This window comes from Nonomuraea sp. NPDC048916, from assembly GCF_040649575.1.
GTDB lineage: Bacteria > Actinomycetota > Actinomycetes > Streptosporangiales > Streptosporangiaceae > Nonomuraea.
In genome coordinates, this window is sequence record NZ_JBEZFS010000007.1 from 1 (window position 1) to 223,374 (window position 223,374).

Consider the following 223,374-nt stretch of genomic DNA (forward strand, 5'->3'; position numbering starts at 1 on the left):
ATTGTCGGCCGACTCTCCCTGTTCCAGCATGTGCACAGCGTGCAGTCGCTCCTCGAACGTGGCCCGCCGCCCCTTTAACGCCATGCATTCATGATCTCACAGAATGTAATTCCATGGGTCCAGAAACCCATAATCTCCTTAGATCATCTATAAGAAATGAATTCGATCATGCTCGCCGCCATGGCCGGCCGTGTGCCGCAGGAGGAAGCGGACGCCCTGGTCCGGCTGCGTGACCGGCTCGTGAGTCTGGGCGTCAACGCCGAGCTGCGGGACAACAACAGCGCGCTGATGGTGCACCGGCCTGAGCCGGGCATGCCGGTGTGGGTGTTCGTCGGTTACGGCGGCGCGTACTACTCCTGGCAGAACGCGGAGAAGCGCCATCCGGTCGATGATGTGGAGGGCGCGGCGAACGTCTTGGCGGAGGCAGAGCAGGCCAAGCGTGAGAAGCGAGATGACGACGGCAGCTCAAGAGCGGCCCCCGCAGGCTAATGGCCCGTTAATGGCCCGAACGCCCCGCACCGTGATCGGTAGCGGGGCGTTTTTCGAGGTGGAGCCTAGCGGATTCGAACCGCTGACATCCTGCTTGCAAAGCAGGCGCTCTGCCAGCTGAGCTAAGGCCCCTTCGACGAAGATAGCTTACCGGGCTGGGGCCGGTATGTGGTGCGGGCCCAGGTCGTCGCTGAGGATCAGGCCGGGGAAGTCGGCGATCGAGTCGAGTATGTGGGTGGCGCCGCCCTTCTGGAGGCGTTCGCGGCTGTGGACGCCGGTCATGACGCCGACCACGACGGAGGCGCCGGCTCGTCGGCCGCTGAGCATGTCGCTTTCGGAGTCGCCCACGACGGCTACCTGGCGTACGTCGTCGATGCCGAGTTGGAGGACGGCGTGCAGGATCATGTCGGGCCAGGGGCGGCCGCGGCCGCCTGCGTCTTCGGGACAGATGGCCAGGTCGATCCTGTCGTCCCAGCTGAGGACGCTCAGGACGCGGCTCAGGGTGGCGCGGCTGAAGCCGGTGATGACGGCGAGTTTGACGCCGGAGCCGCGGAGTTTTTCGAGGACTTCGAGCACGCCGGGCATGGGGATGAGCCCTGCCCGTTCGAGGGCGCCCTCGTAGGATCGCTCGAACGTGAGGTTGGCCGCCTGGGCCTGGGCCTCGTTGTCGGGGAAGATCCCCCGGAAGACATCTATCTTGGGGCAACCCCGGGACCGGTGCACGTGAACCATGGCTCGCGCGTACGCTCCGGTCCCGGGGACTATGCCCTGGGTGGCTATCGCCTCGGCGAAGGCACGCTCGACCATGGCGATGTCACCGACTGTTGTGCCGGCCAGGTCCAGGCACGCCAGTTTGATGGGGACGACGTCACTCATCGCCTCGCCAGGTCGGTTAGTTCTCGCTGCCGGTGGCCTCGGTCCAGAGATCGAGCTCGGCGCGGTCGGCCTGCACTTTGCGCCAGATCAGCAGCCCCCCAAGGGCGATCAGCGCCAGAACAAGCAGCTTCTTCACGGTGTGACCCCACTTCTTCGACGGTCTCACCTGCCGGGGTGAGACCCAACGGTTGACAGCAGCCTAGCAAGGGATGGCTGCGGTCCTGTGTTGCGCACGAACCAGATGTATCGGATGTGCGATGTTGAACCAGGCTGTCCCTGGTGGGAACGGCTATGACCCGTCCTATCTTGGACAACATTTGGATCATGCCAAACAAGGCGGCCCGGGTCGAACCCGGCTCTGGTGCCGTCGGTCGGGGGCCTGCGCCTCTGCGCCCGTCTCGCTGCTCGGGCAGTCGCTAGAGGTGTCGTCGGCTCCAGAACCGCCTGGCCCGCTCTCCCGACAGCTCGGGCTCGTCGGGGGGCGAGGGCTGCTGCACGATGACCACCGTGGTCTTCGCGTGGCGCGCGCAGTACATGCTGGTCGAAGGCAGGAACATCCGGCTGAGCAGGCCCCGCCGGCTGCGGCCGAGCACCAGCAGGTCGCCCTCGCGGGCCAGGTCGACGAGGTGGTAGCCGGGGTCGCCGACCCTGCCGACCACGAACGTCGTGAGGTCTTCGGGCATCCCGCCGGCCACGTCGTCGAACACGGTCGCGACCAGCTCGGCGCACCTGGCCTCCTCGCCGGCCCTGATCGTGTTCTGCACGGGCAGCGCTTCGGGGAACGGATGCACCGGCGCCCGGCTCACGTGCACGGCGACGAGGGCCATCCGGTGCAGCCTGGCGGCGCCGATGGCCCAGGCCAGGGCCCAGCGTGAGGCGGGAGTCTCGTCCACCCCGACGATCAGCCTCGCTCCGCCGGGCAGCTCATGATCCACGGCGCCTCCTTGGAGAGGTACTCGACCATAGTGCGCCCGGCCGCCGGTTACCTGGAGGTGGCACTTTGCGAACTCCCGGGCTCTTCACAAAAGGGGCATCGCGGTGCGGTGCCCGCCGTGTTACGCCTCGTTTCACGCCAGCGCCAGCAGGCCCTCGAACAGCACCTTGAGCTCCTGGTCGTCGAGTGCGTGGTACGGCTGCGCGGCCCGGCGGTTGGTGTCGTCCTCTATCCGGTCGCGCAGCGGGCCGGCGCTGAGATCGACGATCCCGGCGACCGTGAGTCCGGCCGCGTGCCAGGCGGCGGCGTGGGCGTCGGCCCGGTGGTAGCGGAGCGCGGCGAGGCGGTTGAACAGCAGCACGCCCGCGGGGGTGCCCTCCGGCTCGTACGGCGGGGTCATGACCGCGAAGGCGCCGCCCGGGTCGGGTTCGGCGGCGTCGAGGATCCTGCCCGCGAGAGCGGCGAGCGTCTCCAGGTCGTGGGTCGTCCAGATGCGCCGGGTGGCGGCGGCGTGGGCGGCGTAGAGGCCGTCGATGGCGGCGAGCGCGGCGGGCGTGGGGCGCAGGGCGCCTTCGCCGTCCTCGATCAGGGTGCCCTGGCGCAGGTGGTCGCTGATCTCGGCGTCCAGCTCGGCGGCGTTGCCGTACCGGTAGACGGCGGCGAGCGAGCCGCGGGTCAGGGGGCCGAGCGGGAGCCTGTAGCGCAGGTCCATGAGCAGGCCGTCGGCCCCGGTGCTCGCCGAGGCGTGGACGTTGATGTGCACCGCGTTGATGACCGGGGCGATGGTCGCGGCATACGTCGACAGGTCACGAAATTTCGGCATTGGGGGTCATTATGCCGTGACTCGCACTGCCCGTCTTGGTCGTCCGGGAAAGGGATGGAAGTAGCCGGCCGATCTCGTCAGGGCCGGTCTTCGCAGGTGGGCCGATCGGGGGGCGGGCCTTCTACGTGCCATGATGGCCGCGAGATGTCCGCCTCGCTGCCCTTCCGCCTCGCGCGCACCTCGGCCTTCGCCGTGGTGTGCCTCGGGCTGGGCGTGGCGGCGCACACCTTCGGCGGGGGCGACGTCGCGCCTCCCGCGATGGCCGGCGCGCTCGGGCTGGGGTTCGCGGTGGCCTATCCGCTGTCCGGGCGCGAGCGCACGTTGCGGTCGATCCTGCCGGTGCTCGGCGCGCTGCAGGCCGTCATGCACGTCGTCTTCTCGGTCACCGGCGACGGGTCGCCGGTCGCGGTCCACGCACATTCGGGGCTGGTGCCGGGGCTCGGCATGCTGGTCGCGCACGGGTGGGCGATCGGGCTGACCGCCCTGTGGCTGGCGCGCGGCGAGGCCCTGTTCTGGGCGCTGCTGCGCCGGCTGGCCATACGCCTGCTGGCCGTGTTCCTGCCCGTCCCGTGGACTCCCTTCCTCTCTCCCTGTACGGCCGAGCCGCCGGTGCTCCGCTCGGCCGTGCTGCGGCATGTGGTGAGCCGGCGAGGTCCGCCGGTGGTCGTCGATTCCCTCTGACAATTCGTCATTTCGACCACCACGCCCGGCGCGGCCTGCCGTACCGGGTGGAGAAAGGCCTTTCCCGTGTTCTCTCGTCATGTCCTGGCGTTCGCCTGCCTGTTTGCCCTGACCGCGTGCGGGGCCCAGCAGGGCGGCGCCGTTTCCTCACCGGCCGCCGACGCGCCGGTTCAGGCCACCGCTCCGGCTCAGGCCGCCGCCCCGGCGGGCGCCGGGCTGTCCATCACCGACCCCTGGGTGAAGACCACCAAGGAGGGGATGACGGCCGCGTTCGGGGTCCTGGTCAACGACTCCGACGCCGAGGTGACGGTCGTCTCGGCCGGTTCGCCGTTGTCGCCCACGGTCGAGCTGCATGAGGTCGTGGAGTCCGGCGGCAAGATGGTCATGCGGGCCAAGAAGGGTGGCTTCGTCATCCCCGCCCACGGCACCCACCAGCTCGAACCCGGTGGTGACCACATCATGCTGATGGGCGTCACCGAAGAGGTGAAGCCGGGCGCGCGCATTCCGTTCACGCTCACGGTCAAGGACGGGAAGCCGCTGGAGTTCACCGCCGTCGGCAAGGACTTCGCCGGGGGCAAGGAGGACTACCACCAGGGCATGGATCACTGATGGCGGCCGGAATCAGCCGGCGGAGGCTGCTGGCCGGCGGCGCGGCCGTCACCGGCGGCGCCGCCGTGACCGCTCTGGCCGCGGCGGCTCGGGACGCCGGACCGGCCGGCGGCGTCCCGGCCACCGGGCGGTCCGCCCCGGACGCCCCAGGCGCGTCGGGCGGGTCGGCCGGTTCGGGCGTCAACGCCGCGACCGTCAGCGCGTCGGCCGTCGAGCCGTTTGACGGTGTTCACCAGGCCGGGATCGCCACGACCCCGCAGGCGCACGCCGTGTTCGTCGGGTTCGACCTGCGGCCGGGCACCGGCAGGGAGGCGGTCGTACGGCTGATGCAACTGCTGACCGACGACGCCCGCCGCCTCACCCAGGGGCGGCCGGCCCTCGCCGACACCGAACCCGAGCTGGCCACGGCCCCTGCCCGGCTGACCGTCACGTTCGGGTTCGGCCCGGGGCTGTTCGCCGCCGCGAAGGTGCCGTCACCTCTGGCGCCGCTGCCGTCGTTCACCACCGACGAGCTGGACGAGCGGTGGAGCGGCGGCGACCTGCTGGTGCAGATCTGCGCCGACGACCCGATCACGGTCGCCCACGCGCTGCGGATGATCGTCAAGGACGCGCGGTCCTTCACCCGGGTCCGCTGGACGCAGCGCGGCTTCCGGCGCAGCGCCCACGCGCAGGCGCCCGGCACCACGCAGCGCAACCTGATGGGCCAGTTGGACGGCACGGTCAACCCCGCGGACCTCGACCGGGCCGTGTGGATCAGCGACGGTCCCGCGTGGTTGCGCGGCGGGACGACGCTGGTGCTGCGCCGTATCCGGATGAACCTGGAGTCATGGGACGCCGCCGACCGGGTGGCGAGGGAGTTCACGATCGGCCGCCGCCTGGACACGGGCGCCCCGCTGACGGGCCGGGCCGAGCATGACGAGCCCGACTTCGCCCGGCTCAACCGGCTCGGCTTCCCGGTCATCTCGGAGTACGCCCACATCCGGCGGGCTCGTACGGAGGATCCCGGGCTGCGCATCCTGCGCCGGCCGTACAACTACGACGAGGGATTGACCGCGGACGGCACGTCCGACTCCGGGCTGATCTTCGCCTCCTACCAGGCGGACATCGGTCGCCAGTTCGTCCCCGTGCAGCGCAGGCTGGCGGAGGGTGATCTGCTCAACGAGTGGGTCACCACGGTCGGCTCGGCGGTGTTCGCCGTCCCGCCGGGGTGCGCGGCGGACGGGTGGATCGGAGACCGGATGCTCTAGGCGAAAGGACCGGAGACCGGATGCTCTAGGCGAAGCCGCCGGGCAGGCAGGCGGGCGGGCGGTCCGAGGAGGGCCAGACGTAGTCGAGGTCGTCCGGCTCGGGGCCGAAGATGGGGCCGTAGAAGTCGGGGGCCTTGCGCAGGAGGGCGGAGCGGTGGCTGCGGTGCAGGCCGTCGTCGCCGAGCCAGGGTGGCAGCTCGCCGGCCTCTTCGAGCTGCGGCTGGGTGCGGACGCTCGCCCTGCCGCAGTGCTGGGCCAGCTCCCGCGCCAGCGTATCGGCGCAGGTGTCGGTGCGGCCGGTGGAGCACCAGTGGTGGCACACCTCGAAGCCGTAGCGCACCAGGGCCTCCTCGTAGCCCGCCCACATCCGCACCGCCGGGTGGTGTCGCCAGCCGTAGCCGGGAACGGTGAGCGCCCGCAGGATCTGCAGGGCCTCCACTCGCTGCTTGCCGAGCCGCAGCGGGTCGAGGACCTGAGCGGTCAGCGCGAAGTCCGGATAGGGGAGAAAGGTCTGCATAAGCCTCCTCGCTCACATGCCCGCGATCAAGCTCCCATGTCGCTCCTTCCGCAGGTCAGGGCGGTCGAAACGTTCTGACGGCCGCCTAGGTGGCCGGGTCCGTCCGGCTCGTTCGCGGTGGCGGCGCCGATGTGCCCGCCGGCCTGCCACAGGCCGGCGGTCACTCCCGTGGGATCGGCGGCGATGCGCGGATGTTCTTCCGGATCCTGGGCAGAAGCGACAAAAGGAACAAAACGGATAGCCAGGAGGTGCCGATGGGCAAGCTAGCACGCCAGGAACCGCGGAGCCTGCTTCCCGAGATCCTCGACTGGATGGAGGCCCCGTTCGCGGGCCTTCGCCAGACGGCCGGACACCCGCTCCGGATCGAGGACTGCATCCAGGGCGACAGGTACGTGCTCCGCGCGGAGCTGCCCGGGATCGACCCCGACAAGGACATCGAGGTCACCGTCAAGGACGGGATCCTCACCATCCACGGCGAACGTCAGGAGAAGGAGACCGAGGAGCACCGCACCGAGTTCCGCTACGGCTCGTTCACCCGATCGGTGTCGCTGCCCGCGGGCGCCGACGAGAACGACGTCAAGGCCGTCTACGACAAGGGAGTCCTCGAGATCAGCATGAAGCTCTCCGAGAAGAGTAAGAAGGGCAAGCGCATCTCGATCGAGAAGTCGAAATCCTGACGGGACACCTTTGGGGAGGCCACTGCGGCGAGTGGCCTCCCCCACGCCGGGCGAGGAGGCCGTCCCGTCCCGCCGATGCCGCTGAGGCGTCAGCGGGCCAGGTCGAACGCATCTATCCGTGGCGGAGCTCCGGAAGGGCTCACTGCTGCGGGCGGAGCGCCATCCAGATCGCCACGCAGTCTTCCTCGCCCGGATTGCGCCAGGAGTGCGGCTGCTGGGTGCGGAAGTGCAGGGTGTCCCCGGCGCTGAGCGGATAGATCGTGTCGGCGACCGTGAACACCATGCTGCCCGACATCACGTAGAGCAGCTCCTCGCCGGGGTGGCCCATCGGCTTGCTACCGCTGCTCGCGCCCGGCAGCACCGTCGCGACGGCCGCCGCGATCAGGAAGTCGCCGTACGGGCCGGTGATCCCGGCCAGATCGAGCCCCGCGTGCGAGGTGTAGATCGGGCGCCTGTTGGTGGACGAGGTGTGAACCGTCGGCAGATGGTCGTCGTCGTCCTCGACGAAGTACGACACGGGGAGCTCGAAAGCCGCGGCTATCTTGAGCAGAGTCGTGATGGTGGGGACCATGTCGGACTGCTCGATCTTGTGGATCGTGGCAGCGGACACATCAGCACGCTCCGCGAGCGATTGAAGCGAGTAGCCGTTCTGCTTGCGGAGCGCTTTGATCTTGGGCCCGATGCCGGACACGACTTCGGCCACTCGCGCGATCACTCAGCTCCTCCGATGAATTTACGCGTCCCTCGCGTTTCGCACCTGCCCTTGTACACACCTTGACGGTACCTCACGAGTACGTCAAGTATGGTGAATAGAAATTTGAGCATGCTCAACGCGCGTTAGATGCCCCGAGGGAGATCGAGCCGAGATGTCCAGGCGAATCGTAGTTATAGGCGGTGGAGCCGCAGGCATGGGTGCCGCAGGTGCCGCGAAGGGCACCGATCCACGCGCTGAGGTCATCGTCTTCACCGGATACGAGGACGCCGCCTACAGCCCGTGCGGGATCCCTTACGTCCACGGTCGCGAGATCGCCAGCTTCGAGTCGCTGTTCATGGCGACCAAGCAGCAGTACGTCGACCAGGGCATCGACATCCGCTACGAGACGACCGTCGCCAGCATCGACGTGAAGGCCAAGACGGTGACCACGACGGACGGGACCGTCGAGCGCTACGACTCCCTGGTGATCGCGACCGGATTCGACTACGCCGACCCGAACGTGCCGAACGGCGACCTCGGCGGCATCTACTACGTCAAGAACATCCGCCGGGCGATGGAGTGGGACAAGGTCCTCGACACGGTGAAGGCCGCGGTCGTCGACGAGGCGACGCCGCTGGGCGCCGAGATGGTCACCGCGCTCGCCCACCGCGGCATCGAGACCCACCTGGTCGACCCCGCCCCCTGGGCCATGTCGTCCGCGACCGACCCCGACATCATGAAGCCGGTCGAGGACTCCTGGGTCGAGATGGGGGCCAAGCTCCACTTCAACACCAAGGTCACCGGCTTCATCGGCGAGGGCGGCCAGCTGCGTGAGGTGGCCACGTCGGAGGGGAACATCAAGGCGGACCTCGCGGTGGTCGCCACGAAGAAGGTCCCCAACACCGCGCTCGCCACCTCCGTGGGCATCAAGACGGGCATGAGCGGCGGCCTCATCGTCGACGGGCGGATGCGCACGTCGGTGAGCGACGTGTTCGCGGCGGGCGACTGCACCGAGATCCCGCACGGCGTCTCGAACGTGCCGATCCAGGGGCTTTCCGGCAGCCACGCCTACGCCCAGGGCAAGGTCGCCGGAGTGAACGCCGCGGGTGGCACCCGCGAATACCAGGCCGTGTACGTGCCCTGGGGCATGGTGGCCGGCAAGTGGATGATCGGCGGGGTGTCCTTCAGCGAGACGCTGGCGACCGCCCTCGGCATCCCCTTCGTCGTGGGCAACGCGCAGGGCATCTCCCGGGCGCGCTACTACCCCGATGTGAAGCCGGTGAAGGTCAAGCTCCTGGCCGAGCCCGAGCATCTCCGACTGATCGGAGCCCAGCTCGTCGGCGGTGAGGGCATCAAGGAACGTGCCGACTTCCTCGCCATGGCCGTACGCACCGGGATCACGCTCAACGACCTGGCGACGATGGAGAACGTCTACAGCCCGCCGATCGGGGCGCTCAACGAGCCCATCTCGCTCGCGGCACAGAACGCTCTCGCGAACCTGGCGGGTTGAGATGGGACTGACTCGCTGGGTGCGCCAGACGTCTGAGCACTACCTGATGATCGACGCGCAGGACAAGGTGGCCAAGCGCCTGGGCACCCCCCGGCCCCTGCCGCCCCGTGGCGCCGAGATCTTCTGGCGCCGCGTCTACGTGCCGGTCTTCCACCGGCTGCCCCTGAAGCTGCGCACCGCGGTCATCGCGCGCATGCCGGGCAGCCATCAGAAGCCCTGGAAGCCACAACCACCATCACAAGGGCCCGCGATCTGACAGATACGGGCCGCCAGCTATAGAGCGAGCGAGTAGTACTCACAAAGGAGTGACATGTCCACCAAGACGGTAACCGTCGCGACTCCCGAGACCGGCGACGTTCTCTGGGACACCAGCGAGAAGGTTTTCGACGATATTCGGGCCAACGAGGGCGAGAAGGCGACCGTCTTCATCCACTCGGTACCGTTCGAAGGGTCCGTCTCCCTCGTCAACCTGATGACCTCCACGCGCCTGCAGCGCAAGGGATTCAAGCTGACCATCGTTCTCTACGGACCCGCCGTACTTCTCGCCGCCGCCGGTCGCGGTTACCCCGCGGTCGGCACCGAGGGCTTCCCGGGGAACCTGTCGGTCAACAAGCAGCTCAAGGTCCTCATGGACGAGGGCGCCACCATCTACGCCTGCCGGTTCGCCATGGGCGCGCTGTACGGCATGCGAGAGGACGACCTCATCCCGGGCGTCAAGGCGTTCAACCCGCTCGACGTCCTCGACTCCGCGCTGACTGCGTGGAGGGAGGGCCACTTCCAGCTCAACACTTGGACCATGTAATGAGCAAAGCACCGTCACGGCACGCCGACGCCCACCGGCATATCGGGGTTCTGCCCGCCTTCCCGTTCTACGGTGGGCCGCCCGTCAACCCGGATGTGAAGGCTCGTGCCACCATCGACGAACTGATCGCCGACCTGGACGCGGAGGGCACCGAGCGAGCTCTCGTGATCCCCAACTACGGGGTTCCCGACCCGAGCCACTCGTTCGCGCTCAACGAGCTCGTCGTCGAGGCGGCCGCCAGGGACGACCGGCTCCGCGCCGCCGTGTGGGCGTCTCCGCGACCACAGGACGCGGAGCTCACCGAGAAGGCGCTGACACTCGTCGGCGAGACCGGGGTGAAGGCTCTCAAGATCAGCTTCCTGCTCGGCGGGTCCGCGGAGGATCCCGCCTGTCAGGTCCAGCTGGACAAGATCTTCGCCGCCGCCAAGGCCAACGACCTCATCGTCCATGTGCACACCTCACCGGGTGCGGCCTCGGACATCGACAAGGTCGGCCAGCTGGTGGATCGGTACGCCGACGAGACGCCGATCCATCTGGTCCACTTCGGTGGAGGTGTGAGCGGTCACATCAAGCTCATCGGAACGCGGTTCTTCGACTGGATCGAGGCCGGCAAGAAGGTCTACACGGACCTGACCTGGTCCGTCGGCTTCGCGCCGTACTGGCTCGCCACCGAGATCGAGCGGCGCGGGATCGGCGGCGACCGCGTGCTGTTCGCCTCCGACCTGCCGTGGGGCGACTTCGCGGGTGAGTATCACCGCATGATCGAGGCCGTCGGCGACGGTGAGTTGGCGGATCTCGTCTTCTACGACAACTTCAACCGTCTATACAGCTGACTAGGAGAGGCCACGGGTCCTGGGGTTACGCCCCGGGGCCCGTGGCCTGTCCTCGGGAGAGCTGGTCGGCCGGTGCGCGGAAGGGAGCAAGATTGGCCAGGTCGGGAGCCTCGAACGAAGTCGTCGCGCAGTGGGAGGGCGGCTGGCGGGCGACCGTCACGGCCGGACCGTTCTCGTTCGCGGTGGACGAGCCCGAGGACATCGGCGGGACCTTCACCGGACCGATGCCGACCGAGTACTTCCTCGGATCGCTCGCGTCCTGCTACGCGCTGGCGCTGGCATGGTCCGCGCGCAAACGCGGGGTCGAACTGCCCGACCTGTCGGTCTCGGCCGTCGGAGAGTACGACGGCCCGCGCTTCAAGGAGATCAGGCTGACCGTGAGCACCAGCCTCCCGATCGAGGAGCTGGAACCGCTGCTCGCCCCGGCCTCGCGGGTCTGCTACGTCTCCAACACGCTGGCACACGTGCCCAGGATCGACGTACGGCAGGCCGACGTCTGCGCCTGACGGCCGGGGCAGGCGACCGGACCCGGGCACGGGACTCGGGCACGGGCCGCAAGGACAGGTGGCGAGGCGTGCTCCGCCCGGAGAACGCCTCGCCACCTGGTCAGGCCTCGCCGCCCAGTCTCGCGTCCAGCGCCATCAACGCCTCCACGAACGGCTGCACCGGCGCCGTGGCCACTCCGGCACCGACCTGACCGCTGCCGTCGGCGTTGTGCAGGATCCCCGTCGTCACCTGCGGGGTGATCCCCAGCTCGACGACCTTGCGCACGTCGACGCCCACCGGTGAGCCCTTCATCCCCCACACGGGAATCATGAATCGGCTCGAGTTGCCCACGCACACCTGGTCGAGCTGTCCGGTCAGCTCGGCGGCGGCCGCCATCGTCCCGCCGACGATCTGAGCCACCGCCGGCGAGCCGGCCGCCGCCGCGCCGCCGAGGCCGACGAGCTCCAGCACCGAGCTGTCCCCGATGTCCGGGGCGGCATCCGCCTCGCTCCGGCCGGGCTGGTAGAGCGCCCGCTCCACCATCGGCGCGGGCGCGACGTGCCAATCGGCGGACGGCCCGGCCAGCCAGGCGGCGAAGCCGGTCCCATTACGCGCCATGCCGGTCACGATCGAGCTGTCCTCGACCTCGGCGGCCCAGCCGGTCAGAGCCCGCGCGGAGGCCATGGCCAAGGTGAGGAACAGCAGGTGGTTGCCCGAGAGGAAGGTCGCCACCTCGGTCCGGCGGGGATGGTCCCCCGCCACCAGCGCGGGCAGCAGGTTGCGCAGCAGCAGGTTGGTCGCGGCCTGTGTCCGGACGTGGACGTCGTCGCCCATGGCGACCGCCTGCGCCGCCAGCGACATCACATCGACCGGCCCGGCCTCGGCCACCGCGGCGGCCAGCACCGGGCCGACCGCCTCCCGCAGCAGCACCAGGCGGGCGATCGCCCCGGGTGTGTCGCGGCCGAACCATGCGACGTCGCCCGGTCCCTGGCCGATCGGGGCGTAGGTGGTGATGCCGGCGTCGGCGAGCTCGACGGCCCAGACGGGCGTCCGCGGCCCCATCGCCGTCGCCATCGGCACCACCACGCCATGCGCGTTGGCCGGCTCCAGCCGTACGGAGCCGTCGCGAAGCAGCTCGTCGGCCTCCTCCGGGCTGCGCGCCCACCCCTCGGCGCAGACGGCGGCACGCATCGAACGGCGAAGCGGGTCCACCGTGTCCTCGATCGCGATGCGCGGCCCGCAGTGGAGCAGGACCCGGCCCTCGGCCAGGATCGGGATCACGTCGGCGGCGGTCCGCACCGCGACCAGCTGGGGCGCGCCCCGGTCCAGCCGCCGGAAGACCTCCTTGTTGGCGGCGTCGATCTTCGCGGTGTGCGGGCCGTACAGGCGGCGGAGGGCGGCGACCACCGTGGTGTCCCCGCCACCGGGAATCCGCCAGTCCACCTGGATCACCGGGCGCTTCTGCTCCGCGATCGCCTCGGCGAACAGAGGGAGGCCGATGTTGACGACGTTCACCTCCCGTGGAAGGCGCACCGGGATGGTGGTGTCAGTTGTGGTCATCGTTGTCTCCCTTGGTGTCGTTCCCCTCTACGGGGTCCCCCTTGATGAAGTTCTCCGCCATCGCGACCAGCGCGGCCTCGGCCTGTTCGAAGGCGCCGCGCTCGGCTCGCGCACGGCTCAGCAGCGAGGCCGCCTCGTTGACGCAGTCGGCGGCCATCGCCTCGACGACGGATGGCGCCGCCCCGCCGGCCAGCGTTCGCGTCTCCACGATGTGCCGCGGGTCGAGGATCTCGGTGAGGTCCCGGCCCTCCAACCCGAGCGAGATCCCGGCGTACTGCTGGGCCGCGGACTCCAGCCGGTTCGCGTCGAGATCGATGCCGCGCAACCCTTCCCGGCTCGCCTCGCGCACGGCGATGCCCACCACCTGGTAGGCGGTCCGGTAGTCCACGTGGCAGGTCTGCATGACGAACTCCGCGAGGTCCGTGGCCTGGCTGAAGCCGGACTCCAGGGCCTCCCACATCCGGTCGGCGTTCACCGTCATGCTGCGGATGACCCCGCTGGTCAACCGGGTCGTGCGCAGGGCCAGGTCCAGCGCGCGAGGGATCTCGCCGTACGCGTAGATCAGGTTGTCGCTGCGCGCCGACGGGCTCTTGCTGACGGCGAGGAATCCGGTGAGCCGACCGATCAGCGTGCCGGAGGCGCCGCGGATGATGGACAGCGCGTACGGGTTGCGCTTCTGCGGCATGAGAACGCTGGAGCGGCTGAACCCGTCGGCGATGGTGATGTAGTCGAACTCGTTGCTCGCCCAGATCTCCAGGTCCTCGGCCAGCTTGCTCTGCGTGGTCAGCAGGCTGGAGGCGTGCGACAGTGCCGCGATGAGCCCGTCGATCTGCCACATGGCGTCGCGGGTGTGCTGGATGAAGCCCTTGAAGCCGAGCAGGTCCGCGACCCGGCTCCGGTCGGCCAGCAGCCGGCTCCCGTTGACGCAACCCGCCCCGCCCGGGCTGGTGTTGACCCAGGCGAAGGCGTCCATGAGCCGCTCGGCGTCGCGCAGGATCGGGTAGGCGAAACTGACCAGGTAGTGGCCGAACGTCGAGGGCTGCGCGTGCTGCAGGTAGGTCTGGTCGGGCAGCCACGTCCTGGTGTTGTCGGCCGCGACCGCCGCGATGGCCTGCGCGAGCTCCGCCGACGCCTCGACCAGGTCCTCCAGGATGCTGCGCACGTACAGGCGCAGGGCGATGCGGACGGCCTCGCGCCGCGGCCGGCCCGCGTGCAGCCAGCCGGCGTCGTCGCCGATCTGGGCGGTGAAGTAGCGCTCCCGGGAGTTGTACGGCTCGCCGAACGCCGGGTCGTAGGGGAAGTCCTCGGCCGACGTCCGCACCGCCCTGAGCAGCACCCGCATGAGCTGCTCGGCGGCGGTGTAGGGGATCACCCCCCGCTCGTGCAGATCGACGAGGTGCGCGATGTCGGCGAGGTTGAGGCCGGCGTGCAACAGCGGCGAGTCGGCGTTCTCCAGCGCGAACCCGCTGTCGATCAGCTCCTGGGCCGGGCCGCCCACCGGTGGCCCCAGCCGGTCGAGCCCGCCCCGGTGGTGCGCCGAAGGCGCGGACGGCAGTCCGTCGTCGATCATCGTGTCTCCCATCCGGCGACGGCGTCGAGCAGGCCGCCGGTGTGCCAGAAAACTGTGGTCAGGTCGGGGTCATGGCGCCGTTCCCCGAGGATTCGCGGGAGGGCGCCCAGCGCTTTGGCGGTGTACACCGGGTCGAGCACCGTTCCCGAGGCGCGCAGCGCGAGCCGCGCGGCGCGCTCGCCCTCCTCGGAGGCCCGCGCGTGCCCGGGGCCGCGGGCGTCGTCGACGACGACATCCGCCGCGTGCGGGATGTCGGTGCCCATCAGCCGGGCGCAGCCTCCGGCGAGCTCGAGAACCCGCCGGGCGGCCTCGTCCGGCGGGCGGCTGACCGAGGCTCCTCGTATCAGCAGGTCGCGTCCCAGGGCCACGGCCCCGGACACCAGGCCGGCCTGCGTCCCGCCGGACCCGGTCGCCACGACGACCACGGCCGGGCCGTCGAGCTGGGCGGCGAGCTCCAGGGCGGCCAGGTGGAACCCGGTCGCGCCGAGCGGGGTCGCGCCGCCACGCGGCACGGTGTAGGGCACGTGGCCGTCCAGGGTCAGCTCGGCGGCCGCCCTCTCGATCGCGACGTCGACGAAGGCGCGGTCCGGGTCGTGGGTCCACCGGATCTCCGCGCCCCAGTGGGTGGCCGCCACCAGGTTGGGGTGCGAGATCCGGGAGGGCGATCCGGCGTAGACCAGGACGCAGCGCAGGCCCGCCCAGGCGGCGGCCGCCGCCGCGGCCTGGCAGAAGTTCGAACCGGGCGTCCCGCCGGTCACCAGAACGCTCGCACGGGACTCGCGGGCGGCCGCGATCAGCATCTCCAGTTGGCGCGCCTTGTTGCCGGCGACCGCGAAGCCGGTCAGGTCGTCGCGCTTCAGCAACATCCGACCGCGTACGCCCAGCGTCTCCGCCAGCCGGGGAGCCTCCCGAAGGGGCGTGGGCAGCACGGCCAGCTCGGCGCGAGGAGGCGGCGTTCCCCGGGTCCCCGATGTACCCCGGGTTCCCGGAGAGTCCTGAGTTCCCGGAGAGTCCTGAGTTCCCGGAGAGTCCTGAGTTCCCGGAGAGTCCTGAGTTCCCGGAGAGTCCTGAGTGCCCTGAGTGCCCTGAGTGCCCGAAGAGTCCTGAGTGCCCTGAGTGCCCTGGCGGTCTGGTGTCACGGCCATGAAGGCGACTCCTCTGCCTTGGCCTTTCGGGCGCGTGCCACGACCATGTCCACCATGTCGGTGGCGGCGCCGGTGTCGGAGGGATTCTGGGTGCCGCCCAGGTGGGCGCGCATGTTCGCCGCCATCCGGTCGGAGTGCACCTCGAGCCCCTCGACGAGCCGGACGGCGAGGGCGAGCGCCGTGCCCGCCAGCAGGCAGACCTCCGGCAGCGCGACCCATTCGGCCTTCCAGGCCCGCCCGTCGCGTTCGTGCTGGCTGACGACCGACTCCAGCAGCACCCCGGCGTTGGCCCGGACCAGGCGGGCGAGCGTGTCCAGGTGCTCGCTGCCCTCGGGATTGCGCTTGTGATGCATCGTGATGCTGCCGACCACCCCGTCAGGTCGCGGCTCTCCCAGCTCCCCGATCTCCGGGCGTTGCAGCTCGTAGACCTCTTCGCCGATCCGCGCCAGCGTGCCGGTGACCAGGGCGAGCACGCCGCCGAACTCCGCGATCCGGTCGCGGGCGCTCAACCAGGAGATGACCGGATCGGCCAGCCCGAGCTCGGCACAGAAGCGAGCCCGGATGGCGAGCCCGCGGTCGCCGTAAGCGACCAGGGTGCCGATGCCGCCGCCGAGCTGGGCGACGAGCCAGCGCGGGGCGCCTTCGCGCAGCCGGTCGAGATGCCGCCGGATCTCGTCCGCCCAGGACGCCGCCTTCCACCCGAAGGTGGCCGGCGCTCCCGGCTGGCCGTGGGTCCGGCCCGCGATCGGTGTCTCGCGGTGCGCCACGGCCAGGTCGAGGAGCCTGTCCTCGATCCGGCGCAGGTCCCGCCAGACGATGCCGCCGACCGCGCGCATCGCCAGCGACGTCCAGGTGTCGGTGACGTCCTGGACGGTCGCCCCGACGTAGACGTGCTCGCGGGCCGGCTCGGGAAGCACCCGGCGCAGTTCGTGGATCAGGCCCAGGGTCGAGTGCCCGGTCTCGCGGGTTCCGCGCGCGATCCGGTCCAGGTCGAGCCGGTCGACGAGCAGCTCGGCGGTGATGGTCTCGGCGGCCTCGGCGGGGATGAGGCCTTCCGCGGCCTGCGCCCGGGCCAGAGCGGCCAGCACGTCGAGCCATCCTTGCAGGCGGCCCTTCTCGTCGAAGATCTGCCGTAGCTCGTCGGTTCCCCACAGGTGCGAGTAGGCCGTCGAGTCCGAGATGCGCGCGCTCACGTCCGGTTCCCTCTCCACTCCTCGTCCGTACGGTGCTCCTCGTCCGTACGGCCTTCCTCGGCCTTGCGGTGCTCCTCGGCCGTGCGAAGCTCCTCGGCCAGCTCGGAGGCAGCCGCCAGCCCCGCCGAGACCAGGGTGAACGACGCCCCCCAGGGCACCACGACCGTGTCGCCGCGGGTCTCGATGTGCTCCTCCAGCAGGCAGCACTTGGTGAGCCGGGCCTCGCCGGGCGGAAGCGGCATGGTGGCCGCCAGGGCGGCCGGGCAGATGTCGATCTGCTCCACGCTCGACGCCCGGTCCGGATAGAAGTGGTCGTGGATCGCACGCGAGCGAGCGCAGCCGAGCAGCAACCAGTCGGCCTCGGGCGGCACCTCGTCGAGATAGGAGACCTCGGCTCCGGGGACCGTGATGCCGCCCCCGCGGCACGGGAGCAGGTAGTGGCCGGCGGGCTCGTGGGCGGCCATCTCCTCCAGGTCGACGACCTGTGGCACGCACTCGGTCGCGGGCAGCTCCTCGGCGGTGTCGAGTACGCGCCGCACCTGGTCCACCAGCTTCGCCGGCCAGGGCGGCGCGACGTCGAGCACGTGCACCCGGCGTGGAGCGGCGTCCAGGATGAAGTTGACGTGCCCGTAACGGCCGCGGACGACCACGCAGCGCGGGGCGTCGGCGAGGTCGGACGCCGCGCGGAGCAGCTGGCTGGGTATGGCGGTGTCGATGTCGGGCCGGTCGACGAGGACCGTCTCGTCCGGCGACGCCAGCACGCGCACCGCGGTGACGTCGACGAACAGCTCGTCCTCTCCTGCCTTGGTGAGCTCGACCAGCGCGAGCCTGTCCTCGTTGCGGGCCACGACGAACCGGGTCCGGCGGTATACCTGCCGGCTGAGGAAGAACCGCCGCAGGGAGCTCTCGTCGAGATCCACCCCGACGTCGGTGAACGCCACGGTGCGGTACTGATGCGGGATCAACGTGATTCCTCCAGTCCTGCGGGGGTCCCCCCGCTCGGAGGGAACGTTCCGATGGTGTCGGAGCGCAGCCCCAGGCGGAGTGTCTCCACCGCCAGGGCGTCGGCGGGCGGGATGTTGCCCAGGTTCACGTTCGCGCCGTAGCGCCGGATGAGCCACGCCTGCTGCGCGCGACGCGGGGCTTCGAACAGCACGGCCTCCAAGCCCACCGCCGAGACGACCACGTCCACGATCTCCGTACGCACCTCACCGGCCGGGTCGTACAGCCCGACGGTGCCGCTCTCGCGTCCCTCGGTCACCACCCAGTGTGCGCCCGCTTCCAGGTCGGCGCGCGCGTCGGCCCCCCACTGCGTGGCGGACGGAGCCGCGTCGGGATTCTTGACCCCGATCTCCGACAGGACGACGAACCGGGACGCCGCCGTGTTGATCATCTTGTCCTTTTCGTCGCGCGGTATCGCCACCGAGCCGCACGACACCTCTATGCACGGGAACCCCACCGACTCGGCCCAGTCCATGAACCTGTCCGCGACGCCCTGCTGCCACGACACCTCCAACAGGGTGCCGCCCGTGCAGGCCAGCACCTGGTGCTCGGCCAGCAGTTCGAGCTTGGCGTCGAGCGCCGGATCGATGTAGGCGGTCCCCCAGCCGAACTTCCACACATCGATGCTCGGGGCGGCGGATGCCAGCCGCAGCTCGGCCTCGGCCGCCGACATGCCGTTGTCGAGGACGTGGGAGACGCCACGTCGGCGGGGCTTGGCCGTGCGCTCCGGAAGCACAAGGAAGTCGGCGGTCCGCGAGGTCAGGCCGTGGACGGCTGTACGGTGGCGAACGGGGTGTCCTGTCACGGGAAAAGCTTCCTCACTAGAATGACGCTTTCAGCGCCTGGTACATCCACCGGCACCCACCACGTGGAAGAGAACTCGCCTTGCCGATCAACGACCTCGACCTCCAAGAACTGGCACACCGGGTGCGGAGCCTTCCGGCTGTCGCGGCCAAGAACGCCATCGAGGTGGTCGCCGACGTGTTCGGGGGCGGCGACTGGTGGTCCGGTCCTGGAGACGACGGAGCCGTCGTGCACGATCGGGGGCGCAATCTGATCGTCGGCGGCGAGGCGATGCTGCCCTCCTTCGTCGCGCAGGATCCCTACGGCGCGGGTGTGGCGGCCATTCTGGCGAACGTCAACGACCTGGCCGCCATGGGTGCCCGGCCGCTCGCGATCGTCGACACGATCGTCGGCCCGCGTGATGTCACCAGGCGGATCCTGGAGGGCCTGAAGTGGGCCGGCGAGCTGTATCAGGTGCCCGTGGTGGGTGGGCACCTCACCGAGACCGACGGCCCGCCGAGCCTGTCGGCGTTCGGCCTCGGCGCCGCGGAGAAGGTGCTGTCGGCGACGCACGCCGCCCCCGGCCAGGAGTTGATACTCGCCTGCTGCCTCGACGGACGCATGCGGGAGGACTTCCTGTTCTTCCCGTCGTTCGCGGAGCGGGGCGAGCTTCTGGCCGGCGACGTCCGCCTCCTGGCCGAGGTGGCGGAGTCGGGCGCGGCGGTGGCCGCCAAGGACGTCAGCATGGCCGGCATGATCGGCTCGCTGGCCATGCTGCTGGAGGCGAACAAGCTCGGCGTCGAGGTGGACGTGGACGACCTGCCCGTGCCCGCCGGAGTGCCGATCGCCGACTGGCTGGCCTGCTTCCCCTGTTTCGCCTTCCTGCTCACGACACCGGCTGAGAAGAGCGAGGAGTGCACCGCGGCCTTCACCGCGCGAGGGCTGACCGCGCGACGGCTCGGCACCCTGGACGACACCGGTGAGGTGCGCCTCCGCGACGCCTCCGGCTCGGCGGTCGTCTTCGATCTCAAGCGGGAGTCGGTCACCCGGCTGGGCCGCTGAGGCGTGCCTGGCCTGCCCGACATACGAAGTGATCACGTCAGGTCGATGCTCATCCGCTGATGGGGCACGCCGACATAGGCGACCGGTCCGCCGACCTTCGACCAGCCGAGCCGCCGGAAGAAGGTCACGTTGGTGAGCTGCACGAAGGCGGTCATCCGCGTGCCGCCCGCCGCCGCCGCGGTCGCCACCGCGTACCTGACCAGCGGCCCGCCCAGCCACAGGTGCCGATACTCCGGGAGGACCGCCAGCCGGTCCCCCTTCCACAGCCGCTCCTCGGCGACAGGCGAGGGGAGGCGGTACAACCGGACCGTGCCGACCGGCACGGAGCCGACGTACGCGAGCACGTGGTGGACGGTGGGATCGCGATCGAAGTCGTCCTGATCGGTGTGTTCGAACAGTCCCTGTTCTTCCACGAAGACCGTTCGCCTGATCCGGACGTGCTGCTCCAGTTCTTCCGCCGTCTCCACCGAACGGCAGATGTGGTGCGGCGTTGCCAGGTCAGAAGTTGCCAGGTCAGAAGTGGAGCGGGAGAGAAACGCGCCCATCGGGCACCACACCCTTCGTCGAACCCGAACCGGCACGCTCGAGAGCGGCCATCCCCGAACACGCCTGACACCGCGCGCATCCGGCCATGACGCCGGTGGCGGTGAGCCCGCGGCGCAGCATGTGCGGGACGACCTGCCGATAGATCTTCTCGACGTAGTCCGCGGACGGGGGTCGTTCGTACTCCATGAGGCTGCCGGGGACCGGACGCAGCGGGACGATGAACGGGTAGACCCCCATGTCGACCGCCCGCCGGCACATGTCGACCGTGATCTTGGGGTCCTCGCCCATCCCCAGGATGACGTACGTCGACACCTGTCCCTCGCCGAAGACCTGGACCGCGCGTTCCCAGGCGGAGAAGTACGCTTCGATGCCCCAGCGCGCCTTGCCAGGCGCCACCCTCGCGAGGACCTCGGGATCGAAGGTCTCCACATGGATACCGACCGAGTCCGCGCCCATGTCGCGGACGCGGTTGATGACGTCGAGGTCAGACGGGGGCTCGAACTGGATCTGCACCGGCAGCCCGGACGCCTCCTTCACGGCCTGGGCGCACCTGCCCACGTAGAGGGCGCCGCGGTCCGGGGTGGCGGTGCTCCCGGTGGTCAGCGTGGCGTCGACGGCTCCGTCCAGATCGCGGGCCGCCACCGAGACCTCCGCCAGCATCTCGGGCGTCTTCTTGGCGATCGTGCGACCGGCGTCGAGGGAGACTCCGATGCCGCAGAACGTGCACTGGTCGGAGTTGCCCCAGTAGGCGCAGGTCTGCAGCACCGTGCTGGCCATGGAGTCAAGGTGCATCAGGGCGATCTTCCAGTAGGGAACGCCGTCAGCCGTCTCCATGTCGTAGTACTTCGGCCGGGGCGCCAGCGACGCGTCCGCCAACCGGACCGAGCCCTGGTAGATGCCGAAGCCGCTGTCCTCCTGCCGCAGGGCGTACGGCGAGTTCCGCACGTAGTCGGCCGTGGTCGGAACCGTGGCCGGGCTCCCGTCGATCCACAGCATCCCCGCGTCGGCGGGACCGGCGCCGCCCTTTCGCGCCTCGAGCGAGACCTCGGTTCGCAGCCCCTGGCTCTGTAGCCGGACGATCAGCTCGGCAAGCTCGGCTGCGTCGAGTGGCCGGTGGCTGTCGGTTCCCTCGGTCATGATGTGGCTCCTTGTCGGTGCTGCTTCCGCTAGACCGCCATGAAAGGTCGTGCATTTACTATAGGAAACTACTCTTTGACTACTATAGAAAGGATATGGGGCGAGGTGGCAACTGAGCCCGGCACCTCGGGCCGGCCGCCGTCAGCCGGTGGGGCCGCTCTCGGCGGAGATCTCGTCATGAGCCGCGTCATCGGAGCCCTTGACCCGGGCGACCAGCGCCTCGCGCTCCTCACTGGAGGCGACCTCGTGGAGGTCGTCTCCCGGCGCACCGGGATCGCCGGAGGCGAGCCGACCGGTCTCCAGGTCGATATGTCCCCGTTCGACGGTGTGGACACATGCGGTGAACGTCTCGTTCGGCCGCGTCGTCACGAGTAGCGCGCGCCCGGTGGCGGGTTCGACCTCCAGCCGCCGGTATGGGACGAACGGATCACCGGGGCGATAACCGGACTCTTCCAGCACCAACCATCCCGCGTCCGGCGCGGCCTCCGCAAGGGCCGCCAGTCGATCGTCGAGGGTGATCTCTTCGAGCACCTCCCGGTAACGCATCGTGAACGCGGCGCCGGCGACCTCATCGACGTCCAGGCCGTCCAGGGTCAGCAGGTCGCTGGAGTCGGCCACCCGGCGGACCAGCTCGCGATGCTCGCGCCACGCCTCGACGAGCGGCTCGGCGCCCCGCCCGCGCTCACGGAGCTCCCGCACCACCGCGGCCACCAGTCGCGTGGTCCGGAGATAGACGTCCGGCTGGTGGACGGCCACGGAGAACGCCCGGTCCGCGGCCGCGTTCCAGGTGCGGACCAGCTCGGCCGCGACCTGGCGGGTGTCGGGTGCGGGTTTCGGATCGCGCACACCTCCCGGTTCGGGCATTTGATATTTCCTCCCAAACAGTTCACTATACTAAACGTTACATCTAGTATCGGATATTGAGGTAGGGGCGACCAAGCGGTGAGCAACGTAGCGGTGGTGGCTGTCGGCGGTAACGCCCTCACCCTGGCGGATCAGGCTGGAACCGCCGAGCAGATCGAGAGCAACGCCGCTCAGATGGCGGCGGGGATCTCGAATCTATGCGAGGCGGGATGGGCGGTGGTCGTCGTCCACGGCAACGGCCCGCAGGTCGGCCATCTGGCCATCCAGCAGGAGGGGGCCGTGGATCTGGTGCCGCCGCAACCGCTTTACTCACTGAACGCGATGTCACAAGGCCAGCTTGGCAGCGTCCTGGTCCGCGCGATCGACACGATCCAGGGACCCGGCACGGCCGTCGCCCTCATCTCGCACATGATCGTCGACCCGGACGATCCGGCTTTCCAGGCGCCGACCAAGCCCATCGGTCCCTTCTTCGGCGAAGCACAGGCCGCCGCCATGGCCGAGCAGCGTGGCTGGGAGATGAGAGAGGACTCCGGACGCGGTTTCCGGCGGATGGTCCCCTCCCCCCGGCCCGCCGAGATGCTGGAGCTGTCGGCGGTCAAGACCCTCCTCGCGGCCGGCAAGGTCGTGCTGGCCGCCGGCGGCGGCGGGGTGGCCGTATCCCGTGACGACCGCGGCCACTACTACGGCGTGGACGCCGTGATCGACAAGGACTCGGCGGCCGCGTGCCTCGCCGGGTCCCTCAAGGCCGAGATGATGGTCCTGGTCACGGGGGTGGACGCGGTCATGGTCGACTACGGGACCCCACAAGCCCGCGCCGTCCACGAGATGCCTCTCGGGCTGGCCGAGCGGTATCTCGCGGAAGGCCAGTTCCCTGCCGGAAGCATGGGGCCCAAGATCCGGGCGGCGATCGACTTCGTCCGGGCGAGCGGCGGCACCACCGTCATCACATCGGCGGAGCGCATGCTCGAGGCCCTGGACCCACAGAGCCGCGTCGGCACCCACATCGTCCCCGAACAAGCAATGAGCGAAGAAGCAATGAGCGTCGCATGAATACCAAGAACCAGGTCGCCCAGGTTCGTGTCGTACGTGACACGTACTGCGACTCACTACGCCTGCTCGTCGCCACCTCGGTCATGGCCGAACACGACGACGTCGCCTGGGCCGGCGCCGTCATGGCCACCCCTTCGGGGCGGGAGAGTCTTGCCGCCGAGGGGTTCGGTGCGGAGTCCATCGGCACGGTCGGGGCCAACGACCTCGTGCTCGCCGTGCGCGCGCACGGCAAGGCCGCGGCGGAGACCGCTCTCGACGCCGGCGCCAAGGCCGCGTTCGAGGAGGCCCGCGCCGAGCCCGGCGACGGCGCCGTCGCCGCCGCGCCCCGTACCGTGAGCGCCGCTCTCCAGCGGATGCCCGACGCCTCCGTGGCGATCGTCTCCGTGCCGGGCGACTACGCGGCGCTGGAGGCCCACCACGCCCTCTCCGAGGGGCTGCACGTCCTGCTGTTCAGCGACAACGTCTCGCTGGAGGAGGAGGCGGAGCTCAAGGAGCGGGCGGCCGGACTCGGCCTGCTGGTGATGGGACCCGGGGCGGGCACCGCGGTGCTCTCCGGTACCGGCCTGGGTTTCGCCAACGCGGTGCGCCAGGGGCCGGTCGGCGTCGTCGCCGCCGCGGGCACCGGCGCGCAGGAGGTGTCGGCCCTGCTCGACCGTTGGGGCGTCGGCGTCTCGCACGTGATCGGCGTCGGCGGTCGTGACCTGTCCGAGGACATCGGCGGGCGGATGGCGATGGCGGCCGTACGCGCCCTCGACGAGGACCCCGACACCAAGGTGATCCTTCTCGTTTCCAAGCCCCCGAACGAGGCGGTCGCCCGCCGGGTACTCGACCAGTGCGCGTCCACCCCGGCGGTGGCCACGTTCCTCGGCCTCTCCGAGATGGACCGGCCGTCCGGGGTGCGGATGGCGCGGACACTGGAGGACGGCGCGCTCACCGCCGCGCGGCTGGCGGGCACGACACCCCCTGCGACCTCCGAGGGCCTGCGCGCGCAGGTGGTGGAGCAGCTCGGCGCCCTGGGCGCGGAGCGGCACACCGTCCGCGGCTACTACTCCGGCGGCACGTTGTGCTACGAGGCCCAGCTGATCATCAATGAGCTGCTGGGCGACGTCTACTCCAACGAGCCGCTCCTGCCCGGCCACACGGTGCCCGCTCCTCCCGGCGCGAACGTGCTGCTCGACCTCGGTGCGGAGGAATACACCGTCGGCCGGCCACACCCGATGATCGATCCCAGCGCGCGGATCCAGATCATGCGCCAGGAGGCGCGCGACCCCGAGGTCGCGGTGGTGCTGCTCGATGTCGTGCTCGGCTACGGGTCACACGAGGATCCGGCGGGGCAGCTCGTACCGGTCCTCCGGGAGATCATGGCGGACGGCGGTCCGAGGGTCGTCGCCTACGTCCTCGGCTCTGACACCGATCCCCAGGGCTACGCCAGGCAACGCGCGACGCTGGAGCAGATCGGGTGCCTGGTGACCGAGACCGCGGCACGCGCCGCGTACACGGCGGCGGCGATCGCGAGCCGTCGCCCCGAACTGACGGAGCTCCACCAGTGACCGAAAAATCCCATCTACCCCCGGTCGCCCTGGTCACCTACAGCACCCGGCCAAGGGGCGGCGTCGCCCACACGCTGGCGCTGGGCGAGGCCATGCACGCCCTCGGCCAGGACGTCCTGATCATCGGCCTCGGTAACCCGGACAAGGGATTCTTCCGGCCGGTCGCCGCCCCGACGCACATCGTCCTCGCGCCCACCACCACCGGCGGGCTGGAGGAGAAGGTGGCGGCGAACATCGACGCGCTGGAGATCGCCCTGGCCGACCTCGCGCCCGCGTACCCCATCCTGCACACCCAGGACTGCATCGCGGCGCGTGCGGCGGCGCGGGTGCGGAACTCCGGGATTCCCAGCAGAGTCATCCGCACCGTCCACCACGTCGACGACTTCGACAGCGAGATCCTGATGGACTGCCAGCGCGAGGCCATCCTCGAACCGGACCAGGTCCTCGTGGTGACCAGGATCTGGGAACGCATCCTGCTGGAAGAGTACGGAGTCCGGGCCGCCGTGGTGCCCAACGGCGTGGATCCGCTCCGCTACAACCGGGCCGCCCCGGAGATCGTGGCACGGCTGCGGGCCAGCGTCGGCGCGTCCGACCGCCCCCTGCTGCTGTCCGTCGGCGGCATCGAGCCGCGCAAGGGCAGCGACACGCTCGTGGCCGCACTGTCCAGGCTCGTCCGGAAACGTACGCCGCCGCCCGTGCTGGCCGTGCTCGGTGGCCACTCCTTCCAGGACCACCGTGCCTATCGGGAGAGGGTCCTGGCCGGCCTGGACACCCTCGGCCTCACCCTCGGCAGGGACATCGTCGAACTCGGCACCGTTCCCGAGGACGAGATGGCCGCGTGGTACGCCGCCGCGGACGTGCTGGCGTTCCCATCCGTGAAGGAGGGGTTCGGCCTGGCCGCCCTGGAGGCGATGGCAGCCGGCCTTCCCGTGGTCACCAGTGACATACCGGTGTTCCGTGAGTGGCTGGTTCCCGACCGCGACGCCCTGCTGACCCCCGTCGGTGACTCCGACGCGCTGGCCCGCGCCCTCTCGGCCGTCCTCGACGACGACGCCCTGCGCGCCCGGCTGCGCGCCGCCGGCCTGCGCCTGGCCGACCGCCACACCTGGACCGCCAGCGCCCGGCGGCACCTGGAACTGTACGCCGGCAGTCCGGAGGCGGTCGCCGCGCGCTGACGGGGTCACCGCGGCCCGGCTCGAAGGTCGGCCGGCCGACACGGCAGGCACGGCCGTGGAGCGGGCGGGCAGACGGGTGGGCGTGCGAGTAGGCGTGCGAGTAGGCGTGCGAAACCGCCGCGCCTCGCCGGCGGCGACTCGCCGCCCTCCCTCACGAGGCGCGGGTCAGGCGCCACGCCGATGCGGTTTTACCAGGCCGGAAGGGTCGAATCCCTGTCCTCCTTGGTCATCAGGTGGGCGTCGGGCCCCGGGAACACCAGGGTCTCGTGGCCGGTGTCCATCCAGTGCACCATGTACGGCGGAGAGCCGTCGGGGTGACGCAGCTCCGTGATCACGCCGATCCGGCGGTGCTCGTTGTGGTAGGTGCCCTCGACGACCAACCGGTCTCCTATCGCTGCCTTCATCTCGGTCTCCCTTCGTGGACCGCGATTCGCTGGCCGGTGACGACGGTGGAGCAGGTCCTCAATACGGCGACCCATCCCCTTCTTCTATTGTCGTCCTGTTTATGCCCATTCGTCATACCCCTTCGGGCGGCACCTCACCACCCTCTGGAGGGATTCACGGGGTCAGGGGCGGCCACGTTGCCGACGTGCGGCCGGCGACGTCGCGCAAGGCCACCACGAGCCGGTCCACCTGCTCCGCCGAGGTGAACAGGGCGGGAGTGACCCGGACACAGTCTCCCCTGGTCACGCCGCCACGGCGGACGGTGAAGATGCGGTAGTGGTTCATGAGGTAGTCGGTGATTGCGACGTTGTCGGCCTCGCTGGCGCGCCCGCTCACCCGGAACGCGGTGATGGTGCCGTACATGGACGGGTCCTCGGGGGTGAGGATCTCCAGGCCGGGGAGGTCGCGCACCTGGTGCACCCAGCGGTCCCGCAGGTAGCGCAGGCGGGCCTGCTTGACCCGGGCGCCCAGGGCGTCGTGGAAGTCGAGGGCGGCGGGGACGGTGAGGATCGGGGCGACGTTCATGGTGCCGGAGTGGACCCGGGAGCGGATGTCGGTGACCGGGTACGTCTCGTCGGCGAAGACGGGGTCGATGTCGGCCAGGCGGTCCTTGCGGATGTAGAGGAATCCGGCTCCCAACGGGGCGCCCATCCACTTGTGCAGGGAGAACCCGGCGAACTCGGCGTCCAGATCGGCGATGGTGAAGTCCAGGTGCCCCCAGGAGTGGGCGGCGTCGACGATGACGTCCACCCCGTGGCCGCGGGCCATCGCGACGATCTCCTTGACCGGCGTGACCAGGCCGGTGCGGTTGTTCATGTGCGACAGCAGGAGCAGCCTGACCTTCGGATGGTCGCGCAGGGCTCGCTCGTAGGTGTCCAGCACGGCCTGCCGGGTGGCCGGCTCGGGGATGACGAACTTCTCGACCGTCACCCCGCGCCGCTCGGGCAGCCAGTTCATCGCGTACTGCATGCTGTGGTAGTCGAGGTCGGCGTACATCACCGCGTCGCCGGGGCGCAGCCCGCGATAGCCGGCGATCAGGTTCTGCAGGGCCTCGGTCCCCCCGCGGGTCAGGGCGATCTCCTCCGTCGTGACGCCGAGCAGGGTGGCGATGCGCTGCCTGACCTGGTCGGCCCGCGCCTTGTACGTGGTGCGCAGCAGGTGGGAGTTGTCCTCGTTCAGCTCGTCGACGTTGCGGTGGTAGGCGCGGCGCACCGGCTCGGGCATGATCCCGTAGTAGCCGTTCTCCAGGTTGACGAACTCCGCGCTCACCCGGAACTGCCGTGCGACGCCCCGCCACACGGCCTCGTCACAGGCCAGCAGGCCGGGATCGGCGGCGGCGGGGAGGCGGACCGGCTCGGCGACGGCTCGCCCGCCCGAGGCGCCCAGCGCGAGCATCGCGCCGGTGCCGGCCACCATCGCGCGCCTGGACAAGGTCATCTCAGCTCCCAACGGATCGGCGGCGACACAGGGCCGGACGGGCATCGCGCGGGGGGCTTTCAGTGTGGGCACAGCGGGGTTGCCGATCCGGGCATTCGGTCGGCACCGGGCGTGGCGTCCGAGCCGGCCCCATCCAACAAATAACGAAAAGTGCTATTTCGTACGGAAATATGTTGATTTAGAGGTGTGTGTGTCTTTTCTTGGCGAGATTCTTTAATTTCGCGACGCGCTTCCCGCCCTCCTGCCGGGCATCATCAGAGACGTGTTCACCACCCGATCAGCGCGTTTCCGACGTCCGGCCGGATCCTTCTCCGTCCGGGCGCTGGGGAATGCGCTGATCGCCCTGTGCCTGATGACGGGCGCGCTGTTGATGCACGGCGGAGCATGCGCGGCTCTGATCATCTCCGAGTCCGGGCACGTCCAGCACACGGTGGCGGAGTCGTCCAGGACGGACGCGCAGGGCGAGCCGTGCTCACATGGCCAGTTGCCCTCGGGGCACCGTCATGGGGCGGAGCCCGACCTCACCACCTCGACGACCTCCGATCCGGATCTGCCGGGCACGCTGGACACCCCGTCGGCCCATTCCGTTGTTTCCGTACAGCTGAATGCTCGCGCACAGCAGCATCCCCCACACAAGCTACCTATAATTCCGCCAATTTCCCGCGTGATGCGCATATAGGCCGAAATGCACGCCTTCGCCAAAGCGGCGAGCGGCACATCGTCCACCATATTCACGACGCGGCCGGATCCCGGTCCGCGTAACCACACGGGGATTCCACCAATGACACCGCGCGACTCGGCGGCACAGGCGGCATGCGCCGCATATCCGTCACTCGGCCTCACTGTCGGCAACACACCACTGACCTACATCCGCGAACCCGGCGCCCTCGAAGGCCGGGGGTTCTGGGCCAAGCTGGAGGGATTCAACCCGGGCGGGATCAAGGACCGCCCGGCCCTGCACATGATCCGCCAGGCCCGCGCCCGGGGAGAGCTCAAGCCCGGCGGCACGATCGTCGAATCCACCAGCGGCACCCTCGGGCTCGGCCTGGCCCTGGCCGGCATCGTCTTCGGCCACCGGGTGGTCCTGGTGACCGACCCCGGCATGGAGCCGCTCATGTGCCGGCTGCTGGCCTCCTACGGCGCTCACCTCGAAACGGTGGCCCGGCCGCACCCGGTGGGCGGCTGGCAGGAGGCCCGCCGCAGACGCGTGGCGGAGCTGATGAGCCGGCTCCCCGACGCCTACTGTCCCGACCAGTATCACAACCCCGACAACGTCGGCGCCTACGCCGGCCTGGCGCACGAACTCCTCGGCCAACTCGCCCGGATCGACGTCCTGGTCTGCTCGGTCGGCACCGGCGGGCACAGCGCGGGCATCTCCAGGGTGCTCTACCAGCACTTCCCGCACCTCAAGCTGGTGGGCGTCGACACGGTCGGCTCGACCATCTTCGGCCAGCCGGCCCGGCCACGGCTGATGCGCGGCCTCGGCAGCAGCATCTACCCGCGCAACGTCGCCTACGACGCCTTCGACGAGGTGCACTGGGTCAACGCGGGTGAGGCGGTGCACAGCTGCCGCGCCCTGGCGGCCCGGCACTACGTCTCCGGCGGATGGAGCACCGGCGCGGTCGCGCTCGTGGCCGGCTGGCTGGCCCGCACCGGCCCCGCCGACCGGCAGATCGTGGCCGTCTTCCCCGACGGACCGTGGAGATACTGGAACACGATCTACGACGACGACTACTGCCAGGCCAACGCCCTGCTCGGCACCGTGCCCAAGGACGAGCCCGACCTGCTGGAGACGCCCTCCGAGCGCGAGGCACACCGCTGGACCCGCTGCGTCAACGTGGTCGACCCGCTGGAGGGCGGTCGGTGCTGAGCACGCTGCGTGACTTCCGCTCCTTCGACCGGCCGATCCAGGTGCTGCAGATCAACCAGGTCGGCATCAACCTCGGCTTCTACATGCTCATGCCGTATCTCGCCCAGCATCTGGCCTCCGGCGCCGGCCTGGCGGCTTGGGCGATCGGGCTGGTCCTGGGGCTGCGGAACCTCAGCCAGCAGGGCATGTTCCTGATCGGCGGCACCCTGTCGGACCGGCTCGGGTACAAACCGATGATCATGGCGGGGTGCGCGCTGCGCACGGTCGGCTTCGCGCTGTTCGGGTTGACGACCTCGTTGCCCATGCTCATCCTCGCCGCGGTCCTGACCGGCCTGGCCGGGGCGCTGTTCAACCCGGCGGCCCGCGCCTGCCTCGCCCGTGAGGCCGGGGAGCGCAAGGTGGCGGCGTTCGCCGTGTTCAGCGCGTTCTACCAGAGCGGCATCCTGCTCGGCCCGGTCATCGGCGTGGTCCTCCTGGGCACCGGCTTCACCGTCGTGTGCCTGTCCGCCGCGTCGATCTTCGCGGCGCTGACCGTACTCCAGTGGAGGTATCTGCCCGGCGGGCGCGGCGCCGCGGCCGGGCAGTCCGTGTCGCGGGACTGGCGGCAGGCGTTCGGCGACCGGGCCTTCGTCTCCTTCGCGGCGGCGATGATCGCCTCCTACGGGCTGTCGTACCAGATGTATCTCGGCCTTCCGCTGGAGGTGCAGAGGGTCGGCGGCGGCGACTGGGGGGTCACGGCGCTCTACGCGATCTCGGCGCTGCTCGGCATCGCCGGGCAGGTACGCCTGACCGCCTGGTGCGCCGCCCGCTGGACCGGCGGCCAGGCGATCACGCGCGGCCTGGGGCTCATGGGGCTGGCGTTCCTGCCGATGGCACTGGCGGCGCATCTGCCTCTGCCGGCGCCGTGGGCCATGGCGCCCCTCGTCGCGTGCGCGGTCCTGCTCACGCTCGGCACGCTGATGGCCTTCCCGTTCGAGATGGCGTTGATCGCCGACATGGCGGGAGACCGGCTGGTCGGCACCTACTACGGGCTGTACAACCTCATGTCCGGTCTCGGCATCCTGGCCGGCAACCTGGTGGCCGGCGCCCTGGTGGACGTGTCCCGCCACTCCGGCTGGCCGAGCCTGCCATGGGCGCTCCTGGCCGCCGGCGGCCTCGCGTCGGCGGCGGCCGTCAGGCGTCTGGAGCGGCGCGACCGGCTGGCCGGGGCCGGTCGGGTGACCGCCGCCACCTGACCCGGCGACGCCGGACGACCTTACTTTGACAAATCTCTAATCAATCGGGCATCCTGCTACTGCTTAGACAATCTTCGAAACAACGCCGCTATGTCCGGTGAGCCGACACACCCGAGGAGAAGATCGATCATGAGTGGATGCTGCGGTCCCGCGACCGTCGAGATCGAGCGGTTCGCGACCCCCGCCGGACTGCCGGTCGTGGTGGTCGGGGCCGGGCCGGTCGGCCTGGCCGCCGCCGCCCACCTGGCCGAGCGCGGACTGGACTTCGTCGTCCTGGAGGCCGGCGACCGGGCGGGCGCGTCGATCGCGCAGTGGGGACACGTCCGGGTCTTCAGCCCGTGGAAGTACGACATCGACGCCGCCGCCCGCCGCCTCCTGGAGGCCGGCGGCTGGCAGGCGCCCGATCCCGAATGGCTGCCCACGGGCGCCGAGCTCGTCGACGGCTACCTCGCCCCGCTGGCCAAGCTGATGGGCGAGCGGCTGCGCACGGGCGTCAAGGTCACCGCGATCAGCCGGCTCGGCTACGACCGGGTGCGCACCACCGGGCGCGAGGACGCGCCGTTCCTGGTCCGGCTCGACACCGGCGAGGAGCTGCGGGCCAGGGCGGTCATCGACGCCTCCGGCACCTGGACCACGCCGAACTTCCTGGGCGCCTGCGGCCTGCCCGCCCACGGCGAGGGCGACGTCGCCGAGCTCGTCGACCACGCGCTGCCCGACGTGCTGGGCGCCGCCCGCGCGAGCTACGAGGGCAGGCACACGCTCGTCGTCGGCGCCGGTCACTCGGCCGCCACCACGATCATCGCCCTGGCCCGCCTCGACCAGGCGGAGATCACCTGGGCCATCAGGGCCGGGTCGGCCACCCGCGCCTACGGCGGTGGCGACGCCGACGCGCTGCCCGCGCGCGGCGCGCTCGGCACCCGCCTGCACCAGCTCGTCACCTCCGGCCGGGTCCGGCTGCTGACCGGTTTCTTCGCCCACGCCGTCGAAAGGGTCGGCGAGCAGGTGCGCGTGGTGAGCCGCGATCCGAACGGCGTCGAGCGGTCGGTGACCGCCGACCGGATCGTCGCGGCCACCGGCTACCGCCCCGACCACTCGATCACCGCCGAGCTGCGGCTCGACCTCGACCCGATCCTCGGCTCCACCAGGCGACTGGCCCCACTGATCGACCCCAACCAGCACTCCTGCGGCACCGTCCCGCCGCACGGAGTGGACGAGCTGGCCCACCCCGAGCCCGGCTACTACGCGATCGGCGTCAAGAGCTACGGCCGCGCACCCACCTTCCTGCTGGCCACCGGCTACGAGCAGGCCCGCTCGGTCGTCGCCGCGCTCGCCGGCGACTGGGAGGCGGCCCGCGACGTGCGGCTCGACCTGCCCGAGACCGGGGTCTGCTCCTCCAACCTGGCCGAGGCCCAGGAACAGCGCGTCGGCCTGGCCACCGGCGTCGGCGGCGGGCTGCTCTCCTCGCCCCTTCCCCTGTCCACCGTCGGCGCCTCCGCTGATGGCGGCGGCTGCTGCGGCTGACGACGGAACTCACGGCGCCCCCATCGCGTATGTTTTAGACAGGTTTCGAAGTAGGGGGTGCCGTCATGGCCGCCATCACGATCCAGTGCTGCGCGCCGATCGCTCGCGAGCCGCTGTCGGAAATCGCCGCGACCGAGCTCGCGGTCATGCTCAAGGCCGTCGCCGACCCGGTGCGGCTGCGCCTGCTGTCGATGATCGGGTCACACGCGGGCGGCGAGGCCTGCGTGTGCGACCTGACCGGCGCCTTCGACCTGACGGCCCCCACGATCTCCCACCACCTCAAGGTCCTGCGTACGGCCGGGTTGATCGACAGCGAGCGGCGCGGCACCTGGGTCTACTACTGGATCGTCCCCGAGGCGGTCAACAGGCTGGGCGCGCTCTTCGCCCCGCTCACCGAGCCCGCCCCGGCGTGACGCCTCTCCACCACGGACCGTCCACGCGGCTCACGCGGGCGTGACGCCTCTCCGATACGGGCGGTCCACGCGGTTCACGGACGAGATCAGGAAGCGCGAGACGGAACGCTCGGCGAGGTGTTCTCCGCCGGGCGTCCCGTCACGTGGTGCTCAGTCGCGGGGGTCCCAGCCGTCGGTGTCGACGTCCAGGTCGAGCTGGTCGGCGATGTCACCCCAGTCCCGTGAAGGGGCGTTCACGAAGGGTTCGAACCTGACGAGTTCGCGTCAGATACCGCCTCGGTTCCTGGTTCCGGCGCCGGTTCGGTCTCTAATGTGCAAGCCATGCACCCCGACCTGCCAGGTGGAGCGACGGCCGTCGTCACCGACCTGATCTCCTATCCCGTCAAGGGATGCGCCGGCATCTCGGTGACCGAGACACTCGTGACGGCGGCGGGCCTCGCGCACGACCGCAGCTTCATGGTGGTCGGCGAGGACGGCGTGTTCCGCAGCCAGCGACGCGATCCGCGGCTCGCCACCATCCGCCCCACGATCGACGCGGACGGCGATCGGCTCGTGCTCCGGGCACCGGGCGCCGGGGCGCTGACCGTCGAGGTGGACGTGCGTGGCGCCCGGCGCGATGTGCTGATGTTCGGCAACCCGTACAAGGGGATCGACCAGGGGCGGGCCGCGGCCGAGTGGCTGTCCGGCGTGCTGGGCGTGCCGAGCAGGCTGGTGCGGGTGCCGCCCGAGCACGATCGCGTGACCGGCGGCTGGATACCGGGCACGTCCGGCTACGCCGACAGCGGCTCGGTGCACCTCGTCTCCGCGGCCACCCTCGCCCTGCTCAACCAGCGGCTCGCCACCCGCGGCGCGGCGCTGCCGATGGCCCGCTTCCGTCCCAACATCGTGATCGACGGGTGGACGCGACCGCACCGGGAGGACATGGTCCGGCGGCTGCGTGTCGGCGACACCGGGCTCGGTTACGCCAAGCTCGCCATCCGATGCGCCGTCACCATGGTCGACCAGGAAAGCGGCGGCAAGGCGGGGCCGGAGCCCATCCGCACGCTGGCCACCTATCGCCGCACCGCCGGCGGCGGGGTCGCGTTCGGCGTGAAACTCTCCGTCGTACGGCCCGGCAAGCTCGCCCTCGGCGACGAGGTCATCGTCGAGTCCTGGGGCGAGCCGGAGCTCCGGACACCGTAGATCACGCTCCTGCCCCGCCTCCCCGGACCGCGTCCTCCCGGACCGCGCCTTCCCTAGCCGTGCATTCCCGGGCCGCGCCTCCCCGGGCGGCGCCTTCCCGGGCGGCGCCTTCCCGGGCGGCGGTGAACACTCCGTCCAGACCGGGCATCACCACGGCGCGGAACGCCGCGTCCATCTCGGCGGGCGTGGCCACCAGCTCGCCATCGGCCCACCTGCGCAGCAGGGCCATGAAGGCGCCCGTGACGCAGGTCACCATCAGGTCGAGCGAAACCGGCGGAGCGCAGCCCTCGGGCAGTGCGGCCAGCAGTTCGTCCCGGACGATGTCGGCCATGATCTGCTCTCCACGCGCGCCGATGGCGGTGCCTCCGCGACGGCCGAGCAGCGCCCGCGCCAGCCGCCGCTGCTCCTGGAGGTGCTCGAACACCGGCAGGCTGAAGGCGAACAGGGTCTCCGAGCGTGACTCGGGCGCGATTCGCAGGAGCTCGGAGAGCTCGTCGAGGCTGCTGAAGAGCACCTCCTGCTTGTCCGTGAAATGCGCGTAGAACGTCGAGCGGCCGACGTCCGCGCGGTTGATGATGTCGGTCACGGTCACCGCCTCGTACCCCTTGCTCAGGATCAGCTCCACCAACGCCTGGCGGATGATCCGGCGGGTTCGCCGCACCCGCCGATCCGAGCTCTCCCCTCCCCGGGTTCCGAACACCTTCCCCCCTCCTGTCCCGTACGGCACGGCCTGGCGAATCTGCCTGTTGACCACCCCGTACTGATGAACTGACCATTCATAAGTAAACAACCTGTGCGGAAAAAGGAGAACACCATGGGTATCGGTCGATCCCTGCACGACCATGCGAAGCACGGCGACGGAGGCGGGGTCATCAACCACCCGCGCGCCTACGAGGTCCTGGCCGAGATCGGCTTCATCGGGCGGCGCCGCCGGGTCTTCGCCGGCCTGGCGGCTCTCACGGAGATCCGGCCGGGGGAGAAGATCCTGGACGTCGGCTGCGGCACCGGCTACCTGACCCACCTGCTCGCACCTGTCACGGGCCCCGCAGGGCAGGTGACGGGGGTCGATCCGTCGGCGTCGATGGTCGGCCACGCGGGCAGGCACGCACCTCGCAACTGCTCGTACCAGGTGGGCGAAGGGCAGGATCTGCCCTTTCCCGACGCCTCGTTCGATGTCCTGGTGTCGACTCTCGCCGTGCACCACATGCCCTCCTCCGCCCGCGCTCTCGCGGTCCAGGAGATGTTCCGGGTGCTGCGGCCGGGAGGCAGGCTGCTGATCGCCGAGTTCCACCCGCCGGCCAACCGCCTCGCCGCCCACCTCATGAGCGTCCTGGTCGGGCCAGCCATGCGGCCGAGCATGCCGGAGTTGCTCGCCGAGTTGGTCCCCGCCGCCGGCTTCCAGGTCAAGGACGAAGGCAGGGTGAAGCCGTTGATGTACTACATCAAAGCCGTGCGTCCAGCCGCCTGACGGGCGAGGCTTCACAGATCACCATCAATCGACTATCGTCGATTAACGATGAATGAGAACGTGAAGCCTCTGGAGCGCGCCGAGGCGGAGGAGTACGCGAGCTGGTTCAGGGCGCTGGCCGACGCGACGCGGATCCAGATCGTGTCGCTGCTGGCCCGGCGGCGTGCGCCGATGACCGTCGGCGAGATCGTGACCGCGTCGGGAGTCGGCCAGTCGACCGTCTCCCACCACCTGAAGATCCTCGCGGACGTACGGTTCGTCCTGGTCGAGAGGCAGGGCACCTCCAGCCTCTACCGGATCAACGAAAACTGTGTGAGCTGCTTCCCCACCGCCGCCGACGTGGTGATGGGCAACCCCGTGCCGGCGAGCCCGGCATGCGACTGAAGGAGACCCGCGATGGCTCATGACGAGGTCGTCCAGCGCTACTCCGGTCTGGCCCGGGCCGCGATGCTCGGCAGGGTGATCCTCGACTGCGACGCGAACGAGTTCGACCAGGGCCGCTTCGGCGCCGCCGGCTACGACGACGTCGGCGGCCTGCCCGAGGGGGCCGTGCGCGCCAGCCTCGGATGCGGCGACCCGGTGGCCGTCGCCGAGCTGCGCGACGGGGAGACCGTGCTCGACCTCGGCTCCGGCGGCGGCATCGACGTCCTGCTGTCGGCCCGCAGGGTCGGCCCGCACGGCAGGGCGTACGGGCTGGACGCCAGCACCGACATGCTCGAACTCGCCCGCGCCAACGCCGCCCGGGCCGGGGCTACCAACGTCGAGTTCCTGCACGGCGACATCGCGTCCATCCCGCTGCCCGACCACGCCGTCGACGCCGTCATCTCCAACTGCGTGATCAACCTCTCCGACGACCAGCCCGGCGTCCTGGCCGAGGCCTTCCGGGTCCTGCGCCCGGGAGGCCGCCTCGGCGTCAGCGACGTGGTCACCGACGGCCCGACCGATCCGGCGCGGCGAGCCGCGGCCGAACGGCGGGTGGGCTGCGTCGCCGGCTCTCTGGCCGTCGAGGAGTACCGGAGCCTCCTCCGGCAGGCCGGCTTCGTCGGCATCACGATCCGCCTCACCGGCGATCACGGCGACGGCGTGCACTCGGCCGTCATCCGGGCGGCCAAGCCCGCCATCGGCCCCGGCCTGGAGATCCGCCCGATGCGCGAGGCCGATGCCACTCAGGTGCTGGCCATCTACCAGGCGGGCCTGGACACGGGAGACGCGAGCTTCGAGACCCTGGCTCCGAGCTGGGAGGGCTTCACCGCGGGCAAGCTGCCCCATCTGCGTTACGTCGCCGTCGACACCGGGTCGGGTGACGTCGCCGGCTGGATCGCCGCCTCGCCGGTCTCCTCCCGTCCGGTCTACGCCGGAGTCGTCGAGCACAGCGTCTATGTCCATCCCGGCTGCCAGGCCCACGGCATCGGCCGCGCCCTGCTGTCAGCCTTCGTCGCCGCCAGTGAGGACGCCGGCGTCTGGACCATCCAGACCGGCATCTTCCCCGAGAACACCGCCAGCCTCACCCTGCACCAGGCGCTCGGCTTTCGCGTCGTCGGCACCCGCGAGCGCATCGCCCGCCACCATGACCGCTGGCGCGACGTGCTGTTCCTGGAGCGCCGACTGGACCATACCTAGACGTGCGGGTTTGGTCGCGGTCGGCGGTCCTGGCGCCGGCAGCCGTGTTGACGCGCTACCGCCCCACGCCGACATCGCGCGGCTCACACTCGACCCGCGACCGGAGCGGCAGGCGATGTCGTCAGAGGTGAAACCAGTGGATGCGGCGGCACGAGACGCAGACGAAGCAGGTGGCGTCGCGGTTGGCCCAGTCGAGATTCATGAAGGTCATCCCGGTGGTCTGCAACTTCCACCGGCGCGGCTCGAAAAGCTGGTTTCCGCATGTGTCGCAGCTGAGAACTTGACCGTTGGGAAGGGTGACGGGCTGCGGATCGGACATGCCGCTGATCCTAACCGCCGGAACGCGGAGGCGAGCGGCCACGATAAGGCGCCATATCACGACATGCCACGGGGCTCGTCCTCGAACCGGCGGGCCACCACGAGGTCGGTGGACGAGTGCAGCAGGATCGACAGCACGATGGTGACCGCGACCAGGTGGAAGACCTCCTCCGAGATGAGGACGCCCGCGGAGAGCACGATCAGGCTGTAGACCACGGAGGCGAACCCCTTGGGGCCGAACCACGCGATGGCCGCCTGTTCTGTCACGGGCAGCCCGGCGCCGAGGAAGGAGATCCAGATCGCCAGCGGCCTGGCCAGCACCAGCGCCAGGATCGCGAACAGCCATCCATGCCAGCCGACCGAGCTCAGCAGGGCCGGCGTGATGAGGGCGCCGAACACCAGCAGCGCGGCCAGGTGGGCGAGGCTGGATACGAGCACGGCCAGCAGCAGCACGGCGGCGAAAGCGGTCAACAGACTGCCCATCGGAAAGCCCCCGCCCGGTCCCTCGCCACACGACACTGCCGACCAGATTTCCCACCGCACCGCCGCTTACCGTGCGCACCGGGCGAGACGCGAAGTCAGTACGGCGCGTTGACGCTGTTTTTGCCTCCTCGGCGGCGCTCGCCCACGAACCACGCGATCAGCGGGTGACTGGCGCCCCACGTCGAAGCCGGACCGCTCAGGATGCCCGGCTACCGGAACGCGTGGACGCGGAAACCGCTGATGGAATCAGGGTCGGGGATGTCGCGCGCGAAGTAACGCCCGTTCTGGGTCGCCCTGACCCAGCCGTTGGACGGTGTGAACGCGAACGGTGTCCGCGTACGCGTCGCTCAGGCTTCAGGACGTCGCGCCGAAGGCGACATCCTTGGTCTCGACCGTCCCGGCCGTCCGCCCCGGCGCCGTCTGGTCGGCCCAGTACAGGTTCGTGTGGGCGATGACCTTGTCCGGCGGTGGCGCCCCCCATGCCGTCAGGTCCTCCGTCGTGTGGGCGTCGCTGACGAGGGTCGCGTCGTACCCCCTGACGAACGCGCCGTGGAGCGTCGAACGGATGCACCCATCGGTCTGTGCGCCGGCCACGACGAGCCGCCCGACTCCGAGGCCCGCCAGTACGGTCTCAAGCTCGGTGTCCTCGAAGGAGTCGCCGTAGTTCTTCTCGACGAGCGGCTCGGCGTCGCCCGGAGTCAGCTCGGGGACGATCTGCCAGTCGTCGCTCCCCCTCACGAAATGCTCGTCAGAGTGCTGAACCCAGACGACGGGAACCCCTTCCCGCCGCGCCGTCTCGACAAGGCTGCCGACGTTCGCGACGACCGAGTCGCGCCGGTGAGCCCCCTTGACGACACCGTTCTGCACGTCGACGACGAGGAGTGCGGTGTTCGGCCGGTTCTCGAGTGTGGTCATGGTCTCCCCTAACGGACGCCGGGCTCCTGTGCCCACCCACGGTAGTCCGGCCCACCGACAACAAGCCTGGGCCGAAGAACTCACCGACGACGGACCTGGATCCCTCGCAGGCCATCGACGCGGTCCGAAGCCTCGATGGCGATCCCGTTCTCCTGTCACCGACGTCCGTGCTCAGTGCGGCCGGCGCAGCAGGCTCCGGACTTCCGCCAGCAGGTCGACCTGAGCCCGCCAATCACCACCCGAGATCCCGATGATCGCGTGCCTCGCCCCGGCGTCACGGTAGACAGCCAGCCTCTCGGCGGCCTCCCTCGGATGGCCGGTGAGCGGGATCTCGATGACCTCCTCCAGCGGACGGCCATAGGCGCCCCCGATGCCCGATGCGATCTCCTCCCGGGACGGGACGCCCGGCCCGGTCCCCAGGGCGCCGGCGCCTCCGATCGCGATGACCGGAGCGGGCCGGCCGTGTCCGGCGGCCAACTCGGCGAGCCGCCGCCCACCCTTGTCGACCTCGCCGGGCGAGATCAGGGACGGGAACCAGCCGTCGCCCAGCCGCGCGGCCCGTCGGATCGCCGCGTCGGAGGCGTTGCCGACCCACACCGCCGGCATCGCCACGGCGGGCGCCAGCTCGACGGTCGGCTCCCCAGGCTCGTCCCGCAGCCGGGTCTCCTCGCCCGCCAGCAGCCGGGGAAGCAGTTCCAGGGCGGTGTCGGTGCGGCTGCCGCGCTCGCCGTAGGGCACTCCGGCGGCGGCCCACTGCCCGGGCCCGCCACCCGAACCGACCCCCAGCACGAGGCGGTCACCGGACACGTACTGCAGGGTCGCGACCTGTTTGGCGGCCCAGGCGACGGACCGGATCGCGGGGATGAACACGCTGGTGCCGATCCTGATCCGGCTGGTGGCCGCGGCGGCGGTGGCCAGGGCGATCAGCGCGTCCAGCGTGGGCCCGCCGACGGCCAGGTGGTCGCCATGCCACACGCCGTCCAGCCCGGCGTCTTCGGCATGCCGGGCGGCCTGCCGCAGGTCGATGCCGTCCCGACGCTGGACGGCGACCCCGGGCAGGAGGACGCCGATCTCGAAGTTCTCCATGGCCATACCATGCAACCTCAAGCCGAGTTGAGGTCAACCGGGTGCGTTCCTTGGTGCTAAGCATGCGAGGGGCGTTCGTGGCGTGGGCCGAGCGGCCGGCCGGTCGCGTGGTCGGCCGAAGGATCCCCGAGCGGCATGCTCTGTCGCCGCCCTTGCGATCGCTGGTCGAGCGCCTCGATGACGGCCACGCACCAGCGGATGTTCTGCTTGCTCGTACATGCGTCCGCCCATGAGCGTGAGATACGGCCCGACGCGCTCGGCGTCGCACAGGAGCCGTTGCTGCCGGTGGGCAATACTCTGCGTTCCGGGCAAACTGCCACCGAATCATCACACGGGAGACGCCAACGCATGAATACGCCACCATCGCCACCGGGAGCGGAGCGCACTGACGGATCATCCGTCCGGATCGGCGCTCTCGTTCCGCTGACTCGGCCTGGCTGGGTCGAGGCAGGCCAACACCTGCTCGCTGGACTCGAGCTGGCCGTTCGCGAAGTCAATGACGCCGGCGGGATCGTCGGAAGACCACTCGAGCTGGTGGTTCGAGACACCGCGGCTGATCCGCAGAGGGCCGCGGCGGCCGTAGATGAATTGGCTCGCCTGGGCGTGGCTGCCTTGGCGGGGGAGTATCACAGCGTCGTCGCTCGCACCGCTGCCGCCAGGGCCGACGCCCTCGGCCTGCCGTTCCTTTGCTCGTCAGCGGTTCTCGACGCGCTCACCGAACAGCCAACGGAATGGGTCGCGCGCCTCGCCCCGGCGCAGTCCCACGGCTGGCAGATCTACGCGGACTTCCTCCTCAGCGCGGGCCACAGTCGAATCGCCGTAGCAGCAGAGTCGAGTGTCTACTGGGCGTCTGGGGCCCGCATTCTGCGGGACTATCTCGCTCCACGCGGCGGCTCCGTCATCGAACTCGACATGCGCGCGCTCGCCCCCACGGCCGTGTGCGACGAGCTCGTCGACAATCGCGCGACAGCCCTCCTGCTTCTGGTCGGCCACCCGGAGCCGGCAGTGTCGATCGTCAAGTCTGTTCGCCGCGACCAGCGCCTCGCTGAGATCATGATTGGCGCTCCGGCGGGGCAACCGGAATTCGCCGAATGGGCGAGGTTGCTGGGCGACGACGGCGCCGCGATCCCGTTCTTGCGCTACCTGCCCGAGCGCCTCAGCCCACTCGGTGCACAAGTCGAGACGGCCCTCCGCGAGCGGCTAGGCGAAGCGCCCTCCTTCGTCGCCTTCGAGGGCTACGACACGGTCGCCGTCCTCGCCGATGTACTGCGTTCTCACGGCGCGGACCGGGCGCGCATTGCCGAATCCTGGCCGCGCGTTGCAGTCGAAGGCACCCGCGGGCGGATCCAGTTCTCCCGCACGCCAGGCATCAGCGTTTGGCAATGGGCTTGGACGCCGATCCAAGTCGTTGGTCGAGATCCGGCGGAACCCGATCGCTTTCGGATCCTCCACGCCAGCTGAAAGAGCACGGAGGTCCGACTCCCCAGCTCTGTCCGAACTTGAGGCTGTCTACCTGTCTACGCGTTAATGCTAGGGCCCGGAATCGTGCACCGTATGCCGCGTCGGCGCAGGCAGGCGCGGTTCGCCCGAGACCCGTACGCCCTGTTCGCGCGGACCTTGTCCGGTCGGGTGCGTGGTCGGCCCGGTCCGGTTCGGGGTACTCAGATGCCGTCCAGGACCGGCTGGAACTGGGGACTGTCGTGCCGCTGGCCCGCGGTGACGAGCAGGGACATCGGCTTCTGTCCCTGCTCGACCACCAGGTGCGGCTTGGTGGTTAGCCCCAATGCCGGTTAGTCGGCATTGAGAACGAAGAACAGGAAGCTTGGGCTGGTGGCGAGGATGCGGAATTCGTCGGGGAACAGCTCGCGGGCGGCCGGCACGGGCTGTGGCTCGCTGATGACGGCCAGGCGGAAGCCTGCCGCGGTGAAGGCGTCGGTCATCGCGTGCAGCGGTCGGTGCCAGAAGCTCATCGGGGCGGTCTGGCCGCCCATGGTCCATTCTTCGGTCCAATTGTTGGTGGCGAAATAGCTGGTCTTGCGCCCGGCCAGGCGGTGCATGGCGTGGATCATAAGGGGATGGTCGACGGACACGATCAGCCTGCCGCCGGTCGTTAGCACGCGCCGCAGTTCGGATAGCGTCGGCCCCCAGTCTTCGAGGTAGTGCAGCACCAGGGACGCCATGACATCGTCGAACGCACCGTCGGGGAACGGCAGCGGATCACGCAGGTCGGCTACCTGTAGGTCCGCATCGTCACCGAGCCGCCGCCGGGCCAGCTCCAGCATTCCGGTGCTGTTGTCGATGCCGGCCACGACGGCACCCCGGTCGCGCAGCGCCGCGAACAGCGGGCCCGAGCCGCAGCCGGCGTCGAGGATCCGCCGGCCGGTCACCTCCCCGGCAAGGGCCAGGATGGCGGGCCGCTCGTAATAGGCGTTCATGATGCCGGCCTCGTTTTCGGCCGCGTACGCCTCGGCGAGACTGTCATAGTCGTTGGCCCGGGACGGATGTGCGGGCTCAACGTGATCTTCGGGCACGGTAGGCATGCGGGCTATCCTGGCTTGCCAGGCTCGGGCGGCGCCAATCGGGTGGACACGTACAGCAGAACGGCCCGTTTGCCGTGTCATGACCAGGTTGCGCATCAATGCGACGGCGGCGGTGGCGTGGTAGACGCCGTCACCGGCTCGGCGGCAGTCCGGGTCCACCGACCTCACGCCGACGGAGGCCGAACACCCGGTCGAGTCCCTCAAGGGGCTGGCCGAGGAGATCAGGGCCTGGCGCTGAACACTGCGGGCAGCTTGGAACCCCGTGTCCTCTCGGCGATCCCGCTGCTCGATAACGAGCCGGCGAAATGGCGGGAAGGGAGAGCCGCCAAGGTCATCTCCCAAATTTCTCCCACAATGCGAAAAAGAGCCGCTTCCTAGTTCGAAAGCGACTCTTTATGGCTGATCATCTGGGTGGGGCTACCAGGACTTGAACCTGGGACCTCTTCCTTATCAGGGAAGCGCTCTAACCGTCTGAGCTATAGCCCCGCGCACACAGACCGTATCGCATCCCCGCCGGTGGACGCGAATCGGTTGGTGGAACGAGGAAAAGCTTACCGCCTCCGGCGTGTTGTTCGCGCCGCACCCACCATGGGAGTGCGGCGCGAACAACCGCGAACAACCGCGACCTACTCGGCCTCGCTGAAGGTCACCTCGACGCCGCCCACCAGATCGGAGGCGACGTTGTAGATGACCGCCCCCAGGGTGGCCAGCGCGGTGATCAGCACGACGTTGACGGCGCCGATGAGCGCCGTGTAGCCGAGGATGCGGACCGGCTCGAACCAGGAGGCGATATCGATGGGAATGGAATTCTGGCCCTGCTCACCCTGGCCGAGCTGGTTGACCAGGTCGACGAGCGAGTCGAACACGCCCAGAGCGGACAGCACGCCGTACAGGACGGCCACCGCCACGAAGAGCACCACGAAGCACACGATCGACACCACGAAACTGAACTTCATGGCCGACCATGGTTCGATGCGGCGCAGCACCAGGTGCGCTTTGCGGGGCAGGCGGGCTCCCGAGTTGGAAGACTTCTTCCGTGGGAGCTCGACGAGGGGAGGAGGGGCCTCCGAGGTGAGCGACGGACGGCCGCGGCCCGCCTCGTTGCCCTGCCCGTCGCTCGGGGGCGCGACCGGCGCCGGCTGAGTGGCCGGCACCTTGTGCACCGCCGTGGCGTTGTTGTCCTCGGGGCGCTGGTCGAAACTCTCGGGTTCGCTGGGTTTCTTGGGCTGGCCGTTGTCCCGAGCAACCGCCTTGATCCTGGCGCTGGGGCTCGGGCTGCCACCCTGGGCGCTCATGACTTACTCTCCTCCCCCGTCTTCCTCGTTGTCCACCGCAGCCTCCATCGACTCGGCGTTTCGGGCGAGGGCTACCACGCTGTCGCCTTCGGCGAGATTCATCAATCGCACTCCCATGGTCTGGCGGCCGGACTGCTTGATCTCGCCGGCACTCGTCCGGATCACCCCGCCAGCGGATGTGATCGCGAAGACCTCATCCTCCGGGTTGACCATGACGGCTCCGACCAGCTTGCCACGGGAGCTCACGATTTTCGCAGTCAGCACGCCCTTACCACCACGACCTTGAACCGGATACTGCTCAACCGGTGTTCGTTTCGCGTACCCGGCCTTGGTGGCGATAAGCACATCTTGTCCGTCTGCGATCCTATTCATGGCGAGAAGTTCGTCACCCTCGAGGAATCGCATGCCGATGACGCCGCTCGTCGCCCGGCCCATCGGCCGCAGCGCCTCGTCGGAGGCGGTGAAGCGGATCGACTGCGCGCCCTTGGAGACGAGCAGCAGGTCGTCCTCCTCGGAGACCAGGCGGGCGCCGATGACCTCGTCGTCGTCGCGCAGGTTGATCGCGATCAGGCCGCCGGACCTGGGGGAGTCGTACTCGGACAGGCGGGTCTTCTTGACCAGGCCGCTGCGGGTCGCCAGCACGAGGTAGGGGGCGACGTCGTAGTCACGCAGGTCGAGGACCTCCATGACGGTCTCGTCGGGCTGCATGGCCAGCAGGTTGGCCAGGTGCATGCCCCGCGCGTCGCGGCCCGAGTCGGGCAGTTCGTACGCCTTGACCCGGTAGACCCGGCCCTTGTTCGTGAAGAACAGCAGCCAGTGGTGGGTCGAGGTGACGAAGAAGTGGTCGACGATGTCGTCCTGGCGCAGCTGCGCTCCGCGCACGCCCTTGCCGCCGCGCTTCTGCGCCCGGTAGAGGTCGGTGCGGGTGCGCTTGGCATAGCCGCCGCGGGTGATGGTGACGACGATGTCTTCCTCGGCGATGAGGTCCTCGATCGACATGTCGCCGTCGTAGGCGATGATCTCGGTGCGCCGGTCCTCGCCGTAGCGGGCCACGATCTCGGCGAGCTCGTCGCCGACGATCTGCCGCTGCCGGGGCTCGGAGCCCAGGATGTCGAGGTAGTCGGCGATCTGCGTCATCAGGTGGTCGTACTCGTCCTGGATCGCCTGCCGCTCCAGGGCGGCGAGCTTGCGCAGCTGCATGTCGAGGATGGCCTGCGCCTGGATCTCGTCGATCTCCAGCAGGCTCATCAGGCCCTGCTGGGCGGCCGCGGCCGACTCCGACGAACGGATCAGGGCGATGACCTCGTCGAGCCGGTCGAGCGCCTTGAGCAGCGCGCGCAGGATGTGGGCGCGCTCCTCGGCCTTGCGCAGGAGGTAGCGCGTCCGGCGGACGATGACCTCGATCTGGTGGGCCACGTAGTGCGTGATGAACTGGTCGAGCCGCAGCGTGCGCGGCACCCCGTCGACCAGGGCCAGCATGTTGGCGCCGAAGGTGTCCTGGAGCTGGGTGTGCTTGTAGAGGTTGTTGAGCACGACCTTGGCGACGGCGTCGCGCTTGAGCACGATCACCAGGCGCTGCCCGACGCGGGAGGACGACTCCTCACGCACGTCGGCGATGCCGGACACCTTGCCCTGCTTGACCAGCTCGGCGATCTTGAGGGCGAGGTTGTCCGGGTTGACCTGGTAGGGGAGCTCGGTGACGACGAGGGCGTGGCGGCCCTTGTTGTCCTCCTCGACCTCGACGACGGCCCGCATGGTGATCGAGCCGCGGCCGGTGCGGTAGGCGTCCTCGATGCCTCGGCGGCCGACGATCAGCCCGTGGGTCGGGAAGTCGGGGCCCTTCACCCGGGCGATGGCCGCCTCGAGCAGCTCCTCGTCGGAGGCCTCCGGGTGCTCCAGCGCCCACTTGACGGCCTCGGCCACCTCGCGCAGGTTGTGCGGCGGGATGTTGGTGGCCATGCCGACCGCGATGCCGCCCGCGCCGTTGACCAGCAGGTTGGGGAAGCGGGCCGGCAGGACGACCGGCTCCTGGGAGCGCCCGTCGTAGTTGGGCTGGAAGTCGACGGTGTCCTTGTCGATGTCGCGCAGCATCTCCATGGCGATGGGCGCGAGCTTGCACTCGGTGTAGCGCATCGCCGCGGGCGCGTCGTTGCCCGGAGAGCCGAAGTTGCCCTGCCCGTCGACCAGCGGGTGGCGCAGCGACCAGGTCTGCGCGAGTCGTACCAGAGTGTCGTAGATCGAGGTGTCGCCATGGGGGTGGTAGGAACCCATGACGTCACCGACGACGCGCGAGCACTTGAAGTAGCCGCGGTCGGGGCGGTAGCCGCCGTCGTACATCGCGTAGAGCACGCGGCGGTGCACCGGCTTGAGACCGTCACGCACATCGGGCAGCGCACGCGACACGATGACCGACATCGCGTAGTCCATGTAGCTGCGCTGCATCTCGGTCTGGATGTCGACCGGTTCGACGCGGTCAGCCGGAGGTGGAGGCGGAGTGTTCACTTCCGTCACGTGTAAAGATCCTTTTCTGGTGTACGGCTGTCGCTACACGTCCAGGAAACGGACATCTCGCGCATTGCGGATGATGAAGGCCCTGCGTGCCTCGACGTCCTCACCCATGAGCACGCTGAACATCTCGTCTGCCTGGGCGGCGTCGTCGAGTGTCGCCTGCAGCAGGATGCGGCTCGCGGGGTTCATGGTGGTTTCCCACAGTTGGTTGGCGTTCATCTCGCCGAGACCCTTGAAGCGCTGGACACCGTCGTGCCCACGAGGATCGCGCTTGCCCCTGGCGATGCCTTCCTGGATGATCGCGTCGCGCTCACGGTCGGAGTAGGCGTAGGAGGCGTCGTCGCCCTTACGGTCCCACTTGATCTTGTAGAGCGGCGGCTGCGACAGGTAGACGTGCCCGCCCTCGATCAGCGGCCGCATGAACCTGAACAGCAGCGTCAGCAGCAGCGTGGTGATGTGCTGGCCGTCGACGTCGGCGTCGGCCATCAGGATCAGCTTGCTGTAACGCAGCTTGCTGATGTCGAACTCGTCGTGCACGCCGGTGCCCATCGCCGTGATCAGCGACTGGACCTCGGCATTCTGCAGGACCTTGTCGACCCTGGCCTTCTCCACGTTGAGGATCTTGCCGCGGATCGGCAGGATCGCCTGGAAACGCGAGTCGCGGCCGCCCTTGGCCGAGCCGCCGGCCGAGTTGCCCTCGACGATGAACAGCTCACACTTGTCGGGGTCGTTCCACTGGCAGTCGGCCAGCTTGCCCGGCAGACCGCTGCCCGACTCGAGCAGCGACTTGCGCCGCGTCAGGTCACGAGCCTGACGAGCCGCGAGGCGGGCCCTGGCGGCCTGCAGCGACTTGTTGATGATGTCCTTGGCCTCACCGGGGTTGCGCTCGAACCACGCGCGCAGGTGGTCGTTGCACGCCTTCTGGACGAACGACTTGGCCTCGGTGTTGCCCAGCTTGGTCTTGGTCTGGCCCTCGAACTGAGGGTCGGCCAGCTTGATCGAGACGATCGCGGTCAGGCCCTCGCGGACGTCCTCACCGGAGAGGTTTTCGTCCTTGCCCTCCTTGAGGAACTTCTGCTCGCGCGCGTAGCGGTTGACGATCGACGTCAGCGCCGCGCGGAAGCCCTCCTCGTGGGTGCCGCCCTCGGCCGTGTTGATCGTGTTGGCGAAGGTGTAGACCGACTCGGAGTAGGAGTTGTTCCACTGCATGGCGATCTCGACCGAGGCGCCGTCGCCGTGCTCCTCGAAGTCGATGACCGAGGCGTGCGCCTGCTCCTTCTTGGAGTTGAGGTGCTTGACGAAGTCGGACAGACCGCCCTCGTAGTGGTATTCGACCCTGACCGGCTCGCCGTTGATGTGGTCGGGCCGCTCGTCCGTCAGCGTGATCGTGAGGCCCTTGTTGAGGAAGGCCATCTCCTGGAACCGGCGCGAGAGCGTCTCGAAGTTCCACGTGGTGGTCTCGAAGATGTCGGGATCGGGCCAGAACGTGATCATGGTGCCGGTCTCGCCGGTCTCCTCGCCCTGGGCCAGCGGCGCGGTCGGCTTGCTGCGCTCGAAGCGCTGCCGCCAGTAGTGGCCGTTCTGCTTGACCTCCACGTCCATGGCGGAAGACAGCGCGTTGACCACGGCGGAGCCGACGCCGTGCAGGCCGCCGGAGACCGCGTAGGACTTGCTGTCGAACTTGCCGCCCGCGTGGAGCGTGGTCAGCACGACCTCGACCGCCGACCGCTTCTCGACCGGGTGGATCCCGGTCGGTATGCCACGGCCGTTGTCCGTGACGCGCACGCCGTTGTCGGCCATGAGCGTGACGTCGATGCGGTCGGCGTGACCGGCCAGGGCCTCGTCCACAGCGTTGTCCACGATCTCGTAGACAAGGTGGTGCAGACCGCGCTCGCCGGTTGAACCGATATACATACCCGGGCGCTTGCGAACCGCCTCAAGCCCTTCGAGTACGGTGATTGAGCTAGCGTCGTAGGACAAGTGCCAAATCCTCCTGCCGCGGACACGCGGCGGGGGAGGCGTCACATGCCAAGCTGAGCTGCCCCTGCCGTGCCCGTCACCGTCGTGAGTGCCCCGTTGCGCTCGCCACCCGGGGGAGTCGGCGCGTCGCATGCGCGCCGGGGGTGACACGCAAGCGGACGTGTCCGGAATCCGCTTTCATTCTACCGGCTCCGGACGCCCAAGGTGGCATTGAACGCGCCTGTGACGGCCTCTAGCTCGTTTTCCGCCCGTTTGGAGCCCCCCCACACGGGACCGGGGGTCATCGCGTCTGCGGCTCTCTGATCGGTTTCCGGAGTGAACGGCTCAGCCGTACGTGTCGCCGGGGCCCTTGCTGCCGGTGACTCTGAGCCCTCCGGCCGGGCGGGGCGCGTTGAGGGGGCCTCTGACCTTGACCTTCGTCACGGTGCCGTCACCCAGCTCCTCGTTGAGCCGGCGTACCAGGGTGCGCGCGAGCAGGCGCACCTGTGTCGCCCATGCCGTGGAGTCGGCGACGATCAGCACCTCGCCGTCGTCGAACGACTCGGGCTTGGTGTGCGCGGCCAGGTCGGGCCCCACGATGTCGGTCCAGCGGCCGAACACCCCGCCGACCGCCGCCGACCGCTCCCAGCCGCGGTCGGCCAGCAAGTCCATGATCGCGCGTCCGAAAAGCTGTGGATCGCCGGCGTCTCTCCGGGCGCCGGCCGCCTTGCGCCGAGGCTCACGGCGGGGGAGCTGGCCGCGCTTGGCGGCATCGGCCTTGGCCTGGGCGAGCTTCTCCCTGGCCATGGCGGCGCCCCTGGCCGTGGGATTGTCGTCAGCGGACACGCGTCACGCTCCCCTCCGCGACGTCGAATCGGGCCCCGATCAGCTCACGCGGCACGTCGTCCGCCACGGCGGCGGTGATCAGCACCTGCTCGGCGGGCGCGACGATCTCGGCGAGGCGGCGCCTGCGCTGGCTGTCGAGCTCGGCGAAGACGTCGTCGAGGATCAGCACCGGATCGCCCCCGTCGGCGCGCAGCAGGTCGTAGGCGGCCAGGCGCAGCGCGAGCGCGAACGACCACGACTCGCCGTGGCTGGCGTAGCCGCGGGCGGGCAGCTCGCCGATGCCGAGGATCAGGTCGTCGCGATGCGGGCCGACGAGGGTGACCCCCCGCTCCAGCTCCGCCGGGCGTACCTCCAGCAGGCGCTCGCGCAGCCGTTCCTCAAGGGTTTTCCCCAAGTCTGTGGATAACGTCTGTGCATCGGGAGATCCCCGCTCACCGGCGTCTTCGTCCTCCGCGCCGTCCCCACCTGTGGACAACGTGCTGCGATAGGCCAGGGTCGCGGGGGCGCTCGTGGGGGCCAGCCCGGCGTAGGCTCCGGCCACCAGCGGGCGCAGCTCCTCGACGAGGTCGAGCCGGGCCTGGAGAAGCTCGGCCCCGTGCCTGGCGAGGTGGGCGTCCCACACCTCCAGCGTGCTCAGCACGTCGCCGGCGCCCGCCGCCGCGAACCCGGAGTCACCCTCGGCCCGCCGGGCGCTCCTGGCGCCTCTGCGGGCCTGCGCGGCCGTACGCAGCAACGCGCTCCGCTGCTTCAGCACGCGGTCGTAGTCGGCCCGCACCCCGGCGAACCGGGGCGCCCTGGCCACCAGCAAGTCGTCGAGGAACCGCCGCCGCTCCGCCGGATCGCCCTTGACCAGCGCCAGATCCTCCGGGGCGAACAGGACGGTGCGCAGCAGGCCGATGACGTCACGCGGCCGGGACACGGGGGAGCGGTTGAGCCGTGCGCGGTTGGCCCGGCCGGGATTGATCTCCAGCTCGATCAGCGCCCGCCGATCGTCCCTGTGGACGGCGCAGCGCACGATCGCCCGGCTCGCGCCCTGCCGCACGAGCGGCGCGTCGGTGGCGACCCGGTGGCTGGAGTGCGTCGCCACGTAGCCCAGGGCCTCGACCAGGTTGGTCTTTCCCTGCCCGTTGGGCCCCACGAACGCCGTGACGCCCGGCTCCAGGCCGAGCTCCACGGACGCGTAGGACCGGAAGTCGGTCAGCGAGAGGTGGGCGACATGCACCCCACGAAGGTTAGTGGGCCACGCGCGTCACTGGGGCCACCGGCTTGCCGCCTGTGGAAAACGTCACGGCGTCAGTCAGGAGGCTTCGCGCGGAGGTAGCACGTCGGCGCCGGGCGCGTCGGCTCCCTTGCCCGTGGAGCCCTCGGCCGAGGCGATCGGGTGGCCGCCGAACTGGTTGCGCAGCGCCGCGACCACCTTCATCGCGGGCGGGTCCTCCTGGCGTGAGGCGAACCTGGCGAAGAGCGCGGCGGTGATCACCGGGAGCGGCACGGCGTGATCCACGGCCGCCTGGACGGTCCACCGGCCCTCGCCCGAGTCTTCGGCGTAACCGCGCAGCTCGTCGAGGTGCTCGTCGTCATCGAGCGCCCGGACCAGCAGGTCGAGCAGCCAGGAGCGGATCACGGTGCCGGTGCGCCAGCTGCTGAAGGAGCCCTTGACGTTCTTGACGATGTCGGAGGCCTCGAGCAGCTCCCAGCCCTCGGCGAAGGCCTGCATCATGCCGTACTCGATGCCGTTGTGGACCATCTTGGCGAAGTGACCGGCGCCGACGTCGCCCGCGTGGACGAAACCGTCCTCGCCCTCGGGCTTGAGCGTCTCGAAGATCGGCATCATGCGGTCGATGTCGGCCTGCTCACCACCGCACATGAGCGCGTAGCCGTTCTCCAGGCCCCAGACGCCGCCGCTGACGCCGCAGTCGACGAACCGGACGCCCTTCTCCGCCAGCTCGGCGGCGTGTTTCTGGTCGTCCACGTAGTGGGAGTTGCCGCCGTCGACGACCAGGTCGCCCTCGCCGAGCAGCCGGCCCAGCTCGTCGATCACCTGCTGGGTCGGTTTGCCCGCGGGGATCATGACCCAGACGGTGCGCGGCGCCTCGAGCCGCTCGACCAGCTCCTTCAGACTGGCGACGTCGCTGACCTCGGCATTGTGGTCGTAGCCGACCACGTCATGACCGCCGCGGCGCAGCCGTTCGGCCATGTTGGCGCCCATTTTGCCGAGCCCGACCATGCCGATCTGCATGTGACCTACCCCCTAGTCAGACTTCCATCATCCCCGATGTCAGCTTCAGCCTGACAGGCGGATCGGCATGATCAGGTAACGGTAGTCGGGCGCGCCGTCGCCGTCCACAGGCTTGCCCCCGGTGAGGATGGCGGGCTTCGTGGACGTGGTCATCTGCAGGCGCGCGACGTCGGAGTCGATCGCCCCCAGCCCTTCGAGTAGGAACTGGTGGTTGAAGGCGATGTTCATCTCCTCGCCCTCGTAGTCGACCGGCAGCACCTCGACGGCCTGGGCCTCGTCGCCGCTGCCCGCTTCGAGGACGACCTCACCGCCCCTGAACGCCAGGCGTACGGGAGTGTTGCGCTCGGCGACCAGGGCCACGCGCTTGACCGCCTCGACGAACGGGCCTGTGGACAAGTCGGCGCGCGCTGAGAACTCCGTGGGCAGCAGCGAGCGGTACTTGGGGAACTCGGGGTCCAGCAGCCGCGTGGTGGTGCGCCGCCCGGCGCTGGAGAAGCCGATCATCCCCTCGCCGGTGCCGCCCGCGGAGCTGAGCGCGATCTCCACCTCCGCGCCGGTGGCGCCGAGCGCCTTGGCCGTGTCGGCGAGCGTCTTGCCCGGGATCATCGCGATCGCGGCGAGGTCGGCCTGGTCGGGCTGCCACTTCAGCTCGCGTACGGCCAGGCGGTAGCGGTCGGTCGCGGCGAGGGTCACGGTCTCGCCTTCGATCTCCATCCGCACGCCGGTGAGCATGGGCAGCGTGTCGTCGCGGCCGGCGGCGACGGCCACCTGGCCGACGGCGGAGGCGAAGACGTCGCTGCCCACCCGTCCGGCGGCCGGGGGCATGGCCGGCAGTGACGGGTAGTCCTCCACAGGCATGGTCAGCAGTGTGAACCGGGCGCTGCCACAGGTGACGACCGCCTTGGAGCCTTCAAGGAGGAAGTCCACAGGCTGTGCGGGAAGCGCGCGGGTGATCTCGGCCAGCAGCTTGCCGGAGACGAGGACGACGCCGGGCTCCCCGGTGTGGAGTTCGAGCGTGACCTCGGCCGAGACCTCGTAGTCGAATCCCGACAGCTTCAGCCGCTGCTCGTCGGTGACTTCCAGGCGCATGCCGGCGAGGACGGGCACGGACGGGCGTGCGGGGAGGCTGCGTGCCGTCCATGCCACCGCCTCAGCGAGGACGTCTCGCTCGATTCGGAACATCACGGTCATCAGCCTCCTGGGTTCGTCGTTGATTCAAGTGTTGCCTCTCCCGCACCTGAGTTCCGGGAGAACCCCTCTATGGGTCTTGAGTTTCTTAGTAAGAGAGATAAGTGGTCATCACACTAGGGGCGGTGGATACTGTGGACAACCCGCGTTTCCGCTGGTCAGTGGCCCTGTTTTCATCCACCGGGGGTGTGGGTGACGCCTGGGGGTAACTTCGCGGCCTGGGGATGACGACTCGTTGCCCACAGGCTGTCCCCAGATCATGGGGTCTTCGTCCACTGGTTATCCACCGGGTTTCCACCGGTTATCCACGGGGTAAACGGCCTCTCCGCGGCCGCCCAGAAGACTATGCACAGGCTGTCCCCAGGTCGTCCACCGGTCGTCCCCAGGTTCTCCTCAGGATGTCCCCAGATTTATCCCCAGGCCTGGCGCGGGATTTTTCGGGCCAATGTGGGGCGCTCTGCGGCCGTCTACGGACGTTTCCCCTGATCCACAGTGTTATCCACAGGGTGTGCATAAAGTTCAGGCCCCACGCGATGTCTGTTTGATACGCATTGTCAGCTCGTTGACCTGGTTGTACATCGACCTGCGCTCCGCGATGAGCGAGCGGATCTTGCGCTCGGCGTGCATGACGGTGGTGTGGTCGCGGCCGCCGAACTGCTGGCCGATCTTCGGCAGCGACAGCTCGGTCAGCTCCCGCGCGAGGTACATCGCGATCTGCCTGGCGTTGACCAGTGCCCTGCTGCGCGAGCTGCCGCAGAGGTCGTCGATGCTGATGCCGAAGTATTCGGAGGTCTTGGCCATGATCGTGGCGATCGTGATCTCGGCGCCCGACTCCGAGGTGATCAGGTCCTTCAGCACGACCTCGGCCAGCTGGAGATCCACACCCTGCCGGTTGAGGCTGGCGAACGCGGTGACCCTGATCAGGGCGCCCTCGAGCTCGCGGATGTTGGTGGAGATGCGGCTGGCGATGTACTCGAGCACCTCGGGCGGCGCGGCCAGGCCCTCCTGGATGGCCTTCTTCCGGAGGATCGCGATGCGGGTCTCCAGCTCGGGCGGCTGGACGTCGGTGATCAGACCCCACTCGAACCGGTTGCGCAGCCGGTCCTCCAGGGTGATCAGCTGCTTGGGCGCACGGTCGCTGGAGATCACGATCTGCTTGTTGGCGTTGTGGAGCGTGTTGAAGGTGTGGAAGAACTCCTCCTGCGTCTGCTCCTTGCCCTCCAGGAACTGGATGTCGTCCACGAGCAGGATGTCGATCGCGCGGTAACGACCGCGGAACCCGTCGGCCTTGTGGTCGCGGATGCTGTTGATGAAGTCGTTGGTGAACTCCTCGGAGCTCACGTATCTCACCCGCGCACCGTCGTAGAGGCTCTGCGCGTAGTGGCCGATCGCGTGGAGCAGGTGTGTCTTGCCCAGGCCCGAGTCGCCGTAGATGAACAGCGGGTTGTACGCCTTCGCGGGGGATTCGGCCACCGCCACGGCCGCCGCGTGCGCGAACCGGTTGCTGGCGCCGATGACGAATGTCTCGAAGGTGTACTTCTGATTGAGGCGGGCGGGTTCGCTCGGTTTGTTGCTCTTCGCCTCCCACCGGTTCGGCGCCGGCTCCGGCGCTTTCTCCACAGGCGGTGTGTACGTCTGGGGCTGTTCAAAAGTGAACGAGGGCTGTGGATATTCGGTGGACGACTGCTGTGGCTCCGGCTGTGGAGAATAGAACTGCGGAGGCTCGGAAGCCTGGTAGTGCTGGGCTGATGGGGGCTGTGCAAAACGTGGCTGCGGCTCCGGGCTCTGGGGATAACCCTGACCCACAGGCTGTTGATGAAGGTCGGGCGCGGGCTGCTCCGGGGCGGTCGTGTCGATCATCACGGCCAGCCGCATGGCCTTGCCGAGCTCCTGGGACAGCGCGTGGGCGACGAGCGGGCGCAGTTTGCCCTCGATGAGGTCCTTGAGGAAGTCGTTGGGGACGCCCAGCACGATCGTGTCGTCGGCCAGGGCGATCGGACGGACCATGGAGAGCCAGGTGCGCTGTTGTACCGGGACGTTCTCGTTGAGGAAGTTGCCCAGGGCCCTCGCCCATACCGTGCCAAGGTCGACACCGTTCATGGTGCGGCTCCCCTCCTTCCTCTCGCGGCCCCCCGCGATCTGTTATCCACAGCGGGCTGTCGCCACCCGTCGATCGTCCCCGTCCGTCCACAGCGTGGCAGCCCGGCTGTATGCCCAGGACCTCCACAGGAGATCCACAGGATGTCCACAGCCTTCAAACGGGCCCCAGAAGGGCCGACAGTATCTATGTGCACAGCTGTGTTCAAGACGTTGTCCACAGCCTAGTGGCAGCCGGACGCACACACTGTGGACGCCACCGGGGCGGTGGAAAACTCGCCTGTGGATTAGTGGATAACCGCTCGGCGACCGCCGCTGGTTTGACCTCGGAGGCGTTTCACCCGTAACGTACGACGGTCGGCATGCTCACGCGACGGCTATTTCGCGTGCCCTCGCTTTCCTGGCAGGCCGGCCATGTGTGTTAAGCGCCCCTGGGCGCATCATCAAGCCTGGAGCCCACCCGTGAGCAAGCGTACTTTCCAGCCGAACAACCGTCGCCGCGCGAAGACCCACGGCTTCCGGCTGCGGATGCGCACCCGGGCCGGTCGCGCCATCCTGGCCGCTCGTCGCCGTAAGGGCCGCGAGAAGCTGTCGGCCTGATCGCCCTGCGCCCGATAGGTCGCCCGCCGGTGAAGTCCGCCGGCGGGCATTAGGCGTATACGGTGCTACCCCGGCAATCCCGCATGCGGCGCGGGAAAGAGTTCGAAGCGGCGATCAAGCGCGGTAAACGCGTTGGTCGCCCCGCTGTGGTGATACACCTCACCGTTTCTGGGGATGAAACACCTCTCATCGGTTTCGTGGTCAGCCGGGCAGTCGGCGGTGCCGTGGTCCGTAACAAGGTCAAGCGGCGGCTTCGACACCTGATGCGAGACCGTCTTGACCGGCTGCCGCGAGGTAGCCTGCTGGTGGTACGCGCCAACCCACCGGCCGCGTCCGCGCGATACGAGCAGCTTGCCGCCGAGCTCGATCTCGCGTTGGATCGTTTGCTCAGGCGGCGCGAGTCCTCGATGGATGGACAAAGATGACGGAGCAGCCGCAAGGGATGCCGCCGAGCCTCGCCGCTCGGGCACTGATCATTCCGATCCGGTTCTACCGGGCCTTCATCAGCCCGATGCTCGGTCCACGCTGCCGTTTCCATCCGTCGTGCAGCGCCTATGGGCTGGAGGCGATCGCCGTACACGGAGCATTGCGCGGCACATGGCTGACTGTCCGGCGCATCGGGCGGTGCCACCCATTCCATCCCGGAGGTATAGACCCGGTGCCCCCACGCCCGGTTCGGTCCCACGAATTGCAAGGGAGATAGCTCGGTGGAGCTGTCCTGGCTGAGCTGGCTCTATGAAGCCGTAGCCCAAGTCATCATCTGGATCCATGCTGGATACAGCACATTCCTCAACCCGGACAGCGGGCTGACATGGGCGCTGACCATCATCACGCTGACCGTGTTCATGCGGATCCTCATCTTCCCCCTGTTCCTCAAGCAGATGCGCTCGTCGCGGAAGATGCAGGAGCTCGCCCCCAAGGTCGCTGAGCTGCGCAAGCGTTACAAGAACGACAAGCAGCGCATGAACCAAGAGGTCATGGCGCTGTACCAAGGTGCGGGCGCCAACCCTCTCGGTGGCTGCCTGCCCATCGTGGCCCAGTTCCCGATCTTCATCTCGATGTTCACCGTGCTACGGGCGATGGCCGACGGCCGCCCGGTCTACGGCATGAGCCAGGAACTGGTCAACAGCGCGCGGTCCGCGCACATCTTCGGCGCACCCCTCCCGGCCAACTTCTTCATGTCGGCGGCCGACATCGAGGGCTTCGACGCGACGGTCGTGCAGACGAAGATCGTGCTCGCCATCTTCGTGGCGATCAGCTCGCTGACCACGTTCCTCACCGTCCGGCAGAGCGTCACGCGCTCCATGGCCCAGATGCCGGACAACCCCATGGCGCAGCAGCAGAAGATCCTGATGTACATCTCGCCGCTGTTCGCCTTCTTCAGCCTGAACTTCCCCCTCGGCCTGATCCTCTACTGGGTCACCACCAACGTCTGGACGCTGGCGCAGCAGCACTGGTTCTACAGCCGCAACCCGATGCCCGAGTTCGACGCCAAGGGCAACGCGATCCCGGTGCAGCCCAAGCCCGGCATGCTGGCCAAGCTCCGCAAGACGCCCCCGGAGGAAGCAGCACCTCCCGCGCCGCCGGAGCCTAAGATCATCAGGCAGCAGCCCAGCCGCCAGTCCCGCAGCAAGCGCACCGGCAGCAAGAAGTCGTGAACACGAAGGAGAGGCCGGCCATGACCGAGGCCGAGCAGGAGAAGGCTCCTGATCTCAACGCGCTCGAGCAGGAGGGTGAGATCGCGGCCGACTACGTCGAGGGCCTTCTCGATATCGCCGACATCGACGGCGACATCGACATGGACGTCGAGGGCGATCGGGCGCTCGTCTCCGTGGTCGGCGTCAGGGGCAACGAGCTGGTCGGGCCGTCGGGCGAGGTTCTCGAGGCCCTGCAGGAGCTCACCCGCCTGGCCGTCCACAGGCAGACGGGGGAGCGGTCACGGCTGATGCTCGACGTCGCCGGCTACCGGGAGCGGCGGCGCGCCGAGCTCACCAAGCTCGGCACCGAGGTCGCCAACCAGGTCCGGGAGAAGGGCGAGCCCAGGTCGCTGCAGCCCATGACCCCGTTCGAGCGGAAGATCGTCCACGACGCTGTGGCGGCCGCCGGGCTCCGCAGTGAGTCCGAGGGCGAGGAGCCCCAGCGATACGTGGTGGTTCTTCCCGCCTGACCTGTTCTGCGCTTCTTTGTGCGGCCGTCAGCCCCTTTGTGTGGACTGGCGGCCGTTCGCATGTCGCCTTCGATCGTGTACGGCTGACCGCCGGCGCCCCGGGGCGCGTGTCACGGTCGCCTTCTGAGCGGCCCGTTAGTCTTCCACGGTGATCCCACGCCTAGCCTGGGGGTGGACACCATCCGTGTCCGAGCCGTCGACCAGCCAAGGAAAGGGCCACCAACCAGTGAGCGATGAGCTGCCTGCTCCGCCCGACATCGCCCGGGACGTCTTCACCGGCAGCGCCTGGGAGCGGGCGAACTCCTTCGCCGAGCTCCTCGCGGGGCCCGGAGTCGTGCGGGGACTGCTGGGGCCGCGCGAGGTGCCGCGGATCTGGGACCGCCACCTGCTCAACTGCGCGGTCGTCGCGGAGGCCGTGCCCGAGGGGGTGCGGCTGGTCGACATCGGCTCGGGTGCCGGACTCCCGGGCCTGGTGCTGGCGATCGTACGGCCGGACATCACGGTGACGCTCCTTGAGCCGCTGCTTCGCCGTACCGTCTTCCTGGAGGAGTGCGTCGAGGCGCTCAGGCTGGAGAACGTCGAGGTGTTGCGCGGCCGGGCGGAAGAGCTGGCGGGCAGGCGCGAGTTCGACGTCGCCAGCGCCCGCGCCGTCGCGCCACTTGATCGGCTGCTGAAGTGGGCCATGCCGCTCCTTCGCGAAGGCGGCGAGCTGATCGCCATGAAGGGGGAGCGCGCCGCCGAGGAGCTCGCCGAAGCCGGGCCCCAGTTGCGCGCCAGAGGAGTGAAGACGGCTGAGCTTGTGACCGTCGGGCGCGGTAAGGTCGAGCCGCCTGCAACATTGGTTCGGGTGGTAGCAGGTCGCGCGCCGGAGGTCGGTAGGCGGCGGCGAAGGAGGTGACGGTCATGCCAGTCGCATCATGCGGCCTGGGCTGGCCGGACAGTCCTCCGTCCGAGAGTCCCACAGGGGTTGGCTGGCCCGAAAAGGGCGTGTCGCGACAGCGAATTCCCGGCACCGGCATACCACTGGTTGAAAGGATGGCCATCGTGACCCAGACCCCACTGAACCCCGGCGATTCACCGTTGGTACGAGAGGCGCTCAGCTCTGTGGTTTCACGTGAAACATCCGCAACCCAGTCGGGGGAGACCTCTGGTGGTCGTGAGGGCGCCTGGCCGCGGCCGGTCAAATGCAGGGTGATCGCCGTGGCCAACCAGAAGGGGGGCGTCGGCAAGACCACGACCTCCGTCAACATTGCCGCCGCGCTCTCCATGAACGGCCAACGCGTGCTCGTCGTGGACCTTGACCCCCAGGGCAACGCCTCCACGGCGCTGGCCACCGAGCACCGTGGCGACGTGCCGGACGTGTACCAGGTGCTCGTCGACGACCTGCCCATGGCCGACATCATCAAGCAGGTGCCCGACATGCCGGGTCTCTACTGCGCTCCCGCCACCATCGACCTCGCCGGCGCCGAGATCGAGCTCGTCTCCCTCGTGGCTCGCGAAGCTCGGCTCCGCCGCGCGCTCAACGCCTACTCCGGCCTCGACTTCGACTACATCATCATCGACTGCCCGCCGTCGCTCGGCCTGCTGACGGTCAACGCCCTGGTGGCCGCCGAAGAGGTCATGATCCCCATCCAGTGTGAGTACTACGCGCTGGAGGGCCTGGGCCAACTGCTGCGCAACGTCGACCTGATCAAGGCCCACCTGAACCCCACGCTCAGCCTCTCCACGATCGTCCTCACCATGTACGACGGCCGCACCCGCCTGGCCTCACAGGTGGCCGACGAGGTCCGCGCCCACTTCGGCGACACGGTCCTCAACACGGTGATCCCGCGCAGCGTCCGCCTCTCGGAGGCCCCCAGCTACGGGCAGTCGGTCATGACGTACGACCCGGGCTCCAGCGGGGCCATGGCGTACATGGACGCAGCCCGCGAGATCGCCTACCGCGCCGCCGTCTGACCCCGGCCCTCACCAGCCGGCCCCCTCTCGTCAACGCGCCGGCCGTGCGGCAGACGGTGGTGCCGCCGGCGCGCCGGCCGCAGCCGTTCCTTGTCGCGTACGCCGACGGTCGCCGGCCATGGGCGGTTCGTCCGTCGTGGTCCCGGGCGATTCCCAGCCTCCGCCCGTCGTCGGCTATCCGGCAGTCGCACTCCTCCTCATCGAATGCGTCGGCTGATCGCCGGCTGTGGGCGGCCTACCCAATCCGCCCGCCGCGGTCCTGCCTTGCAGGCGTCCAGTCCGTCGGTGCCGGCGGACGGGCATCCTTGTTCACTGAGCTGGGTCAGAGCACCATCAATCCCGGTGTGGTTCAGGGGCTGGGCGTTTGCCGGTAAGGGTTTGGTCCGCGCTCGCGATCACGTCGAGGATGAACTCGCCCACCAGTCGCGGCATGCGGCGTGGATCGGTCATGGACGTGTCGACACCGACGGGTGCCGGCACCCCCAGACGGTGGGCCAGCGCGTGACGGATCAACGGATGCCAGCGTGCCTCGAAGGTGTCCAGCGCGTACTCCGCCGCGGCCTCCTTCGAGATCACCTCACCCGTCACGATCGTGTGGTGGAGCCGGGGAGTAGCCAGCACGCTGGACAGGGCCACCCGGTGAGCCGGTAGCAGCGGCTTGCGCGGAGGCTTGCCCGACAGCGCCTTGGCGGCCCATGCGGCCCAGTGCTCGTGCAACTGCCGCAGATTCCACTCCCTGAGCTTTTCCGGCTCTGAATCGAGGCCGAGTTGGTCCGGAGCGGGTCCCCGCACCGTGATGCCCCGTTCCAGCAGCACCTTCCACACCACCGGATTCACGTCGAACCCTCGTCCCCGCGCGAAGGACGGCCCGCTGTGCGAGGCGAGCGGACGGATCCGGGTGACCGGCTTGCCCAGATCGCCGGCCGAGACGAAGGCGCCGTTCAGCGTGCCCGGGATGGTCGGCCGGGCACGGACCAGGGCCTGCCAGGCCGCCGGCACGTTGCCGACCTTGTGCAGCAGGGCCAGCCGGCGCATGCCGTGCTCGGCGAGGTCGCCATCGACCGTGGCGACGAAGTCGATATCGCTGCGACCCGCCCGCCAGGCGCCCAGCGCGGCCGAACCGACCACGTAGAAACCACAGACCCGCCCCGGCACCAGCCGGTCGGACGCGGACAGGTAACGGGAGACCGCACGTGCCACATCGTCTGGAAACATGCGACAAAGGCTTCCACAACGCCCCGCCTGCCGACGCTGGTTCGCTGATCGGCAAAGGACGGAGGGCCTTGTGGACGGCGGTGGAGGGCGGGTTCAGGGTGCGGTCGCGACCCCGACGGGCGCGTATATGTCTTGTTGGTGTAAATCCGGCGCAACCGCGTGTGGCGAGGAGGCGCCGGGTCGCGTTGGCGACGGTAACCTCTCCTGGAGTGACCGGAATCAGCCGGGGTGGATGAGGAGACGCAGTGAGTCAGCAGCGGCGGGGATTGGGGAAGGGGCTCGGGGCGCTCATCCCGACCGGTCCCATCGTTGACGGCAACGGGACGGCGGTTGTCACCAACGGTGCGGGAGAGACCGGCCCCAAGCCGATTGCGGGAGCGTACTTCAAAGAGGTCTCCCTCAGCGCCATCGTGCCCAACCCGCGCCAGCCACGTGAGGTCTTCGACGAGGAGCGCCTCCACGAGCTGGCGGCGTCCATCCGCGAGGTCGGCCTGCTCCAACCGATCGTCGTCCGGTCTGTCGGCGGTGGTCAATATGAGCTCATCATGGGGGAGCGCCGGTGGCGTGCCTGCCAGATTGCCGAGCTGGATCCCGTTCCGGCGATCGTCCGCAACACCCTCGACAACGAGCTCCTCCGTGACGCCCTCATCGAGAACCTCCAGCGAGAGCAGCTCAACGCCCTGGAGGAGGCAGCCGCATACCAGCAGTTGCTCGACGACTTCCAGGCCACCCACGAACAACTCGCCCAGAAGGTCGGCCGCTCCCGCTCCCACATCACCAACACCTTGCGCCTGCTGAATCTCCCCCCCGAGGTCCAACTTCGCGTTGCGGCGGGCACCGTCAGCGCCGGCCACGCCCGCGCACTCCTCAGCCTCGACAGTCCGGAGGAGCAGATTCACCTGGCGAACCGCGTCGTCGCCGAGCTCCTCTCCGTCAGAGCGGTCGAAGAGATCGTCGCCCTCGGGAGCGCCAAGGCGGCCCAGAAGGCTCCCCGTGAGCGTCAGCCCAACAAGCCCGTAGCTCCCGGCCTCACCCATCTGGCGGACCGCCTCTCGGATCACTTCGAGACCAAGGTCAAGGTCGATCTCGGCCGACGCAAGGGGCGCATCGTCGTCGAGTTCGCGACGATCGATGACCTTGAGCGCATCATCGGCACCATGGCCCCCGGCGCGGTGCGCGCCATGCGCGAGTCCGAAGGCTGACCTGTTTCACGTGAAACCGTTCCCTGTTTCACGTGAAACCACTGCCCCGCCCTGGATGCCGGCTTCCGTCCTCTGGCGTTCTGACGCCGGCGGGCGAGTGGCGAACGAGATCGTGGCGCGGCGCATCCGACGTGCTGCCACCAGGAAGCGTGGGCACGGATTGCGCGGGCGTGGTGCCCGCTCGACGCGTGTCATATCGTCCCCGGATGGCGAGGACCTTGCGGTTGGTCGCCTCGCACGCGCTGGGCTCTACGACGGTCGAAAGGTGTTGGGGGATCCCCGAAGCGAGACACGTACGACATTCTGATCATGCGACCGTGACGCTTGGCCACCGGGCCACCCGGCTCTGCCCGAACGGGCTGAACGGGCAGGCGAAGCCGGAGGGCGCCGGCCGCCCGTGACGCTCGGCATCAGGCATCGGGGAGACGCGCGATCCGGTGAACGTTTCCGGTCCCGGCGTCAGCCCCGCACCGCGATCTCGGTCATCGACCTCCTTGGCCACCTGCCCGATCGGGTGGTCACCGCACTGGCGCAGCGACGATCTGGGCCTTGAACTCCGGCGTGAACGAGCGGCATGAACGACCGGCGTGAGCGGGCGGGCGGCATGAACGGGAGGAGCAAACGGGCGGTGTGAGTGACCGAGCGGGCGGCATGAACGACCGGCGTGAGCGGCGGTGTGAGCGGGTGGCGTGAGCGGGCGAGGGGCGTGAATGACCGGTGTGAGCGGCGGTGGGAGCGGCGGTGTGAGCGGGCGGGCGGTGTGAGCGGCTCCACCGATTGGTGAAGTGTGGAACGGCCGCAGCGACGTTAGGCCAAGTGGCGCGATGGCGCAGGCATAGCGAGGGAGGGGATGAAAGGTGCTGCCGAGGCCGAGGTGAGTGCGCGTCCGGTGGATGGCGAGTGTTTCACGTGAAACGAGCACGTGAAACGAGCACGTGAACCGGGAGAAGGGTCAGGAGGGAACGGCCTTGCGGAGGTCGTCGAGGAAGTCGTCGATGTGCTCTGGCGTGGTGTCGAAAGCGGTCATCCAGCGGACGACCCCGGTGGTCTCGTCCCAGTGGTGGAAGAGGTAGCGCTCCTGGAGCGCTGCGGCGGCCTTGGCGGGGAGGGCGGCGAAGACGGCGTTGGACTGGACCGGGTAGGCGATGGTGACTCCCGGGATGTCGGACACGCCGGCGGCCAGGCGGTCGGCCATCTGGTTGGCGTGGGCGGCGTTGTGCCGCCAGAGGTCGTCGGCGAGGAGGGCCGAGAGTTGCGCGGAGATGAAGCGCATCTTCGAGGCGAGCTGGAGGGATTGACGGCGGAGGAACGGAACGCCGTGGGCCAGCGACGTGTCGAGCACCACCACCGCCTCGGCCGCCAGGGCGCCGTTCTTGGTGCCGCCGAAGCTGAAGACGTCGACCCCGACGTCCGTGGTGATCGTGCGCAGATCACATGAGAGGTACGCGGCGGCGTTGGCCAGGCGGGCGCCGTCCACGTGCAGGCGCAGGCCCGAGTCGTGGGCCGTCGCGGCCAATGCGGCGATCTCGTCGGGGGAGTAGCAGGTGCCGAGTTCGGTGACCTGGGAGATGGAGACGACGCGTGGTTGCGACTCGTGGTGGCTGCCCAGTGCGCCCAGGCGGCCGGTGATGTCGTGGGGCCGCAGTTTGCCGTCCTCCGTGGGAACGGTGTCGAGCTTGACGCCGAGCAGTCGTTCGGTCGCGCCGGTCTCGTGCGTCGCTATGTGGGCGGTGTCGGCACAGATGATGGCGTCGTATCGGCCCAGCATGAGGGCCAGTCCGACCATGTTGGCGCCGGCGCCGTTCAGCACGGCGAAGCCTTCCGCCTCGGCGCCGAACGTGTCCCTGATCTGGCTCTCGAAGACGGCGGTCCACCGGTCGCCTCCGTAGGCCGGGGCGTCGCCCTGGTTGGCTCCGGTCATGGCTTCGAGGACGGCCGGGTGAACACCGGCGTGGTTGTCGCTGGCGAAGCTCTTCGGATATGTCGAATCGATCAGCACACCGTAAGGCTACTTACATCCGGACGGGCCGATCGAGGCACACCGGGCGAACAATCGAGGCACGCCGGGCGAAACAAATCGAGGCACGCCGGGCGAAACAGGGGTCAGGCGCGGGCGCGGGCGGCGGCGTTGTGGAGGAGGATGCGGCACAGGTCGCCGAGGTCCTGTCCGGCCGCCTCGGCCGCCATCGGGAGGAGGCTGGTCTCGGTCATGCCGGGGGCGACGTTGACCTCCAGAAAGTGGGGCCGGTCGGAGGCGTCGACGATGAGGTCGGTGCGGGAGATGTCGCGCAGCCCGAGCGCGGTGTGGGCGGTGACCGCGGTCTGCGCGCAGGCGGCCGCCGCGTCGGGGGAGAGGCGGGCCGGGGCGAAGAACTCGGTGTGTCCGGCCGTGTAGCGGGCGGCGTAGTCGTAGACCCCCTCGTCGGGGACGATCTCGACGGCGGGCAGGGCGATGGGGCCGTTGCCGAGGTCGACGACCGACACCGCCACCTCGACACCCTCCACGTAGCGTTCGATGAGCGCCGTGTCACCGTAGGCGAAGCAGCCGACCATCGCGGCGGGAAGCTCGTCGGCGGTGCGGACGATGGAGGCGCCCAGCGCGGAGCCGCCGCGGGCGGGCTTGACGAACAGGGGCAGCCCGAGCTGCTCCACGATGCGGCCGAGCACCATGGTCGCGCCGAGGTCGTGGAAGGTCTCCTTGGGCAGCGTGACCGACTCGGGGGTGAGCAGGCCGACGGAGCGGACGACGGCCTTGGCGGTGGGCTTGTCGAAGGCGACCCGGCACGCGTCGGGGTCGGCGCCGACGTAGGGCACGTTGAGCAGCTCCAGCACGGAGCGGATCGCGCCGTCCTCTCCGGCGCCTCCGTGCAGGGTGACGAAGACGGCGTCCGGCGGGTCGGCGAGGATCGACGGGACGAGGGACGCGTCGGTGTCGCGGGCCTCGACGTCGATGCCGGCCGCGCGCAGCACCTCGCTCACCCGGCGGCCGGAGCGCAGGGACACCTCCCGCTCGTACGAGAGGCCTCCGGCCAGCACGAGCACGTGGCCCAGATCGCTCATTGCTTCTCCTCCGCTGATGACACGCTGTCCAACCGTACCGGCGTCGGGGACGGATGGTGCACAGCAGGCGCTTTCATCACTGACGGTGCCTTCAACGGTACGGCCGGCGTCCCCCTGCTGGGTGGACACCGGCCGTATCGGGAAGTCAGGCCAGATCAGGCCCGGGAGTGTCCACGCCGCCGTGCCCACGGGTGGATCCGGTGCCGAACGTGTCGCGCAGCTGGATCTCCTGCTCGATCACCCCGGCCAGCCGGCGCACGCCTTCGCGGATCCGCTCGGGCTCGGGGAAGCAGAAGGACAGCCGCATCTGCCGTGCCCCGCTCCCGTCGGAGAAGAAGCCGGTGCCCGGGACGAACGCCACCCGCTCGGCGACCGCCCGCGGCAGGATCGCCTTGGAGTCGAGGCCTTCGGGCAGGGTGGCCCAGACGAAGAACCCGCCGGCGGGGCGGGTCCAGGTGACCTCGGGCGGCATCAGCGCCTCAAGGGAGTCGAGCAGCGCGTCGCGCCGCTCGCGGTAGAGCTCCTTGAACGACTTGATCTGCTCGCGCCACGGCTGCGTGGCGAGGTACTGGCCGACGGCCAGCTGGGTGAACGACGAGTGCGACAGCACGGCCGACTCCATGGCCAGCACGAGCTTGTCGCGGATGGCGTGGGGCGCGAGTGCCCAGCCGACGCGGAACCCGGGGGCGAGCGTCTTGGAGAACGATCCCAGGTAGACCACGCCGTCGGAGTTGTCGGCCCGGAGGGCGCGCATCGGCTCGCCGTCGAAGCCGAGCAGGCCGTACGGGTTGTCCTCGACGATCAGCACGCCGGCCCGCTGGCAGATGTCGAGCACCTGCTGGCGCCGGGCGACGTTGAGCGTGACGCCCGCCGGGTTGTGGAAGGTCGGGATCGTGTAGAGGAACTTGACCGGCGCCCCGGCGGTCTCCAGGGCGTAGATGGTCTGCGCCAGCGATTCGGGCACGATGCCCTGATCGTCCATGGCGATATGCACCACTTTGGCCTGATATGCGGCGAACGTGCCGAGGGCGCCCACGTACGAGGGCCCTTCGGCCAGGACGACATCACCCGGATCGATGAAGATCCGGGTGATCAGGTCGAGGGCCTGCTGTGAACCGACGGTGACGACGACGTCGTTCGCCCCGGCGTGGATCCCCTCCAGGCGCATGACCTCGCAGATCTGCTCGCGCAGGTGCGGATCGCCCTGTCCCGAGCCGTACTGCAGCGCGACCGTGCCGCGCCGGGTCACGAGGTCGGAGACCAGCTCGCCGACCATGTCGAGGGGAAGGGCCGTGACGTACGGCATGCCGCCGGCGAGCGAGACCACCTCGGGTCTGGACGCGACGGCGAAAAGAGCTCGGATCTCGGAGGCGACCATCCCGGTAGCTCGTGCGGCGTACCGATCGACGTAGGCGTCGATCCGCGACCCCTGGGTCGCGGGCGTTTGACCGTGATCCTGCTCTGCTGTCACGGTCCACCTCCTGTCTCAGGTAGAGCTGAAATACCAGATTACGCCAGTCCGACATGTCGCCCATGGCGGGGCTGGACCGCCGTGGTATCCGCTGACGGCACCATCACTGGGCTACGATGCCAGCTGGAGACGTGGTTTTCGCGCGCTTTTCGGGTCAACGATTGGGGCCGTAGTTGTCGCGTCGGCTGGTCAATATCACCCTGGACAATCTGGACGATCTGCCGCGCCGCTGCCGGCGGTGCGTTTTCTGGGAGCTCGATCCCGTCGGCGGCGAGCGCGCGGTCGATTCCGGTGACCCGGGGCTGGAGAAAGAGGCGTGGATCTCCGGCACGCTGCTCGAATGGGGCAGCTGCGGGAAGATCGTCTATGTCGACGGGGTGCCCGCCGGATTCGTCCTCTACAGCCCGCCGCTCTACACGCCGCGCTCCCTGGCCTTTCCCACCTCGCCGGTCAGCGCCGACGCGGTGCTGCTGATGACGGCCCACATCATCCCCGAGTTCTCCGGCGGCGGGCTGGGCCGGATGCTGATCCAGGGCGTGGCCAAGGACCTCACGCGACGCGGAGTCAAGGCCATCGAGGCGTTCGGCGACCTCAAATGGGAGGAACCAAGCTGCGTCGTCCCCGCCGAATACCTGCTCTCGGTGGGATTCAAAACGGTTCGGCCTCATCTGCGCTTCCCGCGGTTGCGGCTGGAGCTCAAGACCGCCGTCTCGTGGCGCGAGGACGTCGAGGTGGCACTGGAGCGCCTCCTCGGGTCCATGAGCCCGGAACGCGCCCTTCGCCCCGTCTGACGCCTCTCAAGGCCGTCTCCCGTACGACAAAGGTGACAACGCCTGAGCCAATGCGAAAGCCCCCTGTGACCACAGGGGGCTTTCGCGGTGAGTGCGGCGGAGCGGCGGCCTAGATGATGCCGTCGAGCTCCCTCAGCAGCATGGCCTTCGGCTTGGCGCCGATGATCTGCTTGACGACCTCTCCACCCTTGTAGACGTTCAGGGTGGGGATCTGGAGCACACCATAGTCGCGCGGGACGTTGGGGTTCTCGTCGATGTTGAGCTTGACGATCTCCAGCTTGTCGCCGTGCTCCTTGGCGATCTCCTCAAGGATGGGCGCCACCTGACGGCACGGGCCACACCACTCGGCCCAGAAGTCGACCAGAACGGGTTTGTCGCTCTTGAGGACCTCAGCCTCGAACGTGGCGTCGGTTACTGCCTTCACGGTGCGCTCCTTAACTCTCGTTGTTGGCCAGCCAGCGCTCGGAGTCGAGCGACGCCGCGCAGCCGGTGCCGGCCGCGGTGACGGCCTGGCGATAGATGTGGTCGACGACGTCGCCCGCGGCGAACACACCGTCGATGTTGGTCGCGGTGCCCGGCGCCGCCACCTTGATGTACCCCTCGTCGTCGAGATCGATCTGGCCCTTGACCAGCTCGGTGCGGGGGTCGTGGCCGATCGCCAGGAACAGCGCGTCGGTGGCCAGCTCGCACTCCTCGCCCGTCTTGACGTTGCGCAGCTTCACCGCCTCGACCCTGTTGTCGCCCAGGACGTCGACGACCTCGTTGTCCCAGATGAAACGGATCTTGTCGTTGGCGAACGCCCGCTCCTGCATGATCTTGCTGGCGCGCAGCTCGTCGCGGCGGTGCACGACGGTGACCATGCGGCCGAACCGGGTGAGGAACGTGGCCTCCTCCATCGCCGTGTCGCCGCCGCCGACGACCACGATGTCCTTGTTGCGGAAGAAGAAGCCGTCACAGGTGGCACACCACGAGACGCCGCGGCCGGACAGCCGCTTCTCGTTCTCCAGGCCGAGCTCCCGGTAGCCGGAGCCCATGGCCAGGATGACCGACTTGGCGTAGTAGGTGTCGGAGTAGGTCTTGACGACCTTGGGGTTGGCCTCGAGATCGACCTCGACCACGTCGTCCGCGACCAGCTCGGCGCCGAACCGCTCGGCCTGCTTGCGCAGGTTGTCCATCAGGTCGGGGCCCATGATGCCATCGGGAAAGCCGGGAAAGTTCTCCACGTCGGTGGTGTTCATCAGGGCGCCACCAGCGGTGACCGACCCCTCGAAGACCAGTGGTTTGAGCTCGGCGCGCGCGGAGTAGACCGCCGCGGTGTAGCCCGCAGGGCCCGACCCGATGATGATTACGTTACGAACGTCGCTCAACGCTCCCACGCCTTCCTCGTCTGTGTTGCCAGTGGCGACAACAGATCCTAGGCCGCGCTGATTCCCGTCCTTTCACCACCACGCTCGGACAACCGAAAGAGCCCGCCTAGGCGGGCTCTGACGTGGGGTTTCGTTACCAGCGGCCGAGCATCGGCTTTCGCAGGTTCTTGCAGTTGAACGGGTCGACGATGTCGATGCGCAGCCTGCCGGACGCCTTGTCCTTCCAGGACGCCACGATGATGGCCTCCTGGCCGTTGTACTGGCCCTGGTCCACGGCGTACGCCTGGAGCTTGGAACGCGTGGCCACCTTGCTCACACACGTGTCGACCTGGTCGACATCGGGAGAGCCGCCGTTGATGATCGGCGCGGGAGCCAGGAAGCCCTCGAGTGGCTGGCGCAGCTCCTGATCGCTGTAGTTGTGGCCGCTGTCGGTCAGCGCGTAGGACCTGGCCCTGAGCTCTTCCTTGGCCGGGGACGGCGCGCCGGCTTCGACCTGAATCTCGGACCCACCGCCACCACCGGAGGCGAGCAGGCCGTTCGAGAGCACCGCGGTGCCGACCACGGCTGCGGCCGCGGCGGCCGCGACCGCGGGCATCGCCCACCGGCGTCGTCGGGCGGCCCGGCGTCCGGCCGGGACGATCGTGCCGTCGTCGGAGACCACTCCCAGGCGGACCGGCTCAGGTGTCTCCGCCGGCCGTTCCCATGGGGAATCCCGCATGAGCTCGTCCCAGTCAGGTGTTTCGGCGAGGCCGACACCCCCGCGCCGAGCTCCGTGAGACTCGGCCTCGGCTGCGAGCGCCTTGTCGATGCGTAGCGCGACGCCCATCGGCATGGCCGGAGTGGGAGTCGCCGCGAGCACCTCGCGAACCGCCGCCAGGTCGGCCAGTAGCTCCCCGCAGGGGTCGCATACCGCGAGATGTTCGCGGACCCGGCGGGCCGTGCCAGCGTCCAGGAGATCCTCGGCAAGCTCTGCGAGGATGTCCAGATCGTAGTGCGTATCACCCGTCACGAAGTTCTGCTCCCTTCGCGGATGAGACGCGACTGAGGTCAGATCGGTTCCGCAGATGCGAAAGAATTGGGGCAAGTTTCGCGCGCCCCCGCGCGCACCGGCTCTTCACCGTCCCGCTGGGCACGTCGAGCACCTGAGCTGCGTCTTCGACCGAGTAGCCCATCATGTCGACCAGGACGAGCGCCGCTCGCTGGTCGGTGGGCAGCAGTTTCAGGGCAGCCGAAACCTCCATCGAAACCTCGCGCTCGACGGTCTGGTCGGGCAGCGGGCTCTCGCGTTCGGCGGCCTCGATGAGCTCGTCGTCGGCGACGGGCCTGATGGACTTGCGGCGCATCCGGTCGAGGCAGGCGTTGACGACGATGCGGTGGAGCCAGGTGGTGACCGCGGCCTCGCCGCGGAACGTGCCGGCCTTGCGATAGGCGGACACGAACGCGTCCTGGACCGCGTCGGCGGCCTCGTCGGGGTCGCCGAGCGTGCGCAGGGCGACGGCCCACATGCGGTCGCGGTGCCGCTTGACGATCTCGCTGAAGGCGTGTGGATCCCCGTTGATGTGCGCGGTCAGCAGCTCGGCGTCGCTGACAGCCGGCCGATCCGCGGGAGAGGGTGTCTCGGGTGGGGAGTTCACAAGAGGGGTTCCTGGTTATGCCGATCCGGGAGAGTGCACCACTACTTCATAGATGGTGCCATGAAACTTGCCCGCATCTGCCGGAAGACGCGTAAACCAGATCAAAACGTACTGACCGGTTGCGGCTTGATCAGGAGCCAGAGTGACCTTTCCTGAGGCGTCCTTGGCACGGGCGACGGTCTTCAGCGAGGTGAGCTCGGGCTTGTTGCCGACCTTCAGCTCCACGCTCGCGCCCGGCGCGTCGGCCAGCGTCGCCACCACGTCGCTGATCTGCATGGGCTTGCCCATGTCGAGGAGCAGGCCCACACCGTCCTTGAGGTTGCCCAGCTCGGCGCTGTTGTAGTTGTCGGTCTTCCAGAACGTGCCGGGTTTGCCGTCGACCGTCAGGTGCGCGAGCTCCTGCTTCTCCTCGCGGTCGCCGAGCGGATCGAAGCCGCTCGCCTCTTGGGCCTTGACGGTCTGCGGCTGGGAGGAGGCGGTGGCGCTCGGGGTCGTCGAGGAGTCGGCGGCCTCAGGCGTGCTCGGACTGCCGAGGCTGCGGCCGATCGTCCAGGCGCCCACGCCGACCGCGGCGATGACCAGCAGCACCACGACGGTCATCAGCACCCGGTTGAGGACGCCGCCACCGTGGGAGGGCACGTGGTGCGGCATCGCCGGACGCGGCGGAGGCGGCGCGGGCCGCCGCTCGGTGTCGAGCCCCTCGGAGTTGGACGAGGACGACACCGCGGGGGGCGAGGGATAGGCACTGGGAATCGGCATCGGCCTGGCCACGCCCGAGAGCGCCTCGGCGACCTCGGCCGGGCTGGCCAGCGGGCTCTGACCCCTGCGCGCCTCCGGCAGGCAGGCCCTGACCGTGACCGTCTCGAGGTAGCTGGGCACCCCGGCCGTGACCTGGCGGGGCGTGCAGAAGTGCCCGTCGTTCATGGGGGCGGCCGGCAGGCCGTGCTCCTCCTCGTCGCCGGGCCAGTGGCCGGTCAGCCCGGCGTAGAGCAGCCGGCCCAGCCCTTCGGCGTCGTCGAGGGCGGGCTGGTCGGTGGTCAGCCCGGCCAGGGCCGCGTCGACCGCGACGCCCAGCACCTTGACCGTGTTGCCGGTGGTCCACACCAGGTGGGCGGGGCGCAGGCACAGGTGGTGGAGGTCGGACTCGTGGGCGTGGGCGAGTGCCTCGGCGGCCTCGGCGACCAGCCCGGCCGCCCGCTCGGGGTCGAGGGGACCGGCGGCGAGCAGGTCGGCCAGGGTGTCACCGGTGACCCACTCGCTGACCACGTAGGAGTAGTCGTCGTCCTGGGCCGCGTCGAAGACCTGGGTCAGGCGCGGGTCGGTGAGCCGGCTGGCGGCGCGGGCGGCGGTGACCACCTCCTGGACGCGCGGGAACTCGGGAGCGAAGGTGTGGACGGCGACCGGACGAGCGAGGATCTCGTCGATCGCCTTCCAGAGGGTGGCGCCGTCGGACTCGGTGACCCGGTCTTCGAGCCGGAAGCGTTCGGCGAGACGGGTGCCGGGCTCGACGGCAGACGTGCTCACTGACTCACTCCGCTCGGCCGATCGGGTGTGCTAATGACTCGACGCGCCTGCGCGGAGGTGTCCCACGTAGGCATGCTATGCCGGGTGGATCCGCCCACGCGCCTCCTGCTTCCATTCGTGCGTGTCGGGCACCATGCTAGTGCCGCGCTGGTTCGGCCCGCGTTCTTAACGGCCTACCCTCCCGGCGACCATCCCAACGATCGAGTTGACCTCCGGGATGCGCACTCGGTGCGCGACGGCGAGATAAAGCAGCATGCCCAGGCCGCCCCCGACCGCCAAGATGATCAGAGAGTTGACGAAGTCGAGCCCCCCGAACACCTCCTGGACGACCCACACCGCGGCCAGCGCCAGCACGGCCGCGGGCAGGGCGGCGAGATACATCCTGGTCAGCGCCATGCCGACCTCCCAGCCGCCCAGCCCCCGCACCCGCCGGCTGGCCAGCCACCAGGCCGCCCCGGCGCCCAGGGCGTAGGCGACGGCGTAGGCGAAGGCCAGGCCCATCACGGCGTAGCGGGCGGGTAGCAGTTGATAGAAGACGACCATGAGCACCGCGTTGACCGCGGTCGTGCCCGCGCCGACGAACACCGGCGTGCGGGTGTCGCCGAAGGCGTAGAAGACGCGCAGCAGCAACTGGAAGATCGCGAACGGCACCAGCGCCAGGCCGTACACCTGCAGCACGTTGCCGATGTAGATGGCCGCCTCGACCGAGGTGGCCCCGTGGGCGTAGATCGGCACGGTGATGGCCGGGCCGAGCACCATCAGCAGCAGCGACACCGGCACCATCACCGAGCTGATCAGGCGGACACTCGACCCGAACTCCCCTCGTACGTCCGCCAACCGCCCTTCGGCCACGCCCCGGCTCATCCTCGGCAGCATGGCCGTGATCACCGAGACGCCGATGACGCCGTAGGGCAGCTGGAAGAGCTGGAAGGCGAAGGTGTAGGGGGTGATGCCGTGGCCGGGGACGGCGTCGCCCGCCGCGCTGGACAGGTTGGTGGTCAGCATGAACCCGAGCTGGGTGACGATCACGTAGCCGATCGTCCAGATGCCCGCCCTGCCCATCTCGCCCAGCCGCGCGTTGCGCAGGTCGAAACGGGGGACGAAGGCGAACCCGGCCCGCTTGAGCGCGATGATCAGGACGGTCGCCTGCGCCACGATGCCGGCCGTGGTGCCGAGGCCGAGCAGGGCGAGCTGTCCGTTGGTGACGCCGGAGATGTCGCCGCCGGTGGTGCCGGCCACCACCGCGTAGGCGAGCAGCACGCAGATGACCACGAGGTTGTTGATCACGGGCGCCCACATCGGCGCCGCGAAACGGTCCCGGGTGTTGAGGATGGCGCCCGCGACCGCTCCGATGCCGAAGAAGGCCAGCTGCGGCAGGATGAACCTGGCCAGCGTCACCGCCACCTCGAACTTACGGGTGCCGGGCTCCCAGTCGGTGGTGTAGAGGTCGATGAGCAGCGGCGCCGCGAGGACGGCCAGCACCGCGACCAGGATCAGCACGACCGTGGCGATCGTCATCAGCCGCTGCTCGTAGGCCCGGCCGCCGTCGGGGTCGTGCTGCTGCGCCCGTACGATCATCGGCACCACGACGCTGCTCAGCACACCGAGCAGCAGCAGGTCGAGGATGCTGTAGGGGATCGCGTACGCCGCGTTGTAGGCGTCGCCCATGGCCATGGTGCCGATCGCGTAGGCGAGCACCATGGTCCGGACGAAGCCGGTGACCCTGGACACCATCGTGCCCGCGGCCATGATGGCGCTGGCCCGCAGCAAGCGGCTCATACGGTCTCACTTTCCCGTGTCCTGGTGGCCCGCTGCAGCCGTCGCTGCGACCGGCGCCTCAGCACCCGGGTCACGACGGCGGCGAGCATGACCGTCAGCGCCGCCCCGACGATCACCAGCGCGATCCCGGTGTAGCCGGTGGTGCGGATCGTCAGTTTCACCGGCTTCCCGTACGGCAGGCCGTCGGAGGTCTTGAGCTGGACGTTGACCGTGGCGTCGCCGCTGCCGCCGCTCATGGTCGCCTTCATCGGGACCTGAAGGGTGCCGCTCTGGCCGTTGCCCCCGATCACCAGGCGTTTGGGCGCCTGGTAGTCGACCAGCAGTCGCGCGGGACTGTTGGAGGTGACCTCGACGTCGACCGTGACCTCGTCCGGCAGGGAGTTCTTGACGCTGATGGGCACCACGCCGTCGGCGCCCGCCAGGGTGCGCGGCCGGTCGGGGTCGGCGCCGGTGATCGAGATCTTGTTCATCCTGCTCTGCACCGCGCCGTCGACGATCTTGGTCATCGCCCGGGCGGCTCGCGACTGGTTGCGCCAGGCGGAGGAGGTCAGCCTGAGCACCGCGGCGTCGAAGTCGGACGGCGGCTTGCCGGTGGTGATGCCGGAGGTGAGCTGCGCCTTGCCCGCGACCTCCTTGACCGGGTCGAGGTACTTGGCCCCCAGCTCCTCCTTGCGGTCCTGGTCGGTGTAGGTCAGGCCGGCCCGAGGGGGCTGGGTCGTGGCCGGCTTGATCGAGCTGAGCGGGGTGAGCGCCAGCCACGGCAGCTTGCCCGCGGTCTTGAGCAGGGAGGAGACGAGCGTGGGATTGGGGTCCCAGCGCCGGGACGGTGCGATGACCAGTGACCTGGGCGCCGTCTGGCCGGGCTCGGCGGAGATCATCGCGGTTTCGGCGATGAACCGCTGCTTGCTGAGCAGGATCGAGCCGGAGACGCTGGAGTCGGGCTCGAACGTGCGGCTCAGCCCCGCGTCGGCTACGAGCGCGGTGACGGGGCCCGCGACGCTGTCGAGCGTCGTCGCGGCGTCGGGCGTATAGGTGACGGGCGACTGGACCGGCAGGTTGGTCGAGTTGAGCAGGACCCTGGTCACCCGGGCGACGCCGGGCTTGCCGACGGAGAGCAGGTCGAGCGCGTCGGAGTCGAGCAGGCCGGCGGCCGGCCAGGCGGTGCTCGTCTGCACGTCGGGCTTGAGCAGCTCGCGGGCCTTCTGGCCGCCCAGCTCGATCGCCCGGCCTGTCTGGGTGTCGAACCCCTGGTGGGCCAGGGCGGCCACGTCGGGGTCGGCGTAGGGAGTGGCCACCACGGGGGAGCCGGCCAGGGCGGAGCGCATGTCGGCCAGCCACTGCGTGGCGCCGCCGTCGGCCGGCTTCTTCTGGAGCCCGTCCTTGGTGCTGACCGAGTAGGGCTTGGTCATCGCGTGCGCGTCGTCGAGCAGCGCGGGATCGACGAACCAGGTGACGTTCTTGGGCGTGGTCTTGGCGATGCGGGCCAGGTCGGCGAGCCTGCCCTTGCCGGTCAGGGCCGCGCTCAGCTTGTCGTCGGCGAAGGTGGCGTCGTCGGCGCGGTGCGGCTGGTCGATGACCGGCAAGACGATGGCCAGCCGGTTGCGCGGCGGCCGTTGCGGTGTCGGGGGAGCATAGGTGAGCAGCGTGCGCTGCACGCCGAGTGATCGCCACCCCTGCTGCAGCACCTCGACGGCCACCGGATAGGCGCCGAAGGAGCTGAGCTGCAACTGCGCGGGGGTGCGCCTGATCTCCCAGGTGGCCGACGCGCCCGCCTCCAGCGAGGGGAAGTCCATGCTCGACACGGAGGAGACGTTGCCCGGGAGCGTCGCGGGGGTCTGGTCGGCCAGGTAGGCGTCCATGGCCGCCCGGTCGAGGAACCGCTGGGCCGAGTAGCGCAGCTGGACGCGCAGACCGGGCATGGCCGCGCCAGTGTCGTTGCGGATCGTGCCGGTGATCTTGATCTCGTCGGCCGCGCCGGTGGTGTACTCCGGGGTGATGGACGTCACCGTGAGCTCGAGCCCCTGCCTGGCCGCCATCGTCGTCGTCGCGACAGCCGTGTCCGGCGTCGTCGCGACGAGAGGCGCGAGCAACGTGGTGGACAGGGCGGCGAGCAGCGTGACCTTACGGATCACGCGTCCGCCTGGGCTGAAGTACGACGCACGCCCGCAATGGTACGGGTTCAGTGCCGCAACGCGACCGCCACACGTGATCCCCTGGGACGCGGAATCCGTAGGTCAACGCTCTTGCCTGGCAGGAGAGTCAGCAGGTCAAGGGCGCGCAGGGAGATGGCGGTGTGGCGTTCGCCGGTGGCGATGAAGATCGGGTCGGTGTCGGACCGGAGCCGTTCGTCGATCAGCACCGGAAGCTCGTCCGGCAGCAGCAGCGGGCTGACCAGCCCGGCCGCGTAGTCGGTGGTGGAGTTGACCAGGAAGGCGGGCGCCGGCCGCACGTCGCGGGCGCCCAGCAGCCAGCAGAGCACGCCGGGCCGGGGCGGCGCGGCCACCGTGGAGACGACGGCGACGACCTCGGTTCCGACCCTCGCGGTGACCTCGAAAACCGTGACGGCAACGCACCTTTCGGGTGCAGCGGAGATCATCTCAGGTAGCTCGTCCGCGTGAGTCATGGGACGCGGAAGGCGTACGATCTCATGATGGACCTGGTGTGCGAGGAGCCGGCGGTGGATCGCGAGGGCGTCCTTCATAAACACGCTCCTTCGTTCCTTGGCCCCCGACGGTCCTCTTGACCGACGGTAACCCGGACCTGATGTGGCCCGGGGGATATGTTCCGGAATCGAAGGACCTACCCAGCTTGTCCGAGTCAAATCTGACCGAAACCCAGCAGCGGGCGATGAACGACCTGTTCCGCAAGATCGCTCCCGTGGCCGACGAGCTCGGCCGCCTGTTCGCCACCCACGGCCACGAGCTGGCCCTCGTCGGCGGTCCGGTGCGCGACATCCTGCTCGGCCGAGTCGGCAACGATCTCGACCTGACCACCGACGCCCACCCCGAGCGGGTCCTCTCACTGGTAAGGGACTGGGCCGATTCCGTCTGGACGATCGGCATCGACTTCGGCACGGTCGGCGTCCGCAAAGGCGGCTGGCTGATCGAGATCACCACCTACCGGAGCGAGTCCTACGACCCCAAGTCGCGCAAACCCGAGGTGATGTACGGCGAGACCCTCGAGGCCGACCTGGAGCGGCGCGACTTCGCCGTCAACGCGATGGCCGTGCGGCTGCCGGGACACCAGTTCGTCGACCCCTACGGCGGGCTGAGCGACCTGTCGGCGAAGTTGCTGCGCACCCCCGGCACCCCCGAGCAGTCCTTCGAGGACGACCCGCTGCGCATGCTGCGCGCCGCGAGATTCGCCTCACAGCTGGGTTTCGCCGTGGACGGCGCCGCGGTCGAGGCGATGACCGCGATGGCCGAGCGCATCGAGATCGTCTCCGCCGAGCGGATCCGCGACGAGCTCGACAAGCTGGTCTGCGGCGGCAACCCCCGCGAGGGCCTGCGCCTGCTGGTGGAGACCGGGCTGGCCGCCCACGTCCTGCCCGAGCTGCCCAAGCTCCGCCTGGAGATCGACGAGCACCACCGGCACAAGGACGTCTACGAGCACACCCTGACCGTGCTCGACCAGGCCATCGCCCAGGAGGAGGACGGCAAGCCCGACCGGATCCTGCGCTGGGCCGCGCTCCTGCACGACATCGGCAAGCCCAAGACGCGGCGCCACGAGGCGGGCGGGCGGGTCTCGTTCCACCATCACGAGGTGGTGGGGGCGCAGATGGCCAAGAAGCGGATGAGCGAGCTCAGGTTCCCCAAGGACGTGGTGGCCGACGTGTCGCGGCTGGTGGAGCTCCACCTGCGCTTCCACGGCTACGGCACGGGTGAGTGGACCGACAGCGCGGTACGCCGCTACGTCCGCGACGCCGGCCACCTGCTCGACCGCCTGCACAAGCTGACCAGGGCCGACTGCACGACCCGCAACAAGCGCAAGGCCGCGGCCCTGTCGCGCACCTACGACCAGCTGGAGGAGCGCATCGCCCGGCTGGCCGACGAGGAGGAGCTGGCCAAGATCCGCCCGGAGCTCGACGGCAACGAGATCCAGCGTGTCCTGGGCGTCGGGCCGGGGCCGGTCGTCGGCCAGGCGTACAGGTTCCTGCTGGAGCTTCGCCTGGACAAAGGGATGATCGGCACGGAGGCGGCCACCGGGGCGCTGCTGGAATGGGCCCGCGACAAGGGCATCGCGACGGGCTCACCCTGACGGGTTCGGGTTTGACGGGCTCGGCCTGACGGGGTCAGCGTGACGCGGGCTCGGGGGCCGAGGTGACCATGCGATAGACGGCTGCCGCCACCGGGTAGCCGATCGCGATGATCGCCGCCGCCAGGTAGGACTTGCCGTTGGCCGGCAGGATCGCCGCCGCCAGGGCCGCCGCCAGCACGTACATGCCGTTGAAGAGCATGTCGTAGATGGAGAAGGCGCGCCCGAGGTAGGTGTCCTCGACATCGCGCTGCACGGTGGTGTCCGCGCAGATCTTGACGCTCTGCCCGGCGATCCCCAGCACGAACCCGGCCGCCGGCAACCCCCACGTCTGGAACGGCATCACCAGCACCGCCGTGAGCACTCCCGCGGCGGTCAGCGCCATGGTCACCCACCGCTCGATGGTGAACCGCTCGGCGGCCCACGGTGTGATGATCACCGCGAGGAAGTAGCCGACGCCGGAGGTGGCCACCACCAGGCTGATCCCGCGCAGCGCCGCGTCGGGGTCGCCGTCGGTGAAGTAGTAGCGGTAGAGGATGATGCCGAGCGCGGTCGCCATGCCGTAGAGGAAGCGGTGGGCGGCCATCGCGCCCATCGTGGCGGCGGCCATGCGGTGGCGGCCCAGGTTGCGGACACCGTCGACGAGGCCGACGAGCACGTTGCGCAGGGCCTCGCGGGCCTGCGGCCGGTCAGGGTTGTAGGAGGGGCCGAGCAGCGAGCGTTCCATCGTGCGGGCGATCAGCGCGCTGAGCCCGAACACCACGCCCGAGGTGGTGAGCAGCAGCGCGGTGCCCGCGTTGTCCCCGCCGAACACCTCGCGCAGCACGAACCCGAGCCCCGCGCCGACGAACGTCAGCACCGTGCCCGAGGTGGGTGTCACCGCGTTGGCCGCCATCAGCCGGTCGGGCGGCACCACATGGGGCAGCGAGGCGCCGAGCGCGGCCAGGAAGAACCGGTTGACCGCGAGCACGCCCAGCGCGGCGACGTAGAACACCGGATCGGGCACGCCGGACGCGACCAGCACGGCGGCTCCGAGCAGCAGCGCCCCGCGCACCATCGGCGCGAACACCAGGATCTGCCGCCGCGACCAGCGGTCGATGAACACGCCGACGAACGGCCCGAGGATGCTGTAGGGCAGCAGCAGCACGGCCAGCCCCGTCGCCACCTCCAGGGCCGTGGTCTGCTTCTCGGGGCTGAAGAAGGCGAACCCCGCGACGCCGAACTGGAAGATGCCGTCGGAGAACTGGGAGACCAGCCGGGTGCCGAACAGTCGCCGGAAGTCTCGGCCTCTCAGGACCACACGTAGATCGGCGACGAAGGACACGCAGTCAGCCTAGCCCCGCGTCCGCGGTCCGCGGCGACGAGAGAGGTTGGCGCCGCAGGTGGGCGATCGTGTTCGGATCACGCTCATGATCACGTACGCTTCATAGCGTGACGACTGACGAACTCGTGGTGCTGGTCGACGGCCAGGGCCACGCGATCGGCACCGCCTCCAAGACCGCGGTGCACGGTCAGCAGACCCCGCTCCATCTGGCGTTCTCCAGCTATGTCTTCGACCACGACGGCCGCGTGCTGCTCACCCGGCGGGCGGCCCACAAGATCACCTGGCCAGGTGTCTGGACCAACAGCTGCTGCGGCCATCCGCTGCCCGGCGAGAGCCTCGAGCACGCGGTCGGCCGCCGGCTCTCCTACGAGCTCGGCCTGACCGTCGAGCGCGTCGACCTGATGCTCCCGGCCTTCGCCTACCGCGCGGTCATGGGCAACGGCATCGTCGAGCACGAGCTGTGCCCGGTCTACCGGGTGACGGTCGACACCCCCGCCAAGCCCAACCCCGACGAGGTGGGAGAGATCCTCTGGATGCCCTGGGCCGAGTTCGTGGCCGGCGTCCAGAGCGACCTGCTCGCCATCTCACCCTGGTGCAAGGAGCAGATCCCCCTGCTCGCCGGGCTCGGCCCCGATCCCATGCGCTGGCCGCGGGCCTCGGCCGACGACCTTCCCCCGGCCGCCCGCGCGGGTTACGAGGAGATCCGCGAGACGCCGTGACGCGTCCGGCGCCGCGTCAAGCGGCGCCGGAGGAGCGTTGCGCGGCGGTCAGCGATCGACCTCGCCGCGGATGAACTTCTCGACGTAGTCACGGGCCTCGTCGTCGGAGTGCTGCACCGGCGGAGACTTCATGAAGTAGGAGGAGGCGCTCAGGATCGGGCCGCCGATGCCCCGGTCGAGGGCGATCTTGGCGGCGCGGACCGCGTCGATGATGATGCCGGCCGAGTTGGGAGAGTCCCACACCTCGAGCTTGTACTCCAGGTTGAGCGGGGTGTCGCCGAACGAGCGGCCCTCCAGGCGGACGTAGGCCCACTTGCGGTCGTCGAGCCACGGCACGTGGTCGGACGGGCCGATGTGCACGTCGGCCTTGCCCATCTCGTGCGGGATCTGCGAGGTGACCGACTGCGTCTTGGAGATCTTCTTGGACTGGAGGCGCTTGCGCTCCAGCATGTTCATGAAGTCCATGTTGCCGCCGAAGTTGAGCTGGTAGGTGCGCAGCAGCTCGACTCCGCGGTCTTCGAACAGTTTGGCCAGCACCCGGTGCGTGATGGTGGCGCCGACCTGCGACTTGATGTCGTCGCCGATGATCGGCACGCCGGCCTCGGTGAACTTCTCGGCCCACTCGGGGTCGGAGGCGATGAACACCGGCAGCGCGTTGACGAACGCCACCTTGGCGTCGAGCGCGCACTGGGCGTAGAAGCGGTCGGCCTCCTCGGACCCCACCGGCAGGTAGGAGATCAGGACGTCGACCCGGTTGTCGCGGAGCACCCGCACCACGTCGACGGGCGCCTCGTCGGACTCCTCGATGATCTCGGTGTAGAACTCGCCCAGCCCGTCGAAGGTGTGGCCGCGCTGGACGGTCACCCCCGTCGGGGGCACATCGGTGATCTTTATGGTGTTGTTCTCGCTGGCGACGATCGCCTCGGAGAGGTCGCGGCCGACCTTCTTGGCGTCCACGTCGAAGGCGGCGACGAACTCGACGTCGCCCACGTGGTAGTCGCCGAACTTCACGTGCATCAGGCCCGGCACCCGGATGTCCGGGTCTGCGTCCTTGTAGTAGTGAACGCCCTGGACCAGCGACGCCGCGCAGTTGCCGACACCGACAATGGCCACGCGAACCGAACCCATCGCACTCGCTCCCTTACTCATCAGTTGACGTGGTATCCCTCTCGGGCTCTTGCGAGGCCCGTCTCTCTGTCGCGATCAGCTCGTTCAGCCAGCGCACCTCGCGCTCGACCGATTCGAGACCGTGACGCTGCAGCTCAAGCGTGTAACTGTCGAGGCGCTCCCTGGTGCGGGCCAGGGCGGTGCGCACGCTGTCAAGTCGTTCCTCCAGGCGGCTGCGGCGGCCTTCGAGGATGCGCAGGCGCACCTCGGCCTCCGTGTGCCGGAAAAAGGCGAAGTGGACGCCGAAGCTCTCGTCCTCCCAGGCGGAGGGCCCGGCCTGGGTGAGCAGGTCCTGGAGGTGTTCCTTGCCTTCGGCGGTCAGCTTGTAGACGATCTTCGATCGGCCGCCCACGATCGTGGTGGGAGCCGGTTGGTCCTCCGCGATGAGGCCCTGTTCCAGTAGTGATCGCAGACATGGGTAGAGCGATCCGTAGGAGAAGGCGCGGAACATGCCCAGCAGGGCGTTGAGCCGTTTGCGCAGCTCATAGCCGTGAAGAGGGGTCTCGTGGAGCGACCCGAGGACTGCCAACTCGAGCACTCTGCCCTGTCCGCCGGCCACGCTGATCCGCCCCCTCTCGCATCGATGTATCGAGCTGATACATCATGAGGATACGTCGGATCGCTATATGCTGGCAATCAATGACTTTGCCAAGTCGTTGGGATGAATCGGTAAAAAGCCGTAGTCTGGCGCTCATGTGGTCACAGCGAAGGGTGGTGGATTACGGCCTTGCGAAGAAGGCGGCGGTCCGCTCCGTGCGTGCCGGGCGCTCCTCGCCCGTGGACGTCTGTGACGCACAGCCCTACCTCCTTCGTGCGGCGCGCCACTTCGGCGAACCGACCGAACGCCCCTGCCCGGTGTGCGAGAGGGAGAACGTCACCAACGTGACCTATGTCTACGGGGATTCCCTGGGACGACTTGCCGGTCAGGCAAAGGTCATGTCGGAACTCTTAGAGATGGCCCATGATTACGACGAGTTCCGGGTGTACGTCGTCGAGGTCTGCCAAGGTTGTTCCTGGAACCACCTGACGGTCTCGTTCGTCCTCGGCAACGGGCCGCCGGACCTCGCCGGCAAGCCATAGAAGACCGAGGGCGGCGAGGCGCCTCACGCCCAATCCGCCGTGCTATCCGACGACGATGCGAGGACGTGTGAGTAACAGCATGAACGAGGGGACGAGCCGCCCGGGGAGGCGCCGTCGCTCCAACTCATCCCGTTCCGTTCCCCAGGGGTCCGCGGCGCAAACCGGCGACTCCGGCTGGGGCGCCGCACAGCCTCCACGCCGTCCGGAAGCCGCCTACGAGCAGACCGGCGCGATGTCGGCGCAGCCGTACGAGCCGGGGCCGCGCAATCCGGGTCATCGCGAGCCGGCGCCCCGTGATCCGGCGCCCCGCGAGGTCGCCCCGCGCAACCCCGGCCCGCGCGGGCAGGCGCCGCGCAGTGAGCCGGAGACGCGCAGCCGCGCCAACCAGGAGACCATGGTCAGCGACGCCCCGCGCCGGGCGCGAGGGCGCGGCGGTGGCGGCGGCGGCGGGCCCGAGGGTCCGGCCGGGCCGCGCAAGCCCGGTGGCGACAAGCCCGGCTGGCGCAGGTTCATCCCCAACTGGAAGATCGTCATGGCCGGCTTCGCGGTGCTCGCGGCCGGCCTCTTCGGCATGATCGCCGTGGCCTACGCCAACATGCCGGTACCCACGCAGGACCAGGTCCAGGACGGCGTCGACGACCAGGGCAGCGTCATCTACGACGAGAACAAGAAGGTGCTGGCCCGACTGGGCGTCAAGCGCATCCCGGTGACCTACGACCAGGTGCCGCGCGCGGTCCAGGACGCGGTCATCGCCGCCGAGAACAGCTCGTTCCGTGACGACTCCGGCATCTCGTTCTCCGGCATGATGCGCTCGCTCTGGAGCACGGCCTCCGGCCAGCAGGTGCAGGGCGCCTCGACCATCACCCAGCAGATGGCTCGCGGCTACTACGACGGCCTCTCCCAGGAGCGGACCGTTCAGCGCAAGATCAAGGAGATCTTCGTCGCGGTCAAGCTGAACAAGCAGCTCAGCAAGGAGAAGATCCTCGAGCAGTACCTCAACACCATCTACTTCGGCCGGGGCGCCTACGGCATCGGCGCGGCGGCCGACGCCTTCTTCGGCAGGAAGGTCGAGAAGCTGACGCCCGAGCAGGGCGCCTACCTGGCCGGCCGCATCCAGAACCCCGACGCGTTCGACCGGGCCGAGCTCGCCGGCAAGATGGGCGACACCGAGTTCCGCTACAACTACGTGATCAAGCAGATGGCCCAGCTCGACGCCACCGCCTACGGCTCGCTGCCCGCCAAGTCGCCCAAGTCGCCCAAGCGGGTCAAATACCAGACGAAGGACTACTTCAAGGGCCTGGCCGGCTACGAGGTCGAGGCGGTGCTCAACGAGCTGAAGGCCCGCGGGATCAGCAGGGAGGACGTCGAGAAGGGCGGCTACAAGATCTACTCGACGTTCAACAAGGAGCTCATGCAGGCCGCCAAGGCCGCGGTGAACAAGCACACCGCGGGCCTGCCCGGCGAGATCAACGCCACCCTCGCGGCCGTCGACCCGACCAACGGCCGGGTCCGCGCCTTCTACGGCGGCGACGACTACGAGAAGGACGCGTGGAACGACGCCTTCCTCTCGCAGAAGCAGGCCGCCTCCGCGTTCAAGCCGTACGTGCTCGCCGCCTGGCTCGACGCCGGCTACAGCCTGAAGAGCTACGTGCCGACGAAGGGCCCGGTCAAACTGCCGGGCACCACGGACATCAACAACGACCACGCGATGAAGGCCTCGGCCGTCGACGTCATCTCCGCCACGGCCCAGTCGGTCAACACCGCCTACGCGAAGATGGGGGAGAAGGTCGGGCTGGAGAAGGTCATCGACATCGCCTCCAAGGCCGGCCTCGACGAGGACCGGCTGAAGGACGCCCAGTCCCGCCACCACTACCTGATCACCATCGGCAGTAGCCAGGTGACGGCCGTCGAGCAGGCGGGCGGCTACTCGATCTTCGCCAACGGCGGCAAGCACTACCCCAACCACGTCATCATCCAGGTGCGCGACAAGAAGAACCAGGTCGTCTTCAACGAGAAGAAGACGCCGGTCAGGGTCATCTCGCCGGACGCCGCGGCCGACGCGGTCACCGCGCTGGAGGCCGTGGTCAAGCAGGGCACCGGCCGCAACGCCGCGCTCTACGACCGTCCGGTGGCCGGCAAGACCGGGACGAACAACGAGAACAAGGAAGCCTGGTTCGTCGGCTTCACCCCTCAGCTGTCCACCGCGGTCGGCATGTTCCGCCAGGAGTGCCGCACCAAGGCCGGCAAGGTCGTCCAGCCGGTCCACGACACCTGCCCGTGGGCCAGGGGCAAGAGCAAGAAGTACACTCCCGCGAACCCGTACAGCAAGCCGTACGAGGTGCCGCTGGGCAGCGGCTTCCAGGGCGCCACCTACCCCGCGGCGATCTGGAAGACCTTCATGATCGAGGCCATGAAGGGGCAGAAGGTCGAGCAGTTCCCGCCGCGGGCCGACACCGGCATCGCCGAGAACCTCGCGCCCAAGCCCATCCCCACGCCCACGGCCACCACCGACCCGTTCGCCGAGCAGGACCCCAACGAGATCTGCGGCGAGATCGGCCCGTGTGACGAGGACCAGATCGTCACGATCGACCCCAACGAGAACGGCGGCATCCCGCAGGACGACGGCACCGTGATGGGACGGGGCCAGGACCCCAGATCCGGGGCGCCCGCATCGATGCCCAGCAGGCGCGAGAACCAGTGAAGTCGAGCACGGTAGCGCGCCCGCCGCTGATCGCGCGGGCCGTCCCGTACCTTCCCCTGGGGCTGTTCGCGGCCCTGGGGGCGACGCTCGCCTACCTCGTGCGGCTGCCGTGCCGGACCGGCGGCTGGAACGACCAGGTCTCGACCTACACCAACTTCTGCTACACCGACATCTACCCGCTCTACTTCGACCGGCAGCTGGCCACGGAGAACCCCTACTTCGCCACGGTGCCGTTCGACAAGCACGTCGAGTATCCGGTGGTGCTCGGCGAGGTCATGCAGGCGTTCAGCTGGATCGCGCGGCTCCTGGAGCCCGACGAGGTCGCCCAGGCGGTCCGGTTCTACGACATCACGGTCGTGTTCCTCGGGATCTGCCTGGTGGCCGGTGTCCTGCTGATGGCCGCGGTCGCCGGGCCCGTCCGGCGCTGGGACGCCCTCTGGTACGCGCTCGCGCCCACGGTGATCCTGGCCGCGTACATCAACTGGGACCTGGTCGCGGGCGCGCTGTCGATGGGCATGCTGCTGGCCTGGGCGCGGAAGCGGCAGGTGCTGGCCGGTGTGCTGCTCGGCCTGGCGATCGCGACGAAGTTCTATCCGCTGATGTTCGTCGGCGCGCTCTTCCTGCTCACGCTGCGGACCGCGCGCTGGCGGCCGTTCCTTGTCACGATGGCCGCCGCCGCGGGCGCCTGGCTCGTGGTCAACGTGCCGTTCATGGTGCTGGCCTGGGACGGCTGGCGCAGGTTCTACGTGTTCTCGCAGGAGCGGGGCGTCGACTGGGGTTCGCCCTGGCTGTTCTTCCAGAACAAGGGCTGGCCCGTGCTCGGTGAAGCCGACGTCAGCGTGCTGGGCACGGTCTCGCTGGCCGTCCTGTGCCTCGGCATCGCGGTCCTCACGCTGGCGGCGCCGCGCAGGCCCCGGCTGGCGCAGATCTGCTTCCTGGCGCTGGCCGCCTTCATGATGACGAACAAGGTCTGGTCGCCGCAGTTCGTCCTCTGGCTGGTGCCGTTCGCGGTGCTCGCCCGGCCCAACTGGAAGCCGATCGCGCTCTGGCAGCTCGCCGAGATCTGGTACTTCTTCGCGATCTGGCTCTATCTGCTCTCGCAGCCGCCGCTCAGCCGCAACGACCTGGGCATCGGTGACGACACCTACTTCACCGCCGTCTGGGGCCGCGTCATCACGATCGCGATCATGATGGCGTTCGTCGTGCGTGACATCCTCCGTCCCGGCAAGGACGTGGTACGGCAGGCCGGCGTCGACGACCAGGTGGGCGGCGTGTTCGACGACGCCTCCGATCGGTTCACGCTGGCCTCCTCGTCCCGATGATCACGCGCTCGGCCGATCGTGACGCTCTGCTGCTCTGGCTGAGCTCGCGGGCCGGGCTGCTGACCGCGACGCTGCTCGGCGTGACGTTCCACGACTACCTGGGTAAGTGGCGGCAGTGGGACGCCGGGCTGTTCGTCACGATCGCCCAGTACGGTTACGACGGCGACCCGAACAAGCCGCCCGACCCCGGGTTGCCCGCGTTCTTCCCCGGGTTACCCCTGGTGCTGCGCCTGGTCCACGTCGTGGTGCCCGACTGGACGGCCGCCGGGATGATCGTCTCGCTGGTGGCCGGGGCGGTGGCCATGATGGCGCTGGCCCGGCTCGCCGAGTTCGAGGGCGCCTCGGGCTGGATCGCGGTGCTCGCGCTGCTGGTGTTCCCGACCGCGGTGTTCCTGGCCGCGGGCTACAGCGAGTCGCTGTTCCTGGCTTTCGCGATCCCCGCCTGGCTGGCCGCCCGCCAGGGCCGCTGGCCGCTCGCCGCCGCCCTCGCCGCGGGCGCCTCCTGTGTCCGCATCACCGGCCTGTTCCTGGCGGTCGCCCTGGTGGTGGAGTTCGTCACGGGCAAGGGCGCCGTGCGCCGGGCGCCCTGGCTGCTGGTGCCCTTCCTGCCGCTGGCGGCCTACTCCGCCTTCCATTACGCCCGTTCGGGAGACTGGCTGGCCTGGAAGCACGCCCAGGAGGCCGGTTGGGGCAGGGAGATGGTCTGGCCGTGGGAGTCGTGGACCACCACGTGGGACGCGGCCACGCTCGCGGACGACTTCGCGGTGGCCTTCCGGATGGAGATCGCCGGGGCCGTGCTGTCCGTCGCCGTGCTCGTCTGGCTGGCGGTCGCGCGCCGGTGGAGCGAGCTGGTCTACACCGGGCTCCAGGCGGGGGCGCTGATGACCTCGGCGTTCTACCTGTCGATCCCGCGCTCGCTGCTGCTGTGGTTTCCGCTCTGGCTGGCGATGGCCCGGCTGGCCACCGGGAGGCGGTGGGTGATCGTGGTCTACGCCATGGTGTCGGGGCCGCTCATGGTGCTGAACGCGGTCCGGTTCATGAGCGGCGCCTGGGCAGGATGATCTCCATACCCACTTCGTGGACTCGGTAATCCAGGGAAGTTATCCACAGGCTGTGTGTATTCGCTAGAGATTCTTCCTCAGGAAGGCGATGTCCTCGGCCTGGCCCTCGGCCGGTGTCTCGACCACGATCGGCGCCCCGGCCGCCCGGCACACCGCGAGGATCAGCTCCGGGTCGATCGTGCCCTGGCCCAGGTTGGCATGGCGGTCGGCGCCCGAGTCGAAGGCGTCACGCGAGTTGTTGCAGTGCACCAGGTCGATCCGCCCGGTGATGGCCTTGACCCGCTCGACCAGGCCGACCAGGTCCTCGCCGCCCGCGTGGGCGTGGCAGGTGTCGAGGCAGAAGCCCACGTCGAACCCGTCGAGCGCGTCCCAGAGCCGGGCGATGCGCTCCAGCTTGCGCGCCATCGCGTTGCCGCCGCCCGCGGTGTTCTCGATCAGCACGGGGATCGGGCACTCCAGCCGCTCGAACACCTTGCGCCAGTTGTCGAAGCCGGTCTGCGGGTCGTCGTTCTTGTTGACGTGGCCGCCGTGCACGATCAGGCCCTTGGCGCCGAGGCCGGCGGCTGCCTCGAGATGCTGGGCGAGCAGCTTGCGGCTGGGGATCCGGATCCGGTTGTTGGTCGTGGCCACGTTGACCAGGTAGGGGGCGTGAATGTAGATGTCGACGCCCTCCACCGGCTTGGCCGGCAGCACCGGCTTGTCGTAACCCTGCGGGTCACCGAGGAAGAACTGCACCACCTCCGCCCCGACTTCGGCGGCGTGGGCCGCGGGATCGTCCTGAGCGACGTGAGCTCCGATGCGCACCATGCCACCGAGCCTAGCGGGAGCCGCGAGCGGGGGTCCGGCGCCCGTGACCAGCGGGGACCGCCCGGCCCGTTTGTTCGACCTGCGGCGGGGCAGTTGCGCTGCACCCCCTACGCGAGGAGAACGATATGGCCCGCTGGCGCTGGCGTTCGTTAATCATCCTGATCTGGGTCGTGATCGGCATCTACGTGGCCTGGGTGTACGACTACATCACGCCTGGCATCCTCAAGGACATCGCCGAGGCTCTGCTGGCGGTCTTCCTCTGGTTCCTGGTCCTCCTCGAGGTGGACCTGCACATCGGAGGGTGACCTATATATAGGTATATAGGCGGCTCGTATAGGCACAGCTCGTCAAAGGACGGCTCTTCGAGACGGCTGGACGAGGACGGCCCCGGAAGCCGGGGCCGTTTCCTCATGGCAGGTAGCCGCCTCGGGCGATGCCGAGCGCCAAGCCGACGAACGACGACACCAGGCCGACGATGTTGAGGGAACGCTGCGCCGTGGTGGCCGAGACGTATTGTGAGTAGAGGCCGGTCCCGAATCCGAGGGTGCCGACCCACGAGGCGATCACGTAGCCGGTGGAGAAGAACGTCGCGGCGAAGGCGACGAGCCCGCACGCCAGCGTGGTCACCGCGAGAGTGTTCTCCACCGGATGCGAGCGGCCGTCGGTGTTGAGTGTGAGCTTGAACCGTTCGCTCTGCGACGGATGCAGCATGTGCGGCACAGCCATCACCCCCATGGGTTTGCTACATGCCTTCCCACCCTGACGCGGCTGGTAACCTGGGCGGGCTGCGTTGTGATGGGTGACCCGTCACGCCGGAGCGTCGAAATGGGCGCTCGGGTCAACACGTCAGCGTCCTCCTGTCACGGCAGAGTGTCGTGACCGCAAGAGTCCAGAGGAGGTTGGAGTCCCGCATGCGTCGTTACGAAGTAATGGTCATCCTGGACCCTTCGCTCGATGAGCGCACTGTGGCGCCGTCCCTCGACCAGTTCCTCACCGTGGTCCGCAACGACGGTGGCACTGTGGAGAAGGTCGACGTCTGGGGCCGCCGGCGTCTCGCCTACGACATCGACAAGAAGTCCGAAGGCATCTACGCCGTCATCGACCTGTCCGCGGAGCCCGCGACGGTCAAGGAGCTCGACCGCCAGATGAACCTCAACGAGGGCATCCTGCGCACCAAGGTGCTCCGCCCCGACGTGCACTAAGCAGCTCGTTGCCCGGCTTTTGTCGGGCGGCAGCCGTACTCTGAGCCGTAACCCGAAAGCGAAGGCGTGCAGGAAGGCGAGCGCTAGCCATGGCAGCAGGCGACACCGTAATCACCATCGTCGGCAACCTTGTCGACGACCCGGAGCTGCGCTTCACCCCGACGGGTCAAGCGGTGGCTCGATTCCGCATCGCGTCCACTCCGCGGTTCATGGATCGCCAGACCAACGAGTGGAAAGACGGCGAGAGCCTCTTCCTGACCTGCAACGTGTGGCGGCAGGCGGCCGAAAACGCGGCCGAGAGCCTCCAGCGCGGCATGCGGGTCATCGTGCAGGGGCGGCTCAAGCAGCGGTCTTACGAGACCAAGGAAGGCGAGAAGCGCACGGTCTACGAGGTCGAGGTCGACGAGGTCGGCCCGTCTCTGCGCAACGCCACCGCCAAGGTCAACCGCACCACCCGTCAGGGCGGCGGCGGTGGCGGCTTCGGCGGCGGCCCGGCCGACGACCCGTGGGCCTCCGCCACTCCCGCCCCGCCGCAGGGTTCCGGCGGCTTCGGCGGCGGTGGCGGCGGCTACCAGGGCGGCGGTCAGGGTGGCGGCCAGCAGCCGGGCGGTTTCGGCGGCGGCAACGACTTCAGCGACGAACCGCCTTTCTAGATCCCATTCACCAGTCCGAGACCATTCCCGCCTGACGGCGGGGCTCTGAAAGGAGCACCACGATGGCCAAGCCGGCACTGCGCAAGCCCAAGAAGAAGGTTTGCCTGTTCTGCCACGACAAGATCTCCTACGTCGACTACAAGGACACCGCGCTGCTGCGGAAGTTCATCTCCGATCGCGGCAAGATCCGTGCGCGCCGGGTGACGGGCAACTGCACCCAGCACCAGCGCGACGTGGCGACCGCGATCAAGAACGCCCGTGAGGTGGCTCTGCTGCCTTACACGAGCACCGCGCGCTAAGGAGGCCTGTCGATATGAAGCTCATTCTCACGAACGAGGTCTCCGGCCTCGGCACCCCTGGTGACGTCGTCGAGGTCAAGGACGGCTACGGCCGCAACTACCTCATCCCGCGCGGCTACGCCATGCGCTGGACCCGTGGCGCGGAGAAGCAGATCGAGTCCATCAAGAAGGCTCGTGACGCTCGCGAGATCCGTGACCTCGGCACCGCCAAGGAGGTCGCGGGCCGGCTCGGCGCCCTCCGCGTCCGGCTGACCACCCGCGCGGGCGACTCCGGCCGCCTGTTCGGCTCGATCACCACGGGCGACATCGCCGACGCCGTCAAGGCCGCCGGTGGCCCGATCCTCGACCGCCGCCGCATCGAGATCGTCAACCCGATCAAGAGCGTCGGCTCCCACAAGGTCAGCGTCAAGCTGCACCCCGAGGTCTCGGCGTCCGTCGACGTCGAGGTCGTCGCCGGCTGACCCACTCCGGCATCAGCGCGGCCCTCTCCCCATCGCGGGGAGGGGGCCGTTCGCGTTCCACGGCCGGGGTGACCTGACCGAGATGTCAGTAAATCTGCGGCATGACCGCAGGTGGGGGGATATCTCGTTGCCTCGACAGCGTACAATCGGCTCGTTCTTCCCCGCGTTCTCCCCCTGGAGGCCAGCCATGGTCCGTCCCTCGATGCTGCTCGCGATCGGCGCGCTGGCGGCGGCGACCGTCGCGTGCGCGCCCGTCGACGACCCCAGCACGGCGAGCACGGCCGGTCCCGCCGGTTCCACCGGCACCGCCACGGCCTGCACCAAGGATCAGCTCAAGCTCGTCAACGCGGGCAAGCTGACGATCGGCACCGACAAGCCCGCCTATGAGCCGTGGTTCAAGGACGACGACCCGAGCAACGGCCAGGGCTTCGAGAGCGCCGTGGCGTTCGCCGTGGCGGGGGAGCTCGGCTTCGACCGCACCGAGGTGCAGTGGAACACGGTCAAGTTCGACTCGGCCTTCGCGCCAGGTGCCAAGCAGTTCGACTTCGACATCAACCAGGTCTCGATCACCCCCGACCGGGCCAAGGTGGTCGATTTCAGCAACGGCTACTACACGGTCAAGCAGGCCATCGTGGCGATCGACGGCAGCAAGTTCGCCGGTGCCAAGAGCCTGGCCGAGCTCAAGGACGCCAGGATCGGTGTCCAGGTCGGCACCACCTCGCTCGACGCCGTCCGCAGCGTGATCAAGCCCAGCGACGACCCCAACGTCTACAACGAGCAGATCGACGCCATCACCGCGCTGAAGAACGAGCAGGTCGACGCCCTGGTCGTGGACCTGCCGACCGCGTTCTACGTCACGGCCGCCCAGGTCGAGAAGTCCAGGATCGTGGGCCAGTTCAGCTCCACGGGCGGTGCCCCCGAGGAGTTCGGCCTGGTCATGGAGAAGGGCAGCGCGCTCAAGTCCTGCGTGGACAAGGCGGTCGACGCGCTCAAGTCCAAGGGTGAGCTGGCCAAGATCGAGCAAGAGTGGCTCGGCTCGGCGGCGGGCGCGCCCGAACTGACGTGACGCCCGACCGGTGAGTGACATGTCCCCGGCCTGGGTCAAGAGCGATCGCCAGTGGGAACGCGAGCGGGTCCGCAGGTCGCGGGCCCGCCGTTCGACGTCGATCGCCACGGCCTCCACGATCGTGTTCCTCACGCTGGTCGCGTGGATCGTCACGAGCTCACCCGGCTGGCCACGGGTCCAGGAGTCGTTCTTCAGTGTCGAGGCGTTCGCCACGGCGCTGCCCGACGTGCTCGACGGGTTCCTGCTGAACGTCAAGATCTTCCTGATCGCCGAGCCGCTCATCCTCGTCGTCGGCCTGCTCGTGGCGCTGGCCAGGGGGATCAAGACTCCGGCGTTCTTCCCGATCAGGGCGCTGGCGACGCTCTACACCGACATCTTCCGCGGTGTGCCCACACTGCTGGTGATCTACCTGGTCGGCTTCGGGCTGCCCGGCCTGCGGTTGCAGGGTGTCCCGACCGACCTGGCCACGCTCGGCATCATCGCTCTGACGCTCTCCTACGGCGCGTACGTGGCCGAGGTCTTCCGCTCGGGCATCGACTCCGTCCATCCCAGCCAGATCGCGGCGGCCCGCTCCCTCGGGCTGAGCCACGGCAAGGCCATGCGGTTCGTGGTGCTGCCCCAGGCCGTCCGCAGGGTCGTGCCACCGCTGCTCAACGACTTCGTCTCGCTGCAGAAGGACACCGCGCTGGTCGCCACCATCGGCCTGATGGAGGCGCTGCGGCAGGCACAGATCTTCGCCTCCGGCAAGTTCAACTACACCTCCTACCTGGTGGCGGCGCTGTTGTTCGTGCTGCTGACGATCCCCCTGGCCAGGTTCACCGACCACCTCGCCGAGCGCACCCGAAGGAGGCGCGGAGCATGAGCCTGCTGACCGTCGAGGGCGTGTGGAAGAGCTTCCGCGGCCACGCCGTGCTGCGCGGCATCGACCTGGAGGTGCGCCCGCACGAGGTGGTCAGCCTGATCGGCGCCTCCGGCTCGGGCAAGTCCACGCTGCTGCGCTGCGTCAACCTGCTGGAGACCGTCGACGACGGCGCCATCTTCCTCGACGACCGGGAGATCACCGACCCGCGGGTCGACGTCGACGACGTGCGCAAGCGGCTCGGCATCGTGTTCCAGGCGTTCAACCTCTTCCCGCACATGACCGTGCTCGACAACATCACGCTGGCTCCCCGCCAGGTGCACAAGGTGGCCAGGGCCCAGGCCGAGGAGGAGGCGCACGACCTGCTGACCAGGTTCGGGCTGGCCGGCAAGGCACGCGCCTACCCCGACCAGCTCTCCGGCGGCCAGCAGCAGCGGGTGGCCATCATCCGGGCGCTGGCCACGCGGCCCAGGCTGATGCTGCTCGACGAGGTCACCTCCGCGCTCGACCCCGCGCTCGTCGTCGAGGTGCTGGGCATCATCAGGGAGCTCAAGCAGGCCGGCATGACGATGATCCTGACGACCCACGAGATGGGCTTCTGCCGTGACATCTCCGACACGGTGTGCTTCCTTGACGGCGGCGTCCTGCTGGAGAAGGGCCCTCCGGAGAAGATCCTCAGCGATCCCGACCACGTCCGCACCAGAGAGTTCCTGCGCAGCGTGCTCGAAGCAGGCAGGCTCTAGCGCCGGTGCCGTCCCCGCCCGGAGGGCACCGGCTCCCGTTGCGGGGCCAGCAGGCTGTGCCTACGGCCGTACACGAGGTAGACGAGCAGGCCGAAGGCCATCCACAGGCCGAACCACACCCAGGTGTGCACCTGCAGGTTGACCATCAGCCAGAGCGTCGCGAGCAGGGAGAGGGCGGGCAGCAGCGGCGACAGCGGCACCCGGAAGCCGCGCTCCAGGTGCGGCATCCTGCGCCGCATCACGATCACGCCCGCCGCCACGAAGAGGAACGCGAACAGCGTCCCCATGACCACGAGCTGCTCCAGCGTGAGGACCGGCACGAACTCCGCCAGCAGGATCGCCATCAGGCCGATCACCAGCGTCACCCGCGAGGGGGTGTGGTACTTGCGGCTGATCGTGGCCAGGCCGCGCGGGATCAGCCCGTCGCGGGCCATCGAGAACAGCACCCGCGTCTGCCCCACGATCAGCACCAGGATCACCGTCGTCAGCCCGAGCACGGCGCCGATGTCGATGATGTGCACCATCCAGTCGACCCCGACCATCCGGAACGCCCCCGACAGCGGCGCGTCCAGCGAGATGCTCGTGTACGGGATCATGCCCACCATGACCACGGCCACGGCGATGTAGATGATCGTCGCGATGACCAGGCTGCGGATCATGCCCTTCGGCACCGCCTGGGGCGCGTGCACGGTCTCCTCGGCGGCGGTGGCGACGATGTCGAAGCCGACGTACGCGAACGCGATGGCGGGCGCGGCCGCGAAGATGCCGAACCAGCCGAACGCCTGGCCCTGGCCCACGAACAGGCTGAGCACGGTCGTGGACGGCGTCGTCAGCGGCTCCGGATCGACGTACAGGTCACCGAAGTTGACCGGCTGCACGTGCAGGGCGCCCACGACGATGACCGCGCCGATGGCCAGCAGCTTGGCCGCCACCATGACCCACAGCGCCCGCAGCCCGATCCGCGCGCTCAGCGCCACGACGGCCGTGATCAGTCCCAGGATCAGCAGCACGAGCAGGTCTGCGACCAGGTCGTTCTCCGGCAGGCGGATGCCGAAGTTGGTGATGGCGCCGATCGTGAGATTGGCCCAGGCTCTGGCCACCACGGCCGCGGCCAGCTGTAGCTCCAGGATCAGCGCGCAGCCGATGATCCACGCCCACACCTCGCCGAAGATGACGTAGGTGAAGGTGTAGGCGCTGCCCGAGGTCGGCATCGTGGACGACAGCTCGGCGTAGCACAGGCAGGCGAGCAGGCACGCGATGCCCGCGATCATGAAGGACAGCACTACTCCGGGCCCGGCGGTGGTCGCCGCCTGCCGGCCCGCGATGCTGAAGATGCCGGCGCCGATCATGACGCCCAGCCCGAGCACGACAAGATCGGCCGGGCGGTACAGCTCGGCCAGGCTGTGGCGAGCGCCGGTGCGCAGCCCGGTCGCCTCGCTGGGCGGAAGACGTCGGAGAATAGTGGACAAAAGCACACCCCGCTCGTGTAGCTCGCTCACACTGCCTCACCACATGTGCAACAGCAAGCACAGGACGGTTACGCCCCGGTCACCAGCCAGGCAGTGCCCACGGCCCGGCGGCCCAGCGTGATCAAACGTGCGATCATCCACACCCCAAGTGCGCACCAAAGAGCAACGATGCCGAAATCCACCGCGAACAGCGCGGCGGGCAGATACGCCGCCGTCGTCCACACGCCCGCCCAGGCGAGGTAGCGCTGATCGCCGGCGCCGATCAGCACCCCGTCGAGCACGAAGACCACGCCGCAGATCGGCTGGAACAACGCCACCGGCCAGAGCACGGCCAGCAACTGCGCGGTGACCTGCGGGTCGGCGTCGAACAGGCCGGGCAGCACCGGCCTGGCCACGATGACCAGCGCCCCGAGCACCACACCCGACCAGAGGCCCCACCACACCATGCGCCGGGTCGCGTTCCGGGTCGCGGCCGTGTCGCCCGCTCCCAGCGCGCGGCCGGTGATGGCCTGACCGGCGATGGCGATCGCGTCCAGCGCGAAGGCGAGCAGCGTCCACAGCTGGGTGGCGATGGCGTACGCGGCCAGCTGCGCCTCGCCCATCCGGGTGGCCAGCACGGTCGCCACGACCAGCACGACGCGCAGGCAGACCGTACGGATGAGCAGGGCGAAGCCGGCCGTGCCCGCCTGCCTGACGCCGATCAGGCTGGGCGTGAGCGGAGTGCCCAGCCGCCGGGCGCCCCTGACCACCACGGCCAGGTAGACGGCGGCCCCCAGGGTCTGGGCCAGCACGGTGCCCCAGGCCGACCCGGCGATGCCCCAGTCCAGCCCGAGCACGAACCACGCGTTCAGCACCGCGTTGAGCGCGAACGAGCCCACCGCGACGGTCAGCGGTGTCACCGTGTCCTGCAGCCCGCGCAGCACGCCGGTGCCGGCCAGCACGACCAGCATGGAGGGCGCGCCGATCAGGCTGATGCGCAGATACGTGACGGCCTGCTCGGCCTGCTCCGGGCCCGCCCCGAACAGGTCCACGATGGCCGGGGCGAGCGGCCAGCCGACCGCGATGAGCGCGACCCCGATGGCCAGTGCCAGCCAGATGCCGTCCACGCCGCTGCGCATGGCCCGCCCGTGATTGCCCGCCCCGGACTGTCGGGCCACGGACGCGGTCGTACCGTAGGCGAGGAAGACGCAGAGGTTGACCATCGTCGCCAGGACCGTGCCGGCCACGCCCAGCGCGCCCACCGCGGTGGTGCCCAGACCGTGACCGACGATGGCGTAGTCGGCGAGCAGGAACATCGGCTCGGCGACCAGCGCGCCGAAGGCGGGCACCGCCAGCCGCAGGATCTCCCGATCCTGGCGTGTAATGGGCATTTCCCTATTATGCCCATTACCCGGCATGTCGGGCCAACTTTCTTTCCTCCACAGGCGGTGGATATCGTTTCCGCAGCTCAGAGATGGTCTAGTGGATAAGCTTCAGAGTTATCCCCAGGTTCGTCCACAGTGCTTTCACACCCTGGGCGCGGTAGTGCACAGCTTGACCACAGGGTTGTCCACAGGCCGCGTTGCCGTCCGCCCGCGAACCGGCGAAACTGTCACCCCGGTCGACTACAAGTGGGGGTGGTGCGACCGCCGCACGGTGTTGAGGGGGCGCGGTGAGCATTGACGAAGAGGTGGGCGCAGGCCCTGGTTTCGAGCGCACACCACCCAGCAACATCGAGGCGGAGCAGTCGGTCCTCGGCGGCATGCTGCTGTCCAAGGACGCGATCGCCGACGTCGTCGAGATCATTCGGGCCGACGACTTCTACCGTCCCGCCCACCAGATGATCTACGACGTCATCACCGACCTCTACGGCAGGGGTGAGCCCGCCGACGCGGTCACCGTCTTCGACGAGCTGCAGAAACGCGGCGAGATGGCCAGGGTCGGCGGCGCCGCCTATCTCCACACCCTGACGGCCGTCGTCCCCACCGCGGCCAACGCCGGCTACTACGCCAAGATCGTCCGCGAGCAGGCCATCCTCCGCCGCCTCATCGAAGCCGGCACCCGCATCGTCTCCTACGGCTACGGCGGCCAGAACGAAGAGGTCGACGACCTCGTCGACCGGGCCCAAGCGGAGATCTACAAGGTCACCGAGCGCCGCACGTCCGAAGACTACGCCCCGCTGGCCGACATCATGCCGGGCGCCCTCGACGAGCTGGAGGCCATCGGCAGCCGCGGCGGCCAGATGGTCGGCGTCCCCACCGGCTTCCAGGACCTCGACCAGCTCACCAACGGCCTCCACCCGGGCCAGATGATCGTCGTGGCCGCCCGGCCCGCCATCGGCAAAAGCACTCTTGGTCTGGATTTCGCCCGGTCTGCGGCCATCAAGCATGGGATGACCACCGTCATCTTCTCGCTGGAGATGTCGCGCAATGAGATCACCATGCGTCTGCTGTCGGCCGAGGCGCGGGTGGCCCTGCACGCGATGCGCTCCGGAATGATGGGCGACGACGACTGGACGAGGCTGGCGCGCCGGATGAGCGAGGTCGCCGAGGCGCCGCTGTTCATCGATGACTCGCCCAACATGTCGATGATGGAGATCCGGGCCAAGTGCCGCCGCCTCAAGCAGCGCAACGACCTGCGGTTCGTGATCATCGACTACCTCCAGCTGATGAGCTCGCCGAAGAAGACCGAGAGCCGCCAGAACGAAGTGTCCGAGATCTCCCGAGCCATCAAGCTGCTGGCCAAGGAGCTCGAGGTCCCGGTGATCGCCATCTCCCAGCTCAACCGAGGCCCCGAGCAACGCACGGACAAACGTCCCCAAGTGAGCGACCTACGCGAATCGGGCTCTATCGAGCAGGACGCCGACATGGTCATCCTGCTTCATCGTGAGGACGCCTACGAGCGGGAGTCGCCCAGGGCCGGTGAGGCCGACCTGATCGTGGCCAAGCACCGCAATGGCCCTACCGCGACCGTCACGGTGGCCTTCCAGGGCCACTACAGCCGCTTCGTGGACATGGCCCAGCACTGAGCCGCCCGGATGTAGGGTCCGCGATTCCGTGAGTAAGTCCGACTGATCATGAGCACTGTCCGAGCTAACCGGCGTGATCACGAGCTTGATAACGCTCTGCGATGTCGGACTTACGGGATTTTGATGATCCGTGAGGTGGGACGTGTTATGGATTCGTACGCTCCGGATATTGCAGGACGGGGCGAGGCGCGTCACGGTCGCGAATTTCCCATGGCGTTCGTCCCATACGCAGGTCTTGCCCACGAGGCTGGCCTCAGTCCCACGACGCTGGCTCGAAACGCACGCAGATAGGGCGTCCCGATCGCGTGGCGCTTGGGTTCGTACAGAAGGACATCCACGTCACGAACATGGTTGGGATCCTCCTGATTCCCCATGGTTAGACGGTGAGGCTGCTGAAGGACCGTGACGCTGCGTGTCCGAGGACGAACGACCTTGACCTGCGACGAGAACCAACCATCATCACGGTGCCGGGAAGAGTGTGCTCATGGCCTTCACTCACTGCTGCCCATAGACGGCCCCGTGGCGTGGGTCGGTGACGATCAGCAGGAACTGGTCAGCCGGCTCGCCAGGTGGTTCGGCTGAGACCCATCACGCCAGGAGGGCGCGCCAGCGGCCGGCGGACTCCAAGATGTCCAGGCTGACCCGCTCCAGGAACGCCCCTGTCTTGGCCAGCCGCTGTCCCACGGGGCTGTCGAGCCCGTACGTCTCCGCCGCCGCCATCGTGGCCCGCGCCGTCTCGAGCGTCTGCCGCTCGCTGATCACGATCGAGTGGTACCAGGCGTCGTCGTCGACCACGTAGATGTCGCGACGCCGCTGCGGATCGCGCTCGCGCCGGACGAACCCCTGCTGGACCAGGTAATTCACGGCCACGGAGACGGAGGCAGGGCTGACCTTCAGCCTGCGGGTCAGCTCGGCCGCGGTGCGCCTGCCGTCCTCGGACAGCACCAGGTCGAGGTGCACGCGCGCGGTCATCCTCGGCATCCCCGCTCCGACCGCCATCTCGATGAGCTCCTCTTCCATGCCACCCAGCGGTGTGGCGGCGCGTGGGGGTGCCGGTGTGCCGCGCCGCGCCCGCTGGATCGTCGCTTGGTGCGCCTGCTGGGGGCGGTAGCCGGCGGGGCCGCCGTTGCGTGCGACCTCCCGGGTGATCGTCGAGGTCGGCCGGTCGAGCCGCCTGGCGATCTCGGCGTAGGCGAGCCCGTCGGCGAGTCCGGCCGCGATGCGATCACGATCCCGCTGGGTCAATCGTCCTCCTGGCATGCCGCCAGTATTGCCTTCGCCGCCATTCATTGCAATCCGGCATTGCATTCGAGCGCAGCGTCATTGCACCGCTTTACCGCCATTGACATGGGGAAATGCGTTTCAATCGATTGACAGAATCTCGAATGCAACATAGCTTTCGACTCGTGCTAAACACGTACTATCGCGAAACGAGGAACGACCATGAGTGAATCCCTCCACAGCGCCGCCAAGAACACCAGGGCCCGGACGCCGCGGGTCTCCCGGCCAGTGGCGGTCACGGCGCTGGCGGCCGCGCTGCTGGCCGGGGCGGCTACACCCGGGACCGCCAGTGCGGACAGCAGGCCGGTGCCGAAGGCCGCCGCCGGGCAGGACCGCCCGGAGCTGCAGAAGGCCATCCAGGCGTTCGTCGATGCCGGTTTCGCTGGGATGCAGCTGCGCGTGCACGATCAGCGGGGCGAGTGGGTCGGCAGCGCCGGGGTGCGCAAGCTGGGCCAGACCGCGAAGCCGCCGACGAACGGGCTGTTCCGGCTGGGCAGCACCACCAAGGCCTTCGTCGCGACCGTGGTGCTGCAACTGGTGGCCGAGGGCAAGATCGGGCTGGACGCCCCGGTGGCCGACTACCTGCCCAAGCTCGGGCTGGACCGGCGGATCACGGTGCGGATGCTGTTGCAGCACACCAGCGGGTTGTACAACTACACCGGCGAACTCGACCCTGACGGGACGTTCGTGCCGGGGATCCTCGCGCCGGGCAAGGAGTGGGTGGACAACCGGTTCCGCAGCTACCGGCCGGAGGAGCTGGTGCGGTTTGCGTTGTCCAAGCCGGCGCGGTTTGAGCCGGGGACGGGCTGGAGCTACTCCAACACCAACTACACGCTGGCCCAGCTGCTGATCGAGAAGGTCACCGGCCACTCCCTCGCCGACGAGATGAAGCTGCGGATCCTGCGGCCGCTCAAGCTGCGAGGCACTGTGCTGCCGGGCACCCGGACGCAGATCCCCGGGCCGCACGCCCACGGCTACTACCGCTACCAGGACGCCGGCCAGTGGAAGGTGGTAGACGTCACCCGCCAGAACCCCTCCATGCTGGCCGGCGCCGGTGACATGATCTCGACCACCAAGGATCTCCACGCGTTCTTCTCCGCGCTGAATAGTGGCAAGCTGCTGCCGGCCCGGCTGCTGGCCGAGATGCGCAAGCCGCACCCCAAGAGCGGCGCACTCGGCTATGGCCTCGGGCTGTCCGTGCAGGACACGGGCCCGAACTGCGCCGGCATCATCTTCCACCACAACGGCAGCGCCCCCGGGGGCTACGGGGCGCTGATGTACAGCACGCCCGATGGCAGGAAGACCCTGACCGCCTCGCTGACCAGTGGGGACGCCGCAATCGACCCGGCAAAGGAGTTCCCGAAGTTGCAGGAGAGGCTCATCAAGGAGGTGTTCTGCGGCGGGCAGGCCGCGGGCTGACGGGGCCGAGCCGGCTCACCCGACGGGCTGAGCACCTGGGACCCGTACGCCTTGGGGGTGGGCTCCTTGCGCTCGTGGACCAGGTAGAGCGCGAACCGGGCCACGCCGAGCTTGCCCAGCTCTGCGGGGCCGTGACGCGGTCAGCGGCAGCAGGGCTGGGCGGGGGTGAGCCTGGTGTCGATGCGCCGGGCGCCCGGCCCCTCCTCGCCGAGCCGGTCGTGCGGGTTGGCCAGCGCGCACCGGTCGAGCGACAGGCAGCCGCAGCCGATGCAGTCGGTGAGGTCGTCGCGGAGCCGCTGGAGCTGCTCGATCCGGTCGTCGAGCTCGGAGCGCCAGGCGGCCGAGAGCTGTGCCCAGTCGTCACGCGTGGGGGTGCGGTTCTCGGGCAACGCGGCCAGGGCCGCTTTGATCGTCTTCAGCGGGATGCCGAGGCGCTGGGCGAGCCGTACGAACGCGACCCTGCGGAGGGTGTCACGGGTGTAGCGGCGCTGGTTGCCCGCGGTGCGGCGGCTGGCGATGAGGCCCTTGGACTCGTAGAAGTGCAGGGCCGACACCGCCACGCCGCTGCGCTCGGCGAGCTGCCCGACGGTGAGCTCCCGGGTGTTCCACACGACCTTGGACATGACCTCGAGCTTAGTTGAGGAATCACCCCTACTCCCACTTGAACAGCCGTACGGCGAGGCCACTGAACAGCACCAGCCCGACGAGCATCACGGCCAGGTGCGGGAGCTGCGGCCAGTCGCCCGCCCAGGTGTCGCGCATGGCGTTGATGAACGGCCCGACCACCGAGTAGTCGCTGACCGTGCGCAGCGCGTCCGGCATGATCTCGCGCGGGATCCACATGCCCGCCACGAACATCAGCGGGAACATCACGACCGACCCGATACCGGGTGCGGACTTGGCGTTGGGCGCGACCGAGGCGATCACCAGCCCGATGGCCAGCATCGCGGCGGTGCCGAGCAGGCACACCAGGGCGAACCCGAAGAGCTGCGCGGGCGCCGCCGAGCCGTGCACCAGCCACCCCGCCGAGATCACGAGCACGATGGCCAGCGCCACGACGCCGAGGTTGATCAGCAGGTGTGCGCCCAGCAGCCGGGAGGGGTGCACGGGCGTCGTGGACATCCTCCTGAGCACGCCCTGTTCCCGGTACGTGGTCAGCACGCTGGGCAGCACGGTGAAGGAGGTCGTCAGCAACGCCAGCAGGATCATCTGGGCCGGAAGCTGCGCGTCGACGAACCTCTGTCCGCCGAGCGCGGGATCGGGCTTCGACAGGTCGGGGATCTGGCCCAGGATCACCAGCAGGCCGACGGGCAGGGCAAGGCTGAACACGATGGCGGGCCAGTCGCGCAGGAGCAGCTTGGTTTCGACGGTCAGGATCTTCTTCATCCGAGTTTCCTTCCGGTGAGCGCGAGGAACGCGTCGTCCAGCGTGGCCTGCTCGATGCGCAGGTCGCCGGGGATGATCTGCTGCTGGGCCAGGGCCAGCGTGACGGCGGGCGCCAGGTTGCCGGTGCCGGTCACCACGACCTGTTCGCCGCTGCGGCTGACGTCCGTCACCTCGGGCAACGCAGTCAGGAGGGAGTCCGCTACGGGAGCGGAGGGCCGGAACCGCACCCGCTGCTCGTCGCCCACCCGCGCGATCAGCCCGGCCGGTGAGTCGATGGCGACGACGCGGCCCGAGTCGATGAGCGCGATGCGGTCGCAGAGCCGGTCGGCCTCCTCCATGAAGTGGGTGACGAGCACGATCGTCACGCCGGAGTCGCGCACACGCTCGACCAGCTCCCAGGTGTCCCTGCGGGCCTGCGGGTCGAGCCCGGTGGTGAGCTCGTCGAGCACGGCGATGCGCGGCTTGCCGACCAGTGCGAGCGCGACCGACAGCCGCTGGCGCTGGCCGCCGGAGAGCTTGCCGAACAGGGCGTCCCGCTTGTCGCCCAGCCCGACCTGCTCCAGCAGCGCCTCCCAATCCGCGGGGTCGGGGTAGAAGGAGGCGTACAGGTCCAGCGCCTCCCACACCTTGATCTTCTCGGGCAGGGCGGCGCTCTGCAGTTGGACGCCGAGCACCCGGCGCAGCGCGTCGCGGTCCCGGGCCGGATCGATGCCGGCGACCCGGACGGTGCCACCGTCGGGGGTGCGCAGGCCGGAGACGCATTCGACGGTGGTGGTCTTGCCGGCGCCGTTCGGGCCGAGGATGCCGAAGATCTCGCCGGCCCGTACCTCGAACGACACGTCGTCCACCGCCACATGGTTGGGGTAGAGCTTGCGGAGGTTCTCGACCTCGATGACGTTCATGGCATCGACGCTAGGGACGGCCGTCTCACCGCGGAATCATGCTGGTTGCCCGGGAGGGGTGTACCTAGGTGCAATGTGCGTATCCCATCCCATAGCGCACACTAGATCCATGCTGCGGAAGTTCGGTCACGTCCTGGCGCTGCTCGGGCTGGTCGCGCTCGAGCTGGTCGCGCTCGTGTCCTCGACGCTCACCCTGTTGCTGGCGTTCGCGCTGGGCATGGTGTTCCTGTTCCCGCCACAGGTCCGGATGATCCGGTGGGTGACGGGGGCGGCCAGGACCCTGGTGCGCAGCTCGACCGGGATGGAGATCGAGCCGCCCTACCACCCCCCGCCGCCGCCACCGCAGCCACAGGCCGACGGCCTCTACCGGTCCCACCGCACGCTCTACAAGACGCCGCGGATACCGGCCTGGAACGACCGGTGGAAGTGGATGATCGCCGACCCGGCGACCTGGCGCGACGGGCTCTGGCTGCTGCTCGACCCGCTGGTCAAGGTGATGCTGGTGCCGCTGTTCGTGCTGCTTCCCAGCCGCGGCCTGCGTGTGTACGCCGTGTGGTGCGAGCTGCTGCTCGCCGCGACCGCCTCCAGCCGCCTGGCCGGGCAGGTCAACCACCTCAGCCGGGTACGCAACCTCGCGGTCGACTCGCAGGCCGCCGAGATGCGCAGGATCGAGCGTGACCTGCACGACGGCGCCCAGGCCCGGCTCGTGGCCCTGGGCATGACCCTCGGCGCCGCCGAGCAACTCCTCGAATCCGACCCCAAAGCGGCCAGGGCGCTGATGGCCAAGGCCAGGGAGGCGTCGGCCGAGACGCTGACCGAGCTTCGCCGGGTCATCCGCGGCATCCACCCTCCGGTGCTGGCCGAGCGCGGACTCGGCGACGCGGTGCGGGCGCTGGCGATGGACAGCCCGCTGCGGGTGGCCGTCGACGTCGACCTGCCGCACCGGCCGGAGGCCCCGGTGGAGGCGGCCGCGTACTTCGCGGTCAGCGAACTGCTGGCCAACGCCGCCAGGCACGGTGCGGCCGAATCGGTGATGGTCGACATCAGCGGGCACGGCCACAACCTGCGGATCACGGTGACCGATGACGGCTGGGGCGGCGCCGACCCGGCCAAGGGCAGCGGGCTGTCCGGCATCGAGCGCAGGCTGGCGGCCTTCGACGGGGTCATGGCGATCAACAGCCCGCCCGGCGGGCCCACCACGGTCACCATGGAACTGCCGCGGGTGCTGCCCGAATACTGGGCGGGCGACCTGCCCAAGCTGCCGCGCTGGAAGGCCGCTATCGTGGTCTTCCTCTGGTGGACGGCCTGGTGCCCGCTGTTCCCGCAGGGGCTCGTGGCCGGTATCTTCAAGATCTTCGATGTCGAGGAGAAGGCCTGGTTCCTCGCCCTCTACCTTCCGGAGCCGTGGCAGTGGCCGTGCATCGCATTCATGATCGCGCTCGGGACGGCCATGTACGTGCTCGCCGTGGCCATTCCCGCCATGCACAACAGGGAGCGTTGGATGCGTGAGGCGACGCCGAAGCGCCCATGGTGCTCATGACGAACCGCGTACTCGTCGCCGAAGACCTCTACCTGCTCAGAGACGGCCTGGTCCACCTGCTCCAGGCCCATGGCTTCACCGTCGTGGCCGCCGTGGAGAGCGGGCCCGAGCTGCTCAAGGGGTTGGTCGAGCTCCGCCCCGACGTCTCGATCGTGGACGTACGCCTGCCGCCCACGTTCACCGACGAGGGCCTGCAGGCCGCGCTGGCGGCCCGCGAGAAGGTGCCGGGGCTGCCGATCCTGGTGCTGTCCCAGCACGTCGAGCAGCTCTACGCCCGCGAGCTGCTGGCCGACGGCTCGGGCGCGATCGGCTACCTGCTGAAGGACCGGGTGTTCAACGCCGAGCAGTTCGTCGACGCCGTCCGCCGGGTGGCCGAGGGCGGCACGGTCATGGACCCCGAGGTCATCGCCAAGCTGCTGGCCAGCAACGCCCGGCACGAGCCGCTGGCCGCGCTCACCCCGCGTGAGAGGGAGGTGCTGGAGGCGATGGCCGAAGGACGTTCGAACGCGGCGATCTCCCAGCGGCTCTATCTCAGCGAGAGCGCGGTGGCCAAGCACACCGCCGGCATCTTCGCCAAGCTCGGCCTCGCGCCGTCCGACGACGACAATCGACGGGTCCTGGCCGTGCTGGCCTACCTCAACAGCCGTTAGCGAGGCTTTGTCGGTCGGACCCGCTACCTTCGTAGGAGTCAGGCGCGACGAAAGGGGCGATCAGGTGAAGATCCGGGTTAACCGCGATGTCCTGGCGGACGCGGTGGCGTGGGCTGCCAGGGTCCTGCCCAGCCGCCCTGTGATGCCGGTGCTGTCCGGTCTGCTGCTGGAGGCCGGTGAGGAGCTGAGCCTGTCCGCGTTCGACTACGACGTCTCGGCGCAGGCCCGGGTCGAGGCTGAGATCTCCGAGCAGGGCAGCGTGCTGATCCCCGGCCGGCTGCTGGCCGAGATCAGCCGGAGCCTTCCCGGCGAGGAGGTCGAGATCGTCACCGAGGGGGCCGAGGCGGTGCTGACCTGCGGCAGCGCTGAGTTCGGGCTGGTGACGATGCCGGTCGAGGACTTCCCGACCATGCCCACCATGCCGCCGAGCATCGGGGCCGTCGGGGGCGGGGTGTTCGCCTCGGCCGTGGGCCAGGTCGCGCCCGCGTCCAGCCGTGACGACACGTTGCCCATGCTCACCGGCATCAGGGTCGACATCGAGGGCGGGTCGGTGACGATGGCGGCCACCGACCGCTACCGCATCGCGGCCCGTGAGTTCGCCTGGCGACCGGTCCGGCCCGACCTCGCCGTCTCCGCCATGGTGCCCGCCCGTGTGCTGGTCGAGGTGGCCAAGTCGCTGCGCGGCGGCGAGGTGGAGATCGCGATGGGCGACGGGGTGGCCGGGTTCGAGAGCGTCGGGCGCAGCACCACCGTACGCCTGCTCGACGAGCAGTTCATCGACTACCGTGCCCGGCTGACCTCCGACTGGTCGATCAGGGCCGACGTGCGGGTGGGGCCGTTCGTCGAGGCCATCAAGCGGGTGGCGCTGGTGGCCGAGCGCAACACCGCCATCCGGCTGTCGTTCACCCAGGGGCAGGTGACGATCCAGGCCGGAGGCGGCGACATCGGACGCGGCACCGAGGTGCTCGACTGCGAGCTGCGCGGCGACGACATCCAGATCGCCTTCCAGTCGCAGTTTCTGATCGACGGCCTCACCGGCATCGACAGCGAGCTGGCCCGCATCAACATGGAGTCGCCGTCCAGGCCCGCCCTCATCCAGGACGTGCCGGGCGACGCCGAGCCCGCCTTCCGCTACCTCGTGATGTCACTGCGGCTCGGCGGCTGACTGGCGCCGGGCGACCAGCCGGAAGACCCGCTTGAACTCCGCGTAGGCCTCCTCGCCCACGGCTGCGGCGTGCCGCGCCTCGATGCGGGCCATAGCGGCGTCAGACTTGGCCATCTCGTCCAGGCCCTTTGCCGTGGGCACGATCAGCTTGGCCCGCCGGTCGGCAGGATCCGGCCGGCGCTCCACGTATCCCAGCTCGACCAGCTCGTCGACGAGGCTGCCGATGACCTGCTTGTGCTGCCCCGACTGCGCCGCCAGGTCGGTGGCCCGGCTGCCCTCCTCGTCGAGGTAGGCCAGCACCGCCCCGTGCCGTGGCCTGAGCGCCGGGTGGCCCTCCTCGGCGATGGCCGAGAAGAGCTCGCGTTGCAGGCTGAACAGTGTGCGGCTGGACAGGATGCCCAGATCGGGATCGTCCCGCTTGTGCTCGCTCCTGCGCACGGCCGCCTCCGGTTGGTCACTGAAACTGACCGTCACCGATCATTACCATGCGGTCGCCGCGAGCCGTGAAGGATCGTGAGGGACGAGGTGTCATTCGGTGAGGGCGATGAGGATGTGCTCCATGCAGGCGTGGCCGGCGCGCTCGGCGGCGGTGGCGTCGCCGGCGGCGATGGCGCGGGCGATCGCGTCGTGCGGGATGTAGGTCTTGTTCAGCGACGTGCCCGCGGCCGTGATGCTGGCCCGCAGCGCGGCGGAGAAGTCCTCGTAGAGGTCGATGAGCACCAGGTTGTGCGTGGCGTGCGCGACGGCCATGTGGAAGGCCAGATCGGCTTCCACGAAGTAGTCGGCGTCGTCGAGCTCCCAGGCCCGGTCGCGCTCGGCCAGGGCCGCCTCGATGCGTGTGATGTCCTCGTCGGTGCGCCGGGTGGCGGCGAGACGGGCCGACTCGATCTCGAGCGCGCGCCGCACCTCCAGAATCTCCAGCTGCTCGGCCTGCCGCAGCCGCCGGAGCATGGCGCCCGAGAGCTCGCTGGTCGCGCGGACGTAGGTGCCGTCACCCTGACGGCACTCGAGTAGCCCGGCGTGGGTGAGCGCGCGCACGGCCTCGCGAACGGTGTTGCGCCCCACCCCTAGCTGCTCCGCGAGCACGGTCTCGGTCGGGATCTTGCCGTTCATCTGCCATGACCCTGAGATGATCTGCTCCTTGAGCTGATCGATCACCTGGTCGACGAGCGAAGCCCGCTGCGCCGTACGCAGACTCACAGTCCGCCTCCTCCGGGGGAAAACCAATCATCCGATGAGTCAATGACTGGTAAGCCCTAGTGTATTCCAGATCGGACACCACTAATCTGGAGCCCCCGGAGGACTGCGGTCAGCGGGATACAGAGGCGTCGACCGTAAGGCCTGCCAGCGCGGAACGTACTCCGGCAGCTTCGAGGGCTTTACGATACGCGTTGGTCTGCTGCGCGCGGTCACCGACCCTGCCGTAGAGGTCACCCAGCTCGCGCCAGCAACGGGCGACCTGGCGGTCGGAGCCGAACACCGGCCGGTTGAGCCCGTCGAGCAGAACACGAGCGCTGCCGAGGTGCTTGGCGCCGTCGCTGTCGAGTGCGAGGGCGACGGTGGCGAGCACCAGGTGAGCCTCGGCCGGAGCGGTCCCGCGAGCGTCACGAACCAGATCGAGCGCTGCGGTCGCCACCTCACCCGCCCGCCCGGCGTCGCCGGCACGCAGCCTGACCCGGGCATGGGTGATGAGGGTCTCGCCGTGCTCGTGCACGGTGCCAGGACCGGACGCGAAGGCACGGGCCGCCGCGCCGACCAGGCGCTCGGCCTCCTCGACCGGTGTCGTGGCCAGCCTGGCCCAGTGCATGGCGACCCTGGCCAGCTGGAGCGCGAGTCTGTCCTGGCGGCCCGCGGTGATGGCGTCGTCGGCCAGGCGTACGGCCAGCGCGGAGTCGTCACCGGCGGCCGCGGCGGCACTCGCCTGCCAGAGCGCCTGGATCTCTCCGGAACGGTCCACAACGTCAGGCACGCCGGCGACGTCGAGCACGCGCTTGACGTAGGTCAGCTCGGGGGAGCCGGTGTCGTGCTCGCTACGCGCCTCGACGATCGTGGCGGCCAGGTCGATGGCGATCTCACCCTGTGTGATCTCCAGCCGCTCGGCCTGCTCGAGAGCGTGGGCCGCGAGGTCGCGGGCCCGCAGCCGGTCGCCCGCCCGCTGGTAGCAGCGGCTCAGCGCGACGGCGAGTGGCAGGTCGGCCAGCCGCTCGGGATGTGCCGCCGCCTCTCGGCGCAGTCGCTCGAAGGCCTCCACCGCCTGGCCTAGCCGGCCCTGCGCCTCCAGAGCACGCGCCCTGCCGAAGCGGGCGTGCGCGGTCAGCATGGCGTTTTCCTCGTCGGCGACCTTCACGATCTCGGTGAAGCGTTCGGCGGCCACCGCCGGGTCGCCGTGCTGAAGCTCCAGCTCGGCGTGGCGAAGACCGAGCTCGGTGTCGATGCGCTGCCGAGGCTCGATCCCGTGCAGGAGGAACTCGGTGGTGCACCCCAGGCGCTCGGCCAGGAGTCGGGCTACGACCGGAGTCGGTGTGCGCTTACCCGACTCGATGAGTGAGACATAACTATCAGACAGGTCGGGTCCGGCCAGCTGGGCTTGGGACATCCGCCTGTTCAGCCGCAGTCCACGGACGCGGTCACCGATGGTTCCCTGACTCGGCATCTCATCTCTCAAGGCGGGGAAGGGTCAACACTCCGCAATGATTGCATGAAGTGGCCGAATCGGGTATCCCCGGGTGAAGAATTCCCCAGCTAGGGGTTAATCGTCACCACTGTCCTTGCTGGGGAAAAGCATCTGGCAGACCTCGAGGTAGAGGGTCTCGGGATACGGAATGTACTCGACGGTGGACAAGGCCTGATCCTGACCAGCGGATTCGAGGATGAACTCACCGTAGCCGAGCATGCGCCCCATCAAAGATCGTTTGAAGCTCATGTCGGTGACCTTCTGCAGGGGCATCATCGCGACCTTGCGCGTGATCAACCCCGTGGTCAGCAGCATCCGCTTGGAGGTCACCACGAAGTAGTCGACCGACCACTCTGCGACCTTCCATACGAAACGGATCAGAAGCAGCAGCCAGAGCCACCAGACGACGACGAGGGCCGTGCCGCCTCCCGAGTCGCCGAAGACCTTGCTGAGCAGGCCAGCGATGATCAGGCCGCCGAAGACCTCGGCGACCGGACGGAGCAGCACGGCCGGGTGGCGCCGCACCATGATGACCTGTTGTTCGTCGGGGAGTAGGTAACGGTTGACCGACGACGGGGCGGAGTCCCCGTGGGTCACAAGTCTCATGCGAGATTGTTCACAAATTGGGCCAGAGAGTCGGCCGCGTTGAACACGGTGTCGAACGCCCCTCGAACCGCGTCAGCGGCGTCGGCTGGGCGTGCGAACAGGTAGTACGCCACAAAAGCGATGCCACCGTATGTCAGGACCTTTTTGACCTGCACTGTCGCCTCCGTACCACTTACCCACTACACCCGCCGTATACATTACCCACCACGGTGCCGGGGTAAAGGTAACTTTGCGGGTTAGTTGTGATCTTGCTAGCCGCGCTCGCTAGCGACGAGCGCGAGGACATGAAGGTGCTTGCGCGCGATCCGCTCGACGAGGCTGGGATGGGCGTAGCCCGTCACTTCCAGCGCGCCGTAGTGCGCCGCCTCCACACAGCGCGTTACGGTGGTCGCGGAGTGGATGCCGGCGAACTCACCGCGAAGAGCCGTCTCGACGTCCGCGTACGGCGTCGGATCCGGATGGGTGCGATCGCTCACGACAACACCCCGATGACCGGAAAATCACTCATTGCGCCCCCTCGCGCCCCATGCGGAAGCTGCCTTCCTGGCTCTTCGTACCCCCGCAACAGCATTATGTAACGAAGAGACCACTGCGCGTGACGAAAAGGGCGCTTCTCAGACGACCCCGTAGAGCCTGTCGCCGGCGTCGCCGAGACCCGGGACGATGTAGCCGTTGTCGTTCAGCTTGTCGTCGAGCGCGGCGGTGACCACGCGGATCGGCTTGCCGGAGTTGGCGAAGACCTTGTCCATGTACGCGAGCCCCTCGGGGGCCGCGAGCAGGCAGATGGCGGTGACGTCGACGGCGCCCCGGTCGAAGAGGAACTGCACGGCCGCCGCGAGGGTGCCGCCCGTGGCCAGCATGGGGTCGACCACGTAGCACTGCCGCCCGGAAAGGTCGTCGGGCAGCCTGGTCGCGTACGTCTCGGCCAGCAGGGTCTCCTCGTCGCGGATCATGCCGAGGAAGCCCACCTCCGCCGTGGGCAGCAGCCGGGTCATGCCGTCGAGCATGCCGAGCCCGGCACGAAGGATCGGCACCACCAGTGGGTACGGCTTGGCCATCCGCACCCCGTGGGCCGGGGCGACCGGGGTCTGGACCGTGACATCGGCCACCCGCACGTCGCGGGTGGCCTCGTACGCCAGCAGCGTCACCAACTCGTCCGCGAGACGGCGGAACGTCGGCGAGTCGGTGCGGACATCGCGCAGCGTGGTGAGCTTGTGGGCCACGAGCGGATGGTCGACGACGAGGGTTTCCATATCGGGCAACGCTATCTTGTGTGGAACGTACCGGCACGTTGCGCCTTCGGATTTGATCACAATTTGGTCGGAGAGGCACACGGCGGCTGGTCGTGTCTGGAACGATTGGAGGCCGTAGAGGCCACGTCGGGTGGGGTGGACGATGACAGAAGAAGATGCGCTCGACTTCGCCATCGTGGTCTATCGCGAAGACGACCGCTGGGAAGCCGAGCTGCTGCCCGTCGCCCTCACGTCCGACCTGAGGGGCCTGATCAAGGCGCTGCGCCAGCAGCCGAGCGAGAGCGGCACGATTGGCCTGGTCGCGGTGGGGGATGAGTTCTTCGTGGCGCTGCGTGTTCTGCCGGATCGCGTCGATGTCTTCCTGTCGGACATCTCCGCGTCCTGGGACTATCCGCTGGCCGAACAGGTCCTCGAATACCTCGACATCCCCATTCCCGACGAGGACGAGCTCGACGAGATCCTGCAGGACGAGGAGACGGCGCTGCCCGCGGGCGACCTGTCCATCTTCGCCGACCTCGGGCTCGACGAGATGGAGCTGGGCATCCTGTCCGGAGACATCGACCTGCTCCCCGAGGACATGTTGTCCAGCATCGCCGCACGACTCGGGTTCTCCGAGCCTTTCGAGCGTGCGATCGAATCAGTCTTCGGCTGACCCTCTGGAGCTTTGGACAATGGCGGCGAACACCTTCTCTGCGGCTTTCGTCAAGACCTCGGACGGCTGGAGCGGGGCCGAGGTCGATCTGAGCGACTCCGAGATCGTCGACGACTTCGGCGACGCCGTGACCGAGGCGCTGGGGCTGGCCGGTGACGAGCTGGCGCTGCTCTGTGTCGAGGTGGAGGACGAATGGTTCGCCATCGTCCGCTACCTGGGCGAGGAGGAGCCGCGGGTGTTCCTCTCCGATGCGCACGCGATCCAGCCCGAGAGCCTGGGCGAGCTGTTCGCCGAGTTCGCGGGCGTGGCGCCCGACAAGGAGGGCAGCGGGCTCGGGGTGCGGCCGGCGGGCGACTTCGAGTTGCTCAGCGACCTCGGCGTGAGCTCCGAGGAGCTGCTGGAGCTGAGCATGGAGGAAGGCGTGCTCCCGGCCGACATCCTCTCGGTGATCGCCGAGCGGCTGTCGTTCGCCGACGAGCTCGACCGGCTGCGGTGACCCCCGCCGAGGCGATGCGCCTGGCTCTGGCCGAGGCCGTCGCCGCGGGCGCCCGTGGCGAGGTTCCCGTCGGGGCCGTGGTGCTCGACCCGCTCGGCGAGGTGCTGTCGGCCGCGGGCAACGACCGCGAATCCAGCGCCGATCCCACCGCGCACGCCGAGGTGCTGGCGCTCAGGCGGGCCGCCGGGCGGCGCGGGCAGTGGCGGCTCGACGGCTGCACGCTCGTGGTGACGCTGGAACCCTGCACGATGTGCGCCGGCGCCGCCGTGCTGGCCAGGGTCGACCGGATCGTGTACGGGGCGATCGACGAGAAGGGCGGCGCTGTGGGCTCGCTCTGGGACGTGGTCCGCGACCGCCGGCTCAACCATCGTCCCGAGGTCGTCATGGGAGTCCTGGGCGAGGAATGCTCCGCCGTGCTCAAGGAGTTCTTCGCCACTCGGCGGATCCGGTAAGCTCGTCGACGGTGGTGTCGCCTAGTGGCCGAGGGCGCACGCCTCGAAAGCGTGTGATGGGGCAACTCATCCGTGGGTTCAAATCCCACCACCACCGCCACCCAAAAGGAGCCGCGCCCGCGGCTCCTTTTCTCGTTCAGCGGCCCTGACCGGGCAGCTCCAGCACCCTGGCGTGCAGGATCGACCGTTGGTGGAGTGCGGCCCGCAGCGCCCGGTGCAGGCCGTCTTCGAGATAGAGCTCGCCCTGCCACTGCACCACGTGCGGGAAGAGGTCTCCGTAGAACGTGGAGTCGGCGGCGAGCAGGGAGTGCAGGTCCAGCATCGCCTTCGTGGTGATCAACGAGTCGAGCCGGACCTGCCGCGGCGGTATCTGAGCCCACTCGCGAGAGGTCAGACCATGTTCGGGATAGGGCCGTCCATCGCCGACCAGCTTGAAGATCACCCCAACGATTTTAGGAGAGTTTCCACATCCTTGCGCTGTCCACGACTGTTACCGCAGGTTCGCGGTGTCGCATCGGACGGGCCGGCCGGTCTTGTAGCCCTCTTGGAAGGCGTTGACGCGCTGGGCCGATGAGCCGTGGGTGAACGAGTCGGGATCGACCCGGCCCCCGGTCCGCTGCTGGATGCGGTCGTCGCCGACCGCCGCCGCCGCGTCCAGCGCCTCGGCGATCTCCGACCGGCTGAACGGCTTGTCGTAGAAGCCCGTGTCGATCGCGTTCTTCGCCCACACGCCCGCGAAGCAGTCGGCCTGCAGCTCCGTGGCCACCGAGCTGCCGCCCTCGAGCGCGCCGAGCAGGTTCTGGACGTGGTGGCCGTACTCGTGCGCGATCACGTACGCCTGGGCGAACGGGCCGCCCTTGGCGCCGAAGCGGCTGTGGAGCTCGTCGAAGAAGCTCAGGTCGAGGTAGACGCGCTGGTCACCCGGGCAGTAGAACGGCCCGACCGAGGAGTCGGCCGCGCCGCAGGCGGTGCGCACACCGCCGGAATAGAGGATCGTCTTGGCCGGGCGGTAGCCGGAGACCTCGGTCTTCCAGTAGTCCTGGATGCTGTTGACCACGCCCACGACCCGGCACTTCTCCGACTGGTCGGCGTCCTTGCCCGTCTGGCACTGCTGGGAGAGGTTCGAGGGGGGCTGTTGCTGGGCCGGTCGGCCGTCGCCGCCGCTGAGGTTGTTGAGGACGAACACCACGACCATCACGATCAGGGTGACGATGCCGCCGCCGCCGATCACCGCGCCGCCCGGGAAGCCGCCGCCGCCGCCGCCTCCGCGTCCGCCGACGTCCTCAACCTGGGAGGAGTCGAGGTTGACGTCGTCTCTGAAGTCCATGGCCACGTCCCTTCTCGGGTCTGCCCGGATGACAGCTTCCCGGAAGGGATCCAGAGATGCCACCGGCCTCAGATGATTCATCCGGTGTCAGTTAATCTTGCGAAATGACCGGAGGCTTGATCGGCATCGCACTGGTTTCCCTGGGCATGGTGCTGACACCTGGGCCGAACATGATCTATCTCGTGTCACGGTCGATCACCCAGGGGCGCAGGGCAGGGCTGATCTCCCTCGTCGGCGTCGCGCTGGGCTTCACCGTCTACCTGACCGCCACCTGTCTGGGACTGACCGCGATCTTCGCGTACGTGCCGGCGGCGTACACGGCACTCAAGCTGGCGGGCGCCGCCTACCTGCTCTGGCTGGCCTGGAACGCGGTCAAGCCGGGCGGCACATCGGCCTTCGAGCCGCGCGAGCTCGACGTCGAGCCGCCGCGCAGGCTCTTCGCGATGGGCCTGTTCACCTGCCTGCTGAACCCCAAGATCGCGATTCTCTATCTCTCGCTGCTGCCCCAGTTCATCGACCCCGCCATGGGCCACGTCCTGCTGCAGAGCCTCGCCCTCGGCTCGGTCCAGATCGCCATCGGCACGGTCGTCAACGCCCTCATCGCGATCAGCGCGGGGACGCTGGCCGCGTTCCTGGCCCGCCGCCCGGTCTGGCTCAGGATCCAGAGGTACGTGATGGGCACGGTGCTGGCCGGGATCGCCGTGCACCTGGCCACCGACCGGTCCAAGGCGCTGACGGCCGCCTGAACGGTAGAAGGAGTGTGCGGCTCTTACGTTCTCGCGTGATCAGTGAGGCTTGCCGGACGACTGCTCTGGAATGGGCTGACGTCGCTTGGAAGCATGATGGGGGCCGACGACCGTCGGCCCCCATCATCTTTGACGCGACCAAGTCGAACGCTCCGCCTTCACCGCGTTCCGGTCGTGTCCGGGCAGGGTGGCGTGCTGAATGTCACGCCGTCCAGGAAGTTGCCGGCCGTCGGGCTGCCACCCGCGGCCGACACCGACTCGAAGGCGAATCGGGTGGTGGTCTGTCCCGGAGGTACGACATACACGCCGGTGTAGTAGCCCCAGGCGGTGTTGTCGTCGGAGATGTCCGGCGAGGACGACCCGGCAGGGATTTGGGCTACGGTCGCGCCTGGCGCGCCGACGAGCACCACCTTTGGCGTTGGCCAGCAGTGACGACAGGTCCCACGTGGTGGTATGGCGGGTGACGAGCAGCGGCCACTGGACCGTGCGGTGCGCCAGCGTGAGGGTGAAGACGCCGCCCCGCGCGAGCTGTCCGCCTCACAGGGATGGGGAGGTGTCGACCGAAACCGACCCGCTGCCCAGCCTGGCGCCGATGATGTTCTTCCAAGTAGTAGCTGACGGGGTAGGACGTCTGTCTCTGCCGGACACAGGCCGTGGCGGCAACTCGCGTGCCGGCCTGCCGCAGAGGGATGGCGTCGTGCGCATCGCCACCGGTGGCCGGGTTGGTCGCCAGGCTGTCTCCCGAACCCGCCTCATGAGTTCTCGGGGCTGGTCGGCAACGTGGTGCCCCGGTTTCGCGATCACGGCTGAAAGCTGCGTTGGCAGGGGCAGCGTGGGGCTGTGGCTGCTCGGCATATCGCCGCCACGGTGCTGCTGATCCTGGGGATGCCCACCATGGGGTGGACCAGCCGAGGAGGAGACAATTGAGACCAGAACGCCAAAAGGGGTGTGCCGTGATCTCGGCACACCCCTGATGAACTGGCGGAGGATAGGAGATTTGAACTCCTGAAGGGTTGCCCCTTACACGCTTTCCAAGCGTGCGCCCTCGGCCACTAGGCGAATCCTCCGTCGCCGAGTTTACCGGACTCCTCGGGTTGTGGAGACCACGATTTCGCTGGAGCGAGCACTGCGACATCCCGCTAGACTGTCCACGGACCCCTCGCGCGGCGTCATCCTGTGAACCTCCCCAGGGCCGGAAGGCAGCAAGGATAAGCGGGCTCTGGCGGGTGTGCGAGGGGTTCTCTTCGTTAGAAGCCCCCTCGCAGGCGGGATGGTCGCATGAGTCTTGCGCTTTACCGCAAGTACCGACCCGGGACGTTCGCCGAGGTCAAGGGTCAGGAGCACGTCACAGATCCGCTGCGGCAGGCCTTGCGGACGGGCCGCGTCAACCACGCCTATCTCTTCAGCGGCCCGCGCGGCTGTGGCAAGACGTCCAGCGCCCGCATCCTGGCGCGCTCGCTCAACTGCGAAAAGGGCCCCACCCCCGACCCCTGCGGCGTGTGCGAGTCGTGCGTCGCGCTCGCCCCCACGGGCCCGGGCCACCTCGACGTCATCGAGATCGACGCGGCCTCCCACGGTGGTGTCGACGACGCTCGTGACCTGCGCGAGCGGGCCTTCTTCGCGCCCGTCTCGGCGCGTTACAAGATCTACATCATCGACGAGGCGCACATGGTGACCCGAGAGGGTTTCAACGCGCTGCTCAAACTCGTCGAGGAGCCTCCGCCCCACCTGAAGTTCATCTTCGCGACGACCGAGCCCGAAAAGGTCATCGGCACCATCAAGTCGCGCACCCACCACTACCCGTTCCGGCTGATGCCGCCCGCGACGCTCCGGGCGCTGCTGGAGGAGATCCTCTCCTCCGAGAGCGTCCCCTACGAGCCCGCCGCCCTGCCCCTGGTCGTCCGGGCGGGCGCCGGTTCCGCGCGTGACTCGCTGTCCATCCTCGACCAGTTGCTCGCCGGCGCCGACGACGCCGGCATCACCTACGCCAATGCCGTCTCGCTGCTCGGCTACACCGACGGCGACCTGCTCGACGAGGTCGTCAACGCGTTCGCCGCCCGCGACGGAGCTCAGGTCTTCCACACCGTCAACCGGGTGATCGAGGGGGGCCACGACCCACGCCGGTTCGCCTCCGACCTGCTCGAACGCTTCCGCGACCTGGTCATCCTGGCCAACGTTCCCGAGGCGGCCTCCAGCGGGCTGCTCGACCGGCCCGCCGACGAGCTGGAGCGCCTCGTGGGGCAGGCCGCCTCGATGGGGCCGGCCGAGCTGACCAGGGCCGCCGAGGTCTTCAACACCGGCCTCACCGAGATGCGCGGCGCCACCTCGCCCCGGCTGCTGCTGGAGCTCATGTGCGCGCGCGTCCTGCTCCCCGCCGCCTCGCAGGGTGAGGCCGCGCTGCTCGCCCGTCTCGAACGCCTCGAACGCGGCGGAGCCGTCGCCGCCATGGCCGCCCGCCCCGGCCCCGGCTCCGGCACGGTCGCCGGGCCCGCGTCCGTGCCTCCGCCGGGAGTCGCCGGCGCCCAGCCGGCCGCCTCCGCCGGGCCGGTGACGCCGGGCGCGTCCAGCCACGGGCCCGCGGCCGGTTCTGTGGCCGGCTCCGCGGCCGGTCATGCCGGGGGTGACCAGGGTGCGGGCGGTCACGCGGGTGACGTCGCGGATGGCGCTCACCCTTCGCAGGGCAGCCCGGCGGCCCCCGACGACGACTGGCCGGAGCCGGCTCGTCCAGGAGCCCCGGCCGCCTCCGCGCCCGCCGCGAACGCGTCTGGAGCAGATACGGCGGGGCCTTCCACGCGTGACGGTTCGCGGGGCGCGTCCGGAGCCGGCACGACCGAAGGCTCCGCCTACGGCGCCCCTCAAGGCGGGGCCGGGATGGGTGGAGCCGGTCCGGTGAGCGGTGCCGGGGCGCTCCAGCAGCAGTGGCCCGCGGTGCTGGCCGCGCTCAAGCAGCGCAGCATCGTGGTCTGGGCCAACGTCAGCACCAACGCCCAGGTGGTCGGCGTCGAGGACAACCTGGTCACGCTCGGCTTCACCCAGGTCGGCGCGATGAAGAACTTCACCGGCGGCGGCAAGGACGCCGTGGTGGCCGCGGCGCTCGGCGACGTGCTGGGCGGCACCTGGCGAGTCGAGGCGGTCGTGGGCGGATCGTCCGCGCCCCAGGCGGGCAGGGGGCCGCAGTCGGGCCCGCCCTCCGGCCCGTCACGTCAGCAGGCCGCGCCGCAGTCGCAGACGCACAACCCGCCGGCTCAGCAGCAGCAGTCCGCGGGCCGTACGAGCTCGCATGGCTCGTCACCCGGGCAGGCCGGCGCCCAGGAGGCGAGCCGGCCTCCTGGCCCGGCCGCCTCCGAGCAGGCCGCCTCCGCAAGAGGCGGGCCGGCCACGGCCCTCGCCGCCGCGTCCCCGGGGCGGCAGACGACGGACGAGTCCTGGCCGGACGCCCCGGACGACCCCGGTCCCGGCTCGCCGCCCGCGCCCGATCCGACCCACACGAGTGCCGGCATGACCGGTGCGGGGCTGGCCGCGGCCAGATCGGCGGCGAAGGCGGCCGCTCAGGCGGGACCTCGCGCCCCCCGGCAGGCGGGCACGGCGGCCTGGCCGGACGCCGTCCCCAGCCGTCGCAAAGGCCCCGAGTCGGACGAGGTCGACCCCCTCAACGACGCGGATGCCGACGTGGACGAGCTGTCAGGCATGGCGCTCCTGCAACGCGAGCTGGGCGCCCAGGTGATCGGCGAGATCGACCACACCTGACCCCGGAGGCTCCGACTACGGCGCGGCGCCGGGCTGATGGGTGAGATCGGCCACGTCCGTGGCAGTGGGCTTCAGCGGCGCTGAATACGGCACGGCGCTTCTGTGGCGGGGTTAGGCGTCGGGCTGATGGGTGAGATCGGCCACGTCCGTGGCAGTGGGCTTCAGCGGCGCTGAATACGGTACGGCGCTTCTATAACAGGGGCCAGGTGCCAGGGGTGATAGGCCACACCTGTCGCATTGGGTTTCAGTGGCGCTGAGTGCGGCGTCGGCGTGGCCGACCGGGTCGGTTCTGGGCGTGGCGCGTAGCTGAGGTGCGGGCGGGGTCAGTCGGCGGTGAGGCGGGCGTGGGCGGCGGCGGCGCGGTGGTCGGTGGGAGGTAACGACTCGGCGAGGCGTTCGAGGATCTCGAAGTCCTCGCGCCCGTTGGCCGTCTGGGCGTAGGACCATAGGTCGCCCGGCGACCCGCTGAGCAGCAGGCGGGTGCGCACCTGGACTTCGAGCTCGTCCCGTTCGCGGCGGATCTCGGGCGACTCCGATCGGGGCAGCAGGGGGCCGGTGTAGGTGCGGGCCAGGGCGGCGGGGTCGTCGGCCGCGAGGAACTGCCTGGCCTGCAGGAAGTCGCAATCGATCGGCGAGGTCAGCCGGTAGGGCTTGGCGGTGATGTTGCCGCGCAGCCGGCCGCGGAGCCGGTGGATCTCGGCCCTGATGGTCGCCGGGTTGCCCTCGTCGCCGTAGAGGTGGAAGGAGAGCTGCTCGGCGGTGAGGCCGCGGGGGTGGAGCGCCAGGAGGGCGAGGATCTCGGCGTGCCTGAGCGAGACGGGCAGGCGGCGCTCGCCGATGGTGGTCGTCGGCCGGCCGTCGCCGAGGAACTTCAGGGTGAGCGTGGGCGCGGCCGGCGGCGCGCCGTGGACGAGGTAGCCGTCGGCGAACGGCTCCAGCACGGCCACCCTGCCGTCGCGGAGCGGCATCCGCTCGCCGGACGCCGGGAGGTGGACGCGGTCGCCGAGGACGCCCGCGGGGTCGCCGGCGATGACGCGGCCGGTGGCCGACAGCAGGATGCCGGGACGGCCGCGCAGGGCGTCGAAGCGGCGGCGCAGGCGGGCGTCGCGCTCGTGCATGCGCAGGGCGAGCCGGCTCTCCGCGAGCTTGGCCGCGGCGCTGACCAGGGCCACGGTGGCGGGGTGGAGGCTGGGCGCGGTGCCGCTGACGTCGACGCAGCCGAGCAGCGCGCCCGTGTCGGGGTCGACGATCGGGGCGGCGCTGCACGACCAGACGTGCAGCAGGCGCATGACGTGTTCTTCGGAGTAGACGTGCACCGGCCGGCGGGTGGCCAGGGTGGTGCCGATGCCGTTGGTGCCCATGCGGCTCTCGGCCCACTGGTGGCCGTCGGCCAGGCCCACCCGGTCGGCGTGGCGCATGACGCGGTGGTCGCCGTCGCGCCACAGGATCCGGCCTTCGCTGTCGGTGACGACCATGACGTGCTCGGAGAGCCCGCCCGTCGCGGTGAGCGTCTGGGCGAGCAGCGGGAGCACGGGACGCAGCGGGTGGGAGTCGCGTACGCCGGCGATGTCGGAGGCGTTGTAGACGAGGGGAGCGGGGCCGCCTTGGGGGTCGACCCCCGCGTCGATGGAGCGCCGCCAGGACGCGATGATCAACTGGCGGGGACCGTCGGGCGGGATCTCGCCCGACGCCATCCTTTCGTACGCCTGGCGCAGGCGGCCGGAACACGCGTCGAGATCGGCGTAACTCATCGGCCACTCCAAGTAGTGAACCCCGCATGGCGAGCATCGTGCTGGAGGTCCGCCGGCGCAAGCCGTTCGGAGGATCGCGTAGGGTGTTCGGCCGATCGCAACGTGTGTGCAACGTCAAAACTCCTATGGTCGTCCCTTACGCGCCGGCATGGCGCGGCCGCTCCGGTCGGCGTGATGGCCGGGTCCCGGGCACTGGAGGGGGGCCGGGACCCGGCCAAACAATGGTCCGAGGTCGAAACACCTGCATGCCGCCAGTACATGACGACGCCCAAACACCGTAGGCTCGTGACAGTCAAGAACGCGGAGCCACGAGGAGCGCACGACGGTGAACCCAGGGGATGTCAACCTGCAGCAGCTGCTGGAGCAGGCCCAGCTCATGCAGCAGCAGCTTGTGAGCGCCCAGCAGGAGCTCAACGACGCGCAGATCGAGGGCTCGGCCGGCGGCGGCCTGGTCACGGCCGTCGTCAACGGTTCGGGCGAGCTGCTCGAGCTCAAGATCGACCCGAGCGTGGTCGACGCCGCCGATCCGCAGGACACGGCCGACACGATCGCCGACCTGGTGATCGCGGCCGTTCGCGACGCCGTGCGCGCGGCGGCCGACCTGCAGCAGGAGAAGCTCGGCCCGTTGGCCCAGGGGCTGGGCGGCGGCGGTCTCGGTCAGTTGCCAGGGTTCTAGGCATGTACGAAGGGGTCGTCCAGAACCTGATCGACGAGCTGGGGCTGCTGCCCGGCGTCGGTCCCAAGAGCGCGCAGCGGATCGCGTTCCACCTGCTGGCGGCCGATCCGGTCGACGTCAAGCGGCTGGCGCACGCGCTGCTGGAGGTCAAGGAGAAGGTCCGGTTCTGCCGGGTGTGCGGCAACGTGGCCTCCGAGGAGGAGTGCCGCATCTGCCGCGACCAGCGCCGCGACACCCATGTGATCTGCGTGGTGGAGGAGCCGAAGGACGTCGTCGCGATCGAGAAGACGCGCGAGTTCCGCGGCACCTATCACGTGCTCGGCGGCGCGATCAGCCCCATCGACGGCATCGGGCCCGACGACCTGCGCATTCGCGAGCTCATGACGCGGCTGGCCGACGGCCGGATCACCGAGCTCATCCTCGCCACCGACCCCAACCTCGAGGGCGAGGCGACGGCGACCTACCTTGCCCGTCTGGTCAAGCCGATGGGTGTGAAAGTGACACGACTGGCCAGCGGTCTGCCTGTGGGCGGTGACCTCGAGTACGCCGACGAGGTGACCTTGGGCCGCGCGTTCGAAGGACGGAGGCTGCTGGATGTCTGACCAGTGGAGTGCGCTCGCCGAAGAGATCGCCGGGCACGCGCAGAATTACGTGGACGGCCTGACCAGGGTCGCCGGCGGTGAGGGCGGCGACGCCATCTGGTCGTTGCTGCTGGTCGAGGTGGCGCAGGTGAGCCTCGCGGGCGCCAAGCTCGGCGCCAACGAGGATGTGATCCTGTCCGGCAACTACGAGCCGCCGCTGAGCGAGGACCCCGACATCGACGGCGTGCGCACCGCGCTGGCCGAGCTGCTGGAGGCGGTCGACGACTACGCCGAGGTGTTCGACCCGTACAAGGACACGGGCGTCACCCCCTACCGGCTGTCCGACGACCTGACCGCGGTCGCGGCCGACCTCATCCACGGGCTGCGCCACTACCAGGCGGGCCGGCCGCACGAGGCGCTGTGGTGGTGGCAGTATTCCTACTTCAACACCTGGGGCAACCACGCGGGCGCGGCCATGCGCGCGCTGCAGGCCCTCGCCGCCCACTCGCGCCTCGACGTGGCGGAGGAGACCACCTCGGTGTGATCATCCACATAGTGAAATGAGTCAGCGGCGCCGTGAAACGCCCCCGGTAGACTGGCACCTCACAGTCCTAACCGGGAGACTCTCGTGGCGCTCGTTGTGCAAAAGTACGGTGGTTCGTCCGTCGCCGACGCGTCCTGCATCAAGCGGGTCGCGCAGCGGATCGTCGCGACGAAAAAAGCCGGCAACGACGTCGCGGTGATCGTGTCGGCCATGGGCGACACGACCGACGAGCTCCTCGACCTGGCCGAGCAGGTGTCGCCGCTGCCTCCGGGCCGCGAGCTCGACATGCTGCTGACCTCCGGCGAGCGCATCTCGATGGCCCTGCTGGCGATGGCGATCGCCAACCTGGGTTACGAGGCGCGTTCGTTCACCGGCTCGCAGGCCGGCGTGATCACCAATTCCACGCACGGCAAGGCGCGCATCATCGACGTGACGCCGAGCCGCATCCGTGAGGCGCTCGACCGCGGCCACATCGCGATCGTGGCCGGCTTCCAGGGGGTCTCGCAGGACACCAAGGACATAACGACACTCGGCCGGGGCGGTTCCGACACCACGGCCGTGGCGCTCGCGGCGGCTCTCGAGGCCGATGTCTGCGAGATCTACACCGACGTCGACGGCATATTCACCGCGGACCCCCGCATCGTGCCGTCGGCCCGCAAGATCCCCAAGGTCTCCTATGACGAGATGATGGAGATGGCGGCCTGCGGGGCGAAGATCCTGCACCTGCGCTGCGTCGAGTACGCTCGCCGGTTCGGCCTGCCGATCCACGTACGCAGCTCGTTCAGCACCAAGGAAGGCACGTGGGTCGTCTCCGACCCTTACACCGAAGGAACCGAGATGGAGCAGCCGATCATCTCCGGCGTCGCGCACGACCGGAGCGAGGCCAAGATCACCGTGGTCGGGGTTCCCGACAAGGTCGGAGAGGCTGCCGCGATCTTCAAAACCCTGGCCGGCGCCGAGATCAACATCGACATGATCGTGCAGAACGTCTCGGCCGCGGCGACGGGCCGCACCGACATCTCGTTCACGCTGCCCACGGCCGACAGCTCGACCGCGCTGACGGCGCTGAAGCGGATGCAGGGCGAGATCGCCTTCGAGTCGCTGCTCTTCGACGACCAGATCGGCAAGGTGTCGCTGATCGGCGCGGGCATGCGCTCCCACCCGGGCGTCACGGCGACGTTCTTCGCGGCCCTCGCCGACGCCGGGGTCAACATCGAGATGATCTCCACCTCGGAGATCCGCATCTCCGTGATCGTCGATCAGGATGATGTCGACGCGGCCGTGGCGGCCGCCCACCGAGCGTTCGAGCTCGACGCAGACCAGGTCGAAGCCGTGGTTTATGGAGGCACAGGACGATGAGCAGGCCCAATCTCGCCTTGATCGGGGCAACCGGTGCCGTGGGCACCGTCATGCGCGGCCTGGTGTCCACCCGCGACGACATCTGGGGCGAGGTCCGCCTCGTCGCGTCGGCTCGCTCCGCCGGCAAGGTCCTCCAGGTGCGTGGCGAGGACGTCGTCGTCCAGGCGCTCACGCCCGAGGTCTTCGACGGCATCGACATCGCCATCTTCGACGTGCCCGACGAGGTGTCGGCCGTGTGGGTGCCGATCGCGGCCGAGCGCGGCGCCATCGCGATCGACAAGTCCGGCACGTTCCGCATGGAGCCCGACGTGCCGCTGGTCGTGCCCGAGGTCAACCCGCTCGACGCTCGCGACCGGCCGCGCAACATCATCTCCACGCCCAACTGCACGACGCTGTCGATGATGGCGGCCATGGGCGCGCTGCACTCCGAATACGTGCTCACCGAGCTCGTCGTCGCCTCCTACCAGGCGGTGTCGGGCGCCGGCGTGGCGGGTTCGGCCAGGCTGTACGACGAGATCGAGGCGCTGGCCGGTGACCGCACGATCGGTCAGGCGGCCGGTGACGTGCGCAAGGCGCTGGCCAACAAGCTGCCCGAGGAGTCGCCGTTCCCGGCGCCCATCGCGTTCAACGTGGTGCCGTGGGCCGGCTCCTACAAGGACGGCGGCTGGGCGTCGGAGGAGCTGAAGCTCCGCAACGAGTCGCGCAAGATCCTCGGCATCCCCGACCTCAAGGTCTCCGCGACCTGTGTCCGGGTGCCGGTGATCACCACCCACTCGCTGGCCGTGCACGCCCGGTTCGAGCGTGAGATCACGGTCGCCGACGCGCACCGGATTCTCGAGGCGGCGCCGACCGTGGTGCTGATGGACGACCCGGCCAACGGGGTCTACCCGACGCCGATCGACGTGGTGGGCACCGACCCGACCTACGTGGGCCGGATCCGGCAGGCGGTCGACTTCCCCAACACGCTCGACCTGTTCGTGTGCGGTGACAACCTCCGCAAGGGGGCCGCGCTCAACGCGGCGGAGATCGCCGAGCTGGTCGCCGGCGAGCTGTAGGAAACCTCTGCGCGGCGCCGTATCCGATCAGCGGGTACGGCGCCGTGTCACTGTCACCGGAACATGATGTCCCAGTGGTCCGACTCGTTGGCGAAGACCGTGCCCGAGGCGGAGCGGTAGAGCGTTGAGCCGTCGCCGCGGTTGCCCACGCTTTGGTGGTTTCGGCTGATGTAGCGGTCGACGCACGCGTTCTTCGAGATGTCGAGCTTGTAGCCCTGGCCATGGCTGTACCTGCCGGGAGCGTGGCCCGCCTCGGTGCCGCCGGTGACCACGATGGGGCAGCCGCTCTCGCGCTTGAGCTGGATGACGCGGGCGATCGTGTTCGTGCGGACCGAGTCCAGTGACGTGCACGTGCGCACCCACCTGTTCGTGCAGCCGCCCGACGACTTGTAGCGCAGTCCCGCGTCTTTGAGGTAGCTCGCGGCGAGCGAGTGTGTCATGTGCACCATCGCGTGCCGTGGCCTCGCGCGACGCAGGTTCAGCCTGGGAAGTCCCCTCTGCTCGCCGTCGGCCATGGACCTCAGTCCGGCCAGGGCGAGCGTCTCGGTGGCCGGACCGGGCGCGCCGGCCTTCTCGGCGGGCGGGCCGGCCAGGCCGACCGTGTCGCCGATCTGGCCGACCTGGCCGACCTTCTCGGCCGCTTCGCCGGACGTCGGGAGGTGCCAGCGGGCGACTTCGATCGGCCCTTCCAGCCGGTACGTCCGAATGATGGTCGATGGCTCCAGCCGTGGCTCCTCGTCGGGGGTCATGGGAGCGGCAGAGGCGGCTGACGCCAGCGCGATTATGGAGATCTCAATGCCGAGGAGTGCGACTACTAGGAGGCGCACAGTTCCACGTATCCACATGTCGATGCCTTTTCGCGGAAATAGCCCTTCCGCCTGAAACATCAATCCCATGCTTCACACCAGCTGACCCCTGTCGCACACGGATTTTTGCCGTGTGTCGGTGATCACCGTGCGGCTCCATGACCTAACCGGCATCACGCCGTAAAGTGACGAACGTGTCCGAAGCCCGAAACAGAGGAGCGGAGAGCACCCGAGAGGTCATCGTCGAGACGGCCTTGCGACTGTTCCGGGAGCGCGGCTTCGACGCGACGACGATGCGCGCTATCGCCGCCGAGGCCGGAGTGTCCGTGGGTAACGCCTACTACTACTTCGAGAGCAAGGAGGCGTTGATCCAGGCGTACTACGACCGTGCCCAGGCCGAGCACGAGCTGGCCTGCCGTGAGCTGCTCGCCACGACGTCCTCCTTCGCGGCCAGGCTGAGCGGTGTGCTGCGCGAGTGGGTGCGCGTCTCCGAGCCCTACCACGAGTTCGCGGTCAAGTTCTTCAAGCACGCGGCCGAGCCCACCAACCCGCTGAGCCCGTTCAGCGCCCAGACGTCGCCGGCGCGCGAGGCGTCGATCGCGATCTATCGGCAGGTCGTCGAGGGCTCGCGCGACGCCATGAACGCCGAGCTGCGCGAGGAGCTGCCCGAGCTGCTCTGGCTGCTGTCGATGGGCATGGTGCTGTTCTGGGTGCACGACACGTCGCCCGGTTGCGTGCGCACCTACCGGCTGATCGACGTGACGGTGCCTCTCGTGGACCGGCTCGTCGGCCTCTCGCACCTGCCGGGGCTGCGGGGGATCACGAAGGACTTCATCGCGGCGATGCACGAGCTGCGCGCCTAGTGCCCGGCCGGATCATCCGGGCGGAGACGACATACCATCCGGTTGGTATGGTCGCGGTACTGACGCTTGGCTGGAGGCCTCGATGACCCAGAACTGGGGCATGACGATCCCCTTCTACGACCGTTCGCTGGCGAACTCACGAGACCTGATCGCGGAGTTGCCCGCGCTCGGCTACACCGACGCGTGGTCGGCCGAGGTCAACGGGGTCGACGGCTTCGTGCCGCTGGCCATGGCCGCCGAGTGGGCCCAGGGGATCAGGCTGGGCAGCGCGATCGTCCCCGTCTCCACGCGCGGCCCGGGGCTGCTGGCGATGTCCGCCGCCACGCTGGCCGACCTGGCCCCCGGGCGGTTCGTGCTGGGCATCGGCGCGTCCTCCCCGGCGATCGTGGAGCGGTGGAACGCGGGCACCTTCGCCAAGCCCTACGCGCGCACCCGCGACACCCTGCGCTTCCTCAGGAAGGCGCTGGCGGGCGAGAAGGTGTCGGAGAAGTACGAGACGTTCGAGATCAAGGGCTTCAAGCTGGAGCGGGCGCCGAAGGTCGCGCCCAAGATCGTGCTGGCGGCGCTCCGGCCGCGCATGCTGCGCCTGGCCGCGCAGGAGGCCGACGGCGCGATCACGAACTGGCTCTCGCCCGGTGATGTGCGCCAGGTGCGGGCCGAGGTCGGGCCGGACACCGAGCTGATCGCCCGCCTGTTCGTGTGCGTCAGCGAGGACACCGCCAAGGTGCGCGAGATGGCCCGCTGGATGCTCGCGAGCTACCTCACCGTGCCCGTCTACGCGGCCTTCCACGACTGGCTGGGCCGGGGCGAGGTGCTGCGGCCGATGCACGAGGCCTGGGCGGCGGGCGATCGCCAGGCGGCCCTGAAGGCCATCCCCGACGAGGTGGTCGACGCGCTGGTGGTGCACGGCGACGCCGCGACGTGCCGGGCCAGGATCCAGGAGTACGTCGACAACGGCCTCGACACCCCCGTCCTCGCGCCCATCCCCGGCGGCGAGGTGCCGATCGCCCAGGCCGTACGCGACCTGGCTCCCAAGGCCTGAGGTACACATGGACGACGTGCTGAGGTTGGACGCGGCCGGGCAGGCGCGGGCCGTACACGATGGGCGGGTGTCGCCTCGGGAGCTGGTCGAGGCGGCGATCGCGAAGATCGAGGCGCACGACGGCGAGCTCAACGCTGTCGTCCACCCACGGTTCGAGCGGGCGCTGGCCGAGGCCGACGGCATTCCCGCCGACGCGCCGTTCCGCGGTGTGCCGATCCTGCTCAAGGATCTCGGCTGGCGGCAGGCGGGCGAGCCCTACAGCGCGGGCTCGCGGGTGCTCGACGGTGTCCCGGTCGAGGAGAGCGGCTACGGCACGGTCAGGCTGCGGGCCGCCGGGTTCGTCGTGCTGGGGCGTACGAACACGCCCGAGTTCGGCAGCACGATCACCACCGAGCCGGCTGCGTTCGGACCCACGCGTAACCCGTACGATCCCGGATACTCCGCGGGCGGGTCGAGCGGTGGATCGGCGGCGGCGGTCGCGGCCGGGATGGTGGCGATCGCCACGGCCAGCGACGGCGGCGGCTCGATCCGCATCCCCGCCTCGCTCTGCGGCCTGGTGGGGCTCAAACCCACGCGCGGGCGCGTCAGCTTCGGCCCCACCGGTGGCGAGGGCTGGAGCGGCTTGTCCTGCCCCGGGTTCGTGACCAGGACCGTCCGCGACACGGCGGCGGCGCTCGACCTGGTCTCCGGCTACGTGAACGGCGACCCGTACGACGCGCCGCGGCTGCCGGGGCCGCTCGCCGAGGAGGTCGGCGCGGATCCGGGACGGCTGCGCGTCGGGTTCGTGACCAGCCACCCGAGGGGCGACGTGCCGGACGTGCCGGAGGTCGCCGAGGCGGTCACCCGGGCAGCCGGGCTGCTGGAGGCACTCGGCCACGACGTGTCGCCCGGCTGCCCCGAGGCGCTCGGCGAGGCCGACTTCCCCCGCCACTTCGGCGCGATCGTGGCGAACAACCTGGCCGCGGAGGTGGAGAACATCGGCGTCCGGCGCGGCAGACCCGTACGGATGGAGGAGCTGGAGCCGCGCAACGCCGCGATGGTGGGAGTGGCGCGCAACCACAGCGCGGCCGAGCACATCGTGGCCGTGCAGTGGATCGACGGTTTTCGCAGGCGGATGGCCGCATGGTGGGAGTCGGGGTACGACCTGCTGCTGGCGCCGTCGCTGGGCGTGGCGCCGTTCGAGCTCGGCTGGATCCCGCCCGACGACCTCAGCGTCGCCCTGGGCCGCACCGCGCACGCCGTGGGCTACACCTCGGCGGTCAACGCGACCGGCCAGCCGGCGATCTCGCTGCCGCTGCACTCCACGCGGGCGGGGCTGCCCGTGGGCGTCCAGCTGGTGGCGGCGGCGGGCCGGGAGGATCTGCTGGTGCGTGTGGCCGCGCAGATCGAGGAGGCCCGGCCGTTCACGCACGGGGCCCTGCGCTGACGGCGGGAACCAACCGGGCCCGGAAACGCGTTATGTCGTGAAAAGCCAGGGTAGGGGTGACGTCATGATGGCGAAGGCAGCACGGGCAGCGGCGGCTAGGCGGGCGTATCGAGATGTGACCAAGCCCGGCACACCGGGCCTCACGGCGCGGGTGCGGGCGATCCCGCGGATGATCGGCGCCGTGATGCGCGGCAGGTACACCGGTCTGGGCAAGTCGAAGCTGGCCATGATGGGGCTCGGCGTCGTCTACATCCTCTCGCCGATCGACGTCATCCCCGACTTCCTGGTGCTGGTCGGGGTCGCCGACGACTTCGGTGTCTTCCTCTGGCTCTTCGGCTCGCTGCTCGGCGAGAGCGGTCGCTACCTCGACCACGAGCGCGAGGTCATCCAGGGCAGGCTCGAAAGCTAGATCTCCTCCATCCTGAGCCAGGCGCGCGACGGCAGCGGATGGCCGAACAGACGGGCCGCGTTGCCGTAGGCGACCCTGGCGATGTCGGCGGGCGGCAGGGCGCCGAGGTTGTGGGTCACCGCGTGCTGCGTGTCGGGCCAGGTGGAGTCGGAGTGGGGATAGCCGCTCTCCTGGAGCACGTGGTCGAGCCCGACCGCCAGCCGCACCCCCGACAGGGCGTGGTCGTCACGAGTGCCGAAGTAGAAGTTGCGGCGCAGCACCTCGCTGGGCTTGAGCCCGCCCTCCCACGACACCTCGCCCACCGGGTGGTCGAGCGCGTAGTCGGCCCGCTCGGCGAGCATCGGCAGCCACCCGACGCCGCCCTCGACGATGAGGATGCGCAACGCCGGGAAGCGCAGCGGCAGGCCCGACCAGAGCCAGTCGGCGCAGGCGAACATGGCGGCGGTCGGCATCAGCGTGGTGATCGCCTCGATGGGCGTGTCGGGCGAGGGCACGGGCGACCAGCTCGACTCGCCGGTGTGCAACGCCACGACGGTGCCCGTCTCCTCGCACGCGGCGAAGAACGGGTCCCAGTGGCCGCTGTGGATCGACGGCAGCCGGAGCCGCGTCGGGAACTCGGGGAACACCACGGCCTTGAACCCGCGGGCGGCGTTGGCGCGGATCTCCTTGGCGGCGATGTCGGGATCGGGCAGCCACGGTAGTTGCAGGCCGATGATGCGCTCGGGGTAGGTGCCGGCCCAGACGTCGATGTGCCAGTCGTTCCACGCCTTGACCAGGGCCAGGCCCAGCTCCTGGTCGCGGGTCCTGGCGAACGGCATGCCGGCCTGGCCGGCCAGCATGCCGGGGAAGCAGAGCGCGGCCCAGATGCCGGCCAGGTCCATGTCGGCGATGCGGGCCTCGATGTCGTAGCAGCCGGGGCGCATGTTGTCGAAGCGGACCGGGTCGAGGGTCCACTGCTCGCGCGGCAGCCCCGCGCCCACGTCGAGACCGGCGCACGGGTAGGTGGCGCCTCCGTATCGCCAGGCCTGGTGACCGGCCTCCGTCTCCACGACCTTGGGCGCGACATCGGCGTATTTCTCCGCGAGCCGGCCCTCGAAGAGGTCAGGAGGCTCGATCAAGTGATCGTCGGCGGAGATGATCACATAGTCGCGCCGCCTCGGATCCGGATCGGGGAGCAGCGGCGTAGTCACGCAGGTAACCGTACGACGGCGGGATAACGTCGAACAAGCTGCGACGTCTCCGTTGGGTATCCACACCCTCGCGGAGCCCGGAATCGCCAGGAGGGGGATGATCGGCGACCCCGGGCCCGAGGGGTCCGCCTTACGAGGATGCTGCCCATGCGAACCCTGTCGCCCCCTACCCCGTTGTGTTCTGGTCAGTCGGTGCGAGCAGATGGTCCTGGAGCTCGCGGACGGTCGTGGAGTCGATCCGGAGCACGTCGGCGCAGTAGTCCTCGATCGAGCCGTGCCGGTCGGCGAGGTCGGCGAGGAAGAGCCGCATCGCCTCGGCCGGGGCCACGCCGAAGCCGGGCCACCTGGCCGCGGTGGGATGCCGTTTCTGCCAGCTGATGATGAAGCGCTCGGTGGCCAGGCCGGTCAGCGCGTAGTCGGCGACGATGTCCTCCTCCGCCACGCCCGCCAGGGCCAGCACGAGCGCGGTGAGCAGGCCGGTGCGGTCCTTGCCCGCGGCGCAGTGGATCACGACCGGCGCGCTGTCGGCCCTGGCGATCATCTCGATGGACGTGCGCAGGTTGTCGATGCCGTCCTCGGACACTTCGAGGTAGCGGTCGGCGAGGTATCTGCCCACGCCCAGCGTGTCGTCGTAGGCGGTGACGTCCCAGCGGCGCCCCTCGATGGGCAGGTTGTGATAGTCGAGCTCGTCGGCTTGCGGGACCCGGCCGGAGTTGGCGACCTCCTGCGGATGCCGCAGGTCGATGACGGTGCGCACGCTCAGCGCCCGGAACGTGTCGAGGTCGGCTCCGGCGAGCCAGCCCAGGGAGTCGGCCCGGTAGAGCCGTTTCCATCGGACGGATCGTCCATCTTTTGTGGCGTATCCGCCCACGTCACGAAAGTTATAAATGTTGAGGAACTCAATGTGACGAAGCACCCTTGGTACTTTAACCGGTAGAAGCGGTTTCCTCCTGGGACACACCCTGAGCCCCCGCCGCCTTCCTGTCGGCCACCTCGCGCCGGATGAGCAGCAGCCAGCCGCCGATCGCCACCCCGATGAACAGCCACCACTGCACGCCGTAGGCCAGGTTGAGGCCGCCGCCGGAACCCACGTCGGGCGCGGGGACCGGCTCGGGCGCGGACGCGACCTCCGGTTGCTGCCCGGTCAGCTCCACGTAGCCGTCGAGCAGCCGGTAGGGCAGGCCCTGGCCGATCGCGTCGCTGTTGATGAGCAGCACCTGCCCGGCGGGCAACCCGGGCCGGTCGCGGAGGCCGCTCGACTTCTCGGTCTCGCTCAGGCGTAGCCGTCCAGTGACATTTACCTGACCTGTCGGCGGCGGCGGCACCTCGGGCGGGGAGTCGGCCGTCGCCCCCGCCTTCACCCAGCCGCGGTTGACGAGCACGGCCCGCCCGTCGGCGAGGGTCAGCGGGGTGAGCACGAAGTATCCGGGCCGGCCCTCCTGCGGTCGCCGTCGCACCAGCAGTCCGTGGGCCGGGTCGTAGGTGCCGGAGGCCGTCACGGTCCGGTAGCGGTCGTCCTGGTCGATCTCCTGCCCGGCCAGGCTCTCCACGGGCACCGGCGGGGCCGACAGGTTGGCGGTGACCCGGTCGGAGTTGGCCGAGCGTTCCTCGAACCGCCCGAACTGCCATTGCCCCAGGAAGACGAAGGCAGGGATCACCAGCAGCACGACGATGTGCAGGGCGATCCAGCGAGGCGTGAGGAGGAACCGGTACACCCTTCAAGGGTAGGCATCGGCACCCGTGCTCTCCCACACGCCTCTCCTCGACCTGCCGTCTTGGCCGGACGCGGGGACGTGATCGCCATCTGGTCGAAACGGTGACCGAATACCGGTTCATCGCGTACGGTCGGGATTCGTCCCGTACGACCCCTCCGAAGGGCCTCACCCGGGATCCCCCCGTCACCCCCTCGAGAGGCCCTCGAAGAGCCCCATGACCATGCTTGCCGCGCCCCCCGCGGGGCCCGTGTTCGAGCTGCCCCGGCTTCCGTTGCTGCTCCGCCACGCCGTGCCGCGGATCTTCGAGGGCATGATCCTGCCCGTCGCCGTCTTCTACGCCGGGATGATGGTCTCCGGCTTCGTCGGAGGCGTCGTGGTGGCGGTGGTCTGGGTTTACGGGGGAGTGGCGTGCCGGCTGGCCAGACGCCGCCCCGTGCCGGGGGCGGTGCTGCTGGCCGCGGGCACGGTCACCGTGCGGGCGGTGCTTGCGCTGCTGTCCGGCAGCGCGGTGCTGTTCTTCCTGCAGCCGACGCTGGGCGTCTTCTGCGCCGCCGCGGCGTTCCTGGCGACGGCGAGGGTACGCAGGCCGCTGGCCCGTCGGGTGGCGGAGGACCTGGTGCCGCTGCCCGCCCATGTCCTGGAAAATCCGCTGATGCGGCGGTTCTTTACCCGGCAGTCCCTCGTCTGGGGATGCGCCCAGCTCGGCAACGCCACCCTGAGCCTCTGGCTGCTGTTGAGCCAGACCATCCAGACCTACCTGGTCGTACGCACCTCGGCCGTGGCCGTGCTGCTGACCGGGGCCGCGCTGCTGACGCTGGTCGACTTCCGGCGCTGCCTACGCGCTCTTGAGCTTGGCGCCTGAGCCAGGCAGCGGCGTGACCTCGTGCGGTCCGGCCACCTCGTGACCCTCGGCGCACCGGAAGTGCTGCTCGACAGGGGCGCCGCAGTCGCGGTGGGTCAGCCGCACGGGCGGGCCCTGCTCGCCGGAGAGGTATTTGTCGCCCCAGTGCATCAGTGAGACCAGCAGCGGGTAGAGGTCGCGGCCTTTCTCGGTCAGCCGGTACTCGTCGCGCTGGCGCTGGCCGGGCTCGCGGTAGGGGACCTTGCGCAGCAGCCCCTCGTCGACCAGCCGCGCCAGCCGGGCGCTGAGGACCTGCCGGGGCGCGCCGGTGCTCGCCTGCATGTCGGCGAACCGGCGTACGCCGCTGAATGCCTCACGCAGCACCAGGAAGGTCCATTTCTCCCCGACGATGTCCAGGGTTCGCTCGATCGAGCAGTTGTCCACCCGGAAAGGCACGTTCATACGCACTATCATACCTGAGTTCATTTGACAGACTCAGGATCGATGGACCAAGCTGAGTCTGTGCTTGGAACTCAGATTCGCCTCGCCCGATGTGACGACGAGGAGCGGGTGAGACGCTTCCTCGTCGGGCTGTCCCCCCACACCCAGACCCTGCGCTTCTTCACCGGGGTCACCAGCCCCGCCGCCGGCCTGGTGCGCGCCCTCCTCGCGGTGGACGAGCGCCGGGAGGCCCTGGTCGCCACCCGCGAGGACGAGATCATCGCCCACGCCATGAGCTACCAGGGCGGCGTGGCCGACGTGGAGATCGCGGTCGTGGTGGCCGACGAGTGGCAGGGGGTCGGGCTGGGGCCGAGGTTGATCAACGCGTTGCTGTTCCGGGCCGCCGTGCGGGGCGCGACCACCGTCGGCATGGACGTGCTCGGCGAGAACAGGCGGGTGCTGAAAATGATCCGGCGGCAGTGGCCGGACGCCACGATGAAGGTCGTTTCCGGTTCGGTGGAGGTGACCGCTATGATCCAACGGCCCGGAGTATTTGCGGAATAAGGTTCTGGTGCCTCACCATTGACGTCGTGAAGAGTGTCAAGAACGGACGCGACGGGCGGACCCGGATCATCGAGGGTGCGCTTCGCCGATTCAGCCAGGACGGAGTGTCGGCCACAACGCTGGCCAGCCTTCGCGAGGAGAGCGGCGTCAGCGTCGGCAGCTTCTACCACCACTTCGCGAGCAAAGAGCACGTCTTCGGCGTGCTCTACACCGAGATCCTCAACGCCTACCAGGCCGCCTTCCTGGCCGAGCTGGTCCGGCACGAGACGGCTCGTGACGGCATCGAGGCGGTCGTCGCCTTCCACATGCGGTGGGCCCGCGAGCACCCCGAGCGGGCCAGGCTGCTGATCAGCGAGCGCCCGCCGCGCAAGAACGAGCCGGGAGGCGCCGAGGTGGCCGAGGGCCGCCGGGCGTTCTTCCGCCACGTGTCCGACTGGTGGATGCCGCACATGAGGGCCGGCCTGCTCCGGCCCGTGCATCCGACGATGTGCTACGTCCTGTGGCTCGGCCCGGCGCAGGAGATGTGCCGGCTCTGGTTCGCCGGCGCCTACACTCCCAGCGACGAGGAGATCAAGGGCCTGGGAGAGGCCGCGTGGCAGAGCCTCCGCCAGCGCGGGGAGCAATGATCTCAGCACCCTCTGTGGTGTTATTGTCGCGGATGTGAAACGACCTCGGGCGCTGGTGCTGCCCGCACTGCCGGAGCGCGCCCTCGCCCGCCTGAGCGAGGTGGCCGACCTGGCCGAGGTTCCACCGCGACCGAGTCTCGGCTTCACCGACGAGCAGCTCGCCGACCTGGTCATCGCGACGGGCGCGACCGTGATCATCACAAACGGCGACGAGGTGCGCACATCGGTGCTCTCACTGCCCCTCGACGTGGTGGCCGGCATCGGCGGGCCCGCCGGGATCGACCTGGCGCTCGCCGCCGAGCGCGGGGTGACCGTCCTGTCCGCCACCGACCGCGACTCCGAGGCGGTCGCCGAGCTGACGGTCGCGCTCATGTTCGCGGTCGTCCGCCACCTCGTCACGGCCGACAGAGAGGTACGCCGCGGCCGCGTCTACCGTGGGCGGGTGCCACCGGCGCAGCGGCATCGCGGCCGGCGGCTCAGCGGCCGGACGTTCGGCATCGTGGGGCTCGGCCGGGTCGGCAAGGCGCTGCGGTGGCGCTGTGAGGGCCTCGGCATGCGGGTCATCGCCTGCGACCCCTACGTCGCGGAGGCCACCCACACCCTGACGGCCCTGCTGGCCGAGGCCGACGTCGTCTCGCTGCACGTGCCGATGACCGGCGAGACCAGGGGTTTCTTCGGTGGTGTCGAGTTCGCCGCGATGCGGCCGGGGGCCATCTACCTCAACACCTCGCGGGGCGGGCTCCACGACCTGACCGCGCTGGTCGAGGCGCTCCGCTCGGGACATCTGGGCGGGGCCGGGCTCGACCATTTCGAGGGCGAGTGGCTCGACCCCACGCATCCGCTGACCCGGCTGCCCAACGTCGTGCTCACGCCCCACCTGGGCGAGGCGACCGGGGAGAGTCAGGAGGAGCGGGCCGAGACGATCGTGGAGGACATCGCGCGGCTGCTGCGCGGCGAGAAGCCCGCGCACGCCTGCCCGCCGGTCATACGAGTTGCCGGATCCGCGTAGGCACCCGCCAGCGGCCCGCGTCGAGCGAGATGTCGAGCCGCAGGTCGCCGCGCTTCCTGCGCAGCCCCGGCACACGCACCCGGTCGTGCACGTCGAACCGTCCCCGGTAGGGGTAGCCGAAGCCGAGCTCGCCGGGCAGCACACGGAGGTCGTCACGGTTGCCGCAGCGGGGGCAGGTCCACGACACCAGGTCCAGCCCGCGGTTGTAGTCGGAGCAGGCGCGGAAATACTCGTCGGGCACGAAGCGGGACTCGCAGGCCAGGCACGGGATGAGCACGGGATCCGCTCCTCTTCGAACGGCGAGCTGGGCTCCCTAGAGATATCGCGCCCCGCTTGTCCCCCGCTTGCAGAACGCTTGGGTATTTCGGTAACAGTATGAACACTGTCAGTATTGGATCATGCGTGTCGCTCTGCGGTGAAAGGATGGACCCGTGGAACGACTGCGCGATCACCTTCTGGAGACCGGTTACACGATCGACGGCGTCCGCGACCGGCTGGGCCGGATGGCGGCCTCCGCCTTGGCCCGCGAGGAGCTGGTCCCGGCCATGCGCGCGACGGCCGATGGCGACCCGCTGGCCACGATGATCCGGCTCTGGTGGCTCGGCGTGCCCGTCCCCGCCCGGAGCCTGCCGCCGGCGGTGCTCGAGTCGGGCCTGGTCGTGGGCGAGGGTGACCTGGTCAAGGCCGAGGTGCACCTCCAGCCCTGGGAGACCGGTGGCTACCTGGTCTCCGACCGCAAGGTGCGGCCGGGTGACCCGGCCCTGCGCGCCGACCACGTCGTGGGCGCGGGCGGCGCCTCGGCCAACCTGGCGCAGCTGGTCAGCCGCCGGCCGGTCGGCCGGGCGCTCGACCTCGGCACCGGCTGCGGCGTGCAGGTGCTCCACCTGGCGGGCCGGGCCGGCGAGATCGTGGCCACGGACGTCAACCCGCGGGCCGTCGAGCTGGCCAGGCTGAGCTGGGAGCTCTCCGGCGTTTCGGGTGTGGACGCGCGGTTGGGCTCGATGTTCGATCCGGTCGAGGACGAGCTGTTCGACCTGGTCGTCTCCAACCCGCCGTTCGTCGTCTCCCCAGCCGGAAACCTGACCTATCGCGAGTCGGGGGGCGAGGGCGACGCATTCTGCCGCGATCTCGTACGGCAGGCGCCCCGCCACCTCAACCCCGGCGGCCAGGCCCACTTCCTGGCCAACTGGCTGCACGTCGAGGCCGAAGACTGGCGCGAGCGCGTCGGCGGCTGGCTCGGCGACACCGGCTGCGATGCCTGGGTCGTCCAGCGTGACGTGCAGGACCCGGCCGAATACGTCGAGCTGTGGCTCAGGGACGCCGCCGAGCAGGGCACCCCCGGCTACACCGAACACTACGACCGCTGGCTGTCGTGGTTCGAGGAGCACAAGGTCGAGGGCGTCGGCTTCGGCTGGATCACGCTGCGCAACTCCGGCACGCTCGACCCGGTGGTCCGTGTGGAGCAGCTCACCCACCAGGTCACGCTCCCGGTGGGCGACTACGTCGACGACGTGCTCGACGCCATCGCGACCGCCCACCGCGCCAAGGACCTCGCGTCCGCGCTGCCCCGGACGGCCGACGGGCTGCTCGACGAGCGCATCGGCCTGCCGGGCGCCGAGGACCCGATGCGGATCGTGCTGCGCCAGACCACGGGCCTGCGCCGGGTCAGGGAGGTCGGCACGGTGGAGGCCGCGCTGGCCGGGGTGTGCGACGGCGAGCTGGCGCTGGGCCCGCTGCTCAACGTGATAGCCGAGCTGGTCGGAGACGGCGATATGCTGCAGGCCGACTCCATCCGCCCGCTGATCGCCGAGGGCTACTTCCTCCTCTGACAAGTGCGGCAATCGGCTGTTGATTGGATGTTGAGCCCCAGAGCGGACGCTCATACCACGACACGGACCCGGGGGGTTCGAGGCCCGTGTCTGGTCCGGCCGGCCGTCTATGTGAGGCGGCTAGCCGACACGCGGAGCATCCGGACAACCGGGCCCCCTGGCGACGCGTGACGGTCAAGATGGCCGGCCGGGCCGAACATCCTCAGGAACCACCGGTCACGGGGGCTTCGTGACTCCAAAGGACAGCCTTGATCAACCATGTGTGGATGACACGTCTGGACGACGAGCTGTACTCAGGACTCGACGACCTGAGCGCCGTCGAGGAGGACCTTGAGGTCCCCGGCCTCGGGGGCGCCGAGCCTGGTGAAGATGTCGAAGGCCTGCCGTAGACAGTCGGTGCTCCGCTCGGCGGCGCCGAGACCCTCGAGCGCCTTGCCCAGCACCGTGAGCGAGAGCGCCTCGCCGTACGGATGACCGATCTCCCTGGACACGACCAGCGCCTCCTCGGCGTGGCGTACGGCGTCGGAGTAGCGCTCGGCGGCGATGAACGTCTCCGCCAGCCGCGAGCAGACCCGCTGCTCCCAGACCCGCTGCTTGCTCGCGCGGAAGAAGGCCAGGCACTCGGCGTGGTGGTGGACGGCCTCGGTGAGGCGGCCGACCCGGGAGAGCACGATGCCGAGGTGATAGCGGGCGCGGGCGGTGCCGGCGCCACTGCCGATCTCGGTGAAGATGGCCAGGCCCTTCTCGGCGGCGGCGATCGCGTCCTCGGGGCGGCCGAGGCCCAGGTGGTCGCGGGCGGAGTAGCTGAGCACGAGGGCCTCGCCGGCGGGCACGCCGTTCGCCCGGTAGAAGCGCGTGGCCGACTCGAACCAGGACAGCGCCTCGGTGTGGCGGCGCTGCCGGCCGACGACGACGGCCAGGGCGTTCATCACCTCGCCGGTGACGACCTTCTCCTCGCGGGCGACGGACAGCTCGTGCACGATCCTGAACTGCTCCTCGGCCTCGGCCAGCCGGTTGCCCGCGAACATCACCCTGCCGAGCACGTAGCGGGCCCGCAGCTCGCTGCCCTTGTCGTCGATGCGCTGGGCGGTGGCCAGCACGGCGCGGGTGCCGTGGCCGAACTCACGGGTGTGGGTGCCCGCCTCCAGCAGCGGCTCCATCGCCACCAGCAGGTCGCCGGCGGGCAGCAGCTGCTCGGCCGTACGGGAGGAGCCGGCGGCCTGGTTGATCGCGGCGAACAGCGAGTCGCCCTCGGCGATCAGCCAGGCGACGGCCTCCTGGACCGTGCCGAACGTGCGCCCGCTGCCGACCACCACCAGATTGTCGGCGATCATGCTGCCCTCGTAGGCCAGCCGGTGCGCCGACTGGGCCGAGGCCAGGTAGAAGCCGAGCAGCCGGCGCAGCGCCATCGTCCGGGCCTGCTGCCGCTCGGTCTTCTCCAGGATCCGCCGGGCGAACAGCTTGATCAGGTCGTGGAAGCGGTAGCGCCCCGGCGCGGGCGCCTCCAGCAGGCTGGCGTCGACCAGCGACTCCAGCAGGTCCTCGGTCTCCAGCGTGCTCATCGCCAGCACCGCCGTCGCCGCGCCCAGCGAGATGTCGGGCCCGCTGGGCAGCGACAACAGCCGGAACGCACGGGCCTGGGCCGCCTCCAGCTGGCCGTACCCGAGGGCGAAGGTGGCCTCCACGGCCAGGTTGCCCACACGCAGCTCGTCGAGGCGGCGCTGCTCGTCGGCCAGCCTGGGCACCAGGGAGGCGACCGTCCACGAGGGCCGCGCCGCCAGTCTGGCGGCCACGATCCGTACGGCCAGCGGCAGGAACCCGCAGGCGGCCACCACGTCCATGGCCGCGCCGTGCTCGGCCGCCACCCGCTCGGGCCCGGCCACCGCCGCGAACAGCGACAGCGCCTCGTCCGGCTCCATCACGTCGAGGTCGATCAGCCGGGCCGACGGCAGGTCGGCCAGCTTGACCCGGCTGGTGACGATCGCCGCGCAACCGGGCGAGCCGGGCAGCAGCGGGCTGACCTGCTCGGCGTCGCGGGCGTTGTCGAGCAGCACGAGGATGCGCCGGTCGGCCAGGATCGACCGGTAGAGCGCCGACCGTTCGGCCAGCCCCTCGGGGATGACGTCGGCCGGGATGCCGAGCGCGCGCAGGAACGCTCCGAGGGCCGACTCGGGCGCGGTGGCCTCGCCGGTGTTGCCGCGCAGGTCGGCGTAGAGCTGGCCGCCGGGGAACAGGTCACCGGTGGCGTGGGCCACGTGCACGGCCAGCGCGGTCTTGCCCACGCCCCCTATGCCGCAGATCGCGGCCACCGGCACGCCCTCGCCGGACGCGTGCGCCGACAGCAGCGTGCGCAGCCGCCCGGCGATCTCCTTGCGCCCGGTGAAGTCGTTTACGGCGGCGGGGAGCTGCGCCGGCCGGGGCAGCTCCGGCGCCGGCTCCTCCTCCTGTTCGGGCGGCTCGGGCTGCTCGGCCGCGGCCAGGGTCGGGTCGGCGGCCAGGATGCGGTGGTGCAGCTGGGTCAGCTCGGGGCCGGGTTCGATGCCCAGCTCGTCGATCAGCGCCGCGCGCGTCTCGGTGAAGACCGCGAGCGCGTCGCCCTGCCGGCCGCACCGGTAGTAGGCGAGCATGAGCTGGGCGCGCAGCCGCTCGCGCAGGGGGTGTTCGGCGGTCAGCGCGATCAGCTCGGAGACGACCGACGCGTGGGCGCCCAGCTCCAGGTCGACGTCCATGAGCGTTTCGATCACGGTGATCCGGCGCTCGACCAGCCGGTCGCGCTGGTGCTCGGCGTAGGGGCCGACGGCGCCGGCCAGCGGCTCCCCCTCGAACAGGGCGACCGCGGCGCGCAGCGCCCCGGCGGCGTCGGTGAGCCGGCCGGCCTTGCGGGACGCCTCGGCCTCGGCGATGCCGCGCTCGAAGCGGGTCAGGTCGAGCGAGCCGTCGGGCAGCCGCAGCGCGTAGCCCCGGCCGACGGAGGTCAGCAGCTCGGGCCGGGAGCGGGCGGGCCGGTCGGGTTCGAGCACGGTGCGCAACCTGGAGACGTAGGTGCGCAGTGCGCCCAGCGCCCTCGGCGGTGCCTCCTCGCCCCAGACCGCGTCGATCATCTCGGACGGGGTGACCGCGCGCCCTTCGCGCAGCAGCAGCATGCCGAGAATGGAACGCTGCAACGGGGTGCCCAGGTCGAGCTCCTGGTCGGCACGCCACGCGCGCACAGGACCGAGCACGGCGAAGCGCAGTCCGCCTTCGATGTCCTGACCAGCCATGCCGTACATCTCCAAGGCAATGGAACGATTTGTTACCAAATCATAGATCCATCCTCGCGTAACAGACAGGCGCCGTGCCTTTCGTTAACCCAAGCGTTGATCTGGTGTTGATTGTCTGTTGAACGTGTGGCCGCATGCTGAGGTCAGTAAAGGCATGGCCCCAGGACACGGGGGCGGTCATGCCTCATTCATATCGGGCCCGGAAAAGCTACAGGCCCCGCCCTGAGGTTCGGGCGGGGCCTTCGGTGGATGTTTTCCTATGCCGCCGGGACCAGGCCGAGCCGGAGCGTCAGCTGTTCTCGGACCGCGGGCCATTCCGAGCGAAGAATCGAGTAGTACGCCGTATCTCGGACCGTGTCGTCGGCGCCCCGGCTATCCGCTCGCCGCACCCCGTCGAAGTGTGCGCCGAGGGCGTCGATGGCGGCCCGGGATCGGCTGTTGCGGACATCTGCCTTCAGGGTTATGCGGTGGACGTTCCACGTCTCGAAGGCGTGTGAGAGCAGCAGGAACTTGCTCTCGCGGTTGACACCCGTGCCCTGGGCGGACGCGCCCAGCCAGGTGTAACCGATGTCGGCCACGGACGGGACCTCGCCCACCGCGCCCCGTGTGCCCGGAGGCCAGGGCAGTGGACCCTGCCAGTACTCCAGGTGCATGAGACGGGTGGCACCGACCACGCGGTCGGTGTTCAGCCACCGGATGGCGAAGGGCATCGTGCGGCCCTCCGCCTGCTCAGCCAGTGCGGCCTCCACATAGGAGACCATCTCGTCCCGGCCATCCGGGACCCGAGTGAAGGCATACGCAGAGCGGTCTTCACTCGCCGCGGCGACGAGCTCGTCGACCGCCGCGTGGCTGAGAGGTTCCAGGCGCACGAGGCGCCCGGACAAGGTGACAAGAGCGGGCATGAGCACATGATGAGGGGTGCTTGGGCATGGTGTGACCAGGCGACGCCGGGCAACTTTCGCGCCTTTCGGCGGAGTGAGTGTTTTCCCAGGTCAGAGGGCCGATTCCGATGCCCGGAACCGGCCCGTTGGGAAAGATTTCGGCTAGCCGTGACACGCGGTCGGCACGAGCGTCGGACGCCGTTCGCGCGACGCCGCCCGGCGGGTCGGCGACAGCCCTTTCAGACCCGTCGAGAGGTGGTCGAGACTGGCCGCGATCCATGGCAGCCGGAGCGGATCCGGGCTGTGCAGAGCGGCCAGGCGCTCGGCCGTCGTCTCCCCGTAGAGCAGGCTGACCGCCACCCGCACCCGCGCGGCGGCCGGGTCTTCGCCGAAGGCCTGACCGGGCAGCACGCCGATGGCGTGATCCTCGAGCAGCCTCCGGGTGATCTCGGCCGAGCCGCCCAGGCGCAGGTGGCCCAGGTCGGGGTAGAGGTAGAAGCCGCCCTGCGGCACCGGCGCCGACGCGCCGATCTCGGCGAACCTCTCGTGCACCGCCCGCGCCACCGCGCCGTGCAGCCTCCGGCTCTGCACGATGCGCCCCATCAGCTCGGGCGGGTCGGTGAAGGCGTAGGTGGCGGCTTCCTGCACCGGGGCGGCCGGGGCCGACCAGATCTCGCTGGCCACCCCGAGCAGGCTCCTGCGCAGCTCGTACGCGCCGTCGGGCAGCCGGGCCACGCCGATGCGCCAGCCGCCCAGCGCCAGGCTCTTGCTCAGCCCGGTGGTGATGACCGTGCGCTCGGGCGCGAGCTCGGCCGGCGAGGTGTAGGGCAGGTCGGGGGTGTGCAGGAGGTCGCGGTAGATCTCGTCCGAGATGATGATCAGGTCGAGTTCGCGGGCCACCCGCACCAGGCGGCCGATGGTCTCCGGTGTGGCGAGGCGTCCGGTCGGGTTGTCGGGCAACGTCACGAGCAGCGAGCTGACGGTCCTGCCCTGGGCGCGCGCGTGGAGCACGGACGAGGTCACCAGCTCGGGATCGGGCACGCCGCCCTCGCCCGGAGGCGCGGGCACCAGGATCGGGTGTGAGCCGATGAGGTCGGCCTGCGCGGCGTAGCTGACCCAGCTGGGCATCGGCAGCACGATGTCGCCGCCTATCGCCAGGAGCAACCCGTACAGCAGCGATTTGCTGCCGGGGCCGCAGACCACCAGGTCGGGGTCGGTCGGGAGCCCTCGCCGGGTCCAGTAGCCCGCCGCCGCCGCGCGGAGCTCGGCCGCTCCCGCGACCGGCCCGTAGCCGTTGCGATGGGAGGCGGCGACCAGCCGTTCGCGCAGCGCCGGGTGGACGGGCAACCCGGCCTCACCGAAGGCCAGATGCAGCACGCGCTCCCCGGCGCGCCGTCTTCGCTCGATCTCCTCGTTCGCCGCCAGGGTGGCGGACAGGGTCACCGTCATGTTTGTCACGTTCCCAGGGTGGTTGGATGAAGGCATCACCACAAGCGCCCCTTGTTGTGGGTAGGCATAAGGAAGTCCGATGCTCGAATTGCGCCGTTTGGCGTTGATCTGCGAGTTTGCCCGCCGTGGCAGCATCGCCGCGACGGCTGAGTCGCTCGGCTACAGCCCCTCCGCCGTGTCCCAGCAACTGGTGGCACTCGAACGCGAGACCGGCACCGCGCTCATCGACCGGACCGCGCGCAGCGCGGAGCTCACCGACGCGGGCCGCCGCCTCGTGGTCCACGCCGAGCGCATCCTGTCCATGGTCGAGGAGGCCGAGTCCGACCTCTCGGCGCACGCGGGCACCCCGAGCGGCCGGGTGGTGCTGACCGCCTTCCCCACGGCGGCGGTGGCGTTCGCGCCCGCGCTCGCCCGCTCCCTGCGCCGCCACACCCAGCTGACCCTCCGGATGCGCCAGAGCAGGTCCGGGCGGGGCATGCGGGAGGTGCAGTCGGGCGAGGTCGACATCGCGCTCGTGGACGACTGGTACGGCCGGGCCGGCAGCGGCAACGAGAGCGTGCGGGTGTTCCCGCTGCTGCACGACCCGCTCGTGCTGGTGCTCCCGCGCAAGCACCGGCTGGCCGACCCCGAGGTGCCGCTCGACCTGCAGGAGCTGCGCGACGAGCCGTGGATGGCCACACCGGACGGCGAGCCGTCCCGGCTGGCGGTCGACCGGCTGTTCGTGGACGTGGGCGGCACCAAGCCGACGCCCTGGGAGTTCGAGGGCCTGGGCACGATCCTGTCGCTGGTGGCCAAGGGCATCGGCATCGCCGCCGTGCCCGCGCTGGCGCTCGGGGCCGGGGTACGCGGCCTGGCCGTCCGCCAGTTTCCGGGCGACCCGGTGGGCCGCGAGGTGCACGCCGTCGCCCGCGCCTCCAGCGTCCACCGCCCCTCGGTGTCGGTCACCCTGCGGGCCATCCACGTGGCCGCCCGCTACATCGCCGCCGATCTGGATCCGGTACGGCTCGCGGAGCGGTAGCGTCTGCGGCTATGGCGCCGTCCTACGACATCGAGCACCTCCTGCTCTCCCAGAGCAGCGCCCGTACGGTGGCGGGCATCGACGAGGTGGGCCGCGGCGCCTGGGCGGGCCCGGTGACGGTCTGCGCGGTCGTCACCGACCTGTCGGCCCCGCCCTCCGGCCTGACCGACTCCAAGCAACTGTCGGCCGCGAAACGCGAGAAGCTCGCCGTCGAGATCGAGTCGTGGGCCGCCGGCATCGGCTACGGCGAGTCCACGCACGCGGAGATCGACACGCTGGGCATGACCGAGGCGCTGCGGCGGGCCGCCCGCCGGGCCCTCGACGCCCTCCCCGTCCGGCCCGACGCCGTGATCCTCGACGGTGGCCACGACTACATCGGCGCGCCCTGGCCGGTCCGGCTGGAGGTCAGGGGAGACGCGGCGAGCATCTCGGTGGCGGCCGCGTCGGTGCTGGCCAAGGTGCGGCGCGACGCCTACATGGCGACGATCGGCTGCCCCGGCTACGGCTTCGCGGACAACGCCGGCTACCCGTCGCCGGTCCACCAGGAGGCCCTCGCGCGCCTCGGGCCCACCGAGCACCACCGGATGTCCTGGTCCTACCTCGACGACCTGCCACGGTGGCGGCACCTCAAACGGCACCGCGACCCGGCGGTGATCGAGGGCCAAGTCAGCCTGTTCGGCTAGCCCATGCGCATCGGGATCTTCCTCGTCGTGGCGCAGTTCCCCGGGCAGCGGCCCGAGCGGGTGCTGGCCGACGCCGTCGAGCTGATCGTGGCGGCCGAGGAGGCCGGGTTCCACGACGTCTGGATCGCCGAGCACCACTTCATGACCTATGGCGTCTGCCCGTCGGCGGCGACCCTGGCCGCCGTGGCCATCGGCCGGACGAGCCGCATCGGCCTCGGGACCGCGGTGAGCGTGCTGTCCACGCAGCACCCGGTGGCTCTGGCCGAGCAGGCGGCCATGCTGCACCACCTGTCGGGCGGCCGGTTCAAGCTGGGGATCGGCCGGGGCGGGCCGTGGGTGGACCTGGAGGTGTTCGGCACCGGTCTCGACCGGTTCGAGCGGGGGTTCGGGGAGTCGCTCGACGTGCTGGTGCGGGCCCTGGCCGGGGAGCCGGTGTCGGCGGACGGGGAGTTCTTCCGGTTTCGCGAGGTTTCGCTGGTGCCCGCGGCCCGGATGCGTCCGGTCGTGGCCTGCACGTCGGCGCCGACCCTGGAGCTGGCCGCGGACCACGGGCTGCCGATGCTGCTGGGGATGCACGTGGACGATCGGGAGAAGGCCGCCGCGGTGGCCGCGTACGAGGCGCGCAGAGGGGAGCGGGAGACCGGGCATGTGGCGGCGGCGGTCGGGCACGTGGCCGACTCCACCCGCGAGGCCGTGCGGGAGCTGAAGGAGGCGATGCCCCGCTGGCTGGAGCCCGGGCTGGCGGGCTATGTGACGGTGGACGGCCGGGCCAGGGCGCCCCGCGACATCGATGAGTACGTGGACTTCCTGACCCGGGTCCACCCGGTCGGGTCGGCGGACCGGTGCGTGGAGACGATCCTGCGCACCGCCGAGACGACCGGGGTGGAGCACCTCGTCCTCATGGTCGAAGGGCTCGGCGATCACCGGCGCACCCTGGCGAACATCCGCCGGCTGGGCGCCGAGGTGCTGCCCGAGGTGCTGCGCCGACGGCGGTGAACCGGGGCGGGACCCGGCCCACCAGCCGTTGCCCGGATCAGCAGTCGACCAGCTCCGGCTTCTGGTTGAGGATCTGGGCTCTCGGGGTGACGAACTCGCGCAGGGCCTCGGCCGCCGCGGGGTCGAAGACCGCGACCCGGTGGCAGTTCTGGAAGGCCAGCCGTACCCCGAAGTGGTGTTCGAGGGCGCCGCGCATCGCGTCGCTGGCCAGGCAGCGCAGGAGCTGGCCGCGTGCCTCCTCCGAAGGCGGTGGCACCTGGTTGTCGGCGAACTCGGCGCCGGACTGATCGCGTTGCTGGACCAGCTCGTTGATCACCGACCACGCGTAGGGCAGGGAGTCGCGGACGCAGGCGACGAACGCCGCGTCGTCGATCTCGCCGGCTCTCGCCTGGTCGAGCAGATCGTTCGGAACGGTCAGCGACATGCTGTCTCCTCTCAAAAGGGGATCAAACTGACGCTATGTGGCGTCGGCATAACGCTCCAGATGGCTGGAGGGGAACAGTCGTGTGGTCAGGGGCCGTAGACGAACTCGGAGTCGATCTGGTCGGCGAGGTCGAAACCGGCCCTGGCGTTGGCCCACGCGCGGGCGTTGCGCAGGTGGAACTCCTCCGTCTGGTGGCCGAACCTGACCCAGTCCTTCTCCTGCGCGTCCAGCTGCTTGAGCAGCATGGCCAGCACGTCGACGTTGGCGGGCTCGAGGCGGTCGAGCGTGAACGGGTGGCCCTGCTCCATGGCCCGCACGCCGGCGGAGTGCTCCATCCAGGTGAGGAGGTCGTCTCCCACCTGGGAACGCAGGAAGTCGACGTCGGACGGGCCGTGCACTTTGTTGCCGACCACCGCGAGCCGCACGTCGAAGTCGGCGGCGTAGTCACGATACTGGCGGTAGACGCTCACGCCCTGCAGGGTGGGTTCGGCGATGAGGAAGGTGAGGTCGAAGCGGGTGAACAGGCCGGAGGCGAAGGAGTCGGCACCGGCGGTCATGTCCACCACCACGTATTCGCCGGGACCGTCGACCAGGTGGTTGAGCAGCAGCTCCACCGCGCCGACCTTGGAGTGGTAGCACGCCACGCCCAGGTCGTCCTCGGTGAACGGCCCGGTGGCCATGAGCCGGGCGCCCTCGGGCGTGGTGACCGCGAACTCGCTGCCCGCCAGGTCGTCGAAGTCGAGCAGCCGGGAGGCGCGGCCCGGCGGAGTGGTCTTGACCATGGCCTCGGCCGAGGGGATGCGCGGGTTGTCGCCGCGCAGGCGGTCTTTGATCTCGGTCAGGTGCGCGCCCAGCGGCTCGGGTGGCGGGTCGACGCCGAGCACCAGGGCGAGGTGCTGGTTGATGTCGGCGTCGATGGCGACCACGGGGGCGCCCTGGCTCGTCACGTATCTCGTGAACAGCGCCGACATCGTGGTCTTGCCGCTGCCGCCCTTGCCGACGAACGCCACCCTCACGTCCACGCTCCAGTGATTATGAAAACCGTTGTCATTATGTCGGTGGCCCATCATGCCACACTGGGCACATGGGTGACGCGGAATTGGCGCATGCCGTGCGGCTGCGCGAGGAGGGCGACCGCGAGGCGGCCCGTGAGCTGCTCCTGGAGCTTTCCCGGCGGCATCCGGACGACCCCGAGGTGGCCTACCAGACGGCGTGGGTGCACGACGCGCTCGGCCTGGAGTCCGAGGCGGTGCCGTTCTACGAGCGTGCGCTGGCTGGAGAGGGGCTGGCCGCCGGCGACCGGCTCGGCGCCTTCACCGGGCTCGGCAGCACGCTGCGGGTGCTGGGGCGCTTCGGCGAGGCGCTGGCGGTCTTCGAGCGGGGTCTGGCGGAGTTTCCCGACGACCCGGGGCTCCGGGTGTTCAAGGCCATGGCGCTCTACAACTCCGGCCAGGCCCGCGAGGCGGTCGGCACGCTACTCAAGGTGCTGGCCGCCGCCGAACAGGTCGGCGGCTACCGCCGGGCCGTCGAATACTACGCCGACCACCTGGACGAGACGGTCTGAGCGGCGCTCAGGCGCAGGTCGCGTCGAGGGCGATGGGAGAGGCGGGACCCCTGTTCTGCCGGGCCTGCGCGCCGGGCTGGTGCCCGGCCCGCCTGGCGAGGGCCTCGGTGACCGTGTTCCTGATCAGGTGCCAGTCTGGGGCGGCGGTGTTGATCAGCGGCGGCACGAAGCTCACGCTCCTGATCCGGGCGTCCTTCACCTCGGCCGCGAGCTCGATCACCGGGGGCAGCAGCGTCTGCGGGAGGTCGGTGGAGATGGCCCGCTTGGTGGCCGAGGCCAACTCCTCGAAGCTGTTGAGCACGGTGATCGGGTCGGCCTGCTTGGCCACGGCGTTGAGCAGGCACTTCTGCCGGCCCATGCGCACGTAGTCGTCGCTGTCGGTGCGCGAACGGCCATACCAGAGGGCTTCCTCGCCGGACAGCCTGCGGGTGCCGGCGGCCAGCAGTCCCTCGCGGTACTTGCCGTACACGATGGGCTCCTTGATGGTGACCTTGACGCCGCCCATCGCGTCGATGATCTCCGCGAAGCCCTTCATGTCGACCATCGCGTAGTAGTCCACCGGGATGCCGAGAATGTCGCTGATCGTCCGCTTGAGAAGTATCGGACCGCGATGTCCCTTCCGGGCGCCGGGCACCATCTCCGGGTGGTCCTCGGCGTACTGGAAGATCTCGTTGAGCAGGCCGGGCGTGTTCGGTCCGTCGCCGGTGAAGCCGTAGGGGAAGCGCTGTCTGGCCGGGCCCTCGGGCAGGCGCACCTGCTCCAGGTTGCGCGGCAGGCCGAACAGGGTGGTGGCTCCGGTCGCGGTGTCCACGCTGGCCACGGTCATGCTGTCGGTACGCACTCCGGGCCGGTTCGGCGCGGCGTCGGCGCCGATGAGCAGGAAGGTGATCCGCTGGGCGCCGTTCCACGGGTCCTGCGCCAGGATCGGGGAGGCGTTGCCCGCGAACAGGGTGCTGACCACCTCCCGCGACAGGTACGCGAGCCGGGCGGCGTAGGCGGCCGGGGCCAGGATGAGGGCGCAGAGAGCGGCGGCCACCACCGTGGTCAGGGCGCGGCCGGCGGTGTTCCCGCGAGGAGGCCGGACGAGGACGAAGGACCAGATGATCACCAGGGACCAGGCGAACGCGATCGCGCCCAGCGTGAGCGTGAGGACGGTGAGCCAGCCCGGCTGCACCGCCAGCGACAGCAGTCTGGCGCCGAACCCGGTGACCGCGGTGATGGCGACGGCCAGCACCAGCACGTACGCCGCCATGAGCGCGAGGCCGGTCCGGCGACGTTCGGCGGCCAGGTGGGCCACGCCCCACAGGAGGGCCGAGCCCACGATCAGCGCGATGCCGGCGATGGGGCCGAAGTTGTTTTCTCTGCCTGTCATCCCTGGTCAACTCCCCGAATTCACGCAGATCACAGTCAGGCTAGGCAGGAGTTCCGGCGGATATGGCAGACGAAGGGGAAGTGTCGTGTCAATTCCCGGCCAAGCATGATTGAGATATAACGTGACTGTGAGACGAGGAAGCTACGGATTCGACGCGCCCTGGGCGCTCGCAGGTCTGGTCTTCGGCGCCCTCATGTTGCTCGCTCTCAGCCTGGCCTCGTTCGCCTTCGACGTTCCGGCCGCCGGCGTGGCGTTCCTGCTGGGCGCGCTCTACACGCTGGCCAGCGCGGCCAGCTACTTCTACACGACGCGACACGGCAAGTTCGCCGTGTGGGCGGCGGAGCTCGACCGGCTCCAGGGCGACGAGCGGCTGCTCGACCTCGGCTGCGGGCGGGGCGCGGTGCTGCTGCTCGCCGCCAAGCGGCTGCCCGCGGGCCGGGCCGCCGGCGTCGACCTGTGGCGTTCCGCCGACCAGTCGGGCAACGACGAGAGCGTCACCAAGGCCAACGCCGAGGCCGAAGGCGTGTCGGTCGAGCTGTCCACGGGCGACCTGCGTGCGCTGCCGTTCGAGGACGACTCCTTCGACGTGGTGGTGTCCGCCCTGGCCATCCACAACATCTCCGACGCCGGGGGGCGGGAGCAGGCCGTGCGTGAGGCGCACCGCGTGCTGCGCCCGGGCGGCCTGATGCTGATCGCCGACTTCCAGCACACGCCCGGCTACGAGGTCACCCTGCGCGAGCTCGGCGTGGTCGACGTGCGCAGGCGCGATTTGGGCTGGCGATACTGGTACGGCGGCCCCTGGTTCAGGACCTGGATGGTGGAGGCCCGCAGACCCCGGTGACGTTTGTCATCCGCCGTCCGGGTACCCCGTGGTCTTCATGAGCGAGGTGGAGATCGGCACCGTCACGACGAAGGTGCCGGCGCGGCTGGACCGGCTGCCGTGGTCGCGCTGGCACTGGATGATCGTCATCGGGCTCGGCACCGTCTGGATCCTCGACGGACTCGAAGTCACCATCGTCGGCAACCTGTCGGCGCAGCTCGCCAAGCCGGGCAGCGGCCTGGACATCACCCAGGCCCAGGTCGCCGGCATGGCCGCGGCCCTCTACGTGGCCGGAGCGTGCTCGGGGGCGCTGTTCTTCGGCTGGCTGACCGACAGGTTCGGCCGCAAGAGGCTGTTCATCATCACGCTGCTCGTCTACCTGGTCGCGACGCTGATGACCGCGCTGTCGTTCAGCGCCTGGTGGTTCTTCCTGTTCAGGTTCCTCACCGGGTTCGGCATCGGCGGCGAGTACGCGGCCATCAACTCGGCCATCGACGAGCTGATCCCCAGCCGGCACCGCGGCAGGATCGACATCCTGATCAACGGCAGCTACTGGCTCGGCGCGGCCGGTGGCGCCCTGTTGACGGTCCCGCTGCTGAACGATCTGCCCCTCAACATCGGCTGGCGCGTCGCCTTCGGCCTGGGCGTGGTGCTGGGCCTGGGCATCCTGCTCGTCCGGCGGCACGTGCCGGAGAGTCCGCGCTGGCTGTTCATCCACGGCCGGGACGAGGAGGCCGAGCAGATCGTCAGCGGCATCGAGGAGCAGATCGACGGCGACCTGCCGGAGCCGCGCGGCTCGATGACCATCCACCAGCGCAAGTCGATCGGCTTCGTCCGCATCGCGCACACGATGGTCGCGCTCTACCCCAAGCGCACGATCCTGGGCCTGTCGCTCTTCATCGGGCAGGCGTTCCTGTACAACGCGATCACCTTCGGCTACGCGCAGATCCTGTCCACGTTCTTCGACATCGACACCTACACCGGCTACTACTTCGCGGTCATCGCCATCGGCAACTTCCTCGGCCCGCTGCTGCTCGGCCCCCTGTTCGACACGGTCGGCCGGGTGCCGATGATCTCGGCCACCTACATCGGCTCGGGAGTGCTGCTGCTCGGCACGGCCTGGCTGTTCGGTCAGGGCATGCTCACCGCCGTCACGCTGACCGCGTGCTGGTGCGCCGTGCTCTTCGTCGCCTCGGCCGGGGCCAGCTCCGCCTACCTGACCGTCAGCGAGATCTTCCCGATGGAGACCCGGGCCATGGCCATCGCGTTCTTCTTCGCGATCGGCACCGGGGCGGGCGGCATCGCCGGTCCGCTGATCTTCTCCGGGCTGGTCTCGACCGGTGTTCCCGGCGACACGGCGCTGGCGTTCTCGATCGGCGCCCTGCTCATGATCGCGGCCGGGCTGGTCGAGCTCTTCCTCGGCGTCAAGGCCGAACGCAAGGGCCTGGAGGAGATCGCCGCCCCCCTCACCTCGGCCGGGTAGAGCCGGGGGCCCGCCTGTTGACGCTCGCGGTGGTGAGACGATCATGACCGGTGAGGACAGGGAGGCCGGAATGACGATGGCGGATCGGGTCGACAAGGTGCTGGACGAGGGTGCGGCTCCGGCTCTGCACGGGCTCGTCGTCGTCCGGGGCGGCCGGGTGGTGCTCGAACGCTACGGCGCCGGAGATGACCACCATCTCAACCGGCCGCTCGGCCACGTCACCTTCGAGCCCGACACCCTGCACGACGTCCGCTCGGTGACGAAGAGCGTGGTCGCGCTCCTGTACGGCATCGCGCTGGCCGATGGGCTGGTGCCCGAACCCGGGGAGAGCCTGTTACGGCAGTTCCCCGAATATCCGGACCTGGTCGCGGACCCCGTACGGGCCCGCCTCACCGTCGAGCACGCGCTGACGATGACCCTCGGGCTGGAGTGGGACGAGAGCGTCCCCTACACCAGCACCGCCAACAGCGAGATCGCCATGGAGGCGGCGCCCGACCGGCACCGCTACGTGCTGGAACGTCCCATCGTCGAGGAGCCCGGCAGGCGGTGGCTGTACTGCGGCGGCGCCGCGGCCCTGATCGGCCGGCTCGTCGCCGTCGGCACGGGCAGGCCGCTCGCGGAGTTCGCGCGGACCGCGCTGTTCGAGCCGCTCGGCATCGGGTCGTACGCGTGGGCGAAGGGCGCCGACGGGGTGGAGATGGCCGCGGCGGGCCTGCGACTGACGCCGCGCGCCCTGGCCGCGATCGGCGCGCTGGTGCTCGACGGTGGGCGCGGCATCGTGCCGGGCGACTGGCTCGCCGAGCTGACCCGGCCCCGGGTGCCCATCGACGACCGGCGGCGGTACGGCTACCAGTGGTACGTGGGCACCGGCTCGCCCCGCTGGATCGCCGCGCACGGAAACGGCGGCCAGCGGGTGTACGTGGCGCCCGAGCGTGACCTGGTCGTGGCCGTGACGGCCGGCGATTACGGCGACCCGGCCCAGCCCAGCACCACCGCCGTGCTCGACGAACTGCTCAAGGAGTGACCGTCCGCCTCCGGGCGCGGGTGCCCGGACTCCGCGCCCGCTGGCGGCACCTCCGTCGCGTCAACGCGGACGGATGTCGGCGGTCAGGCGACGGTGGCCAGGGTGGGGATCGGGGGCCGGCGGCGGTGGTCGGTGGTGGTCGGTGGTGGTCGGTGGTGGGTCAGGGGGTGGTTTCGGTCAGGGCGGTGTGGAAGGCGGCGACGGCCGCTCGGACCGCCGGGTGGTCGCCGTACCCTCTGCGGAAGGCCGCCAGGGTGCGGCGGCTCAGGGGCAGCTCGGTCAGGGTGACGCCGGGCGGCGGGGAGAGGGCGGCGAGGCGGGGCACGAGCGCGACTCCGTGGCCGGCGGCGGCGAAGGCGAGCACGGTGTCGAAGTCGTCGACGTGGTGGCGGACGCGCGGCTCGAAGCCGGCCGCCTGGCAGGCCCGGATGGCCATGGTGTGGCAGAGCGTGCCGGGTTTGTTGGTGATCCACGGGTCGTCGCGGGCCGCGCCGAGCGAGGGCCGGTCGGTCAGGTACATGGGCTCGCTGAACAGGGGCTCGGTCTCCATCGACGGGTCGGTGACCGGAGGGACGAAGTCGTACTCGTGCACGAGCGCGATGTCCAGCTCGCCCGCGCGGAGCGCGGCGGAGACGTCGGCGGGGTCGATCTCCGAGACCATCGGCTCCAGGGCCGGATGCGCGCGCGACAGGGCGGCGAGGGCGGAGGGCAGCAGCACGCGGGCCGCCGTGGGGAACGCGCCGATCCGCAGCGGCCCCGACGGCCCGCCGCGCACCGCGGCGAGCGCGGCCGACGCGCGTTCGAGCTGTTCGAGCACGGCCTGGGCGTGCTCCACCAGCAGGTGACCGGCGGGCGTCAGCGTGACGGTGCGGCCGGTGCGCTCCAGGAGTGGCACACCCGCCTCCCGCTCCAGGGCGCTGAGCTGCTGCGACACCGCGGACGGCGTGAACATCACGGCCTCGGCGACGGCGGCGATCGTGCCGCGCCGGGCGAGTTCGCGGAGCAGGTGGAGCTTGCGAGGGTCGAGCATCAGTCCAGCTTAAGCTCGACCGAAGGAATCCGCGCTGGACCTAACGAGTGCTCCCACGTCACGCTCGAAGCATGCTGAGAGGAATTCACGTACCCCTGGTCACCCCGTTCGCCGCTACCGGCGAGGTCGCGTTCGACGCGATCGAGAAGCTGGCCGGGCAGGTGCTCGACGAAGGCGCCTCCGGGGTGGTCGCGCTGGGCACCACCGGGGAGGTCGCGGCGCTGACGCCGGACGAGCGGGCCCGGGTGATCGAGGTGTGCGCCCGGATCTGCGGGGAGCGCGGGGTGCCGCTGACCGTGGGGCTCACCGGCAACGACACGCGTTCGACGGCGGAGGCGCTCAAGGCCCTGCCGCAGGGGGTCGCCGCCGCGCTGGTGACGGTGCCGTACTTCCTGCGGCCGTCGGAGCGGGGTGTCGTGGCGCACTTCGAGGCGCTGGCCGAGGGGACGCCGGTGCCGCTGATGATCTATCACATTCCCTACCGGACCGGGCAGGCGGTGAGCGCGGCCACGCTGCGACGGCTGGGCGGGCACCCGATGATCGCGGGGGTGAAGTACGCGACGGGCGGGATCGATCAGGACGCGGTCGACCTGCTGGGCGACCTGCCCGAGGGGTTCGCGGTGCTGGGCGGGGACGACGCGTTCATCTCACCACTGCTCGCGCTGGGCGCCTCCGGCGGGATCCTGGCCTCGGCGCACCTGGCCACCGGCCGGTTCGCCGAGCTGGTCGACGCCTGGCACGCGGGCGACGCGGCCCGGGCCCGGGAGCTGGGGCACCGGCTGGCCAGGGTGTCGGCGGCGCTGTTCGCCGAGCCGAACCCGACCGTGATCAAGGGTGTCCTGCACGCCCGGGGGCTGATCCCGACCCCGGACGTGCGGCTGCCGCTGCTGCCCGCCAGCGAGCGGGCCGTGTCACAGGCCGACCTGGCCGCGGTACGCCCTGGCCGGTGACTCCTGGCCGACACGTCCCGCGCCTCGGCCCGCGACGCCTAGGTCTCCCTGATGGCGGAGCCGACTTCGCGGACCTGGTCGGCGAGCAGGCCGATGGCGCCGACCGCTCTGGTCATCGGGTCGTCCTCGGCGCCGCCCAGGGCCTTGGAGCGCAGGTAGGCGGCCTTGAGGGCCGACCAGCGGGCGGCCTGCTCGGGGGTCAGGCGGCCACGCAGCTCGGCGAGCTTGAGCAGGTTGGACTCGGCGTCCGCGGTCAGGGTCTGCGCCTCGCCCAGGTAGTGGTCGTCGATCACCGCCTCCAGCTCCTCGTCGTTCATCGCGGGGACGATGCGTTCGGCCAGCTTGTTCATGTTCCGGTACGAGCCCTGCAGCCGGTACGGCGGCTCGGTGCGGGCCGCGTCGGACTGGCCGGCCGAGGCGATGTAGGCCTGGTTGTTGGCCAGCACGACCTCCTGGACGCGCACCAGCTTGCGCAGCACGCCGAGCACCTGGTCCAGCTCGGTCCTGGCGAAGGGGTGCTCCAGCTGGTCCGGCTTGACCGTCTGGTCGCCCTTCGCCAGCCGTACCAGGAGCTCGACGTCGGTGCGGGAGCGGGCGGACAGGGGCGCGAGGACGGGATTGGAGGTCAGGGCGTTGTCGATGTAGCTCAGCGCGAACAGCTCGTCCCGGCCCGAGAGGACGTCGCCCAGGTTCCACACGTCGGCGCGGTTGGCCAGCATGTCGGGGATGCGGAAGCGGCGGCCGGACTCGGTGTAGGGGTTGCCCGCCATGCACACCGCGAACCTCTTGCCGCGCAGGTCGTAGGTGCGGGTGCGGCCGTTCCAGACGCCCTCGATGCGGCGCTGGGCGTCGCACAGGGAGATGAACTTCTGCAGCAGCTCGGGTGAGGTGTGCTGGATGTCGTCGAGATACAGCAGGGTGTTGTTGCCGGTCTCCAGCGCGAACGAGATCTTCTCGACCTCCTGCCGGGCCGTCGCGTCCGGCGCCTCGGCGGGGTCCAGCGAGGTCACCGCGTGGCCCAGCGCCGGGCCGTTGACCTTGACGAAGACCAGGCCGAGGCGGCTGGCGACGTACTCCATCAGCGTCGTCTTGCCGTAGCCGGGCGGTGAGATGAGCAGCAGCAGGCCCATCTGGTCGGTGCGCCTGCCGTCGCCGGCCGCGCCCAGCTGCTTGGCCAGGTTGTCGCCGATCAGCGGCAGGTACACCTCGTCGAGCAGCCGGTTGCGCACGAACGCGCTCATGACCTTCGGCTTGTACTCCTCCAGCCGGAGCCGCGCCCGTTCGGCGTCGACCAGGCGGTTACGGCGCCGCTGGTAGTCCCGGTACGCCGGGACCCGCTCGGTGCGGAAGCGGCGGGTACGGGCGAGGAGCTCGTCCAGGCGCAGCTCCAGCTTGCGGTCGGCGATGCGGGGGTGGGTGCCGAGCAGCCCGTCCACGGTGTCGGCCACGGTGGCGCTGGAGTCGTGCCGCGGCAGGTCGCAGAGTTGCACGGCGAGCGCCTCGGGCAGCTCCGGGCCGTGGTCGTAGGCGCTCAGCCAGGACTGGGCGAGCTGGACGCGTTCCTTGAGCGGCACCGACCTGAGGTCGTCCTCGAACTCTCGGACCCTGGCCGGGCCGAGGGTCTGGCGGAACCGGTCGAGCAGGGTCCGCGCGGCCTTGCTCGTGACGAAGCCGGCGGGACTCGCCGCCAGCTCCTCGACCAGGTACTCGCCGGCCAGCGCCGCCGTGCCCGCTGTCGTGTTCGCCGTCGTGCTTGCTGTGGCGCCCGCCGGTGTGCCCGACGGCGTGCCTGCCGGTGTGCCGGGTTCGGTGGGGAAGGAGCCTGGTGCGAGGCCCAGTTCGGTGAGGAAGGCGCCGATGAGCGTGCCGAGCTCGCCCGCCAGGGCGGCGACGGCGGCGGAGCCGAAGACGGTGCGGGCTCTGATCAGCGACGCCGCCCGGGTGGTGAATGTTGCACGTGAAACCTCGTCCACGCCGAAGGTCCAGAAGAGCTGGGCCGCGGCCCGGGCGTCCGGCGGGTAGCGGAGCAGCCCGGCTCCGTCGCTCAGGCGGACGAGCGTGTCGAGGATGGCGGCGGCGTCGTGGTCGTGGATGCCCCGCTCGTAGCCCTCGTCGTAGCGTTCCCCGGCCGCCTTCCGCGCCAGATCACCCAGGGGGGCGCCCGGTGTGACCCGCTCCAGGAGGGAGGCCGCGAGGTGCTCGGCCCGGTAGACGTCAGGGGTCTCCGAGACGAGCAACTGGTCCCAGAAGGGGCGGGTGTCGGCGAAGGAGTCGGGCACGGGCGCGCGGTAGTCGGTGCCCGTGATGGCGAACCGCATCTCGACCGGCTCACCGTCGCGGCCGGCGTGCGGCACCAGCGTGAGGTCGATGGGCTGGGTGTTGACCGCGAAGCGGTGCCGCCCGAGCCGGATCGTCTCGCCGCCGTCGCTGAAGAGGTCGAGCCGGTCCCGCAGGGCGCGCCCGGCCTCCTGGCGCGCGGCCTTGAGCCGTCCTTCCAGCTCCTCGGCCCGTACGGCGTCGCCGAGCCCGCGCAGCTCGGCGGCCACCGAGCGGAGCTTGGCCGGCATGGGATCGGCGGCGAAGTAGGTGTTGACCTCGTCCAGGGAGCCGAGCGACGAGAGCCGCCGGGTGACGCTCGCCAGGATGCGCTCGGCGGAGGCGAAGATCCGGTCGGCGCGGCGGGCGAGCGCGTCGAGCTGTGTCTGCTTGCGCGCCGAGAACGCCTCGTAGAGGTCGTCCCGCTTGCCCGCGAGCTGGGCGGCGAAGTCGTCGAACTCGCCGAAGCGTGACTCCAGGTTCTCCACCTGGAGCATCAGCCGGCCGAGCTGCTCGTCGCACTTGTCCGGAGTGTCGGCGACCGCGAGCGCGCCGGTGATGGCCTGCCCGAGCAGCGCGAACTCGGCGGCGAACGCCGCGCGTCCCTCCGCGCCGAGCAGCTCGCGCCGGCGCCCGTCGAGCATGGCCCGCGCCCGGTTGATCCCGCCGAGCACCTCGGCGATCTGGCCCAGGATGGCGGTGCGGACCGTGGCGTCGGCGATCTCCAGCGAGCCGACGACCTCGGTGACCACCTCCAGCCCCTCGGACTGCGCCGCCAGGCGGTCGGACAGGGGAGCGGCCTCGGCCGCCGTGGCGATGGCGGCGGCCTGGGTGGCCAGCTGTTCCACGGCCGCGTGGTAGCCGGTGAACGCCTCGGGGCCCTCCAGGAAGCCGACGGCCCGCCCGCCGGCCGAGACCAGCTCCTCGGCCAGGTCGGCGTTGAGCCTGTCGAGGCGGGCCAGGTCGACGTAGCGGACCTCGCGCAGCGTCACCAGGTGGCCCTGCGCCCTGCGCAGCGTGGCCAGCAGCGTCACCCAGGCGTCGGCGGTCGCCGGTGACTCGGCCCTGGCCTGCCGTACCAGCTGGGTGATCTCGTCCGTCGCGGTGGCCAGCAGGTGCTCGGCCTGGCGGGTGAGCTCCTCGACGTGCTCGTACTCGTCGAGGACCTGCTCGGCGGTGGCGCGGACGCCGGCGAGCGGGTCGCGCAGGGCGTGCTCGCCGAGCCAGTGGTAGTGGTCGAAGGCGCGCGTGCAGGCGGCGATCAGCGCCTCGAAGGTGGCGGCCGACGGCGCCATCTCCTCGACCATCCGCGCGACGGACAGGCAGTCGGAGATGCCGCGCACCAGCTCGGCGTTGCCGATGCGCTCCAGCGGGCCGGTGCCGGCGGGCTGCGCGGCGGCGTAGGTGTCGGAGACGTACGGCGTCTGCCAGATCTGCATCGGGTGGACCCGGGTGGGCTCCTCGGAGATGGCCCGGAAGACCACCATCGTGCCGTCGTCGAACACCGAGTAGCCGTGGCAGACGATGGGGTTGGCCACCTCCTTCCTGATCACGTTGTACGGCAGCAGCAGCGAGCGGCCGTCGCCTCTGGCGTGGAAGACGTACAGCACGTCCTCGCCGTTGGGTGAGCGGACCACGCGCTCGAACTCGAGGTCGGTCACGTCCGTGTCGAACGTCTTGCTGACGCCGGTGTCCAGGTAGTAGCCGCCGGGGAAGATCAGGCCTTGGTCCTCGGGCAGTCGCTGGCAGGCCTGGCCGAGCCCGTCGAGCCTGGTCACGGCCTTGGTGCGGGTGTTGAAGACCAGGTGGCGCCAGTCGGTCTCCTTGTACGGCCGGATCCGCAGCAGGATCAGCGGGCCGATCGCGGCGTGCTCGACGTCGGCGTCGGCCAGGCTCTGCAGGCGTTCGGTGACGGGCTCGGAGTAGATACCCTGGCCGGTCTCGGTGTTGTTCTCGATCTTGATGGTGAGGTCGCCGCCGATCGTCTCGACGAACACCTCGTTCTTGATCGAGATGTGGGGGTGGCGGCCCAGCACGTGGTCGTCGCGGGTGGTGGGGGTCCACTCGAAGTCGTGGGAGGGCGGGAAGACGTGGTCGCGCTCACCGCGATTGTCCTGATATTTCGAGACACCTTGGGGGCTGACCGTCCACCGGAGGACCCTCGTGTCCGTCGGCCCGGTCTGGAAGACGGCCAGCAGCTTGCCCTCGACGCGCCTGAGCTGCTTGAGCCTGGACTCCTTGTAGTAGCGGTACAGCTCGGCGAAGTCCTTGCCGAAGGCAGGGTCCTCCAGCGCCGGCAGCCGCTCGGCGTCGAACCTGAACGCGTCGCCGTCCCTGGTGAAGCGGTGCACGGAGAAGACGTCGGCGACCGTGGTCTCGGGCTTCAGGCCGATGAAGACGTTGTAGCCGAAGAGCATGACGTCGCCCAGGGAGACGATGTCCCTGGGGACGCAGTTGTTCTCCGTACGGATGCGCTCGGTGCCGAGCAGGCGCAGCTCGGCACCGCCGAACACCTCCAGGCGCCGGGCGTTGACCGCCTCGGCGGCCCGGGCGAGGGCCTTGGCCTGGGCTTCCAGCCGGGTCCTCAGCACCTCGTAGGTCCCGGCCGAGAGCTCCGGCGTGCCGGGGCCGGGGTCCCCGGGCACGCTTCCCGCCGCGTCCTGCGGGATTCGCGCGCTCAAGCCGGCCCCCGGGACCCGGCGCCGTCCGGGCGGACCGCGTGGCGAGCGGTCATCGTCACGCCCTGGCCGCGGTGAGCTCGGCCACCGGGGAGTCCGCCACTCCGAGGCGGCGGGCCGTCTCCAGCAGCTCCCCGAACGCGACCGAGTCCGGGCCGCCGCTCTGGATGAGCCGCATGAGCAGCGCCGACACGGTCAGGTTCTTCAGGTCCTCCGTGCGCAACCCGCCGACCACGCTCGCCAGGTCGGACGCCAGGCTCGCCGTCCCGTTGAGGTACGGCGCCGCCAGCGCGCCGGCGACCTCCGAATGCTCCATGAACCCGTCCACCGCCTTGCCCGCCGTGATCGAGCCCACCACCTTGTCGAAGAACATGGTGTCGCCGCCCACGATGTCGATGTTGGCCTTGGCCAGGCCGGCCGCCAGCACGCTGGCCTGCGACTCCGCGACCTGCCGGGTGACGTCGATCTGCCGGAGCCGGACCTCGGTGTCGGCCTCCAGCCGCAGGCGGTACTCCTCGTGCGCCCGGCTCGCCTCGTCCAGCGCGGCCATCGCGGCGGCCTTCTCGGTCAGACCCTCGGCCTCGGCCTTGAGCTTCTCGCCCACCGCCGCCGCCGAGGCCAGCGCCATCGCCTGCTCGCCCTCCGCCCGGGCCTTGAGGCGGTCTCCGTCGACCAGGGCCATCGCCCTGGCGCCCTCGGCCTCGGCGCGCAGCTTCTCGCTCAGCGCCAGCGCCTCGGCGCGGCCGACCTTCTCGATCGCCTCCGCGTCGCGCTCCCGCACCTGGACCTCGGCCAGCCCGGCCGCCGCCGACTCGGCCTGCACGCCCTCGGCCAGCCGGATCTTGGCCCGTGTGTCCAGCTCGGCGGCCTGCTGCCTGGCCTCGGCGAGCACCAGCTCCTCGCGGGCCCTGAACTTGGACGCCGCCTCGGCCGCCTCGGCCGCCTTGATGTCCTTGACCAGGTTCTCCTGGGCCTCGGCCTCAGCCGCGATGATCACGGTCTGGCGGACCCGCTCGGCCTCCTCGACCGCGCGCAGCCGCTTGATGCTCTCCTCCTGCTCGGCCACCGTCCGGTCGACGGCGATGCGCTCGCGCACGACCTCGGCGATCGACCGCTTCTCGGTCTCGACCTCCTTGTCCTTGGCGATGCGCGACAGCTCGGTCTCGCGCTCACGGGCGATGACCTCGAGCAGGCGGTCCTTCTCGATGCGCTCGGTCTCGATGGCGATCACGCGCTCGCGGTTCTTCTCCGCGACGGCCACCTCGCGGGCCCGGTTCTCGTGCTGGACGCCGAGCTGCTCGTCGGTCTTGATGTTGGCGGACTGCGCCTTCAGCCGCTCCTCGGCCTGCACGCGGGCGGTCTCCGCCTCCTCGCGGGCCTTCATGGTCTCGATCTCGCGCTTCTGCTTGATCTCGGCGTCGGCCTGGCGGCGCTGCAGCTCCAGGATGGCCTCGCGGGCGTCGACGTTCTGGCGGGTGATCTCCTTCTCTTCGCTGCGCTGGAACTCGTTGGTGCGGACGTGCTCGATCGCGGTCAGCTCGGTGATCTTGCGGATGCCCTGGGCGTCCAGGATGTTGCTCTTGTCCAGCGCGTGGAGCGAGGTCTGCTCCAGGTAGTCGATGGCCGCGTCCTCGAGGCTGTAGCCGTTGAGGTCGGTGCCGATCAGCCGGATGATCTGGTCGCGGAACTCGTCACGCTTGGTGTAGAGGTCGACGAAGTCGAGCTGCTTGCCCGCGGTCTTGAGCGCCTCGGAGAACTTCGCGCTGAACAACTCCTGGAGCGTCGTCTCGTCACTCGCCCGTACGGTGCCGATGGCCTGGGCCACCTTGATCACATCCTCGGCGGTCTTGTTGACCCGTACGAAGAAGGTGATCTTGATGTCGGCCCGGATGTTGTCACGGCAGATCAGCCCCTCGCGGCCGGTCCGCTCGATCTCGATGGTCTTGACCGAGATGTCCATGATCTCGGCCCGGTGGACGACCGGGAGCACGATGGCGCCGGTGAACGTCACGTCGACCTTGTTGACCTTGGAAATGATCAGCGCCTTGCCCTGCTCGACCTTGCGGAAAAGGCGGCTGATGAAGATGAGCAGACCTATGACGACGACGAGGACGACTGCCAGGAATACGCCGAGACCGGTCGAGATGACATCCATCAGAGCTCCTTTTCGTAGGGCATGACCCAGAAGAATTCGCCGTCCGCGTCGTAGTCGAAGATCAGGGCGTCGTCGCCGCGGGCGAGCCTGTCCTGGCCGGTCGTCCGCACCTGAACGACGGCCGAGGAGCCGTCGGAGGCGGTGACCTCGGCCTGGCCGAAGTCGGAGGTCGCCTCGCCGGTGCGGATCACGCACATCTGGCCGACGAAGTCGCCGCGGGAGTGCACGCGCGGTTCGGGGACGAGCCGCCGCAGCGGGGCCAGCGCGGCGCGGACGCACACCCACGCGCCGGCCGCCGCGACGACCGGCACGACCGTCAGCGCGGGACCGCTCACCAGTTGGCCGCCGATCAGGCTGAGCAGCCAGGCCAGGGCGACCAGCAGCGAGACCGTGATCCCGGCGGGCGCCCCGCCCAGCCCCAGCCAGGCGGCGTCGGCCTCGTCGAGGTCGAAGAGCCCGGTGACGACGATGACCCAGTAGCCGATGACCACGACGAGCAGGAAGCTGAAAATGACAGTCGGAAAACTCAGCACGACGTCCAAGAACTCGCTCATCAGGCCCCTGTTTGCCCCGTTGTTGCCCCGTCCCCGTAAGCCCTAACGGACTATATCTAGGTAAAGGCGGAGTAAAGGAAAAAAGTTCCCAAACCGTGAATTGCGGCGTCGGGCCCACCCTGGACCGTTGACCTCGACCATGGTTGAGGTAGCACCCTGGCTCCATGAGGGAAAAAACCATGAGAGCTGCGGCCTTCGCCCTTTTCGGCGGGCCCGAGGTGCTCCAGGTGATGGAGCTGCCCGCGCCGGAGGCGGGGCCGGGGCAGGTTCGGGTGCGGGTCAGGGCCGCCGGAGTGCAGCCGTACGACGCGGCGGTGCGCGCGGGCTGGACCCCGCCCGGCGTCACCGGCGACCTGCCGCGCGTTCCGGGCAACGAGTTCGCGGGCGTGGTGGACCAGGTCGGGGAGGGCGTCACCGAGGTGTCGGCCGGTGACGAGGTGCTCGGCTTCTCACAGCTCAACGCCTACGCCGAGTACATCGTGGTCCCCGCCTCCGACGTGGCGGCCAAGCCGGACCGGGTGCCCTGGGAGGTGGCGGGCGCGCTGACCGCCGCCGTGCAGACGGCCGAGCTGGCGCTCGACGGGCTGGCGGTGGCCGGCGGCGACACGCTGCTCATCCACGGCGCGGCCGGCGCGGTGGGCACGGCGGCGGTGCAGATCGCGGTCGGCCGCGGCGCCACCGTGATCGGCACCGCCCGCGAGGAGAACCACGTCCACCTGCGCGACCTCGGCGCCGTCCCGGTCGTCTACGGCGACGGGCTGACGGAACGGGTGCGCGCGCTCGCCCCCGGCGGCGTGGACGCGGCGCTCGACGGCGCCGGCGGGATGGCGGTGGACGTCTCGCTGGAGCTGGTCAAGGATCGCGGGCGCATCATCACGCTGGTCGAGCACGCCAAGGCCGCCGGTCTCGGCATCCGCGTGGTCCAGGGCGAGCGGTCGGCGGAGCGCCTCGGCCGCTACGCGCGCCTGTACGCCGAGGGCCTGCTGAAATTCCCGATCCGCCGGACGTACCGGCTGGACCAGGCGGCCGAGGCGCACCGGGAGATCGAGACCGGCCACGGCCGGGGCAAGATCGCCCTCATCGTGGACTGAACCATCGAGGCGCCGGTCGGCGCGATGAAGCGGTCACCGGGCCAGGCGGCTCCGCTCCACGATGCGTGGAGCCGCCTTGCCGGCCCGCGATCGACGCGAGGTCCGTGACGCGCGCCTTCGGGCTGGAGCGTCGGGAAGACCCTGCCGGGGAGCCGGGTGTCGGCCTGCCGCGCGAGGACCAACCAGGCGCCGAGCGCACGGGTCACGGCCGCGTGTATCTCGTGCGGCGAGGCGTCGGCGCGGTCGCGGGCGTGCAGGCTCTCCTCGTAGGGGTGGGCGCGGGCATCTCGCGCAGGGCGGCCACCACCTCCGCGTGCCTCCCGAGGACCAGTTCGGTCTCCACCCAGCGGTCGTAGACGGTGAGCCGGAGCCGTTCCAGCCGTGACGCCTCCTTCGCGATCGGCTCGCAGTCGACGAACTCCGCGAACGCCCGGTCCCCGCCAGAGATCCAGCGCGCGCCCCACTGCTCCAGGTGGTGCCGGGCCGGCGCAGGCAGCCCGGCCGACCAGGCCCGTCCGGCCTCGCCGTTCCACTTCACCGAGGACTCGGTCAGGGCCTTCGGCACCGTGATCCGCATGGCCTCACGCCGCACGCGACGCCGCAGGTCAGTAGTGCCAGGGGTACGGTGACCAGTCGGGCTCGCGCTTCTCCAGGAACGAGTCGCGCCCCTCGGCCGCCTCGTCGGTCATGTAGGCGAGCCGGGTCGCCTCGCCGGCGAGGACCTGCTGCCCCACCAGCCCGTCGTCGATCATGTTGAAGGAGAACTTCAGCATGCGCTGGGAGGTGGGCGACTTGCCGTTGATCTTGCGGCCCCACTCCAGGGCCGTGGCCTCCAGCTCGGCATGCGGCACCACGGCGTTGACCATGCCCATCCGGTGGGCGTCGGCGGCAGAGTAGGTGTCGCCCAGGAAGAAGATCTCGCGGGCGAACTTCTGCCCCACCTGGCGCGCCAGGTAGGCGGAGCCGAAGCCGCCGTCGAAGCTGGCCACGTCGGCGTCGGTCTGCTTGAAGCGGGCGTGCTCCTCGCTGGCCAGGGTCAGGTCGGCTACCACGTGCAGGCTGTGCCCGCCGCCCGCGGCCCAGCCGGGCACCACGCAGATCACGATCTTGGGCATGAACCGGATCAGCCGCTGCACCTCGAGGATGTGCAGCCGCCCGGTCGAGACGGTGCCGTCGGAGTATTGGTAGCCGTCCTTGCCCCTGATGCGCTGGTCGCCGCCGGAGCAGAAGGCCCAGCCGCCGTCCTTGGGCGAGGGGCCGTTGCCGGTGAGCAGCACGCACCCGACGTCGGTGGTCTGCCTGGCGTGGTCGAGCGCCCGGTAGAGCTCGTCGACGGTCTGCGGGCGGAAGGCGTTGCGCACCTCGGGACGGTTGAAGGCGATGCGGACGGTGCCCTGGTCGACGGCCCGGTGGTAGGTGATGTCGGTGAAGTCGAATCCCTCGACAGCCTGCCACGCTTTGGGATCGAACAGTTCGGAGACCATGTCCCCGAGCCTAACGGATCTGCTTTTCGGCCCATTCGGCCCACTCCCGCTGCGCCTGGCCCAGGCGCAGGCCGTAGTCCAGCGCGATCCTGCCGTACACCGACAGGTCGTCCTGGCCTTTCTCCACGAGGTCGCGGATGCCCTCCATGCGCTCCAGCTGCCCGGTCGCGAACTCACCCTGGCGGCGCAGGTAGTCGCGGGCCTGCCCGGGGTCGATCTGGCCGAGGAAGAACACGCGGAGCAGCATGTCGCTGCGCATCACCCTGGCGGGCTCGACGTCGGTCATCCAGTGACGGAGCTCGGCCAGCCCTTCGCCGGTGATGGAGTATTCCTTGCGTCCGCGCGGGCCCTCGGCCGACACGCTCACCAGCCCGGCCTCGGCCAGCCTGCCCAGCTCGGCGTAGAGCTGGCTCTGCGTGGCCGGCCACACGTTGGACAGCGAGACGTCGAACACCTTCAGCAGGTCGTAGCCGCTCGCGGGCCCCTTGGTCAGCAGCCCGAGGACGGCGTGTCTCAAACTCATATTCCTATTTTGACATATCCAAGCCGCACCTTCTAACGTAGACATGTCTCGTTTGGAGCATTAGGTGACCTCGGCCCGCAGCTCCGCCAGCAGCTCGCCCTGGTCGGCCAGCATGTCGGTGAGGATGCGCCGGGCCGCGCCGAGCAGGTCGGCCAGCTCGGGGGTGGCCAGTGTGTAGACGACGGTGCTGCCTTCGCGGATGGCGCTCACGATCCCGGCTCTGCGCAGGACCGCCAGCTGCTGGGAGAGGCTCGAAGCCTCGATGTCGATCTGAGTCAGAAGGTCCCGGACGGGAAGCGGGCCTTCCTGGAGTAGCTCCAACACTCGGATGCGAGCGGGGTGGCCGAGAGTTCGGAAGAAATCAGCCTTGGCCTGATAGACCTCCACGTGCATACTGCCCAGACTAATCCAGTGAAGTTGCATAATTCTTCAAGTCGTAAGGTTGTTGGCTAGGATGAGTGCGGGGACTAGGGAGTAGCCATGGGTCGAGGAAGAGCCAAGGCGAAGCAGACGAAGGTCGCTCGCCAGCTTAAGTACACAAACCACAACATCGACTACGACCGGCTCCGCGAGGAACTAGGCGCGGACACCGGACGTGACGAGATGCACCCGACGACGGGGTCCGACCAGGAGTCCGAGCGCGCGCAATGACGCGGGCCAGCCTGGCCGGCGCGAAGGTGACGTTCTCGAGCCGTCTGGCCTCCGGAGCCTGATCGGGCACCGAGGGCTCCAGACGGCTCGGCACCTTCCGGCGGGCATCTCCGAGGCACCCCCACACATGACCGTCACGCGGCGCAGGTGTCGTGCGTGGCGTCGAAGCCGTTGAGCGCCTCGGTGTCGTCGGCGCGCAGCGTCGTCAGCCCCTTCCAGTCGTCGCCGACGACCAGCACCAGGCGGCTGGTCCGCGCGCCGGGCACACCCCTGGGCGTGGCGGTGACCAGGTCCTTGGCCAGCGTCGGCACTCGCGTCTCGCCGTTCGGCGAGTAGAGGATCGCCGTCTTCGCGTACGGCTTGCGCGCCGCGTCGGAGACCTTGGTGATGTGATAGCCGCGCTGCTCCAGCGCGGCCGCCACCTGCGAGCCGAGACCGCCCCGATAGGTGCCGTTGCGCAGCTCGACCTGGATCTTCGAGCGCGAGACCTTGGCCTGGCCGCCCTTGACGCCCGACGGGCTGGTGTCCTTGGCGACGAGCCGGAAGAGCCGGGCCGCCTGCGGCTGGACCCACTCGACCCGGCCCGGCTGGCTCAGCGAATAGTGCCACGGCGTGGTGATGAAGCGGATCTGCCCGGCGGTGAGGCCCTGAAGGCTGCCGGCCAGGTCCTGCATCACTCCGGGCGTGAGGCCGGGGTCGGTGGTGACGGCCTTGGTGCCGGCGTCGAGGAAGCCGAGGAGCCGGGCCGGGTTCGTCAGCGTCTCGCCGCTCATCACCTTCTTCACCATCGAGGCGATGAACATCTGCTGGCGCTGGATGCGGCCGATGTCGGAGCCGTCGCCCAGGCTGTAGCGGGCGCGGACGTAGCCGAGCGCCTGCTCGCCGTCGAGCGTCTGGCGCCCGGCGGGCAGGTGGAGCAGCGCCTTCTTGTCGTCGACGCGCTCCGGCAGGCAGACCTCGACGCCGCCGACGGCGTCGACCATGTTCTTGAAGCCGGTGAAGTCGACCTTGACGAAGTGGTCGATGTGGATGCCGGTGAGCGCCTCGATCGTCTTCCAGGTGCAGGTGATGCCGCCGGAGTTGAACGACTCGTTGATCATGCCGAGGTGCGGCTGCTGGCCGGGCAGGGAACCCTTGGCGCGGCAGAAGGGGAGCTGGACCAGCGAGTCGCGGGGGAAGCTGACGACCATCGCGTGGTCGCGGTGGGACGAGACGTGCGCGAGCATGATCGTGTCGGTGCGCTCTCCCGGGAGCCGGCCGTATCTGGCGTTCCTGCCGTCGCGCCGGTCGGAGCCGACGATCAGCACGTTCATCGCCGTGCCCGCCACCTTGGGCGGGCGGGTCTCGCCCAGGTCGTCCGGGGTGACCTCGATGTGTTTGACGTTGCCGGTCAGTTTGGCGTAGACGCCGACCGCGACACCCGCGACCAGCAGGACGATCGTCACCGCGATCGCGATCGACCAGCGCAGCCAGCGCCCGCCGGTCCGGCGCGACGTGTGCGGTGACGGGGAAGGCGGCGCATCGACAAGCCCGCGGCTCACGTGACTCCCAACAGGACGGGGCCGAGCGCGCCGCCCGTGGCGAGAGCCTCTCCGTGCAGATCTCTCCGTGCGGATGCCGGCCGGTTGAACCTGGCCGAGTGTACTAAGGCCGGTGTTCGGACCAGGTAAGGACGGCGAGATCTCCCGTTAGTCCGGCAAGGTCACCCGCAGGGAGACGGCGCCGCGCAGGTCGAGCCAGACCGCGCCGGGGCCGCGCACCAGGCGCAGGACGACCTCCTCACAGGCGGGGCAGCGCGCCACCAGCCCGGGGCCGGGGCTGTGGACGTGCAGCGAGGCGACCGGCCCGGCCGCAGCCGGCGCGGCGGCCGGTGGCGGCCCTCCGAGGGCGGAGGTGTATGGACCGTCCGTGTGACGGGGCTCACAATCGGACCATGACTGAGGGCACACACGGCACACGGGTAGGCGCCAGGACGCCGCGCAGGGAGGACGCCCGGCTGCTCACGGGCCGGGCCGGATACGTCGGCAACGTACGTCTGCCGGGCACGGCGCACGCCGTCGTGGTCCGCAGCCCCATCGCCCACGGGCGGCTGGCCGCCTGCGACGCCAAGGAGGCCTGGACGGTCGAGGGCCTGCTCGACGTCATCACCCCGGGCGACGCGGCCGCCGTCCGCCTGCCCTGCGTCACCCTCGCGACCGGGCAGCGCCACACCTCCTATCCGGTGCTGGACGAGACCGTCCGCTACGCCGGCCAGCCGCTCGTCCTGGTGGTCGCCGAGACACGGGAGGCCGCCGCGGACGCGGCCGGGCTGATCGACCTCGAGTTCGACGAGCTGCCCGCGGTCATCGGGATCGAGCGGGCGCTGGATCCCGGGGCTCCGCTGCTCTACCCCGAGTGGGGCACGAACCTGGTCACCGACTCCGTGCTCGGCGACCCCGACTGCGACGAGGCCATCGCCGGGGCGGAGCACGTCGTCGAGCTGACGTTCGGCTTCGGCCGGGCGTCGCCCCACCCGATCGAGCCGCGCGGGATCGTCGCGTCCTTCGACGGCGCGGAGCTCACCATCCGCACCTCCACGCAGGCCCCGCACCACGTGCGCGAGCACGCCGCGGACGCGCTCGGGCTGACGCACGACAGGGTGCGCGTGATCAGCCGCGAGGCCGGGGGCGGGTTCGGCGGCAAGGAGCACATCTACCCCGACGAGGTGCTCGTCTGCCTGGCCGCGATGCGCCTGGGCCGCCCGGTGAGCTGGACCGAGTCGCCCGGCGACCGCCTGGTCGCCACGCTGCCGGCGCGGGCCGCCACGCACCGGGCGAGACTGGCGCTCGACGCGGACGGGCGGTTCGTCGCGCTGCACGCCGACGTGGTCGGCGACCTCGGCGGCCATCCGTCCAACGTGGGCATCTCGCCGTTCGCGGTGACGGCCGTCATGCTGCCCGGCCCCTACCGCTTCGACCGGGTCGCGGTACGCCTGCGCGGCGTCGTCACGACGACCACGCCCACCGGCTCCTACCGGGGCTTCGGCCAGCCCGAGGCCACCTGGACCCGGGAGCGGCTGGTCGACGAGGCGGCGCGGCGGCTCGGGATCGACCCCGTCGAGCTGCGGCTGCGCAACCTGCTCGGGCCCGGCGACCTGCCCTGCACCACCCGGACCTGGCAGCCGTACGACTCCGGCGACTACCCGCTCGCCCTGCGAACCCTGCGCGACCTGGTCGTGCCCCCGGCGCGAGACGACGGCCGCCGGCGCGGGATCGGGTTCTCCTGCCATGTGGAGGCCACCGGGGTGGGCCCGTCGATGGACATGAAGGCCACCGGCATGCAGGCGGGCGGTTACGAGACCGCGGTGCTGCGGATGGAGCCCGACGCCTCGGTCGTGGTCTCGTCGGGCGTGGCGGCGATGGGCCAGGGCATCGAGACGACGCTGGCCCAGATCGCCGCCGACCGGGTCGGGGTGCCGTTCGAGCGGGTGCGGGTGGTGCTCGGCGACACCGCGGTCACGCCCTACTCCTCGATCGGGTCCATAGCCAGCCGCTCGCTCGTGGTGGGCGGGGGAGCGCTCACGCAGGCCGCGGCGCGGCTCCGGGACAAGATCGTGGCCATCGCGGCCCACCGGCTGGAGGCCGCCCCGGACGACCTGGAGATCGTCGGCTCCGCCGTACAGGTCAGGGGCGACCCGCGGACGGCTCTGACGCTGCGGGAGATCGCCACGTCGGCGTGGCGCGGCTGGGACCTGCCCGAAGGCACGTCGCCCGGGCTGGAGGAACGGGTCAGCTACGACCCGGTGGCCTACACCTTCGCCTACGGGGCGCACGCCGCGGCCGTCGCCGTCGATCCGGAGACGGGGGCCGTCGAGGTGGAGGGCTACTGGGCGGTCGGTGACTCGGGCGTGCTGGTGAACCCGGCCATCGTCGAAGGCCAGCTCCGCGGCGGCATCGCGCAGGGCATCGGCATGGCGCTGACGGAGGAGATCGTCTACACCGACGAGGGGCAGCCCATCACCGAATACCTGCTGCCGACGACCCGCGAGATCCCCGACATCCACGTCGTGATGCTGGAGACGCCCTCGCCGATCACGCCAGGAGGCATGAAGGGCGCCGGCGAGGCCGGGACCATCGGGCCGCCGGCCGCCATCGGCAACGCGGTCGCCGCCGCCCTCCCGGAGGTCGCCGACCGTGTCACCAGCACACCCCTGACGCCGGAGGCCGTCTGGTCGCTGCTCAGGCATGAACCGGCGGCGCCCGGGTAGCCGCGAGCGGATGGGGCTCACGGACTGGTTCCTCACCGACGAGGAACGCGACAACCCGTCCACCCGGCTGGCCGCCTGGTCGACGGGCAACCTGGTGCGCCCGCTGGTCCACGGCGCCGCGTACTTCGCCGAGCTCCAGGAGCGCCTGGACGGGCTCGGCGAGGACGACCTGCTGCTGTTCGCCGACTGGCGAGGCGATCCCGACGAGCGGCTGAGCGACGGCGGGCCGCGGGTGGCCGGCGCGATGGCCCGCGCGGCGCACCGGGGAGCCCTGGTCAGGGGACTGCTCTGGCGCTCACACCTCGACCTGCTGCGGTTCAGCGCCGCGGAGAACCGGCACCTGGGCGAGGACATCGAGGAGGCCGGCGGACAGGCCGTGCTCGACACGCGGGTGCGGCCCGGCGGGTCCCACCACCAGAAGTTCGTCGTGCTGCGCCACGAGTCCGGCTCGGCCAGGGACGTGGCCTTCGTCGGCGGGATCGACCTGTGCCACAGCCGCCGCGACGACGCCCGGCACGGCGGCGATCCGCAGGTCGCGCCCATGCCCGCTGTGTACGGCGAGCGGCCGCCCTGGCACGACGTCCAGGTGGCGATCCACGGGCCGGCCGTGGCCGAGGTGGAGAAGGTGTTCCGCGAGCGTTGGGAGGATCCGGCTCCCGCGACCCGCCAGCCGCTCCGGCGATTACGCGACCACCTGGGGCGGATGGACGACGTGCCGCCGCTGCCCCGCCCCGGGCCGCCGCCGGTGCCCGCCGGCACGCACGCCGTGCAACTGCTGCGCACCTATCCCCACCGGCGCAGCCCCTATCCGTTCGCGCCGAGGGGAGAGCGGAGCGTGGCCCGGGCCTACCAGAAGGTGCTGCGCCGGGCGAGTTCGCTGGTCTACCTGGAGGACCAGTACCTGTGGTCGACCGAGGTGATCGAGCCGTTCGCCGAGGCGCTGGAGCGCGAGCCCGGACTCCGCATGATCATCGTGGTGCCGCGCCACCCCGACCAGGACGGCTGGCTCGCCGGGCCCGCCAGCCTGATCGGCAGGAGCGAGGCGCTCGGCCGGCTCCGGCGGGCGGGCGGCGGCCGGGTCGCGGTCTACGACCTGGAGAACCCCGCCGGCACCCCGGTGTACGTGCACGCCAAGGCGTGCGTGGTCGACGACGTGTGGGCGAGCGTCGGCTCGGACAACGTCAACCTGCGGTCGTGGACGTACGACTCGGAGCTGAGCTGCGCGATCGTCGACGAGGAGCCGGACCCGCGCCCGCCCCGCGGGGCCCGCGTGTTCGCCAGGCGGCTGCGGCTCGCGCTGGCCGCCGAGCACCTCGACCGCGATCCCGGAGACGTGGACGAGTTGTGCGACCCGAAGGCCGCCTTCGAGGCGTTCGCCGAGTCCGCGCGGCGGCTGGAGTCGTGGCATCGCGGTGGCCGCCGGGGGCCGCGCCCGCCCGGGCGGCTGCGCCCGCATCCCCGGCCGGAGCTGGGGCGGGTGCGCCGGGTGCTGGCCAGGCCGTTGTACCGGCTGGCCGTGGACCCCGACGGCCGCCCCCCGGACCTGCGCCGGACGCGCCGGTTCTGACCGGCCCCGGTCCTGACGTGGCCCGGTTGTGGCGTGGCCCGGTCCTGATGCGCCGGGTCAGCGCGCCGGGTCAGCGGGCCGCCTGGAAGAGGCCGTTGATGGCCAGGACGTAGCCGTACACGCCGAAGCCGACGACGATGCCGCGGGCGACCGGCGAGAGGTAGGAGTGGTGCCGAAACGGCTCGCGCCGGTGCACGTTGGAGATGTGCACCTCGACCACCGGCAGCTCGGCGCCCTCGATGGCGTCGTGCAGGGCGACCGAGGTGTGCGTGTAGGCCCCGGCGTTGAACACGGCGCCGATGGACCGGCCGGCCTTCACCTCGGCGCCCGCCTCGTGGATCCAGTCGATCAGCTGGCCCTCGTGGTTGGACTGGCGGAAGTCGACGTCGAGCCCGAGTTTCCCGGCCTCCTGCCGGCACAGCTCCTCCACCTCGGCCAGCGTGGTGGAGCCGTAGACCTCGGGCTTGCGGGTGCCGAGCAGGTTCAGGTTCGGGCCGTTGAGTATCAGGACCGATGCCATGGGTGCCTCGATTCGCGTCGCGTTCTCAGAGCTCCGCCCATCCTCTCCGATCCGTCCCCTTTCCCCTGCCCCGCCGTACGCAGTCCTGTTCTCGCCCCGGAAGGTCAGCGCGGCGTCGGCCAGGCCTGCCCCGAGGCTCCCTTCGTCACGACCTACCATGGCCTCAAGGTGGAATGCGGCGAGCCGGGTGAGGACTATGCGGCAGGCAGGACGGTCCCCGTCAGGGGCGACACGAGGACACCCGTGGTGCCTGCCGACGCGGTGACCGCCAGCGGATCGGGGCTCGACCGTTCATGACCAGGGGCCGCCTGCGGGTCTACCTCGGGGCCGCCCCCGGGGTCGGCAAGACCTACGCCATGCTCAGCGAGGCCCGCAGGGCGCGCGAGCGCGGCAGGGACGTGGTCGTGGGTTTCGTCGAGACCCACGGCCGCGCCCGCACCGCCGAGCTGCTGGAGGGCCTGGAGATCATCCCCCGCAGGACCATGGTCCACCGGGGGGCCACCTTCACCGAGCTCGACGTCGAGGCGGTCATCGAGCGCGCCCCGAAGATCGCCCTGATCGACGAGCTGGCCCACACCAACGTGCCCGGCTCGGCCAACCCCAAGCGCTGGCAGGACATCGACGAGATCCTCGACGCCGGGATCGACGTCGTCTCCACGGTCAACATCCAGCACCTGGAGTCCGTCAACGACGTCGTCCAGGAGATCACCGGCGTCCCGCAGCGCGAGACGGTCCCCGACGAGGTCGTACGGCGGGCCGACCAGGTCGAGCTGGTCGACATGTCGCCCGAGGCGCTGCGCCGCCGCATGTCCCACGGCAACGTCTACGCCCCGGAGAAGCTCGACGCCGCGCTCGCCAACTACTTCCGCGTGGGCAATCTCACCGCGCTGCGCGAGCTGGCCCTGCTCTGGGTCGCCGGCAAGGTCGACGACCAGCTCGACCGCTACCGGGCCGAGCACGGCATCGCCGGCACCTGGGAGACCCGCGAACGCGTCGTGGTCGCGCTGACCGGCGGCCCCGAAGGCGACACGCTGGTCCGCCGCGCCGCCCGGATCGCCGCCAGGAACAAGGGCGCCGACCTGATCGCGGTGCACGTGACCAGCGCCGACGGGCTGGCCGGAGGCGATCCGGCCAACCTGGCCCGCCAGCGCACCCTGGTCGAGAGCATGGGAGGCACCTACCACCAGGTCGTCGGCGACGACATCCCGCGCGCCCTGCTCGACTTCGCCCGCGGCGTCAACGCCACCCAGCTCGTGCTCGGCGCGTCGAGGAGAGGACGGCTGGCCCAGGTCTTCTCGCGCGGGGTGGGCGTCACCACCACGGCGCTGTCCGGCTCCATCGACGTGCACATGATCACCCATGCGGAGGTGGCCAGGGTCGGCACCCGTCGGTCGCGTTCCCGGGCGGCGCTCACGCGCAGGCGGCGGCTGGCCGGGTGGGCCATGGCGGTCGCCGGGATGCCCGCGCTGACCGCGGCGCTGACGCCGTTCGCCGAAGGGCTGGCGCTGCCCAGCGAGATCCTGCTGTTCCTGCTCATGGTCGTCGGAGTGGCGCTGGTGGGCGGCATGTGGCCGGCGGTGACCGCGGCCGTCGGCGGGTCGCTCCTGCTCAACTGGTTCTTCACGCCGCCGTCCGGTGAGTTCACCATCTACGATCCCGAGAACTTCCTGGCGCTGGTCGTGTTCGTCCTGGTCGCCGCCGCGGTGAGCGTGATCGTGGACATCGCGGCCCGGCGGACGAGGGAGGCCGCGCGCGCCGGTGCGGAGGCGGAGCTGCTGTCCGCCCTGGCCGGTCATGTCCTGCGCGGCCAGGCCGCGGTGCCGTCGCTGCTCGCCCGGATGCGGGAGACGTTCGGGCTGGGATCGGTCACACTGCTGGAGCGGGTCGGTGAGCCGAGCCCCGACGACCGGTCCGAGCCCGGGGCGTGGCGGATCGTGGCCACGTCGGGCGGCCCCCCGGCCACCTGCCCGGACGCCGCCGACACCGACGTGGTGATCGACGACGACCTGGTCCTCGCGGCGCGCGGGCGGCTGACCGAGGCCGCCGACCGGCGCGTGCTGGAGGCGTTCGCCGCCGAGACCGCCGTGGCGCTGCGCCAGCGACGCCTGGAAGAGGAGGTCAACCAGGCCAAACCGCTGGCCGAGGTGGACCGGATGCGCACTGCGCTGCTCGCGGCCGTCAGCCACGACCTGCGCAGCCCGCTGGCCGCGGCCAAGGCGGCGGTGGAGAGCCTGGGCAACACCGGCATCGACTGGTCGGAGCGCGATCGCGCGGAGTTGCTGGACACCGCCGAGGAGTCGCTGGACAGGCTGGAGCGGCTCGTGGTCAACCTGCTCGACATGAGCCGCCTGCAGGCCGGGGTGCTGGGGGCCGACCTCCAGCCCGTCCTCGTCGAGGAGGTCCTGCCCCGGGCGATCGACGATCTCGGACCGGTCCGCGACCACGTCGAGGGCGAGGTTCCGGCCGGGCTGCCCGAGGTCCTCGCCGACCCGGCGCTGCTGGAGCGGGTGCTGGTCAACCTGATGGCCAACGCGGCGCGCTACAGCCCGCCCGGCGAGCAGGTGCTGATCACCGCCAGCCAGTACGCCGGCCAGGTCGAGATCCGCGTCATCGACCGCGGCCCCGGCATCCCGCCCGAGGCTCACGACCGGGTCTTCCTGCCGTTCCAGCGGCTCGGCGACCGCGACAACCACTCGGGCGTCGGTCTCGGCCTGGCGCTCTCCCGAGGGCTGGCCGAGGCCATGGGCGGCACCCTCGTGCCTGATGAGACGCCCGGCGGAGGGCTCACCATGGTCCTGACACTGCCCGTCGCGACGGGCGCGGTGTCCACGTGACCCGCGTGCTGGTCGTCGACGACGAACCCCAGATCCTGCGGGCGCTCCGGATCAACCTCGCGGCCCGGCAGTACGAGGTCGCGGTCGCCGCAGACGGTGGCACGGCACTGCGCGAGGCCGCCGACTGGCATCCCGACCTGATCATCCTCGATCTCGGCCTGCCCGACCTCGACGGCGTGGAGGTCATCCACGGCCTGCGCGGCTGGACCAGTGTGCCGATCATCGTGCTGTCCGGCCGGGCCGGCGGCAGGGACAAGATCGAGGCGCTCGACGCGGGGGCCGACGACTATGTCACCAAGCCGTTCGGCATCGACGAGCTGCTCGCCCGGATCCGCGCCGTCACCCGCCGGACGAGCGCCCAGGAGCCGGAGCTCGCTCGCGTCCGGCTCGGCGCCCACGTGGTGGACCTGGCCGGCAAGACGATCTCCGGCGACGTACGGCTGACGCCCACCGAATGGCACATCCTGGAGCTGCTGCTCCGCCATCCCGGCAAGCTGATCAGCCAGCGGCAGATCCTCACCGAGGTCTGGGGCGCCCAGTACGTCAAGGAGACCCACTACCTGCGCCAGTACATGGCCCAGTTGCGCCGCAAACTGGAGCGGGACCCGGCCCGCCCGGCCCATCTGATCACCGAACCCGGCATGGGCTACCGCTTCCAGCCGTGAGGCGGAGGCTCAGGTGCGGGGGTGGTCGGCGTACGGGGGTGCCAGGTCGGCGCCACCCGGCCGGTGGGGCCGCAGGTCGGCGGTCTGCACCATCCGGCTGATGTCGCTGGGCGTGATCAGCCCGAGCAGGCGGCCGGCGCTGTCGAGGACGACCGCCCGCCCGTCGGCGCAGCCGTCCATCCGCACCAGCAGATCGGTCAGCTTCTCGTCCGGCCGCGCCGTGGGCACCTGGTCCGGCGGGCAGGAGACGTCCCGCAGCCGGGTCGAGGCACGCCGGTCGGCGGGCAGCCGGCGGAGCCGGTTGAGCGTCACCAGCCCGGCGAAGACGCCGCGCTCGTCCACCAGCGGGTAGGTCGACAGGTGGGAGACCATCACCACCTGCTCGATCAGGGCGGCGACGGTCTCGTCGGGGTGCGCCGCGACGGGGTGCGGTGTCATCACCTGATCCACCCGGATGCCGTGCAGGGCGGCGCCGACCACGGTCTGCTGCTCCTCGGCGCTGGCCGCGTTCACCAGGAACAGACCGATCAGGGCCAGCCACAGCCCTTGGAAGCCCAGGCCGGTGACGACCTGGGCGAAGCCCAGGGCGATGAGCGCGTAACCGAAGACCCGGCCGGCGCGGGCCGCGGTGATCGCGGCATTGACCTGGTCTCCCCGCCACTTCCACAGCACCGCGCGGAGCACCCGCCCGCCGTCCAGCGGCGCGGCCGGGATCAGGTTGAAGACGGCCAGCAGCACGTTGATCCCGGCCAGGTAGGCGAACATGCCGGTGAGCAGGTGAGTGCCGCCGACCGCCGAGCTCAGCCAGGCCACCAGGCCGAACACCGCTCCGGCGACCAGGCTGGTGAACGGCCCGACGGCGGCGATCCAGAGGTCGGCGCCCGGCGTCCGGGCCTGACCCCGCAGGCTGGCCACGCCGCCGAGCAGCCACAGCGTGATGCCCGCCACCTCGATGCCGTGCCTCTTGGCGACCAGGGCGTGGGCCATCTCGTGGGCCAGCAGCGAGGCCAGGAACAGCACCGCCGTGATGAGCGCGGCGATCACGTAGACCGCCACCGAGTGACCCGGGAAGGCGACCGGGAACCGCCCGAAGGCCAGCCCGACCACCAGGATCACGACGATGACGAGCACGCTGACGTTGAGGCCGACCGGCACTCCGCCGATCCGGCCCAGCTTGATGGAGGAGCGCATCATCTCTCCCGTGATAGTTCTCCCGTCCTCCTTCCCCTGACCGGCACATCCACACAGAGCGCGCCGCAAACCCCACACAGCCATAATCAAGGCGTGACGGGGTATTCCAGGCGATTATTTCTCCAGCTCAGTGGTGCCGCCGCGGCCGGGACGATGGTCTCAGGACAGGGCGCCCACTCCTGGGAGGAGTCCTTCGAACGGCTGCGCCGCCGGTGGCGGGACGTGACGGCGGGGTCGAGGTTCGACGCGGCGGCGGAGCCGTACCGGACGCGGCTGGCCAGGCTGGGCTCGACGGCGGCGGCCTACCGCGACCTGATGGCGCCGAGCCGGACGTCGCTCTGGCCCGACCTCCTCTTCCCCTCCTTTCTCGACACCCCGGCGCGGCTGCGGACCATGGCGCGCGCGTTCGCCCTGCCCGGGACCGGCCTGACCGGCGACGTGGACCTGGCCAGGGCCGTCGCGGCCGGCATCGACCACTTCCGGCGGCGGGTCTACCGGGCGGGCGCGAAGGCGACCGGCAACTGGTGGAGCTGGGAGATCGGCGCCCCCAAGCGGCTCCTCGACGCGGCCGTGCTCATCGGCCCCCACCTGACGGAGCGGCAGCGCGCGGCGCTGGTGGAGGCGGTGGACCACTTCGTCCCCGAGTGCCGCCTGGACGACTACAGCGGCACCAGCACCGGGGCCAACCGGGTGGACCTGTGCACGGTGCTGCTGCTGCGCGCCGTCCTCACCGCCGACCCCGACCGGGCCGCGACGGCCGCCTCGGCGCTCTCCCCGACCTTCCCGTACGTCTCCGAGGGCGACGGTCACTACCGGGACGGCTCGTTCGTCCAGCACACGTTCGTCCCCTACCAGGGCGGTTACGGGGCGGTGCTGCTGGGCGGGCTGGCGACGCTGTTCGCGGTGCTGCGCGGCTCACCGTGGGAGATCACCGACCCGGACCGGCAGGTCGTCTACGACTCGGTCGAGAAGTCGTTCGCGCCCGTCGTCCACGACGGCCTGTGCATGGACCTCGTCAGCGGAAGGGCGATCGGCAGGCACCCGTACGGCGACCACCGGAGGGGACGCGCGATCGCCGCCGCGATCCTGCTCCTCGCGGAGACCGCCACCGCCGCCGAACGGGCCCGCTGGCAGGCCATGGTCAAGGGGTGGGCGGCGCGGAACACCCACCAGCCCATGCTCGACGCGGCGGAAGCCGGTGACCTGGGGTTCCACGCCCGGCTGGCCGCGATCCTGGACGACGGCGCGATCCCCGCGGTCGCCGAGCCCGTGGGGCACCGGCTGCTCGCGATGAGCGCCCGCGCCGTGCACCGCGGGCCGGGCTGGTGCGCCGGGCTCAGCATGGCCTCCTACCGGATCGGCCACTACGAGCACGGCAACGGCGAGAACCTACGCGGCTGGCACACCGGCTCCGGGATGCTCTACTGGTGGGCCGAAGGCCACGGCGACCAGTATTCCGACGCGTTCTGGTCCACGGTCGACCCCTACCGCCTGCCGGGCACGACGGTCTCCACCAGGCGGCTGCCCGACGGCGCCGGCAAGGGCTGGGGCGACACCTGCCCGCCGGGCCGCTGGGTGGGCGGCGCCACCGACGGCACGTACGCGACGGTCGGCCAGCACCTGAACGGCCTGGAGAGCACGATGGAGGCGTTCAAGTCGTGGTTCTTCCTCGACGACGCCGTGGTCTGCCTGGGCGCGGGCATCTCGGCGGAGGACGGCGTGCCGGTCGAGACCATCGTGGACAACCGCCGGACCGACGCGTTCCCCACCGTGGACGCGGCCGGGCGCTGGGCGCACCTGGAGGGGCACGGCGGCTACGTCCTGCCCGGCGGCGACCGCCTGCGCACGCTGCGCGAGGCGCGCGGCACCGCCCCGGAGCGCCGCACCTACGTGACCCTCTGGCTCGACCACGGCGTCGATCCCGCCTCGGCGGGCTACGTCTACCTGCTGCTGCCGGGAGCCGGCCTGGCCGAGACGCGGGCCCGCGCCGCCGACTCGGGGTGGGCACGGGTGCTGGTCAACACCGCCCGGCGGCAGGGGGTGCACATCCCGTCGCTCGGGATCACCGCCGTCAACTTCTGGAACGAGGGCGCCGCCGGCGGGCTGACCGCCGACGCTCCGTGCGCGGTGCTCGTCCGCGAACGCGACGACGGCACGGCCACGCTGACCGTGTCGGACCCCCGGCGCGACCTGGGCGAGCTGACCGTGACCTGGGACCGGCCGGTGGCCGGGGTGACCCGCGGGCACCGGCTCCTGACGCGCGCGACGACCGGCGCGAAGCTCACGCTCTCCTTCGGCCGGCTGTCGGACCGGGGCGGCGGCTCGGTGACGGTCTCCGTACGGACCGGGCAGACTTGAGGCGTCGCACGCCTTGACGGTCGGGGCCCTGGGCGTCACTCGGATGCTAGCGGCGATCGTAGGTCGGCGATCAGAACGTCGGCGGTGCCCTATCGACGCGCGACGCCTCCAAGCAGGACGAAGTCTGAATCATCTTGAGGAATGGCACCGCCACGGGTGCGTGGAGTGCGTGAATGCCCGCCCTGTCTACTATCGTCGATAGCGACAATCTCGCGTCTGTGTGGGGAACGGATGGGTGGACGAGCTTTCGGCCGCCGCCGCGTGTCGCGGTGGATGCTGCTCGTGCTGCTCTGCGTCGGCGTCGTCGGGATGCACACCCTCGGGCATTCCGGCTCCCACCAGCCCGGCTCCCACCAGCGTCAGCATGAGGTCGCGGAGCCGACGCACGGCGTGGGCACGCCTTCACCGGTCGCGGGGGACACGCGCCCCGCCGGTGAGCGCCTGCCCGACCTCGATCCAGGTGCCGTGTGCCTGGCCGTCCTGACCTCGTTCGTCCTCCTCCTCGTCGCGGTTGTGCGGGCATGTCCGCATCGCCGGGAGGAGACGGGAGCGCCGGGGCTCGCCACGCCGCGAATCACCCGGCCGTCCCCGCAGATCATGGCGCTCCGGCTCACCCGCGTGTCGGTGCTGCGCATATAGCCGATCGATCTCACGATCACGGCTAGGCACACATCCGTCACGAGGAGTTATTCATGTTCACCAACCGATCGATCGTCCAGCGCATCTCGCGCGCCGCGGCCATGGGAGCCGGAGCGCTGGTCCTGCTCACCGCCTGCGGTGGCGGCGACAACTCACCGGCCGGGCACGACATGCCCGCCATGCGGAGCGATGCTCCGGCCACCACGACCGCCGGCGCTCAGCCGGGCGAGTCATTCAACGACGCCGACGTGATGTTCGCGCAGATGATGATCCCGCATCATCAGCAGGCCGTCGAAATGGCCGAGCTGGCCGAAACCCGTGCCGCCGACGCCGAGGTCAGGGACCTGGCCGCGAAGATCAAGGCCGCCCAGGACCCGGAGATCCAGACCATGCGGGGCTGGCTGAAGACCTGGGGCAGGCCCGAGTCCGCCGGCGCCATGGACCACGGCATGCCGGGGATGATGTCCGGCGAGGAAATGAACGACCTCAAGACGGTCAAGGGCGCCGCGTTCGACAAGCGGTTCGCGCAGCTCATGATCGCTCACCACGAGGGCGCGATCGAGATGGCCCAGATCGAGCAGGCGCAAGGCGCCGACACCGAGGCCAAGGCCCTCGCGAGGGGCATCGAGACGGCTCAGCGGGCCGAGGTGGAGCAGTTGCGGAAGATCGTCGACCGTCTCTGAGCTCCGGTGCCGGGTGCCCCTCCGCGGGGCACTCGGCGTTCGGCCACGCCGCCGGGCGTCAATCGTGCGCGGGCGTGAAGATCACGGTGAAGCTCTCGCCGCCGTCTCTCGACTCCAGGACCGCGCCGTCCTCGGTGGCGGTGAGCAGCCGGCGCGCGTCGACGGCGGTGAAGGCGGCGGCGGGGCCGGGCAGCTTGCCGCCGCCCTCCCAGGTGCGGCCGCCGTCGCGACTGGTGTGGATCTGACCGTTTGTGTCCGGACCGATCAGTACGTCTCCGGCCGGGTAGTCGATATGGGTGAGAAGTGGGGCGTTCGCCACCTTCTTGAACTCCATTCCGCCGTCGCCGCTGACCTTCAGCCCCTGTGGGGTGGTGGCGTGGACCCTGGTGAGATCGTCGGTGCTCACGGCGAGGTCGATCATGGGCTCCTCAGCTCCCGGGATCCAGCTCTGACCTCCATCGGCGCTCCGGCGCAGCCGCCCGGACTGGGTGTCGAAGGCGTAGATGGTGTCACCGGCCACGTGCAGCGTGTGGAAATCGGCCACGCCCTCTTCGGACACCGTCGTCCATGTCCGCCCACTGTCGGTGGTGCGGATCAGGCCGAGGTGCGGGGACTCGCCGGGAGAGTCCGCCGCCGGATGGCCGCTGGCCAGGAACGTCCTGGGCCCGACCACGGTGAATCCCATGTAGTCCTGGATACGGTCGGCGACGCGGTCGGCGGCCCCGTCGCTCCTCACCCTGAACAATCCGTAGTGGCCCGCCACGTAGATCGCCCCATCGGCGGGATCGACGCCCAGGCCGTGTATGTGCCCGATGCCGGGGTCCTGTCGCCCGGCGCTCGCCGGTGCCTGCGTCTGGCCGCAGGCCGCCGTGGCGAGCAGCAGCACCGCCGCCGCGGCTGCCGCGCGGAGCCGGGAATGGATTTCACCCATGAGGACGACCTTGTTCGGGGACTCGTGGCCACGCCAGTCTAGCCGTCCTACTATGTGCCCTCGTAGATGGGTCAGATGCCGAGGAACTGATGGCAGTGGTGTACGAGGAAGGAGCCGAGGCCGGGGGCGAGAGCCACCACGGCCGGTCCCGCCAGCAGCGACCCGACCGCGAGCAATCCGGCCACGCGTTGGGCGCGGTCGAGCGGCGCCTGGGGATTGAGCATGCGCCGTACGCGAGCCAGGGCGGTCTCGCCGCCCGCGCCCAGGGCGAAGGCGGGCACGCCTCCCGTGGCCAGCCGGACCAGCGCGGCCGCGATGAGGACGCGAGGATGGCGGCGGGCCGCCAGGTCGTCGGCGAGAAGTTCGACGAGCCGGGCGAGCTCGACTCTGGACTGCTCGAACAGCGGAACGCGCGGGAGGGCTCTGGCGAGGGCCTCCGCTCCGGCGAGGACGAGGTGATGACGGCCTCGCAGGTGGGCCCGCTCATGCGCGAGCACGGCGGCGGCCTGCTCGGGAGTCAGGTTGCGCAGGGCGCCCGTGGTGATGACCGCCCTGCCGTGCCTGCCGGGAAGGCAGTAGGCCAGCCGCTCGTCGTAGTCGACGACGATCGCGTCGAGCCGGCCATCGTGCCGGCCGAGCAGGGTGAGCATCTCCGCATGGCGGCGTCGCTCCGAACGGGCCCTGACCAGAACCACGGCGGCGCAGTGGACGAGCCGGGCGATCAGCGCACCGGTCACGACCAGGGCGATGCCCGTGGCCGTCGCGCTCACGCCCGCCCCATGCGCCAGCAGTGCGGCACATGCCACGAAGAACTCCGCCAAGCCGTGGCCGATCACCGATGCGGGGACGGCCATCGCGAAGGCGGCCAGCAGGAGGGAGCCGATCACGGAGGCGCACGCCGCCTGCCATAGGACGATCGCCAGCCGAGGCGCGCGCTCGGTCCAGTGCGCGCGGGTCAGCAACCGTGGGAGGACGGTCGCGGCGATGACCGCGTAGAGCGCCAGAACGGCCGCCACCGTCATGTGCGGCCCTTGGGTGGGAACACCTGCAGCGCCGCCTCCAGGGCGCTCGCCTCCTCGGGAGTCAGCTGCTCCAGGAAGTGCACCAGGGTCGCGGCCTGGTTGCCGCTTCTGGCCAGGGACTCGCGCATCAGCTCGGCGGTGTAGGCCGCCTTCGAGGAGACCGGCCGGTAAATGTAGGCCTTGCCGACCGGCTCGCGCCTGAGCAGCCCCTTGGTGTGGAGTTTGTCCATCACGGTCATCACGGTCGTGTAGGCGATCTCCCGCTCCCGGCGTAGGTCCTCGAGCACGTCGCGGACCGACGCCGGCCGGTGGTAGGACCACATGCGATCCATGATCGTGGACTCCAGCTCGCCCAAACCACGCGTCATGCGAAGCCCTCCCACCTGCGAGTCTGCGAATCATTTCAATGCTACCGACGATCGTAGATGTGTGGCCAGGTGACGGCGGGGGACGGAGCGGTTCTGGGCCCTGACGGCGGGCTCGGCGCCTCGGAGGCGCGCCCGGCCGCCGATGCGGGACCTGACCACTATGGAGCATAGTTGTGGATCGGCTAGGCTGGCGAACCTTGAGCAGCAGTTCTTACGCCATCATGGTTGGTGTTTGTAGGCATCTAGCCTGATGCTTACTACTATTTGCCATGGTCGATCTTTTGCCGCCCGATGGGTAGGCATCCCTGGACCCGGATGGAGGCAGCCATGGTCACGGAGGAGTTCAAGGACCGGAGCACGGCGGTGCTCGACGTGCGCGGCATGTATCGGGCCTCGGAGCGGGCGGTGGTGGACAAGGTCCTGCGGCGGCGTCCCGGTGTGCTCGACGTGGAGGTGAACCCCGTCGCGCAGGCGGCGACCGTGGTGTTCGATCCCCGGGTGACCTCGGTGGCCGACCTGCGCCGCTGGGTTCGGGAGTGCGGCTATCACTGCGCGGGGCAGTCGGTTCCCGCGCACATCTGTGACCCGATGGCCGAACCCGACCCTCCGGGTGGGGAGCGGGATCACCCGGACACTACGGCCGTTCAGGAGACGGGCGCGACGGCGGTTCTGGACAGACGGGCCGACCGGGAAACACGGCCCGCGTCCCGCCGTACGGCGGTGCCGGGCCACGAGGAGCACGCTCCGTCCCCGCACGAGGTGATGGGCCAAGAAAAGCGCGAAGAGCACGAAGACCACGAAGAGCGCGAAGACCACGGAGAGCACGAAGACCACGGAGAGCGCGAAGATCGCGGCGGGCACGACGGGCATCACGGGCATCACGGGCACGGCGACATGTCGATGGCGGCGATGGCAGCCGACATGCGCAACCGGTTCCTGGTCGCCGCCGTGATGTCGCTGCTGATCATGATCTGGTCGCCGATGGGCCGCGAGATGTTCGGCCTGGGCATGCCGGTGCCGTTCGGCCTGCGCGAGGACGTGTGGGCGCTGCTGCTCAGCCTCCCGGTGGTCTTCTACTCCTCGTGGATCTTCTTCGCCGGCGCGGTCCGCGCGTTGCGGGCGCGCACGCTGGACATGATGGTGCTGGTCGCCGTGGCGATCGGGGCCGGCTGGCTCTACTCGGTCTACATCACGCTCACCGGCGGCGGCGAGGTGTTCTACGAGGCCGCCACGATGCTGGCCACCTTCGTGCTGCTCGGACACTGGTTCGAGATGCGGGCCCGGGGCGGCGCGAACGACGCGGTCCGGGCGCTGCTCGATCTGGCCCCGCCCAGAGCGGTGGTGATCCGCGACGGCGAGCAGGTGGAGATTCCCACCTCCGAGGTCGTGGTCGGAGACCTGATGCTGATCCGCCCTGGCTCGAAGATCGCGGTCGACGGCGAGGTCGTCGAAGGCGAGAGCGAGGTGGACGAGTCGATGGTCACCGGCGAGAGCCTGCCGGTGCACAAGGCTCCCGGCTCCGAGGTCGTCGGCGCGACCATCAACAGAAACGGCACGCTGCGGGTGCGGGCCACCAAGGTGGGCTCCGACACCGCGCTCGCACAGATCGTCCGGCTGGTCCAGGAGGCGCAGAACTCCAGGGCGCCCGGGCAGCGGCTGGCCGACCGAGCGGCCTTCTGGCTGGTGCTGGTGGCGCTCGTCGGCGGCGCGCTGACGTTCGTCGCCTGGCTGCTGGGCGGGGCCACGGCCGGCACGGCGGTGCTGTTCGCGATCACCGTGGTGGTCATCACCTGCCCCGACGCGCTGGGCCTGGCCACGCCCACCGCCATCATGGTGGCCACCGGGATGGGGGCCGGGCGCGGCGTGCTGTTCAAGAACGCGATGGCCCTGGAGACCGCCGCACGCGTCCAGGCCGTGGTCATGGACAAGACCGGGACCCTGACCAGGGGCGAGCCCGAGGTCACCGACGTGGTCACCGACGGGTTCGACGAGGGTGAGCTGCTGCGCCTGGTCGCCGCCGTCGAGCGCGAGTCGGAGCACCCGCTGGCCGAGGCCATCGTCCGCCACGTCCCCGGCCCGGTCCCGCGAGCCGAGAAGTTCGAGAACATCCCGGGCCATGGCGCCGTCGCCCGGGTCGGAGACCACCGAGTCGTCGTCGGCAACCGGCGGCTCATGGAGAAGGAGGGCGTCGAGCTCGGCGCCCTGGCCGCCCGGCGAGACGAGCTCACCGCCGGCGGACGTACGGCGGTGATCGCCGCCGTCGACGGGCGGGCGGCCGGCGTCATCGGCATCGCCGACGCGCCACGTGAGACCTCCGCGGCGGCGGTCACCGCGCTGCACGAGGCCGGCATGGAGGTGATCATGCTGACCGGCGACACGGAGGCCACCGCCCGCCGGATCGCCGAGCGCCTCGGCATCGACACCGTCATGGCCGAGGTCCTGCCCGGAGACAAGGCGGCCAGGATCGCCGAGCTCCAGCGCGGCGGACGCAAGGTGGCCATGGTCGGCGACGGCGTCAACGACGCGCCCGCCCTCGCCCAGGCCGACGTGGGCATCGCGATCGGCGCGGGCACCGACGTCGCGATCGAGACCGCCGACGTGGTGCTGATGCGCTCCGACCCGCTGGACGTGCCCGTCGCGCTGGCCATCGGCCGGGGGACCCTGCGCAAGATGCGCCAGAACCTCGCCTGGGCGGTGGGCTACAACGCCGTCGCGCTGCCCATCGCGGCCGGTGTCTTCCAGCCCGCGTTCGGCCTGGTGCTGCGCCCCGAGATCGCGGCCCTGTCGATGTCCGGGTCCAGCGTTCTCGTCGCGGTCAACGCGCTCTTGCTCAGGCGGCTGCGTCTGCCGGGCGGCGATTAACCCCGGCAGATGGGGGCAGCAACCGTATCGTGGCAGGTAGGGGCTTGTTTTCCCGGTGGCCGGTGATCCGGCAGCTCCTGGGCGAGGACGGCAGGAGAGACGCCGCGCGGTCGGCGCGCACCGATGCCCTGCGCCCGCGCACCGAGCGGGCCGACACGGTCGCCCGGTCCGTCTGCCCCTACTGCGCGGTCGGCTGCGGTCAGCTCGTCTACGTCAAGGACGGCCGGGTCAGCCAGATCGAGGGCGACCCCGACTCACCCATCTCCCGCGGCCGGCTCTGCCCCAAGGGCTCGGCCAGCAAGCAACTCGTCACCCATCCGGGCCGCCAGACCCACGTGCTCTACCGGCGGCCCTACGGCACCGAGTGGGAGCCGCTCGACCTCGAGACCGCGATGGAGATGATCACCGATCGGGTGCTGCGGACCCGGCGGGAGACGTGGCAGCAGACCGACGAGGGCAAGGTCGTGCGCCGCACCATGGGCATCGCCGGCCTGGGCGGGGCGACGCTCGACAACGAAGAGAACTACCTGATGAAGAAGCTCTACACCGCCCTCGGCGCGATCCAGGTGGAGAACCAGGCGCGCATTTGACACTCCTCCACCGTCCCCGGTCTGGGGGCCAGCTTCGGGCGTGGCGGCGCGACCACCTACCAGCAGGACCTGGCGGGTGCGGACTGCATCGTCATCCAGGGCTCCAACATGGCCGAATGCCACCCCGTCGGGTTCCAGTGGGTGATGGAGGCCAAGGCGCGCGGGGCGAAGGTGTTTCACGTGGATCCACGGTTCACCCGCACCAGCGCGCTGGCCGACAGCTACCTGCCGATCCGCGCGGGGAGCGACATCGTGCTGCTCGGCGCGCTGATCAACCACGTGCTGGGCAACGGCCTGGACTTCCGTGAGTACGTACTGGCCTACACCAACGCCGCGACCATCGTGTCGGAGGACTTCCGCGACACCGAGGACCTCGACGGGCTGTTCTCCGGCTTCGACCCGGAGACGCGTACGTACGACCCAGCGAGCTGGTCGTACGAGGACGGCGCCGGAGGGGAGGCCGACGAGCGGGGGGAGAGCGCGCGGCGCCAGACGGAGGCCGCGGGAGCCGAGCGGTTCGGCGCGGGCGGAGCCGGCGCGCACCCCGCGCCCCGGACGGATCCGACGCTGACCCATCCACGCTGCGTCTACCAGATCCTCAAGCGGCACTTCGCCCGCTACACCCCGGAGCTGGTGGAGCGGCTGTGCGGCATCCCGGAGACCGACTTCGCCGAGCTGGCCGAGGCGATCACCGCCAACTCCGGCCGGGAGCGGACCACCGTCTGGGTGTATTCGGTCGGCTGGACCCAGCACACGGTCGGCGCGCAGTACATCCGCACCGCCTCGATCCTCCAGCTGCTGCTGGGCAACATGGGACGGCCCGGCGGCGGCATCCTGGCGCTGCGCGGGCACGCCAGCATCCAGGGCTCGACCGACATCCCGACCCTGTTCAACCTCCTGCCCGGCTACCTGTCCATGCCCCACGCCCACCGGCACGAGGGCCTGGACGACTACCTGGAGCGGGAGGGCGGCGAGACCGGCTTCTGGGGCAACCGGCGCTCCTACCTGGTGAGCCTGCTCAAGGCGTGGTGGGGCGAGGCCGCCACCGAGGAGAACGACTTCTGCTTCGACTACCTGCCGCGCCTGACCGGCGACCACGGCCACTACACGACCGTGATGGGCCAGATCGACGGCACGGTGAAGGGCTACTTCGTGACAGGGGAGAACCCGGCGGTCGGCTCCTCCGGCGGCCGGGCGCAGCGGCTCGGCCTGGCCAACCTCGACTGGCTGGTGGTGCGCGACCTGACGCTGGTGGAGACGGCGACCTTCTGGCGGGACGGGCCCGAGCTGGAGACCGGCGAGCTGCGCACCGAGGACATCGCCACCGAGGTGTTCTTCCTGCCCGCGGCGAGCCACGTCGAGAAGGAGGGCACGTTCACCAACACGCAGCGGCTGCTGCAGTGGCGGGAGAAGGCGCTCGACCCGCCGGGCGACTGCCGGAGCGACCTGTGGTTCTACTACCACCTCGGCAAGCGGATCAGGCAGCGGCTGACCGGCGACGAGATCGACCGGCCGCTGCGCGAGCTGACCTGGGACTACCCGGAGGAGGGCGAGCACGCGGAGCCGTCGGCGGCGGCCGTGCTGCGCGAGATCGGCGGCGTCGGCCCCGACGGGCGGGCGCTGTCGGCCTACACCCAGCTCAGGCCGGACGGCTCCACCCGGTGCGGCTGCTGGATCTACTGCGGGGTCTACGCCGACGAGGTCAACCAGGCGGCCCGCCGCCGGCCGGGACGCGAGCAGTCGCCCGCGGCGCTCGAATGGGGCTGGGCCTGGCCCGCCAACCGCCGGATCCTCTACAACCGGGCCTCCGCCGACCCCGAAGGCCGGCCGTGGAGCGAACGCAAGGCCTACCTCTGGTGGGACGCGGAGCGCGGCGAGTGGACCGGACACGACGTGCCCGACTTCGAGAAGGGCAAACCGCCCGGCTACCTGCCGCCCGAGGGCGCCAAGGCCGAGGACGCGCTGGCCGGAACCGACCCGTTCATCATGCAGTCGGACGGGAAGGGCTGGCTGTTCGCGCCGGCGGGCCTGGCCGACGGGCCGATGCCCGCCCACTACGAGCCGCACGAGTCGCCGCTCCACAACCCGCTCTACCACCAGCAGGCCAACCCGGCGCGCCGGATCTACCACCGTCCGGAGAGCCCCTACAACCCGCCGGAGTCGCCGCGGTTCCCGTACGTGCTGACCACGTACCGGCTCACCGAGCACCACACGGCGGGCGCCATGAGCCGGCCGCTGGCCTACCTCGCCGAGCTGCAGCCGGAGCTGTTCTGCGAGGTGTCACCCCAGCTCGCCGCCGAGGTCGGGCTGGCCAACGGCGGCTGGGCGACGATCGTGACCAGCCGGGCCGTGATCGAGGCCAGGGTGCTGGTCACGGGCAGGGTCCGGCCGCTGCGCGTCCAGGACAGGGTGATCCACCAGGTCGGCCTGCCCTACCACTGGGGGTGGGGCAGCGGTGGCCTGGTGACCGGCGACGTCACCAACGACCTGCTGCCGATCGTGCTCGACCCCAACGTCTACATCCAGGAGAGCAAGGCCATGACCTGCCATGTACGGCCGGGCAGGCGGCCGAGGGGCCGGGCGTTGCTCGACCTGGTGGAGGAGTACCGGTATGGCTGAGCGGATGGGCTTCTTCACCGACACCAGCGTCTGCATCGGCTGCAAGGCCTGCGAGGTGGCCTGCAAGGAGTGGAACGAGCTGCCCGACGACGGCTTCGTCTTCGAGGCGACCTCCTACGACAACACCGGGGCGCTCGGGGCGAGCACCTGGCGGCACGTGGCCTTCATCGAGCAGACGCGCGCGGTGCGGGTGGACGGTCACGAGGAGGACGTGGACCGCTGGCTGATGTCGTCGGACGTGTGCAAGCACTGCACGCACGCCGCGTGCCTGGACGTCTGCCCGACCGGCGCGCTGTTCCGCACCGAGTTCGACACGGTGGTGGTGCAGCCGGACGTCTGCAACGGCTGCGGCTACTGCGTGCCGGCCTGCCCGTACGGCGTGATCGACCGCAGGCAGGACGACGGGCGGGCCTGGAAGTGCACGATGTGCTACGACCGGCAGCTCGGCGGGCTGGAGCCGGCCTGCGCGAAGGCGTGCCCGACCGACTCGATCCAGTTCGGCCCGCTCGACGAGCTCCGCGAGCGGGCCGCGGCCCGGCTGGCGGGGTTGCACGCCGACGGTCACACCGAGGCTCGGTTGTACGGCGAGAGCCCCGACGACGGGGTGGGCGGCGCGGGCGCGTTCTTCCTCCTGCTGGACGAGCCGGAGGTGTACGGCCTGCCGCCGGATCCCGTGGTCACCACCCGTGACCTGCCGTCCATGTGGCGCTGGGCCGGGGCGGCGGCGGTCTCCCTGGCCGGAGCCGTGGCGGTCGCCTTCCTGGAGAGCAGGGTGCGACGGTGAAGCGGGAACGGGCGGTGGTGCCGGAGGCCGAGTTCCGGTCCTACTACGGGCGACCGGTGATCAAGGCTCCGATCTGGCACGAACCCCACATGCCGACATATCTATACCTGGGCGGAATGTCGGGGGCGTCGTCGGTGATGGCGATCATGGCCAGATACACCGGGCACCCGACGCTCGCCCGCACCGCCAGGATCGCGGCGGCAGTGGGGTCGGCCGCCGGCGCCGGCCTGCTCGCCGCCGAGCTCGGCAGGCCCGAACGCTTCCTCAACATGCTGCGCCTGTTCAAACCCACCTCGCCGATGAGCGTGGGCTCCTGGATCCTGGCCGCGCAGGGCGGCCTGTCGGCGCTCGCCGCCTCCTCCGAGCTGACCGGAATCCTCCCCCTCGCGGGCGACGCGGCCGTGCTGGCCACCGGCCTGACCGGCCCGCTGACCGCGACCTACACCGCGGTGCTGGTCGCCGACACCGCGGTGCCCGCCTGGCACGAGGCCTACCGGGAGCTGCCCTTCCTGTTCGCCGGGAGCGCGCTGGCCAGCGCGGGCGCCGTCGGCATGCTGGCCGTGCCCCGCGCCGAGGCGGCTCCGGCCCGCGTCGTGGCGGTGACGGGGGCCGCCGTCGAGACCGTCGCCGGCGTGGTGATGGAACGCCGCCTGGGCCTGGCCGGCGAGCCGTACCGGCTGGGGCGGGCGGGCCGCCTGATGCGCGCGGCCCGCGTGCTGACCGTCGGCGGCGCGGCCCTCGCCGCGGTCGCCGGGCGCGGCCGGGCGCTCGGTGTCCTGTCCGGCCTGGCCCTCACCGCCGGAGCCCTGTGCACCCGGTTCGGGATCCTGGAAGCGGGCAGGGTCTCGGCCGCCGACCCGAAATACACCGTCACGCCCCAACGGCAACGCCTCGACGCGCTCGCCGGGCCGAGCGCGGCTTCGCCGGCCGAGCGCCAACCCGCCAACCCGGCCTAACCCCCCGACCCAGCCGCACCGAGCCTGCACCGAACGCGTCGCGAGCCGCGGAGCCGGTCGGGGTCGCCGAACGCGTCGTGAGCCGCGGAGCCGGTCGGGGTCGCCGAACGCGTCGTGAGCCGCGGAGCCGGTCGGGGTCGCCGAACGCGTCGTGAGTCGCGGAGCCGGTCGGGCCCACCGAGCGGGTCGCGAGCCGTGGGACCGGTCGTGCGTTTCTTAGCGCAGTCGCAGGGCGGATCCGTCGAAGGGGACGAGCTCTCCGATGACGGGGGCGCCGGGGATCTCACCGGCCAGCAGCAGGCCGCCGGAGGTCTGGGCGTCGGCCAGCAGCAACAACTCCTCCTCGGCGAAGCCGCCGGGGTCGAGGTGCGGCTCCACCCAGGCCAGGTTGCGGCGCGTGCCGCCGCTGACGTAGCCGTCGCGTACCGCCTCGCGAGCCCCTTCCAGGTAGGGGACGGCGGCCACGTCGACCAGCGCCGTCACGCCGCTCGCCCGCGCCAGTTTGTAGAGGTGGCCGAGCAGACCGAAACCGGTCACGTCCGTGGCGCACTCCACGCCGGCCGCGAGCGCCGCCCGTGAGGCGTCACGGTTGAGCATGGTCATCGAGGCGACGGCCTGAGCGAACACCTCACCGGTCGCCTTGTGCCGGGAGTTGAGCACCCCGACGCCGAGCGGCTTGCTGAGGGAGATCGGCAGCCCCGCCCGGCCCCCGTCGATGCGCAGCAGCCGGGAGGGATCGGCCAGGCCGGTGACGGCCATGCCGTACTTGGGCTCCGGGTCGTCGATGCTGTGGCCGCCCGCGACGTGGCAGGAGGCGGCCCGGGCCACGTCCAGGCCGCCGCGCAGCACCTCCTTGGCCAGTTCCAGGGGCAGCACCGCCATGGGCCAGCCGAGCAGGTTGACCGCCACCAGCGGCTGCCCGCCCACCGCGTAGACGTCCGACAGGGCGTTGGCCGCCGCGATGCGTCCCCAGTCGTAGGGGTCGTCCACCACGGGCGTGAAGAAGTCGGCCGTGGCCACGATCGCCCGGCCGTCCTCGACGCGGACCACGGCGGCGTCGTCACCGTCGTCGAGCCCGATGACCAGGTCGCCGCCCGGGGAGGACGCGCCGAGCAGATCCGCCACGACGGTTTCCAGATCGCCGGGCGGAATCTTGCAGGCGCAGCCGCCTCCGTGGGCGTACTGCGTCATCCGGACCGTGCTCGGCCCGACCCGCGTCGTCGTGTCGGTCACGTCGCCTCCTGGATCTGCCGGGCTCGCGTGGTGGTGTCGGTCACGTCGCCTCCTGGATCTGCCGGGCTCGCGTGGTGGTGTCGGTCACGTCGCCTCCTGGATCTGCCCGGCCCGCGTCGTCGTCTCCGTCATGTCGTCTCATTCGAACTCGGTCGCGGGCACGCCGCCGCCCGGCGTGCCATCCATGCCGTACCCGCCCAGGAGCGAATTGTCCCGCGATCTTCGGCAAGGCGGGTTCTGTTCCGGTCCGTGGCCGTTCTATGTTCGAGTTGTGGACCTTCGAAGGCAGGTGCCTCGCACCGATGCCGTGCTCGCCGACCCGCGCCTTGTCTCGGCGGCGGCACGTCTCGGCCGGTCGGTCGTCAAGGACGCGGTGACCCGCGCCCAGCAGCGGGCGCGTGAGGGCGAGATCCGCCCCGGCGAGGTGGCGGACGAGGCGGTGGCGGCGCTTCCGCCGCACGCCGCGAGCCTGCGGGCGGTGATCAACGCGACGGGCGTGCTGATCCACACCAACCTCGGCCGGGCGGCGCTCTCGCCCGCCGCGATCGCGGCGACGGCGGCCGCCGCGGGGCCGGCGGACGTGGAGTTCGACCTGGCGACCGGCGCCCGGGCCCGGCGCGGGCGGGGGGCGCTCGACGCGCTCGCCACGGCGGTCCCCGAGGCCGAGGACGTGCACGTCGTCAACAACAACGCGGCGGCGCTCGTCCTGGTGGCCACCGTGCTGGCCGCCGGGCGGGAGATCGTGATCAGCCGGGGTGAGCTGGTGGAGATCGGCGACGGGTTCCGCATCCCCGACCTGCTCGTCTCCACCGGGGCGCGGTTGCGCGAGGTCGGCACCACCAACCGCACCTCGTACGACGACTACGCGGCGGCCGTGGGGCCGGAGACCGGCTGCGTGCTCAAGGTGCACCCGTCGAACTTCCGGGTCGAGGGTTTCACCGGCTCCGTCGAGGTGCCGGCGCTCACCGGGCTCGGCGTGCCCGTCGTCGTCGACATCGGCTCCGGCCTGCTCGCCCGCGAGCCGCTGCTGCCCGACGAGCCCGACGCGGCGACCGTGCTCAGGGCGGGGGCCCACCTGGTGACCGCCAGCGGCGACAAGCTCCTCGGCGGGCCGCAGGCGGGGCTGCTGCTCGGCCGGCGCGAGCTGGTCGAGCGGTGCAGGCGCCATCCGCTCGCCCGCGCGCTGCGGGTCGACAAACTGACTTTCGCGGCGCTGGAGGCCACGCTGCGCGGTCCCCTCGTCCCGGTCCGGCAGGCGCTGCACGCGGATCCGGCCGCGCTCGGCGACCGCGCCGCCCTGCTCGCCGGCAAGCTGGCCGCGGCCGGGGTCGACGCGCGGGCGGTGCCGAGCGAGGCGACGGTGGGGGGCGGCGGAGCCCCGGGCGTGACGCTGCCGAGCGCCGCCGTGAGCCTGCCCGAGCGCCTCGCGGTGCCGCTCAGGACCGGCGAGCCACCGGTCGTCGGCCGGATCGAGGGCGGGCGGCTGCTGCTCGACCTGCGCGCCGTCCCCGCCGAACGCGACGACGACGTGACGCGCGCGATCCTCCGGGTGAGCGGCTGATGCACGTCGTCGCCACCGCGGGCCACGTCGACCACGGCAAGTCCACGCTGGTGCGGGCGCTCACCGGGATGGAGCCCGACCGGCTGGAGGAGGAGCGGCGGCGCGGGCTGACGATCGAGCTCGGTTACGCCTGGGCGGCGCTGCCCTCGGGCCGGGTGCTCGCCTTCGTGGACGTTCCGGGCCACGAGCGCTTCCTGGGCACGATGCTGGCCGGGGTCGGCCCGGTGCCGGCGGTCATGTTCGTGGTGGCCGCCGACGAGGGCTGGATGCCGCAGTCGGAGGAGCATCTGGTGGCGCTGGAGGCCCTCGGCGTACGGCACGGCCTGCTCGTGGTGACCCGCTGCGACCTCCGCGACCCGGCGGCGGCGATGGAGCAGGCACGTGACCGCCTGGCCGCGGCCGGTCTGGCCGGAGTCGAGACGCTCGCGGTGAGCGGACGCACCGGCCAGGGCGTCGCGGAGCTGAGGGAGGCCCTGGACCGGCTGGCCGCCGCGCTGCCCGCACCGGATCCGGAGGCCCCGGTGCGCCTGTGGGTCGACCGCGCGTTCACGGTGCCGGGCAGCGGCACCGTGGTGACCGGCACGCTGCCCGAGGGCACGATCTCGGTGGGAGACCGGCTGGAGCTGGACGGCGCGCCTGCCGGGGTCAGATCCCTGGAGTCCCTGAAGGAGCCGCTGGCCTCGGTGAGCGGGGTGGCCAGGGTGGCCGTCAACCTGCGTGGACGGGGCCTGCCGGAGCGCGGCCAGGCGCTGGTCACGCCCGGCCGGTGGACCCACACCGACCTGGTCGACGTCCGGATCTCCCCGGTGGGGCCGGCGGGGGACGAGCTGCCCGGCCGGCTGACCGCGCATATCGGGTCGGCCGCGGTGGTGTGCGAGTCACGGCCGCTCGGCGGGCGAGTCGTCCGGCTGCGCCTGGCCCGGCCGCTGCCGCTGCACCTCGGTGACGTGCTGCTGCTGCGTGACCCCGGCCGCGACCGGGGCCAGGTGCGGGTGCTGGCCGGGGCGCGCGTGCTCGACGTGCGCCCCCCGGCACTGCGCCGCCGGGGTGCGGCGCGGGTCCGCGCGGCCCTGCTGGAGCCGGCCGCGCCGGACGCCGCCTCGGCGCTGCGCGCCCACCGGCTGCTGCGAGCGGGCGACCTGCTCGCCATGGGCGCCGCCCCGGGCGGCAGCCCGGTGTGCGGCGACTGGCACGCCGATCCGGAGTACTGGGCCGAGCTGGGCGAGCGGCTGGCGGAGGTGGCGAGGCGCCACGCGGCGGAGCATCCGCTGGAGCCCGGCATGCCGATCGAGGCGGCCCGGCACGAGCTCGGCCTGCCCGACCGGCGGCTGGTCGCGGCCCTGGTCAGGCCGCCGCTGGCGGTCGCCGAGGGCCGGATCCTGAGCCGCCCGCCGGGCCTGCCGACGCCCGTGGCGACGGCGGTCGAGCGGCTCGGCCTGGAGCTGGCCGCGACTCCCTTCCAGGCGCCGGAGGCCGGGCGGCTGGCCGAGCTGGGGCTGGGCGCCCGGGAGCTGGCGGCGGCCGTACGAGCCGGGCGGCTGCTGCGCGTGGGCGAGGGCGTCGTGCTGCTGCCCGGCGCCGACGCCCGCGCGGCGGAGCTGCTGCGAAAGCTGCCCCAGCCGTTCACGGTCAGCCAGGCCAGGCGCGCTCTCGGCACCAGCCGCCGGGTGGCGGTCCCGCTGCTCGAACACCTCGACCGCAGCGGGCTCACCGAGCGGGTGGACGAGCTCCACCGCCGCTGCCGGATGTCGTCGCCAGGTCGCTGAATGGCTCGAGGAGAGCTGGGTATAGTCCGAAATCAAGGCACAAAACCATCGTCATCGGGGGTTGCGATGGTTGGAGACCTGCCGCGGCGTCTCGTCGCGGAAGCCATCGGGACGATGTTGCTCGTCCTCTTCGGGGCCGGCTCGATCGTGGCCGCGCTGGTGCTCGGCAAGGGTCAGCTCGACTATGCCGGGCTGGGCATCATCTCGCTGTCGTTCGCCGTGGTCGTGGCGATCGTCATCTACGCGTTCGGCAGCACGTCGGGCGCGCACATCAACCCCGCCGTCACCGTCGCCCTCGCGGTGGGACGCCGGTTCTCCTGGGCCGAGGTGCCGCTCTACATCCTCGCCCAGCTCGTCGGCGCGTTCGCCGGGGGGCTGCTCATCGTGGCCGGGTTCGGGCGGCGGGCGGTCGACCTGGCCGGGGTCGGGCTGACCAAGCTCGGCGAGGGCGTCAGCTATGGGCAGGGCATCCTGCTGGAGGCACTGGGGACGTTCCTGCTGCTGCTCACGATCATGGCGCTGGCCGTCGACCGCCGGGCGCCGAGCGGCTGGGCCGGCCTGGTCATCGGCCTGGCCGTGGCCTGCGAGATCTTCCTGATCGGCCCGTTCACCAACGGCTCGGTCAACCCCGCCCGCACCTTCGGGCCGTACCTGACGAACAGTTTGTTCGGCGGCAACACGCCATGGGCGGAGTTCGGCGTCTACATCCTGGGCCCGGTCATCGGCGCGGTGCTCGGCGTGGTCGTCTACGACCTCGTCGCCCGCCCGGTGCGCGAGGTGCCCGAGACGGCCGAGCAGGGCACCGCCGGAGAGATCGTCGGCGCCCGGGAACCGCTGGACACCGTGCCGGAGGGGACAGGAGGGGACGACGCGCCCGAGCGGGACGCCGTGTGCGAGATCCCGGAGGCTCGCGGCTCGCAGGACAACCGCATCCGCGACCGCGCGGCCCACGGTGTCCGCAGGCGCTGGCGTCCGGGCCACGGGAGGTGATGCGCGCTTCGTGAAGACCGCCCAACGATCACTTCGTGCGAGGGAAGGAACGTCATGCCTGGCAACAGAGCCGTCGTATACGAAGGCCCGGGCAAGGTCGAGGTACACGAGATCAGCTATCCCGAGTTCGAGCTCAAGGACGGCCCGGGGGTCAACCCGGCCAACGTGGGACGCAAGCTGCCGCACGCCGCGATCCTCAAGACCGTCGCGACGAACATATGCGGCAGCGACCAGCACATGGTCCGCGGTCGCACCACGGCTCCGCAGGGGCTCGCCCTAGGGCACGAGATCACCGGTGAAGTGGTCGAGACCGGGCCGGACGTGGAGTTCATCAAGGTCGGCGACCTCGTGTCCGTCCCGTTCAACATCTCCTGCGGCCGCTGCCGCAACTGTAAGGAGGGCAAGACCGGCATCTGTGAGAACGTCAACCCCGACCGGCCGGGCTCGGCGTACGGCTACGTCGACATGGGCGGCTGGGTCGGCGGGCAGGCCGACTTCGCCCTGGTCCCGTACGCCGACTGGAATCTGCTCAAGTTCCCGGACAAGGACCGGGCCATGGAGAAGATCCTCGACCTCGCCATGCTCTCGGACATCTTCCCGACGGGCTACCACGGCTGCGTGAGCGCCGGTGTGGGGCCGGGATCGACCGTCTACATCGCGGGCGCGGGCCCGGTGGGGCTGGCCGCGGCCGCCTCCGCGTTCCTGCTCGGGGCCGCCGTGGTCATCGTCGGCGACCTGAACAAGGAGCGGCTGGACCAGGCCCACAGCTTCGGCTGCGAGACCGTCAACGTGGCACTCGGGGAGCCGGGCGACCAGATCGAGCACATCCTCGGCGTGCCGGAGGTCGACTGCGCCGTCGACGCGGTGGGCTTCGAGGCCCGCGGCCACGGACGCGAGTCGGAGGAGGAGCACCCGGCCACCGTGCTCAACACGCTCATGGGCGTCACCCGGGCGGGTGGCGCGCTGGGCATCCCCGGCCTGTACGTGACCGGGGACCCGGGGGCGCGTGAGGACGCGGCCAAGCACGGGGCGTTGTCGATCCGGATCGGTCTCGGCTGGGCCAAGTCGCTCAGCTTCGCCACCGGCCAGTGCCCTGTCATGAGGTACAACCGGCAGCTCATGATGGCGATCCTGCACGACCGGGTGCAGATCGCGAAGGCGGTCAACGCCACGCCGATCCCGCTCGACCAGGCGCCGAGGGGCTACCACGAGTTCGACGAGGGGGCTGCTCGCAAGTACGTGCTCGACCCGCACGGCATGCTCACCTCGGTCTCCTGACGGAGCGCCGTCCCCGCGAGCGACGCGCGGCCCGCGCCGCTCGCGGTGGAGTGCCCGGGGACGGCACGGGCCGGCTACGGATCAGTCGGCCCGCATGTCACGGTGTCGCAGGCCGACCAGGCCGACCAGGCCGACCAGGCCGGCCACGGCGGCCCGGATCTCGGCGGCCTCCTGCGGGGTGAGAGCAGGGCGCGGTAGAGCAGCCGCTCGCCCGCCGGGGTGGACAGGTCGGCGCCGAGGCCCCTGGTGCTCGTGCAGGATCCCGATGGCCAGCCCCATGGCGGTGATCACGGTCGACCGGGCCCTGGCGTCGACGTCGGAGGGGTCGGTGCGGCGTTCGTCGGCTTCGGCGAGCCACTCCTCGCCCATCCATGACGACCATCTCGTCGAACAGCGGCGCTACCTGCCCTTCGACGAGGGCTCGCGCCAGGTAGCGCCGGTACGGGCCCACCACGGCCAGGGGGGTCGGACTTCCGGGGGCGACGCCATCCCCGACTTGACGGTCACCACCGGGTCGTACCTATGGTCTTCATGTGAAGGCTTCTTCAGGTAACGAGGTGTCCGACATCGAAAGCTGCAGCGCCCGCGTGGTCGACGGGGAGCGCGTGGCCCTGGTGTCCTCCCGCATGCCCGCCGACGGCGATCTGGCCGACACGGCCGACGTCTTCGGGTTGCTCTCCGATCCCGGCCGGCTCCGGCTGCTCCTCGCGTTGCTCGAAGGCGAGCTCTGCGTCTGCGACCTGGCCGTGGTGAGCGGGCTGAGCGAGTCGGCCACCTCTCACGCGCTGCGGCTGCTCCGGGCGCACCGTGTGGTCTCGGTACGGCGGGCCGGCCGGATGGCCTACTACCGGCTCGACGACGCGCACGTCCGGATGCTGCTCGACGTGGCCGTGGCCCACACCGAGCACACCCAGGCCGTGCATCCCGAGCGGGACTGACCGCCGGGACGGGTGTCAGGGCGGGCGTCAGGATTGACAGAACCGGATTCAATCCTGCACCCTCACATATGAGCAATCATTCATGCGTTGAGTGACGTCGTGCCCGCAGGGCAGGAGAGCAGTACGCTCCTGCCCTGCGGTGACGTGCGCGGATGCCCAATACGAGAGGACACGACCATGGCCGGTCTCGACCACAGCCAGCACAAGGGGCACGGTCATGGGCAGGGTCACGGGCACGGCCACGGCGTCACCATCGACGCGGACCGGCGCTACCTCGGCGGCGCGCTGGCGTTGATCGTCGGGTTCATGGCGATCGAGGTCGTCGTCGGCGTGATGGCCCAGTCGCTGGCCCTGATCTCCGACGCCGGCCACATGCTGACCGACGCGGTGGCGATCATCCTCGCCCTGGTCGCGATGCGGATAGCCGCCCGGCCCCCGCGTGGCGGCTTCACCTACGGGCTGAAGCGGGCGGAGATCATCTCGGCGCAGGTCAACGGCATCACGTTGCTGCTGCTGAGCGCGTACTTCATCTACGAGGGAATCCGCCGGGTCATCGAACCGCCACACGTGGAAGGCGTCTACGTGGTGGTGACCGGTCTGGCCGGCATCGCCGTCAACCTGGTGGCCACCTGGCTGCTGTCGCGCGCCAACCGGTCCAGCCTGAACATCGAGGGCGCCTACCAGCACATCCTCAACGACCTGTTCGCGTTCACCGCGACCACGGTGGCGGGCGCCGTCGTGTGGCTGACCGGGTGGGCCCAGGCCGACGCCCTCGCCGCCCTGGTGGTGGCCGGGCTGATGCTGAAGGCGGGCTGGGGGCTGGTGAGAGACTCCGGGCGGGTGTTCATGGAGGCCGCGCCGGTCGGCATGAACCCCGCCGAGATCGGGCAGCGGGCCGCCGCGCTGGAGCACGTGGTCGAGGTGCACGACCTGCACGTCTGGGAGGTGACCTCCGGCTACGCCGCCCTGTCCGCGCACATCCTGGTCACGCCGGGTGTCGACTGCCACGCCGTACGGGTCGCCGCCGAGCGGCTGCTGCACGACGCGTACGGGATCGAGCACACCACGCTGCAGGTCGACCACGCCCCGGAGCGGCCCCTGCCTCACGGTGAGGCGGACGCCCACTGCGCCGACCCGCACGGTCCCGCGCACCGGGGCAGCTCGGCGATGTGACCCCCGTCACGGGCGCGGGGAGGCCAGGCGCCGTCACGGGCGCGGGGAGACCAGGCGGTAGCCGACGCCCCGGACGGTCTGGATCACGGTGTCGTCGGTGTCGCCGAGCCGCGCCCGCAGCCGTTTGACGTGCACGGCTATCGTGTTGGTCGCGACGTCGTCCCCGGAGGCGTGCCAGACGTGCCGCATGATCTGCTCGCGGGTGACGGTCCGGTCGAGGTTGCGCATCAGGTAGTGCAGCAGCTCGAACTCGCGGAGCGGCAGGTGCACGGCCGTGCCGTCGACCCGTACCTGGTAGGCGTTGAGGTCGAGCGCCAGGCCGCCGACCGTGATCACCCGGTGGGCGCCGGCCTCGCCCGAGGCGGTGGCCTGCAGCAGCGGCAGCAGCTCGTGCACCCGGTACGGTCTGGCGACGCAGGCCGTCGCCCCGGCGGCGAGCGCCTGGACCGCCAGCTCCGCGTGCCCTTCGCCCACGCCCAGGAGCACGGTCGTGGGCCGGCTCGCGCGCACCGCCCTGACGAAGTCGACGGCGCCGATGAGCGGAAGCGTGGCGCTGGCCAGCACGGTGTCCGGCCGGAGCGCTCCCGCCTGGATGAGCGCCTGGGCGCCGTCGGGCACGCCCGTGACGTCGACACCCTCCCGCCCCAGCGCCTCCGCGAGCTCCCGGACGCCGGCCGTGTCGGGGTCGGCCACCAGCAGCACGGGCGCTCCCGGCCGGGCTCGGGCCGGGTATTCGCCGTCGCGAGCCTGCTCGCCCCCGTCGAGTGGTGCCGGCGGCTGGGTCACCCGGGTCCTCCTCCGCGGTCGGTCACCCGAAGCGCCCGGTGATGTAGTCCTCGGTGCGCTTGTCGGTCGGGTTGGTGAAGATGCGGCTGGTCTCGTCGAACTCCACCAGGCGGCCGTGCCGCTCGCCGCGCTCGTCGACGTCGGCGGTGAAGAACGCCGTGCGGTTGGAGACGCGGGCGGCCTGCTGCATGTTGTGCGTGACGATCACGATCGTGAAGTCGCGCGACAGCTCCTGCATCAGGTCCTCGATCTTGGTGGTGGCGATCGGGTCGAGGGCCGAGCAGGGCTCGTCCATCAGGATGACCTCGGGCTTGACCGCGATCGCCCGCGCGATGCAGAGGCGCTGCTGCTGACCGCCCGACAGCGACAGGGCGTTCTGCTTCAGCTTGTCCTTGACCTCGTCCCACAGGGCGGCCTGGGTGAGCGCCTCCTCGACCAGGTCGTCCATCTTGCCCTTCATGCCGTTGACCCGGGGGCCGTAGGCGATGTTGTCGTAGATCGACTTGGGGAAGGGGTTCGGCTTCTGGAAGACCATGCCGATGCGCCGCCGCACCTCGATCGGGTCGACGTGCGCGCCGTAGAGGTCCTCGCCGTGGTACATGATCTTTCCGGTCGCGCGGGCGCCGGGGATGAGGTCGTTCATCCGGTTGAAACAGCGCAGCACGGTGCTCTTGCCGCAGCCGGAGGGGCCGATCATCGCGGTGATCTCACGGTTGCCGATGGTCAGGTCGACCTCGCGCACGGCCTCGTACTCGCCGTAGAAGACGCTGAGTTGAGAGACGGTGAAGACCGGGTCGAGGGCTTCGGCGTTGCGGGGGGTCACCGGGCCGCGGACCGTGACGTTGGGCATGGAGGTTCCAATCTCAGTCATCTCTTCCCTCACCAGCGCTTCTGGTAGCGGTTGCGGAGCCAGATGGCGACGGAGTTCATCAGCAGCAGGATCACCAGCAGGATCACGATCGCCGCCGAGGCCAGGATGTGGAATCCCTCGCGCGACTGGGAGATCCAGTTGAAGATCTGGATCGGCAGGACGGTGTAGCTGGCGAAGATCCCGTCCGGGTTGAACCTGATGAAGGACACGGCGCCCAGCATGAGCAGCGGCGCGGCTTCGCCGATCGCCCGGGACAGGGCGAGGATCGAGCCGGTCGCGATGCCCGGGATCGAGGCGGGCAGCACCTGCCGGGAGATCGTCTGCCACTGCGTCGCGCCCAGGGCGAGCGAGCCCTCGCGGATGGACGGCGGAACCGCGCGAATCGCCTCACGTGAGGCGATGATCACGATGGGCAGCACCAGCAGCCCGAGGGTGATCGACGCGGTGATCACGCTGAATCCCAGGCCGAACGTCCGGGCGATGATGCCGAGGCCCAGGATGCCGTAGACGATCGACGGGATCGCCGCCAGGTTCTGGATGTTGAGCTCGATGACCCGGTTCCACCAGCGGTTCTTGTCCGCGTACTCCTCCAGGTAGATCGCCGCGGCGATGCCCGTCGGCAGCGTGAGGAGCGCGGTGATCGAGATGACCCAGAGGGTGCCCGTGATGGCCGACTGGGCGCCGGCGATGTCCGGGTTGCGGACCGACGGCATGTTCTCCCACAGGCGGGAGTCGAGCCGCGGCCAGCCCTCGATGAGGACGTAGGAGACGAGCGCGAGCAGGAAGACGAACGCGATCGCCAGGCTCGCGATCAGGGCGATCCGGAACAGATGCTCCCTGATCGGCTGCCCCTTGCTCGCGAGCTGCACGGCCGAGCGCGGTGTCGAGAGAACGGCCATTACTCGTACACCTCACGGAACTTCCGCACCAGACGGGCGCTGACGTAGTTCATCGCGAACGTCATCACGAAGAGCAGTGAGCCGACCGCGAAGATGGTGTTGTAGTCGACGGTGCCGATGGGCACGTCTCCCGAGCCCGCCTGGGCGATGAACGCGGCCATGGTCTGCATCGCCTTGCCGAGGTCGAGGGTGAAGTTGGGCTGGCCGCCGCCGGCGATGTAGACGATCATCGTCTCGCCCGCGCCCCGCGAGATGGCGAGGATGACGGCGGCGACGATGCCGGAGAAGGCCGCCGGAAGCACCACCCGGAGCGAGGTGATCATCCTGGAGGCGCCCAGCGCGTACGAGCCCTCGCGGAGCCCGCTCGGCACCGCCGTCATCGCGTCCTCGGAGAGCGAGGCGACGATCGGGATGATCATGAAGCCGACGACGAGGCCCGCGCACAGGGCGTTGAAGATCTCGATCTCGAACGGCAGGACGCTCCGCAACAGCGGGGTGACGAAGCTCAGCGCGAAGAACCCGAAGACCACGGTCGGGATCCCCGCCAGCACCTCGAGCACCGGCTTGCAGATCTTCCTGACGCGTGGCCTGGCGTATTCCGACAGGTAGATGGCGGCGCCCAGGCCCAGTGGCACGGCCACCACGATCGCGATGCCGGTCGTGATGAGGGTCGCGCTGACCAGCGGCAGCACACCGTAGTGCGGAGGCTCGAAGAGCGGCCCCCAGTGCGTGGAGGTGAAGAACTCCACCGCGCTGACCTCGCCGAAGAACCTGATCGTGGGCTCCAGCAGCGACACGACGATGCCGATGGTCGTGGCGACGGAGAGCAGGGCGGCCAACAGGAGGACCGCCTTGACGGCCTGCTCGCCGTAACGCGGGCGCGACCGCGCCAGGGACTGGGGTGTCCCTGGCGCGGTCGCGGAGTGGCGGGCGGCCATTAGCCCGCCTGCGTCTTGAGCGCGGCGAGGTCGTTCTTGAGCTTGGCCTCCTGCTCGGCGTTCAGCGGGATGAACTTCGCATCCGTCGCGATCTTGTTGATGTTGTTGGCGTAGAAGTCGAGGAAGGCGGTGACCTCGGGCCTCTTCGTGGCCCCGGCCGACGGGTAGACGAACAGCGGCCGGGCCAGCGGGGTGTAGGTGCCGTTCTGCGCGGTCTCGACGCTCGGGGCGACGCAGCCGTTGCCGGAGTCGATCTCCACGGCCTTCAGCTTGTCGGCGTTCTCCTCGAAGTAGGTGAAGCCGAAGTAGCCCAGGCCGCCCTTGGAGCCCGTGACACCCTGGACGATGATGTTGTCGTCCTCGCTGGGGCTGTAGTCCTTGCGGCTCGCGCCCTCCTCACCGTTGATCTCGTCGGTGAAGTAGTCGAAGGTGCCCGAGTCGGTGCCCGGCCCGAACAACTTGAGCGGCTCGTCGGGGAACTTGGCGTCGACCTGCTTCCAGGTGGTCACCTTGCCCTCGGCCGCCGGCTCCCACATCTTCTTGAGCTGGTCGGTGGTGAGGCAGGTCACCCAGGTGTTCTCCTTGTTCACCACCACGGTGAGCGCGTCGGTCGCAACGGTCAGCTCGCTGTACTTGACGCCCTTGGCGTCGCACGCGGCCTTCTCCTCGTCCTTGATCGAACGGGAGGCATTGGAGATGTCGGTCTCGCCGTTGCAGAACTTCTCGAAGCCGCCACCGGTGCCGGAGGTGCCCACCGTGACGTTGATCTTCGGCTGCTCGTCGGCGAAGAACTCCGCGGCGGCGCTGGTCAGGGGAGCCACGGTGCTGGAGCCGTCAGCCTTGACCTGCCCGGTCAGCTCAGCGCCGGCCTGGGCGGCGGGAGCGGTGCCCTCCCCCGCGGGCGTGGTGTTGGTGCCGCCGCATGCGGCGGAAAGGGCCACAACGATGGCGGCCGTCGCCACCGCGCTGAGGCGGCGCTGTCCACTGGTCACGGTATGCGTCCTTCTCCGTAGTGAGATCAGGTTTCGGTACACCTAGATACAAACGGGAGAAAGTGAACAGACGGCGAACAGGTCATGACCGCGTCTGGAAGGAGCGGGCCAAGGCGCGTGAATCTATGCTCCACGTGGCCGCTCCTCGTGGCGGAGCCTCGCGAGTCAGTCGTCATCCCTTGTGCGGCGACGGGAGAGAAGGTCGTTGAAGAGCGTGGCGACGCCGACGGCGATGGCGAAGGGTGCGGCGAGAGAGGGCTGGAAGATCACCGCTCCTCCCGTGCCTGGATCGTAGGCGGAGAGTTCGTTCGATTCGAAAGGTTGTCCTCCCCGGTGCCGTCACGCGCTCGTCGCCGAGTCCCGGGCGTCGCGGGCCGGGGAACGGCCGGGCGGTTCCGGCGATCTCGCGTATACCCCCTACCCGTATAGAAAGCCTCTCGCGGGGCAAGGGGCGCGCGGTGATGCACCAGTACCACCACGACCACTGAACGGTGTGACGCGCCCGCCGGTCGGGCGACGCCGTGTCGGGCAGCGTGATGCGCCCGCCGGCCCGGCACGCCGACGACCGGCGCCGCCTCCGCCCTCATAGGTAGTGAGGCTATATCGGGGCTTTCGTCGACGCGTAAGCCGGAGTAGCGTCCCTATATATCGCAATGCTACGTAAGGAGCCGGCGATGGATGAGATCGGCGTCCCCGTGACCGGCGCGAGTCCACTCCCGAGGTGACACCATGATCGTCAGCCTGACCCAGGCGGCCGCGCGCGAACCGGCCACGGCCGGCACCAAAGCCGCCACCCTGGCCACCCTCGCGCACGAGGGTTTCCCGGTGCCGGACGGGTTCGTCGTGACCGGCGACAGCGAACCCACGATGGAGACGATCGGCCGGCTCGGCGGCGACAGGTTCGCGGTGCGGTCCTCGGCGGTCGCCGAGGACCTGCCGGACGCCTCCTTCGCCGGCCTGTACGAGAGCTACCTGAACGTGCCGCCCGAGCAGGTCGCCGATGCCGTACGCCGGTGCCGCGCCTCGGCAGGGTCCGAGCGGGTGATCGCCTACCGGCCGGCCGGCGGCGAGATGGCCGTGCTGGTCCAGCGGATGGTGGACGCGGAGGCGGCAGGGGTGGCCTTGACCGCGAACCCGGTCACCGGCGACCCCGGCGAGATCGTCATCACCGCTGTCCGCGGCCTCGGCGAGAGCCTGGTGTCCGGCGAGGCCGTGGGCGAGGAGTGGATCGCCCGGTCCGGCCGGCTCACCCCCACCCGACCGGCGGCGGTGCTCCAGCGACACCAGGCCGCGGCGGTGGCCGAGCTGGCGCGACGCGTGCGTGACCGGTTCGGCGGACCCCAGGATCTCGAATGGGCCATCGAGAACGGGCGGCTCTCCCTGCTGCAAGCACGGCCGATGACCGCACTGCCCGAGCCCGTCAGTTGGCAGCCGCCCGGCCCCGGGCTGTGGCTGCGCAACTTCCGCCTGGGCGAGTGGCTGCCCGACCCGGTCACGCCGCTGTTCGCCGACTGGCTGCTCGGACGGCTCGACGAGGGCTTTCGCCAGGGCATGAGGGAAACGGCGGGCGCGGTGGTGCCCTTCGCCCATGCCGTGGTCAACGGCTGGTACTACACCCGGCCCGTCCCCTCACTGCGATACCTCCCCGGCGCGATCCGCAGATCACGCGGCAGGCTGCTGCCCTTCATGCTCAACGCCCTGATCCGCCCCGAGCGAGACCCCGCCGGAGCCGATCGCGCCCTGCTGGATCGCCTCTACTGGCGATGGCGGGACGAGGTCCTGCCCGCCTACCGGTTGCTGCTCACACGACAGCCGCGGGACCCGGTGCGGCTCATCGACGACATCGGCCACATGGCCGGACGGCACCTGTGGTACCTCGCCATCGTCGGCGGGGCGGCCTGGAAGATGGAAGCCTGCCTGGCGACGTTCATCGAACACCACCACCTGGACCACGACGCGCAGGTCCTGCTGAGCGGCCTGCCGGGCACCAGCCGCTCGGTGCCCGCCCACGCCGTGCACAGCATCGACTGGTATCACCCCACCGCCGGCGAAACCAGGCCGCACCCGGCGCCGTCGACCCACGGCCCCCAGCTGCCCGGCGCCGTCGCCTCCGCCCCCGCCGCGGCCCGGGTCAGGGCCGAGCACGCCTGCCGCAAGGCGCTCGCCGACCGGCCCGAATCACTGTCTCGCTTCTCCGACATGCTGGCGACCGCGCAGCGCTACGCCGCCATCCGCGAGGAGCAGGCCCGCGAGCTCACCCTCGGCTGGCCGCTGATGCGCGACTGCCTGCGCCGGATGGGACAGGCCCTCCCGGAGCCCGACGACGTGTACTTCCTGACCCGGCGCGAACTCGACCGGCCGGCCGACGCCATCGACAGGATCCGCGAGCGGCGCTCGGCCTGGGAACGTCAGCGGCGTCTGATCGCCCCACTGACGATCGGCGCACCGCCGCCTCTCATCGGGCGGCGCCTGCAACGCTCACTGGGACTGATCCGCGCCGCCCGTACGGACTCGGCCCTCACCGGGCAGGGCGCCAGCGCCGGACGGGCCACCGGCCCGGTCCGCGTCGTGCGCGGACCCGACGACTTCGCCAAGGTCGCGCCCGGCGACGTGCTGGTGGCCCGTGCCACCGCGCCCGCCTGGACGCCGCTGTTCGCCACGGTCGCCGCCGTCGTCACCGACGGCGGCACCCTGGCCGCCCACGCCTCGCTCATCGCCCGCGAGTACGGCATCCCGGCCGTCGTGGCCACCGGCGACGCCACCGTACGGCTGCACGACGGCCAGATCGTCACCGTCGACGGCTCCCGGGGCCTGGTCGAGCTGTGAACAGCAGCCACCCCGCAGGCTTCGACGAAACGACCGCTTGCCAGAACATCACGAATTAGAGCTATCATCGCCATATGGCGATTGATGAAGCCGGCCGGTGCGTGAGCGCGGACATCGCCGCGGGGGTCGCGCCGGCGGCGGCGCTCTTCCACTCCCTGGCCGATGAGACCCGGCTGCGGATCGTGGCCCGGCTGGCACGCGGGGAGGCACGGGTGGTGGACCTGACCGGCGAGCTCGGCTTGGCCCAGTCGACGGTGTCCAAGCACCTGGCCTGCCTGCGCGACTGCGGGCTGATCGACTTCCGCGCCGAGGGGCGCCAGTCGTTCTACGCCCTGACCCGGCCCGAACTGATGGACCTGCTGGCCTCCGCCGAGCAGTTGCTGGCCGCCACCGGGCACGCGGTCGCGCTGTGTCCCGTCTACGGCGTCGACGCCGTCGAGCCGGGCTGTCCGGCCGGGGCCGGCGGGGTGCCGCCGTCGTGACCTCGCTGAATCTGCCCACGCCGGCCGCGCCCCGGCGCGCCGTCCTGCGACGCCGCGTCCGGCTGCTGGTGGCCGCGACCATCACCTACAACGTGATCGAAGCGGTGGTGGCCATCACCGCCGGCGCCGTGGCCTCCTCCGCCGCGCTGATCGGCTTCGGCCTGGACTCCGTCGTCGAGGTCGCCTCGGCCGCCGCGGTGGCCTGGCAGTTCTCCGCCGCTGATCACGAGAGGCGGGAGCGTGCCGCGCTGCGCGTCATCGCGCTCTCCTTCTTCGCCCTGGCCGCCTACGTCACCGTCGACGCGGTGCGTGCCCTGATGGGCGCGGGCGAGGCCCAGCACTCCACCCCGGGTTTGGTGCTGGCCGCGCTCAGCCTGGTCATCATGCCCTTCCTGTCGGCCGCCCAGCGCCGCGCGGGCCGCGAACTCGGCTCCGCCTCGGCGGTGGCCGACTCCAAGCAGACCCTGCTGTGCACCTACCTGTCCGCGGTGCTGCTCGCCGGCCTGGCGCTCAACAGCCTGTTGGGCTGGTCCTGGGCCGACCCCCTTGCCGCCCTGGTCATCGCCGCGGTGGCGGTCAAGGAAGGCCGCGAAGCCTGGCGCGGCGACGCCTGCTGTGCCCCCGGCGCCCCGCTCGGCGTCGCGGTCCCGCAGGCCACGGCATCACCGTCCACGGCATCAGCGTCCGCGGCATCAGCGTCCGCGGCATCACCGTCCACAGCATCACCGTCCACAGCATCACCGTCCACAGCATCACCCTCCACGGCATCACCCTCCACAACAGAGCGATCCGCGACGTGCGCGGACGGCTGCTGCTCATCAGATCGACAGGAGGAACGATGATCGGACGTCCGATGCCCGCCTCGGTGCGGGCCGCCTACGCCCGCGAGATGCGCCTCGCCCGCGCAACGCCCGATGCCGCCGCTCGCTGGCGGCACCTGGAACGGGCGCACATCCTGTCCCAGCCCTGGCCCTGGCCGCACACCCGCAACCACGTCGCCATGTTCACCCTCGCCGTGCTCCAGCGTGACCGTCGAGAAGCCCTCGGCCAGGTCATCCGGATCATCGTGGCCGCCCCCGGCTCCGCGCTGGGCCGCTACCCGGAAGGCAACACCGGCCGCGCCCGGGTCGGCCTCACCCAGCCCATGCCCGTCCCCGAGGACCTGGCCACCGTCCTTGGGCGCCCCTGCCGGTAGGAGTCGGCCAGCCGGCGGTGCACGCTTTGACGCCGGGGAAGCCGATGCCGGCCCGCTCGCGGACGGTGCTCCTCGTCCCCGACGACGGGCCGCGGAAGTTCTTACGAGCTGCGAACGCCCTGGCGGCCCGCCTTACGACGTGCACGAGCCGAGATTAGCGTCAACCGGGTGAAGGTCATGGTCACCGGTTCGGCCGGGTTCATCGGTAGTCACGTCGTGGAGGCCTTCGAGACGGCCGGGCACAGGGTGGTCCGCCTCGACCTGAAGGACGGCTCCGACGTAAGGGACGACACGGTCCTGGACCGCGCTCTGCCGGGCGTGGACCTGGTGGTGCACCAGGCTGCCAAGGTGGGCCTGGGGGTGAATGTGGCCGACCTGCCCGACTACACCTCGACCAACGTGCAGGGCACCGCCGTCCTGCTGGCCGCGATGGCCAGGCACGAGATCGGGCGACTGGTCCTGGCCTCGTCGATGGTGGTATACGGCGAGGGCGCCTACGACTGCCTGGAACACGGCCGGGTACGACCGGGCCCGCGCTCCGCCCAGGATCTCCAGCGTGGGCGTTTCGAACCGGCCTGCCCGATGTGCGGTGAGGCGGTAGAGCACGCGGCCACTGGGGAGGACACACCGCTCGATCCGCGCAACGCCTACGCCACGACCAAGCTCGCCCAGGAGCATCTGGCAGCGAACTGGGCACGGGAGACCGGGGGAAGCGCGATGGCGCTCAGGTACCACAACGTGTACGGCCCGCGGATGCCGCGCGACACGCCCTATGCGGGGGTAGCGGCGATCTTCCGGTCGGCGCTGGCCGCGGGCCGGGCGCCGAGAGTGTTCGAGGATGGTCGGCAACTGCGCGACTTCGTCCATGTGCGCGACGTCGCCCGGGCCAATCTGTTGGCGGCCGAGGCGATGCCAGGGGTGGGCAGCCTGATGGCCTGCAACATCGCGAGTGGCGCCCCGCACACGATCGGGCAGATGGCAGCTGCCCTGACCGCTGCGCACGGCGGACCTCAGCCGGTCGTCACCGGTGAGTACCGGCTGGGTGATGTCAGGCACATCGTCGCCGCACCCGACCGCGCGCGAGCCGGCCTCGGATTCCATGCCGCGGTCACGTTCGAGGACGGGATGAAAGAGTTCGCCGCCGCTCCACTGGGGATTTCATGACCATCGACGTCGTCCTCCCCTGCCTGAACGAGGCGGCGGCGCTGCCGTGGATTCTCGACCGGATGCCGCCCGGCTACGTGGCGATCGTGGCCGACAACGGCTCCAGCGACGGCACGCCGGAGATCGCGGCCGAGCTCGGCGCACGCGTGGTCAAGGAGCCCCGCCGCGGGTTCGGCGCCGCCTGCCACACGGGACTGCTGGCCGCCACCGGTGACATCGTCTGCTTCATGGACGGCGATGCCTCGCTCGATCCCCGCCAGTTGCCGCGGGTGGTCGTTCCCGTGCTGGCCGGTGAAGCGGACCTGGTGCTCGGCAGGAGGATCCCGCGGACGCGCGCGGCCTGGCCACCACACGCCCGCCTCGGCAACGCCGCACTGGCCAGGAGCCTGCGCCGCCGTACCGGTGCGCCCTTGCACGACCTGGGGCCGATGCGAGCCTGCTCCCGTGCGGGGCTGATCGCGCTCGGCCTGACCGACCGGCGGTTCGGCTACCCGCTGGAGATGGTGTTGCGCGCCGCGCGGTCCGGTTGGCGCATCGCCGAGGTCGAGGTGGACTACCTGCCCCGCAGTGGCCGTTCCAAGGTCACCGGGACCATCCGGGGCACCATGCGGGCCGTCGCGGACATGCGGCGGGTCATGAACTCCGTGCAAGCGTCGGGATCACCCGTTCGGAGCGCGGACGGCTCGTGAACCGGGAAGAGTCTGAAGAATCACCGCCGCACCACCTCCATGGATGTCCCGGTGCCGAAGAACCCATCCGGCGCCGACCGCCAGCGCCGCGAGCGTGTAGGCCGCGGTCGCCGGGCCGGACACGTAGGCGACCGCACCCGCCAGCGCGACGCCGAGCCATTCCCAGCGGCCGTCCATGGCCGCCAGCGCCACCACCAGCAGCGCGTACCACGAATAGGCGGGGGTGAACAGCAGCAGAAGCGACCCGGTGACCAGCAGCGCGCCGCCCCACGGCCGGTTCCGGTCGCCGAAACGCAGCACGTAGAGGGCCACCGAGGCCAGCAGGAGCACTGCGGCGAACGGCGCCCAGGAATCCGGCAGCACCAGCCGCAGCACCCCGTACCGATCGCGAGCCGAGGGCGCGTCGTAGCCTTCTTCCTGGACGTACCCGAACAGATAGCCCAGGACGGACGCCTGTGAGGTGAGCACGTACGGCACGTAGGCCAGCGTGATCACGAGCGCGGCCGGGGCCGTGACGGCCAGGATCCGCCGCCACGCCACCCCGCGCCGGAGCACTCCCGACAAGGCGCCGATCAGCGCCGTGACGGGCAGCAGCTTGGCGGCGACCGCCGCGCCGAGCAACGCCCCCCGGCCGCGGCCCGCGCAGAAGGCGAGCACCACCAGCAGCACGCCGAGCATGTCGACGTGCGCGTTGTTCACCGCCTCCACGGGGACGGCCGGGCACCACGCCCAGTACGCCGCCTTGCGGGCGCCGGTCCACCGGTACAGCGCGAGCAGCACCGCGATGGCCATCAGCACGCCGCAGATCTGCAGAACCTTGTGCCGTGAGCCGTCCGGCGACAGCCAGTGCACCAGCAGGAAGTAGCCCTGCGCGACCGGCGGGTAGATCGTGTGCACGGCGGGTCTGTTGATGCGCGTGCACACCCCTTCCGAGACCCGGGCCAGGTCGGGTGCCGCACACTCACTCGGGAAGAGCCAGCCGTCGCGCAACGCGTTCAGCGCGGGATCGGCGGGAGCGTGGTCGTAGGGCGAGATGCCCGTAGCCTGTACCCGCCCATCCCACGCGTAGCGGTAGGAGTCGCTGCTGGTGCTCGGCGGGCCTATCAGCCCGGTGCACGTCACGACGGTGCCGCCCGCGATGACCAGCGCGGCAAGGTGGCGCTGAGGCAACCGTGCGGCGAGCCACAGGGCGACGGCGAACAGGCCCCAGGCGATCAGGGTCCAGCGCAGCAGGTCAGGACGGCCAAGCGCCAACCTGACAAGGACGGCGACCAGTGCCGCCAGTACCACGCCGGCATACGCTGTGTTCCTGTTCACAACCTGGAGCTTCGCATCGACCAGCCGCCTCGGCCCGGCCACCGGCTCCTTCGTTCGCAGTCCGTAAGAAGTCGCCACCCGTAACGACCTCGTAAGAGTTGACGCAGGTCACAGCCCCTATCGTCAGACGGCATGACGCAGATGGTGATCATCGCCAAGGAGCCGGTCGCGGGCCGCGTGAAGACCAGGCTGACACCGCCGTACAGCCCGGCGCAGGCGGCCCTGCTGGCCGAGGCCGCGCTCGAGGACACCCTGCGCGCCGCCTTGGCGAGCCCGGTCACCCAACGGGTGCTCGCGCTGGACGGTCTGCCCGGCACCTGGCTGCCGGCCGGCTTCACAGTGATCCCCCAGCGCGGATCCGGCCTGGACGAGCGCCTGGCCGCGGCGTTCACCGACGCCTACCGGCTTCGGCCGGAGCCGATGGTGCTGATCGGCATGGACACGCCCCAGGCCACCCCCGAACTGCTGGGCACCGCCATGAAAGGCCTGGACGAATGCGATGCCGTCTTCGGGCCCGCGACCGACGGCGGGTTCTGGCTGCTCGGGCTCCGCCGACCACAGCCCGACCTGCTGCTCGGCGTGCCCATGTCCCAAGCCCACACCGGCCACGCCCAGCTCGAACGGCTCAGGCAGGCAGGGCTGAGCGTGCGACACCTACCCGAACTCACCGACGTGGACACGGCGGCCGACGCCGCCCGGGTCGCATCGGAGGCGCCTGCCTCATGCTTCACGCGTACGCTCGACGAGTTATCGGCGGTCGCGCCGCGATGATGGGCGAACTCTACGCCGACGCGCTCGCGGGAACCCCGGCCGAGCTCGAGTACCTCGACGGCACCCGCACCGTCCTGGAGGCCACCCGCTGGCTCGAACCCATCGACGGGGACGAAGCCATGTTGCGCCGATGCGCCGGCTCCACCCTGGACATCGGCTCGGGCCCAGGGCGGCTCACCGTCGCACTCAACAGGCGCGGCATTCCGGCCCTGGGCATCGACATCGCCCCGGACGCCGTCCGCCTGACCCGCCGAGCCGGCGGCTTCGCCCTGCGCCGCAGCGTCTTCGACGACCTGCCGGGAAGCGGCCGATGGGACACGGCGCTGCTCGCGGACGGCAACATCGGCATCGGCGGCCACCCAGGGGCGCTGCTGCGCAGAGCCAGACAGCTGGTACGGCCCGGCGGCCGGGTCATCGTCGAGGTCGACCCGCCGGCGGTGCGCAGCCGCGTCGACCAGGTACGGCTCCGCCGCGAAGACGTCGTGGGCGACTGGTTCGCCTGGGCGGTAGTCTCCGCCGACGACATCGAACGCACCGCTCAGCCAACCGGCTTCGACGTGCGGGATTGCTGGCCGGATGCCGGCCGCTGGTTCGCCGAACTGCGTTAGCCAGTGGGACGGCCGAGCTCGCGCAGGTGGCCTACCATCGCATCTGACTTAGATAGATTTCGAAGTAGGGTGGTCGTCATGACTGCCGTGACGCCGCTGGACCGATCGAGAGCGAGGTCGGGACTCCCATCTGTCAGTTTGTGAGCTCATGGATGAGCTGCTCGACGCGGGCGCGGATCTCGTCGCGGATGGGGCGGACGGCCTCGATGCCCTGGCCGGCCGGGTCGTCGAGCTTCCAGTCCTCGTACCTCTTGCCGGGGAAGATCGGGCAGGCGTCGCCGCAGCCCATGGTGATGACCACGTCCGAGGCTTGGACGGCCTCCGGGGTGAGCACCTTGGGCTGCTCGGCGGTGATGTCGACGCCCACCTCCCGCATCGCCGCCACGGCGACCGGGTTGACCCGTTCCGCGGGCTCCGATCCGGCCGAGCGCACCTCGACGCGGTCGCCCGCCAGGTGGGTCAGCCAGCCGGCGGCCATCTGGGAGCGTCCGGCATTGTGCACGCAGACGAACAGGACACTAGGCATGGGCGGTCTCCTTCGCGCGGAACAGGCGGCGGCCGGCCAGGCTGACGTAGACCAGCGCGACCAGGACGGGCACCTCGATGAGCGGGCCGACGACCCCCGCCAGGGCCTGGCCGGAGGTGACGCCGAAGACGCCGACCGCGACCGCGATGGCCAACTCGAAGTTGTTGCCGGCCGCGGTGAAGGCCAGCGTCGTGGTGCGGTCGTAGGACAGGCCGAGGGCCCGGCCGGCCAGGAACGAGCCGCCCCACATGAGGAAGAAGTAGGCCAGCAGGGGCAGCGCGATGCGGGCCACGTCCAGGGGCCGCTCGCTGATCGTGCCCCCCTGCAGGGCGAACAGGATGACGATGGTGAACAGCAGCCCGTACAACGCGACCGGGCCGATCTTCGGCAGGAAACTGCTCTCGTACCACTCGCGCCCCCTGGCCCGTTCGCCCAGCCTGCGGGAGAGATAACCGGCGATCAGCGGGATACCCAGAAATATCAGCACGTACTGCGCGATGTCCCACATCGAGACGTCCAGTGCCGTCTGCGACAGCCCGAGCCAGCCGGGCAGGACCTCCAGGTAGAACCAGCCCAGCGCGCCGAAGGCGATCACCTGGAAGACCGAGTTGATCGCCACCAGCACCGCCGCGGCCTCCCGGTCGCCGCGGGCCAGATCGTTCCAGATGAGCACCATGGCCATGCACCGCGCCAGGCCGACGATGATCAGCCCGGTCCGGTACTCCGGTAGGTCGGGCAGAAGGGTCCAGGCCAGCGCGAACATCAACGCCGGACCGACCACCCAGTTCAGCACCAGAGACGACACCAGCATCCGGCGGTCGCCGCTGACGGTGTCGAGCCGGTCGTAGCGGACCCTGGCCAGCACCGGATACATCATCGACAGCAGGCCGAGCGCGATGGGCAGCGAGATCTCGCCGACCTTTACCGCGTCCAGCGCCGCGCTCAGTCCCGGCACCAGTCGCCCGAGCAGCAGCCCGGCGCCCATCGCCAGCCCGATCCACACCGGCAGGAACCGATCCAGCCTCGACAGGCCGCCGATCACGGCCGGACCCCTGGCCGTGACCCGCGTAGCGGACATCCGGCTTCCTGGTCTCATACCGTGGCGGGCGCGCCGAGCAGTGTGGACAGCTCGGCGAGCGTTTCGGGGACGAGCCGGTAGTAGACCCAGGACGCGCGGCGCTCGGAGGTGAGCAGGCCGACCTCCTTGAGCACCTTCAGGTGGTGGCTGATCGTCGGCTGCGACAGCTCGAACGCATCGGTGATGTCGCACACGCACACCTCGCCGCCCTCGCGGCTGGCCACGATCGACACGATGCGCAGCCGTACGGGATCGCCCAGGGCCTTGAAGACGCGGGCCACGGCGGCGGCCCGCTCGGCGTCGAGTGGCTCGCGCGCCAGCGGCGGGCTGCACTCCAAGAGGTCGAGCAGCTCCATTCGCGCTCTCCTTGCATAGGCATCAGTCGAAGTCGATCCCTATCTATATTGACCTACGTCTATGCGTGCTGTCGAAGTACGGGGAGGCTCCTATGTCACAGACGGCAGGGCTGCCTCGTCTCAGGTCTCAGAGACAGACGTTGGAAGCAGGAAGGTGATGGCCGTGCGGGTATTCGTGGCAGGCGGGACCGGAGTCGTGGGGCGGCGGCTGGTGCCGCAGCTCGTGGCCCGTGGCCACCAGGTGATGGCCACAACGACGAGCGCGGCCAAGTTGGGCTTGCTGGAGCGGCTGGGCGCCGAGGCGGTCGTGATGGACGGGCTGGACGCGGCGTCGGTCGGTGAGGCGGTGGCCAAGGCCCGGCCGGACGCGATCGTGCACCAGATGACCGCGATTTCCGTGGCGCACGCCGGCAAGCCCGATCTCAAGCACATGGATCGGTGGTTCGCCACCACCAACCGGCTGCGCACCGAGGGGACGGACCACCTGCTGGCCGCCGCCGAAGCGACCGGCGTGTCCCACTTCGTCGCGCAGAGCTACGCCAACTGGAACGGAATCCGCGAGGGCGGCTGGGTGAAGACCGAGGAGGACCCGCTGGACCTGCACACGGGGACGGCGGCGCACGCGGGGATGGTGGCGATCCGCCACGTCGAGGACGTGGTCCTCAGGGCTGGCGGCGCGGTCCTGCGATACGGCGGACTCTACGGGCCGGGCGCCACCGACGATCAGGTCGAGCTCGTGCGCAAGCGGCAGTACCCGCTCGTCGGGGGCGGCACCGGCTACTGCTCGTGGGTGCATCTCGACGACGCGGCGAGCGCCACCGTCCTGGCCGTGGAGCAAGAGGCGAGGGGCGTGTTCAACATCGTCGACGACGAACCGGCCCCGGCCGGCGAGTGGCTGCCCTACCTGGCGGCGTGCGCGGGGGCGAAGCCACCGATGCGGGTCCCCAAGTGGCTGGCCCGGCTGCTGGCCGGGGAGGTGGCGGTGGCGATGATGACCGAGGGGCGCGGCTTCTCCAACGCCAAGGCCAAGCGGGAGCTCGGCTGGGAGCTGCGCTATCCGTCGTGGCGCCAGGGCTTCAAGGACGGGTTGGCTTGACCCGGATCTCGATCGACGTGCTGCGCTCGGCAGGCAAGCAGTTCAACGGCAACCGGCCCGGGGCTCGTCGTGGGCCGAACGAAACCCCACGCGTCAATAGCCGCCATGAGGAAAGAAGGAGATCTCAATCATGATTCTGGTAACCGGTGGCGCCGGAAACGTTGGCGCCAACGTCGTCCGCCAACTGCTCGACGCGGGCGAGAAGGTGCGCGTCATTACCCGTAACCCTGGCGACCGTTCGTTTCCGGACCAGGTCGAGGTCGTGCCCGGTGACCTGACCCGACCGGAGACGTTGCCGGCGGCGCTGTCCGGCGTCGACCGGGCCTTCCTGTTTCCCGTCTTCGACGCGGTCGACGGGTTCCTCGAAGCGGCGCGGCAAGCCGACCTGGGGCATGTCGTGCTGCTGTCCTCATCGGCCGTCACGTACTCCACGCCCGGCTGGGTCGGCGAACAGCACCTGCGACTCGAACGGAGCGTCGCCGCGTCCGGGCTGCCGTGGACCTTTGTGCGCCCCGACGCGTTCATGACCAACGACCTCGCCTGGGCCCACCAGATCGTCAACGGCGGGGTTGTCCGTGGAGCCTACGGCGATGCCGCGTTGGCCCCGGTCGATCCGCGCGACATCGCCGCGGTCGCCGTCCGTGCCCTTCTCGACCAGCGTGCCGGTGAGGCTTATGTGCTCACCGGACCGCAGTCGCTCACCCAGATCGACCGCGTGCGGATCATTGGAGAGACGATCGGGCGGCCGTTGCGGTTCGAGGAGCAACCCCGAGATCAATTCCGGGAGCAGCTGCTACTCCACGGATTGCCCGCGGCGGCGGTCGATTTTCTCCTCGATCAGGCCGCCGCGAGGGTCGGCAAGACTGCGCAAACACTGCCGGCAGTCGAGGAGGTCACCGGGCGACCGGCTTTCACCTATGCCCAATGGGTCGCCCACCGCGCGGCGGCATTCGACTCGGCGCCGGCCTGACGGCGACCAAGCGGAGGTTTCCGAGCCCGGCTGCCCCACCTCAAGGAGGCTCGATGAGCCCGTTATCGCGACCGGAGAATCATTGCTCTCCCCGGCCGTGACCCGGACCGTCATCGACAAGATGGGCTGGAGTCAGCCGAACCACCGGCTCTTGTCGCCGCTGACGCCACGGGAGCGCGAGGTGCTGACGCTGATCGGCCGTGGCCTGTCCAATGCGGAGATCGCCGACGAGCTCATCGTGGAGGAGTCCACCACCAAGACCCACGTCAAGAGAATCCTGGCCAAGACGAATCTCCGGGATCGTGTCCAGGCCGTGATCCTCGCCTACGAAAGCGGTCTGGTACGGCCCGGCAGAGCGGAGTTGCGGCCCGACGCGTGAAGCCGGCGGCACGGTTCGCCGGCTGACCGTGTCAGGTGATCCCTTCCCCGCCCAGACCTCGCTCCAGGCGGAACGGGTTCGTGAGCTGCGTCCGCGACGCGGATGGGCGGCTGGTCGGCTCTGCCGCCGATGCGGGCTGGGTTGCCTGCGACCTGATCGGAGCCGGAGTTGACGCACCGACCACGCTTGACTCGGACGGTCAGTGATGAAACACGATCACGGGCGCTCTCGAATGGTGGAGCACGGCATGAGCGGTGCCTCCGAGCCCGAGCAGGGCTCGTGCTCCACTGTGCGCCCCGATGACGACGAGGTCGGTGTCCGTCGACGCGTCGATCAGCGCCTTGGCCGGATGCTCGTGGACGACGTGCTGAATGAGCGTGACGTCGGGAAACTTCTCGCGCCACCCGGCGATGGCTTCTGCGAGCAGCAGTGCTTCCTCCTCGCCTACGGCTTCGACGTCATAGACGAGAGGTTGCATGTCCCCGGGCCCTTGCGCGGTGGGATACACCCAGGCGTGCACAGCGCGCAAGACAGCGGACCGCAACGCGGCCTCGCGGAAGGCGAAGTCCAGAAGTGGCTCTTGGCCGGGGCGCCCGGTCACGCCGACGACGATCTCAGCGCGCTCGCCGGTGTGCGGCTGCCGGATGACGGCCACCGGACAGGAGGCTCGGGTCGCGACGTAGCGGCTCACCGAGCCCAGCAGCAGCTCAGCCCATCCGCCGCGGCCTCGTTGTCCCACGACGATCAGCTGTGCTCCTTCGGCGGCGTGGACGAGCGCCTCGGGCGCTCCGCCGTCGACGATCTCGGTGGTGACCGCCAGATGCGGTCTGCCCGCTTGGGCGTGGACGGCTGCCTGGCGGAGGATTTCCCGAGCCGCGGCTTCCGCGTCCGATCCCCAGGCGGGGGGCTGTGGGACGAGTGGGACACTGTAGGCCCAGTGCACCGCGGCATGAACGATGTGCAGCGGAGCGTCGCGGACGGCGGCTTCCCGCCCGGCCCAGCTCGCAGCCAGAAGCGAGGGCGCTGATCCGTCGACACCGACTACGACCGGCATGGTCATGGCTGCCATCTCACACCCTTTGTTGATCACCCTTTGTTGATCACACCGACGAGCTCGCGGGTCTATCCGTGGTGCCGCCTTCGGCAGTCCCCATGCTGGTGCACCGTCCGGTTGATGGCCACGGCCAGGCAGGGGCTTGTCATCATGTCCCTTATGTGTCGTCGTGTTTCCACTGGAGCTTGTCGATCACATCGACCACTCCGTCGACACGTGCGATCAGCCGTACGGCGAGCAGCGCCCGGCTGCGGCGGTCCATGCAGCCGCTCAGCGTGACCACCCCCTGACGCACCTCGACGCTGACGTCCGCGGTCTCCACCAGGAGCGAGTGCTTCAGCACGTCCTCGCGGAGCTCATGGGCGATGTCGGCGTCGGCGCGCACGAACGCCTTGAGCAGGTCGCGCCTGCTGACGACGCCTTGCAGCGTGCCGTCCTCGGCGACGACGATCAGGCGTTTGACACCGTGCTCGTCCATCCGGCGGGCGGCCAACACGGCCGAGGCGGTGGCGGGCACGGTCACGGCGGGCGTGGTCATCAGCTGCGCGGCCGTGTCTCCAGCGGCCTTGCGCCGGAGGTCGGGTCCCTCCTCGGACAGGCGGTGGCGCAGGCGGGCACGCAGCGGCGGCTTGTAGCCCTCGGCGTAGTAGGTCTCGCGGAACTCCTCCTTGCACAACAGGTCCGCCTCGGACACCACACCGAGGACGTGGTTCTCGGCGTCGACCACCGGTACGGCGCTGACGCCGTGCGCGATGAGCACCGCGGCGATGTCCTTGAACGGTGTGCTGCCGTTGACCGAGGCGACCTCGGTGGTCATGATGTCCTGGACTTTGACTCGCATGGCGGCTCCTCCCCTCGAGACATCCCTGCCCTCATCTCAGCTCGGGACGCATCCTCGCAGGCAGAGACGGAGGTCCCGCACGGTGGAGCCGTTCGTCAGGCATGCTTGGGTCTCCGCCGCCGCGAGGGCTTGGTGAGGCAGATCCCCGTGTCTGTCGGATATCCCGACGATGGCGTCCAATTGGCCAAGCGCGGAGCGGTCGATCGCCGAACGCGGACGTGAATGCAGGTGACCTGGGGCGCCGGAGCAGTCCTTGTCGATGGGGACCATCGACCCGCAGCCAAAGGACGTAAGTCCCTGTGACACGAACGCCGGCCCTGGCCAGGGTGGAAGGGAGAGCCTTCCTGGGAGGTGGGTCTGATGCCCAAGCCCGATGCGGTTCCTGCAACTGAGGAGATGCCTCCGCTCGAGGTCGAACTGAACCTTCTCAAGGCCCGGGTCGGCAAAGCCGAGAAGCAGATCGAAGCATTGGCCGAAGCGGCTCTGACCCTCGCACGCGGCCTGGAGGCCGGGCCGATGGAGGAGCCTGGGCAGATGCACCCCGAGCAGGCCGCGCGGCTCGCCCACGAACTGTTGCTCGCCGCCGGTCTTATCAGAAGCGGAGGGGATACGGCATGAGCCGTCGACATGCCTCCGTCAGGCTTGACCCCGGCGAGGTGCAGGTGGAAACACGCGGCGCCATTCCGCCCGATGCGGCCGACGATGCCCGCGAGGTTGTGGCGGCATCGACCTCGGTCGCCCATGAGCCGGTGCTCTTTGCCCGGGTCAAGCTCAGCGCCTCAGCCGATCCAGCCGTGACCCGTCCGTGCACCGCGCAGGCGAACCTCGACGTCAGCGGGCGGCTCATCCGCGCCCAAGCGGTCGCCGAGTCGATGCGCCGAGCCATCCGGCTGCTCGGCGACCGACTCCGGGTCCGGCTGCGCCGTACCGGCCGGGACTGGGAGGACCTGCGAGGGCGACGCCCGGAGGACGCCGACCACGAGTGGCGGCATTCCAGCCCTCACCGTCGCCCCCTGCCCGGCTTTCCCCGGCCCGCCGGGGAGCGCGAGGTCGTCCGGCACAAGGCCTACGAGCTGGCCTGGGCCACGCCCGACGAGGCGGCCTTCGACATGGAGCAGCTCGACTACGACTTCCACCTGTTCACCGAGGCGGAGACCGGCCAGGACAGCGTCATCTACCACAGCCGGGACGGTTACCGGCTGGCGCAGATCGAGCCCGCGCCCTACCAGCTGGGCCCGGTGTCGATCCCACTCACGGTCAGCTCCGTCCCGGCGCCCGTCCTCTCCGTCAGCGAAGCGGTCGAACGACTGGAAAGCACCGGTATGCCGTTCATCTTCTTCGTCGACACCAGTACCGGGCGGGGCGGCGTCGCCTATCACCGTTACGACGGCCACTACGGCCTCATCACACCCAGCAGATGACCAACTGAGGGAAGTGCGGGGTCAGGGAAAGGCCGAGCGCCCTGGCGTCACACGTCCAGGGTCACTGTGCAGGTCCACTGGCCCGCACGGTGTTCGAAGAAGGTCAGCTGGTGCAGGGCGACGGCTTTGGGGACCGCTCCGGTTTGGGGGACGGTAGCCAGATCGGCCATGGTCAGATGGAGGCTCAGACGGTTCTGCCGCTGCAGGGCCACCGCTTTGATCGGGATCTGTTCGGTGGTGTCCATCAGGTAGATGATCTCGTCCAGGACTGCCACCAGCTGATCCTGAGGTTCGCCGGGCTCGACGTGAAGGTCGTACTCCCCGGTGGCGGCGGCGCCGCGCAGGTCGAGGAAGCTCTTCGCCATGCCGAGCACTGCCTGGGCGATGCATTGCCCGGTCGTCGGTGCCCAGGCCTGGATACGGGTGTCGGCGGTGTGGGGAAGGGAGCGGTGCCCCGCATCGGCGCTCATCGGTGTTTTCCCTTCCTCCCGTTCAGCCTTTGACGACGCCGATGGGGACCAGGCGGGCGACCTTGCGGCATAGTCCGGCTCCTTCACTGGCTGTGACGACGGCGTCGACGTTCTTGTAGGCGGTGGGCGTCTCCTCGGCCAGCCCTCGCCAGGTCACACCGCGTACGACGATGCCCTGCGCCTCCAGCCGATCGCGCAGTTGCCTGCCGCTGATGGAACGCGCCGCCTGGTGGCGGCTTTGGGTACGGCCCGCGCCGTGGCAGGTGGAGTGGAAGGCCTCACCACCGGGAACGCCGGTGAGCACGTAGGAGGCGGTGCCCATGGTGCCCGGGATCAGCACAGGCTGGCCCGCCGGGGCCAGATCGGCCGGTAGATCGGGATGATACGGCGGCAGCGCTCGTGTGGCCCCTTTGCGGTGGACGCACACTCGCACGCCGTCGTGTGTTTCGATCTTGGCCAGGTTGTGCGAGACGTCGTACACCAGATCCAGGCCGCTGTCGGCGATGTCCGCGAAGGCCCGCCGCGTGGCCTCGCTGAGCAGTTGCCGGTTGGCACGCCCGTAATTGGCCGCGGCAGCCATGGCGCCGAGATACGCGCGGCCTTCGGGCGAATCGACCGGGGCGCAGGCGAGTTGCCGGTCCGGCACCGTTATGCCGTAATGCGGCATTGCCTTTTCCATCGCGTGTACGTGGTCGGTGCAGATCTGGTGGCCGAGCCCGCGCGAGCCGCAGTGGATCATCACGCAGACCTGGCCGTGGTTCAGGCCGAACGCGGCCGCCACAGCCTCGTCGTAGATCTCCTCCACCGCCTGGATCTCCAGGAAGTGATTGCCGGAGCCGAGGCTGCCTACCTGGTTCAGGCCCCGCTCCATGGCACGGAAACCGACCTGGGAGACATCGGCGTCGGCGACCCCGCCGGAGTCCTCGCAGCGCTCCAGGTCCCGCGCCACGCCGTGGCCCTGCTCGACGGCGTACCGGGCACCGTCGGACAGCACCTTTTCCAGCTGTGGCCGCCCGGTCAGGTGCCAGACGGCGCCACGCGTGGCACCCCTCGGGATGACATGATCGAGGCGATCCAGGAGCCGGTTCAGCCGGGGTGCCAGCCGGTCGCGATCGATGCCGGCCGCGAGCAGCCGCACCCCACAGGAGATGTCGAAGCCGACCCCGCCCGGGGAGACCACACCTCCGGCCGCGATGTCGGTGGCGGCCACGCCGCCGATCGGGAATCCGTACCCCCAGTGCAGGTCAGGCATGCCATAGGAGGCACGTACGATACCCGGCAGGGTGGCCACGTTGACGACCTGCCGCAGCGCCTGGTCCTCAGGAAGCAGCGCACGGGAAGCCAGTACGACGCCGGGCACCCGCATTGATCCGTGCCGCTCGATGCGGAAGCGATAGGGCGTCTCCTCGACAAGCTCGATCATGTCCCCCATTTCCGCCCCATAGTGCAGCTGCGATGAGGCGGTCGTTGAGAGCCTTGTCTGGCATTACCCAGGGTCCGGCGCCGGCGAAGGCAGCGCCGGAAGCTCTCATCCCACGCGCGTCCTGCTGAAATGGTCGGCGAACCAGTCGCATGCCAGGCCGGCGACGTTCTCCAGCGCTCCGGGCTCTTCGAACAGGTGAGTGGCATCAGCGACGACCTGCAGGTGGTTCTCACAGTGCAACAGCTGTTGTGCCGCCTGGTTGAGCTCGAGCACCAGCTCGTCGCAGCCGCCCACGATCAGCAGCGTCGCCGCGCGCACCGCCGGCAGCCGCGCTCCAGCCAGGTCCGGTCGTCCACCTCGCGAGACGATGGCGGCCACCCGGCTGCCCGGCTCCGCCGCGGCCCACAGCGCGGCCGCTGCTCCGGTGCCGGCTCCGAAATAGCCGACCGGCAGTCCCGCGACCCGAGGCTGATCACCGAGCCGGTTTGTCACCTGCGCGAGCCTTCCGGCCAGCAACTCGATGTCGAACACGTTGCCACGGTCGTACTCCTCCTCGACCGTGAGCAGGTCGAAGAGCAACGTACCCAGACCCGCACGGTTGAGCACCGAGGCTACGTAACGGTTGCGTGGGCTGTGCCGGCTCCTGCCGCTGCCCTGTACGAAGACCACCACCCCCGCGGCTTCCTCCGGAATGACGAGCTGTCCCGGCAGCCGGACGGGGCCGGCATTGACCATCACCTCGTTGGCAGGCTCCGGCGGATCAGATTTCGTCACGTCCCTCTTCCCGACCACCCTGCCCTCGGCGGCAGGTGGCGCGGCCCGCTGCAGCAGTTCGACCACCTGCTCGTCGGTGGCCTGGGTGAAATCGACATACCAGGCGCCAATGGCCCAAAGAGCGGCAGGTGTCTCCAAACAGATCACCTCGTCGGCGTCCTCACGCAGACTCGCGATCGTGTCCGGCGTTCCGACGGGGACCGCCAAGATCACTCGCGCGGCTCCGCGCGCATGAGCCACCTGGCAGGCGGCACGAGCGGTGCCGCCCGTGGCGATCCCGTCGTCGACCACGATGACGGTACGGCCCGCAAGGTCGAGCGGTGCGCGATCACCGCGGAAGCGGTGCGCACGGCGCAACACCTCGGCCTGCTCACGTTCCTCCACTGCGGACATCTCCGCATGCGTCACATCCGCCAGCCTGACGACATCCGAATTGATGACGCGTACGCCGCCTTCTCCGACCGCACCGAATCCCAGCTCGGGCTGGAACGGCACGCCCAGCTTGCGGACCACGATCACATCCAGCGGCGCGCCCAAGGCCTGGGCCACCTCGAAGGCCACGGGTACGCCGCCTCTGGGCAGTCCCAGGACGACCACATTCTCATCGGTGATGAGTCCAGCCAGTCGTTCGGCCAGACGCACACCCGCGTCATGACGATCAACGAACATCAAGCCCTACACCTCCCCAAGCCCCCCGCGGCGGCGAAGGAAAGCACCCCCCTTTCATCACCATCTGGGGGCAGGAGGTCGCGAGGGTAGGGCCGAAGGTCCCTTTTCTTGAACCCACCCTGAGCCGCGATCTTCTC

Annotated in this window: 219 protein-coding genes, 4 tRNA genes, 1 other RNA gene and 2 pseudogenes; 114 read left to right on the plus strand and 112 right to left on the minus strand. The window is 70.1% G+C overall.

Annotated elements, in window-relative coordinates; genetic code table 11:
- Positions 1 to 168: 168 nt before the first annotated feature.
- Complete coding sequence (locus tag AB0C16_RS08475; RefSeq protein ID WP_357680359.1) at positions 169 to 489, plus strand: hypothetical protein; 321 nt, start codon at positions 169 to 171, stop codon at positions 487 to 489.
- A gap of 59 nt (positions 490 to 548) precedes the next feature.
- On the opposite strand, the gene AB0C16_RS08480 is transcribed toward AB0C16_RS08475, so the two are convergent.
- The 5 genes from AB0C16_RS08480 to AB0C16_RS08500 all read right to left on the minus strand — a co-directional run bounded on the left by AB0C16_RS08480 (position 549) and on the right by AB0C16_RS08500 (position 3,122).
- Positions 549 to 621, minus strand: a tRNA-Ala gene (locus AB0C16_RS08480).
- Positions 622 to 636: 15 nt separating this feature from the next.
- Positions 637 to 1,365 carry an HAD-IA family hydrolase gene (locus AB0C16_RS08485; RefSeq protein ID WP_357680361.1) on the minus strand — a complete coding sequence of 243 codons (729 nt, stop codon included), beginning with the start codon at positions 1,363 to 1,365 and terminating at the stop codon, positions 637 to 639.
- Between the two features lie 16 nt (positions 1,366 to 1,381).
- On the minus strand, positions 1,382 to 1,501 hold the full coding sequence (locus AB0C16_RS08490; protein ID WP_020542320.1) for a DLW-39 family protein: 120 nt from the start codon (positions 1,499 to 1,501) through the stop codon (positions 1,382 to 1,384).
- Between the two features lie 280 nt (positions 1,502 to 1,781).
- On the minus strand, positions 1,782 to 2,300 hold the full coding sequence (locus AB0C16_RS08495; RefSeq protein ID WP_357680363.1) for a universal stress protein: 519 nt from the start codon (positions 2,298 to 2,300) through the stop codon (positions 1,782 to 1,784).
- A gap of 132 nt (positions 2,301 to 2,432) precedes the next feature.
- Positions 2,433 to 3,122 carry a hypothetical protein gene (locus tag AB0C16_RS08500; RefSeq protein ID WP_357680365.1) on the minus strand — a complete coding sequence of 230 codons (690 nt, stop codon included), beginning with the start codon at positions 3,120 to 3,122 and terminating at the stop codon, positions 2,433 to 2,435.
- 144 nt (positions 3,123 to 3,266) lie between these two features.
- On the opposite strand from AB0C16_RS08500, the gene AB0C16_RS08505 reads away from it, so the two are divergent.
- From AB0C16_RS08505 to AB0C16_RS08515, 3 genes are all read left to right on the plus strand, one after another.
- Positions 3,267 to 3,803: an MFS transporter gene (locus AB0C16_RS08505; RefSeq protein WP_357680367.1), complete on the plus strand. Its 537-nt coding sequence runs from the start codon at positions 3,267 to 3,269 to the stop codon at positions 3,801 to 3,803.
- Positions 3,804 to 3,869: 66 nt separating this feature from the next.
- A complete protein-coding gene (locus AB0C16_RS08510; RefSeq protein ID WP_357680369.1) occupies positions 3,870 to 4,412 on the plus strand; it encodes a copper chaperone PCu(A)C in 543 nt (180 codons plus the stop codon).
- Positions 4,412 to 5,659: a Dyp-type peroxidase gene (locus AB0C16_RS08515; protein ID WP_357680371.1), complete on the plus strand. Its 1,248-nt coding sequence runs from the start codon at positions 4,412 to 4,414 to the stop codon at positions 5,657 to 5,659. Before AB0C16_RS08510 ends, AB0C16_RS08515 begins: the two co-directional genes overlap by 1 nt.
- 25 nt (positions 5,660 to 5,684) lie before the next feature.
- Here the strand turns inward: AB0C16_RS08515 and AB0C16_RS08520 are convergent, their stop codons facing one another.
- Positions 5,685 to 6,176: an MSMEG_6728 family protein gene (locus AB0C16_RS08520; RefSeq protein ID WP_357680373.1), complete on the minus strand. Its 492-nt coding sequence runs from the start codon at positions 6,174 to 6,176 to the stop codon at positions 5,685 to 5,687.
- 254 nt (positions 6,177 to 6,430) lie between these two features.
- Between AB0C16_RS08520 and AB0C16_RS08525 the strand changes: the two genes are divergently transcribed.
- Positions 6,431 to 6,853, plus strand: a complete 423-nt coding sequence (locus tag AB0C16_RS08525) for an Hsp20/alpha crystallin family protein (RefSeq protein WP_357680375.1) — start codon at positions 6,431 to 6,433, stop codon at positions 6,851 to 6,853.
- A 139-nt stretch (positions 6,854 to 6,992) separates the two neighbouring features.
- Here the strand turns inward: AB0C16_RS08525 and AB0C16_RS08530 are convergent, their stop codons facing one another.
- Entirely contained in the window at positions 6,993 to 7,568 is a 576-nt protein-coding gene (locus tag AB0C16_RS08530; RefSeq protein ID WP_357680377.1) for a cupin domain-containing protein, read from the minus strand.
- A gap of 151 nt (positions 7,569 to 7,719) precedes the next feature.
- On the opposite strand from AB0C16_RS08530, the gene AB0C16_RS08535 reads away from it, so the two are divergent.
- The 5 genes from AB0C16_RS08535 to AB0C16_RS08555 all read left to right on the plus strand — a co-directional run bounded on the left by AB0C16_RS08535 (position 7,720) and on the right by AB0C16_RS08555 (position 11,198).
- Positions 7,720 to 9,057, plus strand: coding sequence for an FAD-dependent oxidoreductase (locus tag AB0C16_RS08535; RefSeq protein ID WP_357680379.1), 1,338 nt, complete (start codon positions 7,720 to 7,722; stop codon positions 9,055 to 9,057).
- Positions 9,058 to 9,076: 19 nt separating this feature from the next.
- Complete coding sequence (locus AB0C16_RS08540; RefSeq protein WP_357680381.1) at positions 9,077 to 9,313, plus strand: hypothetical protein; 237 nt, start codon at positions 9,077 to 9,079, stop codon at positions 9,311 to 9,313.
- 54 nt (positions 9,314 to 9,367) lie between these two features.
- A complete protein-coding gene (locus tag AB0C16_RS08545; protein ID WP_357680383.1) occupies positions 9,368 to 9,859 on the plus strand; it encodes an MSMEG_0572/Sll0783 family nitrogen starvation response protein in 492 nt (163 codons plus the stop codon).
- Positions 9,859 to 10,692: an amidohydrolase family protein gene (locus AB0C16_RS08550; RefSeq protein WP_357680385.1), complete on the plus strand. Its 834-nt coding sequence runs from the start codon at positions 9,859 to 9,861 to the stop codon at positions 10,690 to 10,692. The genes AB0C16_RS08545 and AB0C16_RS08550 overlap by 1 nt, the downstream gene beginning before the upstream one ends.
- Positions 10,693 to 10,784: 92 nt before the next feature.
- Complete coding sequence (locus AB0C16_RS08555) at positions 10,785 to 11,198, plus strand: OsmC family protein (RefSeq protein ID WP_357680387.1); 414 nt, start codon at positions 10,785 to 10,787, stop codon at positions 11,196 to 11,198.
- Between the two features lie 100 nt (positions 11,199 to 11,298).
- Here the strand turns inward: AB0C16_RS08555 and AB0C16_RS08560 are convergent, their stop codons facing one another.
- The 6 genes from AB0C16_RS08560 to AB0C16_RS08585 form a co-directional block, all read right to left on the minus strand.
- Positions 11,299 to 12,738: a DUF1116 domain-containing protein gene (locus AB0C16_RS08560; RefSeq protein ID WP_357680389.1), complete on the minus strand. Its 1,440-nt coding sequence runs from the start codon at positions 12,736 to 12,738 to the stop codon at positions 11,299 to 11,301.
- On the minus strand, positions 12,725 to 14,308 hold the full coding sequence (argH, locus tag AB0C16_RS08565) for an argininosuccinate lyase (RefSeq protein ID WP_357680391.1): 1,584 nt from the start codon (positions 14,306 to 14,308) through the stop codon (positions 12,725 to 12,727). Before argH ends, AB0C16_RS08560 begins: the two co-directional genes overlap by 14 nt.
- Positions 14,305 to 15,237 carry a pyridoxal-phosphate dependent enzyme gene (locus tag AB0C16_RS08570; RefSeq protein ID WP_357680393.1) on the minus strand — a complete coding sequence of 311 codons (933 nt, stop codon included), beginning with the start codon at positions 15,235 to 15,237 and terminating at the stop codon, positions 14,305 to 14,307. Before AB0C16_RS08570 ends, argH begins: the two co-directional genes overlap by 4 nt.
- A 206-nt stretch (positions 15,238 to 15,443) precedes the next feature.
- Entirely contained in the window at positions 15,444 to 16,646 is a 1,203-nt protein-coding gene (locus AB0C16_RS08575) for an adenylosuccinate lyase family protein (RefSeq protein WP_357680395.1), read from the minus strand.
- Positions 16,643 to 17,611 (minus strand): hypothetical protein, encoded by a 969-nt coding sequence (locus AB0C16_RS08580; protein WP_357680397.1) that lies wholly within the window; start codon positions 17,609 to 17,611, stop codon positions 16,643 to 16,645. Before AB0C16_RS08580 ends, AB0C16_RS08575 begins: the two co-directional genes overlap by 4 nt.
- Positions 17,608 to 18,453 (minus strand): phosphosulfolactate synthase, encoded by an 846-nt coding sequence (locus tag AB0C16_RS08585; RefSeq protein WP_357680399.1) that lies wholly within the window; start codon positions 18,451 to 18,453, stop codon positions 17,608 to 17,610. The genes AB0C16_RS08580 and AB0C16_RS08585 overlap by 4 nt, the downstream gene beginning before the upstream one ends.
- Positions 18,454 to 18,533: 80 nt before the next feature.
- Here AB0C16_RS08585 and AB0C16_RS08590 point away from each other — a divergent pair, with 80 nt between their 5' ends.
- Positions 18,534 to 19,493 (plus strand): AIR synthase related protein, encoded by a 960-nt coding sequence (locus tag AB0C16_RS08590; RefSeq protein WP_357680401.1) that lies wholly within the window; start codon positions 18,534 to 18,536, stop codon positions 19,491 to 19,493.
- 32 nt (positions 19,494 to 19,525) lie between these two features.
- Here the strand turns inward: AB0C16_RS08590 and AB0C16_RS08595 are convergent, their stop codons facing one another.
- The 3 genes from AB0C16_RS08595 to AB0C16_RS08605 form a co-directional block, all read right to left on the minus strand.
- Positions 19,526 to 20,038, minus strand: a complete 513-nt coding sequence (locus AB0C16_RS08595; RefSeq protein ID WP_357680402.1) for an MSMEG_0567/Sll0786 family nitrogen starvation N-acetyltransferase — start codon at positions 20,036 to 20,038, stop codon at positions 19,526 to 19,528.
- Positions 20,007 to 21,176 carry an MSMEG_0568 family radical SAM protein gene (locus AB0C16_RS08600; protein WP_357680404.1) on the minus strand — a complete coding sequence of 390 codons (1,170 nt, stop codon included), beginning with the start codon at positions 21,174 to 21,176 and terminating at the stop codon, positions 20,007 to 20,009. Before AB0C16_RS08600 ends, AB0C16_RS08595 begins: the two co-directional genes overlap by 32 nt.
- Positions 21,177 to 21,317: 141 nt before the next feature.
- Positions 21,318 to 22,040, minus strand: coding sequence for a hypothetical protein (locus AB0C16_RS08605; RefSeq protein ID WP_357680406.1), 723 nt, complete (start codon positions 22,038 to 22,040; stop codon positions 21,318 to 21,320).
- A 96-nt stretch (positions 22,041 to 22,136) separates the two neighbouring features.
- Between AB0C16_RS08605 and AB0C16_RS08610 the strand changes: the two genes are divergently transcribed.
- Genes AB0C16_RS08610 through AB0C16_RS08620 form a run of 3 tightly spaced genes read left to right on the plus strand, consistent with a single transcriptional unit; the run spans position 22,137 to position 25,815 of the window.
- Complete coding sequence (locus AB0C16_RS08610) at positions 22,137 to 23,090, plus strand: carbamate kinase (protein ID WP_357680407.1); 954 nt, start codon at positions 22,137 to 22,139, stop codon at positions 23,088 to 23,090.
- On the plus strand, positions 23,087 to 24,640 hold the full coding sequence (locus AB0C16_RS08615; protein WP_357680409.1) for an FdrA family protein: 1,554 nt from the start codon (positions 23,087 to 23,089) through the stop codon (positions 24,638 to 24,640). Before AB0C16_RS08610 ends, AB0C16_RS08615 begins: the two co-directional genes overlap by 4 nt.
- Positions 24,637 to 25,815: an MSMEG_0565 family glycosyltransferase gene (locus AB0C16_RS08620; RefSeq protein ID WP_357680411.1), complete on the plus strand. Its 1,179-nt coding sequence runs from the start codon at positions 24,637 to 24,639 to the stop codon at positions 25,813 to 25,815. The genes AB0C16_RS08615 and AB0C16_RS08620 overlap by 4 nt, the downstream gene beginning before the upstream one ends.
- A gap of 188 nt (positions 25,816 to 26,003) precedes the next feature.
- Here AB0C16_RS08620 and AB0C16_RS08625 read toward each other — a convergent pair whose 3' ends face one another.
- Entirely contained in the window at positions 26,004 to 26,219 is a 216-nt protein-coding gene (locus AB0C16_RS08625) for a DUF1918 domain-containing protein (RefSeq protein WP_357680413.1), read from the minus strand.
- Positions 26,220 to 26,373: 154 nt separating this feature from the next.
- A complete protein-coding gene (locus AB0C16_RS08630) occupies positions 26,374 to 27,696 on the minus strand; it encodes an aminotransferase class V-fold PLP-dependent enzyme (RefSeq protein ID WP_357680415.1) in 1,323 nt (440 codons plus the stop codon).
- A gap of 262 nt (positions 27,697 to 27,958) precedes the next feature.
- Here AB0C16_RS08630 and AB0C16_RS08635 point away from each other — a divergent pair, with 262 nt between their 5' ends.
- The 6 genes from AB0C16_RS08635 (at position 27,959) to AB0C16_RS08660 (ending at position 33,917) form a co-directional block, all read left to right on the plus strand.
- The gene (locus AB0C16_RS08635; RefSeq protein ID WP_357680417.1) at positions 27,959 to 28,375 is read left to right on the plus strand and encodes a hypothetical protein; all 417 of its coding nucleotides are present in this window, start codon (positions 27,959 to 27,961) and stop codon (positions 28,373 to 28,375) included.
- Between the two features lie 102 nt (positions 28,376 to 28,477).
- Entirely contained in the window at positions 28,478 to 29,566 is a 1,089-nt protein-coding gene (locus AB0C16_RS08640) for a PLP-dependent cysteine synthase family protein (RefSeq protein WP_357680419.1), read from the plus strand.
- A complete protein-coding gene (locus AB0C16_RS08645; RefSeq protein WP_357680421.1) occupies positions 29,560 to 30,801 on the plus strand; it encodes an MFS transporter in 1,242 nt (413 codons plus the stop codon). Before AB0C16_RS08640 ends, AB0C16_RS08645 begins: the two co-directional genes overlap by 7 nt.
- A 129-nt stretch (positions 30,802 to 30,930) precedes the next feature.
- Positions 30,931 to 32,322, plus strand: a complete 1,392-nt coding sequence (locus AB0C16_RS08650; RefSeq protein ID WP_357680423.1) for an FAD-dependent oxidoreductase — start codon at positions 30,931 to 30,933, stop codon at positions 32,320 to 32,322.
- Positions 32,323 to 32,387: 65 nt separating this feature from the next.
- Positions 32,388 to 32,735 carry a metalloregulator ArsR/SmtB family transcription factor gene (locus AB0C16_RS08655; protein ID WP_357680425.1) on the plus strand — a complete coding sequence of 116 codons (348 nt, stop codon included), beginning with the start codon at positions 32,388 to 32,390 and terminating at the stop codon, positions 32,733 to 32,735.
- Between the two features lie 321 nt (positions 32,736 to 33,056).
- Positions 33,057 to 33,917 (plus strand): MOSC N-terminal beta barrel domain-containing protein, encoded by an 861-nt coding sequence (locus AB0C16_RS08660; RefSeq protein WP_357680427.1) that lies wholly within the window; start codon positions 33,057 to 33,059, stop codon positions 33,915 to 33,917.
- A gap of 1 nt (position 33,918) precedes the next feature.
- Here the strand turns inward: AB0C16_RS08660 and AB0C16_RS08665 are convergent, their stop codons facing one another.
- Complete coding sequence (locus tag AB0C16_RS08665) at positions 33,919 to 34,578, minus strand: TetR/AcrR family transcriptional regulator (protein WP_357680429.1); 660 nt, start codon at positions 34,576 to 34,578, stop codon at positions 33,919 to 33,921.
- A gap of 153 nt (positions 34,579 to 34,731) precedes the next feature.
- On the opposite strand from AB0C16_RS08665, the gene AB0C16_RS08670 reads away from it, so the two are divergent.
- The 3 genes from AB0C16_RS08670 to AB0C16_RS08680 are packed head-to-tail and all read left to right on the plus strand — an operon-like array spanning position 34,732 to position 37,005.
- Positions 34,732 to 35,385 (plus strand): methyltransferase domain-containing protein, encoded by a 654-nt coding sequence (locus AB0C16_RS08670; protein ID WP_357680431.1) that lies wholly within the window; start codon positions 34,732 to 34,734, stop codon positions 35,383 to 35,385.
- Between the two features lie 48 nt (positions 35,386 to 35,433).
- On the plus strand, positions 35,434 to 35,769 hold the full coding sequence (locus AB0C16_RS08675; RefSeq protein WP_357680433.1) for a metalloregulator ArsR/SmtB family transcription factor: 336 nt from the start codon (positions 35,434 to 35,436) through the stop codon (positions 35,767 to 35,769).
- A 12-nt stretch (positions 35,770 to 35,781) separates the two neighbouring features.
- Positions 35,782 to 37,005, plus strand: a complete 1,224-nt coding sequence (locus AB0C16_RS08680) for a GNAT family N-acetyltransferase (RefSeq protein WP_357680435.1) — start codon at positions 35,782 to 35,784, stop codon at positions 37,003 to 37,005.
- 121 nt (positions 37,006 to 37,126) lie between these two features.
- Here AB0C16_RS08680 and AB0C16_RS08685 read toward each other — a convergent pair whose 3' ends face one another.
- From AB0C16_RS08685 to AB0C16_RS08700, 4 genes are all read right to left on the minus strand, one after another.
- The gene (locus AB0C16_RS08685) at positions 37,127 to 37,324 is read right to left on the minus strand and encodes a hypothetical protein (RefSeq protein ID WP_357680437.1); all 198 of its coding nucleotides are present in this window, start codon (positions 37,322 to 37,324) and stop codon (positions 37,127 to 37,129) included.
- 56 nt (positions 37,325 to 37,380) lie between these two features.
- Positions 37,381 to 37,806, minus strand: a complete 426-nt coding sequence (locus AB0C16_RS08690) for a hypothetical protein (RefSeq protein WP_357680439.1) — start codon at positions 37,804 to 37,806, stop codon at positions 37,381 to 37,383.
- A 354-nt stretch (positions 37,807 to 38,160) separates the two neighbouring features.
- Positions 38,161 to 38,721: a cysteine hydrolase family protein gene (locus AB0C16_RS08695; protein WP_357680441.1), complete on the minus strand. Its 561-nt coding sequence runs from the start codon at positions 38,719 to 38,721 to the stop codon at positions 38,161 to 38,163.
- Positions 38,722 to 38,892: 171 nt separating this feature from the next.
- Positions 38,893 to 39,807, minus strand: coding sequence for an LLM class flavin-dependent oxidoreductase (locus AB0C16_RS08700; protein ID WP_357680443.1), 915 nt, complete (start codon positions 39,805 to 39,807; stop codon positions 38,893 to 38,895).
- Between the two features lie 348 nt (positions 39,808 to 40,155).
- On the opposite strand from AB0C16_RS08700, the gene AB0C16_RS08705 reads away from it, so the two are divergent.
- Entirely contained in the window at positions 40,156 to 41,268 is a 1,113-nt protein-coding gene (locus tag AB0C16_RS08705) for an ABC transporter substrate-binding protein (RefSeq protein ID WP_357680445.1), read from the plus strand.
- Between the two features lie 200 nt (positions 41,269 to 41,468).
- On the opposite strand, the gene AB0C16_RS08710 is transcribed toward AB0C16_RS08705, so the two are convergent.
- The 11 genes from AB0C16_RS08710 to dnaA form a co-directional block, all read right to left on the minus strand.
- Entirely contained in the window at positions 41,469 to 41,591 is a 123-nt protein-coding gene (locus AB0C16_RS08710; protein ID WP_357680447.1) for a hypothetical protein, read from the minus strand.
- Positions 41,592 to 41,597: 6 nt separating this feature from the next.
- Positions 41,598 to 42,347: a class I SAM-dependent methyltransferase gene (locus tag AB0C16_RS08715; RefSeq protein ID WP_357680449.1), complete on the minus strand. Its 750-nt coding sequence runs from the start codon at positions 42,345 to 42,347 to the stop codon at positions 41,598 to 41,600.
- A gap of 412 nt (positions 42,348 to 42,759) precedes the next feature.
- Positions 42,760 to 42,833, minus strand: a tRNA-Ile gene (locus AB0C16_RS08720).
- Positions 42,834 to 42,973: 140 nt separating this feature from the next.
- Complete coding sequence (locus AB0C16_RS08725) at positions 42,974 to 43,642, minus strand: DUF3566 domain-containing protein (protein ID WP_357680451.1); 669 nt, start codon at positions 43,640 to 43,642, stop codon at positions 42,974 to 42,976.
- A 3-nt stretch (positions 43,643 to 43,645) separates the two neighbouring features.
- A complete protein-coding gene (gene gyrA / locus AB0C16_RS08730) occupies positions 43,646 to 46,153 on the minus strand; it encodes a DNA gyrase subunit A (protein WP_357680453.1) in 2,508 nt (835 codons plus the stop codon).
- A 33-nt stretch (positions 46,154 to 46,186) separates the two neighbouring features.
- Positions 46,187 to 48,130 (minus strand): DNA topoisomerase (ATP-hydrolyzing) subunit B, encoded by a 1,944-nt coding sequence (gene gyrB / locus AB0C16_RS08735; RefSeq protein ID WP_357680455.1) that lies wholly within the window; start codon positions 48,128 to 48,130, stop codon positions 46,187 to 46,189.
- Between the two features lie 324 nt (positions 48,131 to 48,454).
- Positions 48,455 to 48,955, minus strand: coding sequence for a DciA family protein (locus AB0C16_RS08740; protein WP_357680457.1), 501 nt, complete (start codon positions 48,953 to 48,955; stop codon positions 48,455 to 48,457).
- Positions 48,945 to 50,177: a DNA replication/repair protein RecF gene (gene recF, locus AB0C16_RS08745; protein ID WP_357680459.1), complete on the minus strand. Its 1,233-nt coding sequence runs from the start codon at positions 50,175 to 50,177 to the stop codon at positions 48,945 to 48,947. Before recF ends, AB0C16_RS08740 begins: the two co-directional genes overlap by 11 nt.
- 75 nt (positions 50,178 to 50,252) lie before the next feature.
- Positions 50,253 to 51,194, minus strand: a complete 942-nt coding sequence (gene gnd, locus AB0C16_RS08750; protein WP_357680461.1) for a phosphogluconate dehydrogenase (NAD(+)-dependent, decarboxylating) — start codon at positions 51,192 to 51,194, stop codon at positions 50,253 to 50,255.
- Between the two features lie 45 nt (positions 51,195 to 51,239).
- Entirely contained in the window at positions 51,240 to 52,379 is a 1,140-nt protein-coding gene (gene dnaN, locus AB0C16_RS08755) for a DNA polymerase III subunit beta (protein ID WP_357680789.1), read from the minus strand.
- Positions 52,380 to 52,901: 522 nt separating this feature from the next.
- Complete coding sequence (gene dnaA, locus AB0C16_RS08760) at positions 52,902 to 54,482, minus strand: chromosomal replication initiator protein DnaA (RefSeq protein WP_357680463.1); 1,581 nt, start codon at positions 54,480 to 54,482, stop codon at positions 52,902 to 52,904.
- 459 nt (positions 54,483 to 54,941) lie between these two features.
- On the opposite strand from dnaA, the gene rpmH reads away from it, so the two are divergent.
- The 7 genes from rpmH (at position 54,942) to AB0C16_RS08795 (ending at position 59,202) form a co-directional block, all read left to right on the plus strand.
- On the plus strand, positions 54,942 to 55,079 hold the full coding sequence (gene rpmH / locus AB0C16_RS08765; RefSeq protein WP_043614899.1) for a 50S ribosomal protein L34: 138 nt from the start codon (positions 54,942 to 54,944) through the stop codon (positions 55,077 to 55,079).
- Between the two features lie 83 nt (positions 55,080 to 55,162).
- Positions 55,163 to 55,504 carry a ribonuclease P protein component gene (gene rnpA, locus AB0C16_RS08770; RefSeq protein WP_357680465.1) on the plus strand — a complete coding sequence of 114 codons (342 nt, stop codon included), beginning with the start codon at positions 55,163 to 55,165 and terminating at the stop codon, positions 55,502 to 55,504.
- A 17-nt stretch (positions 55,505 to 55,521) separates the two neighbouring features.
- Entirely contained in the window at positions 55,522 to 55,782 is a 261-nt protein-coding gene (yidD, locus tag AB0C16_RS08775; protein WP_357680791.1) for a membrane protein insertion efficiency factor YidD, read from the plus strand.
- Positions 55,783 to 55,786: 4 nt separating this feature from the next.
- Positions 55,787 to 56,737 (plus strand): membrane protein insertase YidC, encoded by a 951-nt coding sequence (yidC, locus tag AB0C16_RS08780; RefSeq protein ID WP_357680467.1) that lies wholly within the window; start codon positions 55,787 to 55,789, stop codon positions 56,735 to 56,737.
- Positions 56,738 to 56,757: 20 nt separating this feature from the next.
- On the plus strand, positions 56,758 to 57,246 hold the full coding sequence (locus AB0C16_RS08785; RefSeq protein WP_357680469.1) for a R3H domain-containing nucleic acid-binding protein: 489 nt from the start codon (positions 56,758 to 56,760) through the stop codon (positions 57,244 to 57,246).
- Between the two features lie 256 nt (positions 57,247 to 57,502).
- Positions 57,503 to 58,144 (plus strand): 16S rRNA (guanine(527)-N(7))-methyltransferase RsmG, encoded by a 642-nt coding sequence (rsmG, locus tag AB0C16_RS08790; protein WP_357680793.1) that lies wholly within the window; start codon positions 57,503 to 57,505, stop codon positions 58,142 to 58,144.
- A 137-nt stretch (positions 58,145 to 58,281) separates the two neighbouring features.
- Entirely contained in the window at positions 58,282 to 59,202 is a 921-nt protein-coding gene (locus tag AB0C16_RS08795) for a ParA family protein (RefSeq protein ID WP_357680471.1), read from the plus strand.
- A 333-nt stretch (positions 59,203 to 59,535) separates the two neighbouring features.
- On the opposite strand, the gene AB0C16_RS08800 is transcribed toward AB0C16_RS08795, so the two are convergent.
- Positions 59,536 to 60,417: an aminoglycoside adenylyltransferase domain-containing protein gene (locus tag AB0C16_RS08800; RefSeq protein ID WP_357680473.1), complete on the minus strand. Its 882-nt coding sequence runs from the start codon at positions 60,415 to 60,417 to the stop codon at positions 59,536 to 59,538.
- A 245-nt stretch (positions 60,418 to 60,662) separates the two neighbouring features.
- Between AB0C16_RS08800 and AB0C16_RS08805 the strand changes: the two genes are divergently transcribed.
- Positions 60,663 to 61,619: a ParB/RepB/Spo0J family partition protein gene (locus AB0C16_RS08805; RefSeq protein WP_357680477.1), complete on the plus strand. Its 957-nt coding sequence runs from the start codon at positions 60,663 to 60,665 to the stop codon at positions 61,617 to 61,619.
- A gap of 952 nt (positions 61,620 to 62,571) precedes the next feature.
- Here AB0C16_RS08805 and AB0C16_RS08810 read toward each other — a convergent pair.
- The 3 genes from AB0C16_RS08810 to AB0C16_RS08820 all read right to left on the minus strand — a co-directional run bounded on the left by AB0C16_RS08810 (position 62,572) and on the right by AB0C16_RS08820 (position 66,057).
- The gene (locus AB0C16_RS08810) at positions 62,572 to 63,618 is read right to left on the minus strand and encodes an aminotransferase class V-fold PLP-dependent enzyme (RefSeq protein WP_357680479.1); all 1,047 of its coding nucleotides are present in this window, start codon (positions 63,616 to 63,618) and stop codon (positions 62,572 to 62,574) included.
- Between the two features lie 104 nt (positions 63,619 to 63,722).
- A complete protein-coding gene (locus AB0C16_RS08815; protein ID WP_357680481.1) occupies positions 63,723 to 64,679 on the minus strand; it encodes a D-alanine--D-alanine ligase in 957 nt (318 codons plus the stop codon).
- Between the two features lie 145 nt (positions 64,680 to 64,824).
- Positions 64,825 to 66,057 carry a PLP-dependent aminotransferase family protein gene (locus AB0C16_RS08820; RefSeq protein WP_357680795.1) on the minus strand — a complete coding sequence of 411 codons (1,233 nt, stop codon included), beginning with the start codon at positions 66,055 to 66,057 and terminating at the stop codon, positions 64,825 to 64,827.
- Positions 66,058 to 66,323: 266 nt separating this feature from the next.
- Between AB0C16_RS08820 and AB0C16_RS08825 the strand changes: the two genes are divergently transcribed.
- Positions 66,324 to 66,941, plus strand: coding sequence for a GNAT family N-acetyltransferase (locus AB0C16_RS08825; protein WP_357680483.1), 618 nt, complete (start codon positions 66,324 to 66,326; stop codon positions 66,939 to 66,941).
- Positions 66,942 to 67,050: 109 nt separating this feature from the next.
- On the opposite strand, the gene trxA is transcribed toward AB0C16_RS08825, so the two are convergent.
- From trxA to AB0C16_RS08865, 8 genes are all read right to left on the minus strand, one after another.
- Positions 67,051 to 67,365, minus strand: coding sequence for a thioredoxin (gene trxA / locus AB0C16_RS08830; protein WP_357680485.1), 315 nt, complete (start codon positions 67,363 to 67,365; stop codon positions 67,051 to 67,053).
- Positions 67,366 to 67,375: 10 nt separating this feature from the next.
- Positions 67,376 to 68,308, minus strand: a complete 933-nt coding sequence (gene trxB, locus AB0C16_RS08835) for a thioredoxin-disulfide reductase (RefSeq protein ID WP_357680487.1) — start codon at positions 68,306 to 68,308, stop codon at positions 67,376 to 67,378.
- Positions 68,309 to 68,441: 133 nt separating this feature from the next.
- Entirely contained in the window at positions 68,442 to 69,317 is an 876-nt protein-coding gene (locus AB0C16_RS08840; protein ID WP_357680489.1) for a zf-HC2 domain-containing protein, read from the minus strand.
- A complete protein-coding gene (gene sigM, locus AB0C16_RS08845) occupies positions 69,307 to 69,942 on the minus strand; it encodes an RNA polymerase sigma factor SigM (protein ID WP_357680491.1) in 636 nt (211 codons plus the stop codon). Before sigM ends, AB0C16_RS08840 begins: the two co-directional genes overlap by 11 nt.
- 15 nt (positions 69,943 to 69,957) lie before the next feature.
- Entirely contained in the window at positions 69,958 to 71,466 is a 1,509-nt protein-coding gene (locus AB0C16_RS08850) for a protein kinase family protein (protein ID WP_357680493.1), read from the minus strand.
- Positions 71,467 to 71,631: 165 nt separating this feature from the next.
- Positions 71,632 to 73,245, minus strand: a complete 1,614-nt coding sequence (murJ, locus tag AB0C16_RS08855) for a murein biosynthesis integral membrane protein MurJ (protein ID WP_357680495.1) — start codon at positions 73,243 to 73,245, stop codon at positions 71,632 to 71,634.
- Positions 73,242 to 75,377, minus strand: coding sequence for a DUF6049 family protein (locus tag AB0C16_RS08860; RefSeq protein WP_357680496.1), 2,136 nt, complete (start codon positions 75,375 to 75,377; stop codon positions 73,242 to 73,244). The genes murJ and AB0C16_RS08860 overlap by 4 nt, the downstream gene beginning before the upstream one ends.
- A gap of 47 nt (positions 75,378 to 75,424) precedes the next feature.
- Positions 75,425 to 75,946: a YbaK/EbsC family protein gene (locus AB0C16_RS08865; RefSeq protein ID WP_357680498.1), complete on the minus strand. Its 522-nt coding sequence runs from the start codon at positions 75,944 to 75,946 to the stop codon at positions 75,425 to 75,427.
- Between the two features lie 146 nt (positions 75,947 to 76,092).
- Here AB0C16_RS08865 and AB0C16_RS08870 point away from each other — a divergent pair, with 146 nt between their 5' ends.
- Positions 76,093 to 77,502: a CCA tRNA nucleotidyltransferase gene (locus AB0C16_RS08870; RefSeq protein WP_357680797.1), complete on the plus strand. Its 1,410-nt coding sequence runs from the start codon at positions 76,093 to 76,095 to the stop codon at positions 77,500 to 77,502.
- A gap of 34 nt (positions 77,503 to 77,536) precedes the next feature.
- On the opposite strand, the gene AB0C16_RS08875 is transcribed toward AB0C16_RS08870, so the two are convergent.
- Positions 77,537 to 78,823, minus strand: a complete 1,287-nt coding sequence (locus AB0C16_RS08875; RefSeq protein WP_357680500.1) for an MFS transporter — start codon at positions 78,821 to 78,823, stop codon at positions 77,537 to 77,539.
- Positions 78,824 to 78,930: 107 nt separating this feature from the next.
- Here AB0C16_RS08875 and idi point away from each other — a divergent pair, with 107 nt between their 5' ends.
- Positions 78,931 to 79,542 (plus strand): isopentenyl-diphosphate Delta-isomerase, encoded by a 612-nt coding sequence (idi, locus tag AB0C16_RS08880; protein WP_357680502.1) that lies wholly within the window; start codon positions 78,931 to 78,933, stop codon positions 79,540 to 79,542.
- Between the two features lie 48 nt (positions 79,543 to 79,590).
- On the opposite strand, the gene AB0C16_RS08885 is transcribed toward idi, so the two are convergent.
- Both AB0C16_RS08885 and AB0C16_RS08890 read right to left on the minus strand, forming a co-directional pair.
- On the minus strand, positions 79,591 to 80,670 hold the full coding sequence (locus AB0C16_RS08885; protein WP_357680504.1) for an inositol-3-phosphate synthase: 1,080 nt from the start codon (positions 80,668 to 80,670) through the stop codon (positions 79,591 to 79,593).
- Between the two features lie 13 nt (positions 80,671 to 80,683).
- Positions 80,684 to 81,268, minus strand: a complete 585-nt coding sequence (locus AB0C16_RS08890; protein WP_357680506.1) for a PadR family transcriptional regulator — start codon at positions 81,266 to 81,268, stop codon at positions 80,684 to 80,686.
- An 80-nt stretch (positions 81,269 to 81,348) separates the two neighbouring features.
- Here AB0C16_RS08890 and AB0C16_RS08895 point away from each other — a divergent pair, with 80 nt between their 5' ends.
- From AB0C16_RS08895 to AB0C16_RS08910, 4 genes are all read left to right on the plus strand, one after another.
- Positions 81,349 to 81,789: a DUF5318 family protein gene (locus AB0C16_RS08895; protein ID WP_357680508.1), complete on the plus strand. Its 441-nt coding sequence runs from the start codon at positions 81,349 to 81,351 to the stop codon at positions 81,787 to 81,789.
- Positions 81,790 to 82,021: 232 nt separating this feature from the next.
- A complete protein-coding gene (locus tag AB0C16_RS08900) occupies positions 82,022 to 84,490 on the plus strand; it encodes a transglycosylase domain-containing protein (RefSeq protein ID WP_357680509.1) in 2,469 nt (822 codons plus the stop codon).
- Positions 84,487 to 85,812: a glycosyltransferase 87 family protein gene (locus tag AB0C16_RS08905; RefSeq protein ID WP_357680511.1), complete on the plus strand. Its 1,326-nt coding sequence runs from the start codon at positions 84,487 to 84,489 to the stop codon at positions 85,810 to 85,812. Before AB0C16_RS08900 ends, AB0C16_RS08905 begins: the two co-directional genes overlap by 4 nt.
- On the plus strand, positions 85,809 to 86,873 hold the full coding sequence (locus tag AB0C16_RS08910) for a mannosyltransferase family protein (protein ID WP_357680512.1): 1,065 nt from the start codon (positions 85,809 to 85,811) through the stop codon (positions 86,871 to 86,873). The genes AB0C16_RS08905 and AB0C16_RS08910 overlap by 4 nt, the downstream gene beginning before the upstream one ends.
- 63 nt (positions 86,874 to 86,936) lie before the next feature.
- Here AB0C16_RS08910 and AB0C16_RS08915 read toward each other — a convergent pair whose 3' ends face one another.
- Positions 86,937 to 87,680: a deoxyribonuclease IV gene (locus AB0C16_RS08915; protein ID WP_357680514.1), complete on the minus strand. Its 744-nt coding sequence runs from the start codon at positions 87,678 to 87,680 to the stop codon at positions 86,937 to 86,939.
- Positions 87,681 to 87,805: 125 nt separating this feature from the next.
- Here AB0C16_RS08915 and AB0C16_RS08920 point away from each other — a divergent pair, with 125 nt between their 5' ends.
- Entirely contained in the window at positions 87,806 to 87,985 is a 180-nt protein-coding gene (locus AB0C16_RS08920; RefSeq protein ID WP_357680516.1) for a hypothetical protein, read from the plus strand.
- 103 nt (positions 87,986 to 88,088) lie between these two features.
- On the opposite strand, the gene AB0C16_RS08925 is transcribed toward AB0C16_RS08920, so the two are convergent.
- Positions 88,089 to 88,406: a hypothetical protein gene (locus AB0C16_RS08925; RefSeq protein WP_357680518.1), complete on the minus strand. Its 318-nt coding sequence runs from the start codon at positions 88,404 to 88,406 to the stop codon at positions 88,089 to 88,091.
- A gap of 185 nt (positions 88,407 to 88,591) precedes the next feature.
- Between AB0C16_RS08925 and rpsF the strand changes: the two genes are divergently transcribed.
- The 7 genes from rpsF to AB0C16_RS08960 all read left to right on the plus strand — a co-directional run bounded on the left by rpsF (position 88,592) and on the right by AB0C16_RS08960 (position 92,963).
- Complete coding sequence (gene rpsF / locus AB0C16_RS08930) at positions 88,592 to 88,882, plus strand: 30S ribosomal protein S6 (protein WP_026214314.1); 291 nt, start codon at positions 88,592 to 88,594, stop codon at positions 88,880 to 88,882.
- An 89-nt stretch (positions 88,883 to 88,971) separates the two neighbouring features.
- Positions 88,972 to 89,535 carry a single-stranded DNA-binding protein gene (locus AB0C16_RS08935; protein WP_357680520.1) on the plus strand — a complete coding sequence of 188 codons (564 nt, stop codon included), beginning with the start codon at positions 88,972 to 88,974 and terminating at the stop codon, positions 89,533 to 89,535.
- A gap of 62 nt (positions 89,536 to 89,597) precedes the next feature.
- Positions 89,598 to 89,834, plus strand: a complete 237-nt coding sequence (gene rpsR / locus AB0C16_RS08940; RefSeq protein ID WP_020543048.1) for a 30S ribosomal protein S18 — start codon at positions 89,598 to 89,600, stop codon at positions 89,832 to 89,834.
- Positions 89,835 to 89,848: 14 nt separating this feature from the next.
- The gene (gene rplI / locus AB0C16_RS08945) at positions 89,849 to 90,295 is read left to right on the plus strand and encodes a 50S ribosomal protein L9 (RefSeq protein WP_357680522.1); all 447 of its coding nucleotides are present in this window, start codon (positions 89,849 to 89,851) and stop codon (positions 90,293 to 90,295) included.
- A gap of 187 nt (positions 90,296 to 90,482) precedes the next feature.
- Complete coding sequence (locus AB0C16_RS08950; protein WP_357680524.1) at positions 90,483 to 91,361, plus strand: ABC transporter substrate-binding protein; 879 nt, start codon at positions 90,483 to 90,485, stop codon at positions 91,359 to 91,361.
- 19 nt (positions 91,362 to 91,380) lie between these two features.
- Positions 91,381 to 92,223: an amino acid ABC transporter permease gene (locus tag AB0C16_RS08955; protein WP_357680526.1), complete on the plus strand. Its 843-nt coding sequence runs from the start codon at positions 91,381 to 91,383 to the stop codon at positions 92,221 to 92,223.
- Positions 92,220 to 92,963 (plus strand): amino acid ABC transporter ATP-binding protein, encoded by a 744-nt coding sequence (locus AB0C16_RS08960; RefSeq protein ID WP_357680528.1) that lies wholly within the window; start codon positions 92,220 to 92,222, stop codon positions 92,961 to 92,963. The genes AB0C16_RS08955 and AB0C16_RS08960 overlap by 4 nt, the downstream gene beginning before the upstream one ends.
- Here AB0C16_RS08960 and AB0C16_RS08965 read toward each other — a convergent pair.
- Positions 92,960 to 94,432 carry an amino acid permease gene (locus tag AB0C16_RS08965; protein ID WP_357680530.1) on the minus strand — a complete coding sequence of 491 codons (1,473 nt, stop codon included), beginning with the start codon at positions 94,430 to 94,432 and terminating at the stop codon, positions 92,960 to 92,962. The two genes, AB0C16_RS08960 and AB0C16_RS08965, sit on opposite strands and share 4 nt — an antisense overlap.
- 68 nt (positions 94,433 to 94,500) lie before the next feature.
- Entirely contained in the window at positions 94,501 to 95,802 is a 1,302-nt protein-coding gene (locus AB0C16_RS08970) for an MATE family efflux transporter (protein WP_357680532.1), read from the minus strand.
- 281 nt (positions 95,803 to 96,083) lie between these two features.
- Between AB0C16_RS08970 and dnaB the strand changes: the two genes are divergently transcribed.
- Positions 96,084 to 97,439 carry a replicative DNA helicase gene (dnaB, locus tag AB0C16_RS08975; protein ID WP_357680534.1) on the plus strand — a complete coding sequence of 452 codons (1,356 nt, stop codon included), beginning with the start codon at positions 96,084 to 96,086 and terminating at the stop codon, positions 97,437 to 97,439.
- Positions 97,440 to 98,027: 588 nt separating this feature from the next.
- Here the strand turns inward: dnaB and AB0C16_RS08980 are convergent.
- Entirely contained in the window at positions 98,028 to 98,684 is a 657-nt protein-coding gene (locus AB0C16_RS08980) for a MarR family transcriptional regulator (RefSeq protein WP_357680536.1), read from the minus strand.
- Between the two features lie 198 nt (positions 98,685 to 98,882).
- Here AB0C16_RS08980 and AB0C16_RS08985 point away from each other — a divergent pair, with 198 nt between their 5' ends.
- Positions 98,883 to 100,139, plus strand: a complete 1,257-nt coding sequence (locus AB0C16_RS08985) for a serine hydrolase domain-containing protein (RefSeq protein WP_357680538.1) — start codon at positions 98,883 to 98,885, stop codon at positions 100,137 to 100,139.
- 140 nt (positions 100,140 to 100,279) lie between these two features.
- Here AB0C16_RS08985 and soxR read toward each other — a convergent pair whose 3' ends face one another.
- From soxR to AB0C16_RS09000, 3 genes are read right to left on the minus strand one after another with little or no spacing between them, the layout of a single operon-like run.
- Positions 100,280 to 100,762, minus strand: a complete 483-nt coding sequence (soxR, locus tag AB0C16_RS08990; RefSeq protein ID WP_357680540.1) for a redox-sensitive transcriptional activator SoxR — start codon at positions 100,760 to 100,762, stop codon at positions 100,280 to 100,282.
- A gap of 28 nt (positions 100,763 to 100,790) precedes the next feature.
- Entirely contained in the window at positions 100,791 to 101,525 is a 735-nt protein-coding gene (locus AB0C16_RS08995; protein ID WP_357680542.1) for an ABC transporter permease, read from the minus strand.
- Complete coding sequence (locus AB0C16_RS09000; RefSeq protein WP_357680544.1) at positions 101,522 to 102,427, minus strand: ABC transporter ATP-binding protein; 906 nt, start codon at positions 102,425 to 102,427, stop codon at positions 101,522 to 101,524. Before AB0C16_RS09000 ends, AB0C16_RS08995 begins: the two co-directional genes overlap by 4 nt.
- A 109-nt stretch (positions 102,428 to 102,536) precedes the next feature.
- On the opposite strand from AB0C16_RS09000, the gene AB0C16_RS09005 reads away from it, so the two are divergent.
- The 3 genes from AB0C16_RS09005 to dnaN (AB0C16_RS09015) all read left to right on the plus strand — a co-directional run bounded on the left by AB0C16_RS09005 (position 102,537) and on the right by dnaN (AB0C16_RS09015) (position 105,782).
- Positions 102,537 to 103,967, plus strand: a complete 1,431-nt coding sequence (locus AB0C16_RS09005; protein ID WP_357680546.1) for a histidine kinase — start codon at positions 102,537 to 102,539, stop codon at positions 103,965 to 103,967.
- Entirely contained in the window at positions 103,964 to 104,617 is a 654-nt protein-coding gene (locus AB0C16_RS09010; RefSeq protein ID WP_357680548.1) for a response regulator transcription factor, read from the plus strand. Before AB0C16_RS09005 ends, AB0C16_RS09010 begins: the two co-directional genes overlap by 4 nt.
- A gap of 64 nt (positions 104,618 to 104,681) precedes the next feature.
- A complete protein-coding gene (dnaN, locus tag AB0C16_RS09015; RefSeq protein WP_357680550.1) occupies positions 104,682 to 105,782 on the plus strand; it encodes a DNA polymerase III subunit beta in 1,101 nt (366 codons plus the stop codon).
- Here the strand turns inward: dnaN (AB0C16_RS09015) and AB0C16_RS09020 are convergent.
- From AB0C16_RS09020 to upp, 7 genes are all read right to left on the minus strand, one after another.
- Entirely contained in the window at positions 105,762 to 106,256 is a 495-nt protein-coding gene (locus tag AB0C16_RS09020; protein WP_357680551.1) for a MarR family winged helix-turn-helix transcriptional regulator, read from the minus strand. The two genes, dnaN (AB0C16_RS09015) and AB0C16_RS09020, sit on opposite strands and share 21 nt — an antisense overlap.
- Before the next feature lie 54 nt (positions 106,257 to 106,310).
- Positions 106,311 to 106,982, minus strand: coding sequence for a FadR/GntR family transcriptional regulator (locus tag AB0C16_RS09025; protein ID WP_357680553.1), 672 nt, complete (start codon positions 106,980 to 106,982; stop codon positions 106,311 to 106,313).
- Positions 106,983 to 107,091: 109 nt separating this feature from the next.
- Positions 107,092 to 108,435, minus strand: a complete 1,344-nt coding sequence (locus AB0C16_RS09030) for a helix-turn-helix transcriptional regulator (protein ID WP_357680555.1) — start codon at positions 108,433 to 108,435, stop codon at positions 107,092 to 107,094.
- 96 nt (positions 108,436 to 108,531) lie between these two features.
- Complete coding sequence (locus AB0C16_RS09035; protein WP_357680557.1) at positions 108,532 to 109,062, minus strand: PH domain-containing protein; 531 nt, start codon at positions 109,060 to 109,062, stop codon at positions 108,532 to 108,534.
- A complete protein-coding gene (locus tag AB0C16_RS09040; RefSeq protein ID WP_197093517.1) occupies positions 109,059 to 109,217 on the minus strand; it encodes a hypothetical protein in 159 nt (52 codons plus the stop codon). The genes AB0C16_RS09035 and AB0C16_RS09040 overlap by 4 nt, the downstream gene beginning before the upstream one ends.
- A 96-nt stretch (positions 109,218 to 109,313) precedes the next feature.
- Positions 109,314 to 109,538, minus strand: a complete 225-nt coding sequence (locus AB0C16_RS09045) for a hypothetical protein (RefSeq protein ID WP_357680559.1) — start codon at positions 109,536 to 109,538, stop codon at positions 109,314 to 109,316.
- A gap of 138 nt (positions 109,539 to 109,676) precedes the next feature.
- Positions 109,677 to 110,315, minus strand: coding sequence for a uracil phosphoribosyltransferase (gene upp / locus AB0C16_RS09050; RefSeq protein WP_357680561.1), 639 nt, complete (start codon positions 110,313 to 110,315; stop codon positions 109,677 to 109,679).
- Positions 110,316 to 110,457: 142 nt separating this feature from the next.
- On the opposite strand from upp, the gene AB0C16_RS09055 reads away from it, so the two are divergent.
- The 4 genes from AB0C16_RS09055 (at position 110,458) to AB0C16_RS09070 (ending at position 112,015) form a co-directional block, all read left to right on the plus strand.
- A complete protein-coding gene (locus tag AB0C16_RS09055) occupies positions 110,458 to 110,967 on the plus strand; it encodes a tRNA adenosine deaminase-associated protein (RefSeq protein ID WP_357680563.1) in 510 nt (169 codons plus the stop codon).
- A 19-nt stretch (positions 110,968 to 110,986) separates the two neighbouring features.
- Entirely contained in the window at positions 110,987 to 111,463 is a 477-nt protein-coding gene (locus AB0C16_RS09060; RefSeq protein WP_357680565.1) for a tRNA adenosine deaminase-associated protein, read from the plus strand.
- Positions 111,464 to 111,477: 14 nt separating this feature from the next.
- Positions 111,478 to 111,915: a nucleoside deaminase gene (locus AB0C16_RS09065; protein WP_357680799.1), complete on the plus strand. Its 438-nt coding sequence runs from the start codon at positions 111,478 to 111,480 to the stop codon at positions 111,913 to 111,915.
- 10 nt (positions 111,916 to 111,925) lie between these two features.
- Positions 111,926 to 112,015, plus strand: a tRNA-Ser gene (locus tag AB0C16_RS09070).
- A 36-nt stretch (positions 112,016 to 112,051) separates the two neighbouring features.
- On the opposite strand, the gene AB0C16_RS09075 is transcribed toward AB0C16_RS09070, so the two are convergent.
- Entirely contained in the window at positions 112,052 to 112,357 is a 306-nt protein-coding gene (locus AB0C16_RS09075) for a type II toxin-antitoxin system VapB family antitoxin (protein ID WP_357680567.1), read from the minus strand.
- Positions 112,358 to 112,405: 48 nt separating this feature from the next.
- Positions 112,406 to 113,242 carry a neutral zinc metallopeptidase gene (locus AB0C16_RS09080; RefSeq protein ID WP_357680569.1) on the minus strand — a complete coding sequence of 279 codons (837 nt, stop codon included), beginning with the start codon at positions 113,240 to 113,242 and terminating at the stop codon, positions 112,406 to 112,408.
- 104 nt (positions 113,243 to 113,346) lie between these two features.
- Between AB0C16_RS09080 and AB0C16_RS09085 the strand changes: the two genes are divergently transcribed.
- Complete coding sequence (locus tag AB0C16_RS09085) at positions 113,347 to 113,988, plus strand: LysE family translocator (RefSeq protein WP_357680571.1); 642 nt, start codon at positions 113,347 to 113,349, stop codon at positions 113,986 to 113,988.
- 158 nt (positions 113,989 to 114,146) lie between these two features.
- On the opposite strand, the gene AB0C16_RS09090 is transcribed toward AB0C16_RS09085, so the two are convergent.
- Entirely contained in the window at positions 114,147 to 114,395 is a 249-nt protein-coding gene (locus AB0C16_RS09090) for a hypothetical protein (protein ID WP_357680573.1), read from the minus strand.
- 572 nt (positions 114,396 to 114,967) lie between these two features.
- A tRNA-Ser gene (locus tag AB0C16_RS09095) sits at positions 114,968 to 115,055 on the minus strand.
- A gap of 82 nt (positions 115,056 to 115,137) precedes the next feature.
- Here AB0C16_RS09095 and ffs point away from each other — a divergent pair.
- Together ffs and AB0C16_RS09105 are read left to right on the plus strand one after the other, a co-directional pair.
- An RNA gene (gene ffs / locus AB0C16_RS09100) (signal recognition particle sRNA small type) lies at positions 115,138 to 115,235 on the plus strand.
- Between the two features lie 31 nt (positions 115,236 to 115,266).
- The gene (locus tag AB0C16_RS09105) at positions 115,267 to 117,735 is read left to right on the plus strand and encodes a DNA polymerase III subunit gamma and tau (protein ID WP_357680575.1); all 2,469 of its coding nucleotides are present in this window, start codon (positions 115,267 to 115,269) and stop codon (positions 117,733 to 117,735) included.
- A gap of 323 nt (positions 117,736 to 118,058) precedes the next feature.
- Here the strand turns inward: AB0C16_RS09105 and AB0C16_RS09110 are convergent, their stop codons facing one another.
- Positions 118,059 to 119,486 (minus strand): GAF domain-containing protein, encoded by a 1,428-nt coding sequence (locus tag AB0C16_RS09110; RefSeq protein WP_357680577.1) that lies wholly within the window; start codon positions 119,484 to 119,486, stop codon positions 118,059 to 118,061.
- 325 nt (positions 119,487 to 119,811) lie between these two features.
- Here AB0C16_RS09110 and AB0C16_RS09115 point away from each other — a divergent pair, with 325 nt between their 5' ends.
- The 5 genes from AB0C16_RS09115 to AB0C16_RS09135 all read left to right on the plus strand — a co-directional run bounded on the left by AB0C16_RS09115 (position 119,812) and on the right by AB0C16_RS09135 (position 123,701).
- Entirely contained in the window at positions 119,812 to 120,162 is a 351-nt protein-coding gene (locus AB0C16_RS09115) for a YbaB/EbfC family nucleoid-associated protein (protein WP_189122348.1), read from the plus strand.
- A gap of 2 nt (positions 120,163 to 120,164) precedes the next feature.
- Positions 120,165 to 120,764 carry a recombination mediator RecR gene (gene recR, locus AB0C16_RS09120; protein WP_357680580.1) on the plus strand — a complete coding sequence of 200 codons (600 nt, stop codon included), beginning with the start codon at positions 120,165 to 120,167 and terminating at the stop codon, positions 120,762 to 120,764.
- Positions 120,757 to 121,287 carry a DUF5063 domain-containing protein gene (locus AB0C16_RS09125; protein WP_189122346.1) on the plus strand — a complete coding sequence of 177 codons (531 nt, stop codon included), beginning with the start codon at positions 120,757 to 120,759 and terminating at the stop codon, positions 121,285 to 121,287. Before recR ends, AB0C16_RS09125 begins: the two co-directional genes overlap by 8 nt.
- Positions 121,288 to 121,371: 84 nt before the next feature.
- The gene (locus tag AB0C16_RS09130) at positions 121,372 to 122,646 is read left to right on the plus strand and encodes an aspartate kinase (RefSeq protein WP_357680582.1); all 1,275 of its coding nucleotides are present in this window, start codon (positions 121,372 to 121,374) and stop codon (positions 122,644 to 122,646) included.
- Positions 122,643 to 123,701, plus strand: coding sequence for an aspartate-semialdehyde dehydrogenase (locus tag AB0C16_RS09135; protein ID WP_357680584.1), 1,059 nt, complete (start codon positions 122,643 to 122,645; stop codon positions 123,699 to 123,701). The genes AB0C16_RS09130 and AB0C16_RS09135 overlap by 4 nt, the downstream gene beginning before the upstream one ends.
- A 53-nt stretch (positions 123,702 to 123,754) precedes the next feature.
- Here AB0C16_RS09135 and AB0C16_RS09140 read toward each other — a convergent pair whose 3' ends face one another.
- On the minus strand, positions 123,755 to 124,450 hold the full coding sequence (locus AB0C16_RS09140; RefSeq protein ID WP_357680586.1) for a hypothetical protein: 696 nt from the start codon (positions 124,448 to 124,450) through the stop codon (positions 123,755 to 123,757).
- Between the two features lie 251 nt (positions 124,451 to 124,701).
- Here AB0C16_RS09140 and AB0C16_RS09145 point away from each other — a divergent pair, with 251 nt between their 5' ends.
- From AB0C16_RS09145 to AB0C16_RS09160, 4 genes are all read left to right on the plus strand, one after another.
- On the plus strand, positions 124,702 to 125,370 hold the full coding sequence (locus tag AB0C16_RS09145; protein WP_357680588.1) for a TetR family transcriptional regulator: 669 nt from the start codon (positions 124,702 to 124,704) through the stop codon (positions 125,368 to 125,370).
- Positions 125,371 to 125,452: 82 nt separating this feature from the next.
- A complete protein-coding gene (locus AB0C16_RS09150; RefSeq protein WP_357680590.1) occupies positions 125,453 to 126,412 on the plus strand; it encodes an LLM class F420-dependent oxidoreductase in 960 nt (319 codons plus the stop codon).
- A gap of 7 nt (positions 126,413 to 126,419) precedes the next feature.
- A complete protein-coding gene (locus tag AB0C16_RS09155) occupies positions 126,420 to 127,838 on the plus strand; it encodes an amidase family protein (protein ID WP_357680592.1) in 1,419 nt (472 codons plus the stop codon).
- A 115-nt stretch (positions 127,839 to 127,953) separates the two neighbouring features.
- Complete coding sequence (locus tag AB0C16_RS09160) at positions 127,954 to 128,247, plus strand: YkvA family protein (RefSeq protein ID WP_357680594.1); 294 nt, start codon at positions 127,954 to 127,956, stop codon at positions 128,245 to 128,247.
- On the opposite strand, the gene AB0C16_RS09165 is transcribed toward AB0C16_RS09160, so the two are convergent.
- From AB0C16_RS09165 to AB0C16_RS09175, 3 genes are all read right to left on the minus strand, one after another.
- Complete coding sequence (locus AB0C16_RS09165; protein WP_357680596.1) at positions 128,244 to 129,437, minus strand: amidohydrolase family protein; 1,194 nt, start codon at positions 129,435 to 129,437, stop codon at positions 128,244 to 128,246. The two genes, AB0C16_RS09160 and AB0C16_RS09165, sit on opposite strands and share 4 nt — an antisense overlap.
- A gap of 166 nt (positions 129,438 to 129,603) precedes the next feature.
- Complete coding sequence (locus AB0C16_RS09170; protein ID WP_357680598.1) at positions 129,604 to 130,353, minus strand: tyrosine-protein phosphatase; 750 nt, start codon at positions 130,351 to 130,353, stop codon at positions 129,604 to 129,606.
- 10 nt (positions 130,354 to 130,363) lie between these two features.
- Positions 130,364 to 131,152 carry an SURF1 family protein gene (locus AB0C16_RS09175; RefSeq protein WP_357680600.1) on the minus strand — a complete coding sequence of 263 codons (789 nt, stop codon included), beginning with the start codon at positions 131,150 to 131,152 and terminating at the stop codon, positions 130,364 to 130,366.
- Between the two features lie 214 nt (positions 131,153 to 131,366).
- Between AB0C16_RS09175 and AB0C16_RS09180 the strand changes: the two genes are divergently transcribed.
- The gene (locus AB0C16_RS09180) at positions 131,367 to 132,014 is read left to right on the plus strand and encodes a VC0807 family protein (RefSeq protein WP_357680602.1); all 648 of its coding nucleotides are present in this window, start codon (positions 131,367 to 131,369) and stop codon (positions 132,012 to 132,014) included.
- Here the strand turns inward: AB0C16_RS09180 and AB0C16_RS09185 are convergent.
- A complete protein-coding gene (locus tag AB0C16_RS09185) occupies positions 131,988 to 132,455 on the minus strand; it encodes a helix-turn-helix domain-containing protein (protein ID WP_357680604.1) in 468 nt (155 codons plus the stop codon). The genes AB0C16_RS09180 and AB0C16_RS09185 overlap by 27 nt on opposite strands.
- A 108-nt stretch (positions 132,456 to 132,563) precedes the next feature.
- On the opposite strand from AB0C16_RS09185, the gene AB0C16_RS09190 reads away from it, so the two are divergent.
- The 3 genes from AB0C16_RS09190 to AB0C16_RS09200 are packed head-to-tail and all read left to right on the plus strand — an operon-like array spanning position 132,564 to position 134,633.
- On the plus strand, positions 132,564 to 132,998 hold the full coding sequence (locus AB0C16_RS09190; RefSeq protein WP_357680606.1) for a GNAT family N-acetyltransferase: 435 nt from the start codon (positions 132,564 to 132,566) through the stop codon (positions 132,996 to 132,998).
- Positions 132,999 to 133,024: 26 nt separating this feature from the next.
- Entirely contained in the window at positions 133,025 to 133,624 is a 600-nt protein-coding gene (locus AB0C16_RS09195; protein WP_357680608.1) for a TetR/AcrR family transcriptional regulator, read from the plus strand.
- Between the two features lie 34 nt (positions 133,625 to 133,658).
- Entirely contained in the window at positions 133,659 to 134,633 is a 975-nt protein-coding gene (locus tag AB0C16_RS09200) for an NAD(P)-dependent oxidoreductase (RefSeq protein ID WP_357680610.1), read from the plus strand.
- Here AB0C16_RS09200 and AB0C16_RS09205 read toward each other — a convergent pair.
- Complete coding sequence (locus AB0C16_RS09205; RefSeq protein ID WP_357680612.1) at positions 134,608 to 134,910, minus strand: hypothetical protein; 303 nt, start codon at positions 134,908 to 134,910, stop codon at positions 134,608 to 134,610. The two genes, AB0C16_RS09200 and AB0C16_RS09205, sit on opposite strands and share 26 nt — an antisense overlap.
- Before the next feature lie 154 nt (positions 134,911 to 135,064).
- Here AB0C16_RS09205 and AB0C16_RS09210 point away from each other — a divergent pair, with 154 nt between their 5' ends.
- Complete coding sequence (locus AB0C16_RS09210; protein WP_357680614.1) at positions 135,065 to 136,462, plus strand: methyltransferase; 1,398 nt, start codon at positions 135,065 to 135,067, stop codon at positions 136,460 to 136,462.
- A gap of 293 nt (positions 136,463 to 136,755) precedes the next feature.
- Here AB0C16_RS09210 and AB0C16_RS09215 read toward each other — a convergent pair whose 3' ends face one another.
- The 3 genes from AB0C16_RS09215 to AB0C16_RS09225 form a co-directional block, all read right to left on the minus strand.
- Positions 136,756 to 139,722, minus strand: a complete 2,967-nt coding sequence (locus AB0C16_RS09215; protein WP_357680616.1) for a BTAD domain-containing putative transcriptional regulator — start codon at positions 139,720 to 139,722, stop codon at positions 136,756 to 136,758.
- A gap of 257 nt (positions 139,723 to 139,979) precedes the next feature.
- Positions 139,980 to 140,624: a GNAT family protein gene (locus AB0C16_RS09220; protein ID WP_357680618.1), complete on the minus strand. Its 645-nt coding sequence runs from the start codon at positions 140,622 to 140,624 to the stop codon at positions 139,980 to 139,982.
- A gap of 141 nt (positions 140,625 to 140,765) precedes the next feature.
- On the minus strand, positions 140,766 to 142,052 hold the full coding sequence (locus AB0C16_RS09225; RefSeq protein ID WP_357680801.1) for a pyridoxal phosphate-dependent aminotransferase: 1,287 nt from the start codon (positions 142,050 to 142,052) through the stop codon (positions 140,766 to 140,768).
- Between the two features lie 79 nt (positions 142,053 to 142,131).
- On the opposite strand from AB0C16_RS09225, the gene AB0C16_RS09230 reads away from it, so the two are divergent.
- Genes AB0C16_RS09230 through AB0C16_RS09240 form a run of 3 tightly spaced genes read left to right on the plus strand, consistent with a single transcriptional unit; the run spans position 142,132 to position 144,749 of the window.
- Positions 142,132 to 143,070, plus strand: a complete 939-nt coding sequence (locus tag AB0C16_RS09230; RefSeq protein ID WP_357680620.1) for a LysR family transcriptional regulator — start codon at positions 142,132 to 142,134, stop codon at positions 143,068 to 143,070.
- 11 nt (positions 143,071 to 143,081) lie between these two features.
- Entirely contained in the window at positions 143,082 to 143,753 is a 672-nt protein-coding gene (locus tag AB0C16_RS09235; protein ID WP_357680622.1) for a ribonuclease HII, read from the plus strand.
- 3 nt (positions 143,754 to 143,756) lie between these two features.
- Positions 143,757 to 144,749 carry an LLM class flavin-dependent oxidoreductase gene (locus tag AB0C16_RS09240; protein ID WP_357680623.1) on the plus strand — a complete coding sequence of 331 codons (993 nt, stop codon included), beginning with the start codon at positions 143,757 to 143,759 and terminating at the stop codon, positions 144,747 to 144,749.
- A 37-nt stretch (positions 144,750 to 144,786) separates the two neighbouring features.
- Here AB0C16_RS09240 and AB0C16_RS09245 read toward each other — a convergent pair whose 3' ends face one another.
- The gene (locus AB0C16_RS09245; RefSeq protein ID WP_357680625.1) at positions 144,787 to 145,173 is read right to left on the minus strand and encodes an SCO5389 family protein; all 387 of its coding nucleotides are present in this window, start codon (positions 145,171 to 145,173) and stop codon (positions 144,787 to 144,789) included.
- Between the two features lie 86 nt (positions 145,174 to 145,259).
- Positions 145,260 to 146,189, minus strand: a complete 930-nt coding sequence (locus AB0C16_RS09250; RefSeq protein ID WP_357680803.1) for an ATP-binding protein — start codon at positions 146,187 to 146,189, stop codon at positions 145,260 to 145,262.
- 68 nt (positions 146,190 to 146,257) lie between these two features.
- On the opposite strand from AB0C16_RS09250, the gene AB0C16_RS09255 reads away from it, so the two are divergent.
- A complete protein-coding gene (locus tag AB0C16_RS09255; RefSeq protein WP_357680627.1) occupies positions 146,258 to 146,737 on the plus strand; it encodes a tetratricopeptide repeat protein in 480 nt (159 codons plus the stop codon).
- A 7-nt stretch (positions 146,738 to 146,744) separates the two neighbouring features.
- On the opposite strand, the gene AB0C16_RS09260 is transcribed toward AB0C16_RS09255, so the two are convergent.
- Positions 146,745 to 148,109, minus strand: coding sequence for an LCP family protein (locus tag AB0C16_RS09260; RefSeq protein WP_357680629.1), 1,365 nt, complete (start codon positions 148,107 to 148,109; stop codon positions 146,745 to 146,747).
- Positions 148,110 to 148,236: 127 nt separating this feature from the next.
- On the opposite strand from AB0C16_RS09260, the gene AB0C16_RS09265 reads away from it, so the two are divergent.
- From AB0C16_RS09265 to AB0C16_RS09275, 3 genes are read left to right on the plus strand one after another with little or no spacing between them, the layout of a single operon-like run.
- Complete coding sequence (locus tag AB0C16_RS09265) at positions 148,237 to 148,950, plus strand: class I SAM-dependent methyltransferase (protein WP_357680631.1); 714 nt, start codon at positions 148,237 to 148,239, stop codon at positions 148,948 to 148,950.
- Between the two features lie 37 nt (positions 148,951 to 148,987).
- Positions 148,988 to 150,412: an MFS transporter gene (locus tag AB0C16_RS09270; protein WP_357680633.1), complete on the plus strand. Its 1,425-nt coding sequence runs from the start codon at positions 148,988 to 148,990 to the stop codon at positions 150,410 to 150,412.
- Between the two features lie 43 nt (positions 150,413 to 150,455).
- Complete coding sequence (locus AB0C16_RS09275) at positions 150,456 to 151,436, plus strand: serine hydrolase domain-containing protein (protein ID WP_357680635.1); 981 nt, start codon at positions 150,456 to 150,458, stop codon at positions 151,434 to 151,436.
- 160 nt (positions 151,437 to 151,596) lie between these two features.
- Here AB0C16_RS09275 and AB0C16_RS09280 read toward each other — a convergent pair whose 3' ends face one another.
- Positions 151,597 to 152,466 carry a LysR substrate-binding domain-containing protein gene (locus AB0C16_RS09280; protein WP_357680637.1) on the minus strand — a complete coding sequence of 290 codons (870 nt, stop codon included), beginning with the start codon at positions 152,464 to 152,466 and terminating at the stop codon, positions 151,597 to 151,599.
- A 71-nt stretch (positions 152,467 to 152,537) separates the two neighbouring features.
- Between AB0C16_RS09280 and dapA the strand changes: the two genes are divergently transcribed.
- The gene (gene dapA, locus AB0C16_RS09285) at positions 152,538 to 153,416 is read left to right on the plus strand and encodes a 4-hydroxy-tetrahydrodipicolinate synthase (RefSeq protein ID WP_357680639.1); all 879 of its coding nucleotides are present in this window, start codon (positions 152,538 to 152,540) and stop codon (positions 153,414 to 153,416) included.
- Positions 153,417 to 153,454: 38 nt separating this feature from the next.
- Here the strand turns inward: dapA and AB0C16_RS09290 are convergent, their stop codons facing one another.
- The 3 genes from AB0C16_RS09290 to AB0C16_RS09300 form a co-directional block, all read right to left on the minus strand.
- Positions 153,455 to 158,377: a DNA repair ATPase gene (locus AB0C16_RS09290; protein WP_357680805.1), complete on the minus strand. Its 4,923-nt coding sequence runs from the start codon at positions 158,375 to 158,377 to the stop codon at positions 153,455 to 153,457.
- 91 nt (positions 158,378 to 158,468) lie between these two features.
- The gene (locus AB0C16_RS09295; protein WP_357680641.1) at positions 158,469 to 160,565 is read right to left on the minus strand and encodes a flotillin family protein; all 2,097 of its coding nucleotides are present in this window, start codon (positions 160,563 to 160,565) and stop codon (positions 158,469 to 158,471) included.
- A complete protein-coding gene (locus AB0C16_RS09300) occupies positions 160,565 to 161,119 on the minus strand; it encodes a hypothetical protein (RefSeq protein WP_357680643.1) in 555 nt (184 codons plus the stop codon). Before AB0C16_RS09300 ends, AB0C16_RS09295 begins: the two co-directional genes overlap by 1 nt.
- A gap of 179 nt (positions 161,120 to 161,298) precedes the next feature.
- On the opposite strand from AB0C16_RS09300, the gene AB0C16_RS09305 reads away from it, so the two are divergent.
- A complete protein-coding gene (locus AB0C16_RS09305; protein WP_357680645.1) occupies positions 161,299 to 162,210 on the plus strand; it encodes an NADP-dependent oxidoreductase in 912 nt (303 codons plus the stop codon).
- A gap of 202 nt (positions 162,211 to 162,412) precedes the next feature.
- Here AB0C16_RS09305 and AB0C16_RS09310 read toward each other — a convergent pair whose 3' ends face one another.
- The 4 genes from AB0C16_RS09310 to AB0C16_RS09325 are packed head-to-tail and all read right to left on the minus strand — an operon-like array spanning position 162,413 to position 164,610.
- Complete coding sequence (locus AB0C16_RS09310; protein WP_357680647.1) at positions 162,413 to 162,787, minus strand: BTAD domain-containing putative transcriptional regulator; 375 nt, start codon at positions 162,785 to 162,787, stop codon at positions 162,413 to 162,415.
- A gap of 28 nt (positions 162,788 to 162,815) precedes the next feature.
- Positions 162,816 to 163,694, minus strand: a complete 879-nt coding sequence (locus tag AB0C16_RS09315; protein WP_357680648.1) for a 1,4-dihydroxy-2-naphthoyl-CoA synthase — start codon at positions 163,692 to 163,694, stop codon at positions 162,816 to 162,818.
- Between the two features lie 10 nt (positions 163,695 to 163,704).
- The gene (locus tag AB0C16_RS09320) at positions 163,705 to 164,217 is read right to left on the minus strand and encodes a PadR family transcriptional regulator (RefSeq protein ID WP_357680650.1); all 513 of its coding nucleotides are present in this window, start codon (positions 164,215 to 164,217) and stop codon (positions 163,705 to 163,707) included.
- Positions 164,218 to 164,277: 60 nt separating this feature from the next.
- Positions 164,278 to 164,610, minus strand: a complete 333-nt coding sequence (locus AB0C16_RS09325; RefSeq protein ID WP_357680651.1) for a metalloregulator ArsR/SmtB family transcription factor — start codon at positions 164,608 to 164,610, stop codon at positions 164,278 to 164,280.
- 87 nt (positions 164,611 to 164,697) lie between these two features.
- Here AB0C16_RS09325 and AB0C16_RS09330 point away from each other — a divergent pair, with 87 nt between their 5' ends.
- The gene (locus tag AB0C16_RS09330) at positions 164,698 to 164,868 is read left to right on the plus strand and encodes a DUF3073 domain-containing protein (RefSeq protein ID WP_357680653.1); all 171 of its coding nucleotides are present in this window, start codon (positions 164,698 to 164,700) and stop codon (positions 164,866 to 164,868) included.
- 134 nt (positions 164,869 to 165,002) lie between these two features.
- Here AB0C16_RS09330 and AB0C16_RS09335 read toward each other — a convergent pair whose 3' ends face one another.
- Together AB0C16_RS09335 and AB0C16_RS09340 are read right to left on the minus strand one after the other, a co-directional pair.
- Positions 165,003 to 166,409, minus strand: coding sequence for an LCP family protein (locus tag AB0C16_RS09335; protein WP_357680655.1), 1,407 nt, complete (start codon positions 166,407 to 166,409; stop codon positions 165,003 to 165,005).
- Positions 166,410 to 166,556: 147 nt separating this feature from the next.
- Positions 166,557 to 166,826 carry a DUF6510 family protein gene (locus AB0C16_RS09340; RefSeq protein ID WP_357680657.1) on the minus strand — a complete coding sequence of 90 codons (270 nt, stop codon included), beginning with the start codon at positions 166,824 to 166,826 and terminating at the stop codon, positions 166,557 to 166,559.
- On the opposite strand from AB0C16_RS09340, the gene AB0C16_RS09345 reads away from it, so the two are divergent.
- Positions 166,802 to 169,114, plus strand: a complete 2,313-nt coding sequence (locus AB0C16_RS09345; protein ID WP_357680659.1) for a xanthine dehydrogenase family protein molybdopterin-binding subunit — start codon at positions 166,802 to 166,804, stop codon at positions 169,112 to 169,114. The two genes, AB0C16_RS09340 and AB0C16_RS09345, sit on opposite strands and share 25 nt — an antisense overlap.
- Before the next feature lie 10 nt (positions 169,115 to 169,124).
- Positions 169,125 to 170,681, plus strand: coding sequence for a phospholipase D-like domain-containing protein (locus AB0C16_RS09350; protein WP_357680661.1), 1,557 nt, complete (start codon positions 169,125 to 169,127; stop codon positions 170,679 to 170,681).
- A 70-nt stretch (positions 170,682 to 170,751) separates the two neighbouring features.
- Here AB0C16_RS09350 and aroQ read toward each other — a convergent pair whose 3' ends face one another.
- A complete protein-coding gene (aroQ, locus tag AB0C16_RS09355; protein ID WP_357680663.1) occupies positions 170,752 to 171,201 on the minus strand; it encodes a type II 3-dehydroquinate dehydratase in 450 nt (149 codons plus the stop codon).
- A gap of 114 nt (positions 171,202 to 171,315) precedes the next feature.
- Between aroQ and AB0C16_RS09360 the strand changes: the two are divergent.
- The 3 genes and pseudogenes from AB0C16_RS09360 to AB0C16_RS09370 all read left to right on the plus strand — a co-directional run.
- Positions 171,316 to 171,489 (plus strand): annotated as a pseudogene (locus AB0C16_RS09360) (potassium-transporting ATPase subunit C); the annotation flags it as partial.
- 5 nt (positions 171,490 to 171,494) lie between these two features.
- On the plus strand, positions 171,495 to 174,035 hold the full coding sequence (locus tag AB0C16_RS09365) for a DUF4118 domain-containing protein (RefSeq protein WP_357680665.1): 2,541 nt from the start codon (positions 171,495 to 171,497) through the stop codon (positions 174,033 to 174,035).
- Positions 174,032 to 174,700 carry a response regulator gene (locus tag AB0C16_RS09370; protein WP_357680667.1) on the plus strand — a complete coding sequence of 223 codons (669 nt, stop codon included), beginning with the start codon at positions 174,032 to 174,034 and terminating at the stop codon, positions 174,698 to 174,700. The genes AB0C16_RS09365 and AB0C16_RS09370 overlap by 4 nt, the downstream gene beginning before the upstream one ends.
- Before the next feature lie 9 nt (positions 174,701 to 174,709).
- Here AB0C16_RS09370 and AB0C16_RS09375 read toward each other — a convergent pair whose 3' ends face one another.
- A complete protein-coding gene (locus AB0C16_RS09375; RefSeq protein ID WP_357680669.1) occupies positions 174,710 to 175,894 on the minus strand; it encodes a site-2 protease family protein in 1,185 nt (394 codons plus the stop codon).
- A gap of 150 nt (positions 175,895 to 176,044) precedes the next feature.
- On the opposite strand from AB0C16_RS09375, the gene AB0C16_RS09380 reads away from it, so the two are divergent.
- The 3 genes from AB0C16_RS09380 to AB0C16_RS09390 all read left to right on the plus strand — a co-directional run bounded on the left by AB0C16_RS09380 (position 176,045) and on the right by AB0C16_RS09390 (position 179,571).
- Positions 176,045 to 178,249 (plus strand): polysaccharide lyase 8 family protein, encoded by a 2,205-nt coding sequence (locus AB0C16_RS09380; RefSeq protein ID WP_357680671.1) that lies wholly within the window; start codon positions 176,045 to 176,047, stop codon positions 178,247 to 178,249.
- 231 nt (positions 178,250 to 178,480) lie between these two features.
- Positions 178,481 to 178,888 (plus strand): DUF6153 family protein, encoded by a 408-nt coding sequence (locus AB0C16_RS09385; protein ID WP_357680673.1) that lies wholly within the window; start codon positions 178,481 to 178,483, stop codon positions 178,886 to 178,888.
- Positions 178,889 to 178,941: 53 nt separating this feature from the next.
- On the plus strand, positions 178,942 to 179,571 hold the full coding sequence (locus AB0C16_RS09390; protein WP_357680675.1) for a DUF305 domain-containing protein: 630 nt from the start codon (positions 178,942 to 178,944) through the stop codon (positions 179,569 to 179,571).
- Between the two features lie 58 nt (positions 179,572 to 179,629).
- Here the strand turns inward: AB0C16_RS09390 and AB0C16_RS09395 are convergent, their stop codons facing one another.
- The 3 genes from AB0C16_RS09395 to AB0C16_RS09405 all read right to left on the minus strand — a co-directional run bounded on the left by AB0C16_RS09395 (position 179,630) and on the right by AB0C16_RS09405 (position 181,892).
- Positions 179,630 to 180,502 (minus strand): F510_1955 family glycosylhydrolase, encoded by an 873-nt coding sequence (locus tag AB0C16_RS09395; RefSeq protein ID WP_357680677.1) that lies wholly within the window; start codon positions 180,500 to 180,502, stop codon positions 179,630 to 179,632.
- Positions 180,503 to 180,573: 71 nt separating this feature from the next.
- On the minus strand, positions 180,574 to 181,524 hold the full coding sequence (locus AB0C16_RS09400; protein WP_357680679.1) for a M56 family metallopeptidase: 951 nt from the start codon (positions 181,522 to 181,524) through the stop codon (positions 180,574 to 180,576).
- Complete coding sequence (locus AB0C16_RS09405) at positions 181,521 to 181,892, minus strand: BlaI/MecI/CopY family transcriptional regulator (protein ID WP_357680681.1); 372 nt, start codon at positions 181,890 to 181,892, stop codon at positions 181,521 to 181,523. The genes AB0C16_RS09400 and AB0C16_RS09405 overlap by 4 nt, the downstream gene beginning before the upstream one ends.
- A 327-nt stretch (positions 181,893 to 182,219) precedes the next feature.
- Here AB0C16_RS09405 and AB0C16_RS09410 point away from each other — a divergent pair, with 327 nt between their 5' ends.
- From AB0C16_RS09410 to nrfD, 4 genes are read left to right on the plus strand one after another with little or no spacing between them, the layout of a single operon-like run.
- A complete protein-coding gene (locus AB0C16_RS09410) occupies positions 182,220 to 184,754 on the plus strand; it encodes a heavy metal translocating P-type ATPase (protein ID WP_357680683.1) in 2,535 nt (844 codons plus the stop codon).
- A gap of 29 nt (positions 184,755 to 184,783) precedes the next feature.
- Positions 184,784 to 187,963, plus strand: coding sequence for a formate dehydrogenase (gene fdh, locus AB0C16_RS09415; protein ID WP_357680685.1), 3,180 nt, complete (start codon positions 184,784 to 184,786; stop codon positions 187,961 to 187,963).
- Positions 187,956 to 188,747 carry a 4Fe-4S dicluster domain-containing protein gene (locus AB0C16_RS09420; protein ID WP_357680687.1) on the plus strand — a complete coding sequence of 264 codons (792 nt, stop codon included), beginning with the start codon at positions 187,956 to 187,958 and terminating at the stop codon, positions 188,745 to 188,747. The genes fdh and AB0C16_RS09420 overlap by 8 nt, the downstream gene beginning before the upstream one ends.
- Positions 188,744 to 189,703, plus strand: a complete 960-nt coding sequence (gene nrfD / locus AB0C16_RS09425) for an NrfD/PsrC family molybdoenzyme membrane anchor subunit (RefSeq protein WP_357680689.1) — start codon at positions 188,744 to 188,746, stop codon at positions 189,701 to 189,703. The genes AB0C16_RS09420 and nrfD overlap by 4 nt, the downstream gene beginning before the upstream one ends.
- Positions 189,704 to 189,919: 216 nt before the next feature.
- Here nrfD and selD read toward each other — a convergent pair whose 3' ends face one another.
- Positions 189,920 to 190,894 (minus strand): selenide, water dikinase SelD, encoded by a 975-nt coding sequence (gene selD, locus AB0C16_RS09430; protein ID WP_357680807.1) that lies wholly within the window; start codon positions 190,892 to 190,894, stop codon positions 189,920 to 189,922.
- 313 nt (positions 190,895 to 191,207) lie between these two features.
- On the opposite strand from selD, the gene selA reads away from it, so the two are divergent.
- From selA to fdhA, 4 genes are all read left to right on the plus strand, one after another.
- Positions 191,208 to 192,497, plus strand: a complete 1,290-nt coding sequence (selA, locus tag AB0C16_RS09435) for an L-seryl-tRNA(Sec) selenium transferase (protein WP_357680691.1) — start codon at positions 191,208 to 191,210, stop codon at positions 192,495 to 192,497.
- Positions 192,497 to 194,263, plus strand: a complete 1,767-nt coding sequence (locus AB0C16_RS09440) for a SelB C-terminal domain-containing protein (protein ID WP_357680693.1) — start codon at positions 192,497 to 192,499, stop codon at positions 194,261 to 194,263. The genes selA and AB0C16_RS09440 overlap by 1 nt, the downstream gene beginning before the upstream one ends.
- A 66-nt stretch (positions 194,264 to 194,329) precedes the next feature.
- The gene (locus AB0C16_RS09445) at positions 194,330 to 195,253 is read left to right on the plus strand and encodes an MIP/aquaporin family protein (RefSeq protein WP_357680695.1); all 924 of its coding nucleotides are present in this window, start codon (positions 194,330 to 194,332) and stop codon (positions 195,251 to 195,253) included.
- Positions 195,254 to 195,307: 54 nt separating this feature from the next.
- Positions 195,308 to 196,531 carry a formaldehyde dehydrogenase, glutathione-independent gene (fdhA, locus tag AB0C16_RS09450; RefSeq protein ID WP_357680697.1) on the plus strand — a complete coding sequence of 408 codons (1,224 nt, stop codon included), beginning with the start codon at positions 195,308 to 195,310 and terminating at the stop codon, positions 196,529 to 196,531.
- Positions 196,532 to 196,612: 81 nt separating this feature from the next.
- Here the strand turns inward: fdhA and AB0C16_RS09455 are convergent, their stop codons facing one another.
- Positions 196,613 to 196,900 (minus strand): hypothetical protein, encoded by a 288-nt coding sequence (locus AB0C16_RS09455; RefSeq protein ID WP_357680699.1) that lies wholly within the window; start codon positions 196,898 to 196,900, stop codon positions 196,613 to 196,615.
- 188 nt (positions 196,901 to 197,088) lie between these two features.
- Between AB0C16_RS09455 and AB0C16_RS09460 the strand changes: the two genes are divergently transcribed.
- Together AB0C16_RS09460 and AB0C16_RS09465 are read left to right on the plus strand one after the other, a co-directional pair.
- A complete protein-coding gene (locus tag AB0C16_RS09460) occupies positions 197,089 to 197,469 on the plus strand; it encodes a metalloregulator ArsR/SmtB family transcription factor (RefSeq protein WP_357680701.1) in 381 nt (126 codons plus the stop codon).
- Between the two features lie 177 nt (positions 197,470 to 197,646).
- Positions 197,647 to 198,642, plus strand: a complete 996-nt coding sequence (locus tag AB0C16_RS09465; protein WP_357680703.1) for a cation diffusion facilitator family transporter — start codon at positions 197,647 to 197,649, stop codon at positions 198,640 to 198,642.
- A 33-nt stretch (positions 198,643 to 198,675) separates the two neighbouring features.
- Here AB0C16_RS09465 and AB0C16_RS09470 read toward each other — a convergent pair whose 3' ends face one another.
- The 5 genes from AB0C16_RS09470 to AB0C16_RS09490 are packed head-to-tail and all read right to left on the minus strand — an operon-like array spanning position 198,676 to position 203,128.
- Positions 198,676 to 199,428, minus strand: a complete 753-nt coding sequence (locus AB0C16_RS09470) for a response regulator transcription factor (protein ID WP_357680705.1) — start codon at positions 199,426 to 199,428, stop codon at positions 198,676 to 198,678.
- Between the two features lie 22 nt (positions 199,429 to 199,450).
- On the minus strand, positions 199,451 to 200,278 hold the full coding sequence (pstB, locus tag AB0C16_RS09475) for a phosphate ABC transporter ATP-binding protein PstB (protein ID WP_357680809.1): 828 nt from the start codon (positions 200,276 to 200,278) through the stop codon (positions 199,451 to 199,453).
- 29 nt (positions 200,279 to 200,307) lie between these two features.
- On the minus strand, positions 200,308 to 201,198 hold the full coding sequence (gene pstA / locus AB0C16_RS09480; protein WP_357680707.1) for a phosphate ABC transporter permease PstA: 891 nt from the start codon (positions 201,196 to 201,198) through the stop codon (positions 200,308 to 200,310).
- On the minus strand, positions 201,198 to 202,136 hold the full coding sequence (gene pstC, locus AB0C16_RS09485; protein WP_357680709.1) for a phosphate ABC transporter permease subunit PstC: 939 nt from the start codon (positions 202,134 to 202,136) through the stop codon (positions 201,198 to 201,200). Before pstC ends, pstA begins: the two co-directional genes overlap by 1 nt.
- Complete coding sequence (locus tag AB0C16_RS09490; RefSeq protein ID WP_357680711.1) at positions 202,136 to 203,128, minus strand: PstS family phosphate ABC transporter substrate-binding protein; 993 nt, start codon at positions 203,126 to 203,128, stop codon at positions 202,136 to 202,138. The genes pstC and AB0C16_RS09490 overlap by 1 nt, the downstream gene beginning before the upstream one ends.
- A 729-nt stretch (positions 203,129 to 203,857) precedes the next feature.
- On the opposite strand from AB0C16_RS09490, the gene AB0C16_RS09495 reads away from it, so the two are divergent.
- The 6 genes and pseudogenes from AB0C16_RS09495 to AB0C16_RS09520 all read left to right on the plus strand — a co-directional run bounded on the left by AB0C16_RS09495 (position 203,858) and on the right by AB0C16_RS09520 (position 209,484).
- A complete protein-coding gene (locus tag AB0C16_RS09495) occupies positions 203,858 to 205,954 on the plus strand; it encodes a PEP/pyruvate-binding domain-containing protein (protein ID WP_357680713.1) in 2,097 nt (698 codons plus the stop codon).
- Positions 205,955 to 206,028: 74 nt separating this feature from the next.
- A complete protein-coding gene (locus AB0C16_RS09500; protein ID WP_357680715.1) occupies positions 206,029 to 206,436 on the plus strand; it encodes a metalloregulator ArsR/SmtB family transcription factor in 408 nt (135 codons plus the stop codon).
- Positions 206,433 to 207,062 (plus strand): annotated as a pseudogene (locus AB0C16_RS09505) (cation transporter); the annotation flags it as partial. The gene AB0C16_RS09500 and the pseudogene AB0C16_RS09505, both read left to right, overlap by 4 nt.
- 212 nt (positions 207,063 to 207,274) lie before the next feature.
- Positions 207,275 to 207,631, plus strand: a complete 357-nt coding sequence (locus tag AB0C16_RS09510) for a DUF3703 domain-containing protein (RefSeq protein WP_357680717.1) — start codon at positions 207,275 to 207,277, stop codon at positions 207,629 to 207,631.
- A gap of 177 nt (positions 207,632 to 207,808) precedes the next feature.
- Positions 207,809 to 208,795 carry an NAD-dependent epimerase/dehydratase family protein gene (locus AB0C16_RS09515; RefSeq protein WP_357680811.1) on the plus strand — a complete coding sequence of 329 codons (987 nt, stop codon included), beginning with the start codon at positions 207,809 to 207,811 and terminating at the stop codon, positions 208,793 to 208,795.
- A complete protein-coding gene (locus AB0C16_RS09520; protein ID WP_357680719.1) occupies positions 208,792 to 209,484 on the plus strand; it encodes a glycosyltransferase family 2 protein in 693 nt (230 codons plus the stop codon). The genes AB0C16_RS09515 and AB0C16_RS09520 overlap by 4 nt, the downstream gene beginning before the upstream one ends.
- On the opposite strand, the gene AB0C16_RS09525 is transcribed toward AB0C16_RS09520, so the two are convergent.
- Positions 209,455 to 210,801 (minus strand): glycosyltransferase 87 family protein, encoded by a 1,347-nt coding sequence (locus tag AB0C16_RS09525; protein ID WP_357680721.1) that lies wholly within the window; start codon positions 210,799 to 210,801, stop codon positions 209,455 to 209,457. The two genes, AB0C16_RS09520 and AB0C16_RS09525, sit on opposite strands and share 30 nt — an antisense overlap.
- Before the next feature lie 132 nt (positions 210,802 to 210,933).
- Here AB0C16_RS09525 and AB0C16_RS09530 point away from each other — a divergent pair, with 132 nt between their 5' ends.
- Together AB0C16_RS09530 and AB0C16_RS09535 are read left to right on the plus strand one after the other, a co-directional pair.
- The gene (locus AB0C16_RS09530; protein WP_357680723.1) at positions 210,934 to 211,572 is read left to right on the plus strand and encodes a TIGR04282 family arsenosugar biosynthesis glycosyltransferase; all 639 of its coding nucleotides are present in this window, start codon (positions 210,934 to 210,936) and stop codon (positions 211,570 to 211,572) included.
- Entirely contained in the window at positions 211,569 to 212,180 is a 612-nt protein-coding gene (locus AB0C16_RS09535) for a methyltransferase domain-containing protein (protein ID WP_357680725.1), read from the plus strand. The genes AB0C16_RS09530 and AB0C16_RS09535 overlap by 4 nt, the downstream gene beginning before the upstream one ends.
- Before the next feature lie 133 nt (positions 212,181 to 212,313).
- Here AB0C16_RS09535 and AB0C16_RS09540 read toward each other — a convergent pair whose 3' ends face one another.
- Genes AB0C16_RS09540 through AB0C16_RS09550 form a run of 3 tightly spaced genes read right to left on the minus strand, consistent with a single transcriptional unit; the run spans position 212,314 to position 214,140 of the window.
- The gene (locus tag AB0C16_RS09540; protein WP_357680727.1) at positions 212,314 to 212,706 is read right to left on the minus strand and encodes an arsenate reductase ArsC; all 393 of its coding nucleotides are present in this window, start codon (positions 212,704 to 212,706) and stop codon (positions 212,314 to 212,316) included.
- Positions 212,699 to 213,784 (minus strand): ACR3 family arsenite efflux transporter, encoded by a 1,086-nt coding sequence (arsB, locus tag AB0C16_RS09545; RefSeq protein ID WP_357680729.1) that lies wholly within the window; start codon positions 213,782 to 213,784, stop codon positions 212,699 to 212,701. Before arsB ends, AB0C16_RS09540 begins: the two co-directional genes overlap by 8 nt.
- A gap of 14 nt (positions 213,785 to 213,798) precedes the next feature.
- Positions 213,799 to 214,140 carry a metalloregulator ArsR/SmtB family transcription factor gene (locus AB0C16_RS09550; RefSeq protein ID WP_357680731.1) on the minus strand — a complete coding sequence of 114 codons (342 nt, stop codon included), beginning with the start codon at positions 214,138 to 214,140 and terminating at the stop codon, positions 213,799 to 213,801.
- Between the two features lie 163 nt (positions 214,141 to 214,303).
- Here AB0C16_RS09550 and AB0C16_RS09555 point away from each other — a divergent pair, with 163 nt between their 5' ends.
- The 3 genes from AB0C16_RS09555 (at position 214,304) to AB0C16_RS09565 (ending at position 216,585) form a co-directional block, all read left to right on the plus strand.
- Positions 214,304 to 215,236, plus strand: a complete 933-nt coding sequence (locus AB0C16_RS09555) for an NAD(P)-dependent oxidoreductase (RefSeq protein ID WP_357680733.1) — start codon at positions 214,304 to 214,306, stop codon at positions 215,234 to 215,236.
- Positions 215,237 to 215,366: 130 nt separating this feature from the next.
- Positions 215,367 to 216,206, plus strand: a complete 840-nt coding sequence (locus AB0C16_RS09560) for an NAD(P)H-binding protein (protein ID WP_357680734.1) — start codon at positions 215,367 to 215,369, stop codon at positions 216,204 to 216,206.
- Positions 216,207 to 216,303: 97 nt separating this feature from the next.
- Positions 216,304 to 216,585 (plus strand): response regulator transcription factor, encoded by a 282-nt coding sequence (locus tag AB0C16_RS09565; RefSeq protein WP_357680736.1) that lies wholly within the window; start codon positions 216,304 to 216,306, stop codon positions 216,583 to 216,585.
- A gap of 199 nt (positions 216,586 to 216,784) precedes the next feature.
- On the opposite strand, the gene AB0C16_RS09570 is transcribed toward AB0C16_RS09565, so the two are convergent.
- Together AB0C16_RS09570 and AB0C16_RS09575 are read right to left on the minus strand one after the other, a co-directional pair.
- Positions 216,785 to 217,654 (minus strand): universal stress protein, encoded by an 870-nt coding sequence (locus AB0C16_RS09570; RefSeq protein WP_357680738.1) that lies wholly within the window; start codon positions 217,652 to 217,654, stop codon positions 216,785 to 216,787.
- Positions 217,655 to 217,796: 142 nt separating this feature from the next.
- Positions 217,797 to 218,480, minus strand: a complete 684-nt coding sequence (locus tag AB0C16_RS09575) for a CBS domain-containing protein (protein WP_357680739.1) — start codon at positions 218,478 to 218,480, stop codon at positions 217,797 to 217,799.
- A 360-nt stretch (positions 218,481 to 218,840) separates the two neighbouring features.
- On the opposite strand from AB0C16_RS09575, the gene AB0C16_RS09580 reads away from it, so the two are divergent.
- Complete coding sequence (locus AB0C16_RS09580; protein WP_357680741.1) at positions 218,841 to 219,098, plus strand: hypothetical protein; 258 nt, start codon at positions 218,841 to 218,843, stop codon at positions 219,096 to 219,098.
- Positions 219,095 to 219,901: a sigma 54 modulation/S30EA ribosomal C-terminal domain-containing protein gene (locus AB0C16_RS09585; protein WP_357680743.1), complete on the plus strand. Its 807-nt coding sequence runs from the start codon at positions 219,095 to 219,097 to the stop codon at positions 219,899 to 219,901. Before AB0C16_RS09580 ends, AB0C16_RS09585 begins: the two co-directional genes overlap by 4 nt.
- 47 nt (positions 219,902 to 219,948) lie before the next feature.
- Here AB0C16_RS09585 and AB0C16_RS09590 read toward each other — a convergent pair whose 3' ends face one another.
- The 3 genes from AB0C16_RS09590 to AB0C16_RS09600 all read right to left on the minus strand — a co-directional run bounded on the left by AB0C16_RS09590 (position 219,949) and on the right by AB0C16_RS09600 (position 223,237).
- Positions 219,949 to 220,371, minus strand: a complete 423-nt coding sequence (locus AB0C16_RS09590) for an archease (RefSeq protein ID WP_357680745.1) — start codon at positions 220,369 to 220,371, stop codon at positions 219,949 to 219,951.
- 22 nt (positions 220,372 to 220,393) lie between these two features.
- The gene (locus tag AB0C16_RS09595; RefSeq protein ID WP_357680747.1) at positions 220,394 to 221,737 is read right to left on the minus strand and encodes an RtcB family protein; all 1,344 of its coding nucleotides are present in this window, start codon (positions 221,735 to 221,737) and stop codon (positions 220,394 to 220,396) included.
- Between the two features lie 162 nt (positions 221,738 to 221,899).
- Entirely contained in the window at positions 221,900 to 223,237 is a 1,338-nt protein-coding gene (locus tag AB0C16_RS09600) for a phosphoribosyltransferase (protein WP_357680813.1), read from the minus strand.
- Between the last annotated feature and the right edge of the window lie 137 nt (positions 223,238 to 223,374).

Bases quoted from the DNA above. Each gene is read 5' to 3' on its own strand.
- gnd (WP_357680461.1), bottom strand. From the start codon at position 51,194: ATGCAGATCGGCATGGTCGGGCTCGGCAAAATGGGCGCCAACATGGCC.
- AB0C16_RS09590 (WP_357680745.1), bottom strand. From the start codon at position 220,371: ATGAGCGCCGATGCGGGGCACCGCTCCCTTCCCCACACCGCCGACACC.
- AB0C16_RS09180 (WP_357680602.1), top strand. From the start codon at position 131,367: ATGACCATGCTTGCCGCGCCCCCCGCGGGGCCCGTGTTCGAGCTGCCC.
- AB0C16_RS08595 (WP_357680402.1), bottom strand. From the start codon at position 20,038: ATGGGCGCGTTTCTCTCCCGCTCCACTTCTGACCTGGCAACTTCTGAC.
- AB0C16_RS08505 (WP_357680367.1), top strand. From the start codon at position 3,267: ATGTCCGCCTCGCTGCCCTTCCGCCTCGCGCGCACCTCGGCCTTCGCC.
- AB0C16_RS08915 (WP_357680514.1), bottom strand. From the start codon at position 87,680: ATGGTGCGCATCGGAGCTCACGTCGCTCAGGACGATCCCGCGGCCCAC.
- AB0C16_RS08680 (WP_357680435.1), top strand. From the start codon at position 35,782: ATGGCTCATGACGAGGTCGTCCAGCGCTACTCCGGTCTGGCCCGGGCC.
- AB0C16_RS08630 (WP_357680415.1), bottom strand. From the start codon at position 27,696: ATGACCTTGTCCAGGCGCGCGATGGTGGCCGGCACCGGCGCGATGCTC.
- AB0C16_RS08885 (WP_357680504.1), bottom strand. From the start codon at position 80,670: ATGGGTTCGGTTCGCGTGGCCATTGTCGGTGTCGGCAACTGCGCGGCG.
- AB0C16_RS08985 (WP_357680538.1), top strand. From the start codon at position 98,883: ATGAGTGAATCCCTCCACAGCGCCGCCAAGAACACCAGGGCCCGGACG.
- AB0C16_RS08500 (WP_357680365.1), bottom strand. From the start codon at position 3,122: ATGCCGAAATTTCGTGACCTGTCGACGTATGCCGCGACCATCGCCCCG.
- AB0C16_RS08935 (WP_357680520.1), top strand. From the start codon at position 88,972: ATGGCAGCAGGCGACACCGTAATCACCATCGTCGGCAACCTTGTCGAC.
- AB0C16_RS08820 (WP_357680795.1), bottom strand. From the start codon at position 66,057: ATGGTCGCCTCCGAGATCCGAGCTCTTTTCGCCGTCGCGTCCAGACCC.
- AB0C16_RS08960 (WP_357680528.1), top strand. From the start codon at position 92,220: ATGAGCCTGCTGACCGTCGAGGGCGTGTGGAAGAGCTTCCGCGGCCAC.
- AB0C16_RS09560 (WP_357680734.1), top strand. From the start codon at position 215,367: ATGATTCTGGTAACCGGTGGCGCCGGAAACGTTGGCGCCAACGTCGTC.
- AB0C16_RS08550 (WP_357680385.1), top strand. From the start codon at position 9,859: ATGAGCAAAGCACCGTCACGGCACGCCGACGCCCACCGGCATATCGGG.
- AB0C16_RS09295 (WP_357680641.1), bottom strand. From the start codon at position 160,565: ATGGATGTCATCTCGACCGGTCTCGGCGTATTCCTGGCAGTCGTCCTC.
- AB0C16_RS09035 (WP_357680557.1), bottom strand. From the start codon at position 109,062: ATGAGACTTGTGACCCACGGGGACTCCGCCCCGTCGTCGGTCAACCGT.
- AB0C16_RS09230 (WP_357680620.1), top strand. From the start codon at position 142,132: ATGCTCGAATTGCGCCGTTTGGCGTTGATCTGCGAGTTTGCCCGCCGT.
- AB0C16_RS09000 (WP_357680544.1), bottom strand. From the start codon at position 102,427: ATGAACGTCATCGAGGTCGAGAACCTCCGCAAGCTCTACCCCAACCAT.
- aroQ (WP_357680663.1), bottom strand. From the start codon at position 171,201: ATGGCATCGGTCCTGATACTCAACGGCCCGAACCTGAACCTGCTCGGC.
- AB0C16_RS08800 (WP_357680473.1), bottom strand. From the start codon at position 60,417: ATGTTTCCAGACGATGTGGCACGTGCGGTCTCCCGTTACCTGTCCGCG.
- AB0C16_RS09455 (WP_357680699.1), bottom strand. From the start codon at position 196,900: ATGGGCGAGGAGTGGCTCGCCGAAGCCGACGAACGCCGCACCGACCCC.
- AB0C16_RS08955 (WP_357680526.1), top strand. From the start codon at position 91,381: ATGTCCCCGGCCTGGGTCAAGAGCGATCGCCAGTGGGAACGCGAGCGG.
- AB0C16_RS09245 (WP_357680625.1), bottom strand. From the start codon at position 145,173: ATGTCGCTGACCGTTCCGAACGATCTGCTCGACCAGGCGAGAGCCGGC.
- AB0C16_RS08485 (WP_357680361.1), bottom strand. From the start codon at position 1,365: ATGAGTGACGTCGTCCCCATCAAACTGGCGTGCCTGGACCTGGCCGGC.
- AB0C16_RS09540 (WP_357680727.1), bottom strand. From the start codon at position 212,706: ATGCCTAGTGTCCTGTTCGTCTGCGTGCACAATGCCGGACGCTCCCAG.
- AB0C16_RS09465 (WP_357680703.1), top strand. From the start codon at position 197,647: ATGGCCGGTCTCGACCACAGCCAGCACAAGGGGCACGGTCATGGGCAG.
- fdhA (WP_357680697.1), top strand. From the start codon at position 195,308: ATGCCTGGCAACAGAGCCGTCGTATACGAAGGCCCGGGCAAGGTCGAG.
- AB0C16_RS09220 (WP_357680618.1), bottom strand. From the start codon at position 140,624: ATGCCCGCTCTTGTCACCTTGTCCGGGCGCCTCGTGCGCCTGGAACCT.
- arsB (WP_357680729.1), bottom strand. From the start codon at position 213,784: ATGTCCGCTACGCGGGTCACGGCCAGGGGTCCGGCCGTGATCGGCGGC.
- AB0C16_RS08475 (WP_357680359.1), top strand. From the start codon at position 169: ATGCTCGCCGCCATGGCCGGCCGTGTGCCGCAGGAGGAAGCGGACGCC.
- AB0C16_RS09280 (WP_357680637.1), bottom strand. From the start codon at position 152,466: ATGCTCGACCCTCGCAAGCTCCACCTGCTCCGCGAACTCGCCCGGCGC.
- AB0C16_RS09580 (WP_357680741.1), top strand. From the start codon at position 218,841: ATGCCCAAGCCCGATGCGGTTCCTGCAACTGAGGAGATGCCTCCGCTC.
- AB0C16_RS09105 (WP_357680575.1), top strand. From the start codon at position 115,267: ATGAGTCTTGCGCTTTACCGCAAGTACCGACCCGGGACGTTCGCCGAG.
- AB0C16_RS08660 (WP_357680427.1), top strand. From the start codon at position 33,057: ATGCACCCCGACCTGCCAGGTGGAGCGACGGCCGTCGTCACCGACCTG.
- AB0C16_RS08865 (WP_357680498.1), bottom strand. From the start codon at position 75,946: ATGAAGGACGCCCTCGCGATCCACCGCCGGCTCCTCGCACACCAGGTC.
- AB0C16_RS09515 (WP_357680811.1), top strand. From the start codon at position 207,809: ATGGTCACCGGTTCGGCCGGGTTCATCGGTAGTCACGTCGTGGAGGCC.
- AB0C16_RS09375 (WP_357680669.1), bottom strand. From the start codon at position 175,894: ATGATGCGCTCCTCCATCAAGCTGGGCCGGATCGGCGGAGTGCCGGTC.
- AB0C16_RS08785 (WP_357680469.1), top strand. From the start codon at position 56,758: ATGACCGAGGCCGAGCAGGAGAAGGCTCCTGATCTCAACGCGCTCGAG.
- AB0C16_RS09405 (WP_357680681.1), bottom strand. From the start codon at position 181,892: ATGACGCGTGGTTTGGGCGAGCTGGAGTCCACGATCATGGATCGCATG.
- AB0C16_RS08970 (WP_357680532.1), bottom strand. From the start codon at position 95,802: ATGCCCATTACACGCCAGGATCGGGAGATCCTGCGGCTGGCGGTGCCC.
- rplI (WP_357680522.1), top strand. From the start codon at position 89,849: ATGAAGCTCATTCTCACGAACGAGGTCTCCGGCCTCGGCACCCCTGGT.
- AB0C16_RS09140 (WP_357680586.1), bottom strand. From the start codon at position 124,450: ATGACCCCCGACGAGGAGCCACGGCTGGAGCCATCGACCATCATTCGG.
- AB0C16_RS09510 (WP_357680717.1), top strand. From the start codon at position 207,275: ATGATCGGACGTCCGATGCCCGCCTCGGTGCGGGCCGCCTACGCCCGC.
- AB0C16_RS09365 (WP_357680665.1), top strand. From the start codon at position 171,495: ATGACCAGGGGCCGCCTGCGGGTCTACCTCGGGGCCGCCCCCGGGGTC.
- AB0C16_RS08675 (WP_357680433.1), top strand. From the start codon at position 35,434: ATGAATGAGAACGTGAAGCCTCTGGAGCGCGCCGAGGCGGAGGAGTAC.
- AB0C16_RS08700 (WP_357680443.1), bottom strand. From the start codon at position 39,807: ATGGAGAACTTCGAGATCGGCGTCCTCCTGCCCGGGGTCGCCGTCCAG.
- AB0C16_RS09155 (WP_357680592.1), top strand. From the start codon at position 126,420: ATGGACGACGTGCTGAGGTTGGACGCGGCCGGGCAGGCGCGGGCCGTA.
- AB0C16_RS08625 (WP_357680413.1), bottom strand. From the start codon at position 26,219: ATGAAGGCAGCGATAGGAGACCGGTTGGTCGTCGAGGGCACCTACCAC.
- AB0C16_RS09385 (WP_357680673.1), top strand. From the start codon at position 178,481: ATGGGTGGACGAGCTTTCGGCCGCCGCCGCGTGTCGCGGTGGATGCTG.
- AB0C16_RS09300 (WP_357680643.1), bottom strand. From the start codon at position 161,119: ATGAGCGAGTTCTTGGACGTCGTGCTGAGTTTTCCGACTGTCATTTTC.
- AB0C16_RS09215 (WP_357680616.1), bottom strand. From the start codon at position 139,722: ATGGCTGGTCAGGACATCGAAGGCGGACTGCGCTTCGCCGTGCTCGGT.
- dapA (WP_357680639.1), top strand. From the start codon at position 152,538: ATGCTGAGAGGAATTCACGTACCCCTGGTCACCCCGTTCGCCGCTACC.
- pstA (WP_357680707.1), bottom strand. From the start codon at position 201,198: ATGGCCGTTCTCTCGACACCGCGCTCGGCCGTGCAGCTCGCGAGCAAG.
- AB0C16_RS09270 (WP_357680633.1), top strand. From the start codon at position 148,988: ATGAGCGAGGTGGAGATCGGCACCGTCACGACGAAGGTGCCGGCGCGG.
- AB0C16_RS08535 (WP_357680379.1), top strand. From the start codon at position 7,720: ATGTCCAGGCGAATCGTAGTTATAGGCGGTGGAGCCGCAGGCATGGGT.
- AB0C16_RS09060 (WP_357680565.1), top strand. From the start codon at position 110,987: ATGGCGGCGAACACCTTCTCTGCGGCTTTCGTCAAGACCTCGGACGGC.
- AB0C16_RS08705 (WP_357680445.1), top strand. From the start codon at position 40,156: ATGAATACGCCACCATCGCCACCGGGAGCGGAGCGCACTGACGGATCA.
- AB0C16_RS08615 (WP_357680409.1), top strand. From the start codon at position 23,087: ATGAATACCAAGAACCAGGTCGCCCAGGTTCGTGTCGTACGTGACACG.
- upp (WP_357680561.1), bottom strand. From the start codon at position 110,315: ATGGAAACCCTCGTCGTCGACCATCCGCTCGTGGCCCACAAGCTCACC.
- AB0C16_RS09255 (WP_357680627.1), top strand. From the start codon at position 146,258: ATGGGTGACGCGGAATTGGCGCATGCCGTGCGGCTGCGCGAGGAGGGC.
- AB0C16_RS09110 (WP_357680577.1), bottom strand. From the start codon at position 119,486: ATGAGTTACGCCGATCTCGACGCGTGTTCCGGCCGCCTGCGCCAGGCG.
- pstB (WP_357680809.1), bottom strand. From the start codon at position 200,278: ATGCCCAACGTCACGGTCCGCGGCCCGGTGACCCCCCGCAACGCCGAA.
- soxR (WP_357680540.1), bottom strand. From the start codon at position 100,762: ATGTCCAAGGTCGTGTGGAACACCCGGGAGCTCACCGTCGGGCAGCTC.
- AB0C16_RS09235 (WP_357680622.1), top strand. From the start codon at position 143,082: ATGGCGCCGTCCTACGACATCGAGCACCTCCTGCTCTCCCAGAGCAGC.
- AB0C16_RS09440 (WP_357680693.1), top strand. From the start codon at position 192,497: ATGCACGTCGTCGCCACCGCGGGCCACGTCGACCACGGCAAGTCCACG.
- AB0C16_RS08690 (WP_357680439.1), bottom strand. From the start codon at position 37,806: ATGGGCAGTCTGTTGACCGCTTTCGCCGCCGTGCTGCTGCTGGCCGTG.
- AB0C16_RS09080 (WP_357680569.1), bottom strand. From the start codon at position 113,242: ATGGACTTCAGAGACGACGTCAACCTCGACTCCTCCCAGGTTGAGGAC.
- AB0C16_RS09330 (WP_357680653.1), top strand. From the start codon at position 164,698: ATGGGTCGAGGAAGAGCCAAGGCGAAGCAGACGAAGGTCGCTCGCCAG.
- AB0C16_RS09055 (WP_357680563.1), top strand. From the start codon at position 110,458: ATGACAGAAGAAGATGCGCTCGACTTCGCCATCGTGGTCTATCGCGAA.
- AB0C16_RS08560 (WP_357680389.1), bottom strand. From the start codon at position 12,738: ATGACCACAACTGACACCACCATCCCGGTGCGCCTTCCACGGGAGGTG.
- AB0C16_RS09400 (WP_357680679.1), bottom strand. From the start codon at position 181,524: ATGACGGTGGCGGCCGTTCTGGCGCTCTACGCGGTCATCGCCGCGACC.
- murJ (WP_357680495.1), bottom strand. From the start codon at position 73,245: ATGAGCCGCTTGCTGCGGGCCAGCGCCATCATGGCCGCGGGCACGATG.
- AB0C16_RS09260 (WP_357680629.1), bottom strand. From the start codon at position 148,109: ATGACAGGCAGAGAAAACAACTTCGGCCCCATCGCCGGCATCGCGCTG.
- AB0C16_RS09310 (WP_357680647.1), bottom strand. From the start codon at position 162,787: ATGCGGATCACGGTGCCGAAGGCCCTGACCGAGTCCTCGGTGAAGTGG.
- yidD (WP_357680791.1), top strand. From the start codon at position 55,522: ATGCCGCCGAGCCTCGCCGCTCGGGCACTGATCATTCCGATCCGGTTC.
- AB0C16_RS09150 (WP_357680590.1), top strand. From the start codon at position 125,453: ATGACCCAGAACTGGGGCATGACGATCCCCTTCTACGACCGTTCGCTG.
- AB0C16_RS08515 (WP_357680371.1), top strand. From the start codon at position 4,412: ATGGCGGCCGGAATCAGCCGGCGGAGGCTGCTGGCCGGCGGCGCGGCC.
- AB0C16_RS09305 (WP_357680645.1), top strand. From the start codon at position 161,299: ATGAGAGCTGCGGCCTTCGCCCTTTTCGGCGGGCCCGAGGTGCTCCAG.
- AB0C16_RS08525 (WP_357680375.1), top strand. From the start codon at position 6,431: ATGGGCAAGCTAGCACGCCAGGAACCGCGGAGCCTGCTTCCCGAGATC.
- argH (WP_357680391.1), bottom strand. From the start codon at position 14,308: ATGATCGACGACGGACTGCCGTCCGCGCCTTCGGCGCACCACCGGGGC.
- AB0C16_RS09030 (WP_357680555.1), bottom strand. From the start codon at position 108,435: ATGCCGAGTCAGGGAACCATCGGTGACCGCGTCCGTGGACTGCGGCTG.
- AB0C16_RS09315 (WP_357680648.1), bottom strand. From the start codon at position 163,694: ATGGTCTCCGAACTGTTCGATCCCAAAGCGTGGCAGGCTGTCGAGGGA.
- AB0C16_RS09325 (WP_357680651.1), bottom strand. From the start codon at position 164,610: ATGCACGTGGAGGTCTATCAGGCCAAGGCTGATTTCTTCCGAACTCTC.
- AB0C16_RS09125 (WP_189122346.1), top strand. From the start codon at position 120,757: ATGTCTGACCAGTGGAGTGCGCTCGCCGAAGAGATCGCCGGGCACGCG.
- AB0C16_RS09595 (WP_357680747.1), bottom strand. From the start codon at position 221,737: ATGCGGGTGCCCGGCGTCGTACTGGCTTCCCGTGCGCTGCTTCCTGAG.
- AB0C16_RS08695 (WP_357680441.1), bottom strand. From the start codon at position 38,721: ATGACCACACTCGAGAACCGGCCGAACACCGCACTCCTCGTCGTCGAC.
- AB0C16_RS08920 (WP_357680516.1), top strand. From the start codon at position 87,806: ATGGCCCGCTGGCGCTGGCGTTCGTTAATCATCCTGATCTGGGTCGTG.
- rpsR (WP_020543048.1), top strand. From the start codon at position 89,598: ATGGCCAAGCCGGCACTGCGCAAGCCCAAGAAGAAGGTTTGCCTGTTC.
- AB0C16_RS09585 (WP_357680743.1), top strand. From the start codon at position 219,095: ATGAGCCGTCGACATGCCTCCGTCAGGCTTGACCCCGGCGAGGTGCAG.
- AB0C16_RS09135 (WP_357680584.1), top strand. From the start codon at position 122,643: ATGAGCAGGCCCAATCTCGCCTTGATCGGGGCAACCGGTGCCGTGGGC.
- AB0C16_RS08600 (WP_357680404.1), bottom strand. From the start codon at position 21,176: ATGACCGAGGGAACCGACAGCCACCGGCCACTCGACGCAGCCGAGCTT.
- AB0C16_RS08640 (WP_357680419.1), top strand. From the start codon at position 28,478: ATGACACCGCGCGACTCGGCGGCACAGGCGGCATGCGCCGCATATCCG.
- recR (WP_357680580.1), top strand. From the start codon at position 120,165: ATGTACGAAGGGGTCGTCCAGAACCTGATCGACGAGCTGGGGCTGCTG.
- AB0C16_RS09410 (WP_357680683.1), top strand. From the start codon at position 182,220: ATGGTCACGGAGGAGTTCAAGGACCGGAGCACGGCGGTGCTCGACGTG.
- AB0C16_RS08725 (WP_357680451.1), bottom strand. From the start codon at position 43,642: ATGAGCGCCCAGGGTGGCAGCCCGAGCCCCAGCGCCAGGATCAAGGCG.
- pstC (WP_357680709.1), bottom strand. From the start codon at position 202,136: ATGGCCGCCCGCCACTCCGCGACCGCGCCAGGGACACCCCAGTCCCTG.
- AB0C16_RS09320 (WP_357680650.1), bottom strand. From the start codon at position 164,217: ATGAGTTTGAGACACGCCGTCCTCGGGCTGCTGACCAAGGGGCCCGCG.
- AB0C16_RS09085 (WP_357680571.1), top strand. From the start codon at position 113,347: ATGACCGGAGGCTTGATCGGCATCGCACTGGTTTCCCTGGGCATGGTG.
- AB0C16_RS08900 (WP_357680509.1), top strand. From the start codon at position 82,022: ATGTCGGCGCAGCCGTACGAGCCGGGGCCGCGCAATCCGGGTCATCGC.
- rpsF (WP_026214314.1), top strand. From the start codon at position 88,592: ATGCGTCGTTACGAAGTAATGGTCATCCTGGACCCTTCGCTCGATGAG.
- AB0C16_RS08995 (WP_357680542.1), bottom strand. From the start codon at position 101,525: ATGAAGAAGATCCTGACCGTCGAAACCAAGCTGCTCCTGCGCGACTGG.
- AB0C16_RS08650 (WP_357680423.1), top strand. From the start codon at position 30,931: ATGAGTGGATGCTGCGGTCCCGCGACCGTCGAGATCGAGCGGTTCGCG.
- AB0C16_RS09240 (WP_357680623.1), top strand. From the start codon at position 143,757: ATGCGCATCGGGATCTTCCTCGTCGTGGCGCAGTTCCCCGGGCAGCGG.
- AB0C16_RS09005 (WP_357680546.1), top strand. From the start codon at position 102,537: ATGCTGCGGAAGTTCGGTCACGTCCTGGCGCTGCTCGGGCTGGTCGCG.
- AB0C16_RS09010 (WP_357680548.1), top strand. From the start codon at position 103,964: ATGACGAACCGCGTACTCGTCGCCGAAGACCTCTACCTGCTCAGAGAC.
- AB0C16_RS08655 (WP_357680425.1), top strand. From the start codon at position 32,388: ATGGCCGCCATCACGATCCAGTGCTGCGCGCCGATCGCTCGCGAGCCG.
- dnaA (WP_357680463.1), bottom strand. From the start codon at position 54,482: ATGAACGGTGTCGACCTTGGCACGGTATGGGCGAGGGCCCTGGGCAAC.
- AB0C16_RS08925 (WP_357680518.1), bottom strand. From the start codon at position 88,406: ATGGCTGTGCCGCACATGCTGCATCCGTCGCAGAGCGAACGGTTCAAG.
- AB0C16_RS08870 (WP_357680797.1), top strand. From the start codon at position 76,093: ATGAACGACCTGTTCCGCAAGATCGCTCCCGTGGCCGACGAGCTCGGC.
- selD (WP_357680807.1), bottom strand. From the start codon at position 190,894: ATGACGCAGTACGCCCACGGAGGCGGCTGCGCCTGCAAGATTCCGCCC.
- AB0C16_RS08910 (WP_357680512.1), top strand. From the start codon at position 85,809: ATGATCACGCGCTCGGCCGATCGTGACGCTCTGCTGCTCTGGCTGAGC.
- AB0C16_RS09500 (WP_357680715.1), top strand. From the start codon at position 206,029: ATGGCGATTGATGAAGCCGGCCGGTGCGTGAGCGCGGACATCGCCGCG.
- AB0C16_RS08685 (WP_357680437.1), bottom strand. From the start codon at position 37,324: ATGTCCGATCCGCAGCCCGTCACCCTTCCCAACGGTCAAGTTCTCAGC.
- AB0C16_RS08605 (WP_357680406.1), bottom strand. From the start codon at position 22,040: ATGCCCGAACCGGGAGGTGTGCGCGATCCGAAACCCGCACCCGACACC.
- AB0C16_RS09550 (WP_357680731.1), bottom strand. From the start codon at position 214,140: ATGGAGCTGCTCGACCTCTTGGAGTGCAGCCCGCCGCTGGCGCGCGAG.
- AB0C16_RS08895 (WP_357680508.1), top strand. From the start codon at position 81,349: ATGACTTTGCCAAGTCGTTGGGATGAATCGGTAAAAAGCCGTAGTCTG.
- AB0C16_RS09570 (WP_357680738.1), bottom strand. From the start codon at position 217,654: ATGGCAGCCATGACCATGCCGGTCGTAGTCGGTGTCGACGGATCAGCG.
- AB0C16_RS09520 (WP_357680719.1), top strand. From the start codon at position 208,792: ATGACCATCGACGTCGTCCTCCCCTGCCTGAACGAGGCGGCGGCGCTG.
- AB0C16_RS09495 (WP_357680713.1), top strand. From the start codon at position 203,858: ATGATCGTCAGCCTGACCCAGGCGGCCGCGCGCGAACCGGCCACGGCC.
- AB0C16_RS09275 (WP_357680635.1), top strand. From the start codon at position 150,456: ATGACCGGTGAGGACAGGGAGGCCGGAATGACGATGGCGGATCGGGTC.
- AB0C16_RS08795 (WP_357680471.1), top strand. From the start codon at position 58,282: ATGGCCATCGTGACCCAGACCCCACTGAACCCCGGCGATTCACCGTTG.
- AB0C16_RS09345 (WP_357680659.1), top strand. From the start codon at position 166,802: ATGACTGAGGGCACACACGGCACACGGGTAGGCGCCAGGACGCCGCGC.
- AB0C16_RS08950 (WP_357680524.1), top strand. From the start codon at position 90,483: ATGGTCCGTCCCTCGATGCTGCTCGCGATCGGCGCGCTGGCGGCGGCG.
- AB0C16_RS09390 (WP_357680675.1), top strand. From the start codon at position 178,942: ATGTTCACCAACCGATCGATCGTCCAGCGCATCTCGCGCGCCGCGGCC.
- AB0C16_RS08715 (WP_357680449.1), bottom strand. From the start codon at position 42,347: ATGCCTACCGTGCCCGAAGATCACGTTGAGCCCGCACATCCGTCCCGG.
- AB0C16_RS09350 (WP_357680661.1), top strand. From the start codon at position 169,125: ATGGGGCTCACGGACTGGTTCCTCACCGACGAGGAACGCGACAACCCG.
- AB0C16_RS09535 (WP_357680725.1), top strand. From the start codon at position 211,569: ATGATGGGCGAACTCTACGCCGACGCGCTCGCGGGAACCCCGGCCGAG.
- AB0C16_RS09225 (WP_357680801.1), bottom strand. From the start codon at position 142,052: ATGACGGTGACCCTGTCCGCCACCCTGGCGGCGAACGAGGAGATCGAG.
- AB0C16_RS09600 (WP_357680813.1), bottom strand. From the start codon at position 223,237: ATGTTCGTTGATCGTCATGACGCGGGTGTGCGTCTGGCCGAACGACTG.
- AB0C16_RS09395 (WP_357680677.1), bottom strand. From the start codon at position 180,502: ATGGGTGAAATCCATTCCCGGCTCCGCGCGGCAGCCGCGGCGGCGGTG.
- AB0C16_RS09380 (WP_357680671.1), top strand. From the start codon at position 176,045: ATGGTCTCAGGACAGGGCGCCCACTCCTGGGAGGAGTCCTTCGAACGG.
- AB0C16_RS08815 (WP_357680481.1), bottom strand. From the start codon at position 64,679: ATGAGCGATCTGGGCCACGTGCTCGTGCTGGCCGGAGGCCTCTCGTAC.
- AB0C16_RS08670 (WP_357680431.1), top strand. From the start codon at position 34,732: ATGGGTATCGGTCGATCCCTGCACGACCATGCGAAGCACGGCGACGGA.
- AB0C16_RS09575 (WP_357680739.1), bottom strand. From the start codon at position 218,480: ATGCGAGTCAAAGTCCAGGACATCATGACCACCGAGGTCGCCTCGGTC.
- AB0C16_RS09065 (WP_357680799.1), top strand. From the start codon at position 111,478: ATGCGCCTGGCTCTGGCCGAGGCCGTCGCCGCGGGCGCCCGTGGCGAG.
- AB0C16_RS08545 (WP_357680383.1), top strand. From the start codon at position 9,368: ATGTCCACCAAGACGGTAACCGTCGCGACTCCCGAGACCGGCGACGTT.
- AB0C16_RS09420 (WP_357680687.1), top strand. From the start codon at position 187,956: ATGGCTGAGCGGATGGGCTTCTTCACCGACACCAGCGTCTGCATCGGC.
- AB0C16_RS09530 (WP_357680723.1), top strand. From the start codon at position 210,934: ATGACGCAGATGGTGATCATCGCCAAGGAGCCGGTCGCGGGCCGCGTG.
- rnpA (WP_357680465.1), top strand. From the start codon at position 55,163: ATGCGGCGCGGGAAAGAGTTCGAAGCGGCGATCAAGCGCGGTAAACGC.
- AB0C16_RS09445 (WP_357680695.1), top strand. From the start codon at position 194,330: ATGGTTGGAGACCTGCCGCGGCGTCTCGTCGCGGAAGCCATCGGGACG.
- AB0C16_RS08520 (WP_357680373.1), bottom strand. From the start codon at position 6,176: ATGCAGACCTTTCTCCCCTATCCGGACTTCGCGCTGACCGCTCAGGTC.
- AB0C16_RS09185 (WP_357680604.1), bottom strand. From the start codon at position 132,455: ATGAACGTGCCTTTCCGGGTGGACAACTGCTCGATCGAGCGAACCCTG.